The 230,686-nt window shown below is 71.4% G+C and carries 144 protein-coding genes and 2 pseudogenes (2 of these 146 only partly in view); 73 read left to right on the top strand and 73 right to left on the bottom strand.

The features are described from left to right. On the bottom strand, window positions 1-255 hold the beginning of the coding sequence (locus OG788_RS03155) for a pyridoxamine 5'-phosphate oxidase family protein (RefSeq protein WP_351556704.1). Its footprint begins 303 nt before the window's first position; only the first 255 of its 558 coding nucleotides appear in the window; the start codon lies at window positions 253-255; its stop codon lies beyond the left edge, outside the window. 170 nt (window positions 256-425) lie between these two features. Between OG788_RS03155 and OG788_RS03150 the strand changes: the two genes are divergently transcribed. Then, entirely contained in the window at window positions 426-998 is a 573-nt protein-coding gene (locus tag OG788_RS03150; protein WP_406368980.1) for a GNAT family N-acetyltransferase, read from the top strand. 37 nt (window positions 999-1,035) lie between these two features. Here OG788_RS03150 and OG788_RS03145 read toward each other — a convergent pair whose 3' ends face one another. The 3 genes from OG788_RS03145 to OG788_RS03135 are packed head-to-tail and all read right to left on the bottom strand — an operon-like array spanning window position 1,036 to window position 3,688. Beyond that, on the bottom strand, window positions 1,036-1,716 hold the full coding sequence (locus OG788_RS03145; RefSeq protein WP_351556698.1) for an ATP-binding cassette domain-containing protein: 681 nt from the start codon (window positions 1,714-1,716) through the stop codon (window positions 1,036-1,038). A 20-nt stretch (window positions 1,717-1,736) separates the two neighbouring features. Beyond that, window positions 1,737-2,381 (bottom strand): zf-HC2 domain-containing protein, encoded by a 645-nt coding sequence (locus tag OG788_RS03140; protein WP_406368979.1) that lies wholly within the window; start codon window positions 2,379-2,381, stop codon window positions 1,737-1,739. Then, window positions 2,378-3,688, bottom strand: coding sequence for a hypothetical protein (locus OG788_RS03135; protein WP_406368978.1), 1,311 nt, complete (start codon window positions 3,686-3,688; stop codon window positions 2,378-2,380). Before OG788_RS03135 ends, OG788_RS03140 begins: the two co-directional genes overlap by 4 nt. Before the next feature lie 416 nt (window positions 3,689-4,104). Between OG788_RS03135 and OG788_RS03130 the strand changes: the two genes are divergently transcribed. Continuing rightward, window positions 4,105-4,860 carry a hypothetical protein gene (locus OG788_RS03130; protein WP_406368977.1) on the top strand — a complete coding sequence of 252 codons (756 nt, stop codon included), beginning with the start codon at window positions 4,105-4,107 and terminating at the stop codon, window positions 4,858-4,860. Between the two features lie 34 nt (window positions 4,861-4,894). Here the strand turns inward: OG788_RS03130 and OG788_RS03125 are convergent, their stop codons facing one another. The 5 genes from OG788_RS03125 to OG788_RS03105 all read right to left on the bottom strand — a co-directional run bounded on the left by OG788_RS03125 (window position 4,895) and on the right by OG788_RS03105 (window position 8,159). Continuing rightward, window positions 4,895-5,152 (bottom strand): hypothetical protein, encoded by a 258-nt coding sequence (locus OG788_RS03125; RefSeq protein WP_406368976.1) that lies wholly within the window; start codon window positions 5,150-5,152, stop codon window positions 4,895-4,897. Window positions 5,153-5,425: 273 nt separating this feature from the next. Then, window positions 5,426-6,262: a transposase family protein gene (locus OG788_RS03120; RefSeq protein WP_406368974.1), complete on the bottom strand. Its 837-nt coding sequence runs from the start codon at window positions 6,260-6,262 to the stop codon at window positions 5,426-5,428. A gap of 72 nt (window positions 6,263-6,334) precedes the next feature. Next, window positions 6,335-6,613, bottom strand: a complete 279-nt coding sequence (locus OG788_RS03115) for a hypothetical protein (protein WP_406368972.1) — start codon at window positions 6,611-6,613, stop codon at window positions 6,335-6,337. After that, on the bottom strand, window positions 6,565-6,837 hold the full coding sequence (locus tag OG788_RS03110; RefSeq protein WP_406368970.1) for a hypothetical protein: 273 nt from the start codon (window positions 6,835-6,837) through the stop codon (window positions 6,565-6,567). The genes OG788_RS03115 and OG788_RS03110 overlap by 49 nt, the downstream gene beginning before the upstream one ends. Window positions 6,838-7,271: 434 nt before the next feature. Beyond that, complete coding sequence (locus tag OG788_RS03105; protein ID WP_406368969.1) at window positions 7,272-8,159, bottom strand: SCO6745 family protein; 888 nt, start codon at window positions 8,157-8,159, stop codon at window positions 7,272-7,274. A 361-nt stretch (window positions 8,160-8,520) separates the two neighbouring features. On the opposite strand from OG788_RS03105, the gene OG788_RS03100 reads away from it, so the two are divergent. The 3 genes from OG788_RS03100 to OG788_RS03090 all read left to right on the top strand — a co-directional run bounded on the left by OG788_RS03100 (window position 8,521) and on the right by OG788_RS03090 (window position 10,758). Next, window positions 8,521-9,018, top strand: coding sequence for an aminoacyl-tRNA deacylase (locus OG788_RS03100; RefSeq protein WP_406368968.1), 498 nt, complete (start codon window positions 8,521-8,523; stop codon window positions 9,016-9,018). Further along, window positions 9,015-9,446, top strand: a complete 432-nt coding sequence (locus OG788_RS03095) for a GNAT family N-acetyltransferase (RefSeq protein WP_406368967.1) — start codon at window positions 9,015-9,017, stop codon at window positions 9,444-9,446. The genes OG788_RS03100 and OG788_RS03095 overlap by 4 nt, the downstream gene beginning before the upstream one ends. Window positions 9,447-9,897: 451 nt before the next feature. After that, a complete protein-coding gene (locus OG788_RS03090; protein ID WP_406368966.1) occupies window positions 9,898-10,758 on the top strand; it encodes an SMP-30/gluconolactonase/LRE family protein in 861 nt (286 codons plus the stop codon). 188 nt (window positions 10,759-10,946) lie between these two features. Here the strand turns inward: OG788_RS03090 and OG788_RS03085 are convergent, their stop codons facing one another. The 5 genes from OG788_RS03085 to OG788_RS03065 all read right to left on the bottom strand — a co-directional run bounded on the left by OG788_RS03085 (window position 10,947) and on the right by OG788_RS03065 (window position 16,409). Then, window positions 10,947-12,233 carry an MFS transporter gene (locus OG788_RS03085; protein WP_406376654.1) on the bottom strand — a complete coding sequence of 429 codons (1,287 nt, stop codon included), beginning with the start codon at window positions 12,231-12,233 and terminating at the stop codon, window positions 10,947-10,949. A gap of 417 nt (window positions 12,234-12,650) precedes the next feature. After that, a complete protein-coding gene (locus OG788_RS03080) occupies window positions 12,651-13,574 on the bottom strand; it encodes an RNA polymerase sigma-70 factor (protein ID WP_406368965.1) in 924 nt (307 codons plus the stop codon). A 168-nt stretch (window positions 13,575-13,742) separates the two neighbouring features. Further along, on the bottom strand, window positions 13,743-14,216 hold the full coding sequence (locus OG788_RS03075) for a carboxymuconolactone decarboxylase family protein (RefSeq protein WP_406368963.1): 474 nt from the start codon (window positions 14,214-14,216) through the stop codon (window positions 13,743-13,745). A 231-nt stretch (window positions 14,217-14,447) separates the two neighbouring features. After that, complete coding sequence (locus OG788_RS03070) at window positions 14,448-15,170, bottom strand: hypothetical protein (RefSeq protein ID WP_406368962.1); 723 nt, start codon at window positions 15,168-15,170, stop codon at window positions 14,448-14,450. Window positions 15,171-15,392: 222 nt separating this feature from the next. Next, the gene (locus tag OG788_RS03065; RefSeq protein ID WP_406368961.1) at window positions 15,393-16,409 is read right to left on the bottom strand and encodes a DUF6215 domain-containing protein; all 1,017 of its coding nucleotides are present in this window, start codon (window positions 16,407-16,409) and stop codon (window positions 15,393-15,395) included. Window positions 16,410-16,783: 374 nt separating this feature from the next. Here OG788_RS03065 and OG788_RS03060 point away from each other — a divergent pair, with 374 nt between their 5' ends. After that, on the top strand, window positions 16,784-17,731 hold the full coding sequence (locus tag OG788_RS03060) for a M28 family metallopeptidase (RefSeq protein WP_406368959.1): 948 nt from the start codon (window positions 16,784-16,786) through the stop codon (window positions 17,729-17,731). Between the two features lie 660 nt (window positions 17,732-18,391). Beyond that, the gene (locus tag OG788_RS03055) at window positions 18,392-19,864 is read left to right on the top strand and encodes a protein kinase domain-containing protein (protein ID WP_406368957.1); all 1,473 of its coding nucleotides are present in this window, start codon (window positions 18,392-18,394) and stop codon (window positions 19,862-19,864) included. Between the two features lie 53 nt (window positions 19,865-19,917). Here the strand turns inward: OG788_RS03055 and OG788_RS03050 are convergent, their stop codons facing one another. Next, window positions 19,918-23,958, bottom strand: a complete 4,041-nt coding sequence (locus OG788_RS03050) for a HEAT repeat domain-containing protein (protein WP_406368956.1) — start codon at window positions 23,956-23,958, stop codon at window positions 19,918-19,920. 121 nt (window positions 23,959-24,079) lie between these two features. Between OG788_RS03050 and OG788_RS03045 the strand changes: the two genes are divergently transcribed. Beyond that, on the top strand, window positions 24,080-24,289 hold the full coding sequence (locus OG788_RS03045; RefSeq protein ID WP_406368955.1) for a hypothetical protein: 210 nt from the start codon (window positions 24,080-24,082) through the stop codon (window positions 24,287-24,289). Window positions 24,290-24,907: 618 nt separating this feature from the next. Here OG788_RS03045 and OG788_RS03040 read toward each other — a convergent pair. Next, the gene (locus OG788_RS03040; protein ID WP_406368954.1) at window positions 24,908-26,191 is read right to left on the bottom strand and encodes a sulfite oxidase; all 1,284 of its coding nucleotides are present in this window, start codon (window positions 26,189-26,191) and stop codon (window positions 24,908-24,910) included. A gap of 550 nt (window positions 26,192-26,741) precedes the next feature. On the opposite strand from OG788_RS03040, the gene OG788_RS03035 reads away from it, so the two are divergent. Further along, the gene (locus tag OG788_RS03035) at window positions 26,742-27,242 is read left to right on the top strand and encodes a GNAT family N-acetyltransferase (protein WP_406368953.1); all 501 of its coding nucleotides are present in this window, start codon (window positions 26,742-26,744) and stop codon (window positions 27,240-27,242) included. A 153-nt stretch (window positions 27,243-27,395) separates the two neighbouring features. On the opposite strand, the gene OG788_RS03030 is transcribed toward OG788_RS03035, so the two are convergent. The 10 genes from OG788_RS03030 to OG788_RS02985 all read right to left on the bottom strand — a co-directional run bounded on the left by OG788_RS03030 (window position 27,396) and on the right by OG788_RS02985 (window position 37,399). After that, on the bottom strand, window positions 27,396-28,001 hold the full coding sequence (locus OG788_RS03030) for a hypothetical protein (RefSeq protein ID WP_406368952.1): 606 nt from the start codon (window positions 27,999-28,001) through the stop codon (window positions 27,396-27,398). 591 nt (window positions 28,002-28,592) lie between these two features. After that, complete coding sequence (locus OG788_RS03025; protein WP_406368950.1) at window positions 28,593-29,555, bottom strand: NAD(P)H-dependent flavin oxidoreductase; 963 nt, start codon at window positions 29,553-29,555, stop codon at window positions 28,593-28,595. A 155-nt stretch (window positions 29,556-29,710) separates the two neighbouring features. Continuing rightward, the gene (locus OG788_RS03020) at window positions 29,711-30,490 is read right to left on the bottom strand and encodes an SDR family NAD(P)-dependent oxidoreductase (RefSeq protein ID WP_406368949.1); all 780 of its coding nucleotides are present in this window, start codon (window positions 30,488-30,490) and stop codon (window positions 29,711-29,713) included. Continuing rightward, entirely contained in the window at window positions 30,487-31,242 is a 756-nt protein-coding gene (locus tag OG788_RS03015) for an SDR family NAD(P)-dependent oxidoreductase (RefSeq protein WP_406368947.1), read from the bottom strand. Before OG788_RS03015 ends, OG788_RS03020 begins: the two co-directional genes overlap by 4 nt. Then, on the bottom strand, window positions 31,239-32,210 hold the full coding sequence (locus OG788_RS03010; RefSeq protein WP_406368946.1) for a fumarylacetoacetate hydrolase family protein: 972 nt from the start codon (window positions 32,208-32,210) through the stop codon (window positions 31,239-31,241). The genes OG788_RS03015 and OG788_RS03010 overlap by 4 nt, the downstream gene beginning before the upstream one ends. A gap of 124 nt (window positions 32,211-32,334) precedes the next feature. Continuing rightward, the gene (locus OG788_RS03005) at window positions 32,335-33,273 is read right to left on the bottom strand and encodes a VOC family protein (RefSeq protein ID WP_406368945.1); all 939 of its coding nucleotides are present in this window, start codon (window positions 33,271-33,273) and stop codon (window positions 32,335-32,337) included. 10 nt (window positions 33,274-33,283) lie between these two features. After that, complete coding sequence (locus OG788_RS03000; RefSeq protein WP_406368944.1) at window positions 33,284-34,288, bottom strand: amidohydrolase family protein; 1,005 nt, start codon at window positions 34,286-34,288, stop codon at window positions 33,284-33,286. Then, window positions 34,285-35,418: an FAD-dependent oxidoreductase gene (locus tag OG788_RS02995; protein ID WP_406368942.1), complete on the bottom strand. Its 1,134-nt coding sequence runs from the start codon at window positions 35,416-35,418 to the stop codon at window positions 34,285-34,287. The genes OG788_RS03000 and OG788_RS02995 overlap by 4 nt, the downstream gene beginning before the upstream one ends. A gap of 23 nt (window positions 35,419-35,441) precedes the next feature. After that, entirely contained in the window at window positions 35,442-36,404 is a 963-nt protein-coding gene (locus OG788_RS02990; protein ID WP_406368941.1) for a cyclase family protein, read from the bottom strand. Then, window positions 36,401-37,399: a fumarylacetoacetate hydrolase family protein gene (locus OG788_RS02985; protein WP_406368940.1), complete on the bottom strand. Its 999-nt coding sequence runs from the start codon at window positions 37,397-37,399 to the stop codon at window positions 36,401-36,403. Before OG788_RS02985 ends, OG788_RS02990 begins: the two co-directional genes overlap by 4 nt. Window positions 37,400-37,527: 128 nt before the next feature. Here OG788_RS02985 and OG788_RS02980 point away from each other — a divergent pair, with 128 nt between their 5' ends. Together OG788_RS02980 and OG788_RS02975 are read left to right on the top strand one after the other, a co-directional pair. After that, a complete protein-coding gene (locus OG788_RS02980) occupies window positions 37,528-38,442 on the top strand; it encodes a LysR family transcriptional regulator (RefSeq protein ID WP_351543338.1) in 915 nt (304 codons plus the stop codon). 318 nt (window positions 38,443-38,760) lie between these two features. Next, window positions 38,761-40,005, top strand: a complete 1,245-nt coding sequence (locus OG788_RS02975) for an MFS transporter (protein WP_406368939.1) — start codon at window positions 38,761-38,763, stop codon at window positions 40,003-40,005. Window positions 40,006-40,029: 24 nt separating this feature from the next. Here OG788_RS02975 and OG788_RS02970 read toward each other — a convergent pair whose 3' ends face one another. Beyond that, window positions 40,030-40,647: a TOPRIM nucleotidyl transferase/hydrolase domain-containing protein gene (locus OG788_RS02970; protein WP_351543333.1), complete on the bottom strand. Its 618-nt coding sequence runs from the start codon at window positions 40,645-40,647 to the stop codon at window positions 40,030-40,032. A gap of 378 nt (window positions 40,648-41,025) precedes the next feature. After that, window positions 41,026-41,706, bottom strand: a complete 681-nt coding sequence (locus OG788_RS02965; RefSeq protein ID WP_406368938.1) for a DUF4232 domain-containing protein — start codon at window positions 41,704-41,706, stop codon at window positions 41,026-41,028. Window positions 41,707-41,942: 236 nt separating this feature from the next. Here OG788_RS02965 and OG788_RS02960 point away from each other — a divergent pair, with 236 nt between their 5' ends. Further along, window positions 41,943-42,692, top strand: coding sequence for a hypothetical protein (locus tag OG788_RS02960; protein ID WP_406368937.1), 750 nt, complete (start codon window positions 41,943-41,945; stop codon window positions 42,690-42,692). A 714-nt stretch (window positions 42,693-43,406) separates the two neighbouring features. Here OG788_RS02960 and OG788_RS02955 read toward each other — a convergent pair. The 3 genes and pseudogenes from OG788_RS02955 to OG788_RS02945 form a co-directional block, all read right to left on the bottom strand. Then, a pseudogene (locus OG788_RS02955) lies at window positions 43,407-43,577 on the bottom strand (FAD-dependent oxidoreductase); the annotation flags it as partial. 14 nt (window positions 43,578-43,591) lie between these two features. Continuing rightward, window positions 43,592-44,185, bottom strand: a complete 594-nt coding sequence (locus OG788_RS02950) for a hypothetical protein (protein ID WP_406368935.1) — start codon at window positions 44,183-44,185, stop codon at window positions 43,592-43,594. Window positions 44,186-44,314: 129 nt separating this feature from the next. Then, a complete protein-coding gene (locus tag OG788_RS02945) occupies window positions 44,315-44,779 on the bottom strand; it encodes a hypothetical protein (RefSeq protein ID WP_406368933.1) in 465 nt (154 codons plus the stop codon). Window positions 44,780-45,140: 361 nt separating this feature from the next. On the opposite strand from OG788_RS02945, the gene OG788_RS02940 reads away from it, so the two are divergent. Continuing rightward, window positions 45,141-45,875 (top strand): calcium-binding protein, encoded by a 735-nt coding sequence (locus OG788_RS02940; RefSeq protein ID WP_406368932.1) that lies wholly within the window; start codon window positions 45,141-45,143, stop codon window positions 45,873-45,875. 80 nt (window positions 45,876-45,955) lie between these two features. Here OG788_RS02940 and OG788_RS02935 read toward each other — a convergent pair whose 3' ends face one another. The 8 genes from OG788_RS02935 to OG788_RS02900 all read right to left on the bottom strand — a co-directional run bounded on the left by OG788_RS02935 (window position 45,956) and on the right by OG788_RS02900 (window position 61,434). Next, complete coding sequence (locus OG788_RS02935) at window positions 45,956-47,938, bottom strand: hypothetical protein (RefSeq protein WP_406368931.1); 1,983 nt, start codon at window positions 47,936-47,938, stop codon at window positions 45,956-45,958. Continuing rightward, window positions 47,935-51,603 (bottom strand): vWA domain-containing protein, encoded by a 3,669-nt coding sequence (locus OG788_RS02930; RefSeq protein WP_406368930.1) that lies wholly within the window; start codon window positions 51,601-51,603, stop codon window positions 47,935-47,937. Before OG788_RS02930 ends, OG788_RS02935 begins: the two co-directional genes overlap by 4 nt. Continuing rightward, window positions 51,600-52,760: an AAA family ATPase gene (locus tag OG788_RS02925; RefSeq protein ID WP_406368928.1), complete on the bottom strand. Its 1,161-nt coding sequence runs from the start codon at window positions 52,758-52,760 to the stop codon at window positions 51,600-51,602. The genes OG788_RS02930 and OG788_RS02925 overlap by 4 nt, the downstream gene beginning before the upstream one ends. A 134-nt stretch (window positions 52,761-52,894) precedes the next feature. After that, entirely contained in the window at window positions 52,895-57,805 is a 4,911-nt protein-coding gene (locus OG788_RS02920) for a DNA-binding protein (RefSeq protein ID WP_406368926.1), read from the bottom strand. Next, a complete protein-coding gene (locus OG788_RS02915) occupies window positions 57,802-58,668 on the bottom strand; it encodes a DUF4132 domain-containing protein (protein WP_406368925.1) in 867 nt (288 codons plus the stop codon). Before OG788_RS02915 ends, OG788_RS02920 begins: the two co-directional genes overlap by 4 nt. Before the next feature lie 405 nt (window positions 58,669-59,073). Further along, window positions 59,074-59,544: a Pycsar system effector family protein gene (locus OG788_RS02910; RefSeq protein WP_406368923.1), complete on the bottom strand. Its 471-nt coding sequence runs from the start codon at window positions 59,542-59,544 to the stop codon at window positions 59,074-59,076. A gap of 245 nt (window positions 59,545-59,789) precedes the next feature. Beyond that, window positions 59,790-60,323 carry a chloramphenicol phosphotransferase CPT gene (gene cpt, locus OG788_RS02905; protein WP_406368921.1) on the bottom strand — a complete coding sequence of 178 codons (534 nt, stop codon included), beginning with the start codon at window positions 60,321-60,323 and terminating at the stop codon, window positions 59,790-59,792. 175 nt (window positions 60,324-60,498) lie between these two features. Beyond that, the gene (locus OG788_RS02900) at window positions 60,499-61,434 is read right to left on the bottom strand and encodes a DMT family transporter (RefSeq protein ID WP_406368919.1); all 936 of its coding nucleotides are present in this window, start codon (window positions 61,432-61,434) and stop codon (window positions 60,499-60,501) included. 40 nt (window positions 61,435-61,474) lie between these two features. Between OG788_RS02900 and OG788_RS02895 the strand changes: the two genes are divergently transcribed. After that, window positions 61,475-61,999 carry a MarR family winged helix-turn-helix transcriptional regulator gene (locus OG788_RS02895; RefSeq protein ID WP_406368917.1) on the top strand — a complete coding sequence of 175 codons (525 nt, stop codon included), beginning with the start codon at window positions 61,475-61,477 and terminating at the stop codon, window positions 61,997-61,999. A gap of 74 nt (window positions 62,000-62,073) precedes the next feature. Here the strand turns inward: OG788_RS02895 and OG788_RS02890 are convergent, their stop codons facing one another. Then, a complete protein-coding gene (locus OG788_RS02890) occupies window positions 62,074-62,469 on the bottom strand; it encodes a DUF6223 family protein (protein WP_406368916.1) in 396 nt (131 codons plus the stop codon). 231 nt (window positions 62,470-62,700) lie between these two features. Here OG788_RS02890 and OG788_RS02885 point away from each other — a divergent pair, with 231 nt between their 5' ends. Continuing rightward, complete coding sequence (locus tag OG788_RS02885; RefSeq protein WP_406368914.1) at window positions 62,701-63,828, top strand: sensor histidine kinase; 1,128 nt, start codon at window positions 62,701-62,703, stop codon at window positions 63,826-63,828. Continuing rightward, complete coding sequence (locus OG788_RS02880; protein WP_406368913.1) at window positions 63,825-64,484, top strand: response regulator; 660 nt, start codon at window positions 63,825-63,827, stop codon at window positions 64,482-64,484. Before OG788_RS02885 ends, OG788_RS02880 begins: the two co-directional genes overlap by 4 nt. Window positions 64,485-64,522: 38 nt before the next feature. Here the strand turns inward: OG788_RS02880 and chrA are convergent, their stop codons facing one another. From chrA to OG788_RS02855, 5 genes are all read right to left on the bottom strand, one after another. Beyond that, on the bottom strand, window positions 64,523-65,731 hold the full coding sequence (chrA, locus tag OG788_RS02875; protein ID WP_406368912.1) for a chromate efflux transporter: 1,209 nt from the start codon (window positions 65,729-65,731) through the stop codon (window positions 64,523-64,525). 135 nt (window positions 65,732-65,866) lie between these two features. Next, on the bottom strand, window positions 65,867-66,286 hold the full coding sequence (locus OG788_RS02870; RefSeq protein WP_406368911.1) for a VOC family protein: 420 nt from the start codon (window positions 66,284-66,286) through the stop codon (window positions 65,867-65,869). Continuing rightward, window positions 66,283-67,539 (bottom strand): ArsR family transcriptional regulator, encoded by a 1,257-nt coding sequence (locus OG788_RS02865; protein WP_406368910.1) that lies wholly within the window; start codon window positions 67,537-67,539, stop codon window positions 66,283-66,285. Before OG788_RS02865 ends, OG788_RS02870 begins: the two co-directional genes overlap by 4 nt. Window positions 67,540-68,032: 493 nt before the next feature. Then, window positions 68,033-69,031, bottom strand: a complete 999-nt coding sequence (locus tag OG788_RS02860; protein WP_406368909.1) for a nucleotidyl transferase AbiEii/AbiGii toxin family protein — start codon at window positions 69,029-69,031, stop codon at window positions 68,033-68,035. Next, on the bottom strand, window positions 69,028-69,651 hold the full coding sequence (locus OG788_RS02855) for a hypothetical protein (protein ID WP_406368907.1): 624 nt from the start codon (window positions 69,649-69,651) through the stop codon (window positions 69,028-69,030). Before OG788_RS02855 ends, OG788_RS02860 begins: the two co-directional genes overlap by 4 nt. Window positions 69,652-70,175: 524 nt before the next feature. Between OG788_RS02855 and OG788_RS02850 the strand changes: the two genes are divergently transcribed. Together OG788_RS02850 and OG788_RS02845 are read left to right on the top strand one after the other, a co-directional pair. Next, window positions 70,176-70,820 carry a hypothetical protein gene (locus OG788_RS02850; protein WP_406368905.1) on the top strand — a complete coding sequence of 215 codons (645 nt, stop codon included), beginning with the start codon at window positions 70,176-70,178 and terminating at the stop codon, window positions 70,818-70,820. 1,246 nt (window positions 70,821-72,066) lie between these two features. Further along, window positions 72,067-73,203 (top strand): hypothetical protein, encoded by a 1,137-nt coding sequence (locus OG788_RS02845; protein WP_406368903.1) that lies wholly within the window; start codon window positions 72,067-72,069, stop codon window positions 73,201-73,203. Window positions 73,204-73,448: 245 nt separating this feature from the next. On the opposite strand, the gene OG788_RS02840 is transcribed toward OG788_RS02845, so the two are convergent. Further along, a complete protein-coding gene (locus OG788_RS02840) occupies window positions 73,449-73,790 on the bottom strand; it encodes a hypothetical protein (protein WP_406368902.1) in 342 nt (113 codons plus the stop codon). A 398-nt stretch (window positions 73,791-74,188) separates the two neighbouring features. Between OG788_RS02840 and OG788_RS02835 the strand changes: the two genes are divergently transcribed. Beyond that, complete coding sequence (locus tag OG788_RS02835) at window positions 74,189-75,007, top strand: spermidine synthase (RefSeq protein WP_406368900.1); 819 nt, start codon at window positions 74,189-74,191, stop codon at window positions 75,005-75,007. A gap of 103 nt (window positions 75,008-75,110) precedes the next feature. Here OG788_RS02835 and OG788_RS02830 read toward each other — a convergent pair whose 3' ends face one another. Both OG788_RS02830 and OG788_RS02825 read right to left on the bottom strand, forming a co-directional pair. Continuing rightward, the gene (locus tag OG788_RS02830) at window positions 75,111-76,283 is read right to left on the bottom strand and encodes a serine/threonine-protein kinase (protein WP_406368899.1); all 1,173 of its coding nucleotides are present in this window, start codon (window positions 76,281-76,283) and stop codon (window positions 75,111-75,113) included. Window positions 76,284-76,625: 342 nt separating this feature from the next. Continuing rightward, window positions 76,626-77,294 (bottom strand): PH domain-containing protein, encoded by a 669-nt coding sequence (locus OG788_RS02825; protein ID WP_406368897.1) that lies wholly within the window; start codon window positions 77,292-77,294, stop codon window positions 76,626-76,628. A 237-nt stretch (window positions 77,295-77,531) separates the two neighbouring features. Here OG788_RS02825 and OG788_RS02820 point away from each other — a divergent pair, with 237 nt between their 5' ends. Then, window positions 77,532-78,083, top strand: coding sequence for a hypothetical protein (locus OG788_RS02820; protein ID WP_406368896.1), 552 nt, complete (start codon window positions 77,532-77,534; stop codon window positions 78,081-78,083). Window positions 78,084-78,340: 257 nt separating this feature from the next. On the opposite strand, the gene OG788_RS02815 is transcribed toward OG788_RS02820, so the two are convergent. Next, window positions 78,341-79,372, bottom strand: a complete 1,032-nt coding sequence (locus tag OG788_RS02815; RefSeq protein ID WP_351543248.1) for a saccharopine dehydrogenase NADP-binding domain-containing protein — start codon at window positions 79,370-79,372, stop codon at window positions 78,341-78,343. Window positions 79,373-79,481: 109 nt separating this feature from the next. Between OG788_RS02815 and OG788_RS02810 the strand changes: the two genes are divergently transcribed. The 4 genes from OG788_RS02810 to OG788_RS02795 all read left to right on the top strand — a co-directional run bounded on the left by OG788_RS02810 (window position 79,482) and on the right by OG788_RS02795 (window position 86,052). After that, window positions 79,482-80,465, top strand: a complete 984-nt coding sequence (locus tag OG788_RS02810) for a helix-turn-helix domain-containing protein (protein ID WP_406368895.1) — start codon at window positions 79,482-79,484, stop codon at window positions 80,463-80,465. A 221-nt stretch (window positions 80,466-80,686) separates the two neighbouring features. After that, on the top strand, window positions 80,687-80,926 hold the full coding sequence (locus OG788_RS02805; protein WP_406368894.1) for a hypothetical protein: 240 nt from the start codon (window positions 80,687-80,689) through the stop codon (window positions 80,924-80,926). A gap of 334 nt (window positions 80,927-81,260) precedes the next feature. Next, the gene (locus OG788_RS02800; RefSeq protein ID WP_406368893.1) at window positions 81,261-83,660 is read left to right on the top strand and encodes a beta-L-arabinofuranosidase domain-containing protein; all 2,400 of its coding nucleotides are present in this window, start codon (window positions 81,261-81,263) and stop codon (window positions 83,658-83,660) included. 295 nt (window positions 83,661-83,955) lie between these two features. Then, the gene (locus OG788_RS02795; protein ID WP_406368892.1) at window positions 83,956-86,052 is read left to right on the top strand and encodes a serine/threonine-protein kinase; all 2,097 of its coding nucleotides are present in this window, start codon (window positions 83,956-83,958) and stop codon (window positions 86,050-86,052) included. Window positions 86,053-86,065: 13 nt separating this feature from the next. On the opposite strand, the gene OG788_RS02790 is transcribed toward OG788_RS02795, so the two are convergent. Further along, window positions 86,066-86,587 (bottom strand): hypothetical protein, encoded by a 522-nt coding sequence (locus OG788_RS02790; protein ID WP_406368890.1) that lies wholly within the window; start codon window positions 86,585-86,587, stop codon window positions 86,066-86,068. 655 nt (window positions 86,588-87,242) lie between these two features. Here OG788_RS02790 and OG788_RS02785 point away from each other — a divergent pair. The 21 genes from OG788_RS02785 (at window position 87,243) to OG788_RS02685 (ending at window position 114,955) form a co-directional block, all read left to right on the top strand. After that, window positions 87,243-88,721, top strand: a complete 1,479-nt coding sequence (locus OG788_RS02785; RefSeq protein ID WP_406368888.1) for a sugar transferase — start codon at window positions 87,243-87,245, stop codon at window positions 88,719-88,721. A 73-nt stretch (window positions 88,722-88,794) separates the two neighbouring features. Next, window positions 88,795-90,111, top strand: coding sequence for a nucleotide sugar dehydrogenase (locus tag OG788_RS02780; RefSeq protein WP_406368886.1), 1,317 nt, complete (start codon window positions 88,795-88,797; stop codon window positions 90,109-90,111). Then, entirely contained in the window at window positions 90,101-91,381 is a 1,281-nt protein-coding gene (locus OG788_RS02775) for a glycosyltransferase family 4 protein (RefSeq protein ID WP_406368884.1), read from the top strand. Before OG788_RS02780 ends, OG788_RS02775 begins: the two co-directional genes overlap by 11 nt. Continuing rightward, window positions 91,378-92,775: a Wzz/FepE/Etk N-terminal domain-containing protein gene (locus tag OG788_RS02770; protein WP_406368883.1), complete on the top strand. Its 1,398-nt coding sequence runs from the start codon at window positions 91,378-91,380 to the stop codon at window positions 92,773-92,775. The genes OG788_RS02775 and OG788_RS02770 overlap by 4 nt, the downstream gene beginning before the upstream one ends. After that, window positions 92,772-94,286: a Wzz/FepE/Etk N-terminal domain-containing protein gene (locus OG788_RS02765; protein ID WP_406368881.1), complete on the top strand. Its 1,515-nt coding sequence runs from the start codon at window positions 92,772-92,774 to the stop codon at window positions 94,284-94,286. Before OG788_RS02770 ends, OG788_RS02765 begins: the two co-directional genes overlap by 4 nt. 3 nt (window positions 94,287-94,289) lie before the next feature. Continuing rightward, window positions 94,290-96,224 (top strand): asparagine synthase (glutamine-hydrolyzing), encoded by a 1,935-nt coding sequence (gene asnB, locus OG788_RS02760; RefSeq protein ID WP_406368880.1) that lies wholly within the window; start codon window positions 94,290-94,292, stop codon window positions 96,222-96,224. 37 nt (window positions 96,225-96,261) lie between these two features. Next, window positions 96,262-98,466 carry a bi-domain-containing oxidoreductase gene (locus tag OG788_RS02755; RefSeq protein ID WP_406368878.1) on the top strand — a complete coding sequence of 735 codons (2,205 nt, stop codon included), beginning with the start codon at window positions 96,262-96,264 and terminating at the stop codon, window positions 98,464-98,466. Continuing rightward, window positions 98,463-100,421, top strand: a complete 1,959-nt coding sequence (locus OG788_RS02750) for an alginate lyase family protein (protein ID WP_406368877.1) — start codon at window positions 98,463-98,465, stop codon at window positions 100,419-100,421. Before OG788_RS02755 ends, OG788_RS02750 begins: the two co-directional genes overlap by 4 nt. Window positions 100,422-100,430: 9 nt before the next feature. Continuing rightward, entirely contained in the window at window positions 100,431-101,963 is a 1,533-nt protein-coding gene (locus OG788_RS02745) for a right-handed parallel beta-helix repeat-containing protein (RefSeq protein WP_406368876.1), read from the top strand. Beyond that, window positions 101,956-103,269, top strand: a complete 1,314-nt coding sequence (locus OG788_RS02740) for an O-antigen ligase domain-containing protein (RefSeq protein WP_406368874.1) — start codon at window positions 101,956-101,958, stop codon at window positions 103,267-103,269. Before OG788_RS02745 ends, OG788_RS02740 begins: the two co-directional genes overlap by 8 nt. Window positions 103,270-103,271: 2 nt before the next feature. Continuing rightward, window positions 103,272-104,546 (top strand): glycosyltransferase, encoded by a 1,275-nt coding sequence (locus OG788_RS02735; protein ID WP_406368873.1) that lies wholly within the window; start codon window positions 103,272-103,274, stop codon window positions 104,544-104,546. After that, window positions 104,543-105,778 carry a class I SAM-dependent methyltransferase gene (locus OG788_RS02730; RefSeq protein ID WP_351543205.1) on the top strand — a complete coding sequence of 412 codons (1,236 nt, stop codon included), beginning with the start codon at window positions 104,543-104,545 and terminating at the stop codon, window positions 105,776-105,778. The genes OG788_RS02735 and OG788_RS02730 overlap by 4 nt, the downstream gene beginning before the upstream one ends. Then, window positions 105,775-106,596 (top strand): glucose-1-phosphate cytidylyltransferase, encoded by an 822-nt coding sequence (locus tag OG788_RS02725; RefSeq protein ID WP_351543202.1) that lies wholly within the window; start codon window positions 105,775-105,777, stop codon window positions 106,594-106,596. The genes OG788_RS02730 and OG788_RS02725 overlap by 4 nt, the downstream gene beginning before the upstream one ends. Continuing rightward, window positions 106,593-107,240 (top strand): PIG-L deacetylase family protein, encoded by a 648-nt coding sequence (locus OG788_RS02720; RefSeq protein ID WP_351543199.1) that lies wholly within the window; start codon window positions 106,593-106,595, stop codon window positions 107,238-107,240. The genes OG788_RS02725 and OG788_RS02720 overlap by 4 nt, the downstream gene beginning before the upstream one ends. A 3-nt stretch (window positions 107,241-107,243) precedes the next feature. Further along, window positions 107,244-108,269 (top strand): NAD-dependent epimerase/dehydratase family protein, encoded by a 1,026-nt coding sequence (locus OG788_RS02715; RefSeq protein WP_406368872.1) that lies wholly within the window; start codon window positions 107,244-107,246, stop codon window positions 108,267-108,269. Then, complete coding sequence (locus OG788_RS02710) at window positions 108,266-109,540, top strand: DUF4910 domain-containing protein (protein WP_406368871.1); 1,275 nt, start codon at window positions 108,266-108,268, stop codon at window positions 109,538-109,540. The genes OG788_RS02715 and OG788_RS02710 overlap by 4 nt, the downstream gene beginning before the upstream one ends. A gap of 5 nt (window positions 109,541-109,545) precedes the next feature. Next, window positions 109,546-110,835 carry a hypothetical protein gene (locus OG788_RS02705; RefSeq protein WP_406376652.1) on the top strand — a complete coding sequence of 430 codons (1,290 nt, stop codon included), beginning with the start codon at window positions 109,546-109,548 and terminating at the stop codon, window positions 110,833-110,835. Continuing rightward, on the top strand, window positions 110,832-111,779 hold the full coding sequence (locus OG788_RS02700; RefSeq protein ID WP_351543187.1) for a glycosyltransferase family 2 protein: 948 nt from the start codon (window positions 110,832-110,834) through the stop codon (window positions 111,777-111,779). The genes OG788_RS02705 and OG788_RS02700 overlap by 4 nt, the downstream gene beginning before the upstream one ends. Then, on the top strand, window positions 111,776-113,008 hold the full coding sequence (locus OG788_RS02695) for a polysaccharide pyruvyl transferase family protein (RefSeq protein WP_406368870.1): 1,233 nt from the start codon (window positions 111,776-111,778) through the stop codon (window positions 113,006-113,008). The genes OG788_RS02700 and OG788_RS02695 overlap by 4 nt, the downstream gene beginning before the upstream one ends. Further along, complete coding sequence (gene rfbC, locus OG788_RS02690; protein ID WP_406368869.1) at window positions 113,005-113,556, top strand: dTDP-4-dehydrorhamnose 3,5-epimerase; 552 nt, start codon at window positions 113,005-113,007, stop codon at window positions 113,554-113,556. Before OG788_RS02695 ends, rfbC begins: the two co-directional genes overlap by 4 nt. 7 nt (window positions 113,557-113,563) lie before the next feature. Beyond that, window positions 113,564-114,955, top strand: coding sequence for a glutamate-1-semialdehyde 2,1-aminomutase (locus tag OG788_RS02685; RefSeq protein WP_406368868.1), 1,392 nt, complete (start codon window positions 113,564-113,566; stop codon window positions 114,953-114,955). A 12-nt stretch (window positions 114,956-114,967) separates the two neighbouring features. On the opposite strand, the gene OG788_RS02680 is transcribed toward OG788_RS02685, so the two are convergent. Beyond that, window positions 114,968-115,648: a phosphatase PAP2 family protein gene (locus OG788_RS02680; RefSeq protein WP_406368867.1), complete on the bottom strand. Its 681-nt coding sequence runs from the start codon at window positions 115,646-115,648 to the stop codon at window positions 114,968-114,970. 86 nt (window positions 115,649-115,734) lie between these two features. Here OG788_RS02680 and OG788_RS02675 point away from each other — a divergent pair, with 86 nt between their 5' ends. Next, window positions 115,735-116,121, top strand: coding sequence for a hypothetical protein (locus OG788_RS02675; RefSeq protein ID WP_406368866.1), 387 nt, complete (start codon window positions 115,735-115,737; stop codon window positions 116,119-116,121). A gap of 291 nt (window positions 116,122-116,412) precedes the next feature. Here the strand turns inward: OG788_RS02675 and OG788_RS02670 are convergent, their stop codons facing one another. Beyond that, complete coding sequence (locus tag OG788_RS02670) at window positions 116,413-116,961, bottom strand: YceI family protein (RefSeq protein WP_406368865.1); 549 nt, start codon at window positions 116,959-116,961, stop codon at window positions 116,413-116,415. A gap of 379 nt (window positions 116,962-117,340) precedes the next feature. On the opposite strand from OG788_RS02670, the gene OG788_RS02665 reads away from it, so the two are divergent. Next, entirely contained in the window at window positions 117,341-119,899 is a 2,559-nt protein-coding gene (locus OG788_RS02665) for a DnaB-like helicase C-terminal domain-containing protein (protein WP_406368864.1), read from the top strand. Beyond that, complete coding sequence (locus OG788_RS02660; RefSeq protein WP_406368863.1) at window positions 119,899-120,471, top strand: hypothetical protein; 573 nt, start codon at window positions 119,899-119,901, stop codon at window positions 120,469-120,471. The genes OG788_RS02665 and OG788_RS02660 overlap by 1 nt, the downstream gene beginning before the upstream one ends. Before the next feature lie 314 nt (window positions 120,472-120,785). On the opposite strand, the gene OG788_RS02655 is transcribed toward OG788_RS02660, so the two are convergent. From OG788_RS02655 to OG788_RS02630, 6 genes are all read right to left on the bottom strand, one after another. Further along, window positions 120,786-121,793: an NAD(P)H-dependent glycerol-3-phosphate dehydrogenase gene (locus OG788_RS02655; protein WP_406368862.1), complete on the bottom strand. Its 1,008-nt coding sequence runs from the start codon at window positions 121,791-121,793 to the stop codon at window positions 120,786-120,788. A gap of 320 nt (window positions 121,794-122,113) precedes the next feature. Beyond that, window positions 122,114-122,581, bottom strand: coding sequence for an Ig-like domain-containing protein (locus OG788_RS02650; RefSeq protein WP_406368861.1), 468 nt, complete (start codon window positions 122,579-122,581; stop codon window positions 122,114-122,116). Window positions 122,582-122,810: 229 nt separating this feature from the next. Further along, on the bottom strand, window positions 122,811-123,815 hold the full coding sequence (locus OG788_RS02645) for an IPT/TIG domain-containing protein (protein ID WP_406368860.1): 1,005 nt from the start codon (window positions 123,813-123,815) through the stop codon (window positions 122,811-122,813). A gap of 169 nt (window positions 123,816-123,984) precedes the next feature. Next, window positions 123,985-124,728 (bottom strand): IPT/TIG domain-containing protein, encoded by a 744-nt coding sequence (locus OG788_RS02640; protein ID WP_406368859.1) that lies wholly within the window; start codon window positions 124,726-124,728, stop codon window positions 123,985-123,987. A gap of 400 nt (window positions 124,729-125,128) precedes the next feature. Further along, complete coding sequence (locus OG788_RS02635) at window positions 125,129-125,650, bottom strand: hypothetical protein (protein ID WP_406368858.1); 522 nt, start codon at window positions 125,648-125,650, stop codon at window positions 125,129-125,131. A 35-nt stretch (window positions 125,651-125,685) separates the two neighbouring features. After that, window positions 125,686-128,967: a TIM-barrel domain-containing protein gene (locus OG788_RS02630; protein ID WP_406368857.1), complete on the bottom strand. Its 3,282-nt coding sequence runs from the start codon at window positions 128,965-128,967 to the stop codon at window positions 125,686-125,688. Window positions 128,968-129,436: 469 nt separating this feature from the next. Here OG788_RS02630 and OG788_RS02625 point away from each other — a divergent pair, with 469 nt between their 5' ends. The 8 genes and pseudogenes from OG788_RS02625 to OG788_RS02590 all read left to right on the top strand — a co-directional run bounded on the left by OG788_RS02625 (window position 129,437) and on the right by OG788_RS02590 (window position 134,762). Then, window positions 129,437-130,003 carry a hypothetical protein gene (locus OG788_RS02625; protein WP_406377034.1) on the top strand — a complete coding sequence of 189 codons (567 nt, stop codon included), beginning with the start codon at window positions 129,437-129,439 and terminating at the stop codon, window positions 130,001-130,003. Between the two features lie 46 nt (window positions 130,004-130,049). Then, window positions 130,050-130,297 (top strand): annotated as a pseudogene (locus tag OG788_RS02620) (transposase); the annotation flags it as partial. Between the two features lie 85 nt (window positions 130,298-130,382). Then, window positions 130,383-130,844 (top strand): hypothetical protein, encoded by a 462-nt coding sequence (locus OG788_RS02615; RefSeq protein ID WP_406368856.1) that lies wholly within the window; start codon window positions 130,383-130,385, stop codon window positions 130,842-130,844. Between the two features lie 341 nt (window positions 130,845-131,185). Next, window positions 131,186-131,734, top strand: a complete 549-nt coding sequence (locus tag OG788_RS02610) for an FABP family protein (protein WP_406368855.1) — start codon at window positions 131,186-131,188, stop codon at window positions 131,732-131,734. 305 nt (window positions 131,735-132,039) lie between these two features. Then, window positions 132,040-132,720: an adenosylcobinamide amidohydrolase gene (locus tag OG788_RS02605; protein ID WP_406368854.1), complete on the top strand. Its 681-nt coding sequence runs from the start codon at window positions 132,040-132,042 to the stop codon at window positions 132,718-132,720. Between the two features lie 194 nt (window positions 132,721-132,914). Next, the gene (locus OG788_RS02600; RefSeq protein WP_406368853.1) at window positions 132,915-133,226 is read left to right on the top strand and encodes a cupin domain-containing protein; all 312 of its coding nucleotides are present in this window, start codon (window positions 132,915-132,917) and stop codon (window positions 133,224-133,226) included. Between the two features lie 367 nt (window positions 133,227-133,593). Beyond that, entirely contained in the window at window positions 133,594-134,112 is a 519-nt protein-coding gene (locus tag OG788_RS02595) for a hypothetical protein (RefSeq protein WP_406368852.1), read from the top strand. Between the two features lie 518 nt (window positions 134,113-134,630). Continuing rightward, window positions 134,631-134,762 carry a hypothetical protein gene (locus tag OG788_RS02590; RefSeq protein ID WP_406368851.1) on the top strand — a complete coding sequence of 44 codons (132 nt, stop codon included), beginning with the start codon at window positions 134,631-134,633 and terminating at the stop codon, window positions 134,760-134,762. Window positions 134,763-135,029: 267 nt separating this feature from the next. Here OG788_RS02590 and OG788_RS02585 read toward each other — a convergent pair whose 3' ends face one another. Continuing rightward, window positions 135,030-135,695: a TMEM175 family protein gene (locus OG788_RS02585; RefSeq protein WP_406368850.1), complete on the bottom strand. Its 666-nt coding sequence runs from the start codon at window positions 135,693-135,695 to the stop codon at window positions 135,030-135,032. Window positions 135,696-136,145: 450 nt separating this feature from the next. Here OG788_RS02585 and tnpA point away from each other — a divergent pair, with 450 nt between their 5' ends. Both tnpA and OG788_RS02575 read left to right on the top strand, forming a co-directional pair. Continuing rightward, the gene (gene tnpA, locus OG788_RS02580; RefSeq protein WP_406368848.1) at window positions 136,146-136,400 is read left to right on the top strand and encodes an IS200/IS605 family transposase; all 255 of its coding nucleotides are present in this window, start codon (window positions 136,146-136,148) and stop codon (window positions 136,398-136,400) included. A 37-nt stretch (window positions 136,401-136,437) separates the two neighbouring features. Continuing rightward, entirely contained in the window at window positions 136,438-137,649 is a 1,212-nt protein-coding gene (locus OG788_RS02575; protein ID WP_406368847.1) for an RNA-guided endonuclease InsQ/TnpB family protein, read from the top strand. Window positions 137,650-137,675: 26 nt separating this feature from the next. On the opposite strand, the gene OG788_RS02570 is transcribed toward OG788_RS02575, so the two are convergent. Continuing rightward, complete coding sequence (locus OG788_RS02570) at window positions 137,676-137,999, bottom strand: hypothetical protein (RefSeq protein WP_406368846.1); 324 nt, start codon at window positions 137,997-137,999, stop codon at window positions 137,676-137,678. Window positions 138,000-138,408: 409 nt separating this feature from the next. Next, entirely contained in the window at window positions 138,409-138,858 is a 450-nt protein-coding gene (locus tag OG788_RS02565) for a spore-associated protein (RefSeq protein WP_351555937.1), read from the bottom strand. A 456-nt stretch (window positions 138,859-139,314) separates the two neighbouring features. On the opposite strand from OG788_RS02565, the gene OG788_RS02560 reads away from it, so the two are divergent. Continuing rightward, window positions 139,315-139,926: a dihydrofolate reductase family protein gene (locus OG788_RS02560; RefSeq protein WP_406368845.1), complete on the top strand. Its 612-nt coding sequence runs from the start codon at window positions 139,315-139,317 to the stop codon at window positions 139,924-139,926. A gap of 351 nt (window positions 139,927-140,277) precedes the next feature. Further along, window positions 140,278-140,772, top strand: a complete 495-nt coding sequence (locus OG788_RS02555) for a pyridoxamine 5'-phosphate oxidase family protein (protein WP_406368844.1) — start codon at window positions 140,278-140,280, stop codon at window positions 140,770-140,772. Window positions 140,773-140,834: 62 nt separating this feature from the next. Here OG788_RS02555 and OG788_RS02550 read toward each other — a convergent pair whose 3' ends face one another. Continuing rightward, complete coding sequence (locus OG788_RS02550; RefSeq protein WP_406368842.1) at window positions 140,835-141,173, bottom strand: nuclear transport factor 2 family protein; 339 nt, start codon at window positions 141,171-141,173, stop codon at window positions 140,835-140,837. Window positions 141,174-141,541: 368 nt separating this feature from the next. On the opposite strand from OG788_RS02550, the gene OG788_RS02545 reads away from it, so the two are divergent. Both OG788_RS02545 and OG788_RS02540 read left to right on the top strand, forming a co-directional pair. Then, the gene (locus OG788_RS02545; protein WP_406368841.1) at window positions 141,542-143,590 is read left to right on the top strand and encodes a calcium-binding protein; all 2,049 of its coding nucleotides are present in this window, start codon (window positions 141,542-141,544) and stop codon (window positions 143,588-143,590) included. A gap of 105 nt (window positions 143,591-143,695) precedes the next feature. After that, window positions 143,696-144,646, top strand: a complete 951-nt coding sequence (locus OG788_RS02540; protein WP_406368840.1) for an alpha/beta hydrolase — start codon at window positions 143,696-143,698, stop codon at window positions 144,644-144,646. A gap of 192 nt (window positions 144,647-144,838) precedes the next feature. Here OG788_RS02540 and OG788_RS02535 read toward each other — a convergent pair whose 3' ends face one another. The 10 genes from OG788_RS02535 to OG788_RS02490 form a co-directional block, all read right to left on the bottom strand. After that, on the bottom strand, window positions 144,839-145,504 hold the full coding sequence (locus OG788_RS02535; RefSeq protein ID WP_406368839.1) for a hypothetical protein: 666 nt from the start codon (window positions 145,502-145,504) through the stop codon (window positions 144,839-144,841). Window positions 145,505-145,658: 154 nt separating this feature from the next. Next, window positions 145,659-147,215 carry a carboxylesterase/lipase family protein gene (locus OG788_RS02530; RefSeq protein ID WP_406368838.1) on the bottom strand — a complete coding sequence of 519 codons (1,557 nt, stop codon included), beginning with the start codon at window positions 147,213-147,215 and terminating at the stop codon, window positions 145,659-145,661. 20 nt (window positions 147,216-147,235) lie between these two features. Then, a complete protein-coding gene (locus tag OG788_RS02525; protein ID WP_406368837.1) occupies window positions 147,236-147,874 on the bottom strand; it encodes a GPP34 family phosphoprotein in 639 nt (212 codons plus the stop codon). Between the two features lie 114 nt (window positions 147,875-147,988). Further along, window positions 147,989-148,648: a response regulator gene (locus OG788_RS02520; RefSeq protein ID WP_406368836.1), complete on the bottom strand. Its 660-nt coding sequence runs from the start codon at window positions 148,646-148,648 to the stop codon at window positions 147,989-147,991. Then, window positions 148,645-149,814 carry a sensor histidine kinase gene (locus OG788_RS02515; protein ID WP_406368834.1) on the bottom strand — a complete coding sequence of 390 codons (1,170 nt, stop codon included), beginning with the start codon at window positions 149,812-149,814 and terminating at the stop codon, window positions 148,645-148,647. The genes OG788_RS02520 and OG788_RS02515 overlap by 4 nt, the downstream gene beginning before the upstream one ends. 322 nt (window positions 149,815-150,136) lie before the next feature. After that, window positions 150,137-151,228 carry an AAA family ATPase gene (locus OG788_RS02510; RefSeq protein WP_406368833.1) on the bottom strand — a complete coding sequence of 364 codons (1,092 nt, stop codon included), beginning with the start codon at window positions 151,226-151,228 and terminating at the stop codon, window positions 150,137-150,139. Next, window positions 151,225-151,863 (bottom strand): nicotinamide riboside transporter PnuC, encoded by a 639-nt coding sequence (gene pnuC / locus OG788_RS02505; RefSeq protein WP_406368832.1) that lies wholly within the window; start codon window positions 151,861-151,863, stop codon window positions 151,225-151,227. Before pnuC ends, OG788_RS02510 begins: the two co-directional genes overlap by 4 nt. A gap of 321 nt (window positions 151,864-152,184) precedes the next feature. Continuing rightward, window positions 152,185-153,399, bottom strand: a complete 1,215-nt coding sequence (locus OG788_RS02500) for a glycoside hydrolase family 3 N-terminal domain-containing protein (protein WP_406368831.1) — start codon at window positions 153,397-153,399, stop codon at window positions 152,185-152,187. 284 nt (window positions 153,400-153,683) lie between these two features. Next, the gene (locus OG788_RS02495) at window positions 153,684-153,821 is read right to left on the bottom strand and encodes a hypothetical protein (protein WP_406368830.1); all 138 of its coding nucleotides are present in this window, start codon (window positions 153,819-153,821) and stop codon (window positions 153,684-153,686) included. A gap of 128 nt (window positions 153,822-153,949) precedes the next feature. Continuing rightward, the gene (locus OG788_RS02490; protein ID WP_406368829.1) at window positions 153,950-154,531 is read right to left on the bottom strand and encodes a dihydrofolate reductase family protein; all 582 of its coding nucleotides are present in this window, start codon (window positions 154,529-154,531) and stop codon (window positions 153,950-153,952) included. A 161-nt stretch (window positions 154,532-154,692) separates the two neighbouring features. On the opposite strand from OG788_RS02490, the gene OG788_RS02485 reads away from it, so the two are divergent. The 3 genes from OG788_RS02485 to OG788_RS02475 all read left to right on the top strand — a co-directional run bounded on the left by OG788_RS02485 (window position 154,693) and on the right by OG788_RS02475 (window position 157,257). Next, a complete protein-coding gene (locus OG788_RS02485; RefSeq protein WP_406368828.1) occupies window positions 154,693-155,706 on the top strand; it encodes a sigma-70 family RNA polymerase sigma factor in 1,014 nt (337 codons plus the stop codon). Between the two features lie 182 nt (window positions 155,707-155,888). Continuing rightward, window positions 155,889-156,212 carry a hypothetical protein gene (locus tag OG788_RS02480; RefSeq protein ID WP_406368827.1) on the top strand — a complete coding sequence of 108 codons (324 nt, stop codon included), beginning with the start codon at window positions 155,889-155,891 and terminating at the stop codon, window positions 156,210-156,212. 211 nt (window positions 156,213-156,423) lie between these two features. Further along, entirely contained in the window at window positions 156,424-157,257 is an 834-nt protein-coding gene (locus OG788_RS02475) for a hypothetical protein (protein WP_406368826.1), read from the top strand. A 311-nt stretch (window positions 157,258-157,568) separates the two neighbouring features. On the opposite strand, the gene OG788_RS02470 is transcribed toward OG788_RS02475, so the two are convergent. Continuing rightward, entirely contained in the window at window positions 157,569-157,997 is a 429-nt protein-coding gene (locus OG788_RS02470) for an ADP-ribosylglycohydrolase family protein (RefSeq protein ID WP_406368825.1), read from the bottom strand. An 800-nt stretch (window positions 157,998-158,797) separates the two neighbouring features. Here OG788_RS02470 and OG788_RS02465 point away from each other — a divergent pair. From OG788_RS02465 to OG788_RS02430, 8 genes are all read left to right on the top strand, one after another. Further along, window positions 158,798-182,149 carry a type I polyketide synthase gene (locus OG788_RS02465; RefSeq protein WP_406368824.1) on the top strand — a complete coding sequence of 7,784 codons (23,352 nt, stop codon included), beginning with the start codon at window positions 158,798-158,800 and terminating at the stop codon, window positions 182,147-182,149. Between the two features lie 71 nt (window positions 182,150-182,220). Continuing rightward, window positions 182,221-192,921 carry an SDR family NAD(P)-dependent oxidoreductase gene (locus OG788_RS02460; RefSeq protein ID WP_406368823.1) on the top strand — a complete coding sequence of 3,567 codons (10,701 nt, stop codon included), beginning with the start codon at window positions 182,221-182,223 and terminating at the stop codon, window positions 192,919-192,921. Continuing rightward, complete coding sequence (locus OG788_RS02455) at window positions 192,821-198,463, top strand: SDR family NAD(P)-dependent oxidoreductase (RefSeq protein WP_406376651.1); 5,643 nt, start codon at window positions 192,821-192,823, stop codon at window positions 198,461-198,463. The genes OG788_RS02460 and OG788_RS02455 overlap by 101 nt, the downstream gene beginning before the upstream one ends. A 34-nt stretch (window positions 198,464-198,497) precedes the next feature. After that, window positions 198,498-216,983, top strand: coding sequence for a type I polyketide synthase (locus tag OG788_RS02450; protein ID WP_406368822.1), 18,486 nt, complete (start codon window positions 198,498-198,500; stop codon window positions 216,981-216,983). A 37-nt stretch (window positions 216,984-217,020) separates the two neighbouring features. Continuing rightward, a complete protein-coding gene (locus tag OG788_RS02445) occupies window positions 217,021-227,091 on the top strand; it encodes a type I polyketide synthase (protein WP_406368821.1) in 10,071 nt (3,356 codons plus the stop codon). 60 nt (window positions 227,092-227,151) lie between these two features. Next, window positions 227,152-228,408, top strand: a complete 1,257-nt coding sequence (ccrA, locus tag OG788_RS02440) for a crotonyl-CoA carboxylase/reductase (RefSeq protein WP_406368820.1) — start codon at window positions 227,152-227,154, stop codon at window positions 228,406-228,408. Window positions 228,409-228,454: 46 nt separating this feature from the next. Then, window positions 228,455-229,654: a cytochrome P450 gene (locus tag OG788_RS02435; protein WP_406368819.1), complete on the top strand. Its 1,200-nt coding sequence runs from the start codon at window positions 228,455-228,457 to the stop codon at window positions 229,652-229,654. A gap of 576 nt (window positions 229,655-230,230) precedes the next feature. Beyond that, window positions 230,231-230,686 carry the beginning of a cytochrome P450 gene (locus OG788_RS02430; RefSeq protein WP_406368818.1) on the top strand. Its footprint extends 759 nt past the window's final position, so only the first 456 of its 1,215 coding nucleotides appear in the window; it begins with the start codon at window positions 230,231-230,233; the stop codon falls past the right edge of the window.

Below are 230,686 nucleotides of genomic sequence, written 5' to 3'. Positions count from 1 at the left end.
CGCCTTCTGCTCCGCTTTGCCGGTGGAGAAGTACAGCACCCCCTCGTGCCAGGCGGCGATCACTGGAGTGACATGCAGGCGGCCGTCGGGCCGCACCGTGGACACCCAGAAGATCTCGGCGGCCGCGAGCTGCCGCTGGGCCTCCGCCCACTCGGTCGCGGTGACGTCCGCGGCACCAGGGCGGGGATTGAGGGCGGAGCTGTAGCGGGGGTCGAGCTCGGTCGTGGGTCGCTCGGCGGGTTCCTGCGTCGGCATGATGGATCTCCTTTTCTCTCTCCCCGATAACGACCGGTCGCCCGCGCCGAAATCATCGCCGTGCCTGTTTGTTCCTCTGTCCGCACGCCCGATCGGGGGCACGGGACGCACGGTGCAGGGGACCGCGGGATGTGCGGTGCGACCAGTCATGCCCGTGAGACGGTGGCGGCATGACCATCGCAGTGCGTCCGGCTTCGGTCTTCGAGGATGTCCGTACGCTGGTCGGCCCGAAGTCACCGACAGCCACCGTCTGCTGGTGCCTGAGCCACCGCATCCCCTCCAAGCTCAACAACGAGCTGCGTGGTCCGGCTCGCGGCGAGTACGTCGCCGAGCTGTGCCGAAGGCAGCCTGCTCCAGGGGTGCTCGCCTACGACGGTGACGAGCCGGTCGGCTGGGCCGCCGTGGCACCACGCTCGGACACCCCCTTCGCCCGCAGCCGCAAGATCCCGCACATCGACGACCTCCCGGTGTGGTCGCTGTGGTGCGTCCGCGTACGCCCCGGCCATCGCGGGAAGGGGATCTCGCACGTCCTCATCGCGGGTGCGGTCGACTTCGCCCGGTCTCACGGCGCGCCGGCTGTCGAGGCGTACCCGCTCGACAACGGCGACGCGCAGGTGGACCTGACGATGGCGTACGCCGGGATGCGCAAGAACTTCGAACGCGCAGGCTTCGTCCACGCCGCCGACACCACCTCGGTGCTGGCCGGTCACCCGCGCATCCTGATGCGGCTCGACCTGCGCTGACGCTGCGGGCCCTGGGCCGGTGACGGTTCCCCTCGGGTCAACGGACGCTGCCTGCGAGCACTCCGGTGTAGCCGCCCGCCCCTTCCAGTTCCCGTGGGGATCCGACGAAGACCTTGCGGGATGCACGGATGACCACCGCGGTGTCGCAGCAGGTATGCACGTCCTCCATGAGATGGGTGGCCAGGACCACGGTCGTGGTGGCGCTCAGGTGCCGGAGCAGGGTGTGGAAGCGGTCCCTCTCGGCGGGGTCGAGGCCGGTGGTGGGTTCGTCGAGCAGAAGCAGCTGGGGGCTGTTCACCAGGGCCTGGGCGATCCCGACCCGGCGCTGCATCCCGCCGGAGAGCGTGCGGTACTTGGCGTCCATCCGCGAGGTCAGGCCGACTTGGTCCACGGCGCGTTCCACGGCTTCGAGGGCGCCGCGGTTGGGCATGTCCTTCAACCAGGCGGCATAGCTGACGCACTCCCGCACAGTGAAGCCTCGGAACATGCCGAACGTCTGCGGCAGGTAGCCGAGCCGGCGGCGGATCTCCATCCGTTCGGCGGGACGGCGTGGATCGCGCCCCAGCAGCTTCAGCTCCCCTTCCACCGCGCCGGCAGCCGTGGCCAGGACCCGCAGAAGGGAGCTTTTACCGGCGCCGTTGGGCCCCAGGAGGGCATGGACGCCGTGCTCCAGCTCCAGATCGAGGCTGTCGACGGCGGTGGTGCGACGGTGCCGCACGGTCAATCGGGTGGCGCTGATCACCGAGACCTCAGATCGTTGAAGGAATGCCGGCGGAGTACGAGCAAGGCGCTCAGCAGGCCGGAGGCCGCTCCCCAGACGAACTGGGCGCCGCCGTCCAGCACGTTCTTGAGGACATTGAGCAGAACGGTCCTGAAGGAGCTGACTCTGCCGTCCTGGCGCATGGACAGATGGGCGACGGCGGTGATGATCACGAGCCACGTACCGCTCGTCACGCCCGCGGCGAGCAGACAGCCGATGTAGGAGCCGAGAAGCAGCGTGACGAGCGTCAATCCCAGGCTGGGCACCAGCCAGGCGGCCGCCCACGCCGAGACGCCCACACCTGCCATCGCCGCCACGACGAGGAGGGGGAGGCAGATGGCGAGTACGACGCCGGTGCGCAGCATCAGCAACCGCAGTCCGCCGGCCGGTGTACTGCGGATCACCGGCGCGAACGGATCGGCCCTGCCGCCGTAGCTGGCCGCCACCCAGATCAGGGGCAGCACCGGTGCGAGCAGCAACAGGACGGGGAGGGAGTCCTCCGCGCCGGCTGTGGCGGCGAGCCAGGCGCCCGCCGCGCAGACTCCGGTGACGGCCAGCAGCCAGGGCCAGCGCAGACCGGGTACGGCGCGCAGCCACGGGGGCGGATGAGGGACGCGGATCATGGCAGTCGTACTCCGTCGGGTTCGGGGATGCGGGGCGGGCGGCTGTCATGTTCGACAGCTGTCAGATACCGATCGATCCACGTCGAGCGCTCACCGTGGGACAGGCGGGCCAATCGGTCGGCCGCGGAACGTTCGTCGGCGGTGGGACGGTGTGCCGGAGTCTCCTGCGTGAGCCATCTGTACAGCGCATGGGCCTCCGGCGAGGCGGCCCCCGGGTAGGAAGCGGAACCGATGACGCACTCGGCGAGGCCTTGCAGGCTTGGGTCATCGCGAGGTGAGATGCCGAAGGTCCACCCGGAGTCGGCTCCGTTCCTGCCCCGGCACGAATACAGACTGTCCTCGGTCAGGAGGTAGTGGGTGGGACCGACGCCCTCCAGCCGCCGGGACAGGTGTGCGGCCAGGAGTTCCAGGCGCCGTCGTCGTTCCTCGTACGCGGAGGAGACGCAGACCGCCGGATGTGTCCCACTGCATCGGAGCGCTCTCGTGTTGAGCACCGATCCTGAGGCATCCGCCTCCGGCGTGAGCGCCATGACCGGGATCGCTGCCACCAGCATGAGGATCAGGGCGCCCGACGCCTTCCACCGACGGGCGCACAACAGAACCGCGGTCGCCGCCACCGCGGTGAACAGGGCGGCTCTGCACCAGGGCAGCCAGACGGGCGGACCAGGAGGCGCCCCCAGCGCGGTGCCTCCCGGGACCGAATCTCCGGTGTAGGTGAACCGGAGATAGACGTAGGGACCCAACAACGGCTCGCCCCACGGGGAGACGCAAAGGATCACCGCGACCGGAGCGGCGATCAGGAACACCCCTCGCAGCGGTACCGTCCGGCCCAGCAGATAGGCCAGGCATGCGAAGGCCCCGAGCATCGCCTCGTCGACGGCCATCGTGTCGAGGGGCGCACGGCCCACGGGCTCCTGCGGATAAGGCGACAACACCATGACGGTCATGGCCAGCAGATAGCCGGCCGACGGCCACAGGACTCCTGAGGCCAGCCCCAACAAGTGGTGAGACACCCCGCCTCGGGCCGCTGTCGTCGCGGCCCAGCCGGCGTCGTCGCGTGATTCCGCACCGCCCTGCCACGCCGCGAGGAGTGCCGCGCTTCCCACGCCGACGGTTCTTGCGGCCAGGCCGCACATCTCACCGATGTAGACCCAGCCGGTGTCCCGCCACATGCCCCGGGCGTACAGCCCGTCCCAGACCACGGACACGATCACTCCGGCCACCACAAGTGCCACGAGCGGACCGGCCTGCCGCCGCAGGTTCGCCCTGAGCACGATGAGGAGCGGAGTCCGTGGTTTCGGGAGCATGCCTTTATGAAGGCGTGAGGAGTCCTACGGTTCCTGGTGCTCAGGGGCGTGAAGAGGCGGAAGGCGAGCGTACGGGGCGCACGCGTGCTGTTCTGAGCGTGACCGGCGTGACCGGCGTGGAGGGTCTTCCGGTGCACCTGGGCTTGATCAAGCGTGAGCGCTGACGGCATGTGAGGCTGGGTGACGGCACGGCGTACCGAGGCACCGGCTCCGGTGGCTTCGGCTTCGGCTCGACCCAACTTCCGCCCGGTCCCGGTTGGTTGGGGCTATCGAGTCCGGCACTGTCCAGGAGTCTCCCGACTCTTTCTCGCGCGCCTGGATATATCGTCTCGGTGACGATAACGTGATGGCCGCAGGCGTCGCAGGTGTGGACATCCGCGTATGCCGTCGACCACCCATGTCCGAGAGGAACTTCCATGCCTTCCACGCGCCGTCGCCCGATACGTTCAGGCGGCAGCAGCACGACGGTCCGGCTCGTCCCGCAGGACCCGACGTGGCTGTACGACTTCTACATGACCCACGACCTTGTGCTCGCGCCGTACCACGCGGCCTGGTCCATGCGCCGACGCCTCGTCGACGAGGAGATCGATGTCGCCTACCCGCCAGGGTTGGAGCATGTGCCCGAACTCGACGCCCCCACGTGCCTCGACGCCTGGAGCCGGATCCACCACGCGCTTCCGGCGGCGCTGCGCAGCAGATGGGCGGTGCACGACACTTCCCAGGACCCCACGCGGGACAGCGCCCTCTTCGCTCCGGACGGCAGGCCGCTGATCCCGTTGCATCCCGTGACCGTGGCGGAGGGCGATCTGCGCGCGCTCAAGGGCGTTCGCCGAGCCGTACGCCTGGGCGCCGAAGCCCACCCCTCCCTGGTCGTGACCCGTCGAGCGGACGGTTCGGCGGACATCGAGAGCGTCGCCGGCCCCGGCGACTACCTCGGGACGATCGACCGCACGGTGGCGGTCCTCACGCTCACCTCCGACGAGGACGTCGCCATCCTGACCGCTGCCCTGACGACTGCCCTGACCGCGGACCGTCCGGACGACGGTGCGCACGGCGTCCGCCTGTCCGACCACGAGTACGCGGCCTACGAACGGTTCGCGGACCGGCTCGCGGCAGCGGCCATGACGGGGGAGTTCATCGGCGAGCGAGCTCTGTTCAGGGCCAGATACTGACGGTTCCCGTGCGCCCTTCAGGACTCGGGGCTGCTCAGGGAGCGACCCTGGCGTCCAGCCCGTAGTCCAGCTCCGAGCCATCGACGAGCACCGCTTCGACCGTACGCGTACGGGGGTCGATGTCGGCCACGATCCCTTCCCCGGCGTAGCGCGGGTAGCCCGTCCCGCCTGTCTCGCCGGTCGCTTCGACGACTGCCGATCGGACAGCCGCGTCCTGCACGGAGACAGCGTCCTTGTTCTCGATGTGTTCGGGGACGAGCAGGATGGTGAAGCGATGCGGCTCGTTAGTCATGCTCCGGTATTTAAGTGCCTCTGCCGCCAACCGTCGCGCAGGCGCACGGCGGGTCTTGATACACCGGCTCCGTCGGATGGGAGGCAGAGGCGCCTCCCATCAGGGCCGCCGAACGATGGACGCGCCCGGTGACATGGGTCTGCTCCGCGAACAGCCGTCAACTCTCACTGAGGAAGTTCCATCGTGATTCATGCAGGTCAACGGTCCTGGTGTGATGAGTCGTTGGGGTGCTCGCGCAGCTCATCACGGTGATCATTGGGGGGAGATCATCGGTCACCGAGCCACCTGGTGGTGCGTCAGCATCAGCAGGGCCCGCACCAACGCGGTCGCGTGCCGCGGATGCATGCGCACCTCGGTCAGGATCCGGAAGGTCTTCAGGCTCGCGAAGCCGTGCTCGGCCGGCGCCCCCAGGCTGCTGATCAGCCGGTTCGCAACCTTCTTCGGTGAAGACAGGTGCTTGCCGCCGCTCGCCTTGAACCCCGTGATGACCGCCGGCTGCTCTTCGGCCCCCTCGTCCAGACCGACGAACCCCAGGTCGGCCACCGCTGCAAGCTCCAGCTCGCGCAGTCGCGCGCACAGCTTCTCGTAGCGGGCCGCCGTGATCTCGCTGCAGGCGCCGCGGCGGGCCGAGGAAATCCACAAAAGCCGCCCCTTCGCATCGGTCAGGGCGAGAAACAGCAGGCCATGCGCCTTGTGCTTCCTCGAGTAGTTCTTCCGGTTCGCCCGCCCACTGCGCCGCCGGGTGCGGATCAGCGTCCCGTCCAACAAGACCACGCAGCCGCTGTCCTTGGCCACCTTGGCCAGCGCGCGGTCCGGGCGGGGGGAACGTGCGGCCAGCGGGCCGAGCACCTCCAGTACCCAGCGCCGCACTGTGGAGACCGAGACCGCGTTCCCGCCAGCCAGGTCGGCCAGGCGCTCGTCGTTGCGCAGGTGGGCCAGCACGATCAGCGCTATCTGCCCGGCGTCGAGCTTGCGCCACCGGGAGCGGATCTGTCTGCGGTGGGCGCGGATCAGGCCGGCCGCGCGGTTGACGGTCGCGCTGGACAGCGGCAGGCGGACGGAGTAGACAAGGCCGGTGTCGCCCTCGGTGGGGCTGGTGTTCTTGTTCACGCATGGGCCAACACCCGCCGGGGGCGTTTGCGTTGCGGCAGGAATCGGCCGTTGTGGCAGGTCGGCCGCAGGCTACCGGGGCAGGTAGCGTCCGGCGGGGGTGCGGGTGATCCAGCCGCGCTCGGCCGGCTTGCGCAGCTTCCCGCGCACCGGCTCCACCTTCGCCGGCGCCGCATCCAATCCCAGCTCGCGGGCCACGTCCTTGGCCTGCAGCGGGCTGTCGCCGCCCGCGACGATCTCCATGATCTTCTGGTAGTCGGCGGGCAGGTCGTCCGTGCCGGCGCCGGGGCCGTGGTGGGGAATCAGCAGCTGGCCGACGGCTCCGGGCGTGCCGACGGCACGCGGGGGCACCGCGGGCCTGCCACCGGTGGCCTTTTCCAGGGCCTGCTGCCAGGCCGCGGCGCAGGGTGCCTGGCCTCGGCATCCTCCTCCTGGTACTGCTGGTAGACGACCTCGGCGGCCCCGAGCCGGGCCACTTCGGCCTCGGTGTCGGCCAACTGCTTGCGCAGCTGCGCGGCGCGTTCTTCCAGCAGCACCCGGCGCTCTATCAGCCACACCATCAGGTTCTGGGCCATGTCCCCTCCCTTCGTGGGCTCGCCGTCGCGACCCTGCCCGCGCGGTAGGGGCACCAGTGCGCAGCGTGCAGGAGATCCGAGGAAGACGACCCGAAGCGGGCCGACAGATGATCTCCCCCGACGCGATCACGCTCGTGACATGCGCGAGCAGCCCAACCGCCCGTCACACGAGGGCCGTTGACCTGTCGATCCACGATGAAACTTCCTCAGTGCCTTCCCCATGGCGCCGACCTGTCCGTCCACACCCGAGCGCACCGCATGCGGGTCGGGTCAGGGAGGCGACTCCAGGCAGGTGAGAAGCCTGTGCCGGTCGAGGCGCCTCAACTCCACAGGCCAGGCGATGTGCGCCGGGGCAGTGCCGCGAGCACCTCGGCTGCTTCGGGGGGCGTCGAGATGGACCCGCCGTCGAGAATTCCCGGCCTCGCTCTCTTCTCTCATGCGCTCTCTTCGCTGAGGCGGTCGACTGCCCACGGCAGGAGATCCTTGGCCACCGCAAGGCTGAACGGCCTCACCAGCGAACGAAGTTCGGCGCAGGCGGCAGGACCGAGCGTGTTGTAAGGGAGGGCAGCCAGCCTGTCGGTGGTGTGCTCGATCTCGGCCCTGCGCCGCGTACCGTCCTCGGTCAAGGTCAGGTGGGGTCCGTCGTCGAGCCATCCACGCTCATGCAGGTTCTGCACGGCCTGTCCCCACTGCTCCGGCGTCCATGCCCGCGAGTCGCGCAGCACCCCTGCGTCGATGTCGCCTGTGGCGGCGTGCGTGACGAGAGCCTCGAGCCCGCTCAGTCCGGCAGTCAGTAGTGCCGCCACGTGACCGTCGCCACGGAACTCCCGCAGCAGAGTTTGCGCGTGCCAGAGCACGAGGTGGGGTGCGCTCGGCCACGGCAGTGCGGCGTGCGCGGCGAAGAGGGGGCGGCCTTGTGGATGGCGCACGGTCACTTCAGCCGCGGTACGGGCCAATTCCGCTGCGCGGGCCAGCGCCGGTGAGGAGACGTCCGAGCCGAGGATGCGGCGGAGCGTGGTATCGATCCCGGTGAGCCGGGCGGCGGCGAACCGCTGCGGCGTGGCGGCTTCCCATGCCGCGGGTATGGCTCGGCGCACCAGTTGGGGATTGAAGTTGTAGAACGTGGCGATGACCAGATCCGCCGGAGCGGCGCCGAGCGCGGCGGAGCGGGACGCGAAGTACCCCGTCCTGGCGTCCACGCCCAACTCGGCGTACTGGCCTGCGGCTTCGGGCGAGAAGTAGACAGCTCCATGGTAGGGCTCGAGAGTTCTCCAGGTCTGGCGCGCGAGGGCCAGGCTGCCGCGGTCCGTGTTCTGCGTCATGAGGGGCTCTCCGTCCTGTGGCGGATGAAACGCTGCTGTTCATCGAGCACACGACGGCGTGTGGGGCACACCCAGCCGTACCGTCTGGTCGGTACGTTATCGGAGAGCGGCTCCGGCGACTACTGCCCTGCAACCAGTTCTCTCCTGACCGAGGTGCGCATGCATCCGCGGCACGCGACCGCGTTGGTGCGGGCCCTGCTGATGCTGACGCACCACCAGGTGGCTCGGTGACCGATGATCTCCCCCCAATGATCACCGTGATGAGCTGCGCGAGCACCCCAACGACTCATCACACCAGGACCGTTGGCCTGCATGAATCACGATGGAACTTCCTCATTGCGCGCACGGTAATCTCGGCGAGGTGGACGGTCCCGCACCCATCGGTCCGCCGGAAGTTCTCGCGGCGCTCGGCGCCGCCTTCCGGCTGCACGAGCACCCTGATGTCACCTGCCCCGTAGAAGTGTGCGCCGCGTTGGGCGTTCCCCTGGAGCGGACCGTCAAGACCTTGGCGTTCGTCACTCCCGAGGACCACCTTCTGCTGGCGGCAGTGCCCGGTCATGCGCGGCTGCGGTACGGTGCCCTCGCCCGCGCGGTCGGCATCCGGCGCGGGGACCTGTCTCCCGCCGGCACCGAGCGGCTGACCAGGGCGGGGATGCAGCCGGGCGGGGTGTGCCCCGTGTCCGCGGACCGGGCCGCGACGGTCGTGTTCGACGAGACGGTCGGCAGCCTGGGCCTGGTGCACTGCGGCAGCGGTCGGCCCGGCAGCAGCATCGAGATCGAGACGGCGGAGCTGATGGCGGCCGTCCCGACCGCGGCCACGGCACAGATCGCCGGCCTGCCGGTGGACGAACCGGCATGACCGTCCGCGACGCCACACCCGCGGACGCCGACGACATCTACCGTCTGCTGAGCGGGTTCGTCACGAGCTACCGGCCCGACCGGGCGGTCTTCGACGCCGTCACGTTCCCCGGGATCGTCGAAACCGCCGCGGCGGGCAGAGCCGAGTTCCTGGTCGCCGAGCAGGACGCGCGCGTGGTGGGGTACCTCCTCGCGCTGCGCCTTCCGACCCTTTTCGCCGGGGGAACGGTCCTCGAACTGCTGGAACTCACCGTGGACGCGCATGTACGGGGCCGCGGTACGGGCTCGGCGCTGATCCGGGCCGCGCAGACAAGAGCCCGAGAGGCGAAGGACGTCGAGGTCACCGTGCCGACCCGCAGGGCGGCCGCCTTCTATCGGGGGCTGGGATTCCACGAGACCGCGGTCCATCTCAAGTGGTCCACGACCTGATCGCACCCCAGGACACCCAAGGGCCCGGTCACCCAAGGGCCCGGTCACCCCAAAACCCCGTCACCCAAGGGAGCCCCGTCACCCATGGGTCGTCCGCGCAGGGTGCTCCGCGCAGAGCCGCACCTCACGACCGGGCCGTGGACTCACGGTCGGCCGAGCGGGCGACGGCAGCGGGATACGCCCCGCCAGGGGGAAGGCATCGATCATGTCGCCCACCTGGTCGCTTCCGGAACCCACGACGGCGTCTCCGCCGCTGGATCACCGTTCGCCGAACCAGCGGCGCAGCCCTGCGCCTGAGCGGCGGTGACCTTCTCCGCAGACGGGTCCGGCACGCGCCGACCGTCGAGAACAGAATGGGTGAATCGTGAAGCGCACGACAGCGGAACCACGAACGCGGGAGACCTCGCCGGCCGACGGCCGGCGGAGGGGAAGGGTCCGGCGGCTGGCGGCCGTGACGGGGTTCCTCGTGCTGTGCGCACTGCCCACCGCACCGGTGGGATCCGCACAGGCGGATGCGCACACACCGTCCCGACCACCGCTGTTCGTGTCCGACTACGGCAACGACCGGGTGGTGAGACTGCCGGTGAACGGGGGCGGACAGAGCACCGTGCCTCTCGTCGGTGTGGTGCGTCCCACCGGTATGACCTGGGACGCCCACCGCGATCTGTATGTGTCCGACACAGGTAACAACCGGGTGGTGAAGCTGCTCGCGAAGGGCGGGGAGCAGGCCACCGTCCCCACCGTCGGCCTGTCCCGCCCGCTGGGTCTCGCCGTCGACGCCCACGGCAGCCTGTACATCGCCGACAGCTTCAACGACCGTGTCGTGAAGGTGCCCGCCGACGGGAGTGGTCAGACCACCGTCCCCACCACAGGGCTGCTCCATCCCTGGGGTCTGGCGCTGGAGAGCGACGGGGACCTGTACATCTCCGACTTCGTCAACGACCGCGTCGTGAAGGTCGCCGCGGACGGGAGCGGTCAGACCACCGTCCCCACCGTCGGCCTGTCCCAGCCGACCGGGCTGGCGCTGAACACCGCCGGCGACCTGTACGTCTCGGACAGCGGCAACAACCGCGTGGTCAAGGTGTCCGCGGGCAGCGGTGCGCAGAGCACGGTGCCTGTCACCGGTCTGAGCGATCCGCTGGGCCTCGCCCTCGACGGCCGCGGCAGTCTCTACGTGGCCGACGGCTTCAACAACCGGGTGGTACGAGTCCGAGAGGCGGGCGGTGGACAGGCCACGCTTCCCTTCTCCGGCCTCAACACTCCGACCAGTGTCGCGTTCCCGCCGACGAACGGGCGGCCCGGGTGGAAGTGAGTCCCTGCGTGGCGAGGTGACGACCGCCGACGCGCTCGTCCCGGGCCCACGCACCTGGTCATCAAGGTCGGCGCGCGGTGCGGGCCCGGGCCCGCACCGCGCGCCGACCGTTGTACGGATACGGTCTTCCCGGCGACTCCGCGGGACCCCGAAGTCGCAGGACCGGGGCCCCGTCGCGGTCGAGGGAATCAGGGTCCGTCCGGAACGGGGCCACCCACGGGCTGGGGCGGCATGGCGGCACCGTACGGCTCGGGGAGGGCTCCGCCGCGCAGTTCAGGCGCCCTCGCGCCGACCCAGACGACCGCGAGCAGGCAGAGGAGCCCGCCGCTGACCAGCGCGGTCGGTCCCGACGTCCAGCCCGCGACCACACCGCCCCGCAGGCCGCCGAGGTGGGGACCGGCCTGGCCGACGATCTGCTCGGCCGCCGTGACCCGGCCCAGCAGGGCGTCCGGCGTGTGGGTCTGCACGATCGTGCTGCGCGAGATCACGGAGACGGCGTCGGCGGCCCCGGCGACGACCAGGAGCCCGAGCCCGGCCCACGGATCGCGCATCAGGCCGAAGGCCGCGAGCGCCACTCCCCAGATCCCCGCGCCACAGAGCATCACCGGCCCGGGGCGCCCGAGCCGCGTGACCGCGCCGGACAGCGCGGACGCGGCTGTGCCGCCGACGGCGAGCGCGGACATGAACAGACCGAGCGTGTGCGGACTGCCGCCGAATCGCTCGGCGTTGACCAGCGGGAAGAGGCTCGTCGGCATGGAGAGCACCGTGGCGGCCAGGTCGGTGATCAGCGCGCCGCGGACGGCCCGGTGCCCGGCGAGGAAGCGGAGGCCGTCCAGCACCCCGTGCAGCCCGGCCCGCGACGGTTCACCCGCGGGCGGCAGAGCGGGCAGTCCGAAAGCGCCGTAGAAGGCGAGCCCGAAGGACAGGGCGTCGACGAGGTAACAGGTGCCGATACCGGCCCAGCCGAGGAGGACGCCGCCGAGCGCGGGACCGACCAGCATCATGGTCTGACCGGTGACCTGCTGGAGCGCCAGCCCGGCCGCCACCTGGTCCGTCGGCAGCAGCCTCGGCACGAACACGCCCGCCGCGGGACCACCGACCGCCGAGCAGCAGGACTGCGCGGCGACCAGGCCGAGTACGCCCGCGACCGGAACGTGCCCGGTGAAGCCCTGCACCGCGAGCAGCAGGGAGAAGGCCGCCTGGCCGACGGTGGCGAGGAGGAAGATCCGCCGACGGTCGCCGCGGTCCACCCACGCGCCGGCGAACAGGCCGAACACCACCATCGGCAGCGCCTGCGCCAGGCCCACCGCGCCGGTCCAGATCGTGCTCTGGGTCATGTCCCAGACCTGGTACATGACGGTGACCATGGTCATGAAGCTGCCCAGCACGGACACGGTCCGGCCGATCAGCAGCCGCCTGAAGACGGGGGACGTACGCAGGGGCCGGACGTCGATCAGAGTTCGGGCGAGGCGCATGCGGGGACGGCGGGGCGTACGGGGGTGGTTCACGTCGCGGAGGCTAACCGGCACTGTTCGGGCAGGGCGAATCCTTTGTTCTCGCCCTCGCTCTCGGCCGATGCCACCCACCCCGCGAACCACGTCCTGGCGTGCCTGGACCCGACGGGTCCCGTCCTGGCGTGCCTGGACCGGGCGGGTCCCGCGCCGGCACCGGCCCTGCCCCTTATCCGGGCGGAGCCGGCCCTCGCCCGTCGCGATGGCTGGTTCAAGGGTGTCGAGCACGACGAGGACCTGCGGCGAGATCGGCCGCGTCCTCGCCGCACGGCTCGCCTGACACCGGTTCGAAAGCGCGGCCCGGCATGCACGGCAGACGGCGTCCCCGCGCGCCGTGGGCGTGTGCCGCTGACGAACGGGTCGGCGGCACACCTTCCAGGGTCAGTTCGACTGTCGGCGGACCCGCTTCACCTCACGGTCGACGGCCCACGCGTCCGCGACCGGCCCGAGGTGGCAGAGCTTGTCGGGATTGATCACCGAACGGATGGTCTGGATCTGCCCGTCCAGCACATCGAGGGCCAGAGTGTGCAGGACCTTGCCGTCCCGGTCGCGGAAGACCGCGCCGGGCTGGCCGTTGACCTCGTGCGGCTCGAACGTCACGTCGATCCGGGCCATCAGGGGGTACACGGAGGCAAGCAGCCTGGCGACGTGCTCGGCCCCGATGACAGCCCTGGCGAGCTGCGGGGCCTTCCCGCCGCCGTCCCCGACCATCTGAACGTCGGCTGCCAGCAGATTCCGCAGCGCGTCCACATCGCCCTCCTTCAAGGCGTCGAAGAACCGCGTCGCCAACTCCTGACGCTCCTGACGGTCGGCTTCGAACCGCGGTCGCCCGGCCTTCATGTGCCGTCGCGCCCGCACCAGCAACTGCCGACACGCCGCCTCCGAACGCCCCACCGCCGCGGCGACCTCGTCGAACCCGAAGGCGAACACGTCCCGCAGCACGAACACCGACCGCTCCAGCGGGCTGAGCCGTTCCAGCAACAGCAGCGCCGCCATCGACACGGAGTCGGCCAGCTCTGCCGATCGCTCCGGATCCTGATAGGGATCACTCAGCAGCGGCTCGGGCAACCACGGTCCGACGTACTCCTCCCGCCGTACGCGCGCGGAGCGCAGCACGTCGATCGAGATCCGCGTCACCGCGGCGGACAGGAAGGCCTTTGCCGACGCGGGCGGGGTCGTCGAGCGGTCGAAGCGCAGCCAGGTCTCCTGCACCGCGTCCTCGGCCTCACTCACGCTGCCCAGAATCCGGTAGGCGATCGAGAACAGCAGTGGTCGCAGCTCCTCGAACTCCTCGACCTTGTTCACGGTGCATCCCTTTCCCTGTGGCCTTCCCACCAGTCCGTCCCCACCGGCGCGGCCTACTTGAGCACTCATCCGGACCTCCGCGGGTCAGGCCAACGCCCGAGCCGGGACCCCAGGCTCATGCCCGAGCCGAGACTCGCAGCCGGGACCCGGGCCAGTCGTCGACACCGTTCAGTGGAACTGTCCGGGTTCGTAGCTGCCGGCCGGCTGCCGGGTGATGATGTTCAGCCGGTTCACCGCGTTCATGAAGGAGACCAGGAGCACGAGGGCGGTGAGCTGTTCCTCGTCATGGTGCTTCACGGCGCGCGCCCACACTTCGTCACTGACGCCCGTTGCCGCGTCCGCGACCCGGGTCCCCTCTTCCGCCAGTTCGAGTGCGGCGCGCTCGGCCTCGGTGAAGACCGTGGCCTCCCGCCACGCCGCCACCAGGTTCAGCCGCACGGAGCTCTCGCCCGCGGCAGCGGCCTCCTTGGTGTGCATGTCGATGCAGGCGGCGCATCCGTTGATCTGGCTCACGCGCAGCGCCACCAGTTCCTGTGTCGCGGCCGGCAGCGGTGAGTCCTTCAGCGCCTTGCCCGCCGACATGAAGTGCTTGAGGGCCTTACCGGCGGTCGGGCTGGCGAAGTAGTTCAGTCGCGCGTCCATTGTGGGCTCCTCCGCGGTCGTCGGTGGTTACACCCTCTGAGACGAGGTAGCCCGGCTGCCTGTGACATGAGCTGTGACATGAGCTGTGATTCGAGCGCACATGATCTGCGTATGGCGACCCCGGTCCGGCCCGGCTCATCCGGCGCCGTCCTGGTCCGCATCCTGCCTGCGGCTCGCTTCATGTTCGCCTGCCCCTTGGGCGCCGGACTCTCCCGAGCGGGTCGAGCTCCTCTACGGGATGGGGGCAATGAGGTCGGTGCGCCGGGCATAGCTTTCGAGGGGCTCCGCTGATGCCCACCAGGACCTGTAGTAGTCCCGGAAGGAATTGACGGCCTCGGCCGTCTCCAGGCTGTGACCGCTCATGAACGATCCATCCGCGGTCAGGAGCAACAGAACCGCGGAGTCGTCGATGATGGCCATGTTGACCGCATCGACACCACTGTTCGTGATGACTATGCGGGCGTGGTAGTTGGCAATGCCCCGCATCTCCTCGTAGTGCTCGCGCAGCCACTGGCGCATGGCGCTCTGGCCGGGTTCTTGGGCTGGGACGCCGATGATGCGGTGGAACGATGCGCCGGGGTTGCGTCGAGTCCAGTCGACCGCGGTCCTGAAGTACTGCTGTGCGGCCGGGGACTGGAAGCTCTGCGGAGGAGTGTTGCGTACGTAGCTCGTGTAGATGTGGCGCTCGGCCGTACGTACGAGACGAGCGAAGGACAGGAAGAATTCGTCACTGGTGCGGTAGTGCGTGGAAGCCGTAGGGGCCTGCTGATCACGGATCTCGATAGTGACCGACAGCAGGACATAGAGGACCGCGTAGATGAGCGGTATCTGCCACTGCACGTCCCAGCCGAACAGATTTGCGGCGATCGATCCACCGGCCACGAACAGGAGAGCGAGCAGGAGTAGCTTCTGCTCGACGGACTGCAGATTGACCACCCGCCGCACCAGCCCCACCTCCGTCGCGCCTGCGTTCTGCCTCCCGTCAGGCAGATGGCGTGTGCTTCGCAGCGCTGTCTACCCCTCACGAGACGCAGTGACACAGGCGCCTGCTCCTCAGCCGGAGGCTGTCCACGGCGACGGCGAGCATCGGGCTCGGGCAAGGGCCACGTCTGTGGTCGTGTCGGTTGGGCGGCTGGGCGGCTGGACCGACCTTTGCGCCGTGAGGGTTTCGGCGTCTCAACGGGCAGGTCGTTCGGGGATCTTCGGAAGAACCTTCTCGGCGATGCTGAGGAGAGCGCTGTCGGTCGGGAGGGCTCCGGAACTGCTCCACACGGTGATCTCGCAGTAGCCGCCTCGGTCGCTACGGTCCAGGGCCACGGACAGGTTCCTGGCCAGGGGGCCTTCTTCGACTGGGCCGCCGGATCCGCCACTCCCGAGATCGATCTCGAGCCTCATGGTGTGATCCGAGTAGAGGACCGCGGGTCGTCCGAGAACCTTAAGCGTCCTGATGTCCGTCTCGTCCCCGAACTTCATCAGCTTCACGTACTGGTCGGTCGACAGCTTGTTGTAAGTGGCCGAGACATTCACGGTGTACGTGTCGAACCTGACCTCGGCCTCCGGCTGGGCGACCTTCCCATCAGTCAGGGGAGCGGTGTTGTTGGTGCTGGAAACACTGGTCGCGGTCTCTCCAGGGGTTCCGAGGAGCTTGGCCAGGTCTGGCCGGTGGAGCGCCTTGCACAGCTCTTCACCGGTCACAGGCTGAGGCGTGTCCTTGTAGGCCTTCGGGAGCTTCTCGTGTGTCTCGCCCGAACACGAGGCGGGCTGCGGGGTGTTGTCAGCGGTCGGCATGAAGCGTGGGGCCAGCCACAGCGCGGCCGCGAGTGCCCCGAACACGGCCACGGCCGCGACGGCCTGACCCCAGGCGTTGTGTTCCTTCTCCGGAGTGACCGGGCCGGGACGCGGCCGGGTTCCGGCCTGCGTCTGGGGCTGGGTCCGGGGCTGGACGGCAGCATCGACTGCCGCCCTGTCCGCGGAGGCTGTCGGACTCGGGTGCCGGCGTGCGCGCAGGGCCCGGATCACCACATAGACGCGTAGTGCGGTGAACACGAGGAACACCACGCCGAGACCGGCCGCGACCCGATCGTGATCGCGGACGGCGAGATACATGATGCGTACGCCGAGAACAGACCCGACCGCGATGAGCAGGGGCTCGCGGACCCAGAACGGCAGGAGACGGAGGAGGAAACCGAGCATCCGGTGATCTCACCAGAACAAGATCACATTCGCCATGACGGAAGCCACAGTTCCGGGCACGTTCAGGCCTGCCGAAGCAGGAGACGCCAAGCCGCCCGACGGCACACCTGCCCCGACCCCCACCCCCGCCTGCCGGAGACCTACCGATGGCGACACGTGCATGGGGCGGCCGGGGCCCCTGATACAGCCGAGGTCGGCGCCGCGCGCCCGGAGGGGGATCCGGTATACGAACGTACGTGACCGAATACCGCTCTTGACGGTAAGTCAGTCCCACCTTCACCATCCAGGCACCCCATTCACCGTGGAATCCCCGGACACCCCACGCACCCCTCGTGGGAACTCCGCCGGATTCCCTGGAATTCGGAGCCCCCCACATGAAGCTCTCCATTCCTGGGCGTGCCTCGGCGACGGCTGTCGTCGCGGCCGCCGTGCTGCTCACCGGCGGTTCCATAGCCGGGGCGGCCCCCGCCTCCGTGGCAGTGGCCGCCGCGCCCGACCTCCCCGTGGCCAACGTCAAGGCCCACCTGACCCAGCTCCAGTCCATCGCCACCGCCAACGGCGGCAACCGCGCGCACGGCCGCACCGGCTACAAGGCGTCCCTCGACTACGTCAAGGCCAAGCTGGACGCGGCCGGGTTCACCACCACCGTCCAGCAGTTCACCTCCGGCGGCCGCACCGGCTACAACCTGATCGCCGACTGGCCCGGCGGCGACACCGGCCGGGTCGTCATGGCCGGCTCCCACCTGGACAGTGTGACCGCGGGCCCCGGCATCAACGACAACGGCTCCGGTTCGGCGGCCGTGCTCGAGACGGCACTCGCCGTGGCCCGGTCCAACTACCAGCCCACGAAGCACCTCCGGTTCGCCTGGTGGGGCGCGGAGGAGCTGGGCATGGTGGGCTCGCGCTACTACGTCAACAGCCTGACCACCGCGAACCGTTCGAAGATCAACGGCTACCTGAACTTCGACATGATCGGCTCGCCGAACCCGGGGTACTTCGTCTACGACGACGACTCGGCCATCGAGAAGACCTTCAAGACGTACTTCACCGGGATCGGCGTGGCCACGGAGATCGAGACCGAGGGCGACGGACGCTCGGACCACGCGCCCTTCAAGAACGCGGGCATTCCCGTCGGCGGCCTGTTCAGCGGCGCCGACTACATCAAGACGTCCGCCCAGGCCGCCAAGTGGGGTGGCACCGCGGGCAAGGCCTTCGACGCCTGCTACCACTCCTCGTGCGACACGTCGGCGAACATCAACGACACGGCGCTGAACCGGAACGCGGACGCGCTGGCGTACGCGGTGTGGGAGCTGTCGGCGTAGGAACGCTCCGGCCGCAGATCATCCGTGTGGTGGGCCGTCGGTCCCCGCGCGTTGTTCCGCGAGCGCGGGTAGGGGCCGGCGGGCCCTTACCCGCGCTCTGCCGTGCGGGGTCCATCTGCCGTGCGGAACCCGCTGCGTGCTGCCGTGCGGGGTCCGGTGTGCGGTGAGTCAAGCGGCTCGGCCACGCGGACCGACGGCGGTACGGGGTGAGACCGGGCAGCGAGTTCCTCCACGCGGTGACAGGAAACCGAGACGAGCGTGGTGAGCGACGGTGAGTGGCGCGGCAAGGACCGTGAGGCGGCGGACGCGCTGATCCCCAACAAGGACCCCGGGGCGGCCCGCCAGAGCTGGCACGCCGAACGTGTCTGGACTGGGCCCAGCTCAGCGACCTGCCTCTGCCCGGGTGCTGCGAGCGAGAGACGAAAGGCCGCCGGTCGACCTACCGGCATCCCTACCGTTCCGCCTATCGGCATGCAAAAGATGGCCCTCGCGAGTTGGGCGGCGGCCTTCCACGCTCGCGCCGGACAATGTCGGCGCCTGGTGCGCGGCGGGATCCAGCGAGGCAGACCGCGGGGCCCGTTGCCGGTGGGCCTGAGACTATGGAACTAGGGCGAAATCGTCCTCACTGAAAAGCAGTTGACGATGGAGACAACGCGCACCATGAGACTGGCACTGAACGAGGAGTGGACTGTCGGCGCCCGCATCGGGGGCGGCGGCTTCGGCGCCGTGTTCGAGGCAGAGGGCACCGTGGGCGAGAAGGCGGCGGTGAAGCTCGTGCCCAAGGCGCCGGGCGCCGAGCGCGAGATGCTGTTCACCGATCTGGACGGCGTCCGCAACGTGATGCCGGTCCTCGACAGCGGAGAGCACGAAGACCAGTGGGTACTGGTGATGCCCCGCGCCGAGAAGTCCCTGCGCGACCACCTCCAGCAGCATGGCAAGCTGCCCCTCAACGAGACGGTCGCCATCCTGTCCGACGTCGCCGAAGCACTCGCCGACCTCAAGGACCGCGAGATCGTCCACCGCGACCTGAAGCCGGAGAACATTCTGCTGCTCGGTGGCCGCTGGTGCCTCGCCGACTTCGGTATCGCCCGCTATGCCGAAGCCACCACCGCGAAGCGCACCTTCAAGCTCCACGGCACCTTCGCGTACATGGCCCCGGAACGGTGGAACAACCAGCGGGCCACCAGCGCCAGCGACATCTATGCCTTGGGTGTTCTGGCCTTCGAACTCCTGGCGGGCACGCCGCCTTTCACGGGACCGTACGAGCACGACTACCACGACCAGCACCTGCACGGAGCGCTGCCGCCTCTCCCCACCGCTCCGCCCCTCCTGGCGGTGCTGATCGCCGAGTGCCTCTTCCGGGCCCCGCAGGGCCGTCCGGCGGCCGGCAACGTGCTTGCCAGGCTGGGGCAGATTCCTGCGGCCCCGCTCTCCGGAGGGTTGGCCGCGCTCGCGGAGGCCAACCAGGGCGCGGTCGCGCGTCGAGCCGAAGCTGATCGCCGGGCTTCGGCACATGCCACCGAGGCCGACCGCCGCAAGGCCCTGTTCGAGGCTGCCATGGCCTCCTTCTCCTTCATCGCCGAGGCTTTCCTCACTGCTCTCACGACCGCCGCCCCGAGCGGAGAGGTCCGCAAGGGCGACCAGGGAGGGTGGACCGTGCGGATCAACGACGCCCAGCTGACCCTGTCCGGGCCGAGAGAGACCGCCTCCGAGGTCTGGGGCACCACCTCGGCGCCGGCACCGTTCGACGTCATCGCGTCCGCGACCCTCTCCCTGAAGGTCCCCACCAACCATCACGGGTACGACGGCCGTAGCCACTCCCTCTGGTACGCCGACGCACAGACGACAGACCAGTACCAGTGGTTCGAGACCGCCTTCATGGACACCCCGCTGCGTCCAGTCAGGGGAACAACGGAGCCCTTCGCCCTCGACCCCCACCACGAATCGCGCACCGCCGTCAGCCCGACCATCGGCATGCAACAGGTGGCCTGGCCTTTTATTCCCCTCGCCATCGGGGAGTTGGACGAGTTCATCGGCAGGTGGGCTGCCTGGCTCGCTCAAGCGGCGAATGGCCGACTTGCCCACCCCAGCCAGATGCCCGAACGCAATCCCCATGGCTCTTGGAGGCGATGACGACACGGACCTCCTCGCGGTGGTCCGATGGAGGCGCTGTTCGAAGCGGATCTCTAATCGCGGGGGAGTGCCAGCAGCAGTTTCCCGGCGACTGTTTTGGTCTGCTCGTCGGTGTCGTGGTGAGTGCGGTTGCGGAGCGTCTCGGCTGTGTCGGGATGCAGAGGCCAACCCAATGCCAGCATGTGAAGGATCATGCGCCGCGTCTCGCCGTCCGGGTCCTGGGCGGCGCGTGTGGTCACCAGGACCCGCCCTTCTTCCTCTCCGGCCCTGAGCACCCACCAGCGCAGGCAGGAGTGCCTCAGCGCCGGCGCAGGGTCGTGCAGGGCCCGGTCATGGAATGCGGCGCGGACGTCATCGCGGTCGGCCCACCATCGGCCCAGCACGTCGAGTGTGTCGGAACGGGTGTTCTCGTCGCTGTGCGTGGTGGCCGCGCGTACAAGGGCGTCACGGACGTCGCTGCGCAGCGCCCAGTGCTCGCCCCATACCCGCAGTACGACGGCGGCGTGCCAGGAGTCGTTCGGATCGGCAGCGACACGCGTCAGGAACGCCCGCACGGTGTCGTCCTCGGTCCACCGCTCGGCCAGCACTTCAAGTGCGGCTTTGCGGCCCTGATAGTCCCCTTTCCGGGAGTGGCCGGCGATCTCTGTGAGTACTGCACGGGTCTCGGGAGCATCGGGCCAGTCCGTGTCCAGCACCTCGATGACCATGGCCCGCGGGAAGTTGTCGAGCGAATTGACGGCTTCCAGGAGCAGCCTGCGCACGGCGATGCTGGGGGGCCGGTGCTGCGCCAGGGAGCGCAGTGCCTGGGCCCGGGCCCAGTCGTCACGATGATGGGCGGCCGCATCCATCAGGACCTCGCGGACATCGTCGTGGTCCGCCCAGTGTTCCCCGATTATGCGCAGCGCTTCGGTCCGCGGCCGGTCCTCGGTCTCCTCGACAGCCGCTTGCAGCAGGATCTCGCGGGCGCCATCGTCCGGCGGTACCTGGCCAAGGAGCCCCAAGGCGGTGCGACGAACTTCTTCATCTGGGTCGTCGACAGCGCGCCGCGCCACGAGGCTACGGATTTCGTCGTCATGGGAGAAGCGCTCGCTGAGGGTTTCAAGGGCGGTTTTCCGGACCGTCCCGGCCGCGTCAGCGGTGGCGCTGCGCCACAGTGCGTTTCGGCAGAGCCGGTCCGCCGACCATCCCTGAGCCAAAGCCAGTACTGCGGCGCGGCGAACCCGGTCGTCGGGTGCTTCAGAGGCGCGGCGCAGGAGGAGGTCGCGGATGTCCTGGCGGCCGGGCCAGGTTTCGCCCAGAAGCCAAACGGCGGTATGCGACATCGACGGGGCGTCGTCGTCCGAGGCGAGTCGGCTCAGGAAGAGCAGGACGTCTTCATACGCGACACCATTTTCTGCAAGGCCTCGAACGCCGGTAAAGCGGACGTGTTCGCTTTCGTCGTCCGTAGCGCGTTGGGCGACAAAGGACCGGACGTCTGCATCGGCAATGCACTGCTGTGCCATGCCGCGCAAGAAGTCGGCGCGGATGCCCTCATCGGGCGTCGCCACGGCGGCGCTCTTCAGCCGACTGCGTACGCTCTCGTCCTCGGGCCGGTAGGCGGCGAGCCTCATCAGAGCAGAGGACCGGGCCTTCTCACTTGGGTCGTCGGTGCTGCGGGCCGTCAGGAAGGCGGTCAGACCTTCCCACGCGGGCCATTGCTCCACGAGGACCTCTAGTGCAAGGCGACGCACGTAGCTGTCAGTCTCTTCGGAAGCGGTCCGCACCAGGCGGTGACGGACGCTGTCGTTGTTCGGCCACCGCTCGCCCAGTTCCATGAGGAACAGGAGACGGTCGATGCTGTAGTAGCTGCCGTTTGCGAGCGCATTGAGCTCGCCGCGGTCCGGGCGCAGGGCGCAGGCAAGGCTGGCGGGCTCGGTGGTGCTGGCGAACTGGCCGCTGATGCGGTACCAGCGCAAGTAGCGGCTGCGGCCGGTCCAGTGCGGGGTGATGGTGCCCAGGGCGTGCGCTGCTTCGTCGAACAGCCATGGGCCTTTCGACCCGCGCAGGTCCAGGGCGGTGGTGGCGGCGTCGATCGCGGCGTTGCTCTGGTCGGGCAGGAGGGCGATCCTGTTGACTTCGGCCAGAGCCCGCAGGGCGAACGCGACACAACTCGCGTCCTTGGGGTCCGATCGGTGGGTGTGCAGGGCCAGGATACGGTCGATGGCCGCTGCCGCGTCGGAGGGGTTGAGCTGTCCGATGAGCAGGAGCAGGATCTCGTGCCAGGTGGAATCCGGGATGTGGCCGGCAACAACCTGCTCGACGAGTTCTTGCGGCGTCCATTCGCGGTCGTAGGTGTACCGGTGGGTGATGTCCGCCGCTGCCAGGTACTCCAGGAAGGCACGGTGGACGAAGCCGTACACGTCGCCGCCGTAGCAGGAGAGGATGAAGTTGCGTTCGTGTAGCTGGACCCTCAAGGCGCGAGCAGCGGCGGCGGCCTGAAGGGGCGGCAGGCCGTACTGCTTCAGGTAGCCAGAGAACACCCGTTCGAGGTCCGGGCCGTGGATGTGGTTGCCGGCGATGCCACCCTCCCCGTTCTGCATGGCACCGGCCAGCAGCCGCAGCAGTTCCAGGCGCTCTTTGGCTCCGATGATGTCCAGTGCCTCGGCCACGGTTGGGGGCAGAAGTGCCACAAGGTGCTTGGCAGCCTGATCCCAGTGGGACACCAGGACGGTCACCGCGTGTTCATAGACGCCTAGCCGGTGGTGCGGCAGTGGCTGGCGGCGTCCGATGATCGCCAAGATGGTGAGCAGCAGCGGATTTCCCGCCATCTCCTGCAACGGCCGTGACCCTTCGACCGCGGAGGTGATCCGCTGCGTCAGCCGGCTCGCCTCTGACAGGTCGTCCGGGAAAATCTTGCGGTACCAGAGCCGGGCGAACTCGCGGATCTGGCCTTCTTCCAGGTCCTGCAGCATGTAGTGGGAAAAACCCGCCCCGTCCAGCACTGTGCGCTGGTAGCCGATGACGCGTGATGTCACCACGATCCGGGCTAGGGGCCAGCGCGCGGCGAACGCGGCGATGCGCTGGGCGGTCTGCGCGCGCACGTCGCGGTCGAACAACTCGTCCAGGCCATCGAATACCACTAACGCGTGCCCCTCGGCCAAGAGGTGGTCCAGCACACCCTTGGGCAGGGAAAGCCCGAAGTCGCTGTGAAGGTGGGCCAGGAAGTCCTCGAAGGAACGCTGGCGCCAGTGCTGCTCGGCGTATCGGCGCAGTTCCACCACCACCGGCACTCGGCCCGTCAGCGCGCGGAGAGGTCCATCGGAGCCGTCGGAGGTCAGGGTGAGCGCAAGGTATCGGGCCAGTGTGGACTTGCCCGCCCCCGGATCGCCGAGGAGCACCACCCGATGGCGAGAGGGAGCCGCCAGTACCTCCCGGACGTCCTGCGACCGCTGCTGCAGATAGGACTCGCGGACCCGGTAGACCACGTCGCTGTCCATGCCCGGCGGTACGACGTCATCAACCGTCAGCTCCCCGGTGGCGACGAGTCGGCGCACGAGCTCCCGGGGCAGCTCGACCGGGGGCGGGTCTGCTCGTACCGTCGGGGCGATGAACACCTCCTCCAGCTCCACCACTGCAGGCTGGTCGTCCGACAGGGGTGTGAGGACTTCAAGGTCCAGGCGTCCGTATGCCTGCCGCACCCGGGTTGCGTACGCCGCCACCGCCGCTGCGACTTCCTCAGCGGTGGGTGGGGCAGGGGCATGGGGGCCCTGACGGAGCGACTGGCGCCCAAGCTGCCCGGCGTCCGGCCCCACCGGATCCCCAATCTCGGCCCCTGGCCTGTGGCCGGCTCTGCTCGGAGAGTTCTCACGTACTTGCGTTGTCCGTGTGGCGGCGTGGAGCAAGGCCAGCAGCGGTTCCACGTCCGTATGCAGCGCTTTCGCCAGGACCACCAGTGTGGCCTCGGACACCTTATGGCCGTTCAGCGCCTGACTGAGTGTTGTCCGCCCCAACCCGGTCCGTTGCTGAAGTGCACCGATCTGCAGGCCTTGCTGCGTTTTGAGGGTGCGCAGCCGCAGCGCGAGTTTCGCGAGCGGACCCTCATGCACCTCCTCCATGCCTGCTTCTCCGTCTCTCGGGCGACCGTCTTCATTCATCTTTGTTCAGCCCGAACCCCGGTGAACACGAAAACCGCGAAATTCAGCGGAGTCACCGTCGTCGGTTTTCTCGGGAGAAGGCATGAACACCTCACCTATCCACCTGATGCTCCTGGTCCTGCTCATGGCGGTCGTCGCGCTTTTCTGTGCGCTCGTAGGAGCAGCGGCTGGACTACTCGCCCGCCTCGACGGAGCCACCTACGCCACCGTCCTGGTGCACGCAGCCGTGGCATTTGCAGGTAGCGCCACCCTGTCCCTGGCGCTGCTTACCTTCATCGTCACGGTGTTGTGAACCGGCTACTGCAACCCTGCCAAGCCCATCGCGACGGCCGTACCGCGACCTATCTCGGGCCTCCGGCGACGTCGAACCGACCTGGGTCCTCCTCCTGGACCAGCTCGCGTCCAGCCTCGCCCCAGGGGCGTGTGCCGCGCGGTGAGCACCGCTCCGTCCACGACCGCGGCCCTGCGCGGCTGGGGCGGACTTGCCGCCGATCCGACGGGCGACTGGCGTTCTATCGGCTACCGGTCGGTGCCGCGAGCGAGACCGGCGTGGTCAGGGTGGGGAGGCCGCTGACTAACGGCTCGCGGGCCTTCGGGTGACGGTGGGCCAGTTACGCCAAACCGCCGGAGACGGTGCGGCGAGGGCGTCCATGATCGGGACTTCGATCTCGACGGCCGAGGGCCGACGCCCTCGACGTGGCCGTTGCCGTAACACCCGGCACGGCGCCACTGGGTTCCCTGCTCGCCCGTACGGAGCCCGTGCCCGCGAGACCGCCAGGTTGCTGCCGTTGGGTTCCTGTCCGGCGGGAACGGCCGCAGCCGACCGTTCCCGCTCGGCGTCCGTCCGATCGTCCCGCACTGTCCGCACCGAGCCGCAGGCACGGCCCGGTCGCACCATCTCCCGATGGTCCTAAGTGGCCGGCCGATCGACCACCGTGACGGGGTGGCGGACCACCGCGTCGAAGAGGTAGCCCTGGGTGTTGGGGGTGGTGGTGTCGGGCTGGGTACGGCCCGTGGTGTCGGTGGCCCGGGCCAGGAGGGCCGTGGGTCCGGGTGTGGTGGGGCGCCAGTCCAGGGACCAGCGGGACCAAGTGGCGGGGCGGGGGCGGTCGTGGAGATCGGCGCGCCGCCAGGTGGCACCCGCGTCGGTGCTGACCTCGACGCGCCGGATGCCGCCGGCTCCCGACCAGGATCGACCGGTCAGCCGGTGCCGTACCCCCGCGTCGAACGCCGCGCCCGAGCCCGTCTCGAAGGCGCTCTTGAGGGTCTGACGAGTGATCGGGGCGCTGCCCTCGGCCGGGTGGGAGGGCCCGAAGAGCCGGTAGAAGTCGGTGTTCCAGGGCGAGTAGAGCGGCTGGTCGGAGACCTCGATGTCGCCGACCCACTTGATGTTGGATATGCCCACCCAGGACGGGACCAGGACTCGGACCGGGTGGCCGTGGTCGTGCGGGAGCGGCTCGCCGTTCATCTCGTACGCGAGGATCACGTCGTCCAGCGCCTTGGCGACGGGCAGCGGCCGACGGACCCGGCCGAGATTGACCCCGCCGGTCACGTACTCGTCGTCCAGTCCTCGGGGCTGGAGATCCACCGCGTGCCGGGTCAGCCCGGCGAGCCGCAGCACTTGGGACAGCCGCACGCCCCGCCAGCGGGCGGAGCCGATCGCGCCGAGCGTCCAGGCGGTGCCCGTCACGGTGTCGCCCTGCTGGCTGGTGAAGTAGCTCCGGCCGTTGCCCGCGCATTCCACGAACGCGTCGAGTGTCACCGACGGCAGCCGCCGCAGATCGTGGAGGTCGAACTCGACGGCCCGGTCGAGACCCGGCGCGCCGCGCAGTCCGCTTCCCCACACCTTGAGCCGCCAACTGGCCTCGTCCAGGAGGGGGGTCGAGGTGTGGTTGCGGACGAAGAACCGGTCCACGGGCGTGTGGAGTCCCGTACCGCGCAAGGCCGACCAGTTGGTCTCGGCGTTGGTGCCCCGGATCGTGAACAGCTCCGGCGGCAGCGGCTTGACGATGCCGGAACCGGGTGCGGGGGTGTCGGCGTAGGCACGCACGGGCCGGCCCGCCAGGGTGGTCAGCACGCCCGCAGCGGCGGCCAGCCGCAGCATGTCGCGTCGGGACACCCCCTCGGCTCTGGCCTCACCGGCCAGCCATTGGCGCAGGCGGCGTCGATCGTAAGCGGACTCGTCGATAGGCATGGGCCACTGCTCCCTGAGTGATGGCGGGATGACGGGGGACAGAGCGGAGCCCGCGGGACGCCGTACGGATGCAGATGCTGCCGCCGACGGATCCGCGGGAGCGAGCTTCGGCCCGCGCGGAAGGCGATCCGACGATCAGGCGATCCGCTCGGTCAGCGGGTCGAGGGGCGAACGGATCGACCCGTCACCCCATCGGAAGTCGTCAGATCAACGTGTCAACAACAACAGCGGTCGTGCGGCATGAGGCGGCACACGACGGAGGTACGGCTGTTGGCGACCACGGACCGATCGTAGATCCGGGCATGCCGCCGCGTCAGCCGCACGGGCATTCTGCTGCTGCCCGTTCGACTCGTCCCGAGAGACTCGGACATGAGACACGGACAGATGCGGACATGAGAACACGGACATGAGACGCAGCGGGCGCGCGCGGTAACCATGCAGCGGGATGCCGGGGAAGGGACGGAAACGGTCGCCGAGGACGGCTCGGCACCGTCCGCAAGCGCATCACCCATGGTCGGCAGCGGTCGGCACGGCTGGATACCCTGCCCGGATGGCACCGCTGTCGCTCTCCCCGCTCCGTTTCTCCCCCGAAGAGATCGCCGAGGTGGTCGGCCTCTACGCGAGCAACCCGGAGTACTGCCGGGCCGCCGGCGAGTACGACCCTGAGCGCGTTCCGGCCGACAGGGTCGAGGCCGATCTGCGGGAGGAAGCCGACACCGAGGGCTGTGAGGTCCTGCTGGCCCGCGACGAGCAGGACCGGATCGTCGGTCTGCTGTGCCTGCTCGACCGTCACCCCACAGACGGATATCCGTGGATCGGGCTCCTGCTGGTGCACGGGAGTCTTCGTCGCCGGAGTCTCGGCCGCCGGCTGGCCGCACTCGTCGAGGAACGGTTCCGCCACGAGGGCCGGGACGGCCTCCGCCTGGCCGTTCTGGAGAACAACCCGGCCGCCCTGGCCTTCTGGAGTTCTCTCGGCTGGCAGGAGATCGACCGCCGAACGGAGCGCCAGTACGGCCGCCCCTGCATCGTCATGCACAAGCGACTGGCCTGAGGGCTGAGCCGTCCATGTCCATGTCCATGTCCATGTCCATGTCCATGTCCATGTCCATGTCCATGTCCATGTCCAAGTCCATGTCCAAGTCCATGGCGATGTCGAGGACGGCCCGGCCCCGCCTGTGACCGACAGCCCGCCACCGGCGGAGTCTCAGGGCCGCAGTCCCGCCTGCCTCAGCGTGACCATGGACAGGTCGGCGATGACCTGCTGGTCGCCACGGCGCCACGCATCGGCGAGGCCACCCGGCGGGACGGGGACCGCGACGAGATCGCGCTGCTTTCCGGTGAGGGCGCGCAGGGCGAGGAGGTCGGTGCCACCGGGGGCGTCGAGGAGGCGTCGGGTGGTGGAGCTGCGCCGGATCCAGCGCACACGCGGGGGCAGCCACAACACCAGAACGAAGGCCACCGAAAGGGCGACCAGGGCCAGTGCGGTCAGCGTGGCCACACGGCCCACCAGATGCTCCAGCGACTGTCCGGCGTCGGAGAGATCGGTGGCCGCGCCGGCGGCGGACTGGAGGGGTTTCTTCAGGGAGTCCCCGACGAACGGCACTTTCGACGCCGCGTTGCCGGCGTCGTCGAGGCCGTCGGAGAGGCTGTCGCCCGCGCTCTGGGCCTTCCGCCCCGGCTCGGCCAGCAGCATGATCGCGTCGTGGACGACCAGGGCGAACTTCACCACGGCCGCGATCACGGCCACCGCGATCAGATCGGCGACCACCTGACGGGTCCGACGCGCTGGGGTCTGGGCGTAAAGGCGCATGGGCGTGCTCCTGTTCCGGCGATGCCTTGAAGCGTGGCCGGCGCCAGCCAGGTGCGGTGTGGCGGTCGTGATGGCGAGGCTCGGCCGGTCGCTTGCGTCGTTGGGACTCCAGTTGGATTTCGAGGTACGGGTGTCCCCGGCTCGTGAATCGAAGCGGTCGAGCGGTGTTGTGCCGGATGCCGAGAGGTGGTGATCGGGTCGGTCGGACGACTCTCCGGGCAATGGTGACATTCCGTCAGGGTGAGTTCCCGTCTTTCGGGAAGGTCGTGCACGAGGACGGCGTGCCGACCCCACGAGACCTTCCGGCCGACGGCGCCCAGAGAAGCGAACCGCCGTCACGCGCCGCCACCTGTTCCGCGAACGTCCGGCGTGGCCACTGACCTCGACCTGAGAACAAGGGACGCACGCGCGGGCGGACGACCGTCCTTCCTCACCCGACGCGCCCGACGGGCAGGTCGAGCCGCTCCTTCTTCGCCCGACGGGTAGGTCGTGCCGCTCCTGCCTCGCCGACGGGCAGGTCGTGCCGCCCTGCCGGAGCCCGTGGCGGTACGGGCCCGGTCGTCGCGAGTCGTGGCGTGCGTGCCGCGCCGGTCAGTGCCCGGCCGCTCGGGCCAGGGCCCTTGAGGCCTCGGAGGCCAGGGTGGCGACCAACTCCTCCGCGCCTGGCACGTCGGTGACGAGGTCGACGGCTTCGCTCGCCCAGACCGGCAGCGGGGGCACATCGACGCGTGCCACATCGGCCTGATAGGCCAGGCGGGCCGCCGCGGGGTCCGCCGCGAGCTCGGCTTCCCGGTCCCTCCACCGGTCGAGCCAGGGATGGCCCAGTGTGCGGGCCGAGTACTTCGACGGCCATCGGGAGCTTCGGGCGATGTCGAGGATGCGGTTGCGCTCGGTGTCCTGCCCGCGCCCCTCGACGAGCGCCTCGGCAGTCGACGGATCGACGAGGGCCTCGGCCGTGGCCTGGAAGCGGGTGCCGATGACTGCCCCGGCGGCGCCCAGAGCGAGGGCGGCGGCCACGCCCCGGCCGTCCGCGATCCCACCGGCCGCCAGCACTGGTACCGGCTCCGCCAGGTCCACCACCACCGGGACGAAGGGCAGTGTGGATCGTCCGTGCCGGGCGCCGTGCCCGCCGCTCTCGGTGCCCTGCGCCACGATGACGTCGGCGTCCAGGTCCACCGCGTGCCTGGCTTCCTCCAGATCGGTGACCTGAATGATCACGGCCGCGCCGGCCTGATGGACCCGTTCGACGAACGGGCTCGGGTCTCCGAAGGAGAACATCACGGCTACGGGGCCGTGTTCCAAGGTCCGCTCGATCGCCTCCAGGTCGGTCGCCCAGGTCTGGAACCCGACGCCCCATGGCTTCCCGGCCCTCGCCACGATCGGCAGCTCGCGCGCCAACCAGTCCGGGTCGCCGCCTCCGGCGCCCAGCAGGCCGAGCCCGCCACCGCGCGAGACGGCCGCCGCCAGTTCGCCGCCGGCCGACCCTCCCATCGGCGCCAGGGCGATCGGGTGCCGGACTCCGAACATCTTCGTGAACGCGGTCGACAGTGGCATGACCGCAATCATCGCCCAGGACGACGACACGGCGGGCGCCTTGGACGAGGTCCATGGCACCGCCCATGCCCTTGACCATCCTGCCGGGAATCAGGGCGGGCAGGCCGATGCCGAGGTCGGGTCGTGGACCTTGTTCATGTGTGATTCGTCCCTCTTCAGTTGGTGCCGCCGGGCAGGACGGTGGACCAGCCGCCGTCGACGACGAGGTTGGCGCCGGTGATGTACGCGGCCTCGTCCGAGGCGAGGAAGACGGCCGCGTTGACCACGTCGTCCGGAACACCCAGCCGTCCGAGCGGGATGTGGCGGGCGACCGCGCGCATCGGGTGGTCGCCGGCGAGGAGGTTGGTGCGCGAGCCGTCGGTGTCGATCATTCCGGGGCTGACGCAGTTGGCGCGGATTCCGTACGGGGCTCCCTCCGCGGCGAGTTGGCGGGTGAGGGCGATCACGCCGCCCTTGGAGGCCGAGTGCGCGGTGCGACGATTGGTGAGGGAGCCGGTCAGCCCGGCGGTCGAGCCGACGGTGAGGACGCAGCCGCGGCTGCGGACGAGATGCGGCCAGGCGATGTGGACGCTCAGCCACACCGAGTCCAGCTCGGCGCGCATCGTGAACGCGAAGTCCTCGTACGACTGGCTGTCGATGGCCCCGAAGCGGACGGCGCCCGCGTTCGCGTAGACGATGTCGATGCCGCCGAACGCGTCCACGGCCTCCTCGGCCCAGAACCGGACGGAGCCCTCGTCGGTGACGTCGAGGGGGCCGGGGACGAGGGCCGTGCCGCCTTCGCGGGCGATGAGCCGCTGGGTCTCGAGGGCCTCCTCGTGCAGCAGATCGCCGCCCACCACGAGCGCGCCCTCGGCCGCGAACCGCAGGGCCGCCGCCCGGCCCTGGCCTCGGGCGATGCCGGATATCAGGGCCACCCTGCCGTCGAGCCGCTTCATGCCTTCCCCTCGGGACGCAGGGCGTCGGACACGGACTTGACGCCGCCGTGCGCGGTCAGACCGCCGTCCACGGGGATCTCCGCACCGGTGATGAAGGACGACTCGTCCGACAGCAGGAAGGCGACCAGATGAGCGATCTCGGCGACGGTTCCGGTTCGGCCCAGTGGGGTCTCGCGGATGTTGGCCTCGCGGAAGGCCGGAGCGGCGGAGGCGGTCATCTCGGTCTCGATGTAGCCGGGGTGGATCGTGTTGACGCGGATGCCGAGCGGACCGAGTTCCAGGGCCGCGGTCTTCGACAGCCCCCGTAGCGCCCATTTGCTGGTCGTGTAGGCGACCGGGTAGTGCGCCGTCAGTGCCGCGGAGGAGCCGATGTTCACGATGGAGGCGCCGGGCCGCATCAGCGGGGTGAGGTGCTGGATGCCGAGCAGCGGGCCGGTGACGTTGACCGCGTGGACGCGTGCCATGTCCTCGGGGCGCACGTCGCCGAGGCGGGCGCGCCAGGTGATGCCGGCGTTGTTCACCAGACCGTGCACCTGCCCGTACGCCGCGCGGAGTTCGGACGCCAGGTCGGCCCAGCCCTTGTCGTCGGTGACGTCGAGGCGGCGGCAGCCTTCGGCGGGTTCGACGTCGGTGGCGATGACACGGGCGCCCTCGCGGGTGAGTGTCTCGGCCGCGGCGGCGCCCTGACCACGGGCCGCGCCGGTGACCACGACGACCTTGCCCAGGAGCCGCTTCGGCGACGGGGCGTTCACGGGCGCTCCCGTGTGCGGCGCCTGCCGGCCGGCAGCGGTACGGGGTCGACACCCGCGACGACGGTGTTGGTGAGCGTGCCGAGGCCTTCGACGGTGAGGCTGACGGTGTCACCGGGCTTGAGGGGCGGCGGGGTCCGCTCGCCGCGCAGGCCCCACAGCTCGGCGAGACAGCCGCCGTTGCCGCAGGTGCCCGATCCGAGGACGTCACCGGGTACGACGCGGGTGCCGCGGGAGGCGTAGGCGGTCATCTCCTCGAAGGTCCAGCTCATGTTGGACAGCAGGTCCTCGCCGACCGTCTCGCCGTTGATCTCGGCGGTGAGCGCCAGCCGCAGGAATCCTTCGGAGTCGCGGCAGGGGTCCAGTTCGTCGGCGGTGACGAGGTAGGGGCCGAGGGTGGTTGCGGTGTCCTTGCCCTTGCAGGGGCCGAGTCCCACCTTCATCTCCGCGGACTGGAGATCGCGTGCGGACCAGTCGTTGAAGACGGTGTAGCCGACGATGTGGTCGCGGGCCCGCTCGGGGGTGAGGTCGCGGCCCTCGAGGCCGATGACGGCGCCCACCTCGAGCTCGAAGTCGAGCACCGCCGACCCGGGAGGTACGGGGACGGCGTCGTCGGGTCCGTACACGGCGTGCGGGTTGGTGAAGTAGAACGTCGGCGCCGCGTACCACTGCTCGGGTACGCCGGAGACACCGTCCACGGCACGGCGTACGCCCTCGACGTGCTCCTCGAAGGTGACGAAGTCGCGTATCGAGGTGGGGTGCAGGGGAGGCAGCAACCGCACTTGGGAGACATGGGGGCCGGGTGGCACGTCCAGTGCCGCCGCGCCGGCGTCCAGCAGTCCGGGCAGCCCGTTCGTCTCCGCGAGCAGGGCGGCGAGCGATGTCACGCCGGGCAGGGGGAAGAGTGTGCCGTCCTCTTCGACGACGGCCACGCGGCGGCGCTGTCGGTGCTCGTAAGCGGCGAAACGCATGGTGGGGCTCCTGATGGGGGGGGGAAGGGCGGCGGAAGGGGTACGCGGTTCCGCCCGCCGGGGACGCGGCAGCGGGGCAAGGGTGGCGCCACAGCTGCCACGTCCCCGGTGTGGAGGCGCCGGATCAGACCGGCGGGGCTTTGAAGACGCCTCGGTCGGGATCGTTGAAGGATTCCTTGGCGATCAGTTCGTTCATGGGGTTGGCGGTGCCCCACTGGTCGGTGACCTCGGGCTTGGAGAAGTCGTAGACGTGCGGGTGCCAGGTGTCCTCGTCCAGGAGCTCCAGCTCGGTGGTGTACTCGACGGTGTTGCCGTGCGGGTCGAGGAAGTAGGTGAAGGTGTTGTCCCCGGCCATGTGCCGGCCGGGCCCCCAGACCTTGCGGAAGCCCGCCCGCAGGACGCGTCCGGAGCCGCGCATGTACTCGTCGATGCCGCGCATCTCGAACGAGATGTGGTGCAGGGAGGTGTGCGGGCCCTTGGCGAGCGCCATGGAGTGGTGCTGGTCGGAGATCCGCATGAAGTGCATGACCTCGCCCATGTGCGGCGAGCTGAGCGTGTCGGAGAGCCGGAACCCGAGGTGGGTCTCGTACCAGGCACGGGTGCGGTCGAGGTCGGGGGAGTTGAGGACGACGTGGGAGAGCTTGACCGGGATGGCCTCCTTCTCCTCGATCCTGCGGTGCCGGCGGACCGCGACGTCGGCGGAGACCTCGATGGTGCGGCCGTCGACGTCGAAGAAGCGGAAACCGTAGCCGCCGCCCGGGGTGTCGACCTTGCCCGGCCGCGAGATCAACTGCACGCCTCCGGCCGGCAGTCGCTCGGCGAGGGTGTCCACGTCGGCCGGGGAGGCGGCGCCGTACGACACCAGGTCCAGGCGCTTCTCCTCGGCCTTGCGCAGCCGGACGACGTACTGCTCGGGGGAGCCCTCGGCCGCCAGGAAGGAGATCCCGGAGTCCTCGGCGACCTTCGTCAGACCCCAGACACCGGCGTAGAAGTCGAGCTGCTTGTCGTAGTCCGGCACGGCGAGGTCGACGTGCCGCAGATGGGTGAGCAGACGTGCGCTCATGGATTCCTCCTCAGGCGAGGGTGATGTCGAACAGGGCGGCGGCGTTCCTGCCGCGTACGGCGTCGAGGGCGGCCTCGGTCAGACCGGCGGCGCGCAACGCGCCCAAGGGGTCCTCGGTGCCCATGTCGAAGGGGAAGTCGGAACCGAGCAGCACCCGTTCGGCCCCCGCCGTCCGGACCAACTCCCGCAGCACGTGCGGGTCGTGGACGAGAGTGTCGAAGTAGAGGCGCTCGAGGTAACTGCTGGGCGGGTGTACGCAGCCGGCGCCGGCGTCGGAGCGGGCGGACCAGGCGTGGTCGGAGCGCCCGATGTGGGTGGGCAGGTACCCGCCGCCGTGCGCGGCCACGATCGTGAGGCCGGGGTGCCGGTCCAGCACGCCCGAGAAGATGAGATGGGACAGCGCGACGGCGTTCTCGGTGGGCTGGCCGACCGTGTTGGACAGGTACCAGCGGTCCAGGCGCTCGTCGAGTGTGCACCCGAAGGGATGCAGGAAGAGGATCGATCCCGTCTCCTCGGCCCGGGACCAGAAGGGCTCGTAGGCGGGGTCGGAGAGCTCCCGGCCGGGTGCGTGGCTGGAGATCTCCACGCCGGACAGCCCCTGTTCCAGGGCGTGTTCGAGAGCGCGGACCATGTGGCCCGGATGCTGGAGCGGCACGAGGCCCAGGCCGCGCAGCCGGTCGGGGGCGCCCGCGCAGTGAGCGGCCGTCGCCTCGTTGGCGAGCCGGTAGACCTTCTCGGCCGTCTCCTCGTCCGCCCAGTAGTGATAGTGCGAGGGGGAAGGACTGACCACCTGCACGTCCACGCCCTGCGCGTCCATCGTGGCCAGGCGCACGGCGACGTCGGTCAGCCTCGGGAGGCGCTCGCGAACCATCGGTCCGCTGACCGCCAGGGCGGCGGCGCCGTTGCGGCGTGCGTCCAGGTCCTTCGCCTCGGCGTGACCGGGCAGGCCCGCCACGAACGCCTCGATCTCGGGCAGCAGGACGTGGGCGTGCACGTCGATCGTCGGGTACGTCACGGCAGCTCCCTGAGCATCGTCATGGTGCGGCGCATCAGGCCGGGCACGTCCGCGTCGCGTACGCCGTCGAGCTGCCACTGCCCGAGCTGCACCGACGCCTCCACCACCGGACGCACGCGGGGGATGCGGCGGTCGTAGTACGCCTGGAACAGCGCGTCGTCCCACGTCGCGGATCCGGTCCCCAGCAACTGCGCGAGCACCCAGGCGTCCTCCAGGGACAGGGCGGCGCCCTGCGCGAGGGTGGGCGGGCAACAGTGGGCGGCGTCGCCGACGAGGACCACACGGCCGCGGTGCCAGGAGCCTTCGACCAGCATCCGGTCGAACCAGGTGTAGTTGACGTTCGCCGGGTCGGTGATGTGCGCGGTGATCTCCGGCCAGGCGCCGCCGTAGGCGGAGGTCAGGCGGCGCATCTCGTCGGCGTACGACCGCGGCGGTATCGAGGCTCGGTCGCGGTTGGCCTCAACGACATACGCGTACAGCGTCTCGTCGCTCGTGGGGCAGTACCCGGCGATGTAGGCCGGGCCGCCGTAGGCGAGGTCGGTGCGCGTCACGCCGGTGGGACGCGGAGCGGCGACGCGCCAGATGGCCATGCCGGTGGGTTCGGGCTTGGCGGTGATGCCGATCGCGGCACGGGTCGCCGAGCCGAGACCGTCCGCGGCGATCACCAGGTCGTAGCGGCTCTCGTCGCCGTCACCGAAGCGGACGAGGACCCCGTCCTGGTCCTGGTCCACGATGTGGGCGGTGGTGCCCAGACGGACGGACGCGCCGCTCGCGCGCACGGCGTCGATCAGGATCTGTTGGAGCCTCGGGCGCTGCATGCCGAGGGTGGCGGGCAGATCGTCGCCTCCGGTGCGCAGATCGGCCTGGGTGTGCAGGACGGTGCCGTCGGGTGCGGTGATGCCGACCGAGCCGAAGCCGAAGCCCGCTGCCTCCACCTGCTCCCAGACACCCAGTTCGCGCAGCACGCGCAGGGCGTTGCCCTGCAGGGTGATACCGGAGCCGGCGGTGGCGTTCCAGTCGTCCCTCGCCTCGACGAGGTCGACGGCGAGTCCGGCGCGGCGCAGCAGGATCGTCACGGCGTTACCGGCCGCGCCGCCGCCGATCACCAGGACCGTGCGGGGTGTGGTCATGGGGAACTCCTTTGTTCCGCTGGTTACTTGACGGCGATCGGGTTGACGGGGGAGCCGACCGCGCCGGTGATGGGCAGGGGTGCGGCGGTGAGCCAGAACGCGTACGCGCCGTCGGCGGCGCAGTCGTCGGCGAGCGCCTCCAGGTCCCACATCTCGCCGATGAGCAGGCCGATATGAGGGATGGCGACCTGGTGCAGCGGCTGGAAGGCGTGCTCGAACTCGTTCGGCCGTACCTCGAACCCCCAGGTGTCGGTGGCGATCGCGGCGATCTCGGTGCCGTGCAGCCACCCGGCGGTGGTGAAGGACAGGCCGGGTGCCGGGCCGCCGGCGTACTCGCCCCAGCCGCCGCGGCGGACCCGGGCGAGCTGGCCGGTGCGCACCAGGACGATGTCCCCGCGTCCCACCGCCACGCCGTGGGCCTCGGCGGTGGCCCTCAGATGGTCCTCGGTGATCGCGAAACCGTCCGGTAGTTCGCCGTCGGTACCGATCACCCGGCCGACGTCCAGCAGGACGCCCCTCCCCGCCACCTGCGAGGCCATGTGCTCGATGCCGGTGACCAGGTCGCCGTCGGAGGTGACCACCCGCTCGGCCGGGCGGCCGTTCCACGCCTTGCCGTGGTCGAAGATGTGGCCGAGGCCGTCCCACTGGGTCGAGCACTGGAGCGGCATGGCGATCACGTCATCGGCGCCGCCGATGCCGTGGGGGAGCCCCTGGTTGCCGAGCGCGGCGTCGGTGCCGGTGTCGAGCATGGTGTGCACCGGGTTCGTACGGCGCCGCCAGCCCTTCTGGGGGCCGTCGATGTCGAACCGCTGGGAGAGGGAGAAGCTGACGCCCCGGCGGATGAGCTCGGCGCCCTCGCGCCGCTTGGCCTCGTCGAGGAGGTTGAGCGTGCCGAGCCGGTCGTCCTCGCCCCAGCGGCCCCAGTTGGAGCACGCCTTCGCCGCGCGGGCGATCGAGGCTTCCGGGTCCCTCGGGTCGATGGTCATGACGTCTCCGCCACGCAGCGGGTGCGCTGGGCACCGAGTCCGGTGATCGCGGCGTCCATGACGTCGCCGTCGCGCAGCAGGCGTCCCCAGTGCATGCCGTTGCCGGCGGGCGAGCCGGTGAGCACCAGGTCGCCGGGCAGCAGGCGGGCACTCTGCGAGGCGTACGCGACCATGCGGGCGACGCCGAAGAGCATGTCCTTGGTGGATTCGTCCTGCATCGTCTCGCCATTCAGCTTCAGAGTCAGCCGCAGGTCACCTGTGTCGGCGATCGACGCTGTGGGCACGATCCACGGGCCGAGCGGGGTGAAACCGGGCGCGTTCTTGCTGCGCAGCCAGTCGGTGCCGATCTGCGGCATGTCCCGGCGGAAGACCGTGGCGCGGTCGGTGAGGTCGTTGGCGATGGTGTAGCCGGCGACGTGGTCCAGTGCCTCGTCGACGGACACCCGGTGTGCCGGACGGCCGATCACGACCGCCAACTCCAGCTCCCAGTCCGGCTTTTCGGCCCAGGCAGGGAGCACGACGTCGTCGTAGGGCCCGGTGACGGCGCTCGGCAGGCCGATGAAGACGTAGGGCAGGTCATCGGCGGCCCGCCGGTCCATGATCTCCGCGGCTTCGGCACGCCGCTCCGCCTCGGGCCGCTCGTCGGCAGGGTCGCGGTGCGCGACATGGAGGTCGATGACATGCTGCCGGTAGTTGGCGCCGGACTGGAACACCTGGCGAGGCTCGACCGGTGCGTGCACCCGGAAGTCCGTCAGTGGCGTCCGCTCCCGACCGCCGTCTTCGGCCAGTGCCGTCAGCCGCGACAGCGCCGTGTCCCAGTCATCGAGGAGACCGCGGACGGTCAGGTGTTCGTCGCCGAAGGCGGCCCGGAGGTCGAGTACGTGGGCGTCCGCCGTGACGAGGGCGGGGAAGGCGGGCCCGTCCTGGGCCGAGAGGGTGGCGAGGGCGAAGGGTCCGGCGAAGAGTGCGGACGCGGCTTCAGGTTTCACGGACATGTCCTCCTGATTGCGGTGTGACTAATCTGGACCCGCCACCCGTGATCAGGGAAATAGATTCTTTGGATGATTGGCATCCATGGCGTTTATTCCTCCCTGGTCAGCGCCGTACCGCAAGGGGAAAGTCCGTGAATCTGGCCCGCCTCGACCTCAACCTCGTCGTCGCCCTGCGCGCCCTGCTGGAAGAGCGCAACGTCACCCGCGCCGGGCAGCGCATCGGCCTCAGCCAACCCGCGATGAGCGCGGCCCTTGCCCGGCTGCGCCGCCACTTCGACGACGACCTCCTCGCCCGCGTCGGCGGCCACTACGAACTCACCGCCCTCGGCCAGGTCCTCATGGACCGCACCTCCACCGCCTACGACGTGCTGGAACGCCTCTTCGCCAGCCAGGCCGACTTCGACCCGGCCAAGGAGAGCCGCGAGTTCAAGCTGGTGGCGTCCGACTACGCCGTCGCCGTCTTCGGCACCGAACTGGCCCGCGTCGTACACGAGGAGGCTCCCGGCATCCGGCTGCGCTTCACCCAGACTCCGCCCTCCGTGACCGACGACACCTCCACCCTGCTCAGCGCCACGGACGGCCTGCTCATGCCGCACGGGGTCGTCAGCGACTTCCCCGCCACCGAGCTCTTCGAGGACCGCTGGGTCTTCCTCGTCGCGGACGACCACCCGAGCGTCGAGACCCGGCTCACCCGGAACGATCTCGCCCGGCTGCCGTGGGTCACCTACCAGCGCACCTACGACGCCCCGGCCGTGCGCCAGCTCGGCATGCTCGGCGTCGAGCCACGTGTGGAAGTCTCCGTCGACAGCTTCCAGCTGCTGCCCCTGCTGGTGGCGGGCACCCGGCGCATCGCGCTCGTCCAGGCCCGACTCGCCCGGCTCATGGCACCGATCGCCGCCGTCCGCGTGCTGGAGCCGCCCTACGAGGCGGTGCCCCTGCGGGAGGCGCTCTGGTGGCACCCGGTGCACACCCACGACGCGGCCCACATCTGGCTGCGGGAAACGGCCGCCCGCGTCGGCAGGCGCATGGCCGACGTTCCCGAGTGACGGGCGGGAAGGGACGCGCTCCGGGGCGCCCGCGTGCGCCGCTCCGGTCGGTGCGGTCGACGGGGTTGGTGCGGTCGGCGGCGTTGGTCCGATGGGCGCGGTTGGTCCGGTGGGCGCGGTCGGCGCGCCACCAAGGAACCATCCACGGCCTGGATCACCGTCATCCGAAACGTGAATCGCGCCAGGGGTGGGCAGGCCGGACCCCAGGAACGCATAGTCGTGGCACGTCACGCGCCCCTGCGCCGGGGTCCCCCTCCCGCGGCTGGACCCGTTCGCTCCGTGGCGCCGCCTTCCCGCCTCATGCCCTGGAGTGCCGTCATGCTTGCTTCCGCTGCCCTGCCCGCCCACGGACGCGGTGATCTTCCGGCTGCCGAGGGCGGGCTGCCGGCCGCCCTGCTGATGGCCGGCAGCTGTCTGCCTGTCCTCGGCGCGGTCCTGATCGCTCCCGTTCTGCCGCGTATGCAGGACTACTTCGAAGGCGTTCCCGGTGAGGCGGTGCTGGTCCCGCTCGTGCTGACCGTCCCGGCGCTGTCGCTCTTCCTGCTCGCCCCGTTCGCGGGTGCCGTCGTCGACCGGCTCGGCCGCAAACGCCTGTTGGTGGCGGCCACCGTGCTGTACGCCGTGTTCGGGATGGCGCCGCTGTGGCTGGACTCGCTGTACGGCATCGTCGGAAGCCGCGTGCTCGTGGGTGTCGCCGAGGCAGCCGTCATGACCTGCTGCACCACTCTGATCGGCGACTACTACACCGGCAGGGTCCGTGACCGGTACCTGGCCCTGCAGACGATGTGCGCGTCGGCCTCCGCCACTGTCTTCTTCGTGCTCGGTGGCGCTTTGGGCGCGGCCGGTTGGCGGGCGCCCTTCTGGCTGTACGCGGTGGGCCTTCTGCTCGCCCCGGCGATGGCCCGGGTGCTGCCGTCTCCCCACCCCGCCGTCGAGCGCGCGGCGGGAGAGCAGGAGGCCGCGGCGGAGCGGCGTCCCTTCCCCGTACGACGTATGGCGGGCCTCTGTCTCCTCACGGTGATCGGTGCCGTCGTCTTCTACACCGTGCCCGTCGAAATGGCCTACCTCCTGGACGACTTGGGCGTGGAGTCAACCGGTGCGATCGGCGCGATCACCGCGACCGCCAGCGCCGCCACCGTGCTCGGTTCCGTTGTCTTCACCCGGCTCACCGACGGGCCACGACGCAGGCTGCCCGCCCTCTTCCTGCTGTGCGCCGCCGGCTTCCTCGTCATGGGGACCGCCGATACTCTTCCCCTGCTGATCGCCGGGGCCGTGCTGAACTGCGTGGGTACGGGGCTGCTCCTGCCGTCGCTGCTGACGCTGGCGATGTCCCGGCTCGACTTCGCCGACCGGGGACGCGGCACCGGACTGTGGACGGCGGCGTTCTTCCTCGGAGAGTTCCTCTGCCCGCTGGTCCTCCTCGCCGGAAAGGGCGCCGTGGGCGACCTGGCCTCGGCCGTCGGACTGCTCGGCATGGTCGCCCTGCTGGTCTCGGCCGCGCTCGTCCCCCTCACCCGGCGTGCCCCGAAGACGGTGCCGCGTCATGCTCCGGGACCGTCCTGACGGACCCGGGCGCACGCCCGGCGGTCAGAGGCTGGTGAACAAGTCGTCCAGCGGGGCGGGCACCTGGTCGGGATCGAGAGCCTCGACGAGGACGCGGCCGTAGTGGATCTTGCGTCCCTTCTTCGTGCCGAAGAAGCGGCGCAACTGCTGCTCAGAGGTGCGGCCCCGCTGCGCGGGCTGGCGCAGGAAGGTCCGCAGGGCGCGCACGTCGCCCTCCGCCCGGACGAGCTCCGTCACCCGGGTCACGCCCAGCGCGCGGATGAGCTCGTCCTCGAGATCCGCAGCGCAGACGAAGAACTCCTGCGGCGCCGCACTCGTCTGCTCCAGGGCGCGGGCGTAGTAGGGGCGCTCCCTCTCGTCGCACAGGCCCGTGAGGCGAAGGCCCAGGCCGGACGGCCCGAGGAGGCGGGCGTAGCGCCCGACGCTCATCGCACCGCCCATCGGAAGGACGCAGACCCCTTCGGCGGCCAGGTCCCGTCCGCGACGGTCGGCCAGTGCGTCGACCGCCGCGGCGTCGCTCGGCCCTTCGAGCAGGACAGCTGCCCGGACGGACAGGCGCGCGGCCAGCTCGCGCGCGGGGTCACCGGGGCCACCGGCGGCCCACGCGGTGACCGCTTCCCGGAACGAACCCATGTCAGCCACGAGACGAGTCTGCGCCCTCGCCGGCCGTCGCGGTAGGGGATTTCGTCGGCGAGCAGGGCGTCCAGCGGGCCCGCACGGCGTTCGGTAGGGCGCCGTCACCAGAGCGCCGATCGCCCGCAGACCGACTTGCCCGGCCGGCCACGGAGCGCGCTCGGCCTCGAAATCCTCGACGCGGACAACGGGCGGGACCGGCCACCTTGTCGGCCCACAGGCTGTCGAAGTCCCCGGCCCCCCGAGAAGGTGGCCGGCGCCCGAAGCCAGTCTCCCTCCCCTGACGAAGCGAGCGGTCACGGGGCATTCGCCAGGGTGGCGATGCCTCGCACATCCGCCCAGGACGTCACCAGGTCCAGGAGGCCCTGCCCTCCTGGACCGGAGCGATCAGTACGTGAGCGCGTCCTCGGCGGTGCCGAAGAAGGTGGTGACCTGCATGTCGTTGACCGTTACGGGGCCGCCGTTGATCGACACCGTCGTCGGGCTCTCGGAAGCGGTGAGCGCGACCTCCACCTTGTCGACGCTCTTGCCGCCCGCGGTGTCGGCGCGGGAGAACAAGATCCCGGCGTAGGCCTTTTCGCCGGGCTTCAGAATCCAGTCCTTGCCGTCGGGGCCCATGCGTCCGGCGGCGCCGTCGAGCCCCGGAATCGTGAGCACGAGCTCGTTCGCCGCCAGCAGACAGGGGTCGCTGCCCTTGTTGGCCGCGGTCAGCAGGGCGTGGTTCACGGGCCGGGACGCGACGGTGACGTTGTAGCTCAAGTCGGCCGTCTCGCACATGCCCACGCCTCCGTCCTGACCGTCGTCGGCCCCGGGCTCCGATGACGCCGGGGCGCTGGGCTTGGCGGAGGACTTCCCGCTGCCGCTGCCGCTGCCACCGTCACCCGGGCCGGCCGTCGGCGAGGAAGAGCCCGCGCCCTTGTCCGAACTCGAACCGGACGGGCTCGCCTGCGCTCCCGGGGTGGCCGTGTCCTTATCGGCGTCGCCGTTGCATGCGGTCAGTGCCAAGAGGCCGAGCGACAGAGCGGCGAGTGCGGCGGTGGTGCGGCGTGAACGAAGTGCGTAAGCCATGAGAAGTCCCCCGGGATTCGGAATGTCCCGGTGATAGTGCCTCATGGGAGCGATGCTTCCGCCCGTTCGTGCCGAGAGGGAGCGATCTTCGAACACGGTTGTGACACTGTGACAGTGGCCATCGCGAGGGAGTACCGCGCAAGATGCGGTGCCGCGGCCGCTCGTCCGGCCGAGCCTTTGGGGTGGCGCGCGGGCCGGCCGGTGTCGCGAGCTCCTGCCTGTTCTAGCCTGGATCGATGGTGTTCGAGGGGGAGTTCCGGGTCGGAGACGTGCTGTCGGTCGCCTGCCCGTTCACGCCGACCAGGGTCGAACGAGGCGTGATGTGGGACGACGTGTCGGTGCGGTGGCCGTGGTGGCGCATCGACACCGACAGCGACTTCTTTCACTGGAACGGGATCGTTGCCCTGGGTGTGGACAGGGGCGGATATGTCGCGCCGGAGGCAGAGTCGGAGTTGTTCCTGACCGATCCGTCGCCGGAAGTCTTGAAGGCGGGAGACGCCTGCCGGGTCGGAGTTCCGCCGACCGTGGTCCACGTGACCGCTGTCGACCACCACGACCCTCCCCTGGAGACGGGCTGGCTACCGCGCCCGAGGCTGACCGTCACCGTGCTGCGCCGCGGACGGTCCTACCCGGAGTATCCGGACGGCAGCCATCTCGACGGCACGGGCTACACCCTTAACCCGGGCGACGGGATCCCGTTCACCTTCGACCTGCTGATGCGGCCGTACGCGTTTCTGCAGCCGGGCGACGAGGTCGCCGACACCGCCGGGCGGGCCTGGCGATTCGACGGTCCCTGGGACTGGACCGCCTTCGACGGAGTGGGCCCCGGTCCGGGCCCCGAGTGGCCGCTCGTCCTGCTGACTCGCTCGGGAGTGCCATGCTCCGTCGCGGACGCGGAGGAAGTCGCCGAGGGCACGGCGACCGGTTCCCACCAGATGACCGTCCGACACTGGATGTCCCTCACCGAGGCATCGCCCACACCGTAGCGAGCGACGCTGCTGCCGCCGACCTGGCCCGGAGCGGGGCCGTGGCCGCGAACCTCTTCGCAGGCCGGCACAGTCCGACAGTCGCTGGTCGGCACTTGTGGCCCGGGCCCTGAAACCGTCGACGCGGCGCCTCGGGAGCGTGTGAGCGCAGAGCGTCGAGCAGCCGGCCCAGCAGCTCTGGGGTGAAGGGGGTGAAGGGGGTGCCGCGGTGGTCGAGGTCGGTGCCGGGGGAGAGGCCGGCAAGGTAGGCGGTGCGGAGGCGCTCGGGCAGATGGGCCAAGCATGCGATATGTCCATCGACCTGAATGCCGCGGCAACCGACCGGATCGATCGCGGGGGCGGCGCCGCGGGCGCAGTGCGGCCAATCCGGCAAAGCGGTGGATGGTGGTTCGGGTGCAACGGACGTCATGGATCGAGCAACGTACCTGCACCGTCGGACAGTTGTGAACCAGGGCGTATCGAGGCCGGGGCATCTCCGCGGGAGTGGTGAAGTGAAGGCCAATCGGTGATCTCGTTCGAGACCGGGCGGTGAGTTCAGTCGGCGAGGCGGTCCAGTCGCCTTCTGAATCGATCGAGTGGAAGCGGGCCCTGGCCGGCAGATCGATTCCCATGGGGCGGCGGCCCTTGTTCCACCCGTCCCTATGTTGGCCAGCGCCGCGCCGACGAGGCGGCTGACGGCGGTGTGTCCGCAACCCGGAAAGGCTGACCCGCCCGGGTCACCGCGCGGCCGGTCTCCGCCAGTTCGGCGGCGGTCTCGATACCGGTCGGACCGGCCCCGACGACCGCCACCGCGGCCGACGGGGGAGTGGCCTCGACGGTCGCCCACAACCGCTCCGCCGCCTCCAGCGTTACGATCGGGTAGGCGAACTCGGCCGCTCCAGGCACGCCGGCCCGCGGATTCAGATACCGCGGGCGTCCGCGAGGATGCTCGCCTGCTCCAACATGCGTGTCGGTTCGCGCCCGTTCGCCCAGGCGTCGTTGAAGGACGGTACCGACTCCACGTGGGGACCGAACCGTCGGCGGATCGCTTCCAGCAGCACGTCCATGGCCTGTGCCTCCAGGTCGCGGTCGCCGCGGGATTCCCTGCGGATCGCGCCTTGTGAACACAAGCGCCCTTCTTCGTCGGTGAGCGCTCCCGCGCACCAGCCGCCTTCCCGCAGCCGCAGGGAGGCCCGGTGCAGCAGAGCCGCGATGGGGGTCGCGTACGGGCTGGGGACCGGGGGCGGTGCGGTGGGGGCGGCTGGTGCGATGGGAGACGGCGGTGCTGCGATGTCGGACCAGTCGACCGGGGGCGTCTCGATGTGCGCGGCGTTGACCTCGTAGGCGATGGCCGCCAGGGCGAGACGGGCGTCCATGTCCTCTTTGACCGCGGCCATGCGCGCCTCCAAATCGTGGCTGGGGTGCGGCCCCGGCTTCGCGTCGGCGGGTGGGGCGATGTCGGGGGTTTCGGGTGGGGCTTGTCCGGCGGTGGTGGTGTGCCTGGGGGGTTGCATGATGAATGGATTCCTGGCGCCCTCCGTGCTCAGCGCCGCCGAACGGGCGGTACTGGACACGGAAGGGTGGCCGGGACGGCGGTGCGGGCGGGCGCCGCCTGCGGGGTACGGGCGGATCCCGGTGGCAGCTCACCGGTGATCAGGGCTGGTTGTTCGATGGTTCGACGCCGCGTACGCTCGCGCGATTTCACCCAGGTACTGCTTCAGGTGGAAGTGAACCTCCTCGACGGGCCCGCCATCGGGTCCGGGGTACGCCGGCTCGGACCAGGTGACCGTCTCACCCCGGAGCCGGATGTGGATCGCCAGCCTGTCCGGTCCCGGCACGGGCCGCTCCTGGGTCGCCACGTCCACGGTGCGCGGCCTGTCCGCGGGATGGAGCGGTCCGCCCGGGCGGAGCAGTCGCCGCGGATCGAGGCCGACCATTCGGCTGTCGCTGCGCGCGACCAGGTCGAGGCCATCGACGAAGAGGTACGTGTGCAGGGCGCCGCACACCGGAGGTCCAGGGCACCAGCCGACGAGCAACGAGCTCATCGCACGCTCGCTCGGCCCCTCGGGCGCGGTGGCCCTCAGCTCGCGCGGGGACCTACGAGGCATCCGCCTGATGTGCAGTCATGGGCCGATCCTAACGGCCCGTCCCAGGACCCCAGTTCCGGCGTCAGTGGGCCAGCTTCTCCTCCGCACCACTCCGGCTCCACGATCGAGGCGCAGCCTCAAGGGGCGGGCCAGCGATCGAGGCTTCTGAGCTGCGTGTTTTCACATTCATCACAAGATCATCACGGGTGCTGCACGATGAGCGTCCGTCTGCGAAACTCGCTGCTCATCACCTGACCTGCGACGCGGAGATCCGCCTCGACCGCACAACCTGCGACCGAGGAAGAGCCGCGACGTCAGGGCTGCCTGCAAGGCCACCGCCGCCCTCGTGCGCGCAGTGACCTGAAAGAAGGAGAACAACCACATGGGCAAGCGCGTAGCCCTGTCTCTCGCCGCCGCGCTCGGAGTCATCGGGCTCGTGGCGCCGGCGGCTCACGCCGACGGCGGTTGGGGCGACACCGAGATCCTGGGTGTGACCGTCAACAACGGTTCGGACGTCGTCATCGGCACCACGTACGCGAAGACGTTCGACGTGACGATCTACGCCTACGACGACTCGGGCCTGCTCTCGGCGGACACCACGCTGGAAGGCCCCGGCGCCGGGTTCGCCGACGACGAGACCATCTGCGAGACGGACAGCGAGTGCACGCACTCGTTCACCTTCGACCCCCGGGTCGACCTGGACAACAGCCAGGCCGGCACCTGGTACGTCGGTTCCTGGGTGGACGCCCTCGACGACGACTACCGGTGGGACGAGCGCATCGACAGCTTCCGCCTCAAGCGTGCGAGCACGCTGACGACGAACGCGTCTCCGGAGCCGGTGACCAAGGGCAAGACCCTCACCGTCACGGGCACGCTCAAGCGGGCGAACTGGGACGACCACCAGTACCACGGCTACACCAGCCAGCCGGTCAAGCTCCAGTTCCGCAAGAAGGGCGCCAGCACCTACACCACCGTCAAGACGGTGAACACCAGCAGCACCGGGGGACTGAAGACCACGGTCACGGCCTCCACCGACGGGTACTGGCGGTGGAACTTCGCCGGCACCACGACCACCGGCGCCAAGACCGCCACCAGCGACTTCGTCGACGTGCGCTGAGCACGCCGCCACTCGCTCCAGGGCTGCCCCCCGTCCGGCGGGGCGGGGGACAGCCCTGGTCAGGCCCTACGACAGCCGTTTCACGTGCCCCGGCAGGAACCCGTGGTCTCCGGCTGCCACGTGGCCCGTACCAACGCCCGCTCGACGCCCGCCAGATAGACGGCCGCGGCGAGCCACGCCCGTGCGTACCGGTCCGGGTCGGCCTCGGCGGTGCGGCCGAAGACGTCGCGGGTGCGCCGGTCGGCCTCCGCGGTGAGGTCGGCCGCCAAGTCCGCTGCCGTGTGGAATCCGCTGCGCCGCAAGGCCGCCCCGCCCCCGCTCCGGTCGCCGTCGCGCGCGGGTTCGGCGACGACTCTGCGGCCACCCGACACGGCGACCTCGATCAGCCGCCGCAGCCGCCACAGGGGGGCTTCCGCCAGCGGGTCCGCCGGGACATTGCTCGGGCCGGCCAGGACAGGTGCTGTCGGCATGACGTCGAGCGGCGGGAGATGCGCGCCCTCCAGACGGTCGTAGCCCAGGTCGGCGCGGCCGTGCCAGCCCGCGGGCAGTCGCAGCGTCGCCTCGGTGTCCGGCAGGGGGGCGACCGCCAGCGGGCGGAGCGTTGCCGCGCGGTCGGGGTCCAGACGGCCGATCACCCGGAGCCGCAGCCCCGGCCGGGACGCGAGCCGACGGAAGTTGGCCGTGTGGGCGAGGCCGGGATGGCCGTTGGACGGAGCCAGGCGGATCAGGAGACCCTCCGCATCCGGCTGCCCGGGTGTGAGTTCCCGGGCGATCAGATGCTCACCGGCCGCCCCGACGAGCACGAGGTCGCAGCCGACCAGTTCGCGCGCCGCCTGCTCGGCCTGTTCCGGGTCGGCACCCGGAGCCACGGCGAGCCGTTCGGCGACGGCTTCGGCGAGCGGGCGGGCGAACAGGGCGGGGAGCGGGCCGGACGTCCACGACTGACCGGCGACCGGGGTTGCCCGTACCCCCTTGCCCGAACCGAGGCGGCCGTCCGAGGAGACCGTGGCACCGGAGATCAGCAGCCCGCCACGGGCGAGTTGGGCGTGATCGAGGTTCCCCGAGCCGAGCGCGACGGTGGCTGTGGCCGCGCCCAGGGCGCGGGCCGGGCCGCCGGGCTTGACGTCGGCGACCGAGAACCAGCGTCCGTCCTCGGAGACGAGATGGGTGACGACGCCGCCGTAGCCGGTGGCCGCGATCACCGGTTCCCGGCACACCCCGTGGACCCGCAGGCTGCCGCCCGGCCGGTAGGTGCGGCGGGCGGTGCCGATCAGAGCCTGCTCGGGGTCGGCCGCGGCCAGCAGGACGGTGGTGAGCAGCAGTTCCCGTACGTTCGCGACCAGGTCGGCCAGCCGGTGGCCGTCGTGGCGGGCGCGCGCCCCACGCAATCCGCGTACGACGCGCAGCGCGGCCGCCTCGGCACGGTGCAGGCCCGCAAGCCGGGCGGTGTGCGCGGCCCTGAGCAACTCCGCCTGGGGGACCGCGCCCGCGGCGGGCACACCGGCGGCGAGCACCGTCGCCGCGGCCGTCCACAGCTCGGCCGCGGCGGCCACCTGGGCATCGGTGAGCGGGACGGTCTCCTGTGGCGGCTCCGCGAGAGTCGTCCTGGGCGCTGCGACCGCCTTCCCGGGTTCTGTGACGGCCTCCTCGTGCCCGGCGACGGACGGGGCGCCGGACCTGGTGCCGGTCGGCGCGGCTCCCGCCGCGCCCACCGAGGCCGGGGAGCTCTCCTCCGGCGTGGTGCCGCCCTCGACCGCATCCTCCACGGCGGTGTCGGCCAGCGGGCAGGCGGTGAGGACGGCGGCCCGGTGCAGGCACCGGGGGGCGAGCAGGCAACTGCACACCGCCTGGCCCGCGTCCGTGACGGCGCCGGAGGGATCGGGGGTGAGCGTGACCTCGGCGTCCTCTCCGCACCGCACGCGCCGGACGGGTCCGTCGACGAGGACCGGAAGGGCCGCGTACGACTCGACCGAGGCGTCCAGCTTCTTGCGCAGCCGGGAGGTGAGACTCTCGACGGCGGAGGCGACCACATCGGGCGCCACCGGGGGCAGTTCGGGGTTCATGGGGTCTCTCCGCGGAGGCGGTCGCCCACCCAGCGGGCGAGGGCGAGGGGACTGAGCGCGGCCACGGGCATGCCGGCCGCGACGAGCTGCTGGGCGACGGGCACCGAATAGCGCGGGGTACCGGTGTCGTCCAGGGCGGCGCATCCCATCAGGTGCACCCCGGAGCTCGCCAGGGCCCGTACCTCGCCGAGGAGTCCGCCCAGCGGGTAGCCCTCCTCGAAGTCGCTCACGACCACCACGAGGGTCCGGCTGGGCACGGTGACCAGGGAGCGGGCGTGGGCGAGCCCGGCCGCGATGTGGGTGCCGCCGCCGACCCGTACTTCCAGGAGCAGGGACAGCGGGTCGTCGACCCGGTCCGTCAGGTCGATCACGTCCGTCGAGAAGGCGAGGAAGTGCGTGGACAGGGTGGGGACGCCCCCCAGGACGGCCGCGGTCAGGGCCGACCAGATGACGGAGGCCTCCATCGATCCGGACACGTCGACCACGAGGATCAGCCGCCAGTCCGCCTCCTTGCGCGAGCGGGTGCTGAACACCGGCCGCTCGGGTACGACCACGGTCCGCCCGTCGGCGGTTCGGCGCGTGTGGGCGAGGTTGGCCCGCAGGGTGCGCGGCAGGTCGAGCCGCCCTCCGGGCCGCCGGGTGGGACGGGGAGTGGCGAGTCCGGTGAGGGCCGGGCGCATCCGGGTGGCGAGCTCCTTGGCGAGTTCGTCGACGAGACGGCGAACGAGCGGGCGCAGCCTGGCCAGTTGCTGCTCGGGCATTCCGCCCGCCAGGGACAGGACGGAGGTCAGCAGGTCGACCGACGGGCGGACCGCCTGGGGGTCGAGCTCGGCCAGTACGTCGCTTCGGCCCTGGTCGGCGGCGCGTGCCAGGACCTCCTCGCGGACCTCCGCTCCGAACAACGACTCCAGTTCCTCGGCCCAATCGCGGGCCGTCGGGAACGACGCGTCCCGGCCGCCGCCCTGCCCCTGGGCGCCGCCTTCCCGGCCGAGGTCCGAGGAGCCCTCGCCGCGGCCGGTGCCGTACAACTCGTCGAGCGCGTGCGCGTATCGCCGGGCGCTCTGCGGGAGTTTCTCGGTCTCCCGGCCGAGGAGCAGCCGCCAGCGGTCGGTGGGGGTGATCCGGAGTGTGGCGGACGGGGTTGTGGTGGTGGGTGCCTGTTCGGAGCGCGGAACGGCGGTGGGCACGGATACGGGGTGTTCGGTCTTGTCGGCGCCACCGCGCGCCCCGGAGTCCGTGGGCGCCGCCCCGTTCCCGCCGGTCGGCAGACGCAGGGCGCGGAGGGCTTCGAGTCCCGCCGCGTCCGCGGCCGTCCACAGAGCCAGGAGGCGCGGCGAGGCCGTGAGCGACAGGTCGAGACGGTCGCCCAGCCGTTCGGTCACCGTGTGCAGGAGGCGGTCGCGGCCCGCCGGGCTGAGCGTGTCGAAGCCTCCGCGCAGGGCGGGCAGCCGGTCGAGGAAACCCTGGTCGTCGAGCGTGTCGATCCGGTCGAGAAGTGGGTCCAGCGCTGTCGGCGCCGACTGGAGCAGGGCGGCCGCACCGCTGAGCAGCCCACCGAGGCGACGGCCCAGCGCATGCCGGGCGTCCGGGCCGGTGGCCGCGTCGATCCAGCCGGCGGCACGCGCGCCGAGGGTGTCCGCGTCATCGAGGTCGAGCAGGACCCGGGCGGCCAGAGCCGCGCCCTGGACGAGCGGGGAGCCCCCGCGGGCGAGGGTGCCGAGCGCGTCGTCCATCCGCAGCCCGAGACGGTGTTCACCGGCCCGCGAGGCAAGCTCGATGAGCGCGGCCGCGTCCTCCGGCCGGTCGCTGCCCGCCAGACCGGGAAGGGTCCGGACCGCCGACTCCAGCAGGTCGGTGGCCAGTACGACGGCGAGCTGTCGGCTGCTCGCTGTGGTGCCGGGCAGATGGCCGCGGCACAGGCCCTCCAACAGATCGAGCGCGGTGAGGAGTTCGGGCAGCGTGGCGGCGGCGGGGAGCACGGTGGCGGCATCGGCCAGGCGCTCCGACACCAGCGCGGGGAGATCGCAGCGGGCGGCCGCAGCGAGCGCCGTGAGGACGTGGGCGCAGGTGGGACCGCCGTCCGCCGACTCCCTGCGGAAGTCGTCGCGCAGGGTGCCTTCGGCGGCCAGCGCCGCGGTCACGCCTCGTACTCCGGCCAGGTCCAGCCGTACGGGGACGGCCGGGGTCCATGACACTCGCCACCGCGTGGTCAGTGCGGCGGCGTCGCCCGTACCGGCCACCGCGACGGCCTCGCCGTAGCCCGCGCCGCACGCGGCGAGGCGCTGGAGGAGGATCTCGCGGCGGCCGTCGAGGGCCGAACGGAGCGGGTCGAGCCGTACCTCTCTCGATGCGGGGTCGTCCGGGCCGGGCAGCCGCAGCGCGGCGACCTCCGCCTCCACGCACGGGCCGAGACCGGAACGGGGCGTGCCCGGTGCGATCCGGCCCCGGTCGGTGCCGACCAGGACCACTTCGAGTGCTCGCGCGAGGGCTCGGCCGCGGCCGAGCGGTTCACCCTGGCCCATCACGGTCGTCAGCGCTTCGATCACCTCACCCCGCCCCGGCGCCGCGAGCCCGCGCACCCTGGCGAGGTCGCAGGCCATCCGCAGGGTCTCGGCGGCCTCGCCCGTTCCGGCGGTGTGCCCCGCCGCTCGGAGTTCCCGGCACACGTGGGTGACCGCTCGCGCGGCGGCGCCCCGCACCTGCTCGGGGTCACCGGCGGCCTCGAACACCGCCTGCTGCCAGCGGGGGTCCCGGATGCCGGCCGGATAACCGGACCGGGAGTCCAGCAGGTCGAACGCGTACGGGACGAGCGAGGTGACGACGCTCGGGTGCTCTCCTGCGATGCTGTGATCGGCCGCTGTCGACCCCACCGCGCTGTCACCCGGGTCCCGATCCCCGGCCGGACGCGCACCCGGCCCTGGATCCGGTGACAGGGCCGCGTTCGTCAGCGCCGGAGCGTGGAACGCGCCGACGACGGCCGCGACCCGGCGTCCGTCACGCGTGGCGCGGGCGATCGCCCCGCGCATGTGGGCCTCCCGGGCGAGGTCCACCGCGGGTATCCCGGCCGAGGCCGCGGCGTCGCTGCGCAGTGCCCAGCCGACGCTCAGGGCGGCGCGGCGGATCGCCTGGGGAGCGGAGCCGGGGGCGAGGACCTCGACACAGCGGTCCCACAGATCGTCGTCGTCCCGCCCGGTCCCGGACGCGGCGAGCGCGTTCCCGAAAGAGACGGGCACGGCCACGGCCACGGAGGCCTCGTCGGCGACCGCAGTCCGCGTGTCACCCGACGGCAACGGCCCGTCCGCGTTCCACCGCGGGTCGGACATCGGCAGATCACAGCAGACGACGTCCGCTCCGCGCTCCCGTGCCCAGCGGACCGCTGCCAGCTCCGGGGAGAAGTCGGCGAACGGATAGAAGCCGAGCCGCCCGTTCTCGCCCGCCCCGGCGAGCGCGACCGGCGCGACGGTGCCCGGCGCGGCCAGATGCGTGAGCCACGGCTGGAAGTCGGCGGGCAGCTCCACGCACACCACCTCCGCACCGTAGGCGTCGAGCAGAGCGGGTACCGCCGAGGCGAGCGCCGGGCTGTGGTGCCGTACGCCCAGCAGGTACGGCGCCACGGAGCCGGCGAGGGCGGTGACGGCCGCCCGTGGATCCTGGGTGTGCGTCACCGAAGGTTCTCCCGCAGGTCCCAGAGGCGGCGCCACACGGCGGAACCGTCCTCGGCGCGGCGGCGCACCGGACCGTCCCAGTAGCCGAGCAGACGCGCGTGGTCGGCCGGGTCGTCCTTGCGGACCACGCCCAAGAGGTGACCGGGCACCAGATCGAGGGAGTCGGCGCCGGGAAGGTAGGCGGCGGCCACGCCGAGGGAGACGGCGACCTGCACGGCCTCGGCCGTGGACATCACCGTTCCGGGCCGCTCCACGTCCCAGCCCTCCGCGGACCGTCCGGCCCGCAGATCACGGAACACGGTGACCAGTACGTCCAGCACCGCGTCGTCGACGCCGAAGGCGGCGCCCGCCCGCTCGACGGCCGCCACGGCCTGTCGGCGCACGAGCGAGGTCTCGGCGTCGACGTCGGCGATCGGGTGCACCGTCTCGAAGTTGAAGCGGCGCTTGAGCGCCGCGGACATCTCCGAGACACCGCGGTCGCGCAGGTTGGCGGTGGCGATGACGGTGAATCCGGGGGCGGCCGCGACCTGGGCGTCGTCCGTGCCGGCCAGCTCGGGCACGCTCATCCGACGGTCGGACAGGATCGACACCAGGGCGTCCTGCACTTCGGGCAGACAGCGGGTGATCTCCTCGACGCGGGCCACCCGGCCGGCGCGCATGGCGTTCAGCACCGGGGAGTCGACCAGCGCCTGGGGCGTGGGGCCCTGGGCGAGCAGCAGGGCGTAGTTCCACCCGTAGCGCATGGCGTCCTCGGTGGTGCCCGCGGTGCCCTGCACGGTCAGCGCGCTGGTGCCGCAGACGGCGGCGGACAGCAGTTCGGAGAGCATCGACTTGGCCGTGCCCGGCTCGCCCACCAGCAGAAGGCCGCGTTCTCCGGCGAGGGTGACCACGCACCGTTCCACCAGGGCGCGTTCGCCGACGAACTTGGGGGTGATGACCAGACGGTCCGGCAGCGTGCCGTGCGGCTCGGGGAGCTTGAGGGTCTCGCCGCCGCTGCCGCAGACGAAGGTGATCACGGAACGCGGTGTCAGCCTCCAGCCGGGCGGGCGGGGGCCCGCGTCATGGGCGGCGAGGAAGGCGAGTTCGGTGGCGTGGCGCTCTTCTGCGGGCAGGGTCTGCCGGGCCGGAAGGGCCGTCACCGTGTCGGTCGGGGGCATGCGTGTCCTTGTTCGGTAGGTCGGTCTGTCGTCGTTGCGGGGGATGTGCCGGGGCGCCCGCCCGTGATTGCCGGGGCGCCCGCCCGTGATGGCCGGGGCGCCCGCCGGTCGTGGCCGGCCGCCCCGGAGGTACGTCAGCGGCGGCGTCCCCGCCGCACCTTGAGCTCCTCGAACCGGGGGCCGTCACCCTCCTGGACCCGCTGCCAGGCCCTGCGGTACAGCTCGGCGGCCGGTTCGGTCGGCACGATCACGCCCAGCAGAGCCTCCTCGCCGCTCAGCAGGTCGCCGAACAGCGGCAGTTTCCACCGCTCCAGCGGAACGCGCGGAGCCTTCGGGTCGATCCAGCCGCCGGGCAGGAAGAGCGAACGTCCGGCCCGGGTGCGGGTGGCCTCCACCACCAGGTCGGTGGCGGCCAGTTCGGCACGGGCCGCCTTGAGCCTGGCCGGCTTCCATCCCGTCCACCGGGCCGTCATGCGGTCGGTCGGGTCGGGCATGGCGAGCAGGATGAGATAAAGCGTCGCGGCGTCCTCGCCGACGCCGTACTCCTTGGCGGCCTCGGTCACCAGATCCGGCACCGAGCGGCCCGGGTCCTGCGGCCACCAGGTGCCGTCCTTGCCCCGCTCGCCCGCCTGCGGGTCGCCCGGGTCGGCGAGGAGGGCCGCGAACTCGGGGGAGCGGGCCAGGCGCATCGCCACTTCGGCCGCGTAGGGGCGTTGGCCGTCCACGCGGAGTGCGGGCAGATACGGGTCCTGGCCCGCCTCGTCGAGCAGGGCGACACGGATGCCGGGGGAGGGCTGGTCGTCGTGGGTGGCCAGGACGACGGCACCGTACCGCTCGAAGCCCTTGCCGACCTCGGTCGGTGCGCCCGCGGTCTTCCGGAAGCCGGGGAGGCTGATGTACTGATCGAGGTCGAGGACCAGTCCGGGGTGCTTCAGCCGGTCGTGCACGGCGCCGAGCGCGGCGGGCAGCGCGGCGCGGAGCATGTCACCGGCGGGCAGGCGGTGGGCGAGCCAGGCGGCGGCGCCGATGGAGCCCACCAGGGTCTGCGCGGTGAACCCGGCCGTGTCCGTGCCGACGGGCTTCACCCGGTCGCCGTCGACGGCCCACTCCAGGTCCCGGGTGAGCCGGGGCTCACCGGCCGGGTGCAGCAGCGCGGGCAGTGCCTGGCGGATGTCCCACCGCCCGTGCCTGAACGCGCGTACCGCGTCGCTGAGCAACTCCTCGGGTACGGCGGTCCGGCGGCCCATCCTGTTGTTCCAGACCTCGGCCGCGGCCGCCCAGTCCGGTCCCTCGGTCCACAGACGGGCGGGCTCGGCGGGCAGGAGCGAGGCCACGACCGCGGCACGGGTCGCGGGATCGACATCGCGCAGCTCGTCCTTCGCGACGGCCGCCGGGGCCGCCTTCACACCGATGACATCGCGTGCCTGCGTGGTCAGGAAGGTCCGTTCGTAGACGTCGATCTGTGGCAGACCGGCCACGATCAGCCGGGCCATCGTCTCGGTGACGCCGGTGAGCCGGGCGAACTCCTCGGCGGCCTGCGGGAACCAGGGCGCCGGTCCGCGTGCGGCCAGCTCCGTGAGGAAGGCGCCGAGGCGACCGGCGGGGCCGTCCTCGCCCAGCGGGGCCGACGCCCGGAGGGTGTAGGGCTTCGGCGTCTCGAAGCGCCCGGCCGGATCGTGGAAGTATCCGGCGAACACGCAGCCGTCGTCATCCTGCGAGGTCCGTCCCACGACGGCGATGAACGAACCGTCGCCCAGCGGCAGCAACCCGTTCCACGCGCCTTCACGCCAGTCGCCCGACGGGGTGCGCAGCGGGCCCGCATCGAGGTGCAGGTCCACCTTGCGCCAGTGGGCGGGCTCGGCGGCGGGCACCAGGCCCAGCGCGTCGAACTCGGCGAGCAGCGCGTGGAGCGCCTCCCGGTGGTCCTCGGAGGTGGTGGAGGCACCTGTCCGGAACGCCACGGCGCCGACGCGGTCGAGCAGCGTGTCGAGGCCGGGCCGGCCGACGGGAAGCCGGCGTCCGTCGAGGTGGAGGCGCGCGGTCGGTCCCTCCATCGGGGTGGCGTCGGAGAGTTGGGCCGCCCGCTTCAGCTCGCGCAGGGCGCGGAACACGGTGTCGGCCTCCTCGTCACGGTTCCACCAGTAGCCGGTGGACCCGTAGAGACCGCTCATCGCGTCGAGCAGCACGGCGTCCGCCGGTCCGGCCGGCCCCTCGTCCTGCAGGCCGCCGTCGAGAGCGCGCGTGAGCCGGGCGGCCACCGAGTCCAGGACGGCCTGCTGACCGGCCGCGTGACGCACGACTCCGGCGATCCCCGCGACCAGCGCGGCATGGGTGACCGGAAGACGGGACCGGATCGCGTCGGGCAGCACCTCTGTGTCCTCGTGGGCCGCGGCGGTCAGCAGAGCCGCCGCCGTGTCCCGGTCGACGCGCCGCAGCGACTCGGAGCCCTCCGGGTCGCGGGCGGTCAGACACTCCCAGTACTGCACCGGCGGGAGCAGCAGCGAGCCCTCGCCGAAGACACCGGGGACGCGGTCGGTCTTGGCCACCGAGGTGACGACGCCGTCCGGGTCCACGATGGCGAGCTGCCAGCTGTTGCGGACCACCGCGCTCGCCCCGTCGGCGCCGGGGAAGACCACGAGAGTGGCGGGCCGGCCGGCGTCCGCGGGCAGGGTGACGCTGTGTCCGGCGAGATCCTGGGCGCGCACGGACCCGTCGGGCAGCTTCACCATGCGCAGACCGACCAGGCCGTCCACGGGCGCGGAGGCCGGTGCGGTCCCGACTGTCGGCGAGGGGAGCAGGCGGCCGCCCTCGAAGCCGCTGCCCTCGGGGGCGTCGAGCAGCGCGTCGGCGAGGAAGGCGGGCCTGCTCATGCGGCCCCGCTCACCCGTCGCCGGGTCGTACTCGTACCAGCCGTGCGCCTTGTCGTCCTCGTCCTCCGCGTGCCACACCCAGTACGAGATGCCGTCGCAGAGCACCTGCCGCTCCTGGGGCAGGGTGGTGTCCCCGGCGTGCAGGACGCCACCGCCGGTGGTCCGGCCGCCGCCCGGCAGAGGCAGCGTGATCGGCATGTTGGCCTGGTACCAGTCCATCTGGGTGCCCCGGGTGTTCCGGGCGCCCTCCAGCGACTGAGGACGGTCGGCGCGGGTGTGCCAGTAGCCGCGCAGGCCGTCGTTGCGGTCGTTCCAGTAGACGAGGAGTTCTCCGTCCACATGGTGGAAGCCGGGATCGCCCCAGGTGCCGTTCGCCGGGATCCGCAGATCGTGGGTGAGGACCGTGCCCTCGGCGCCGATGACCCGGGCCTGGGCGGCGCCCGCCACGATGAGGTGGGGCCAGGCGTCGGCGACGATCACGTCCTCGATGTCGGCCTTGGGGACGAGGGCGGCGACCGCCTCCTCCCAGGCGGGCCAGCCGAGTTCGTCGAAGAGCCCGGCCCGCAGGGTGCGCTGGAGCACCGGTGCGAGGTCGGTGGCCGCGGCCGCACGGACCTCGTCCTCGGCCAGCGCCAGGGCCTCGGCGGGCAGCCACTTCAGCCGGGCCAGCGCGTCGGGGAGCTGGGGCAGGCCGACCGCCGTGAACCGTCGTACGACGGTGCGCACCCAGTCCGCGAGAAGCGGGCCGCCTCCGGGCGACGCGGCCAGCAGCCGGATCGCCCGCAGGGCGTGGTCGTCGTTGCCGAACCGGTCGGCGCCTCGCCGGAATGCCTCGTGGAAGCGGGTGTCGGCGGCCAGCGACAGCAGGTCACGGTGCCCCTCGCCCGGAGCCCACTGCGTCAGCAGGAGAGCCTCGTCCTTCTGCGGGGCGGCCACCGGAACGTCAAGGGACAGCAGCAGGTCGATCAGGTCGAGGTCGTGCAGGACCTTCAACGCGCCGCCGGACGCGGAGAGTTCGGACCGGAGTCGGTCCGCCGTCCGCTCCACCAGCGGATACAGCTCAGCCATGCGACTGGAGTCACGCCACGAACGGGCCCGCTCCCGGTAGGCCAGGAACCGCCCCAGCCAGCCCGCCGCACCGTCCCGAGACCGCTGGTCCTCGGGCAGGGTCGCGTCCCACAGGCCCGCCGTGGCGCCGGAGGCCTCCAGCAGCCCCAGCCACATCGCGGGCATCTCGTTCTCGTGGCTGGCAGGGATGAGGTCGAGCAGGGTGCCCCGGACGCGCGGCTCACGCGCGGCGAGCGCCACCAGCGCCGTACGGTGCCCCTTCCACCAGCCGGCCGCCGCGCGCAGGGTGGCCGGCAGACCGAGGAGTTCGGCCAGGTACTCCTGCTCGGTGAGGTTCGCGTCCCGGCCCGCGGACCGGGCCAGCTTGCGCAGATCGTTCGCCATCTGCGCCGACGGCGGCAGCCCGCCCGCCGTACGGCGCAGGCACAGCCGGGTGAAGCGCCGCAGCGCCTCCTCGGCGGGCACCCGCGCCGCCAGTTCCCTGGCGTAGGCGGACAGCACCTTCACGGGCAGGGCACCGGCCAGGGCGAATTCCAGGAACACGGCGTCCAGCCGCTCCTCCTGGACCGTCAGCCCGTGCTCCGCCTCCGCCTTGCGGGCGCGGGTGAACAACTGGGCCGCGTACGTGGCGTTCTCCTCGGCCAGAAACACGCGCCCGGCCTGCTCGTAGAACGTCGGCAGGAAGTGCGGCACCGAGGCCGCCAGCCGGTCTCCGAGTTCCACGAAGGCGTCCAGCGCGGCCTTCGGACGGGACTTGGCCTGCCGGGCCGCCCGCTCCAGGTCAGGCACGATGCCCAGCGCGTGGTGCCCGTCCTCGGGGTGATGCACGAGCACCCACTCGGGAAAGCCCAGCGACTGGCGCAGCCCGAATCCGACCACGGCCGGCTCGGCGTCCTGCTCCAGGCCGAGGAATCCGGCGGCCAGATCCTCGGCCGCCCCCAGTTCGCCTGCGACCAGCCGCACCACCACCCGGTCGTCGAGCCCCGGGTGACGGTACGTCCGCGCCGTCAGCGGCACCCCCCGCTCCCCGACCCCCTCCGAGTCGGGCGGCAGCACCGCGCCCGCCGTCAGCAGCTCCTCGTACGACACCTGCGTCCCCCCGCTCATGCGTTCTTGCCCTCCTCGATGACGCGGCCGGCGTACAGCGCCGCGGCCATCCGCATCCCCTCCGACCAGGCCACCGGTCCCACCTCGCGCAGCGGCAGGGCGCGCCCGTCCTGGTCCTGCCAGGTGAGGGCGCCGGTCTCGACCGAGTCCTCCCAGTACGGCTCGCCGATCCAGACGCAGGCCTCCACGGTGCGTCCGCCGTCCCGCACCCGGGCGGTCGCGTATCCACCGGACACGCGATATCCGAGCGAACTGGCGCGCGCGGCGAGCGCGAAGCGGGAACGGAACGAGCCCCCGGTGAAGTCCCGCACCTCGGTGGCCTTGGCGTCGAGGTCCTCCGGCCGACGCCACATCGCCCGGTGGATCTGCTCGACGCGCTGCGCCATGCCCAGTTCGGCCGCGAACTCACGCAGGTCGTCGAGGTCCGGCAGCAGCACCGGATGCGGCAGGGTCACCGTGCGCGGGGCCATCCGGACGGTCTCGCCGTCCAAGTTCACCAGCCGCAGCTCACCGGCTTCGGTGGCACCCCGAAGGAACCCCACTTCATCAGGGTCGTCGCCGACCACGGCCAGATCGCGCAGCGCGGACTGCCAGGCCTCGTCGGGCCAGACGCGGGCCAGCAGCCCGGTGGGGACGGGAAGCGACGACACCATCCACGCGTCGGCCTGAGCGACACACGCCGCGGCATGCCGGTCCAGCCACTCCGCGAACCGCCGCAGCCGGTCCACCTCCGGGTGGTCCTTGAGCGCACGCGGCAGTGACTTCAACTGCCGTCCCGCCGCCCGGCCCGAGGTGGCACGCGCCGCCACCCGCCCCTCCACAAGGGCGACTTCATACCCGTCACCCGCCGACAGCCAACCCACGCGCCACAGCCTTCCGCGTCAAGAACACAAGATGGGAGCACAGTTCAGCCAGGGGAGTCCGTCCCGGGCCGAGTGCGACTATGGGCGGAACGCTAGCGCCGACCACTGACATTAGGTCCCACGGACTGTGGACGGGGCACGTCCCCGCCGTCCCGGGACCGGAGCCCGCCCCGTCTGCGCATGCGAGCGGCGGCGAGGCCTGCTCGTGCCGGTCATTCTGGAAACGGTCGGCCTGTCTTCCCGGACCGCGGTTTGCCGGGGAGGGGCATGGCCCAGATGCAGCGGATTCGCTTGCCGGTGAGTCAACGCCATCACCGATACGGTGGCGCCGTCCATTGGGCTACCAACCGGGTCGGCCTCGCCTGCGCGATCACCCACCGGCAACTCGCCTTTGCGTGGAAGTTGTCAGAGACCTGTGGCCGCGACGGCCGCGGCGACGAACAGGAGAAACAACCCCGCGATCAGTAGGTCGACGGCCATCCGCAGGCGTCGGAATTTGCCCTCGACGATGCGCGACAGAAAGACGATGCGTTCTGGTCTGCGATCTGCCCTCATGTGGATCACGAGGCTGTCGCGGTCCAAGCCCGACCACAGCTCCCAGCCTTCCCCCGCTCGGCCACTCAGGGACGGACGGATCGAGTGGAGCAGGAGCAGCACCGATACGCCCACAACAGTGAGCCCGAGCAGCCCTGGTGCGCGCACGTACCAGCTGAGGTCGATGCTGTGACCGATCGCCGCCACCAGTGCCAGGATTCCGCCGTCGACCGCTATGAGCAGACTGGCTTTGGTGTCGTGCCGCACCAGCTCGCGTCCCAGCATGCTGTCGGCGCTGTTCAGATTCTGCTCGATGCGGTCTGACGGCTGCATCGACATCATGTCTCCCGATGACCGAGCGCGATTTATGCGCTCTCTAGGACGCCTGCATTGTCATTCCGGTTCTCACAACACTCTCGAAACGCCCTCTGCTGCCGATCTATGATCTGCATCGTGAAATGGCCGGCCTGGCACCGGTGTTGAAGTCCTGGTCCAGCGTCGCGAGGGAGACCGTCCAGCACGGCTTCGGCCTGAGCGGCCGGTGCGGCCTGCGGTTGTCGACCGGGAAGTCAGGAGCCCTCCAGCGATCAGATGACGCGGGCCGCGATGGTTCGCGCGCACGCCAGGGACTCGGTATGTGTCGTGTCCACCTCCAGGTCGTAGGAGATGCCCTCGTGGACCACATCTGCCTGCAACGCCGCCATGCCCCGCACGCGATCTCCTCGCGCCACCTCCCGGCCCGCGGCGACCGAACTCTCACATCTGACGCCGACCCACAACACGTCCAGTCCGCCAAGAGCCTTCTGCCACCCCGCCTGGGAGGCCGTTCCGCCGAGGAAGACGTCATCGATGATGATCCTGGCGCCCGCACGGGCCATGGCCACGATGCCTTCTCTCCAGGCCGCTTCCAGGGCCCGGAAGTCCGCCCCGACGCTCACCCCGCCGTCCGCCGCGACATCGATCCCACCGTCCGACCCCTGCATCCTGGCGGGCATGGAGTCCACGAAGGAGTCGCACCCGAAAGCCAGCCACGGATCCGGCAGTTCGGCCTGCAGGCACCGTACGATCCCGGACTTTCCCGAACTGGAACCGCCGTTGAGAATGATCATCTGAGTCGTCACCGCGCCACGGTAGGACGCTTCTCGCACGGTGCGAAACCCATTTCGGCACGCGCTGCTCCACGGCGCCATTCGGACTTCCGTGGTTCGCACCTCGCCCAGCCGGCGTTCGGCGCGCCAGACGCGCATCGGCATCTGCCGTACGAAGAGGACAGGGCTGCCGGGAGCCGCGATCTGCTCAGCGGGGAGCGCAAGTAGACGGCTCTCGCGCCGGATTCCCGGGGGCGGAGACGGGATCGCCGGGTGCCTGACCGTTGCCGCGCGGGCCGTTGCGGGCGGGTCGGCCGAGCACGACTCCGGCCAGGACCAGGATCAGTCCGCCCAACTGCTGAAGGGTCAGTACCTCGGCCGCGACCACGGTGCCGAGCAGCACGCCCGTGACGGGGTTGAGCAGTCCGACCAGGCCCACGCTCCCTGCGGGCAGATGGCGCAGCCCGGTGAACCAGGCGGTGAAGGCCAGCGCGGTGGCGACCAGGGTGACGTAGCCGAACGCGAGCAGCGCCGGGGTGGAGTACGCCGGGGGAGAGCCCTCCACAGCCATGGCGGCCGGGAGGAGGAAGAGGCCTCCGGCGATGAGCTGCCACGCGGTCGAGGCGAGCACATCGGTGTCGGCGCTCCACCGTTTGGCCAGGATGTGACCCAGGGAGGACACGAGCACGGCGGCGGTCGCGGCCAGGACACCGGGCAGGCTCACCCGCTGCGCGCCCGTGAGCAGCATGAGGCACACCCCGGCGAGTCCGATGGCGGCACCGGCCAGGTGGGCGGTCCGGGGGCGCTCGGCCACCAGAGGCCAGGCCATGAGCATCATCGTCAGCGGGGACACCGCCATGACGGTCGAGGCGACGCTCGTCGGAAGGAGTTGGGAGGCGACGTAGACGAGGACGAAGAACACGCTCACGTTCAGCAGCCCGAGCACCGCCGACCGCAACCACCATGCGCCGCGCGGCCGCTGCCTGCACAGAGCCAGCAGGACCAAGCCGGCGGGCAGGGCCCGCACGGCAGCTCCGTAGAACGGGCTGTCGGCGGGGAGGTAAGCGTGCGTGACGAAGTAGTTCGTCCCCCAGGCCACCGGTGCGATCGCGGTCACCGCCACCCAGCGTGCATTAGCTTCCATGGAAGACAGTATAGCTTCCGTGGAAGCTATACTGGTGTTCATGGAAGACCGGCAACCACGGGACCGTGTGGCCCGCATCCAGGCGGACTGGCGCCGCGAGCGGCCCGACCTCGACGTCACCCCGCAAGGAGTGATCGGCCGCCTGCACCGCCTGGCGGGCCGGCTCACCGAGGAACTCTGCCTCGTCTATGGCCGCTACGGTCTGAGCGAGGGAGAGTTCGACGTCCTGTGCGCACTGCGTCGCGCCGGTGAGCCCTACGAGCGGGCACCCGGCGAGCTGGCCGCGCACACGATGGTCACCACCGGCGCGATGACGAAGAGGATCGACCGTCTGGAGCGGGCCGGACTCGTCACGCGCCGCCGCTCCGACGACGATCAGCGTGGCCGGATCGTCGCCCTCACCGGACCTGGGCTCGAACTGATCGACCGGGCGTTCACCGACCACATCGGCAATGAACACCAGCTCCTGGGCCTACTGACACGCACCGAGGCGGAGACGCTCGAAACGCTGCTCACGACCTGGCTCTCCCGGATGGACCAGCCGGGCGCCCCGCGCGGCGGTTGATCCGTCTTCGGTGGTCGTCGCCATGGTCTGCTGCCGACCCGGAGGCAGCGACCAAGGGCTGTCCCGTAAATGATCTATGAGTCGCCCAGGGCACGCTCGTGTTCGAAGCGGTCGGCGGTCCGCTCGGCGCTCCGGGAGCGAGCGAGGGCGCGCCGGCCGAGGGCTATGGCGAGAAGTCCCAACGGGATGGCCACGACGGCTCCCACCAACCCGTTGCCGGTGCCGGGGCCACCGTGGGAGGTGGCCAGGTGCAGCGCCGCGAGGGCCGTGCCGGCCAGGCCCACCACCATGGCGGACATGGCGCTGGTGCGCGCGTTGCCGGTGCTGATACGGCCGCTGACGCGGGCCATGGCCAGCCAGCCGATGGCCACGCCGATCAGCCCCACCCCGAGGGCCAGGTTGGCTCCGGTCCGCCCGTCGCCGATGACTCCCCCCTCGGCGGCCACCGTCAGGACATCTGCTGTGCTCATGCCACTCTCCTTCTTCGTGCGTGGCGGATTCTGCGGTTGCACTGTGCCTTGAGCGTGCCTGGCGACCGCCCTCCCGGTCGTCCGGCGGGTGCCGTCTTTTCGGACTGCCGTCGGCATGGCAGTCGACTGCTGCGCGTGCGGCAGACGGCGGGTGAGTACCGCGGGTGCGGTAGCCGGCCGCTCGTCCGCCGGCGGGACTCGCCCGCGGCGGCGCCCGGCTAGGGTGCGCGCATGGACACAGGGCGTTTTCGTGTCCCGGCCGGTGCCATGGACTGGGCGATTGCCGTCAGCGTCGCGGCACTGCTGCTGGGCACCGGGCTGTCCGGGCAGCACCCGGCCGGGGAGCGCGCGCTGATCGGCTCCCTGTTGCTGGCGGCGGGCGGTCTGGCGCTGGCCGCGCGTCGCAGGGCTCCGATCGTCGTGCTGGCTGTCACCGGCCTGTGCGCGGTGGGCTACGAAGCGGCGGGTTTTGACGTGCTCGCCGTCTCGTACCTGGTCGCGGTGTACGGCGCCGTGCGGGCCGGGCACCGTGCCCTGACGGTGGCGGCATCCGTGTCGCTGCTCGCCGTCCTGCCTCTCACGGCGCTGGTCTTCCGCGACGGGCCGGCACGCGAGGCGTTCGCTCAGGCCCGGAACGTACTCGAGATCGCCTGGCTGATCGCCGCCTTTGCCGCAGGGGAGGCGTTGCGGCAGGCCGAGCGGCGGGCGGACGAAGCCGAGCGCACCCGGGAGGAGACCGCGCGGCACCGCGCGGACGAGGAGCGGCTGCACATCGCGCGGGAACTGCACGATTCCCTCACCCACCAGATCTCGATCATCAAGGTGCAGTCGGAGGTCGCCGTTCACGTCGCCCGCAGACGCGGCGAGCAGGTACCCGAGACGCTGCTGGCGATCCAGGCGGCAGGACGGGAGGCAGCCCGGGAGCTGCGCGCCACCCTGGAGGCCCTGCGCGACGACGACACGACCCCGCCGCAGAGCCTCGCGCATGTACCGGAACTGGTGGAGCGCGCCCGTTCGATGGGCCTGGACGCGACGCTGACGATCGAAGGGCAACGGCACGACGTGCCGGCCTCGGTGGGCCGGACCGCCTACCGCATCGTCCAGGAGGCGCTGACCAACACCGCCCGGCACGCGGGCGCCACCACCGCGGCGGTCCGGATCGAATACCGGCCCGACACCCTTGCCGTCCAGGTGGACGACGACGGCAAGGCCACCCCCGACACCGCGCCGGTCCCCGGCCTCGGGCTGCTCGGCATGCGCGAACGCGTCACCGCCCTTGGCGGCCGGCTGCGCGCGCGGCCGCGCACCGGGCATGGCTTCACCGTCCAGGCTGAACTCCCTGTGGAACGAGCATCATGATCCGTGTCCTGCTGGTCGACGACCAGCCGCTCATCCGCAGCGGCTTCCGCGCGCTGCTCGGCCTCGAAGACGACATCGAGGTGGTGGCCGAAGCCGCGGATGGCGCGCACGCCGTGGCGCGCGCCAAGGAGCACCTGCCCGACGTTGCGCTCATCGACATCCAGATGCCGGTCATGGACGGCATCGAGGCGACCCGCCGCATCGCCGCGGACCCGGCCCTGTCGGGTGTGCACGTCGTCATGCTGACCAACTACGGCATGGACGAGTACGTCTTCGACGCGCTGCGCGCCGGCGCCGCCGGGTTCCTGGTCAAGGACATCGTGCCGGAAGACCTCCTGCACGCCGTACGGGTCGCCGCCCGCGGCGACGCCCTGCTCGCCCCGTCCATCACCCGCAAGCTGATCCACCGCTACGTCACCCAGCCGCTCCCCGCTGCCGGCGACGCGCTGGAGCAGCTGACCAGCCGCGAACGCGAGGCGGTCGCCCTGGCTGCCCAGGGCCTGTCCAACGACCAGATCGCCGACCGCATGGTGATCAGTCCGATGACCGCCAAGACACACATCAACCGGGCCATGACCAAACTCCACACCCGCGACCGGGCCCAACTCGTCGTCCTCGCCTACGAATCCGGTCTGGTCGCCCCGCGCAACCGCTGACAGAGGCAGCAGTTGCCCACAGCGCGGGGACGGAACGGTCAGGCGACCGGCCAGCCGGCCAGCGCGGCGGCGATCCCGAGCACGCCTGCTCCCAGCAGGGCACTCACCACGCCCCGCCGCATCCCCAGCAGCCAGACGGCCGCTGCGGCCAGCACACCGAACTGCCAGCCGTGCTGCAGCACGAGGGCGAGAGGAATCGCAGATCCGGCGATCGCACCGATCACCGCAGGCCCCGCCCCGGCGAAGAAGGCCTGCACCGCCGTACTGCTGCGCAGCCGATCGAACCGGGAGCCGCCGAGGATCACCAGCAGGAACGACGGCCCGAAGGCCACGGCGGCGGCCAGCAGCCCGCCACCGAGCCCGGCGGCGGCGTAACCGACCACGGCCACCGTCTGCACCACCGGCCCCGGAGTGATCTGACCGAGCGCGACCGCATTGAGGAACTGCCCCTGGCTCATCCAGTGATACCGGTCCACCGCGTCCGCCTGCATCAACGGGATGATCACAAAGCCGCCGCCGTACGACAGCGCCCCGACCTTGAACGCCACCCACACCAGCGCCCCCAGCCCACCTGCCGCCGGGGCCGCGAGGGCGAGCGGCACCGGCCACGCTGCCCCGCCCCTCGGGCGCGGCAGCGCAGGGCGGGTACGCACGCACATCTCCATCAGGCCGGCGGCCACCAACGCCAGCACCAGCCACGGGCCGGCAAGCGCGGCCGCCGCGCCGCCCGTCAGCGCGTAGCCGACCCACCTTGCCCGCGCCGCGCGTCGATCGCCGGCCCGCTTCCAGCTGGCCGGCACCAGGGCCACCGCAGCCTGCACCGCGACCGCCGCCACCGCGGCCCCTGCCCCGGCGGCCGCCCCGAGCACCCACAGCGGCGGATCCCCGCCCAGGAACAGTGCGGCCAGCGCCAGGATCAATGTCAGCCCCGGCACGATGAAACACACCCCGCCGACCAGCGCGCCGGGCGTGCCGCGCAGCCGCCACGCGGTGAAGATCGCCAGCTGGGTGGAGGCCGGTCCTGGCAGGAGATTCGTCGCAGCGATCCCGTCCTCGAACTCCGCGGCCGATATCCATCCCCGGCGCTGGACGCACAGCTGCCGCAGCAGCGCGATGTGGGTCGGTGGCCCGCCGAAGCCGATACAGCCGATCCGGCCCCACTCGCGGGCGATCACGCCCAGTGCCACCCGCGGCGTCCCTGGATCCCGCTCGCCGTCCGCGGTATCCGGCGTCGCCTCACTGGTCATGCACGGACTCCTTGCCGACGCGCCGCGCGCGCCTGTGCGACACCGGTATCGGACGACACGGATGAGCCCCGTGACACGCCCAGCGCGCACCGCGGGGACGGCAGGCCCGCCGCGGTGCTGTGGGGGAGGGAGCGGTCAGTGCCGCCCTTGGCCAGATCCTGCCGGCGTGGTCGGCCGGGGGGCGGGCTGGAACAGCTCGATGAGGTTGCCCGCCGGGTCGGCCAGCAGGACCTGACGTCCCCCGGGACCGGCAACGACCTCGCTGCGGAAGGAGAGACCGGTGCTGCGCAGCCGAGCGATCTCGGCGTCGAGGTCGTCGAAGGTGAGGTGGATGCGATTGCCGCCCGCGACAGCGGCCTCCTTGGGGGTGGCCCGGGCACCCGAGCTCGCCGGGCCCGACAGCAGCAGCCGCAGTCGGCCGCGGGTCACGTCGGCGAAGGCAGGGACGGCGCTGGTGTGCAGCGTGAAACCGAGGTGGGTGGTGTAGAAGTCGGTGGCGGCCTGCACGTCATCGACGAGGTAGCGGACGCTGACGTATTCGTCGTGAGTGGTCATGGCGCGGACCTCGCAAGGGTCTCGGGGGTGTTCAGGACCGGCATCAGGTGCCGGATACGGGTGTCTATATCTGCCGCCGCATGCTCAAAGGCCGCATAGCCGGCCTGGCCGGTGTCACCCGCTTCGCCCGGATCGGCCATGCTCCAGTGGACCCGCCGCGGGCCGAACTCCGGGCAGACCTCGCGAGCCTTGTCGCACAAGGTGATCACATGGTCGAAGCGGCGGCCGGCCAGGTCGTCCACGTGCTGGGTGCGCCGACCTGACAGGTCGATGCCGAACGACTCGCGCAGTACCCGAACAGCATGCGGGTGCAGGCGCGGCTTGGGGCTGGTGCCCGCACTGGCCGTCGTTACGCGGCCGGCGCTGTGGTGGCGGAGCAGGGCTTCAGCGATCGGCGAGCGGGCGCTGTTGCCGGTGCACACGAAGAGCACCGCAACACGGCGGGACCGCGCCCGGACGGCCGGACGACGAGGCGGCGCGGGGACCTGGCGCAATGCCGGGTGCAGGGCGGCACCGCTGGCGGCCAGCGCCTCAGCGCACCGCTCCAGCTCGAGGCGGTAATAGCTGTCACGGCCGTCGAAGCTGCTGCGCCTGGCCGTGACCAGACCGCCTTCGCGCAGCAGTCGCAGGTGGTACGAGACCAGGTTCTGCGGCTCCCCGACACGTTCCACCAGTTCACGGACCCGATAGTCGCCGTCGGCGAGCTCCGTCAGCAGCTGCCAGCGCAGTGGGTGCGCAGCGAGCCGGACGAATTCCGGCGGCGCGACGGCCGCGTCCGAGGGTCGGGGTCCCATACCCCGAAGATACATCAACTCACATTGATGCATCAATGGGAGTTGATCGGATGCTGGCACGTGCGGCGGCATCCGCCCGATCGGGCGGCCTTCGACGTCGAGGGGGCGACGGCGGAGGGTGTAGTAGGAGAAGAGGGCTTCGGTGTGGTTGACGAGGTAGAGCTTGGCCATGGGGGTGAACGGCAGGGCCCGGAAGGTGATGCGGGCCTTGATGCCGTGGGTGTCGTGCAGTGACAGGAGTGCGGCGCGCAGGGATTGTTCGTAGGCGTTGCGCTGGGCGAGCCGGCGCCGCTGGATGGTGTCGGCGCCCTCGTCCCAGCCCTCGTCTTCTGGCTCCGCGGCTTCTTCGCGTGGGCCGGCTACCAGGACGGGCCGGCCAACGTGCTGTGTGAGCAGTCCATGAGCTGGGGGCGCCGCTCCGGTTCCGAAGGCACGCGAGCCGGTCGCAGTCGCAGTCACCCACCCACCTGGCCGGAGGGGCGGTAGACGGCTGCTGCCGGGGGGGCAGTGCCATGAAGGTGCTGCCCCACGGCCTCAGCTGCCGACGGGTTCGGGCTCTTCCTCGGTCAACGACGCGGCAGCCGCCCCTTCACCGGGTGAGGTAGAAGCAGAGGCACACTGCTTGGCGCTGAGCCGGGCTCTTGGCCACGAGTCGCGGGTGGTGTCCGACCACGGGGGCCCGGTGGGGAGGCGGGGTTCGAGCAGAAGCTGGTGGACCGGTTCCTGCCGGCCGGGGCGGGAGCGTGGATCTGGGACCGTTCGCCGGCGGGGGATCGGGCCGTGCTGTTCGCGTTCGCCCGGTTCACCAGCTGCCGCTTGAGGGCGGTGCAGAACGTGAATGGGACCAGTTCCTGTCCCATCTGCTCCGTGAGCGCGGCTTTGCCCTCGGAAGCCCCACGCACCGAGTCCGTCATCGCTGTTCCCGCGCTTCAGACCTTTCACCGAGCCCGGATCAGCCGACGGTCCCCCTGAACGTTTGCGTCACAGCCTGCACCAGCCGGTCCGCGTACTCCCGCTCGGCATCATTGAATTGCGGGTACTCGGTGACGAAGTGGTCCCACTCCACGTACCCGACCGCCTCCGCCACGTCCTCGAGCAGGATCCTCTCGCGGTTCGCGTATGGCCACTCGCCCGACAGCCGGAACACCTCGTGCAGCAGCTCGTAGCGGAGCGGATGCCGCTCGGCCAGCAGCACGGCGTCGTACAGATCCTTGCCCTGGCCGTGCGTGTCGGTGATCAGCCACATCAACTTCCAGGCCAGGGACAGTTCCGGCGTGGCCGCCTGCACGACTGTCCCGCCCGGCAGTTCTGTCGGCTCGGGCGCTTCGGGCAGCCGCTCGTTGAAGACGAAGTCGAGCTGGACATGGCCGCCCGGCAGCCCGGGCGAGACCCACGGCAGCACCATGCGGCAGCCCGGTACCCGGTCGTAGGTCCAGATGTCCTCGATCACCGCACCCTGCGCCGAGATCCCGATCTCGGGTCCGCGCGCTTCGGCCAGGGTCTGCGCCGCCGCGGCGATCCCGCGCAGCATGTGGTCCGTCCGGTCCTCGTCGATCCGCCAGGTGTCGGGGGCGACGACGAAGTCCAGGTCGCCGGGCTCGCGGGCGGCATCCGGGAACCACACCGACATCAGAACGCTGCCCCGCAGCACCAGTGCGTCCGCCCACTGCGACGCCGCGATCGCGTCCAGCACCAGGTGCAGGGCCCGGCGCCGGGCCGCCCGCCACGTCTCGCCCCGCGCCGGATCTCCGAACCGCGGGTCGGTCGCGCGGTAGGCGTTCTCGTGGTGCTTCAGCGACGGGTCGAAGACGGGACGCTGCACCACGTCGTCCCCTGCCACCCACTGCAGCGTCTTCGGCAGGTCCTGTGCACTGCGGGTGGCCTCGTCCAGCGGTTCCCGGGGCAACTCGGTGCTCCGCCAGCCGAATCCGTCCCACGCCGTCCCACTCATGTCCGTACCCCCACAGGCTCCGCGATCCAACCGTCGTCCACGGACAGGTCACTGTCATGGAGCACGAACTCCCGCTCCATGCTCAGCACCACGAATCCGCCCAGCTCCCTCAGCAACTGCTCCAGTGCCCGCCCCGCCCCGTCGGCGCCCACCCCGCGGCACCGTTGCGTCACGAACCGCTCGTGCCGCGCGCCGGCCCGCACCCGCAGGGCGTTCCACGACAGATGGGCGCCGTGCGGCACCACCCGGGCCGCGAGCGCGGTCAGGTCCGTGCCCGCGTCGAGCAGCAGCTTCACGTGATGCTCGAAGTACCGTTCGTCGTCTTCGCCGAGCCGAGCCGGTACCTCCGCGGCCCACGGCGTGGACTCGGTCTTCACCCGTACCGGCTCGAACCCGTCCGCACGAAGCCCCGCCACGACGTCCCGCACTCGCTTGTCCTGCTCGACGTACGACGAGGAACCGCACAGTGTGAGCATGGGCTGATCGCGCATCCGGCCGCGCGCCAGCACGATATGCGTCAGCTTCAGACCACCCGAAGCCGCCCACCGCTGCAGCCGCACCCACTCGTCGGGGTCGGCACAGCGGACCGTCACATGCGATTCGTACAGGGAAGCGGACACCCGCGGATCCTGCCAGACAACGGCCACTCACGCCCATTCGACCCCCAGCTCCCGCAGCGCGTGGAACTGTTTCTGGGCGAGCCGTTCGCGCCTTGCTCCGGCGCTGTCGGCGCGTCGCCGTAAGCCCTGCGCGGTATCCCGTGCTCACGCGGAGCTGGTTCCAGGCGGTGTGCACGTGTGCACCTGATTGCCTCGGGGTTGGCACGCGCCCGCTGGGATCCAGATGGACCTCGTCGGCGTCCTTGTCTGGGAAGTCCAGATTTGGGGGGCGGATGACAGAGGGGCCGCAGAGGCACGTCCGGCTACGGCTGGCCAGGCGCCGCACCGCGCCGGCCCGTGTACGGGCCCGGGTTCGGGAGGAAGGGCCCGCGCCGGACCCGGACCCGACACCGGAGCCTGACCTGGCGCCGGAACCCGATGCCGAGCCCGTTCCTGACGGCGGGCCGGCACCCGCAGCCGATCCGTCCCGGGCGCGGCGAGTCTTAAACCGTGTGCGGCGCGCAAGGTGGTCGCACTTCATCACCGTGGGCGCCACGGCGCTCGCGGCGGTCGCTGCTATCGGGGGGCTGTGGGCGCAGGCCGTCACGACGTTCTGGAGTCAGCAGACTGCGAAGGACCAGCTTCGCCAGTCGCAGGAGGACCAGGAGAAGGAGGAACGTGCGCAGGCGATGGCCGTGTCCCTGTGGGTGGACCGGGCCGACGACACCGACGATACGAGTTGGAGACTGCACATCCTGAACCGCTCGCCGGACCCCGTGCCCTTCATGCAGGCGGCCTACCTCATCCGGGTCGGTGGGGGTGGCTCTGCTCGTGCCCTGGCGGTATCGGGTCCGGCCAACGCCTATCTCGTGGTGAACACGACTCGGCTCGCGCCGTGCACGGAACTCGTTTTCTCGTCGAAGCAGGCAGGCCGCGACTGGGGGTCACCGAAGGGGGAGGTGTCCCTGCCACCGCCCGGTTCCCGGCTGCACTCTGCCCAGTTCGCGTTCGCCTACTTCGTGGACCGCGATGGACGTTCGTGGTTGCGCTGGGGGCAGGGCCAGTTCGCTCCGTTCGACACTGAGATCTGGCGTCGCATCACTGCTCCGTCCGAAGAGATCATCTGGGAGAAGCAGACAAAGGGCGATCCGCTGACGCGGTCGGCGGCGTCGTGCGGCGGGACTGACTGACACTCAACGGACACCGGCTGCTGCGGGGCAGGCATCTTTGTGTCCTCCGGCGCGGCGGGGCGGCCGGTGCCGATCTCCCCGGCGGTGGTGGCCTCGTGCGCCGGTCCGAGTCCGGCTGTCGTGCTCTTGGCCGTTGGCTGCATCCAGTGGGCCACCGGAAGTCACTCACGCGTCGACGTCGCCCCGCTGTCAGTCGGCATCGATCCCTGCACTGCTCGCTTCCTCTGCGGGGAGGGCCTGCGGCGGGTGGAGGGCCGGAGCAACCGCGTGTCGTGTGCGGTGCCGGGCCTTGATGACCTTGGCTCGTCACGACTGGTGGACCAGCAGCAAGGCCGCCCCCTGGCTGGTGTAGGCGTGCGAGAGTCGCATGATTGATCCGATTGTGAGCTGGTGCCTGCGCTCTTCCCAGCTCCTCGCCGGTGGCTCTAGGCTCGTTCGGTGTCCAGGAGGTCACCGCAAGATGCCTGCGTCATCGCCCGGGGGAGACTGTGGATGTCCCGACGTTGATCCTGCTGGGGGCAGCGGGCGGTCTCGTGCGCGGGGCGCTGGACTTGTACAGCCGGTTTGTGGCCTGGCAGGCCGACCGCCAGGCTCATCGGCAGGCGATTACGGCGCATGGGGAAGTCCCCCGTTTTCAGGCCTACTTCGACTTCCCCGTCGATATCGCTGCGGCCGCCGTGCACACGGTGATGGGCGCTGGCACTGCGGTGCTGTTCGGCGCCACGGGCCAGATCAGCGGCAAGTACGCCGCACTCGTCGTCGGCATGTCGGCGCCCGTCCTGCTCACGCAACTCATCCGGATCCAGACCGTGAACGATGCGGTGAGCGGTGACCGACAGCCCGCAGCATCGCCTGAGGAGGCAGCCCCTGCGGCAGGGGCGGAGCCGACTGCTGGTGTGCCGGGCGGTCCGCACGGAACCGGTGACGCACAAACCCCGGCCACCAGCGGCGTCGGTGGTCCGGGGCTGCCAGCAGAGCCGATGCCCGCCTCCCCCGCAGACCCGGGCGGTCCTCCTCCAAGAGTGTGTCCCCTGCCTTCGCCCGGGGTGCATCCCGCGGTTGCGGACGTGCGAATGCCCGATGCCGCGCCCGGCGAGCACCCCGCGCACCGGTCACCGTCCCCGGAGCCCGCACATCTCCGAGACAGTCCGGTGCGTGCGGACCCGGGCAGCGGAACGACGGAAAGGAGCCGTGAGGGCCGCAGCGCGTCACACTGGCACAGGACGGAGCTCGGGGAGGAGGGGCTGTGAAGAGCGTTCCGCAGCACCTGCTGAGTGAGGACCGCCAGGAATACGAGCGGATCATCGACGAGGCACTGCGCTCCACTCAACTGGCACCTGCCGGGCAGCGGCTCAGCATGGAGCAGCTGCGCACCATGGCGATCAGCGCCACCGCCCTCATCACTACGGCCGCGGCGGACGAGTACGCCCACTACGTAAGACTCCGTGAAGACCTCCGCCAGCTGGCGTCCTCGTCCGACTCCTCGCCCTCGCACTCGCCCTCCTCATCCATACGCCGGGAGCCGTCGTTCGCCGTCGCACCGTCTGCCCTTGCCGACTCCGACAGCCGGGGGATGGGCGAACAGTCTGACCCAGCCGGTCTGCGCCAGCGGTTCGGGGCCGCCGTCCTGGGCGCTGGAAGGCCGGGCGGCCGCCGGTTCGGCAACGGTGTCGCTGCACAGCGGTGGGCCCGCATGCCGTACCGCCGCCGACTGCTGGCCACACTGCTCGGCCTGCACGTACGCCCGGAGGTACCGGCGGGCTCACGAGGCGGGGAGACAGGGACACCGCGCACGCCCGCGCAGCAGAAGGCAGTCCACCCGACCGCTCCCCCCTCGTCAATCAGGCGCGAAACACTGGATCTTGAAGCGGTCCCTGTTGTCGCGGTCCTGGCACCTGTCTTCGCCGGCACCATCACGGCGGTCTTGCTCCTCGTGGGTTACATCCTGAAGTTGCTCAACCCTGCGCCGACGTTGGCCCAGACGATGCTCACCGCCGGTTGGGCGTCTGGTGCGATGACGGCGGCTGCCGTCCTGGCCTGCGCCGCCAGGATCTTCCTCACTGTCCCGCGCAACAGGTCCTCGCCCGAGGCCGGACAATACGGCGAACTTCCCGAGGAAGTGGCCCGCGCCAAGGACGCCTGGCGCGATGCCCTGCTGGATCGAGGCCTCCTGCCGTTCCTCCGGTACGCGCTGGCCGACCCTGGCTCGGTGACACTGGACCGGCCCGCACCGACTTCCACTGGCCGCATGCCGCAACTCGGCTACAACCGACCGGGTTTCAGCAGTCCCGAAGAGGGACCGGCGAGGGGCACGCGGTCGGGATTCTCCAGCCCGGACTTCAACAGCCCGGACTTCGGAGGCCCGGAACATCAGCCGAAGTGACATCACAAGGGCGTTCGAACGTCGCCTGCCATCGTCCGACGTCTACGGCGTGACCTGCGGCCACCGCTTGATTCTTCGTTGTCTTCGCAAACCCCGGTGACCTTTGGTGGCACCATCAGCGAGGACTCCGCCTATCGGCTGTGCGTGGCCGGCACCCTCCCGCCGCAGGGCCGTCACGAGCCTTCCGAACTGTCGTGGGCTCAGCCGACGGCTCCGACGCCGTGATCACACCAGCCATTGCACGATCAATCCACCGCTTCGGGTTCACCCAGCTCGAACGCGATGCGGCAGCGTTCCACCTGGTCAGCCACCTGCTCCATGAACCATTGCATGATCTCGTAGGGGATGACGTGCCCATCAGGGCTGTAGATGCGGACGGTTGGCTCCAGAGCAGGGTCCTCGTCGGGGACGAGCGCCGCAAGGAAGGGCGGACCGGGCAGATGGGTCGCCGCATTGGGCGTCTCAGCCCACGCGGCTGGCGCAGGCACAGCCTCGCTCAGCTCCACAGCCCAGGAATCGTCGGGCAAGGCGTAGTAGAACAGGATGGCGTAGTGACGACCTGCATGTTCTCTCAGCTCTGCTGGCATGACGGCAGGCTGCCACAGCACGCGGTCACAAGCCCGGGGATATTGGCTGAGGCCCAGTCGCCGGGAAGAAGCCCCGACTTACGGGGCTGCACTGGCCCGTGGCCCACTCCTGCGCCGACGCCGACACTGATGGAACTTTGCCTGGATCCCCATCGGGTGAGCACGTCAGTGCGTGGGCCGGACGGCGGAACGGCCGGACCGACTCGGCGACACGGTGGCGTACGGCCGTTTGCCCGCTCTCTCGGAGGCGATCCGTGTGAAGATCCTCCAGGGCATCCGGCCCGAGCCGGACGGTACGGCGCTCACCTTTGGCGTGGTTCCCTCCAGCCGAGGCCGTCGGCGCGCGGGGCTGTCCCTCGGCCGAGCTGGTCGTACGAGGATCGGGAGCAGGGCATCGGATGAGCGCACGTTTCGAGGAGATCGACTGGCGGCCGACGCCCATGGGCGAGATCAGCCTGCGTCGTCGGCGCGATCCGCTGTCGGGCGAGGACGTGTACGAGGTGAAGCTCGGCGACGAGTACCTGATGTCGAGTCTCTTCACCACCGGGGAGATCGAGCTGACCCGGCTCGGGCTGGCGGAACTGCCCCCCGACGGCGTACTCGACGTCGCGGTGGGCGGACTCGGTCTCGGATACACGGCCCGGACGGCGCTGGAGGATCCGCGCGTTCGCTCGCTCATCGTCGTCGACGCGCTGGCCGAGGTGATCGACTGGCATCAGCGAGGGCTCGTACCACTGGGCACGGGACTGTCGTCGGACCCCCGATGCCGGCTGGTGCTCGGGGACTTCTTCGCGATGGTGGCCGGAAGCGCGACGGCGGGCGGAACGCCGTCCGCGGAGGGTGCGAGAACGGACGCTCCGGTGTCCACGGGGGACAAGGCCGTCGACGTCGGTGCGACGCCGCGCGGTCTGGACCCCGAGACTCCTGGACGCCGTTTCCACGCGATCCTCCTGGACGTCGACCACTCGCCGCGGCACGTCCTGCATCCCAGCCACGCCGGGCTCTACCGACCGGCCGGCCTGGCGGCTCTGGCCGAACTGCTCTATCCAGGCGGAGTGTTCGCGCTGTGGTCGAACGACCCACCCGACGAGGAGTTCATGTCTGTGCTCGCGGGGGTCTTCGCGGAGACCGCCGCACACGTGGTGGATTTCGACAACCCGCTTCAGGGCGGGACCGCGGCCAACACCGTCTATATCGGGCGAAGGCGCGACGGCTGAGGAACCTCTGCCCGGCTGACTGGTCAGCCGGGCAGAGGTTGCCGGCGTTGCGTCCCGCCCCGGCGCATCACGGGGTCGAAGACGTTCCGGACAAGGCGGGCCTTCATCCGGCGGGGCGGTAGCGCGCGATGACCTCGTCGAGCTCCTCGATCCAGGTGTCGAGCTGGTCCTCGTCCTTGGTGGTCACGCGGCAACGGTGCGACTGGCCGTCGGTGAGGGTGACCGTGACGGTGAGACCGTAGCCGCGGCCGGTCTCCCGGTGGGTGACGGTGTGAACGATCGGCCACGGGAAATCGACGGGGCGGCCATTGACTCCCAAGGAGATGCCGTGGACGTCCGCGATCACAGCGTTCTTGTGGTCCATGGCCAGGAACTCGGCAGCCTGGGCCGGGTTTTCGTCAGGGGCGGGTGTGGGTGGCGCGGTGACGGTCGGGGGGTAGAGCGGGGGTGCCGGGATGGATGGAGCGGACAGGATCGTGGGTGTGTAGCCCGGCGCGGGTGCGGGTGCGGCGGTGAACACGTCCAGGAGATGTTCCGGAGTCGGGCGCAGGGCCGGCTGTTTCGCCAGACACGCCTCGACCACGGGGCGCAGGGCGACGGGAACGGCGGTGAGGTCGGCCTCGTGATGGACCGAGCGATACATCAACGCCATCGATGTGCCGTGCCCGAATGCGCTGCCGCCGGCGGCAGCGACCAGGACGGAACCGAGCGCGAACACGTCCGCCGCTCCGTTCACCGGATGGCCTTCGGCCTGCTCCGGAGCCAGAAAGCCCGGGGTGCCGACGCTGGCGCCGGGCACCGTCAGCCGGGCGTCCTCCGTAGCGCGTGCGATACCGAAGTCCACGACCCTCGGTCCGTCGACGGCCATGATGATGTTCCCGGGCTTCAGATCGCGATGCACCAGACCACAGGCGTGGATCGCCTGCAGCGCCTCTGCCAACGCCGCACCCAGCGCCCGCAACGCCTGCTCGTTCATGGGACCTTGGGCGTCCAGGGCGTCGGCCAGGGTGGGGCCGGCGATGTAGGCGGTGGCCAGCCACGGCAGCTCGGCGTCGGGGTCGGCATCGACGACCGGCGCCGTGTGGAAGGCGCCCACGCGGCGAGCGGCGTTCACCTCGGCCCGGAATCTCTCCCGGAACATGCTGTCCTGGGCCAGCTCCGGCCGCGCGACCTTCACCGCCACCAGGCGCCCACCCCGCGAGCGCGCCTGGTACACGACGCCCATTCCCCCTGCGCCGAGCACCCGCTCGACGGTGTACGGGCCGATACGGTCCATCCCCCACCTCCCCGATCGTTCGCCTGCCACGGTAAGCCAGGCGCCGCATGCAGTGATCAGCGGGGAAGGGGAGGCGAGCGACTCCCGCAGCCGCAGCCGCAGCCGCAGCCGCAGCCGAGGCCGAGGCGAACCGCGGGCTGGGGCCGACGCTGGGGCCAGTGTGCCGGTGGGCATGTCTCGAACCGGCCGGGCCCGACTTCGACGCGGGACACCGGCGCCCGCTCCCTGGCCTGATCGCTCGCGGAGTCGAGGTCGGTGAGTGCGCCTTCGTCAGGCCTGTCAGGCCCGTCAGGCCGCTTCAGCCCACGTCAGCGCGGGAGCTCATGGGCACTCTCACGGCCGTCATCCGTTGCGCACTCTCGCGCGGTACGAGGTGACCGCGGTCAGGGCGAAGATCAGAGGCAACCCGACCCCCATGACCGTCAAGGGCTGCAAGGTCGACTCCAGCCACCCGGGCATGTCCACGAACAGCGGCAGCAGCATCAGTACCGTCAGCGGGATGAACGACAGCATGAGGGCGACGAAGCCCGCCGTCATCGCCGCCTGGCGGGCATTGCGCCGATCGATGAGGACGGCGGCGTCGGGGTCGGGCGCCCAGTCCGCGCCGCGCAGTTCCTCCCACGCCTCCAGCAGCACCCCGAGTTCGCGCTCGACGTTCACGTGCAGGTCGTCGAGGAAGGGCAGCAACACCTTGCTGCCGTCGCGGCCGTAGGCGTGCACGATCACCTGGGCGGCATGGCTCTGCATCGCCGCGGCCGGATTGGCCTCGGCCCTGATGTCCTGGATGTCTTCCCAGGCCAGCCGTCGGCGCCTGACCATGCCGCGCACACGGATCGACTTGATGTCCGCGGTGGTGGAGCAGTGCAGGGTGGCGTAGAAGAGCCACCCCATGAGGGCGACCCACGCGATCACAAAGGGGTACGTGACCGAGGCGGGCAGGTCGTCGGCGGTCAGTACGGCCCCCAGCATGCTCACCGTGCCCACCGCGATCACCCACAGGAACAGTCGCATCCGGGAACGACTCAACCGATACTCGCGTGGCAGCCCGTCGTACCCCACACCCACCCCCCCTCTTGCCCCCACGGCCCCGGCCACCGTCGGGCCACCATGGTTGCGCCCCAACTCCCGCATGTCGAGGGCTATTTGGGCACAGGCGCGCACAGTCTTGCGACACTCGCGTCCGGGCTACGGAGTCCGTGCCGGAAAATCCGTCGGCCTCGGTCGGCGCCGGCTGCGAGACTTCACGCCATGACGCGACCTGCCCTCACCCAGGCGGAATATCTGGCCGAAGTCGAGAGACTTGCCCGCGAGGTGCGGTCTGCTGCGCTGGTAGAGGGGTGGCTCACCTACGGCAATGACCCCGAGGGCGCGACCGTCCTGCAGCGGGCTGTCAACGAGCTTGCCCGGACTCTGCGCCATCACCATTTCCCCGGTGACGGCTGTGTCGAGGAGGAGCTGCCTTTGATCGACCTGGTGGGTGTCGTGATCATTCGGCCTGGAGTCATGCCCTCGGCACGGGACGAGACGTATGAGCAGGCCTGCCTCCGCATCGGTGTGGAACCCCGCGAGGAGGGATGGGCGCTGTGGAACACCTGGGGCAAGGCGCAGGACCGCATCACCATGGTCGTCTCGGCTGTTGACACCACCGTGGGACTGCTCGCGAACTGGTCGCGAGGTGTGGACGTCAGTCCTGTCCGGCCCCTGCCTTCGCAGATCGCGCTGATCCGGCAGGGCTGGTCCGGACCCATGACTCTGTCTCCGCGCGCCGTGAAGAGGACCGGCCTGCTGGATTCGGCGTAGCGCCACCTGTGAGTCGGTCGGCGACCCGACGCGGCTTGACCCCGCGGACCAGGTCCTCCAGATCCTCCCCGGTTTTCCGGCATCGGCTCGTGGCTCTCCCGATCCACATGTCGACGAGGTGGATCTCGCCGGACCGGGGTGGGGTGGGCGTTGATGGAACCCTTGCCGGCGCCGTCGGACCGTATCCGGCCACCGTCGCATGGCTCGGTGGAGGGCGAGCGGCGCAGCCCGCCGACGGCGGTGTGGGCGGCCGGTCGCTATTGCCTCAGCTCGAGGGACAGGTGCGCGGACAGCGCGCGGAGGAAATCGGCCGCGTCGAAGATCTCGCCGGCGGAGGCGACCCCGACCGTTCTGGTCCGCCCGGTGAGAATGCGGTCGACGGCTTCGACCGCGAGCGGCGCGGTGATGGCGTAGATGTCCTGGCCCCTGGCCACGGCTCGCCGTTCGGTGCCCTTGGAGCGTACGACGACGTCGACGAGGAAGGTCTGTGCGGACCGACCTTGGTCGTCGACCGCGCTGGGCGCCGGGGTGTCGGAGGCCGAAAGGTCCCTGGCCGCCACGACGGTCATGTAGTTGCGCACCTCAGGGACGTCGAGGTGGCTGGGTACGGTGACCACGTCGGCCATCGAGAACTCCCCGATGACGGATCGCGGGCCCATCGGGTCGGGGAACGGCCACTCCAGGGTGGGTGCGGCATCCTGCGTGTACTCCAACTTCCCCTGCGTGTAGCGGACCCGTCGGTCACCTCGCCGCTCCCGGGAGACCGCGCCGGCCGCACGAGTCCCGGCGGTGGGGTGCCAACTGCTCAGCCCGTACGCGATGTGTGCCTCGTCGGCCGCCTTCCAGTCGCCCATCGCGGCGGTGGTCAGCAGGTCGCCGAGCCCGCCGTAGAAGGCCATCGCGGGGACGATCACCGCTCCGGCGGTTCGGGCGCGGTCCGTGAACTGCTCGAACGTGTCGACGTTGGCCTCGATCTCGGCCGCCACATCCACGTACGGGATTGCGGCGCGGAGTGCCGCCTCGATCACGGGGGCAGCCGTCGTGGCGAAAGGCCCGGCGCAGTTGATCACAGCCGTGGCTCCGGCCAACGCGTGGTCGAGCGCGGCCGGATCGTCGACCGACGCCGGGCGGACGTCCAGTTCGGGATGGGAGGCCGCCAGCGCCTTGAGCTTCTCGGCGTCCCGGCCGGAGAGAACCGGGACGAACCCGCGCTCCAACAGCTCCGCCACCACGAACCGCCCGGTGTGTCCGTACGCGCCGAACACCGTCACAACCTGCCCCGACCCCATGGGTTTTCCTCCGTGCCTGAGTGATCTGCCGTGATCCGTAAGAACATCCTGACGGGGACGGGCCACGCACACGAGTGTCCGGAACGCCATGCCCCGTACAATTTCGGACATGGACACTGTCGCGCTGGCCGTCACCGACGGGATGCTCCACTTCGAACTGGCCCTGGCCTACGAGGTCTTCGGCTCCGCCCCGGACGCGGTGCCGGGCCCCTGGTACGACATCGCCGTCTGCGGGCCGGACGCCGTGCGGGTCGGACGGTTCCTGCTCGAGCCCGACCACGGCCTCGATCACCTCGCGCGCGCCGACACCGTCATCGTCCCGGGCTGGGCCGACGTCGACCGGGACCCACCCGCCGACCTGGTCGACGCGGTGCGCGCGGCCCACGAGGCGGGCGCACGCATCGCATCGCTGTGTACCGGCGCGTTCGTGCTGGCCGCCGCCGGCCTGCTGGACGGCAAGCGCGCGACCACACACTGGGCGCACACCCAGGAGTTGGCCGTCCGCCATCCCCAGGTACAGGTGGACCCGGACGTCCTCTACGTGGACAACGGCAGCGTGCTCACCTCCGCGGGCAAAGCCGCCGCGATGGACCTGTGCCTGCACCTCGTCCGCCTCGACCACGGCTCGTCGGTCGCCAACTCGGTCGCCCGTCGCCTGGTCGTGCCGCCTCATCGGGACGGCGGCCAGGCCCAGTTCGTCACGACACCGGTGCCCGCCCGGGACAACCATCCGCTCGCCGAACTGTTCCCTTGGGTGATCGAGCGCCTTGACCATCCGCTGACCGTCGAGGACTTGGCCCGCCAGGCGCGGATGAGCTCGCGGAATCTCGGCCGTCACTTCAGGTCGGTGACCGGTACCACCCCGCTGCAATGGCTGCTGACGCAGCGGATCCGCCACGCCCAGGAGTTGCTGGAGACCACCGACGCCGGCGTCGACACCATCGCGGCGGCCACCGGCATGGGCACCGCCACGACGCTGCGCCGTCACTTCAACCGCACGGTCGGAGTGCCTCCCGACGCCTACCGCCGCACCTTCCGCTCACGGACCCGCCCCGGTCCGGATGACAAGGGTGACCACGGCCGACACCACTGACCCCGGGCCGCTTGTTCGGCCCGACGCGGAATCGGTGCCTGCCGTGCGGGCCGGGGGAGTGGGGCGGCTCGCACGAGGCGTGCGCCGGGTGACACTGTGTGGCGGTGTGTCCGTGTTGTCACGTGGGCTTTTCTGCCCTCTCTCAGCTGGGCGCGGTCAGGGTGGTCACGAACTCATCACTCCCGCACGGCGCATACCGTGTGCCCATCACAATCGCGCGCATGGCAGACACAGCCGCTACGGGTCGGCGCCCGTCGCTCACTCAGAAGATCACCGCCACGCTGTTGCTGTTGCTGCTGCTCCTGGTGTGGACGATGGGGGCCAACTCCTGGACGGAGAAGGGCTGTCACCTGAGCCAGGGATACGTCTACGTCCTGTCGCACGGGGGCGGCCCGGACGGTCACCAGGGGTGCGATCCAGAGCCGGGCGGCCCGGTGTACACCGACCAGTACTACGGCTGACGAGGCTCGCATGGACAGGGGGGAGACCTCCCCCCTCGGTCGATCACTCCGACGCGGTCACCTGTTCCTCGGTCCTGCGGCGCGGGCCGGTGCATGCCGCCGCAGGACGAGTGTGGTCGGCGAGGCCTTCGCCGTGGCGCGTGTGAACCCTGGACAGGCGTACCCGGCCGTGCTGTCATGTCCACTGCATCGTTTCCAACGTTGTACAGAGCCGTGGAACCGCCCCTCAGGGGAGCCGCTGTGGAGCCGCATCTGGAGGATCTGACGTTGCTCGATCAGCGGGAGACAACGTTGTCGCACGCAAGTCGGCCCTTCCGGAAGGCAGGTCACCTGCATGTCCATGAGCAGACGAGAACTCCTCGGTATCGGATCCGGCACCCTCGGGGCCGCGGCTCTCGGAGCCACGTTCACGGGTGTCGCGGCCGCGGCTCCCCGCCCGCGAGCCGAGACGCAGTTGGCCGACAGATTCCAGAAGCTTCCGCCCGGCAGTGTCGTGGCCCGTGGCTGGCTCGCCGGCCAGCTCCGGTTACAGCTCGACGGTCTGTGCGGCACGTACGAATCCTTCTCGCACTTCCTCGACTTCTCGACGTCCGGCTGGGTGCACCCCGAGCATGACGCCTGGGAGGAGCTGCCGTACTGGCTGCGCGGCTACCTGCCGCTGGCCATCGCCACCGGTGACCCGCACGCCCTGGCGCGGTCGCGCGCGTGGGTGGACGCGATCCTCGCGACCCAGGAGAGTGACGGCTTCTTCGGACCGCGTGCCTTGCGCACCGCACTCAACGGCGGTCCCGACTTCTGGCCCTTCCTGCCACTTCTGCAGGCCCTGCGGACGCACGAGGAGTACACCCACGACCAGCGGGTGGTGCCGTTCCTCCTCCGCTTCCTCCGCTTCATGAACGCTCAGGGGCCGGGCGCCTTCAACACCAGCTGGGTGTCCTACCGTTGGGGCGACGGTCTCGACGTCGCCGTGTGGCTCTACCGCCGTACCGGCGAGGCGTTCCTGCTCGATCTCGCCGCCAAGATGCACACCCACGGCGCGGACTGGACCGGTGCGACACCGAGCCGGCACAACGTGAACATCGCCCAGGGATTCCGGGAGCCCGCCCAATACGCCCAGTTGACCGGCTCCGCCGACCTCACCCGGGCCACGTACCGCGCCTACGACGCCGTGATGGACCCGTACGGGCGGTTCCCCGGGGGAGGCATGGCGGGCGACGAGAACTTCCGGCCCGGGTTCGCGGACCCCCGGCAGGGCTTCGAGACCTGCGGCATCGTCGAATTCATGGCCAGCCACGAGCTGCTGACAAGGATCACCGGGGATCCGGTCTGGGCGGACCGCTGCGAAGACCTGGCCTTCAACCTGCTCCCGGCCTCCCTCGACCCCGACGGCACGTCCGTCCACTACATCACCAGCGCCAACAGCATCGACCTCGACAACCGCCCCAAGACCCAGGGCCAGTTCCAGAACGGCTTCGCCATGCAGGCCTTCCAGGCCGGTGTCGACCAGTACCGCTGCTGTCCCCACAACTACGGGATGGGCTGGCCGTACTTCACCGAGGAGCTCTGGCTCGCCGGCGCCGACGGCGGCCTGGCCGCGGCGCTCTACGCTCCGAGCCGGGTCCGGGCCACGGTCGCGGGCGGAACGACTGTGACGGTCACCGAAGAGACGGGTTATCCCTTCGAGGACACGATCACCTTCACCGTCTCCACGCCCCGTCCCGTGCGCTTCCCTCTGCGGTTGCGCGTGCCCGGCTGGTGCCGAGGTCCCCGGCTCCTGGTCAACGGCACCTCGGTGGTGGCCCCGGACGGACCGTCCTGGGCACGGGTGGAGCGCACCTGGCGCGACGGCGACGTCGTCCGCCTGCAGTTGCCCCAGCAGGCCCGGTTGCGCCAGTGGCCCGGCCCGCACGGTGCGGTCAGCGTCGAACGCGGCCCGCTCACCTACTCGTTGAAGATCGGCGAGCGCTACGACCGCTACGCGGGAGATGAGAAGTTCCCCGCGTACGAGGTCCACGCCACCACCGCGTGGAACTACGGCCTCCTCCCGGAGACCCCGCTGACCCCCACCCGGACCCGTGCTGTCGTACCGGACCAGCCGTTCACTCCGGACACCTCACCCCTGCGCATCTCGGCACAGGCCCGGAAGATCCAGGAGTGGGTCGCGGACGACGAACATGTCGTCGCGCCGCTCCAGGACGGTCCCGCCCGGAGCGACGCCCCGGTGGAGACGGTCACCCTCATCCCCATGGGCGCGGCCCGGCTTCGCATCACGTCCTTCCCCACGGCGGCGCCCGACGGACTGCCCTGGACGCCGGAACCACCGTTCCGAAGAATCGCGAACATGAACAGCGGCAAGGTCCTCGCCGTCGACGGAATGTCCACCGAGAACAGCGCACGCGTGGTGCAGTTCGACAACACGGGGACGGGTGACCACGCCTGGCAGCTCGTCGACAAGGGCGACGGCTGGTATCTGATCCGCAACGGCCAGAGCGGCAAGGTGCTCGGCGTCGACCGCATGTCCATGGACGACAGCGCGATCGTCGTGCAGTTCGAGGACAACGGAACGGCCGACCACCTCTGGACGCTGCTGGACAGCGGCGACGGCTGGTATCGCATCCGCCACAAGAACAGCGGCAAGGTTCTCGGGGTGGACCGCATGTCCACCGGCAACAGCGCGCAGGTCGTCCAGTTCGACGACAACGGTACGGCCGACCACTTGTGGGGCTTCCTGTGAGGGCCTCGCCGGTCGGTTCGGAAGTCCCCACGCTGTTCGGCAGCGCAGGATCCGGAGCCGGTCCGTAGCGCGGAACGGCGTGCGCCGGGCGGACATGGCAAGCCGTGGGCTCGGCGGTGGGTTCTCGGCCGGCGGTCCGGGCGGATGCCCAGGCCGTTCACGGTCCGGCGGTGACCGGTTTCGAGACAGTGCCCGGCCGCCGTAGCAGCGCCGAGGAGGCCCCTGCCGGCTGAGACGGTGGCCGGATAACATCCAGCCCTGTCTCTTCCTCCCTGCACTGATCGATCGGACAACCGTGAGCGCTCCTGCTTCGGGCGGGCGAATCCAGCCCCCACGCCCCGGGGACGCGTCCCGCGTCGGCCCGTACCGCATCGTCGGCCGACTCGGTGCGGGCGGTATGGGCACGGTCTACGCGGGGCTCACCGAAAGCGGTGAGCGGGTCGCGGTGAAGGTGGTCCATCCCCTGCACGCGGGCGATCCGGAGTTCCGTGCCCGGTTCCGTCGCGAGGTCCGGCTCTCCACCCGAGTGCGCGGCCCGTTTCTGCTGCCGCTCCTGGCGGCCGACCCCGATGCCGACGCCCCCTGGCTGGCGACCGCGTACGCCCCGGGCCCGACCCTGACGGAACATCTGGCCGTCCACGGCCCGCTGACCGGCGCGACCCTGCACGCCTTCGCCACCGGCACCGCGCAGGCCCTGGAAGCGATCCACCTGGCCGGCGTCGTCCACCGGGACGTCAAACCCCAGAACGTGCTGCTGACACCGGGCGGCCCCCGCATTCTGGACTTCGGCATCGCCCACGCCGCCGACGGCACCAGCGTCACCCGCACCGGGGTGCTCACCGGCACCCCGGGCTGGATCAGCCCCGAGCACTACCTCAGCGGCGTCACCGCGGCGGAGGGCGATCTCTTCGGCTGGGGCGCGCTCGTGGCGTACGCGGCGACCGGCCGCCTCCCCTTCGGCGGTGGTGCGCCCGAAGCGGTGGCCTACCGGGTCACATCGGGCCGACCCGACCTGGACGGGATACCCGAGGCGCTGAAGGAGATTCTGGAACGGGCCCTGGCCAAGGAACCCGCCGAGCGTCCGGACGCCGGTGAGGCGGCCGCTGCCTGCGCACGGCTGCTGGCCGCCGAGTCCACGCAGGTGCTCAACGGCAGCACGTCGGCGGAGGCGAGCAGCACCCCCACACTGATCGGGGAACTGGTGACGGCGCAGTGGTCTGTGCCCGTATCGGACGATCCCTCCTGGCCCCCACCCGCTTCCGCCCGTGTGGGCTCCTCGCGGCGTCGGACCGTTGTCGCCGTCGTGGTGGCGGCGGCGGTCCTGGGCGCGAGCGCGGGCGGCGCGCTCGCCTTCCACCACGGCGGAGGCGACTCCACCGGCCGTTCCGGGACCGCCGCTTCGACGGCGGCCGCGGGCGATCATGACTCCGGCGCCACACCCGCCGGGACCGTACTGGCCGGCCCCGGTGCGGACGTGACCGGCCCTGTGGCATCCGACCCACGCACCGTCCCGGTCCCCTCCGACCCGCTGGACGGCGTGGCCCATCCCGCCTTCCACCGCTCGGACGACGAGACCCAGCCCGTTCCCGGCGAGTGGAGCGCCGCCCGGGACGCCGACGGCAAGGCGGAACGGGATGCCGCAGTCGCCGTCCGCGAGACGGTGAAGGCGATGCTCACCACGAAGGACATGTCCTTCATGACCCCCACGGTGACGTTCAACCGGCAGGCGCAGACCCTGATGGTGACCGGCGGCCCGATCTCCACCCTCACCGACGACAGAAAGGAGGTCTTCCGCCGGGTGGCTGAGGCGGCCGCCTGCGTCACCCTGGCCCAGCGACTCGAAGAGGCACCCACAAGCTGGCCGTACGGCCGGTTCTCCGTCCGTTGGCGGGACTACGACGGCCAGGACGAGGCGAGCATCCTCGGTTTCGGCAAAGCCACCGACGGCTGCTACACCGACGAGGCCGGACGACGTCAGGGCACGGAGGAGGGCATGGCCACCGCCGAGATACCCAGCAGTGACAAGGACGAGATCCGCATCGCCTCAGGCACGCTGAAGGCGGTCACAGCGGCCTGGAACACCCGCCTCGCCCAGGGATACGGCTTGGAGCCCTTCGACCGCGACGACGCCATCACCCTCGGCTTCGATCCGGTCGAGCAGATGATGTACGTGTGGGCCCACGACGGCTCGGGCGCCCTCTCCGGCCGCGCCCAGCAATCTCACTTCCAGGACGTCGTCAGCAAGACCGCCTGCCCGAGGCTGCTGGCCGAGTACAACACGAACAGGCAATGGAACTACACCCGTTGGACGGTCGCCGCCTACGAGGGAAACAGCGCCTGGCCGCAGCTCTTCACGTCGGGCGACTGTCTGCCCGCCGAGAGCCGCCACTGAGGTTTGCGCGGCGTCACCCTGTGGAGATGCGGTCGAGCAGTTCAGCGAGCAGGCCGCGCTCGCCCGCCGTCAGCACGCTGCTCCGGGGGAGGAGGGCGCGGAGGGCGACGGCCGCCCCCGCGGGGCCGGCAGCCGTGGTGGTGGGGGCGTCGGTGGTGATCGCGGCGATGACCGCCTCCCTCGCCAGATGGGAGACGCTCAGGTCCCGTCGGTTCTCGGGGGTGGCGATGAGAGCCAGGGTGGTTCCGCCGCCGACGGCGTGGACCAGGTGGGTGGCGCGTGTCTCGTCGACGGACAGAACAACGGCATCTACGACCCGGAACAGCGGGCCCTGACAGTGCCCGCGCCCACCAGTTTCCGCCAGTGGTGCCAGGAGGTACTGAAGCCGGCCGTTCTGGCCTGAACTGCCCCGCGGGCAACTCGACGAATTGGAGCCGCGGGTGAGGCCGTCGGCGGTCGTCTTGCCGGGCTTGGTGCGGGGCCTTCTGGTGGCGGCAGCGCCGAGAGAGGGCGTCCAGCCAGTAGCGGCGGACACCTTCGTCGGGTTCGGCGAAGGGTCCGGGCTGCCGGGGGTGCTTGCGGGTGGTCGAGGACGGCGAATTGGCCCCGTGGGCCGAGGAGTTCGGCGGTCCCGTGTGCCGGAAACACTCCATTACGGGTCACAAGGCACGTCTTGGTCATCAAGGCGCCGCGGGCCGTGGCCGATCTCTGGAACCAGCTTCAAATCTTGAGCACAAATTACACACACCCCTCTCTTCAGACGGGCCCCGATGGTCTAGATTGACCGTGCTTCACATGCCGGGACACGAGGCGACAAATCATGTTCTATAGGTCAGACGTTGTGGACAGCCAGTAGCTGCGTCGGCACCGTCGGACGTGGGGGTGGTCAATTCTTGAGCCCGACAAGGGGCTTCGGGTGCGGGGAGTACCCGACGTCTCGACGGGTTCTCGCGCACCTCGGGGGTCCGGCAGGGCCTGCCTGTCTGCTGCCGCCAGGCCGGGTCGTTCAAGTAGCGCAGAAATAGCCGGGGTGTCGGGCGCGGAGGGCGAGGGCCTTCCGGGGGACGAACAGCGCGGCGCGGGGGGCGGGGGCCTCCCGAGGGGAGTAACTGTGCGGGGGGCGGGGGCTCCTCGGGGGGAGGAACAGTGTCAGCCGACCACGTCGTACCACTGGGGACCGGGGGGGTTCTGTGCGGCAGGGGGGATTAGTCGGCCCGCTTCCGTCGGCGCACGGGCGTCTGACGAACGGGGCCATCAGCCGGCCCGTGAACGACTGGGAGCAGCGGTACCGCCGTACCGTGATCACCAGCGATACCGTGGCCACCGCTCTGGTGGTGGCGGCGATCGGCAACTTCTTCGGGGCCCGGGACGCGGCCAACTGGCATGAGAAGTGGGGAATTCTCGCCTTCGGCACCGAGCTGCTGGTGCTGGGTGCGCTTGCGGTGAGCCGGTCGTGGGCTCCGGCCGTGCTCGGCCAGGGCGCCGAGGAATTCCGCCGGCTCGGACGCTCGCTGTTCACGGCGACCGTCGTGCTGGCGCTCGGCGGGATAGCCCTCACCTCGCGCAACATCAAGCTCTGGATCTTCGTCGCGGTCCCCGCGGTCGCGGTCACCACCATGACGGAGCGGTATCTGCTCCGCCTCTGGCTGCACAAACAGCGCAAGGAAGGACAGTGCCTGAGACCGGTGCTCGCCGCCGGGAGCCTGGCCACCGTGCGCGACCTGATCACCCGAACCCGAAAGCTTCCGCACCTCGGCTGGCGAGTGGACGCGGTGTGCACGACGGACGGTCTCGGGCTCGACGGTGACCAGCTGGACGGAGTGCCGGTCGTCGGGCAACTGCCGGACGTGGCCAACCATGTACGCCGCGACGGCTACCGTGTCGTCGCGGTCACACCGGACCCGCACTGGTCACCGGACCGGCTGCAGCGGCTGGCCTGGAACCTCGAAGGCAGTGACGCCGAGATGGTCGTGGCCCCCGTGCTGATGGAAGTGGCCGGCCCGCGGCTGCACGTCGACGCGGTGCTCGGGATACCGCTGCTGCGGGTCAGCATGCCGACCTTCACCGGGGGGCGCCGGGCGATCAAAGGGGTCGTCGATCGGATGGGCGCGGCGATCCTGCTGATGCTGTTCGCACCGCTGATGGTGTTCGTCGGGCTGCTCGTGCTGGTGGACAGCAGGGGTGGGACGTTCTACCGCCAGCGCAGGGTCGGCAAGGACGGCCGCGAGTTCACCATTCTCAAGTTCCGCACCATGGTCGCCGGGGCTCACGGTGCACGTGCCGAGCTGGCCGACCGCAACGAGGGCGCGGGCCTGCTCTTCAAGCTCCGCCGGGATCCGCGGGTGACCCGGGTGGGAGCAGTGCTGCGCCGGTACTCGATCGACGAGCTCCCGCAGCTCTTCAACGTGCTCACCGGATCGATGTCGCTCGTCGGTCCCCGGCCTCCGCTGCCGGAGGAGTCCGCCGCGTACGGCCCGGACATCCGGCGGCGGCTGCTCGTCAAGCCCGGACTCACCGGCCTGTGGCAGATCAGCGGGCGCAGTGACCTGCCGTGGGAGGAGGCCGTCCGCCTCGACCTGCGGTACGTGGAGGACTGGTCGCTCGCGCTCGACACAGTGATCTTGTGGAAGACGCTGCGTGCGGTGCTCCATGGGCAGGGGGCCTACTGATGCGCGGGGGGCGTTGTCAGGTCGGCGCACGGACCGCAGGCCAAAAGGGCCTGCCTGGGGGGAGGAACGGGTCATGAGAGTGAGCGTCCTGGGGCTTGGCTACGTGGGCTGCGTGTCGGCCGCGTGTCTGGCCGGCCAAGGCCATGAGGTCATCGGAGTGGACGTGAACCAGGTGAAGGTCGACCTGGTCAACGAGGGCAGGGCCCCGGTGGTCGAGGAGCGGATCGGCGAGCTCATCGCCGAGGTCGTGGAGGCCGGAGCGTTACGCGCTACGGTCGACGTCCGCGAGGCCATCATGGGCAGTGATGTGTCTCTGGTCTGCGTGGGCACACCGTCGGAGCCCAACGGCAGCCTGTGCACCACGTACTTGGAGCGGGTCACCGAGCAGATCGGCGCCGCGCTGGCCGAACGGGGCGGGCGGCACACCGTCGTGTTCCGCAGCACCATGCTCCCGGGCACCTGCATGAACCTGCTGGTGCCGATCCTGGAGAAGTACGTCGGCGGCACGGCCGGGGCGGACTTCGGGGTCGCGGTCAACCCGGAGTTCCTGCGCGAGGGCACGAGCGTGCGGGACTTCTTCGACCCGCCCAAGACCGTGATCGGCGAGCTCGATCCGCAAAGCGGCGACGCGGTGGCGGCACTGTACGACGGCTTGCCCGGCGAGGTGTTCCGGGTGCCGATCCCGACGGCCGAGGCGATCAAGTACGCGGACAACGCGTTCCACGGCCTCAAGATCGGCTTCGCGAACGAGCTGGGCGCGGTGTGCCAGGCGCTCGGCGTGGACTCGCACCAGGTGATGGACGTGTTCCTGGCCGACCGCAAGCTGAACATCAGCCCCGCCTATCTGCGGCCCGGCTTCGCCTTCGGTGGCTCCTGCCTCCCCAAGGACTTGCGCAGCCTGGTCCACGCGGCGCAGCGGGCCGACGTCTCGGTACCCATCCTCGCCCATGTGCTTCCCTCCAACTCCGACCACCTGCAGCGCGCGGTGGACCTGGTGGAGCGCACCGGCAAGCGCCGGGTGGGAATGTTCGGGCTGTCCTTCAAGTCCGGCACCGACGACCTGCGCGAGAGCCCGCTCGTCGAGCTGGCGGAGAGGCTCTTCGGCAAGGGGTACGACCTGCGGATCTACGACGCCAATGTGAGCCTCTCCCGGCTGATCGGCGCGAACCGCGAGTACATCGAGACCCGGCTCCCGCACCTCGGGCAGCTGCTCGCCGACTCCGTCGGCGAAGTGCTCGAGCACGCCGAGGTGTGCCTGGTCGGGACCAGTGATCCGGCCGTGCTGTCGGCGCTGCCCCATGGTGAAGGACCGGTACTGATCGACCTCATCCGCCTTCCCGACGCCGAGGCGCGCCGGGCCGAACCGGGGTACATGGGCCTTGCTTGGTGACACATCGTTCAATGACACAGGCAGCGGCGACCGGCCTGACCGGCGCGCGCTGATCCTGGTGGAGAACCTGTCGGTGCCGTTCGACCGGCGGGTGTGGCAGGAGTGCACGACACTGCGCGACGCGGGCTGGGAGGTGCACGTCATCTGTCCCCGCGGGGAGAAGCGGGACACGGAGCCCGAGGCAGAGATCGACGGGGTGCGGATCCACCGCTACCCGTTGCGCGCGGCCACCGGAGGGCCGGCCGGCTACCTGCGGGAGTACGGATCGGCGTTGTGGCATACCGTCCGGCTGGCCCGCAAGGTCGGCCCGGTCGACGTGGTCCACGCCTGCAACCCGCCCGACCTCCTGTTCCTGCCGGCACTGTGGATGAAGCGACGCGGAGCGCGGTTCGTCTTCGACCAGCACGACCTGGTGCCCGAGCTGTACCTCTCCCGGTTCGACCGCGGTGAGGATCTGCTCTACCGCGCCGTGTGCGCGCTGGAACGGCGGACCTACCGGGCCGCGGACGTCGTGCTCGCCACGAACGAGAGCTACCGGGACGTCGCGGTGCGCCGTGGCGGTCAGCGGCCGGAGGACGTCTTCGTGGTGCGCAGCGCCCCTCAGACCGACCGGTTCCAACCGGTGCCTCCCGAGCCGGAGTTGAAGCGCGGAAAGCCTCATCTGCTGTGCTACCTCGGCGTCATGGGCCCGCAGGACGGCGTCGACTACGCCTTGCGCGCCCTCGCCAAGCTGCGCGACGAGTTCGGGCGGACCGACTGGCACGCGGTGTTCGTCGGCTCCGGCGACGCCTTCGACGCGATGGTGGAGCTGTCCCGGCACCTCGGACTCTCCGAGCAGGTGCAGTTCACCGGGCGCATTCCGGACGCCGACCTGGTGCGCTACCTGTCCACCGCGGACGTGTGTCTTTCCCCCGACCCGCGCAATCCGCTCAACGACGTGTCGACCATGAACAAGGTCCTGGAGTACATGGCGATGGGCCGGCCCATCGTCTCGTTCGACCTCCGGGAGGCGCGCGTCTCCGCCGGTGATGCCGCCCTCTACGCGCCCGCCAACGACGAGGCCGAATTCGCCAAGCTCATCGCGCTGCTCCTCGACGATCCGGAGAAGCGGGCCCGGATGGGCGAGATCGGCCAGGAGAGGATCAGCGGACAGCTGTCCTGGCGGAACTCGCAGGCGTCACTGCTCGCCGCCTACGCCGCCGCGTGCCGTGACCACACCCCGGTGTCGGCGGGCGACCCGGTCCGCACAGGGAAGAGGCAGCGCAGTTGAGCGATGACACGATCCGCCTGGTAACGATCGGGCGGATTCTCCGTCGACGATGGCGGCTTCTCGCCGTCCTCGCCCTGGTGGGCGCGCTCGTCGGCTACGGCACTTCGGTGCTGTTCCCGCCGCGGTACACGACGTCGGCATCAGTACTGCTGCCGGGGCAGTGGGAAGAGCGCGAGCTGCTGACTCAGGTGGACATCGCGACCAGTTCGACGGTGGTCGACCGCGCGGCCGCCGCTCTCGACTGGAGCGGAGTCAGCGGCACCGGGCTGCGGGATCAAGTGAGCGCCAAAGCCACCGACGGGAACATCATCAAGATCTCGGGAACGGCCGACACCCCGGAGCGCGCGCAGCAGCTCTCCGACCGGATGGCCCAGCAGTTCGTCAAATTCGCCGCGCGGATCGCCGGCGGTGGCACCGACCCCGACGCGGCTACCGGGATCGAGGCGCTACGGCAGTCGGTGGTGGAGACCAACCGCCGTATCACCGACCTGGCCGACGCGGCCGATCCGGGGCAGACCGTGGAGAGCGTGCAGGCCCGCACCGACCTCGAGAAGCTGCGCACCTCGCTGGAAGAGGCCATGACGAAGCTCGACCAGGCCGACCCGGCGACCAACAAGGCGGGCATGGTCGTCATGGGACCGGCGGCCCGGCCGACCGGTGAGTCGCCGCCGACGAGGATCCAGCTCATCGTCGCCGGGGCGCTGCTGTTCTTCCTGCTCGCGGTCATCGGCCATCTCGTCGCCGCACGCGTGAACCGCCGCCTGCGCACCGAGCCGCAGATCGCCGCGGCGCTGGGCTCGGCGCTCCTCGGCACTGTCGACGTGCCTTCTGAACGGGGCGCGCACCGGCCGGAAGGCCGTGGCCCGCGAGCCGGGATCCGCCGACTCCTCGGCGTCGACACCCGCTGGGACCTACCGATCCCGCAGAGGTCCGTCGACGAGGCCGGCACGCGGATCCGCTACCAGCGGGTGTGCGCTCGCCTCCGGGACCAGCTGCCTGCCCCCCTGGGGCTGCTCGTTGTCGTGCCGGACGGCGACGAGATCGCGCGCCGGGCCGCCGGGCAGCTCGTCGCCGAGGCCGAGAACGATCCTTCCCCAGGCTCTTCGAGCAGGGGATACCCCATGCTGCGGGTGGTGGAGGTCTCGGTGGACCGGCCGACCGTGCCGGACCGTGACACCGAGTCCGGTGCCCTGGTCGTGCTCAGCGCGGGCAGCTGGACCGCTGAGGAGCTCGCCGGCATCGCCGAGGCGTGCGCGGACGGCGGGCACGAGGTGGTCGGCATCGTCGTCGCCGGCGCGGTCCGGGGCCGTCCGACGCGATCCGCCGACCGTCTTCCGGACAGCGCCGCTGTGGCGCTCGCGGGTCGCGGTCACGCGACGGGAGGTTCAGTGTGACGACGAGCACGACTTCGGAGTCGTCGGCAGCCACTCCGCTCTTCGACCTGCAGGCCCTGGTGGTGGCAGTGCGCAGGCGCCGCCGCCTGTGGTGCTCGCTGGCGCTCCTGGGGCTGGTGGTCGGCGCGGCGGTGGCGGTCCTGCTGCCGCCGTCCCCGGCCGCGGTGACCAAGGTGCTGGTCGCGCATCAGGAGGACCAGCCGAACGACACCGGAACGCTGATCCGCACGGACGTCGAGCTGCTGCGGACCACGCGGATCGCCGACAAGGCCCTGCGGTCCCTCAAGTCCCCGGAAAAACCGGAGGACTTCATGCGGGACTACCGGGGGACCGGCCTGACCAACAACCTGCTGCAGATCGATGTGACAGGTGACACCGACGCGGAAGCGGTGGCCCGTGCCAAGGCGCTGGCCGAAGCGTTCGTCTCGGACCATGTGAGGCGGATGCGGGAAGCCGCGAAGGCCGAGGCCAAGGCCCTGGGCGACCAGCGTGACCGCATGCGGGGCGAACTCGCCCAGGTCAACAAGGAGATCGGGGACAGATCGCCGGAGAGCGACCCGAGAGCGTCGGCGAGCATAGAGTCGCTCTTCGCCCGCCGGGCCGAGCTCACCTCACGGATCGCCGATTTCGACCTGCGCGCCGAGGAGGCGCGCACCGGCACGCCCAAGGTCATCGCCGGCACGCAGATCGTGGACGCCCCGCGCGCGGTGCGGCACTCCCTGCCCAGATCCGCTGTCACCAACGGCGCGATCGGGCTCGTCCTCGGGCTCGTCCTCGGGCTCGCGATGGCCGCTGTCGGCACGGTGGTGGCGGACCGCCCCGTGCTGCGCCGGGACATCGCGGCCAACTTGGGCGCCTCGGTCATCGCGGAGCTGCCCCGTCGGTCGGGCAGGCTGTGGCGGCGCCGACGGACCCGGGCGGCACGCGAACGGCTCACCGCGACCCTGGCCCGCACCGTGCGCTGTTCCGCGGAACCGGTGTCACTGCTGGAACTGGGCTGTGCGCGAAGCGCGAGCGTGATCGCCCTGGACCTCGCCAAGGCACTGGAGGCGGAGGCGCCCGTGGTCATCGTCGACGGTCTGCCCGGCCTGCGGCTCGCAAGCCGCCGTCCGAAACCGGGTGACCCGACCGTGGTCAGCGGCGGGGGTGCCGCGGCCGTGTCGCATCAGGAGCGCCGACTCGGTGTCGGCTCGGTGGCGCCCGGCACGGCGTGGACCGGCCTCCAGGACCTCGGTACCCGGACCGTGCTCGTCGTGCGTGCCGGGCACGGCAGCACCGCATGGCTGCACACCGTCGCGCGGCAACTCGCGGACCTGCTCATTCCGGTGATCGGTGTGGTGCTGATCGACCCCGATCCGCGGGACCGGACCGACGGCACCCTGTGGGACGGGCTGCACACCGCGCTGCGCGGCCACAACGCACGACCGGCCCCGGAGAACGTGACGGGCAGGCCGCGGACCGAGCGGCCGTCATGGGCACGGGTCCCGGACATCGACCAGGAGGCGCGGTAAGACATGTGTGGCATCGCAGGTACGTACCGGTGGCCGGACGGGAAGATCGTCACCGACCGGCTCACCGATACCCTCGCCCACCGCGGTCCGGACGGGGCGGGCCGGTACGGCCACCTCGTCGGTGACGGCGAAGTGCACCTCGGGCACCGCCGGCTGGCCATCATCGACCTGTCCGAGACCGGCGCTCAGCCGATGGTCTCGGGCGGCCTCGCCCTGACGTACAACGGCGAGCTGTACAACGCGCCCGAGATTCGCGCCGAGTTGGAAGCCGCCGGGGTGCGCTTCCGCGGTACCTCCGACACCGAGGTGCTGCTCGAGGCCTGGCGGCGCTGGGGCACGGACTGCCTGCCCCGGCTGCGGGGCATGTTCGCCTTCGGGATCTTCGACGAGCGAACCGGTGACCTGGTGCTCGCCCGTGACCAGCTCGGCATCAAGCCGCTGTTCCTGCTCCGGCGCGGCGAGGGCCTGGTGTTCGCCTCCGAGCTCAAGGCGCTCGCCGCCGCGACCGGCGGGTCGCTGGAGGTGGACCACGCCGCGCTGGTGGCCTCGCTGCTGTACTACTGGGTGCCGGACTCACGGTGCGCGTTCCGCGAAGCGGAGAAGCTGCCGCCGGGGAGCTGGCTCCGGTGCCGGCCCGACGGCCGGGTGGAGCGCGGCCAGTACTGGAACCTGAGGGACGTCGCCGCCGAGGGCCGGGAGATGGCCCTGAGCGGTGAGCAGCCGGACCTGGCCGCCGTCGTCGAGGAGTCGACTCGGCGTCACCTGCTCTCCGACGTACCCGTGGCGACCTTCCTGTCCGGTGGTCTCGACTCCAGCTACCTGACCGCGCTGGCGGCCCGCGACCGACCCGGGATCTCGGCTTACACGATCGGCTTCCGCGCCGAGGACGCCAAGTTCGAGGCCATGCCGGACGACCTGCGCTATGCCCGGCAGGTGGCCGAGCAGTTCGGCGTCGACCTGCACGAGATCGAGATCGCTCCGAACGTACTCGACCTGCTGCCGCAGATGACGTACCACCTGGACGAGCCGATCGGCGACCCCGCCGCGATCAACACGTTCCTGATCTGCTCGGCCGCCCGGGAGGCCGGGGTCAAGGTGATGCTCTCGGGGATGGGTGCCGACGAGCTGTTCGCCGGCTACCGCAAGCACCTGGCCAACCTGCTCGCGCTGCGCTACCAGCGCGTCCCGCGGCCCCTGCGGCGCGGCCTGTCCAGGGCCGTGGACCGGCTGCCGGTCGCCACGGCCCGCCGGGGGTACCGGTCGGTGCGCTTCGCGAAGCGGTTCCTCTCCTTCGCCGACCTGCCGGAGGAGACCGCGTTCCGGCGCAGCTACACCATGTACGACCAGGACGAGCTGCTCGCCCTGATCGATCCCGACCTGGCCGGGACGGTCGACGACGTGCTGACCGAGCACGCGGACATCTACCAGGACAACGACCTCGACGACTTCGTCAACCGCATGTGCCTGGGCGACGCCCGGATGTTCCTGCCCGGCCTCAACCTCGCCTACACGGACCGGTCGAGCATGGCCGCCTCGACCGAGGTGCGGGTGCCGTACGTGGACGTCGAGGTGGTCAAGGCGGCGTTCGCCGTGCCCGGTGACCGCAAGATCGTCGGACGGCAGGGCAAGGCCGTCCTCAAGGAGGCGGCCACCTCGATCCTGCCCCGGGAGATCGTCTACCGGCCCAAGGGCCTGTTCAGCGCCCCGCTGCGCGCCTGGATGAGCCGGGATCTGGCACCGCTGGTGCGCGAGGTGGTCAACGACGGCGTGCTCGTGAATTCCGGGCTCCTGCGCCGCGACGCCCTGGCGCGCATGGTCGCCGAGGACGCGGCCGGGCAACGGGACTTCTCCAAGCATCTGTGGCACGTGCTGACCCTCGAGTACTGGTACCGCGACGCGACCTCCGGGTCCGGACAGAGCACGCGCTCGGCGGCGTAGAAGACGGCGAAGACGGCGTAGAAACAAGGGGACTTGAGTGAAGCAGGTTGTTCAGAACTACAAGAGCGGCGAGCTGGCGGTGCTCGACGTGCCGGTGCCGGGCTGCAAGCCGGGCGGTGTGCTGGTCCGTACCGTCTACTCGCTGATCTCCACCGGGACCGAGCTCATGAAGGTGTCCGAGGCGGGCATGTCGATGCTGGGCAAGGCCCGCTCCCGTCCGGACCAGGTGGCCAAGGTCATGCAGAGCGTGGCCACCAACGGGGTGCCCGCCACCTACCGCAAGGTGATGGGCAAGCTGGACTCGTACACGCCGCTGGGCTACTCGCTGTGCGGGGTGGTCGAGCAGGTCGGCACCGGGATCGACGACGTGAAGGTCGGCGACCTCGTGGCCTGCGCCGGCAACGAGCACGCGCTGCACGCCGAGCTGAACTGGGTGCCGAAGAACCTCTACGCCCCGGTGCCGGACGGCCTCGCCCCGCGGCACGCGGCCTTCGGCACCGTCGGGTCGATCGCGATGCAGGGCGTGCGCCAGGGCGAGCCGCAGCTCGGCGAGGTGGCGCTGGTCATCGGCCTCGGGCTGATCGGGCAGCTCGTGGTGCAGCTCCTTGCCGCCGCGGGGGTCCGTGTCGTCGGGGTCGACCCCGACCCGGTGCGCTGCGAGCTCGCCGAGCGCCTGGGCGCGGCGGCCTGCGGTGATCCCGCGTCCGCGGCCGTGGAAGCCGCCGTCGCCGAACTCACCGACGGTCACGGCGTGGACCAGGTGTACCTGGCCGCCGGCGGCGGCAGCAACCAGCCCGTCGAACTGGCCGCCCGGCTCTGCCGGGACCGCGGCCGGGTCGTCGACATCGGCAAGTGCCGCCTGGACCTGCCGTGGAACGCCTACTACGAGAAGGAGCTCGACGTCCGGTTCTCCCGCTCGTACGGCCCCGGGCGCTACGACCCGGAGTACGAGCTCGAGGGGCGGGACTACCCGATCGGCTATGTCCGCTGGACCGAGCGCCGCAACCTGGCGTGCTTCCTCGACCTGCTGGCCCGCGGCCGCGTCGACGTGGAGCCCCTGGTCTCCCACGTCGCCGACTTCGATGACGCCGTCGAGACGTACCAGCGCCTGAAGGACGGCGACCTGAAGGCCGTGGCCGTTCTGTTCAGGTACCCCGAGCAGAAAGAGGAAGCGGGGGAGGCGCAGGCCCCGGCGGTGGCCGTGCCCGCCGTGCGACGCGGCGGCGGAGCGTCCGCCCCGGCCCGGGCCGCCAAGGCGCCGGTTCGCCTGGCGTTCGTCGGCGCGGGAAACTACGCCACCTCGATGCTGCTGCCGCACCTGGCACAGCGCGACGGCGTCGAGTTGTCGACAGTCGTCACCACGACGGCGCTGTCCGCGGCCAACGCGCAGCGGAAGTTCGGCTTCGCGGAGGCGACCACCGATCTCGACGCCGTGCTCGGCGACACGTCCGTCGACGCGGTGTTCGTCGTCACCCGGCACAGCTCGCACGCCGAACTGACCCGGCGGGCGCTGCTGGCCGGCAAGACGGTGTTCGTGGAGAAACCGTTGGCACTCACCGAGGACGAGCTCGCCGGCGTACTCGCGGCAGTGGAGGAGTCCGGCAACGACCGGCTGCAGGTGGGCTTCAACCGCCGGTTCGCGCCGCTGCTGCAGGAGGCCAGAACGCGGTTCGGAGCCCGGACCGGTCCCGCGAGCCTCCGCTATCTGGTCAACGCGGGCCGCCTCGGACACGGCAGCTGGTACCTCCAACAAGGCACGGAGGGCTCGCGGTTCGCCGGCGAGGGCGGACACTTCATCGACACGGCGAGCTGGCTGCTCGAGGCCGACCCGGTATCGGTGTACGCGGCCGCCACGTCCGGCAACGAGGACCTTCAGGTCGTGCTGCGCTACCCGGACGGGTCCACCGCCACCATCAGCTACGTCACCACCGGCGCGGCAGGCTTCCCCAAGGAGACGCTGGACCTCGTCGCGGACGGCAAGGTGCTGCGGCTCGACGACTTCGTCCGTGCCTCGGTGTATTTCGACGGCAGGGCCGGCCGCAAGCGGTGGGTCAGTTCGCGGATGCCCAAGGCCCGGGACAAGGGCCAGTCCGCCGAGCTGGCCGCGTTCATCAAGGCCGTGCGGACCGGAGGGCCCATGCCGGTGCCGCTGGAGTCGCTGGTCGCCACGACGTCGGCCACCCTCGCCGTGCAGGCCGGCCTGGCCGGGGGCACGCCGGTGACACTGGCGAGAGCACGATGACCATGAGCGCGGGCTGGTACCTGCGCCGACTGTCCCGGATGGGACCACGGGAGGTCGGCGGCCGGGCGGGCGACGCGGTGCGCAGGCGGCGGTGGCGGTCGGCGCGGCCGGACTGCCCGAGCGTGACCGGCGCCCGGTTCACCGCGGCACTGCCCGCCGGGACGATCGCCGCGATACCCCCGGACGCCGCGAAACGTCTGATCGCCGAGGCGGACCGGCTGATGTACGGGCACGCCGAGTATTTCGGGGTGGTCCGCGACGACCTGGACGACCCGGACTGGTGGTGCGACCCGAAGACCGGGCGCCGGGCCCCCTGGGGCTACGCCTTCGACGTGCCGTACCGCAACGAGGACGCGGTCGGGGACATCAAGCAGATCTGGGAGCTGTCCCGGCATCAGTACCTCACCGTGCTCGCCGCCGCCTACGCGATCACCGGGGAGGAGCGGTACGCCGAGCGCGTGGCCGAACACCTGCGGTCCTGGTGGACGGCCAACCCACCGCTGCGCGGCGTGCACTGGATCAGCGGCATCGAGCTGGGCATCCGGCTGCTGTCCTGGGTGTGGATCCGCCGGCTGCTCGACGGCTGGCCGGGCGCGGCCGGGCTGTTCGAGGACAACCCGGTGGCACTGAACCAGATCTGGCACCACCAGCGCTGGCTGGCCGCCTTCCCCAGCCGGGGATCCTCGGCGAACAACCACGTCATCGCCGAGGCCGCCGGGCAGTTCGCCGCGGCCTGCGCGTTCGGATGGTTCCCCTCCTCGCCGCGTTGGCGAGCCGGCGCGCTGCGGTCGCTGGAGCGGCATCTGCGGGGCAACACCTTCGACTCCGGCCTCAACCGCGAGCTGGCCACCGAATATCACGGACTGGTGCTGGAGCTCGGCCTCGCCGCGGTGGCCGAGGCGGATGCCGCCGGCGTGCCGGTCCCCGCGTCGATCCGGCAGGTACTGCTGCGGATGACCGACGCGCTCGCGGCCATCGTGGACAGCCGGTTACGGCCGCCGCGCCAGGGGGACGCGGACGACGGGCACGGCCTGATCGTGGACGGCGCGGGTACCGACCGCTGGGCCTCGCTGCTGGCCACGGGGGACACCGTGTTCGGCCGGCTCGCCTGGTGGCCGGCGGTGACCGGAACCGATGTGCGCACACCGCTGCTGGCCGCGCTCATCCGGCCGTACCCGACGAAGGGAACCGCACCGGCCGTGACCCGCCCGGCAAGCCGGCCGGACCATTTCGCCGACGCGGGCATGACCATCCTGCGCGATCCGGCAGGGATCTGGTGCCGCTGCGACGGTGGCCCGCACGGCTTCCTGTCCATCGCCGCGCACGCCCACGCGGACGCGCTGTCCGTGGAGGTCCGGCACGACGGGGTCGACGTGCTCGCCGACCCGGGGACGTACTGCTACCACGGGCAACCCGAGTGGCGGCAGTACTTCCGGTCCACCCTCGGCCACAACACCCTGCAACTGGACGGCGGTGACCAGTCCGTCTCCGGCGGCCCGTTCCTGTGGACGCGGCAGGCCCGCAGCCGCGTCCTGACCGTGGACACATCCGACGAGGGTGTGGCCCGCTGGTCCGCCGAGCACGACGGATACCAGCGCTCCGTGCACCGCCGCAGGGTGGAGCTGACGGCCGCGAGCCAGGAGCTGAGAGTGGTCGACGAGGTCCGCGGCCCCCGTCGGGCCGTGCAACTGGCGTTCCACCTCGGCCCGGCGATCACCGCGGACCTGGCGGACAACCGGGCCGTCCTCACCTGGACCCGGGACGGCGAGGACCGCTCCGCGGTGCTCGACCTGCCCGGGCAGTTGTCCTGGCGGGCGCATCGCGGCGAGACCGAACCGCCGATGGGCTGGTACTCCGCCGGATTCGGGCGCAAGGAACCCACCACAACGCTGGTCGGCACAGGCTTCGCCGACGGCGCGGAGGGGTTCACCACCGTGCTCAGGTTCCACGGCTAGGGGGGGCGCGTGGGAATCAAGAGGCGGCACTGGGCGTCGGCGGCGGCACCGCTGGCGCTGGCCCTGCTGGCGGTGACCGGCTGTGAGAGCACGCCGGGCGCCGGGGCGGAGCCGAAGGCCGGGCCATCCACGTCCGCGGCCCGATCCGTGGCCCGGGTGTGCGCCGAGCCCGCGGCCGGTCCGGCGAAGGCACCGGCGGGCGCGGTCACGGTCGACCCCGCGGTGGTCGGCGACCTGGCCGCGAAGACCAAGAGCAGCCCCCCGAACACCACGTTCTGGCTTCGACCGGGCAGGCACAGGCTCGACCCGGACCGCTACGCCCAGGTCATCCCCAAGAAGGGGGACCGCTACCTCGGTGCGCCGGGCGCGGTGCTCGACGGCCGGAAGAAGAACCAGTACGCGTTCGGCGGCGGCGCCCGCGACGTCACCATCCGCTACCTGACCGTGCAGCGTTTCGTGGCGCCGCGCGACGAGGGCGTGGTCAACCATGACTCGGCCGACGGGTGGGTGATCGAGCACGCGACGATCCAGGACAACTCCGGCGCCGCGCTGATGGCCGGTGCCCGCCAGCAGGTCCGCGCCAGCTGTCTGCGCGACAACGGCCAGTACGGCATGAACGCGTACAAGGCCAACGGCCGGATCAGCGGCCTGGTGGTCGAAGGCAACGAGATCGTGGGCAACAACACCGGCGACTGGGAGCGGCGGCGCAAGGGCTGCGGCTGCACCGGGGGCATCAAGTTCTGGGCCGTCAACGGCGCCGACGTGCGCGGCAACTGGGTGCACGACAACCGAGGAACCGGATTGTGGGCGGACACCAACAACAACGACTTCCGCATCGAGAAGAACGTGCTCGAAGCCAACGACGGTGCCGCGCTGATCTACGAGACCAGCTACAACGCGGTCATCCGGGACAACACGATCCGCCGGAACAACTGGGTCGAGGGCCGAGGGAAGGCCGACCGCGGAGACGACTTCCCGTACGCGACCATCTACCTGTCCGAGTCCGGAGGCGAACCACGGATCCGAGCCCGCACGAACAAGATCGAGATCTACCGGAACGTGCTGGAGAACAACTGGTCCGGGATCACCCTGTGGGAGAACGCCGACCGGTTCTGCAACAGCCCGGCCAACACCTCGTCCGGTGACTGCACCTTGCTGGTGCGGGACACCGGCCGCTGCGCGAAGCCGGCGATCGCCGGCGCACCGCTCTACGCCGACTGCCGGTGGAAGACCCAGCGGGTGGACATCCACGACAACCGCTTCGTGCTCGACAAGTCCGTCCTCAAGTGCACGGTGAAGTGCGACCGGATGGCGGTCCTTGCCAACTACGGCACCTATCCGGACTGGTCGCCGTACCAGGGCAAGCGGGTGGCGGACGCGATCACCGCCAAACAGCACAACCGCTGGCACGACAACGTCTACCTAGGACCATGGAATTTCGTCGCCCACGACCCGGACCGGGTGCTCGACTTCGGGCAGTGGCAGGGCACGCCGTACCAGCAGGACACGGGCAGCACCCTCGACCCACGGGCCGGTGGTTGAGATGGGCGGGAACCTGCGGCGCGGCGCGCTGCCGGGCGGACCGGATACGGCGGGCAGGCAGCCCGGCGCCGAACCGCGCCCTGTCGCCACACCGAAGATCGTCGGCATCGTCTGGGGGCTGCTGGTCCTCAACACGCTCGGCTCCGCCGGGGCGAAGACCATCATCCCGCTGCCCCGCTCCCTCATCCAGATGGTCACCATGGGCTCGCTGGTCGCCGCGTTCGCGCTGGCCCTCGCGGTCAATCTCCGGCTGCGCATCCGAGCCAGCGCCTTCGTGCTCCTGCTCACCCTGCTGCTGGTGCCGAGCCTGATCTCGAGCGTGAACATGGGATCCGGGTTCGGCGCGCTGTTCCGTTGCGGCCGGCTGGCGCTCTTCATCGGCACGTTGTGGCTGCTCAGCCGCTGGTGGGACGGCAGCACGACGTTCGTCCGGCACCACATCCGGATGTACTTCGCGGTGCTCGGGTCGGTGGCCGTCGGCCTGGTCGCCTCACCGGGCGCGGCCTTGCCCGACCTCTACGGCGGACGGCTTGTCGGCGCGTTGTGGCCGCTCACGCCGCCGCAGATCGGACAGTACGCCGCGGTGATCATAGGGCTCACCGTGCTCCTGGTCCTGGGGCGCCGGACCGACAGGGTCAGCGCGGCGGTAGTCATCGTGCCGTCACTCGTCCTGCTCGCGCTGACCCATACCCGGACGGCCACGCTCGGCCTGCTCATCGGCCTGGCGTTGGCGATCGGCTCACTCATCCTGACCAGCGCCGCCGCCCGCCGGTTCTTCAGCTGGACGGTGGTGTGCGCCACGGTGACCGTGGTGGGGTTCAGCTCCGCGCTGCAGGCGTGGTTCCTGCGCGGACAGAGCCAGGAGAACTTCTCCAACCTCACCGGTCGGGCCAAGGTCTGGGACGCCCTGCTGGCCGCGCCCCGGACGACTTCGGAGCAACTGTTCGGCATGGGACTGGGAGACAAGTCGTTCGGCGGGCTGCCGATCGACAACAGCTGGCTGGCCGTCTACCAGGAGCAGGGTCTGACCGGCGTCACCCTGGTGGCGGCGATCATCATCGTCCTCGCCGGTGTCGCGTTGCTGCGGCCACCGTCTCTGCAGAGGGCCTGCGCGATCTTCCTGATCAGCTACTGCGCGATCGCGTCGTACACCGAGGCCGGCCTCGGCGACGCCTCGCCGTATCTGCTGCATCTGGCCTTGGCCGCCTCACTGCTGGCGGCACCTGGCGCGGCCACTCCGCTCCCGACGCCCGCAGCCCCCTCGACGACGCATCCCACGACGGCCCAGAGATCGGAGGTGACCTGACCATGCACGTCCTCGTGGTGCACAACCACTACGCCTCGGCGCAGCCGAGCGGGGAGAACAAGGTCGTCGACCAGGAGGTGGAGCTGCTGCGCGCGGCCGGCCACCGGGTCGAGGTGTTCGAGCGGCGCAGCGACGACATCGCCGCCCGGTCCCTCCTCGCCAAGGCGGCGCTGCCGCTCCTTGTGCCGTGGAACCCGGCGGTCCGCTCGGAACTCGCCGCCCGGCTGCGCACCGAGCGGCCGGACGTGGTCCACGTCCACAACGTCTTCCCGCTCCTGTCGCCCGCGGTCCTGGCCGCCTGCGCCGACGCCGGCGTGCCCGCCGTCGCCACACTGCACAACTACACCCAGGTCTGCCCTCCCGGCACGCTGCAGCGGAACGGCCGGCCGTGCACCGAGTGCGTCGGGACGACGCCGCTGCCCGCCGTCCGCCACGGCTGCTACCGGAACTCCCGCCTCGCGACGGTTCCGCTCGCGGTCAGCCTGTCGGTCAACCGGCGGCGCTGGTGGTCCGGCGTGGAGCGGTTCTTCTGCATCTCCGGGGCGCAGCGCGACGTCCTGGTGCGAGCCGGCATGCCGGCCGAACGGCTGGCGGTGAAGCACAACTTCGTGCCCGAGCCGGGCGCCCGACGAGAAGGCGCCGGCGAGCATCTGCTCTATCTCGGCCGGCTCGCGGAGGCCAAGGGTGTGCGGCTGCTCATGGCCGCGTGGGACGAGATCGCGGCGGACGGCGGTGTGGGCGTGCCGCTCGTGGTCGCCGGCTCGGGACCGCTGGAGGGAGAGGTGACCGCCTGGGCGGCGGGCCGGGACGACGTGCGGTATGTCGGCCTGTACGACCCGGCCCAGTGCCGGGAGGCCCTCGCGCGGTCGGTCGCCGTGGTGGCGCCCTCGACATGGCTTGAGGCGTTCGGCCTGGTGGTCGTGGAGGCGATGGCGGCGGGGGTCCCGGCCGTCGCCGCCGGTCATGGCGCCTTCGTCGAACTCGTCGAGGACGGGGTGACCGGGCTGCTGCACCGGCCGGGCGAGCCCGCCTCGCTCGCGTCCTGCATACGCCGGATCGCGGCCGACTCGGCCCGCAACCAGGAGATGGGCCAGGCGGCCCGACGCCGTTACGAGCAGGGGTTCAGCCCGGCCGTCGGCCTCGAGCGCCTGGTGGAGGGGTACCGCACCGCGATCGCGGGTCGGTCCGGCGGCGGAGACAGCGCGCCGCCGGTTGGGAACGGAAACGCTGGCTCGCGGCGGGGCACCCGCGCGAGCAGGGATGGGGGCAGTAGATGACACGATGCCGACTCTGCGGCTCGGCGACGCTCGCGAGCGTCGTCGATCTGGGGGCGACCCCGCCGTGCGAGAGTTTTCTCGCCGCGGACCAACTGGACACGCCGGAGCCGGCGTACCCGCTGCACCTGCGGGTCTGCACCGACTGCTGGCTCGCGCAGATCCCTCCGCTGATCACGCCGGAGGAGACGTTCAGCGAGTACGCGTACTTCTCCTCCTTCTCGACCTCCTGGGTGGAGCACGCGCGCACCTTCGTCGCCGACGCCGTACAGCGGGTGGGGCTCGGCCCCGACGCCTTCGTCGTCGAGGTCGCGAGCAACGACGGGTACCTGCTGAGGCACGTGGTGGACCGCGGGATCCGCTGCCTCGGCATCGAGCCCTCGGTGAACGTCGGCGCCACGGCGCGGGACGCCGGTGTGCCCACGCTCACCGAGTTCCTGTCCCCGGACACCGGCTCGGCCGTCCGCGCCGAGCACGGCCCGGCGGACCTGGTCGTGGCCAACAACGTGTACGCGCACATCCCCGACGTGGTCGGGTTCACCGAGGGGCTGCGCGCCCTGGTCGCCGACGACGGCTGGGTCTCCATCGAGGTGCAGCACCTGCTGACCCTGATCGAGGAGAACCAGTACGACACGATCTACCACGAGCACTTCCAGTACTACACGGTCGCGTCCGCGATCCGGGCACTGGCGAGCGGCGGACTCTCCCTCGTGGACGTCGAGTTGCTGCCGACGCACGGCGGCTCCATCCGGCTGTGGGCCCGGCCGACCGAGGTGGCCGGCGAGCCGACTTCGAGGGTGGCGGAGGTCCTGGACCGGGAGAAGGCCGCCGGGCTGCAGGAGCTGTCCGGGTACACCGAGTTCTCCGCTCGGGTGGCCAAGGTGCGCCGGGACCTGCTGCGGTTCCTCATCGACGCTGCCGAGCGCGGCGAGACCGTCGTCGGCTACGGCGCCCCGGGCAAGGGCAACACCCTGCTCAACCACTGCGGCATCCGGCCCGACCTGCTTCCGTACACGGTCGACCGCAACCCCTACAAGCACGGCAGGTTCACCCCGGGCACCCGCATCCCGATCCTGCCGCCCGAGCGGATAGCCGCCGACAGACCCGACTACGTCCTCGTCCTCCCGTGGAACCTGCGGGCCGAGCTGGTCGAGCAGCTGTCCTTCGTGAACGAGTGGGGCGGCCGGCTGGTCTTTCCCATCCCGGAACTGAGCATTGTCGAGGTCAAGTCGTGAAGGTCGTTCTGTTCTGCGGCGGTTACGGGCTGCGTATGCGCAGCGGAGCCTCCGACGACGTGCCCAAGCCGATGGCGATGGTCGGCCCGCGGCCGTTGATCTGGCACGTCATGCGCTACTACGCGTCCTTCGGGCACACGGAGTTCATCCTGTGCCTCGGGTACGGGGCGCACCACATCAAGAACTTCTTCCTCAACTACGAGGAGACGACGTCCAACGACTTCGTGCTGCGGGGCGGGCGGACCGAGCTGCTGTCCACCGACATCGCCGACTGGACGATCACGTTCGCGCAGACCGGCATCGAGTCGCCGATCGGGGAGCGGCTGCGCCGGGTGCGGCACCATCTGGACGGCGACGAGATGTTCCTCGCGAACTACGCCGACGTGCTCACCGACGCCCCGCTGCCGGAGATGATCGACCGGTTCGCGCGACGCGACGCCGGTGCGTCGATGTTGGTGGTGCCGCCGCAGTCGTCGTTCCACTGCGTGGACCTGGGCGAGGACGGCCTGGTGGGGGGCATCACCGCGGTGAGCGACATGCCGCTGTGGGAGAACGGCGGCTACTTCGTTCTCCGCCAGGAGGTCTTCGACCACATACCGGAGAACGGCGACCTGGTCGCCGACGGATGTGCCCAACTGGCCAAGCGCGGACGGTTGGTGGCGCATCAGCACCGCGGCTTCTGGAAGCCGACCGACACCGTGAAGGAGCGGGCCGCGCTGGACGACGCCTACGCCCGGGGCGACCGCCCGTGGGCCGTGTGGGAACGGGACGGCGCGAGCGCGACCGGCAGCAGGGACGGCGCCGGAGCGAGGGCGTGATCCGGCTCGGGGCCGGGCCCCTGGACCGGATCGTCGCGGTGGGCGCGCACTGCGACGACATCGCCATCGGCGCCGGCGGCACGCTGCTGACGCTGTGCCGCGCGCGGCCGGGTGTCCGCGTCGACGCACTGGTGCTCTCCGGCGGTGGCGGCGAGCGGGAGCAGGAGGAGCAGGCCGCGCTCGCGGCCTTCTGCCCGGGCGCCGATCTACGGCTGACCGTGCTCAAGCTGCCGGACGGCCGCATGCCCGCGCACTGGGAAGAGGCCAAGGCCGCGGTCGAGGAGCTGCGTCTGCGGACCGACCCGGATCTGATCCTCGCGCCGCGTACCGATGACGCGCACCAGGATCACCGCGGCCTGGCGCAACTGCTGCCCACCGCGTTCCGCGACCACCTCGTGCTCGGCTACGAGATCGTCAAGTGGGACGGCGATCTCGGCCGTCCGGCGGCGTACCAGCCGCTGTCGCCGGAGATCGCGGAACAGAAGGTGCGGCTGCTGCAGGAGCACTACCCCTCGCAACGGCACCGGTCCTGGTACGACCGGGAGGCCTTCCTCGGCCTTGCACGGATCCGCGGCATCGAATGCCACGCGCGCTACGCCGAGGCGTTCGCCGTCACCAAACTCACTCTGAACCTGGGGGAATGAACCTTGCGCGTACTGCTGACCGGACACCAGGGCTATCTGGGCACCGTGATGGCCCCGGTTCTCGCGGCCGCCGGGCACGAGGTCGTCGGTCTCGACGCCGGCCTCTTCGCCGACTGCGTCCTTGGCCCGCAGCCCGCGGACCCGCCGGGGTCTCGGGTGGACCTGCGCGACATCACGCCCGAACACGTGGCCGGGGTGGACGCGGTGATCCACCTGGCCGCGCTGTCCAACGACCCGCTGGGATCGCTGGCGCCGGAGCTCACCTACGACATCAACCACCACGCGTCCGTGCGGCTGGCCCGGCTGGCCCGCGACGCCGGAGTGCGGCGCTTCCTGTACGCGTCGACCTGCTCCGTCTACGGCGCCGCCGGCGGCGACGACCTGGTGGCCGAGGACGCCCCGCTGCGTCCGGTGACGCCGTACGCCGAGTCCAAGGTGCGGGTGGAGGACGACCTGCACGCGCTCGCCGACGGCGACTTCAGTCCGGTGTTCATGCGCAACGCCACCGCCTTCGGCTTCTCACCCCGGCTGCGCGCCGACATCGTGCTCAACAACCTGGTGGGCCACGCCCTGTTGTCCGGCGAAGTCCTCGTGCTCTCCGACGGCACACCCTGGCGGCCGCTGGTGCACGCCGCCGACATCGCACGGGCCTTCACGGCCGCGCTGACCGCGCCGCGCGAAGCGGTGCACGACCGGGCGTTCAACATCGGCAGCGAGATCAACAACGTCACGGTCGCCGAGATCGCCGACCAGGTCGCCGAGGCGGTGTCCGGTGCGAAAGTGGTGATCACCGGGGAGAACGGTGCCGATCCGCGGTCGTACCGCGTGGACTTCTCCCGGTTCCGCGCCGCGGTGCCGGGCTTCGACTGCGAGTGGACGGTGAAGCAGGGCGCGCTCGAACTCGCCGACGCCTACCGGAAACACGGGCTGACCCGGGAGGACTTCGAGCGACGCTTCACCCGGCTGGCCGTGCTGCGCGCGGCGTCCGACACCGGCAGCGTCGACGACACCCTGCGGTGGAGCCGATGACCACGGCCGGCGAAGAGATGCACGCGCTGGTGGAGCGGTTGTACCCGCTGTGCCGGAGCATCACCGGCGACGGTGTTCGCGCCACCCTGGAGATCATCGGCGAGTACATTCCGCTGCAGGTGCACGAGGTGCCGACCGGCACTCAGGTCCTCGACTGGACGGTGCCGCAGGAGTGGAACATCCGGGACGCCTACATCGCCGACACCGCGGGCAACCGGGTCGTCGACTTCGCCGCGTCCAGCCTCCACGTGCTCGGCTACAGCGTGCCGGTGTCGGCGAAAATGCCGCTGGCCGAGCTGCGTGAACACCTGCACACCCTGCCGGACCACCCGACCTGGGTGCCGTACCGCACCAGCTACTACACGCCGGAATGGGGATTCTGCCTGGCCCAGGAGACCTTGGACGCGCTGCCGGACGGCGAGTACGAGGTGCGCGTCGACTCCACACTCGCCGACGGCCACCTCACCTACGCCGAGTACGTGGTCCCCGGGCAGGTCCCCGACGAGGTGATCGTCTCCTGCCACGTCTGCCACCCGTCCCTGGCGAACGACAACCTGGCAGGCATCGCGGTGGCGACGTTCCTGGCCCGGGCGCTGGCGCAGGAGGAGCCTTACTACACCTACCGGTTCCTGTTCGCGCCCGGCACCATCGGGGCCCTCACCTGGCTGGCCCGTAACGCGGAGCGGGTGGAACGGGTCAAGCACGGCCTGGTGCTGGCCTGTGCCGGCGACCCCGGCCGGCTGACGTACAAGCAGAGCAGGCGCGGCGACGCGGAGATCGACCGGGTGATGGGGCATGTGCTGGCAGCCTCCGAACGCCCGCACCGCGTCGCCGAGTTCACTCCGTACGGCTACGACGAGCGGCAGTTCTGCTCGCCCGGGTTCGATCTCGGCGTGGGCTCGCTCAGCCGGACCCCGTACGCCGGCTACCCCGAGTACCACACCTCGGCCGACAACCCGGACTTCGTCTCCCCGGAGGCGATGGCGGACACGCTCGCCGTCTGCCGCGAGGCATTCGGCGTCCTCGACGCCAACCGGCGGTACGTCAACCTCAGCCCCTACGGCGAACCACAGCTGGGCCGACGCGGGTTGTACGACTCGCTCGGCGGCCGCAGCGACGCGAAGCAGGCCCAGATGGCCATGCTCTGGGTGCTCAGCCTCTCCGACGGAGAGCACAGCCTGCTGGACGTCGCCGAGCGGTCCGGGCTGCCGTTCGACACCGTCGCCGGCGCGGCCGACGCACTGCACGGCGCCGGGCTGATCAAGGCATGACGCCGATGACCACCGAGGGGGCGAAGACGACGACTCCGGCCGGATCCGCCCGGCGGGCCATCGTCGGCCGGCTGTCCTGGGGACTGGCCGACCAGGCGGCCTCCAGCATGACCAACTTCGCGGTGGGGATCTACGTGGCCCGCTCGCTGGGCGTGACCGCGTTCGGCGTGTTCGGCCTGGCCTGGGTGACCTACGGCGTGGTGCTCAGCGTCTCCCGCGGGCTGGCCACCGACCCGCTCGTGGTGCGTTTCAGCGGCGTACCGGACGCGTCCTGGCGCGGGGCGGTGGCCCGGTCGTCGGGTACCGCGCTCGGCGTCGGCGCAGCCATCGGCCTGGCGTGTCTGGCGGTCGGCCTTGCCTTGGGCGGCAGTGTGGGACCCGCGTTCGCCTGCCTCGGCGTCATCCTGCCGGGGCTGCTGCTCCAGGACGCCTGGCGGTACGCGTTCTTCGCCGCCGGCACCGGGCGGAAGGCGTTCGTCAACGACCTCGTGTGGGGCGTCGCGCTCGTCCCGGCCATGGTGGTGGCGGCCCGTGTGGGCAGCGTGGCCGCCTTCGTCCTCGCGTGGGGCGCGTCCGCCGCGGTCGCCGCGGTGTACGGCTGCCACCAGTCCGGCATCCGGCCCCGGATGGCCGGTGCGCGCGGGTGGCTGCGCGAGCAGCGCGATCTCAGCTACCGGTACCTGGTCGAGAACGTCGGCGTCAGCGGCGCGAGCCAGCTGCGGGCGTACGGGCTCGGCGCGATCGTCGGGGTCGGCGCGGTGGGTGCGGTCCGGGGCGCGGAGCTGCTGCTCGGCCCGTTCCTCGCCGTGCTGATGGGTCTTTCGCTGGTGACCGTCGCGGAGGCGGCACGGGTACTGCGGCGGGCCCCGCACCGACTGGCCAAGTTCTGCCTCCTGCTCGGTGCCGGGCAGGCCGTCGCCGCGCTGCTCTGGGGCGCGGCACTTCTGCTGGTGCCGGACCGCCTCGGCGCGTTCGTGCTCGGCGACGTCTGGAGCTCCGCCTCGGAGCTCATCGTGCCGGCCACGTTCGGCGTCGCGGGCGCCGGCCTCGGCACCGGCGCCGCGGCCGGCCTGCGCGCACTCGGCGCGGCCCGGCGCAGCCTGCGCAGCCAGTTGTTCGCCTCCTCCTGCTATGTCGGCGGCGGGCTCGGCGGGGCGGCCGTGGCCGGCACGGTCGGCTCGGCCTGGGGCGTCGCCGCCGCGACCGTCTGCAGCTCGGCCGTGTGGTGGCTGCAGCTGCGGCTCGCCCTGCGTGAGCGGCACCGCAATCCCATTCCCGAAGCGAGGACCTCATGACCGCGCAACCCAGGCTGAGCATCGGCCTGCCCGTCTACAACGGCGAGGAGTACCTCGCCGAGGCGCTCGACGCCCTGCTCGGCCAGACCTACGAGGACTTCGAGCTGGTCATCTCCGACAACGCCTCGACCGACGGGACCGAGGACATCTGCCGTCGGTACGCCGCGAAGGACTCGCGTATCCGGTACCTCCGGCTGCCCCGGAACATCGGCGCCGCGCCGAACCACAACCACGTGTTCACCGAGTGCCACGGTGAGCTGTTCAAGTGGGCCTCGCACGACGACCTGTACGCCCGGGACCTGCTGCAACGCTGCGTTCAGGCGCTGGACGAGCGGCCTGACGTCATCCTCGCGCACAGCGGCCAGGCGGTCATCGACGGCGACGGCCAGGTGAAGGTCCCGTACGAATACGGGCTCGCCACCGACTCGCCGCACCCGCCGGAGCGCTTCCGCAGTCTGCTGTTCGAGCCCGGTGGCGACGACTTCTACGGGGTGATGCGGGCCGACGTGCTGCGCCGGGTGAAGCCGCACGACAGCTACCACCACGCGGACCGCACGTTCGTCGCCGAGATCACCCTGCACGGGCCCTTCCACCAGGTGCCGGAGCTGTTGTACTTTCGCCGCGACCACCCCACCCGCGCCGAGCGGGCGAACCCGGGCAAGCGCTCGCGGTGCGTCAACCTGGACCCGCGCCGGGCAGGCGTGCTGCACCCGACGCCGCGGCTGCTCGCCGAGTACGTCTGGGGCTTCGCCTCGGCGATCCGGCGGGCGCCGTTGTCCCCGGCCGACCGGCGCGCGTGCTACCGCCACCTGGTCGCATGGATGACCAGCCGGGTCCGGCCCGGCGCGGGCGAGCGGGTCGAGGACCGCGCCCCGGTCGACCCGGCCCTGCTCACTGTCTCCGTCGACGCCCTCGTCGCCGGCCGCGAGGGGAGGCGGGCATGACGGCCGCGGACGAAACTCCTTTGCGTGTCGGGGTGTTCGGCCTGCTCGGCTCCGGCAATCTCGGCAATGACGGGTCGCTCGAGGCCGTACTGGGCTACCTCCGCGCCGAGCATCCCGAGGCGGTCGTGGACGCGCTGTGCGGCGGACCCGAGGTCGTTTCGACCCGGTACGGCATCCCCGCGACGCGGCTGCACTGGTACCGCGGGGAGTACCGGACCGCGTCGCGTGCGGGCTCGATCGCGGCCAAGGGTCTGGGTAAACTCGTCGACGCCGTGCGCACCGCCGCCTGGGTGCGCCGGCACGACGTGGTGATCGTGCCGGGCATGGGCGTCCTGGAGGCCACACTGCCCCTGCGGCCATGGGGATTCCCGTACTCGCTGTTCCTGCTCTGCGCGTCAGGCCGGCTGTTCGGCACCCGGGTCGCGCTGGTCGGTGTCGGCGCCGCCGCGATCGGAGATCGGCCGACCCGAGCCCTGGTGCGCTGGTCGGCGCGGCTGGCCACCTACCGGTCGTACCGGGACGCCCTGTCCCGCGACGCGATCCGGGCGATGGGCGTGGACACCGCGCGCGACGAGGTCTACCCGGACCTCGCCTTCGCCCTGCCGACGCCACCGCCGGACGCGCCCTCTCATGCGCCGGGCCAAGTCTGCGTCGGCGTCATGGACTTCCACGGCGGCAACGACGACCGCGCCCTGGCGGAGGAGATCCACCGGCGCTATCTCGACGGGACGACCCGCTTCGTCCGCGCGCTGGTCGAGGACGGCAGGCCGGTCCGGCTGCTCACCGGCGACGAGTGCGACGCGTCGGTGGTCGCCGCCGTCATCGAGGCGGTGGACTCGCCGCTGGTCACCGCCGCCGAGGCTTCCTCGCTCGCCGACCTGATGAAGGAGACGGCGGCTGCCGACACCGTGGTGGCCACCCGCTACCACAACCTGATCTGCGCGTTGAAGGTCGGAACGCCGACGCTCGCACTCAGCTACGCGGCGAAGAGCGACGCGCTCATGGCTCAGATGGGGCTGGAGGCGTATTGCCACCCGGCTCGCGAGGTCGACGCCGACCGTCTGCTCGAGCAGTTCCGGGAGATGGAGAAGCGTTCGGCGGAACTGCGGCGGATCCTCTCCGAGCGGAACCTGCTCGCCCTCCGGCAACTCGAGCACCAGTTCGCCGCTTTGACCTCGGCCCTGTTCCCGGCGGCCGACCACGCCCACGCTCTGCGGGAGGCTTCATGAAAGCGACCGAAGTCCCGGCGATCGCCGGCGCGTACCTCTTCGAGCCGACGCCCTACGCCGATGAACGCGGCTTCTTCTGCCGCACCTTCGACGCCGACGTGGTCCGCTCCGTGGGCCTCGACCCGGACGCCTTCGTCCAGGACAGCCTGTCCCGCTCGGTCCGGGGCGTGCTGCGCGGCCTGCACCTGCGCTCCGGCGCGGGCGAGGCCAAGCTGGTGCGGTGCTCGTACGGGAAGATCTTCGACGTCGTCGTGGACCTGCGGCCCGACTCGCCGACCTACCGCAACCGGGCCTTCTTCGAGCTGTCCGGCGAGACACAGGTGACCCTGTACATCCCGGCGGGGTGCGCGCACGGATTCCAGGCGCTGACCGAGACCGCCGACATCTCGTACCGGATCGACCGCCCGCACGATCCGGCCGAGGACGTGACGATCGCCTTCGACGACCCGGAGCTCGGCATCCCCTGGCCGCTGCCGGCCCCCTTGATGTCCTGGCGGGACCAGGAGGCGCCGAGACTCGCCGAGGCCCTGAAGCAGAAGGAGAGCTGAAGTCACCGTGGACACCGAAGAGTTCTTCCTGCCCCGGTCGCGGACGGCGAACGAGCGGCTGCACGCCATGATCCCCGGGGGCGCGCACACCTACGCCAAGGGCGACGACCAGTACCCCGAGAACCTGGCCCCGGTCATCAGCCACGGCCGCGGTGCCCACGTGTGGGACATCGACGGCAACCGCTACATCGAGTACGGCTCCGGACTGCGGTCGGTCAGCCTCGGCCACGCCCACCCACGGGTGATCGAGGCGGTGCGGCGGGAACTCGACCGCGGCAGCAACTTCGTCCGGCCGTCCATCGTGGAGGTCGAGGCCGCGGAGCGCTTCCTGGCCACGGTACCGACCGCCGAGATGGTGAAGTTCGCGAAGAACGGCTCCGACGTCACCACCGCCGCGGTGCGCCTCGCCCGCGCCGTCACCGGGCGCCCGCGCGTGGCCATCTGCGGCGACCATCCGTTCTTCTCCGTCGACGACTGGTTCATCGGCACCACGCCGATGCCCGCCGGCATCCCGGCGGCGACCACCGAGCTCACCGTGTCGTTCCCCTACGGGGACCTGGCCGCCACGGAGGAGCTGCTGACCCGGTACCAGGGAGAGATCGCCTGCCTGATCCTCGAACCTGTCGGTCACACCGAGCCTTCCCCGAACTCTCAACTTCTCCCCCAGCCTTCGGCCGGGAGGGGCCCCCAGAGCGGGGGAGACTCCGCTCCCGGGTACCTCGCCGGCCTGCGCGAGCTGGCCGACCGGCACGGCTGCGTCCTGATCTTCGATGAGATGATCACCGGCTTCCGCTGGTCCGAGGCGGGCGCCCAGGGCCTGTACGGCGTCGTGCCCGACCTCTCCACGTTCGGCAAGGCGCTGGGCAACGGTTTCGCCGTCTCCGCGCTGGCCGGACGCCGCGAACTGATGGAGCTGGGCGGGCTGCGTCACTCCCACGACCGGGTGTTCCTGCTGTCCACCACACACGGAGCGGAAACGCACTCCCTGGCAGCCGCGATGGCCGTGCAGACCACCTACGTCGAGGAGGGCGTCACCGCGCGGCTGCACGCCCTCGGCGAGCGGCTGGCCGCCGGTGTCCGCGACGCGGCGGCCAGCATGGGCGTCGGCGACCACATCGTCGTCCGGGGCCGGGCCAGCAACCTGGTCTTCGCCACCCTTGACGAGAACCGGCAGCCGTCGCAGCAGTACCGCACCCTGTTCCTGCGCCGGCTTCTCGCGGGCGGAGTGCTGGCCCCGTCGTTCGTGGTGAGCAGCGCGCTCGACGACGTGGACATCGACCGCACCGTCGACGTGGTGGCCCAGGCATGTGCGGTGTACCGGAAGGCACTGGACGCCGGCGACCCCACCCCCTGGCTGGGCGGGCGGCCGGTGAAGCCCGTGTTCCGCCGTTTGGCGTGACGTGACGTGACGTCAGGGACGCTCGCGCCGCCCGGCGTCGGCCGACCGGCCGGCCAGCCGGTCGGCCGTCCGGTCGATCAGCCACGCGGTCGCCGGTATCACCGCCAGCGCGGTGCACCAGCCGCCGAGGACGTCGGTCGGGTAGTGCGCGCCCAGGGCGACCTGCGCCAGTCCCATCGCGGCGCCGGCGACCAGCGCCGAGGCGATCACGAGTAAGGTGCCGGCCGTCCTGCCGAGGCCGAGCCGGCCGGTCGCGAGCAGCGCCCCCATGAGGGCGAGCGCGGTGGCGAAGGCGGTGTGCCCGCTCGGGTAGGACAGGTTGTCGCCGTGGATGGTGCGTCCCACCAGGGACTTGAGCAGCGTCGTCGTCCCCACGGCCGCGCAGACGCCGGTAACGACGAGCACCGCCGCGCGAGGACGCCGAAGCAGCAGGCAGCCTGCCACGGCGGCCACGATCAGCATCGCCGCTCCGGCGGGCTCCCCCCAGAAGTCCGTGGCCAGAGCGACGTTTCGCCACGGCGGCCGCACATTCTCCACCGCCGGCTGGATCCACCCGTCCACCCTGCCGGGCCGGCTGTGGCCGGCGTACAGGACGCCGAGCACGGTGACCGCCAGCGCGGCGAGGGCCGCGATCAGCCCGAGCCACACGCGTAGCGACGGGGGCAGCGTCGCGGGCGCCGGCCGGCCGGTCACACGCCCACCGCGTCCGGTCGACCTGCGGTAGTGGCCGTCTTGTCCGCCGTGCGCCGTGTCGGGCGTTGCGGGACGGCGTCGCAGCCGTGCCGGCGCCCCGGGCCCGCGGCAAGACGCCGACCGCGTCGGTGGAGCCGGCGACCGCGCCCCACGACGGCGGGGCGTTGGCTCCGCACGGCTCCGGTGCCCGGAAGTCGGGGCACGCGACGGCCTATTGCCCCCTGCCGCCCGCCGACATGGCCGGGATCGTCAGCCCGTTCGGGATCATCAGGCTGTACGTGCTGCGCGGCTGGACCGAGCAGGATGGCAAACCCGTGAAGCACGAACTGGTCCTGGCCGACTTCCCGGTCCGCTCCGGCCAGGCGATCCAACGCGAGCCCCTCCGTCGTGTCCGTCTCACCCGTCAGATGCCACAACCGCCTGGCGGAGAACCGCTCCTGGCCTGTACGACTCCGCTGGAGCCGGAAGCCTGAGCGGCCCCCAACTCGCCGGTCTGGCCATCACCCCCGGCCAGGGGCATCGGGATCAGCCTCTGCCGGTCACCCTAACCAATAATCCGGCCGCACGAGCAGTGCCAGACAACTCGGCGCGGAGCGGGGGGAGTTGAAGCCGGCCAACAAGATCTTGAAGGCCCTGCTCAAAGGCCTCGCGGAAGCGCCCCCAGGTACGACAAGACCGCCACCTCCAAAGGCGGACTGTGGCATCGGCGTGATCCGGCGGAAACGGGGGCCGGAGGTTCTCCCGACGGGATTTCCGCGCGACGGTCAGGCGCGTACGACCTGGACTTCGAGGAGGAGGTCGAGCTTGTCGGAGAGCAGGAGCTTCTCGCCGCCGATCGGGACGTTGAACTCCAGGCCCCAGTCCTTGCGGTTGATGGTGGTCTTGGCGCTGAAGCCGGCGCGAGTGCCGCCCCAGGGGTCCTCGCCCACGCCGTTGAATTCGATTTCGAGGGCGACCGGCCGGCTGACGTCCTTGATGGTCAGCCGGCCGTCGAGAAAGTACTCCTTGCCTTCGGCACGGACACCCGTGGAGGTGAAGGTCAACACCGGGTACTTGTCGACGTCCAGGAACTCCGCACTCCGCACATGGGCATCCCGGTCCTCGCTGCGGGTGTCGATGGAGGCCGCCTGGATCTCGGCCGTCACTTTGACGTCCTTGAGCTCGCTGCCGATCTCCACAGCGCCGCTGAATTCGGTGAAATGGCCGCGCACCTTGGACATCAGATGCCGGATGACGAAGCCGACCTCGCTGTGCGCGGGGTCGACGTTCCACAGGCCAGGGGTCAGCCCGGGGGCCGCGGTCGAGACGTTCAAGGGTGCTCCCACGTTGGTTTGAGGTGCCGTGCCACCGTTGTGCGGGCGCTCACGGCGACCTGCGGAATCTCCGCGACCCCAAGATGGTGACACATTGCAACAACAGTGACACTTAACGTAGCCAGTGTCGGCATGCCTGTGGACCGGTCCGGCGGGTGGTGGCGCAGTTGGTGGTGGTCGCCGGCATGCCGGCTCCTGCTGACGTCGCTCGATTCGACGGCGCGTCGCTGATTCCGACGGTGGTCCGCGACCGACATCGAGGTGAGGCGGTCTCCACGGATCGTAGAAAATATGCTCTTTGGGCCTTCAGGGTTGGCAACTCTGCATGTCAGATAGTGACTTACTGCTAGTATAGTGGTGAGTTGAGGAGGGTGCTGCGATGGTGCACACACCCGAGAGCGATCACGCTCGGGCCGTCAGGACCGTGACCGAAGCCCGCGAAGAACTGCATGCCCTGGTGAAGGCCGCCGAGGGTCCCGACGCCGGATCGACCGTGATCGACAACCGCGGCGTGCGCGCGGTGCTCGCTCCGTTGAACCGGTTTCCTGCCGCTCGGCACCCGGACCGTAACGGGCTCTCCGCGCATCCTCTCGGATCGGCGCAGAAGGAACTCGGTGACCTCGTGGCGCTGGCCGCGGAGGGCCGGCCCCAGGTTCTGAAGCGCTACACGACCCCGGTCGCGGTCCTGTTGCCCGTCGACGGGCCGATCAGGAGTGTCCCGTCCGACCCGGCCGCGCACGACGCGGCACCCGCAGGAGGTGCGGTGAACAGCCAGCCCACTCCCAGCCGTGAGCGCGGCCGCCGGCTCGCCACTCTGGGCGACGCCATCGGCGACGTCCTCTCCTCCGGACCCGCCCCAGGGCTCTCCTTCGGGCTGACGGGCCTGGACGAGGCCACTGGCGGCCTGCACCCTGGCCGGCTGGTGCTGGTCGCGGCCGAACCTCAGGTGGGCGGCAGCCTGATCGGCCTGGCCGCCGCCCGGCACACCGCACTCGTCGCCAACGGCCGCGTCCTGTACGCGGCATCAGGACCGAACAGTGCCGACATCACCCGCCGCATCATCGCCGCGGAGGCCGACGGCGACTACGCCCGCCTCAAGACCGGCGTCCTCACCCCGCACGAGCAGGAAGTCGTCGAACGGCTCCGCCGTGCACCGCTGCTCATCGACGACGGCAGCGACCTGACAGCGGAGGCCATCGCGGACACGGCGCCGCTCGCCGACGACCTGGCGCTCGTGGTTGTGGACCGGCTGCAGCGGGCCCGCAACCCGCGGCTCCCGCTGTCCGGCGAGAACCTCCCCGAGGCGAGCCAGATCCTGCATGAGGTGGCGCGCACTCAGCATGTGGCGGTCCTCGTGGTCCTGGATACCGACGACCCGGCCATCGTGAACCTGCTGGACGCGGACGTCATCCTCACCCTCACCACGCACCCCGGCCAACAGGTGACGACGGTGACGGTTGCGGAGCGCGACCTGGGCATCATCGGCAGCACCAGCCTGCGCCCCGACCTCGCCCACGCCCGCTTCCTCGACACCACCCCTGCAGCTCCCGCCACCGGCGCTCCCGCGGCTGGCGGCGCTGTCCCGGACCTCGTGGGCACCGCCGCTGACCGTGAACTGGCCGACGCCGCCCTCCCGTTCACCTCCGGAGCCGTCAGAGGACTGCCCGCAGAGGCGACCCGCCTGCTGGCGGCCCTGCGCACCGCGCTCGCGAGCGGCCAGGTGAGGGACCTCGACGAGCTCCGCGCTCCTCTGCGGGCCATGGCCGGTGCCGGACTGCATCTGCCCGACAGCGACGTGGGCCGCCGTCTCGCTGCCGCGCTGCGCACCTACAACACACCTGCCCCGAGCGACAGCGCCGCGCAGCCGGACGCTCCCGTCGCCCGGCCCGCCGCAGGCAGCGGCACCGCCTCGGACGATGCCGCGGACGACGCCCGGCGGGACGACGATGACGGCCTGGTCCCCGGTGACGAGGAGGACGAGCCGGAGGGAGCGGTCTTCCCCGCCCTGAGGATCCTCAAGGACGCGGTGGGCCGGTCGAAGATGCACCCGATCCCCGTCATCCGCTCCGAGGAACGGGAAGACGGACCCTGGCCGTTGATCAGTGAGGACATGGCGGGCGAGCCCAGCTGGGTCCACCCCGACGTCACCAGCACACGCGTCGCGCACATCCGGGACAACGGCAGGCGCGTGAGGCGGGACCAGCTCGACGTGCCCGCGTCCTTCGGTGAGGGCGTGATGTGCCTGATCGACCGCAACGGCAGCTACCCTTCCGCCTGTTCGGCCGTCCCGCTCGCCCCGAACAAGCTCCTGCACACCGGCCCCATCGAGGCCTTCGACAAGACCCAGGCCGGTATCTACCTCATCGACATCCCGCGGTGGAACCATCCGGGCATGCCGCACCCGCTCGGGCGGCTCGTCGACCGGCCCGACGACGACGGCCGCGTGTGGGTCACCACGCCGCACATCAAGCAGCTCGAAAGGCTCACCCGGGAAGGCCACCTCACCGAACCCGTGACCATCCACGACTCGTGGACCGGCAAGGCCAACGAGTCGCTGTTCAAGCCGTTCTACGCCGCGGCCCGCGAGGCCCGCACCGAGCTCGTCCAGGTCGGCGGGGAGCCGTACAAGAACTACAAGACCCGCCTGTCCATCGCGCTGCGCCTGCTGTGGCCCAAGCGGCAGGAGTTGCGATCCCCGTTCTGGCGGCCCGACTGGCGCATGAGCATGGTCGCCGAAGCATCCGTCCGCCACTGGACCGTGGCCTTCAAGGCCGTCCAGGAAGGCCACACGCTCATCGCCCTGCGCAATGTCGACGCCGCCCTCTTCTGGACTCCCCAGGACACCCCGCCCGGCACGTACCGGATCGGGACCGGGTTCGGCGAAGTGAAGGCCAAGTTCATCCAGCGCGGCGAGTTCGTCCCCGAAGGTGAGGACTGATGGCCGGACCCACAGGTCGCGGCAACTCCCTCGGCGCCGCCCTCAACGACGTCCTGCGCACCCAGGTCACCCCACGCCACCGGTTGTCCTCCTACGGCGCCAAACACTGGCACGCCCAGCTCAGCCAGCTCACCGGAACCCACCGCGGCTACCAGGCCCTGGAATCCGTCGGCCTCGACGTCCGACCCGACACCCTGATCAAGTGGCTGTCGGACTCTGAGTACAACGTCCGCCGCAGCTACCGCTACCTCATCCACACCGCGTACGAGAACGTCGCCGTCGTTCCCGCCGAACCCATCCCCGACCTCGTCAGGAACGGCCAGTTCGAGATCAGCGGCAAGGTCAGAACCGGCAACGACGAACGCGACCGCGGCACCCGCCGCGCCGCCCCGCTGCGCATCGACGGAAGCCGCGGGGACTGGAGCGAGATCGAGACGCTCTGGCTGGCCGGCGACCTTCGCGACGACGACTTCGAGGACCGCTTCATCGACGACGTCATCGTCGCCGACATCGGCGAAGGCACCGACGGCTGGGAATTCAACGGCGACTTCTACGCTGTCGAGCTCAGGTGACCTGCTCCGGTGGCTGGTGTGGGGATCCATTCGCCCGGCTGCGCGTGGCGGTTGAGTTGCTCTTCGACTGGGATCTACCGGTACCAGCACCGGGGCAACGAGCGCGGCCGCCAGTACGGCTGTCGCGACCGCGCTCCGGATTGTGGTCAGCAGCAGAGCTTCCCCTCCGGTGGATTCGGAGAGGCGATCGTGGACCTGGCTGCCGGGAAGAGGCGGCCGGCCGGGTGAGCGGTCACCAGGCCGTGACGGTTGTGCCCCGTCGTAGCCGCACGTTCGCGTCGTGCGTACGAACCCGCGACCTGCACGGATGGCGATCAGGCGCTGTACTGCTCGGGCTTCGGCGTCCGGGACATGAGCGCGGCGGCCGCGTCCGGGACGCTGGTCGTGCCGTCGATCACCGCGGCGACGACCTCGGTGATCGGCATCTCAATCCCATGGACCCGCGACAGTCCCAGGACGGCCCGGCACGACTTCACCCCCTCAGCCGTCTGCCCCGTCGCCGTCGTGGCTTCCTCCACACTCATCCCCTGCCCGAGATGCTCGCCGAAGGTCCGGTTCCGGGACTGCGGTGAGGAGCAGGTGGCGATGAGGTCGCCGGCACCGGCGAGGCCGGAGAACGTCAGCGGGTCGGCGCCCATCGCCTGGCCGAGCCGCGCGGTCTCCGCGAGGCCGCGGGTGACGAGCAGGGCGCGGGCGTTGTCGCCCATGCCCAGACCGGCCGCGAGGCCTACCGCGAGGGCGATGACGTTCTTGATCGCCCCGCCGAGCTCGCAGCCCGCCACGTCCGTGCCCGTGTAGGGGCGGAAGTACGGGGTGCGGCACGCCCTCTGCAGTGCGGTCGCGGCCGTCTCGTCGGGGCAGGCGATCACGGACGCGGCGGGCTGCCCGCCGGCGATCTCCCGGGCCAGGTTCGGCCCGGACAGCACTGCGATGCGCTCGAACGGGATGCCCGTGACCTGGTGGATCACCTCCGACATCCGCAGCCCGGATTGCGTCTCGATGCCCTTCATCGAGCTCACCACGACCGCGTCCGGCTCGATGTGCGGGGCCCAGGCGGCGAGATTCTCCCGCAGCGTCTGCGCCGGGATCGACAGCACGACATGTCGGGCCCCGGCGAGCGCCTCGACCGGGTCCGTCGTCGCGCGGAGCCGGTCGGGCAGGGCGACATCGGGCAGGTAGCGGGCGTTCTGGTGCCGGACGTTGATCTCGGCGACGACCTCGGGCCGTCTGGCGTGGATCGTGACGTCGCTGCCGGCGTCGGCGAACACCTTGGCCATCGTCGTCCCCCACGACCCTGCGGAGAGCACCGCAACCCGAGCCACCCGACACCCCGTCCACCTTGCGAGCTCTGACGCCGGCGACCCTATCCGCCACCCTTGGGCCTCCTCCACTTCACTGCCACGGCCTGGCGCGTCGCCAACCGGGGCAGGACCCGCTCGCCTCCTCGCAGGTAGAGAACGCGTCGAACCGGGGCGGTCGGTCCGTTGCGCAGCCCAGTCGCCTCCGCTTCGGTCGGGACCAGGACCTACACGCTTTCACCTGTCGAGCCGACCCCGGACATCCGCCCCTATGGGTGCTCTTTGACGGACGGACGAGGGGGGCCACGGGCCCGTGGCCCCCCCGTCCGTCCAGCGGGCCGGGCTCACTTGTGGATGCGCGTCACATTGTGGCTGTCGACGTTGACCTCGTTGTGGATGTCCCCGACGTGGAAGTCGATCAGTCCGCACAGCAGGCAGCCCGGGTTGTTGGCCGGGGGAGCCGGGGCTTGGGACACGGTGATGGTGGTGATGGCGCTGGAGGCGCTGCAGCTGTCGTCGCCGTTGTAGGCGGCGGTGATGGTGTGTGTCCCGGTGGTGGTGAAACCGGTGAGCAGTGAGGAGTGTCCGTCGGTCGAGACGGGTGCGGTCGCGAGGAGATTGTCGCCGTCGAAGAACGACACGCCGAGGCCGCCGCTCGGGTCCGAGCTGCAGGTCACCGTCGCGTCGAGGGTCACCAGGTGCCCCGCTGTCGCCGGGGAGGGCGTGGCCTGGACCGTGGTCGACGACGGATCGGCGGCGGCAGCCGACGGAGCGAGGGACAGCACTGTGGCCGCCGCCGCTACGGCGACCATGAGTCCGGCTGTGCGTGCACGACACGCTTTCACTGAGGGGCCTCCTCGGTCTGATCGTCAGGCGGGGGTTCGCCGTAACCGTTCGGGGCGTGACCCTAGGCCGCTTTCGATGGCATGTGCGGGAGGCGCGGGACCCGGCGGACCCACCCGAGTCATCTGCTCGCTCGAATGGGCTGAAGCGGGCCGGTGGCTCGAGGCGGGCGCGGGCCGGGGATTGCCGTGGAACTGGCTAGATCGCGGGAGGCGCGACGCGCTGGTAGGTGAGCGAGTTGCTGGTGCCGCCCGACGTCGTGACGCTCACCGGCACCGAACCCGACGGACCCGCCGGGGCGATCGCGACCGCGGTCGTGTCCGACACCACGGTGAAGGCCGCCGGTGCGGTACCGAAGTGGACCGCGAAGGTCGTGGTCAGCCCGGTGCCTGTCAGGGTCACGGCGGCGCCCGCGTCCGTCGGCCCCTGCGCGGGCGAGAGCGCGGTGAGCGCCGGCGCCGCCAGGTAGGTGTAGACGACGGAGTTGCTGGTGCCGCCGGGACCGGTGACGGTGCACGCGACGGAGCCGGTGCCGGGCGGGGTGACCGCGGTGATCTGGGTGGCGGAGTTGACGGTGTAGGAGGTCGCGGGGGTGCCGCCGAAGGTGACGGCGGTGGTCCCGGTGAGGCCGGTGCCGGTGAGGATCACGCTGGTCCCGCCGGTCGCCGGTCCCGCGGCGGGCGAGACGGACAGCAGCGAGGGCGCGTTGAGGTAGTAGAAGAACACCGGCCCCGAGGTGCCGCCGACGGTGGTCGCGGTGACCGCCACCGCGCCGGTGCCGGCCGGGGTGACCGCGGTGATCTGGGTGGCGGAGTTGACGGTGTAGGAGGTCGCGGGGGTGCTGCCGAAGGTGACGGCGGTGGCCCCCGTGAGGCCGGTGCCGGTGAGGACCACGCTGGTCCCGCCGGACGTCGGGCCCTGGTTCGGCGCGATCGCGCTGAGGGTCGGCGTGGGCGCGTAGGTGTAGGCGACCGTGTTGCTGAGCCCGGCGGGTGTGCGCACGGTGACGTTGACCGTGCCGGTTCCGGGCGGGACGGTCGCCGTGATCGTCGACGGGGTGGTGACCGTGTACGACAGGGCGGCCGCGGATCCGAACGTGACGGCGGTGGCGCCGGTGAACTGGCTTCCGTTCAGGGTCACGGGATTGGTGCCCGCCGCCGGACCCGTGTTGGGTACGACCGAGGTGAGGACGGGAGGGGCCACGGTGACTCCAAGGGGTGTGGTCGGCCTGGCTGGGCCGCGAGCTGGGGGGTCACGGAGGCGGTGCGGGCAGGCGTACGCGAGCCCGCACCGCCTGCGCTGGGCACGGGCCGGTGGGACGGAGCAGACCGGAGCGGACCGGGCCGTGCGCGGCCGTGTGTCCGAGACGCCGTCAGATGCCGGGACCGGACAGGTAGGTGAAGCCGTCGCTGAGGGTGGCGCTGCCGCCCCCGGTGGTCACGACGACATCGACGGAACCTGCGGTGCCGGACGGCGTGACGGCCACCAGCGTGGTGCTGTTCAGCACCGCGAAGGATGCCGTGGTGCCGCCGAAGGTGACGGCCGTGGTGGACGACAGGCCGGTGCCGTTGACGGTCACCGAGGTGCCGCCGGACGTCGACCCCGAGGTGGGGGTGAGCGAGACCAGTGTCGGCGCGTCGACGTAGGCGTAGGTGAGCGGAGCGGTCGTGCCCCCGGTGGTGGTGACGGTGACGTCGACGGAGCCGCTGGAGCTGCCGCCCGGAACGACCACCGACAGCCGGCTGTCCGAGATGACCGTCGGGGTCGCGGTGTTGGAGCCGAACGACACGGTGGTGGCCGTGGAGAGGCCGTATCCGTTGATGATGACCGTGTTGGTGCCGGCGGTCGGACCGGAGCCCGGGCCGAGGGACACCGCGATCGGCGGGCTGATGTAGAAGAAGGAGAGCGAGTTGCTCGTCCCTCCCGCGGTCGTCACGTTGACGTCTTCGACGCCGCAGCCGGCGGGGTCGATGACGGTGATCGAGGTCGGGGTGTTCGAGGTGATCGTGGCCGTCCTGGACCCGAAGTGGACGGCGGTGGCACCGGCCAGGTTCACGCCGGTGATGGTGACGGTTGTTCCGCCGCTGGTGGGGCCTTGGTTGGGACTGATAGGCATGAGGGTTTCCTCCTCACTCGGAAGTCTTCTCCGAGCAGCGACTGGGTGTTCCGATCCACGGACGCCCCGAACCGGCCCAGGCCGACACGTCCGGCCGCCGGCGGATGAGGATGTGCGGAGGCCCGTCCGGACGGGATGAGTTCAGTCCCGGGAGGGAGGCTTGTCCGCGGGGACTCGATGGATCGTCGCCCATTGATGCAGACACCTGAATTGACCCATCAGAGTGATCCCCTTACCAAGGGAATTGACACGGTATCAACCGTTTGGCGGAGCGCGCCGGGGGTGCGGCAGCGCGTTTCGGTGGTACGCGGTCACCTGCCGGGCCATCACGAACACGGAGGGCTTGGTCAACGGCCGTGCGTGAACGCCCTGGGCCATGGCCTGGACTCGTCCTCGGCCGTCACACGGCGGGATCCACGTTCCACGTCTCCGGCAGATCTCTGCCGCAGAAGACGCAGATGAAGTCGTCCTCGCGCACGATGTTGTGCTCCTGGCAGCCAGGACACCGCCGGAACACCACCTCGTGGGTGAAGCCGGAGGGTCGCCCGAGCCCTGCATCGTCCAGAGCGCGAGCGACCTCCGACCAGGAGGTGACGTCCGGGCAGTACCCCGTGGACTGGTTGCTGACCTCGCTCACGGCCCACCAGTCCGCCTCACGCACGAAGCCGATCTCGCCGGCACTCAGAACCATGGCTCCGCCGGCACAGGCAACATGCTCGCTTCGCCGCGGCGCCAGCCGAAGCACACCGTCCGTGCCGACCACGAAGGTGAACGGTTCGGCCGGCTCCGCCGCCGATCGCTCAGCGACCCAGCCGCCGAATTCCGTCGCCGAGCTGATCCGGCACCCGCCGCTGCCCGGCCGGACCGCAGTCTTCGGTTCGACCGGTCCGACATATCGGTAACTCCGCCCCCGCGCACTCACGTGAGCCAACCCAGAGCACTTCCGACAGGCCCTGGTCAGTACGTGACGGTGATCGGGGTGTGCACGCTGTGGCGTGGGAGCGTGATGGTCAGGATCTTCGAGGTGCTGTCCCAGTGGGAGGCGTGCGGGGACAGGCGCACGCCCGTCACCGAGACCTTGGTGGGTGCGTGAGCTCCCAGGAGTGAGAGCGTCCACCGGCGAGACTCCACCTGACCGGGGAAGGATCCCCTCGCCGGAAGGATCGACAGCGTGCGGTGCGAACCGTTCTGCCGGTACCGGATGGTCGTCGTGGCGCTGCGCTTCTTCTGTTCGGTGGAGCCGTCGTCCTCGTAGAGGCTGAACGACCCGGACGCACCGGCGGCGACGGTGAGCGTGATGTCGGTCAGGGGGTTGTGGTCGTTGCTGGACACGTCGTGCGTGCGGGTGGGCAGGATGCCGCCTGCCTTGATGAATACCGGCATCGAGTTCAGGTCGGTGGTCACTTCCTGGGTGCCCCCGCCGGTGTAGGTCTCCCCGGTGAAGTAGTTGGTCCACTGGCCGGGAGGGAGCCATACCGAGGTCGTGGCAGAGGAACCCGGCGTGGTCACGGGAGCGACCAGCACCTCGGAGCCGTAGAAGTACTCGCTGTCCGCGGCAGCGTAGGCCTGGGGCTCGTCGGGGTACTCCAGGTAGGTGGGGCGGACGATGGGCACGCCGGTGCGGTTCGCCTCCTCGGCGAGTGTGTAGGTGTAGGGCAGCAGGTTCTCGCGGAGATTGAGGAACGTGTCGGCCGACCGCCGCGCCGCCGTGCCGTACTGCCAGGGGAGCCGGTCGCTGTGGTTGCTGTGCAGGCGGTCGATGGGCTGGAAGGCGCCGAACTGGACCCAGCGGGCGTACAGGTCGTCGGGCAGTTTGTGGGTGGTTCGGGTCTGCCCGCCTTCGGTGTACGTCTCCGAACCGGTCAGCCCTGTCGTGTCGTTGTGTCCGCCGATGTCGTGGGTGATGGCAGCCATCCCGGTCGCGGCCGACTCCCCGGGGGTGTAGCCGACGGCCAGCTTCAATGTGCCCCACGTCGAGGAAGTGTCGCCGGTGAAGTGCACGGTGGTGCGCTTGTCCGCCCATGGCCCGGTCGGCAGCCCCTGCTGGCCGCTGTACCCGGCCGCCTGCAACGAACCGTACGCACGGGAGAGAACGAATCCGCGGCCGAGGGTCTCGGCACTGGCGGTGGCGTACTGCTGATTGATCCACGCGTCCGGGGTCACGCCCGGCAGCGACGACCGCGATGCGTCGCAGCACCAGTCGAGCCACCAGAAGTCGTTGCCCTGCCGGTCCATGGTCCGGTGCAGGTCCATGTACGCCTTGAGCTGGTCCGGGTCACCGAAGTCGAAGGTGTAGCAGTTGTTCTCGACGCCGGCGCCCGAGGCGCAGCCGCCCTTCGTCAGCTTGCCCTTGGCCGTGGCCTGCGCCTGGGCGAACTGGGGGTCGGACGCGAGGATGCTGGGATGCACATTGAGCGTGTTGTGCAGTCCCTGGGACGCGGACCAGTCGAAGAAGCCCTCGGGGTCGGGGAACTTCGAGGGATCCATCTCCCAACCGCTCCAGTTGTTCACGGCTTTGAAGTCAGTGTCGGTGACCAGGACGTCCAGCGGGGTGCCCTCGGAGCGGAACGCCGGGAGGATGGTGTTCTGGTAGTCCGTCGCGGTGCGGTCGATGTACTCCGAGTACCAGACGCCGTAAGCCCATTGGGGCAGCAGTGCGGGCGGTCCGGTCAGTGCGGCCAGATCGGCCAGTCCCTGCTTGTAGTCGTGCCCGTAGCCGAAGACGTAACCGTCCTGGTAGGGCGAGCGTCCATGGCCGGGGCGGGGTTCTGTCTTCTTCGTCGTGGTGTCGTACAGCGCTGATGGCGTGTCGTCGAGGAGATACCAGCCGTCCTGGTTGAGCAGCCCGGGTGTGGTGACGAGGGAGTTTTCGTTGCCGGTCACGCCGTCGAGGCCTCGGCGGTATCCGCCCAGCGCGATGTGCGGCGGGGGCGCGGCAGCCGTGGGCGCGGCCACCGAGACGGTGTCTGCGTTGATGTGGCAGCTGGCCACGCCGGGGCAGCCGAGGGTGATGCCGTTCGTGCCCGCCGCGAGAGTGACGGGCACCGAGGCCGACTGCCAATCAGCCCAGTCCTTGGTTGCGGGGAACGACAAGGGGGTGTCGGTGCCGGTGGCGGACACGGTGGCGGTGCGGGTCTGGTGGAGACCGTCGCCGCCGATGCCGTTGGCGTAGCGGACCCTGAGGGTGTAGACGCCGTCGGCGGGCACGCCGACCACATGGGTCGTCAGGCTCGATCCCTGGTTGAGCTCACCGACAAAGGCACTGCCGGCGTATCCCTTGTGGTTGACGGCGCTGACGGCCGTGCCGCCGATGCGTCCCGCCTCCGCCTCGCAGCTCGTGCCGTACAGGCAGTCCGTGATCGCGGTGCTGGAGACGGGCGGGTATGCCTCGCCGGGCCGGACGAGGCCGATGCTGTCCAGATTGACGTTGCCGGAGTCCGAGGCCGTCCGGGTCAGGGAGAGCGTGTGGTGACCCGCGCCGAGTCGGACGCTCGCGGTGGCGACGTTCCAGGTGTCCCAGTTCGCCGTGGTCGGCAGGGAAACCGTCTGCTGATCGCCGCCGTCCACGCTGAGCGTCAAGGTGCGCGTCCGGGTCTGGCCGTCACCTCCGCGGGAGTTGGCGTAGCGCACGTCGAGCTCATAGGTTCCGTTGTCCTTGACATCGATGTCGGCGGACGCCGAGCTGCCGGTGCCTTCGAATCCCGCCGCGAAGCCGGTCCCGGTGTGGCCACCGTGGTCGGAGGCGACGGAAAGCCCGTCGAGATGGAGGTTCTCCGCCTCGCACAGTGTGCCGAGCGTGCAGGTCAGCCGCTGCCAGGGGGTGGCGGTCACGGGAGTGCGGCCCGCCGTCGACTGCACCGAGAGGTTCTGGGAGTCGAAGGGCCCGGAGCCGACCTTGTAGCGCAGGCTCATCGCGCTCGTTCTGATGGTGAGCCAGCCGTTGGACGTCCTGGCGCTGTACGCGGCCGGTTCGAACCCGTCGCGGCCGATGGCGTTGAACGTCGGATCGTCGGTGAACTTCCGGTCGCCCGCGTATTCGGTGCGGATCAGCGTGGGCGAGAGGATCTCGAAGCGGGCGTCCCCGGACGAGACGGTGGGGATTCGATGGCCTTGCTGTCCATCGGCTGACGCCAAGTCAGCCCCTGCAAGCGTCGTGGTGGCGGCGACAGCGAGGGCAGCGGCGACGCATACCTGCTGTCGTGCGGATCTCAGCCGTCGCCTCGGTGTTGTGGCCGTCATGCGCGACTCCGATCTGCTGTCGGTCGGGAGGCGCCTCTCCGCCATGCCGGTCGAGACCCGGATCCAGCCTCCCGCTTACGGGCAATGGTCGAGCTGGGGGCGTGCTCTGAGGGTGCGGGCAGTACAGGGTGGAATCGGTCCGCAGGGCCCTCAGTCGCTCTTTTCATCGTTGGAAAACGGCCCTTGGCATCAGAGCACGTCGTCTCTCGCGGTGTCCATATGGCTGACGGCAGAGTTCCGGGCCTGTCGTGTCCGAGTACCTGTGAGTCGACAGGTGGTGCACTGCCGCCCTCGGCAAGCGGCAACCCGGTCGGCGCACGACCCAGCCGGGCCACGTCGATCCGGCCCTGAACGAGGCCGCAATGGAGGGATCCCTGCCCGCGGTTCCCCTTACGCCCGGCCCGGAACCGCCGCGCCGCTGGCCGAGGCCGGGCGGCTCTTCGGACGGCTCGCGCATCTGCTGGACGCCGTGGAGGACCGGGAGACCGACGCCGCGGCCCCGCTCACCGAGGCCCACCGGCTCGCCGACGACGCGCTGCACGCCAGGAGTGCCCCGCTCTCAGCCACTGCCGCACTCGCGGCAGCCAGTCTTCGGCGGCCCACCTTCATGGCACGCCCCTCGGCATCTTTCACTGTGGGCAGGACGCGATACGAACGCCGTTCCGTGCTGTTGGGTGTCCCGGCGCAGATGGTCGCGTCTCGCGCGGGGTTCAATTGCCTTGCCGCTCCGACGCCGACCAGCGATTCTGGGCCGGTGCCAGGGCAGAGGAAAAGGAAGCGGCGGCAAGATGCCGAGAGGCAGCGGCATGCCGCCCGCACCGCGCCGGACGCGGGACGCTGGGAACTAATCTTTGAGACTCCGGACGAGGCGGAGTTGCGCGCGCACCTGCGCCGACTTCGCGAGGCACGGATCGACGGGTCGATGATCCGGATCGACACGCTGTGTGGCCGCCTGGTGCAGCCGACCGCCTATCGCCTGAGCCGGTTCGTGGCGGACCCCGCGTGCGAGTCCGACAGCGAGCACTCTGATCATTGATCTTGTGGCACGTCGAGGTGAGTCGTCTGACGCGGCGTGGGAGCGAATGGAGCCCTTGGTGCCGCAGCTGGACGGGCAGGCCGTCCGTGGAGTGATCACCGGCACGTGGTGACGGGCCGCGGTGGCGGCTGCGGACCGGAGCCCCTGGCGTGATCAGCCCGAGCGGTACGGGCGCCGTGGCAGACCGTCGACGAGCGTGCGCCCGCTGGGACGCGGACGGATCCTGGGCGGCGACCTTGGGCGAACCTGCTGCACCACGTCCAGGTCTTCGACGATGCGCTGGGCCGGGTGAAGAACCGCCGTGCACGGATGCCGACCTCGCCGCCGCAAGTGCTGTCGCGCGGCGCCGAGCTAGCTCACAACTGGGGAAAATAGAGGGATGGCCAGCAACGAGATCCGGTTCGACCGGCAGCAACGCGACGATCTTGGCGTGTTCGAGGTCGTCCCGCGCATCGACGGAATACCGCTCACCGAGCTGATCGACACGTTCGAGATCGGTGCCGGAATGCGGCCCGCAGGCGACGCCTTCGGCGGTCTCATCCCGCAGCACTTTCGGTTCGGCCCGATGAACGACCACTTCCACGGACAGTCCACCGACTCGACGAGGGCGAAGACGCCCGTGCTCGGCTGTGCATGCGGTGACTGGGGATGCTGGCCGCTCAAGACCCGCATCACAGTGACAGCCGGCCTCGTGATCTGGGACTCCTTCGAGCAACCCCACCGCACCACACGCGACTACACGACGTTCGGCCCGTTCCAGTTCGACCGCCACCAATACGATGACGCCTTGCGGGCCCTGAGCGTCGCGATCGGTTCCGATATCGACGACGCGCGCGCATGAGCGTTGCAGAACTCCGTCAGCGACAACGGCTGAACTCCGTCAGTGCCCTCTGCGACGCGGCAGGCGTCGACAACTACCACTACGCCTACAGCGCCTGGGGCACCTCCACCTCCACCTCCACCGCCACTGGTCGCACTGACGGCGACGGCGCCAAGCCGTCGCCCGCGACAGCCACCACCGGCGACGAACCCACTCGTTGGAGGGGCGATCCGGCAAGCCCGCCCTTGACACGCCATCAGCCAACTACACTCCGAACGGCGCCTCTGACCAGGCCAGATAGCGAAGCGCTGCTGGAGTCCGGGCTGCCACGCGAAACCAGCCTCAACCCAGGAGTTCATGTCATGGTCGACCCCGTTCGGAAGCCCCCGTACCCCGACGCACTCCGGCCGGACCAGGCACCCGCGCCGCACGCGCTGCTCGCGCCGGTGATCGGATTTCTCGGCACCTGGGCCGGACGGGGCCGCGGGAACTACCCGACGCTCGCGGAGGAATTCGCCTACGAGCAGGAGGTCACCTTCAGCCACGACGGTCGGCCCTTCCTCCACTACGAGACACGCGCCTGGCTGGTGGACACGGACGGAAATCCGCTGCGCCCGTCGGCCCGGGAGAGCGGCTGGTGGCGAATTCAGGCCGATGGGTACGTGGAGGCGCTGATCACCCAGCCCACCGGCATCGCGGAAATCCTTGTCGGCCGAGCGGCCGACCGCGCGGTGGATCTCACCACTCAGCAGGTGGCGCTCGCCCCCACGGCCAAGGAGGTCGTCGCCACCCGCCGCCGATACACCCTGACGGACGAGAACACCCTCGACTTCCTCCATGACCTGGCAGCGGTCGGTCAGCCCCTGCAACACCATCTCTCCGCACAGCTTCGACGTGAGGGCGGAAGCTGAGACGCGCAGCGCAGCCGACCACAAGAACGCGTATGCACCCTCGACGATGCGCTCCGGCACGAACACGAGCCGCGTCCAAATGATGGCCCAGGGACTCCAGAGCAGGTAGAAGACCAGGGACGGGAGGAGCGAGGACGGCCAAGCAACCTCCTCGATGCTGCGACGCAGACACTCTCGCGGCGGGGACGATCGCCTCGGGTTCCGTCAGGGGCCGCGCCCCTGGTACGGCAGCGGCGGGCGCACTACGGCGCGGTTGGCCGCGCGTAGGATCAGGCCCGTCCCCGCCCTGCAAGGAGTTCTGCCCGGTGACTGTCGTCATCCCGCCACCCCGCCCCGCGGCCGGTCTGCTTCCTGTGCAGCGGCTCACGCGCATCGAGGAGGGCGAGCGGCTGGGCGCCCTGCTCTGGCCGGCGGGCGCCGGATGGCGGATGGTCAGCAGCGCGGTCCTCGGCGGCGGCATCGAGGAGCGAGCCTGGGTCCTGAACGCCCAGGTCTCCCACGGCTACCGGCGCACCGACCCCGCCCGGCACCTGGCCGAACTGGCCGCTGCCGTCGGTGCGCAGGGGCCGGGGGTCGGACTGATGACGGCCGCCGATGTGACCCTCCACGGCAACGCCCGCGACAGCGGTGTCGAGGCGGTCGTCACGGCCGGACTGGGGGTGAGGGGGTGGGCCGCATCCCCGGCTGATGGCGTACTCCTGCCTGTCGCGCCGGGCACGATCAACATCATCGCCGCGCTTCCCGTCGCACTGAGTGACGCTGCGCTGGTCAACGCCGTGAGCACCGTTACGGAAGCCAAGGTGCAGGCCCTGCTCGATGCCGGATACGACTGCTCCGGCACACCCACTGACGCCGTGTGCATCGCCGCGCGCAGCCCGCGTCCCGGGGAGGAGCTGCAGGCCTTCGCCGGGCCCCGCTCGCTGTGGGGTGCCCGTCTCGCCAGGGCCGTGTACTCGGCCGTACGCGCGGCCGCCGCCGACGCGTGATCCGGCCTGTGGCACGAAGGCAACGCGGCGATACCCCGTTGGAGCTCGGGTTGGGCCCGAGGGAGGGCCGGGACGTAAGGTCGGGCAGGCAGGGATGATCAACACGCGGACGCCTGATGCGGACCGCCTCCCACACCGGTCGGCCGTCTTGGCGTGCGGGTGACGGAACCACAGAGCAGGGACGAGGTACTTCCATGCCGACGGCCGCGCAGCCGACCCTTCAGTACGAGGACGCACAGATCCGCGTCACCCGCTGGGACTTCGAGCCCGGTACCGCCACCGGCCACCACTTCCACGCGCACGACTACGTGGTCGTCCCCGTGACCGACGGGCTCATCCGCGCGCTGACCCTCGACGGGAGCGGCACCGACTCCGTACTGAAAGCGGGCCAGTCCTACACCCGCCCGGCGGGCGGCGCCCATGACGTCGTCAACATCGGCGACGCCCATCTCGCCTTCGTCGAGCTCGAACTCAAGCACACCGCCCCCACTGCTCCACCTGCTTAGGTTGGGTGTCGGGTGGGGCCCGGCGGGTCCGGCCGGTGTGGAATGCCGGGCGTCGTACGGCTGATGGCGCGGTCCCCGTACCGGTCTTCGGTGTGTGTCGCTGTCGGACCGGTGGGACGCTCAAGACGGCATGGCCGCGGTTCACCACCACCCGAGTCACCACCACCCGAGGCGGCACGATCCACTGCGCCGAGCCTCGCCTCACGAGCCGCGGTCGGACCGAGGAGCCGGACTTGAGCAGCCACGAGGGACCAGCCCAGCCGAGGCGGAGAACAACAAGGCCCTGGCAGTGCAACCATTGGCATCCCGAGGATGTCTCTCCTAGTGAAATCGTCTGTCCCCTTCACCAGGAACATCTGGGGGCGTCATGCACCATCACCGATCCCGTGCGGCCATCGTCGCGGGCATCCTTCTCACCGCCGTCGGCACCACAGTCCCCGCCTCCGCAGCGGCCGTGCAGACGGAGACATCCGCGAAGGCTCCGCCGTCCGCGCGCATCGTCAACGCCCGGTGGGCCGGGCACTGCACCTACGACCGGCTCGTCATCGACGTCCGGGGCACCGCCCCGCACGTCAGCGTGAAGCCGGCCAAGACACTTCGCTACGATCCCTCCGGGAAGAAAGTCCCCCTTGCGGGGAAGTACTTCCTGGACATCAGGCTCTCTCCCGCGGTCGCCCACGACACCGCGGGCAATTCGCTCTACAAGGGCCCCCGACTGGTGAAGATCCAGTTGTCCAAGCTCAAGGGTCTCGCCCTGACCGGAGACTTCGAAGGGGTGGTCTCCTTCGGAACCGCGTTCCAGACCAAGCCCACGTACAAGGTCTTCAAGCTGCACAGCCCCGAGCGCGTGGTCCTGGACTTCAACCACGCCAACCGTTGCCGGTGAGTGCCGGCCGTCACTGAAGTGGCCGCCGCCCCTGTGGGGCGGCTGACATGGACTGGACTCGGGCGTCGATTCCCGACTCGGTGTCGATCGTCCCGAGTCCAGTACGTTCCGCACGCCCGCGCCTGCACGCCCGCGCTCCGCCGTGCCCTCACCCTGCCGCGCGGGCAGGTTGGAACCGGCTGAGGCTCACTCGTAGGCGGCGCGTACTGCGGGTCACGTACTGCGGGTCACGGCCCGCTCGGCCAAGACCGCGAGTCCGCCCCGCCCCAGGCCGGCAGGCCCTGCCCCGGATCCGCACCGACATCAGCCCGCCGGCAATACCCGCTCCCAGCCCCCTCCGCCGTCGCCCGCGAACCTGACCTCCGTCCGTGAGCCGCTGTGCTGGCCACCGTGTACGGGGGAGACTTCGCTCATGAGCACCAGGCGACGCCTCCTTGGCACCGGTCCGAGCACCACCACGACCACGGCGACGACGGACCCGGGATCGCGGCTTCTGCCCGCCGAACGAGTCGAGCCGGATGTGCCGTCGCAGGAAGTTCCGCAAGACAGCGACCAAGACCGGAAGGGCCGACGGAATCTGGGCCCGGGCGTCGAGCAAGGTCCAGGCCGGTGAGGTCTGGCCCGGATTCCTCGGCGCGCTCGGCCTCTGAACGCGTCCCTACGGCATGGGGACTCGTGGGCCGCCTCGTCGTGGAGAGGGCGTCGCCGCGTTGTCGGTGAAGCGGTGGTGGTCTCCGTCGAGTTGCCGACCGCCGGGGGCAGGTGCCAGGGCGGGCCGGACGGTGTCCGGGTCCGGCAGACGTGCACGGTGATGTGGAGATGGCAGTCCTCGGCTCGGCCAAGTCCGCGGCGCCAGTGCGACTGCCGTCGGGCCTCGAGCTCCTTCTCCGAACGGCCACATGCGGCACGGCCCATTGCTACCGCCCGGTCTGGGGCGCCTCCTCGTCGTTCTCGTGCCCGTGACCGGCCCGCAGGCGGGAGATGAGTGGTCCGCCGTAACTGGCGGCCAGCGGTGCGAGGAACCACAGAACGTAGGCGTAGGGGAACACCCAGGCGAGACCGAGGCTCAGGACGAACCAAAAGCCCACCGCCCACGAACCGTTGGCGTGTCTACGGGCTTCCGCGACGTCGCCGATGAGGAGACCGGCATCCGCCGAGACCTCCTTCAGGGCGACCTCGCAGAAGATGATGCCCGCCATCGTGCCTGCGAAGAGGGTCTGGGCCATCGGATTGGTGATCGCGGACCCGATGACGGCCGTCGGGAACGGCAGGAAAGCGACCAGCAGCAGGAACGGCGCATGCCAGAGCGCGAAGGTCCTCGACAGCACGCGGATCCGGTCCATCACCTGGTGGTGACGGCGCCACACCGACCAGAGGAGGACGAACGCCAACGCGAACGCCAAATAGTCGCTGCGCTGGTCCACCAGGAAACGTCCCAGGGCAGCAGCAGACGCCAGCTCCTCCTCGTCCGGACGCTCCAGTTCCACGGCCAGCAGCGTCATCGCGATGGCGAAGATCGCGTCCGTGAAGAAGGCCAGCCTTTCGGGCGAGAGCCCGGGCTCCGGCCGCACATCCTCGGTCATCCGAACTCCCAGAAGTCGAGATCGTGGACTTGATCCTAGGGAGTGCCGACGCATGCGTTCCTGAGCTCGCCGGGGCTCTGCCCCGCTCGACTGACCTTGAACTCCCGCTGTCGGTCGGATCGTGGTGTGCTGCGGATCGGAGCCCGATGGACGCCGGGCGTTCGGGATCAGAACCGTGGCTGCAGCCAGCGGCGCGCAGCGGCCAGGGTCACCTCGATGTCGTCGCTCCATCAGGACCTAGCGAGGGGACCCGCGCCTTTAGGCGTGGGGGGAATCGCTTCTCAGTGCTGCTCCGACCTCAACTTTGTCCACGGATCTGCCCTGTCGGCCTCGGGGTATCGATATCAGCCGATATTTGATACATGCCGTGCACATAGCGGTGATTGTGGCTGTGCCCGGGATGGTTCGCCGGTATTCTGGCGGTGTGTAGGACGTGGGGCTGCACGTGGTGTGGTGAAGTACCGCCGCCGGGTTTTCGGCGGCCGTGCCGCCGTCCGGCTGCGGGAGCTGACCGAGGCGAATGCGGTGGAGAAGGGCTGGGAGATCATCGCCCTCGAGGTAATGCCCGATCACGTGCACTTGTTCGTCGAGCACGAGCCGAAGGCGTCCGTGTCGTACGTGGCGAACCGGTTCGAGGGGTTCACCTCCCGCGTGCTGCGGGACGATTTCCCGCACCTGCAGTCACAGATGCCCGCCCTGTGGTAACGGCCCTGGAAGAAGAAACAGAAGGAGGACGCCGGGCGTGCGCCGCGCGTACAAGTTCCTCCTGCGCCCCACCGTCCGCCAGAGCGCCGCGCTCGGTGAGATGCTGCGGGATCACTGCTCGCTGTACAACGGTGCGTTGCAGGAGCGACGGGACGCCTACCGGCATGTCTCGAAGACCTCGGTGAAGTACGGCGGCCAGTCTGCCCAGCTCAAGGACATCCGGGCGTTCGACCTTGAGCGTCAGGGACGCTGGTCTTTCTCCTCCCAGCAGGCCACGCTGCGCCGTCTGGACAGGGCGATGCAGGCGTTCTTTCGCCGCGTCAAGGCCGGCGAGAAGCCGGGCTACCCCCGCTTCCGGGGCGTGAACTGGTTCGACACCGTCGACTTCCCGAAGGACGGCGACGGCTGCCGCTGGGACTCCACCCCCCACGACCCGGTCACCCGGGTACGCCTCCAGGGTGTCGGGCACGTCCGCGTGCACCAGCACCGAGCGGTCAGGGGCCGGGTCAAGACAGTCAGCGTCAAGCGCGAGGGCCGTCAGTGGTACGTCGTCCTGGCCTGCGACGAGGTACCTGCCGAACCCCTCCCGGCCACGGGCGCGGTGACCGGCATCGACATGGGCGTCGCCCACTTCCTGACCACATCCCAGGGCGAGCACATCGCCAGCCCCCGCCACGGCCGGCGCAACGCCGAGGCCCTCGCCGACGCGCAACGGGCACTCAAGGCGTTCCCACGCCGCAAGCGGGAGAACCGCACGGCCCAGCACCGCCGGGCCGTGGAGAAAGTCGCCCAACTGCACCGCAAGGTCAAACGGCAGCGCGCCGACCACGCCCACAAGGCCGCGCTCGCACTGGTCCGCACCTACGATGCGATCGCGCACGAACGCCTGAGCATCGCGAACATGGTCCGCGCACCCAAGCCCGAGCCCGACCCGCAGAACCCCGGCACGTTCCTCCCGAACGGCGCCGCGGCGAAGGCCGGGCTGAACAGGAGCATCCACGACGCGGGTTGGGGGGTGTTCCTGGGCATCCTCGCGCACAAGGCTGAAAGCGCCGGTCGTCGACTGATCCCCGTGGACCCCCGCAACACCTCCCGCACCTGCCCCGCATGCGGGCACGTGTCCGGCCAGAACCGCGTCATACAGGAGAAATTCCAGTGCACCCGGTGCGGGCACACCGCCAACGCCGATCAAGTCGGTGCGCTGAACGTCGCTGTCAGGGCCGGGCTGGTCCTTCCCGACGTGGCCTAGCCACCGACAGGAGAAGCCCCCCGAATTTATCCGGGGGAGGAGTCACGAACAGACTTCCAGCCGCGACGCGACAGGTAGCCGCCCTGCGTAAAGACCAGGACCTCCCCGGGGCACTCGCCGGCCGCGGTGACGAGCTGTGTTTCGGCCGCCACGACAATGCCGGGGCCGGTGGGCGCGGGCTCCACCTCGCACGTCTCGAGTTCGAAATAGGCGGTACCGCACCCGCACGTACAGCGTGCTCGCACGCAGAGGTGCGGAACCTGCCTGCGGAGCGCGGCATGAACCGGAGTGTCCCCGCTCAGGACTGCCGCGAGTACGGCGGCCACGTCGGCAGGCAGGCTCTCGGTCATGCCGTCACCGTATCTGACCAGCGGCTTCCGGCCTCGAACCTGCCTTGCTCACCGGCCTTCGGCCGACCAGCGTGTTCGCGTCTCCAGGACCTGGCCGGTGTCAACGTGGCAGTAACCTCTGGTGAGTTCAGGTCGGGAGGGTCAAGTGGGCAGCCGGAAGACCTGATCAAGTCCGCGTTCGTATCGATGAGTTCCCGGCCACGACGGGAAGGCCGACGGAGTCTCGGACTTGTCTCGTCGCTGCGCTCGCCCTGGCAGAGCTCGGTGAGTCTGCCAGGGCGAGTCGGGCCAGTACGTTCCCGCACACGGTCATCGGGTTGTAGGCCCGGGCCCGATGACCGTCGGCTCTCTGCACCCGGGCGAGGGGAGAGGGCGGCGCGGGAGCGTGCCGGCCGGGAGGAGCGTCAGGTCAGCGGGTGAAGGTGACCCGCTGCTCCTTGAAGGCGCCGCAGTTGGAGCCGGACACCTGGGTGTACACGTTACTGATGTGGCCGCCCCAGTCGACGCAGTGGCCCTTGCCGTACACGTAGGCCGGTCCTGCGTACGAGGTGTACTGCCCGTAGTCCTCGTCGCCCACGCCGGTGTCGGAGACGTAGATCCAGGTGGACATGTCCAGGACGGTGCCGGGGTTCTTGCGGATGGTCGCGACGCAGTTCTTGCCGTTCGACGCGTTGTACGTCAGGTAGACGGTGCCCAGTGAACCGATGGGGGCAGAGTTCACCGTCTTGTAGGCGCTTCCGCAGACCTTCTGCGGCGTGGTGTTGGGTGCCGCCGAGGCGGGCGCCGCCAGAGCGGTCGTGGCCCCCACTGCCAGGGCGCCTAAGGCGGCAGCCGTGAGGACAGAGCGGTTGAATCGCATATTTCCCCCTTGTGATCTTTGGAGATGTTTGCTCCTGCCTTATGTGACCCACGGGGCAGCGGAACGGTTGTGCAGGGTCCGCAAAATATGTGAGGCCCGAGCGGCATCCGCACGGGGGCGTCCGCATGATGTTGTGCGGAGGCCGAAGCGGCCGCTCGCCCCACCTGGTCGCGCTGGTGCGACCCGAGCCCGTTTCGAGCGTGGTGTCCTCGTCCAGCAAGCAGACGGCCGCGGCCTGACACGGGCGGATCGGCTCACGACCGGCTCGACGCGACCTCGTGCCCCCGCGACCTCGTGCCCCCGCCGCACAGTGACGGTTGCAGGCGCATGGGCAACGCCGTTCGTGGCGGGCGGCGACCTCCCGCGCGAACGGAACCCCGTCGGCCACACTGAGTTCATGGAACATGTCGGCCAGGTGCCGGCCCCACCGCTCGACCGGAGACTCGAGGAGAACCCGTGGGCACAGTGATCATGCACGACGTGGTGTCGGTGGACGGCTTCATCGCCGACGACAACGACGACGTCGGGTCACTCCACGATTGGTACTTCAACGGGGACACTCCGATCACCGAAGGCGGCGACCAGGAGTTCGATCATTCGGGAGCCGGAAGTCCTTTCAAGATGTCGAGTGCATCGGCGGAGTACGTCCGCCCGATGTGGGAGGCGATCGGCACGATCGTGATGGGTCGCAAGCTGTTCGACCTGGTGAACGGCTGGGAGGGTCATCCGCCCGCAGGCGACCACGTGGTCGTGGTGTCCCATCGGCCCAAGCCCGAGGGGTGGCACCCCGAGGCGTCCTACCATTTCGTCGACGGCGTGACAGTCGCGATCGACAAGGCCAAGGAGCTCGCCGGGGAGCGAACCGTCGCTGTGAACGCCGGTGAAGTGGGCAGCCAGATCCTCGCTGCCGGCCTCGTGGACGAGGTGGCGATGGACGTGGTGCCGGTGGTGTTCGGATCGGGCAAACGCTACTTCGGCGGCATCGACGGGAAGCTTCTACTGGATGATCCGCACGTCGTCATCCAGGGCGACCGGGTGCTCCACCTGAGGTTCAAGGTCAGCCGATAGAGGTTCGGTGCGGCTGTCCGGTGGGACGGTTCCTTTCGAGACGTCGCCACGGCTCTCCGGCCTCCAAGCAGCGATCGCCTGCGACGACGGTCGCGCGCTCACGCGCCAGAAAGCCTGAGCGCGCCGAGAGTTGATTCCCCCACGCGTATCCGGCGAAGTACACGGCATCGAGAGCATCCCGGCGGGAGTTGCGGCAGAGTTCGCCGCGGCTCCACGGCGAAGGCGGCGTGGGCGTTTGCGACGGGCCTTGATCAGGTCGTCACGACGGGACTCGATCCGAGCGTCGCCTCGGTCGAGAACGGAGCGCCGGTCATCGTCTACGGATCGTCAAACAGCGAAGGAGTTCCTGCCGTGACACACGACGACCTGGCGGCCCACGCGCGGGCCATCATCGACGCGAATCTGTACTTGATCCTGGGCACGGCCGACCTGGATGGCCGCCCATGGACCTCCCCGGTCTACTTCGCCCCGGCAGGCGACCGGGAGTTCTACTGGCTCTCCGCCACCGACGCCCTGCACTCCCGACACCTCGCCGAGCGCCCGCAGGTGAGCATGGTCATCTTCGATTCCACCGTCGCGCCCTACCACGGCCGCGCGGTGTACGCGATCGGGGAGGCGCGCGAGCTGTGGGGGAGTGACGTCGACCGCGCGCTGGAGGCCTATCCCCGGTCCGACGGTGAAGGCGTCACACCTTTCACACGACAGGAGGTGACCGCACCGTCCCCGTATCGCCTTTACCGGGCGAGGGCATCGCACCTGTGGGTCCTGTGTCCCCGGGAACCCAGGCAGCCGTGCCCGCTCCATGGGCTCGCCAAGGACCACAGAACCCTCGTACCGGCGACATGACCCGCGCCAGGCGGTGTCCTCCGCCGAGGCCCTGACCGATACCGATTCATAGGGGGGCTTGCTCATACCTTGCCTCCGAAGAAGACCTGCACCTCCTGGATGAGTCCGTCCCGAACGGTGATCGCCTCGACGTTGCGGTGCCTGTCGCCCGTCGTGAGCTCGTACTCGTAGTAGACGAAGACGAGCTCCTCGCTTGCGGGGGTGACGTGCAGCAACCGCTGCTCCTGCAGCCGGCCGGCAGTCGGGAAGCACCGCTCGAAGAAGGTCGCCTTGTCGATGTGGTCGTCCTGTGGACTGGTGAACGAGAAGCCATCGGCGTAGAGAGGGAAGGCCGCGTCGCGGTCCTGTGACCTGTAGTACCGAAACGCCGCCTCGACGATGCTTGTCGGGCTGCCGATCATTGGGTCTCCTCGTTCTCCTCGTTCGGACGGTTGGCCCTGTTCTGCCACCGTATAGCCACGGATCGGACCGAGGGGCCGCACGGATGCGTCGTTCGGCCCGGCACCGGTCCCGGTCTTGGCGCTCGGCCGTCGGTAGCAAGGGGCGGGGCGCCCCTGAGATCCCCCGCGGACGGCCCGACGGGACCCCTGACCAGTGATCGTCACGGGCGGCCGCAGGACGCGGCAGATCGTCACGAACCGTGCCCCGCACAACGGCGTGCGGGCCGTGCTGACCACGCTCACCCGCGCGGATGGAATTCTGCGTCCGGTGAGTGCAAAGCCGCTCGTGGTGTCCGTCCGTGTGTGCGAACGACGGAAGGCTGTCGCACATGCTCACACCTCATGTGCGACCAACGCGGCGGCCGTACCGCGAACGCCGCGGGTCCGTCATGGCCCGCGCCGGTACTGTCGCGGCCACCGTCCTGGCCCTTGTCCTGACCCTTCCGGGTACCGCGATGGCGGCCCCGGGCGACCTGGATCCCACCTTCAGCGGTGACGGCAAGGTACTCACCGGCTTCGCCGACGACGATCGCGCGGGCGACGTGGCCGTGCAGTCCGACGGAAAGATCGTCTCTGTCGGCGCTTCCGCCGACTACTCGGTGGTGGAGAGCCGCTTCGCGCTGACCCGCCACAACGCCGACGGCACCCCGGACGCCGGCTTCGGTGGCGACGGCACAGTGACGACCCCCATCAACAACATGGACCCGGACCTCCAGTGGAGCGAGGCCAACGCCCTGGCTCTGCAGCCCGACGGCAAGATCGTCGTTGTCGGCAGCAGCTGGCGGGGGTACGAGAACTGCTGCTGGTTCACAGTGGCTCGGTACAACACCGACGGGACGTTGGACTCCGGTTTCGGCGGCGGTGACGGCAGGGTGTTCACCGACTTCGGAGGTCCGGACGAGGCTCGGGACGTGGCGGTGCAGCCCGACGGCAAGATCGTGGCCGCCGGCTTCGGCGGCGGCGGGGTCGCCCTGGCCCGCTACAACGCCGACGGCTCCCCGGACACGGGCTTCGGCGGAGGCGACGGCCAGGTGAGCAGCGACCCGGCCCCGGAGCTGCCGGAGGAGGGCGGCGACGGGCGCGCCCTGGTGCTCCAGTCCGACGGCAGGATCGTGGTCGGGGGTCAGGTCGGGACGACCCGCTTCGACTTCGTTCTTCTTCGCTACACCACGAACGGCACCCTGGACACGAGCTTCAGCGGCGACGGCATCGAGCGCACCGACTTCGGCGACTACGAGTCCGTGGAGGGGCTCGCGATGCAGCCCGACGGCAAGATCGTCGCAGCGGGCGGCAGCGGCGGCAGTTTCGCCCTGGCCCGCTACACCGCGAACGGCACCCTGGACACGAGCTTCGACGGCGACGGCAGGGTGCTCACCCCCGGTGGCGGGGCCGCGGACGTGAAGCTCCAGCCGAGCGACGGCCGGATCGTCGTCGCCGGGAGCAGCGGGCCCGGCGGAAACTTCGCCGTCCGGCGGTACAACCCCGACGGCAGCCAGGACAGCGGCTTCGGTACCGGAGGCGTCGCGACCGCGGACTTCGGCGGCAGCGACGCGGCCCGTGGGGTGGCCCTCCAGTCCGATGGCAAGATCGTCACCGCCGGCGGGGGCGGACCGGACAACTCCTTCGCCCTGGCCCGCTTCGAGGGTGGCGGAAGTGCACCGCCGCCACCGGCCGGCGTGGACCTGTCGGTGACGAAGTCCGGGCCCGCCACCGTCAGCATCGGTGACCGGCCCACCTACAGCGTGCGGGTGACCAACAACAGCACCACGGCCTCAGCCACCAACGTCTCCCTGTCCGACACCCTCAGCGGCGTCGCCGTCTCGGTCGTCTCGGCGACCACCAGCTCGGGGACCTGCACCACCACCGCCGGCGGTGCGAGCTGTTCCCTGGGCACCCTCGCCGCCGGAGCCGCTGCCACGGTGACGGTCGCCGCCGAACCCCGGGCCACCGGCACCCTCACCGACCGGGCCACGGTCAGCGCCACGCAGACCGACCCGAACGCCGGCAACAACACCGCCACGGCGACCACCACGGTCAACAACGCCCGCGGCTGCACCCGCGTCGGCACCAGCGGCAACGACACCATCACCGGCACCTACGGGAACGACGTGATCTGCGCGCTCGGCGGTGACGACACCGTCGACGCGAGCTACGGCAACGACACCGTCCACGGCGGGTACGGGAACGACCGCCTCGACGGCGGCTACGGCAACGACACCCTCAACGGAGGCCCCGGCAACGACAATCTGATCGGCAACTACGGCACCGACAACCTCAACACCGTCGACAGCGTCTCCGGCAACGACACCGCCAACGGCGGCTTCAACACAGACACCTGCACGACGGACGCGGGGGACATCCGCATCAGCTGTCCCTGACCCGCACCACACATCCACGGCAGCCGGCCCCGCACCACGACGTGCGGGGCCCGCGCCCGCTCGTCGAGCCCCCTCGCCTCATCCCCGGATGGCATCCTGGCCCGCATGGCCGAACCGATGGACCCCTCGCTCGCCGATGCCGAACTGACCGCCTTTATCGCGGCTGTTCGACAGGACCCCGGGCCTCCTGCCCGTGCCATGGGCGCGGCGGAGTTGCGGCGTGCGCAGCGACTCCGCGCCGAAGCCCGGCCGCTGGGCCCCGAGGTTGCCCACGTGGAGGACATGACGGTCGGCTCGGCTGCCGTGGGGGCCCGCCTCTACCGGCCTTCGGCGGCGTGCGGGGCGCTGGTGGTTTTCCTTCATGGAGGGATGTGGACGATCGGCGATCTGGAGTCGCACGATCGGGCATGCCGCCGATTGGCGCTCCATGCGGACACGGCCGTGCTGAACGTCGACTTCCGCCGGGCTCCGGAGCACCCGTGGCCGGCTGCGGTCGACGACTGCGTGGATGCCATCCGGTGGGCAGCGTCCGGCGGAGTCTCCAGCGCCGGGATCACCGGCCCGACCGTCGTCATGGGTGACAGTTCCGGCGGTAACCTCGCCGCGCTCGCCTGCCTGCGCCTGCGCGACGAAGGCGGACCGCTGCCGGCCGCCCAGATCCTGGTGTATCCCAACACCGATCTGACACTCTCCTGTCCCAGCACGCGGTCGAAGGCCACGGGCTGGGGCCTGACGAGCGACGACGTCGCGTGGGGGGCCGGGCAATGGGTCCCAGACCCGGCCCGGCGCGCCGACCCCGAGGTCAGCCCGCTGTACGCCGCAGACCTGGGCGGGCTGCCGCCCACGGTGGTCGTCACAGCGGAGCACGATCCGCTTCGGGACGAGGGCGACGCCTATGCCACTCGGCTGGCGGCCGCGAACGTTCCCGTCAGACACCGCTGCGAGACCGGGATGGTTCACGGATTCCTCACCCTCGACACCCTGTCTCCCGCCGCCGCGGCGGCCGGAGACAGGGTCTTCGGGGACGTCACCGACATGCTCGACCACGCCCGCTGAGGCCCCGTCAAGTACCGGCGAACTGGGCGCGCTCGGCCAGGACACCGCAGGCTTCACCAGCACGTCATGCCCGGCCACTTCACGGCCGAGGACGACCCGGAGCTGATCGCCGCCGAGATCCGTGCCCTCACCGACCGCCGACAACAGGTGTGACCGGCCGGCACCGTCGTGGGCTGGTCCGCCTGGGCGGTGTCAGGGCCGCAGGGCGGGTGAGACGGCGGGGGCGCGGCGGGTGGCGCTTCGGTGGGCCGAGATGCCCAGGGCGAGCATCCAGTAGCTGAACAGGGCGCCCATCAGGGCGGTCGTGCCCCAGCCGTTCGCCGCGTAGAAGTGCGAGGGAGTGTTGCCGAAGAACAGGGACGGCACGAAGACCAGGTTCGCCCCTGCCAGGACGTAGGCCGTGCGGCCGGTCCAGCGGGGCAGCAGCCTCGCACGCGTGATCCCGTAGCCCACGGCGGTCAGGAAGAACGCGAGCAGGAGGCGGCCGACGGTCCCGTAGAGGACGTACGTTCCGCTGACCGTGATGGTCGGGTCGATCCGGTGGTCGGCGGCGATGACCGCGCCGGCTTCCAGCCCGCTGGAGACCAGGGTGATCGTCGCGTAGACCAGTCCGGTGGCGAAGGCTGCCGTGCCGACCCACTCGTAGGCGGGGGCCGCCGCCTTGACCAGTTCGCGGAAGACCGTGACGAACACGATCAAGAACGCCAGCGCGAGGATTCCGATCAACAGCCTGGCGAGGACGTTCGCGTCCGGCGGCGGGCCGGAGTAGAGGAAGTACAGGGGTACTTCGACGATGAAGGCTGCTGCGGTGGCCATGCCGGCATAGCCCGTCAGGCGCCTGGCGACGGTTTCGTTCATGGCTGTCCCCCTGAGGTTCGTGTGATGGGCTTCTCGCCGGTCGGTGTCGGCGACGGCGATCCGTTGGTTTCGTTCACTCCTCGAAGTGCGGACGCGGCTCACCCCTGTCCGGGCGATGCCGGGCCGGCCGACGTGACGGGAGACCGCTCCGTGCTCACCCGAGCGTGTTCCAGAACGCGCAGTGGTGGCGGGTCTGCGCCGTGAGGGTGGGGACGATGTGGTCCGGCGCCAGGGACAGCACCGTCTGCCTCGACCAATGCGGCGAGGACGGGCCGTTCGGGTCGGCGGTGCCGGCGAAGCGGGTCCAGTAGTCGATCATGGTGTCGGCCAGCCGGTGCTGTGCCGTGGTCAGGTCGCGGGGGCGGCCGCCCAGATCGAAGAGATAGGGCAGTTCGCTCGCATGCGGTGCGCCGAGCGGGAAGGGCGGCGTACCTGGGGTGAGGGCCGGAGCGTGTTCGTCGGCGAACTCGTAGCGCCACAGAGGTACTTGAGCGGTGAGGAGGGCGTCGGTGCGTGCCGTCGGGCAGGCGAAGTCGGCGTCACCGATGACCGCGCCGAACACCGGGCCGCCGTCGGTGCGATGCACCGGGTACGCGCGGACGATCGCCTCCGCCTGTCCCGGCGCGGGGAAGAAGGACGCCACGACGTCGGGCCAGGTGTCCGCAGTGACAGGATGGCCGGCCTGGACGATCCCCGCGGCCCAGCCGTTGCCCTCGTCGCGATTGTTGCCGATGAGTACGGGGACCCGGTGAAAACGCCCGACGGTGATCGCCTTCGTGGGGTCGATCGGCAGCAACGGGGTGTTGTGTGCGGGCTGTTGATCGGTGTCCTGGGCCGCGAGCAGACGGGACACGTCCACGCGGCGCAGGCAGGTCAGGACATCGCGGCCTGAGCCGCAGCCGACCTTCGCCGCGAACTCCGCACCGTCGGCGCGGGCCGTGGACAGCGGGACGGAGGACGGGGCGAACGGCCGGTCCGGGCGGCCGGTGCACGGGCCGCTCTCGATGATCGCCCGGTCGAAGAGCCCCCAGGCGGTGGGGGAAACGAGCTGGGCGCAGACGCTGTAGCCGCCCGCCGACTCTCCGGCCAGCGTCACCTTGTGCGCGTCGCCGCCGAAGGCGCCGATCTCGGTGCGGACCCAGCGCAGTGCCGCCTGCTGGTCGGCCAGGCCGAAGGTGCCGGAGCCGGGCAGCCCGCGGTGCGTGAGAAAACCGAGTGCTCCCAGGCGGTAGTTGACGGTGACGACCACGACGTCACCGCGGGTGGCCATGCGGTGGGCGTCGTACGAGCTGCCCGCTCCCGTGGTGAACCCGCCTCCGTGCAACCACACCATCACGGGTCGGGGGCGTGCCGGGTCGGCGCCGTCGGGCGTCGTAATGTTCAGGTGGAGGCAGTCCTCGTCGGTGCTGCCACCCGGCACCTCGCCGGCCGGCTGGGGGCAGGCGCTCGCGGGCCTGGTCGCCTCCCGTACCCCGGGCCAGGGGACGGCGGGACGGGGCGGTGCCCAACGCAGCCGGCCGACCGGGGGCGCCGCGTAGGGGATGCCTTCGAAGGTGCGGTAGCCGCCGTGATCGGCGCCCCGCACCGTGCCGTCGTGCGTGCGTACCGTCAAGGTGGCGGGCCGGGCGGGCTGCATCGCGGACGCCGGGGCCCAGGCCGTCGCGAGTAAGGCGCTCAGGGCGCAGCCCAGAGCGGTCAGGGTGCGGTGCATGGTGATCGTCTCCCTCGTGGTCAGCTGCCGCCCATGCCGCCCTGCGCGGCGACCATGGTCATCGGCAGAGCGCGTACGGCCTTCTCCAAACCGGGCGCCAGGGCGGCGAGGCGTTGCGTACAGGCGTCGATACGCTCCCGGCAGGTCTTTCGGTCGTGCCGCGAGAGGACCGTTCGGACTCCGCCCGCCGCCGCCAGCGCCAACAGCGCGGCATCCGCGACGGGAATCTCCCGCACGGGGGTGTCCCCGTGCAGCGCCAGGGACACACGGGCGCGGACACCGGCGGGTACGGCGTGCTGCGTCACGGTCAGCCGCCGTTTGCCAAGGCGGGTGCGGGGGGCCTTCACGGCGAGGAGTCCCGCCGCAGCGAGCCGGTCCTCCACCTCCGTCAGGGTCCGCCTGCGGCGGCGGCGCACGAGGCGCTTCCAGCTGTGCCCGGCGCCGATGTCGCGCAGCACGCCGTCCAGGACGGGGGCGCCGGTCGGTTCCGCGCCGGACACGACGACCGTGCCGCCGTCCTCCTTCAGTCGGCCGCGCATCGCGAGGTCGATCAAGGCGGCGGCACGGACCAGCAACTCCGTCCGGGCACGGTCGTAGGGGCCCTCGGCCGCGTCGTCGTGGGCGAGCAGATACATGGTGCAGGCCAGGTCTTCGATCACACCTCGACGGTAGGGCCGGGCGTCCCGCTCACGGATCGGCCGCGGGAAGGGACCGGTGCTGGGAGCGCAGGAGGAGCGCAGCCCGGCCTCCTCCTCAAGGAGGAGCCCGGGCCGTCAGGGGCGGCGCGGTCGAACGAGACCGTGGTCGTAGGCGGCGACGACGGCTTGCACGCGGTCGCGCACGCCCAGCTTGCGCAGCACCGCGGTGACATGGTTCTTGACGGTGGCCTCCGACAGGCGTAGCCGCTCGGCGATCTCCGCGTTCGACAGGGCCTGCCCGATCAGGGTGAGCACCTCCCGCTCGCGGCCGGAGAGATCCCTCAGGGAGGGCGGTGGCGCGGGGTCGGGCGTGGTGCGCAGGAACCGATCGAGGACACGGCTCAGCACAGTCGGCGCCAGCAACGCGTCTCCGCGCGCGGTCACGCGGATCGCGTCGATGAGTTCACCCGGGCGGATGTCCTTCAGCAGAAAGCCGCTCGCCCCTGCCCTCAGGGCGTCGACGACGTGCGCGTCGACGTCCCAGGTGGTCAGCACGAGCACCCGGGCCCGGCCGCCGGACCGCGCGATCTGTCGCGTCGCCTCGATTCCGTCCATCACGGGCATGCGTACGTCCATCAGCACCACGTCGGGCGCCAGTTCGCACGTCAGCCTCACCGCCTCCCGGCCGTCCGCCGCCTCACCGACCACCTCGAGGTCCTCCCGCGCGTCGATGATCATGCGGAATCCGGTACGGACCAGCGCCTGGTCGTCGGCCACCACCACACGCAGCGTCATGAGGCACGCTCCATGGGCAGCCGCGCCGTCACCTCGAAGCCGCCTCCGGGCAGCGGACCGGCGCGCAGGCTGCCGCCCACGAGCCGTACGCGCTCCTTCATGCCCACCAGGCCGCGTCCCGCGCCCGTTGCGGGCGAAATGCTGTGCGTCGTACGTCCGTTGTCGACCACCCGCACCTCGACACAGTCCCTCTCGGCCGTCACGCGCACGCTCACCTCGTCGGCGTCGGCCGCGTGACGCAGTGTGTTGGTGAGGGCTTCCTGGACGATCCGGTACGCAGCCTGGTCCACCGTCGCCGGCAGCCCTCCGGTGGCGCCCCCGCGATGCAGGCGCACGGTCATCCCGGTGGCGCGCACGGTCTCGGCCAGCTCCTCCAAACGAGCGATCCAGGGCCCCGACTCCCACTGCTCCCCGGTCCCGCCCTCGTCCCCGTCCGGCCTGAACGCCCGCAGCAGCAGGCGCAGTTCGCCCAGGGCCGAGCGGGCGCCGGTCTCAATGGCCCGCAGTGCCTGACGGGCCTGCTCGGGCCGTTCGGCGAACACATCATCCGCGGCACCCGCCTGAATGACCATCACCGACAGGGTATGCGCCACGACGTCGTGCACCTCGCGCGCGATCCGCGCTCGCTCCTCCACCACGGCCCGTCGCGTCTCCGCCCGCATCCGCTCCCTCTGCGCCCTGCGCCATTGCCCCGCGGTCCACGCCAAAATCACCGTCAGCAGCCAGACCGTCGCACCGGCCGGGCCGCCCGCGCCGAACGCCGGCCACGCCGCCAGAGACATGGCCGCGAGCGCCCACACGGACACCCGTCGCGGCCGGGTGGCCGACACCACGCACAACGTGATCTGCGCCGCGAGCAGCGCCCCCGTCAAGGTCACCGCGGGCAGCAGCGCCCACACCGCCAGCCCCGTCGCCGCGTTCGCGGCGAGTACGGCGACCGGGGCGCGCGCCTGCCATCTCAGGGCACCGGCCTGGGCGAGGACCAGGGCCATGGCCACCGGCATCCGACGGACGTGGTCCGTACCGGCCACGGACACCGAGGTGCCGAGGACGGTGAGCACCAGACCGGCCGACCCCCACCACAGCGCCCGGGCCGCGCGGGGAGACAGCTCACCCCGGGCTTCCCCGGCGAAGGCGTCGCTCGGCTGTTCACTGCTGCGGCTCACGGTTCGACCTTACCGAGGGCGTGAGCGGCTCCTCGCGGACACCGCAGGGAACGGCGGCGGTGCTGAGCCGGGCAATGGATGGGATGCCGGGCTCCTGACCCTTTGTCTTCGGTTCCAGGTCGCAGTCCTGCCGCCGCATTGAGTTGCCGGCACGAGAGACGGACACGTGCCGGCCGGGCCGGTCGCCGGCACTCCATCCGATCGTCAGCGTCGGATCACAGCACGCAGGGCAGCGCGGGCACGGTGAGCACGGTGAGCACGGCCAGGTCGACGGTGACCGTGAACGGCTCGTACGCGGACGGGTCGTACGGGGCGTCGGCTGTCACCGGTGTTCCGGGAGCGGGTCGTTGAAGTGCCAGCCCTCGGCGAGCAGGCCGTCCACCGCTGCCACGGCGCTGCGCAGCCGCTCCTCGGGGCTGCCGGTGACCAGTTGGAACCGGCGGCCGGTGCGCTCCAGTTCCTGCTGGAACCGGCCGGTCATCCACGGGCGCAGGTGCGGGCCGTCGCGCAGGCCGTCGTCCTCGAAGGGCACGCCCTCGTGGTCGGTGAGCAGGTAGAGGTGGCGTTGGGTGCGGGCGGCGACGGCGGCCACCTCGGGGCTGGGCGCGCCGAGGTAGCGCTCGTGCCAGATCGTGGTGGCGAAGGAGTCGGTGTCGCAGAAGAGCACGGGGGAGCCGCCGCGGGCTGCCCGCTGTTCGTCGGCGTCCTGGCGGCGGGCGATGACGGGGAACTCCGCGGAGGTGAATTCGGCCTCCGCCCAGTCGGCTCCGGGGTCGGTGGCCCGCAGGGCGGCCAGCTTCTCCTCGCTGTACGTGCGGCCGTACTCGGGCACCCAGTTGGTGTCCGTCCAGATGCCGCCGCGCGCGCGGAAGTGGGCGGTCAGCGCCCGGGAGAGGGTGGTGGTGCCGGTGGACTCGGCGCCGAGCACGACCACGCGCCGGGCGAGGGCGGCGCGCACGCCCGGGCCGAGGAACTCCCAGCAGCCCACCGGGTCCTTGCGTACGGCCGTGCCGGAGACGGGGTACGTGCTGCGGTCGGGGTCCACGCGGACCTCGGCTGCGCCGAACCGGCGGGCGAGCTCGGTGCCGTACGACTCGGAGGTGAACACGGCGTCCACAGGCTCCGGGACGGCGGTGCGGAACACCGTCATGTGGGCGTCCCACACCGCGGGGTCGTGCAGGTCGACCGGGTGGTCGTCGACGGCGCCGACGACCACGGCCCCCGGGTGGGCCTCGCGCATCCACGCCACCCGGTCGGCGAGCGGCACCGACTCCACGGAGGCGGCGCAGACCAGGACGGTCAGCCGCTCGCACTGCGCGAGGGCGGTGCGGACGAGGTGGTGGTGGCCGGCGTGCGGCGGATAGAACTTGCCGAGCACCAGGCCGTGCCGGTACGGGCGGGTGGCGGCGCTCACGCGGGCACCGCCGTGGCGGGGCGGGAGGCGGCGGCCGCGAGGGTGCGCCGCCAGCCGAGGAGGCCGGCCACGCACAGGGCGAGGAAGCCGATGTACAGCAGGGAGGTCAGGTACAGGCCCTTGTAGGCGTACAGCGGGATGTAGACCAGGTCGGCGGCTATCCACAGCCACCAGGACTCCAGCACCTTGCGGCACTGGCCGTAGGTGGCCGTCAGGGAGAGGGCGGTGGTGAGCGCGTCCCAGAAGGGGACGGTGGAGTCGGTGGCCCGGTCCAGCAGCAGGGTGAGGGCGGCGGTGCCCAGCACTCCGCCAGCGGCGAGCCAGGCCCATTCGGCACTTGTGGTGCGGCGAACCGGCAGGGCGCCGACGGTGGCGGGTCCGCCGCCGTGGGCCCAGGTCCACCAGCCGTAGGCGGCCAGCGCGATGAAGACGACCTGGAGGCCGGCGTCGGCGTACAGGCCGGCTTGGAGGAAGAGCACGATGAAGAAGACGTTGTTGGCAATGCCCACGGGCCAGTTGATGATGTGCTGGCGGGCCACCAGCCAGACACAGACAGCGCCGGTGGCGAAGCCGAGCGCTTCGGTCCAGCTGAGGTTCCAGTTCACGAACGACTCCCTTATGGTCAGTGTGACCATAAATGGAGCGGCCGGTGGAGAGCAAGAGAGAATCCCGCAGTACCTCGGGCAACCGCGGGCTGCGCGGAGTCAATCGGGCCGCGTCCGGCCCGGCGTCGGGCGGCTCGGCTCGGCGCTGACCGCGAACGCGCTGGGCAACGCGGTGACCGGCAAGCTGACGGTGGTGACCGACCCGCCGACAGCGATCGGATCGAGATGAACGCCAACCCCCACCGAGCCCACATCTCAAACGGCACCGGAAGGCTTCAGCAGCGGACCGGGCGAGCCGTGGAGACGATGTTCATCCGTAGGCCGGCTCGGCAACCTCCGCAGCGCCCCAGGTCAGCCGCAGGACAGCAGGCCCGCTTTCTGCTTGGCGTTCAGGATGCGATGGACGCTTCCATCCACCTGCTCACGGAACGTCGCGCTCTGCGTCATCCGGCTCCGTACCGCGTTGGTCATGGCCGGGATCAGGTTGGGTTCGACCGTCAGGACCACGTCACCGCCGGCCGACAGGAACTTGACCGCGCGGTCCCCCGGGGACACGGATTTCACCGCAACCGCGTTCCCGAGGTCGTCCGAGATCACCACGCCCTTGAAGCCCAGATCCTTGCGGAGCAGTCCCTGGATCACCGTCGAGGAGAACGCGGCCCGGTTGTTCGGGTCGATCTTGCTGTACGTGGCGGAGGAGATCATGACGAACGGCGCCCCGGCCTTGATACCGGAACCGAACACTGTGAGGTTCGCGCTGTTGCTCGTTGTCACGGTGTCCACGACGCCGGCCGTGGTGTCGGTGTTGCCACGGACGTAGCCGAGCCCCGGGAAGTGCTTGAGCGTGGCCAATACGCCGGACTCGGCGGAGCCCGCGAGGAACGCGTCACTGTGGGGGGCCACCGTGGCAGCGGTGTGGCCGAACTCGCGGTCGTAGCGACCGATCGGAGCGTTGGCCCGGCCCAGACTTTCCGGTACGACATCCGCGACGGGAGCGAGGTTCAGGTTCACACCGGCCGCCTTGAGCTCCTTGGCCCACACCGCGGCTTCACTGCGCAGCTTCGACGTCGTCCACGTTCCCTGGGTCAGAGCACTCGGGATGGTCGAGAACCCAGGGCCGGACAGCACCTGCACCTGCCCACCCTCCTGGTCGGTCGAGACGAGGAGGCCCACACGGTGCCCTGCCGCGCTGTCCGCCTTCGCCTGCAGACCATCGACAAGGGTCTTGGTCGCCGTCGTCCCGGCCTTGCTCCGTCCGGCCAGGAACACCGAGCCGACGTGGTACTGGCGCATGAGGTCGATCCGCTTGCTGTCCGGAGCGGACGGCGAGACCGATCCCATGAAGAGCTGACCGACCCGCTGTGGAACCGTCATCGCCCGGAAGGTCTTGTCGGCACACGTGTTCGACGCGAACTTGTTGGGCACCCCGGACGGATCGATAATCGCGGCCTGCGAGATCTGCACGCCTCCCACTCCCGCCACCGCGAGCGACAGTGCCAGCGCAGAGGCGAGCCAGACAGGACGCCTGATGCTGGAAGGGTGGGCGGGCGACTGGTGAGATGCCATGAAGATACTCCGGGGGTGCCTGCTCGGGCCGCTTGTATCTTGAGCGGATAGTCACTTGCCGTGTTCATTTTACCTGCGTGCGCACGTGCCGAGCCGGAGCATGCACCGAGGTTTCCGTAAGGGGGTCCCCGGCGCGCGCACGAGGGCCCGCGCCGAGCGGGGAGGGCAGCGCTCGACCAGGGCTCGTGCGCTCTCGGGTGGCGAGACGCCCTGGACTGTGCTCAGGGGGCGGTGGAGGACCTGACATCCGTTTCCGGTAGCGGCGGTGGGGGACCGAAGTCGGCTCAGCCCTCTGCACGTTCGACCGCGTCCTTGATGCCGTGCGGGGTTTCGCACAGACCGTCGTCGAACCGGCTCCCTTCGACGCGCTCGGTGTGCAGTTCGACGCTGAGGCGGGAGGTGCCCTCCTGGTTCTGTGTCACACATAGGTAGGCCCGCCCCAGCCAGAGAGGCTGGGACGGGCCTACCTATGTCTCCCCGCCTGACACCAGCGGCGACAGGCCGGAACCGGCGATCCGATTCGGCGCGGGCCGGGGGTGCCGGGGCGGCGTCAGGGCTGGACGAACTCGTACGTGAGGAAGGCCAGGCCGTCACCGATGGTCTTGCTGTCGACCAAGCGCATGGTCTTCTTGCCACCGGCCTCGCCGAAGAACCGCTCGCCGGCCCCGAGCACGACCGGGAACACGACCAGCCGCACCTCGTCGACGAGGTCGTGCTCGATCAGCGTACGCCCGAGGCGATAGCTGGCAGGGACGACGATTTCTCCGTCCAGCTCCTGCTTCAGCTTCGACACCTCGGTCACCACGTCACCCGTCAGAACCGTCGAGTTGTTCCAGCCGGGTTCTTCGAGGGTCGAGGACACGACGTACTTGGGCATGCTGTTCAACCGGTCCGCAAGCGCGCCACTCCGGGGCCGCCAGCGCACCCCGAAGAACTCGTAGCTTTTGCGACCCAGCAGCCATGCCTCGGCGCGTAGCGCCTCCTCGAGCGCGACCTTGTTCCACTCTTCGAGATCCTTGCCCCCGAACTGGACGAACCAGCCGCCCAGCTCGAAGCCCTCCTTACCGTCCGGGTCCTGGACCACTCCGTCGAGCGAGACGTTCTGCGGTCCGCTCATCACGATCTTTCCCATGACGATCCTCCTTCGCGCCGCCGGCGTTGTCGTCGGCCACACAGGTACAGGCGCCGCGGCGCGGGGAAACTGGGCCCCTGCCGACCGCCCAGTTCGCCCCTCGGCCGGCGCCTGTACAGGATGGAAGTGCGGCAAGGCGCGGGAAGAGGGTGACGGTGAGGATGGTGGCAGCCGATCTGATGGCAAGGGCGCAGGCCGGGGACGGGCAGGCGTTCCGGGAACTGACGGAGCCCTACCTTCGAGAGCTGCAGGTGCACTGCTATCGCATGCTCGGGTCCTTCGAGGACGCTGAGGACGCTCTCCAGAACACGCTGCTGACCGCCTGGCAAAGCCTCGGCGGGTTCGAGGGACGCGCCTCGCTGCGCACCTGGTTGTACCGGATCGCCACCCACCGGTGCCTCGACGAGCGTCGCGCGGCCAGTCGGCGCCCGGCCAAGGAGTGGGGCGTGGACGTGGCGGACGAATGGCCCGAGCCGAGCCGGCTCGGCGAGGTCGTATGGCTGCAGCCGCTCCCCGGTGCCCTCCTGGAGGGTACGGCCGACCTGCCACTCGGCCCGGAGGCCCGCTACGAGCAGACCGAATCCATCTCGCTGGCCTTCGTGACCGCCCTTCAGATCCTGCCTCCCCGCCAGCTCGCCGTGCTCATCCTGCGCGATGTCCTGGGGTTCCGGGCGAGCGAGGTGGCCGGCATGTTGGACTCGACCCTCGAATCGGTCAACAGCGCGCTCAAACGGGCCCGCGCCGGCCTGCGGCGTCGGCTGCTGCCGACCGCGGGGCACGCCCCGCCCCCAGCCGTCGGCTCGCCCGCCGAGGACGCGATCGTGGCGAAATTCGTCCAGGCGTGGGAGTCGGCCGATATGGGTGCGCTGGTGGCCCTCCTGACCGACGACGTCTTCGTGTCGATGCCGCCGATCCCCTTCGAATACAAGGGCCGAGATGTCGTGGCGCGGTTCTGCGGAGGCATCTTCGACGCCGGCCGCAGGTTCGACCTCGTCCCGTCGCGAGCCAACGGCCAGCCGGCATTCGGCGCCTACCTGCGTGCCCCCAACGGCGTCAGCCACGGGGTAGGCCTCTACGTCCTCACTCTCACAGGCGACCGGATCTGCGCCATGACCCGATTCGACAACAGCGTGCTCCCATGGTTCGGGCTGCCCCGATCACTCCCGAGCCGATAGTCGGATCTTCGCGCATGCGTCGGTCTTCCGGCGAAGTGCATCGACGCCCTGACCGGACCGCGGACGGCCGCGGCCGATGTTCCGTACGCCGAACATTGATGCGCCGGACCGCACCGAGCACCTCGGGCACGACGTGCGCGTCCCAGGGGAGCACTTGCCCGGCAGTCCCAGGACAACCGGTGATGTACGGCGCCTTCGGCGCGTTCGCCACGATCACGGCGACCGGCGACACGCCGTGCACCGACGCCACGTTCGGCGACCCGATCCCCGGCGAGTCGAAGAGCTGCTACACCGCCACCGGCGGCCCGGCCGGCTATGCCACGGCCTGCGCGGACGAAGGCGGGACGTGCGCCTTCAGCGGGCAGCGGACCGTCGCGTACGGCGCGCGGGGCAGCTTCGTGTACAAGGCGTTCACCGGCGGCACCGGCTGTACGTCGTCGGCGTTCGGCACGGATCCGCTGGCCGGCGTGCGGAAGGCCTGCTACCTCACCGGTCAACCGACCTGATTCGCTGACCTGCTGAACCGTGGCTTGGGCACAGGGAGAGTCCCGCGAAGGAGCGTGGAGTTCCCCTCAGGATTGGGGTACGTCGGTCTGGAGAGCTGCTAGGCAGGTGTCGCCTGATCGAGCTTTCTGTCACGTGAAGTCCTGGCGTGCGTCGCGGAGTTGCCGGGGGCCGCGGCCGGCCGCTCCACGCCGCCCGCTAGCATCCCTTCGCATGACGAGGCGGGGGTGGCGACTGGGTGCCGTGGCGGTGCTGGCGGCGATCTGCGTCTCCGGTCCAGGACGGCCGGAGGTCATCCGCACGGCGTCGGACCTCGGCTCCCTGCCTGCCGACCGTTACGGCTACACGCCGCAGGACTACCAGCGATGGCAGCGGGCATCGGCGTTGCTGGTCCGGCAGTGCATGGCGGAGCGCGGCCACCCGGACTTCCCGCTCGACCCCCGCTACCCCAGCGACCCCGTCGTCGCCACCGCAGTCAGCACCGACTACGGCGCCCTGGATCTCACCACCGCCCGCCGCTGGGGCTACGGCTGGGACCCGGCAAAGTCCCTGGCCCTCCGGCCGAAGGGCCGCCGGATGACCAACGCCGAGTATGCGGACTTCCCCGCCTGCAACGCCGATGCGAGCCGGCAGCTGATGCGCGGCATCGACCTCAAGCGGGACTGGCTCTACGCAAGTACACGGGCGATCGAGGTCGACAAGGCGGTCAAGCGCGACCCGCGCCTCCGCGCGGCATGGGATGTGTGGTCTCGCTGCGTGGCAGAACAAGGATTCACGCGCTATCCCGACCCCGTCGCGGCGTACACGGACACCGCCTGGCAGCGGGGCAGTGACGGCAACACCCGGCATACGCAGAGGGAGCGGGCCACCGCCGCCGCGGACGTCACCTGCAAGCGCCGCCACCATACGGCCGAGCTCTGGCACGCTGCACGGGCGCAGAAGCAGGCCGTGGACATTGCACGGCACCGCGACCGCTACGCCGCCGGACTGCAGGCGCTCCGGACATACCGGGCCACCATCTCCGAGGTGCTGCGGAAGCTCGGCTAGCGGGGCACCGACGCATCACTGCGCGCCCCACGTATTCCGTCACCCCGAGCACCGCATCTCGTCGGTGGTTCCCCTCACCTCCTGAAGAGCGCGACACCGGCGACAGCCCCCGCGGGTTCGGGGGCTGCCGGATCACTCCGGATCGGCCACTGCCTGTCACACGTACAGCCGCGGCCGGCTGCGATCAACCGATCGAGACCCCCGTTCGACGCGCATCCCTCAAGGTCGGAACGGCAACAGCTACTGAACACTGGTTCACAATGTTTGAGTTGGTCGGCCCCGTCTATCCAGCGCCCCTCTATCCAGTGCCCCTATCGGACAGCAGCGCGAGAATCCCAGCGGCTCCAGGCGGGGATGTTCTCGCGGGCCTGCCGCCAGGCGGCCGGGACGTCACCTGTGCCGGTGCGGGTCGCGACGATGCCTCCCGCGATTGCGCAGGTCGTAGCGCGGTCGCCCCACCCAGCGAGGGTCCGCCAGAGCGCCTCGGACAGGTCGTCCAGATGCCCTGCGGCAGACCACAGGGCGAACGGCACCGTGTCCGGAGCCGATATCAGCGTCCCCGAGCCCAACACGGACACCGCGTGGCGCACCGAAGTATGCGCGGGGAAGTTCGCGGCCACCAGAAGCCCGGAGCGGACGTCGCTGTCCGGGACGTGCGAGGCGACTCCTCGCAGGAACTCGGCGCGCGGCGGGGCGTCCTGACCCTCGCTGGAGGCGGCCAGCGCGGCGGCGACGGCCACGGCCACTGTACGGCCCGTCCATGCACGGTGTGCTGCGGCGCATCGACGAGGGCGAGGACTGGCAGGCCGTCACCACGGGGCAGTTCTCCCGACACTCGCCGGCAGCCGTCAGGTCGTCCCGGAACCAGGCCCCCAGCGGGGCAACTCTCATCGCGCCGCCGTTGCCGTAGGAACCCCCAGGACGAACGACATGGCCGAATCGTCCGTCCACGGCCATGGCACGGGACGCAGGTTCCGCGCAGCCCACAGTTCCTCCGCATTCTCACCGGAGCGCGTGAACCAGCGGTCACCGAAAGCGTCGCCCATCACGAGCCCGTCCAGGCTCGTCGGGTGCATAAAACGGCCAACGTCGTCAATGCCCTGCCGATGTCCTAGCAGGCCGGAGGCCGCAAGGCCTTTCAGGAGATCTGCAACGCCGCCGGGACACGGCCTGTGGCATCTTCGCGCGGGAATCCGGCGGGAGGGTCCCGGCCGGTTCGATTCAACGTCCGCCGTTCTCGGCTAAACATGAAAGACCTGGGACCTCATCGGCGGAGGAGAATTCGGGAGGCCGTATGAACTCCAGTTCTCCCACAGTTGTCCCTAGGGTTCTCCTTAGACATGTCCTTGGCTGTCAAAGCGTGCACGTCGACCATTGGGGATTCCCCTAGATCTGATCCACTGCAGCGGTGGAGCGCGGCTCGGGGACCGAAACTGGGGGCACACCGCAATTTGTTGCCGCTCGGTCATGCCCATCGTTTGTGCCGTGGCCGTCACGGTGCGGTGCCTTTTCATTATCTGTGTGGGTGGGGGAGCGGAATATGGTCGAGTCCGAGCTCAACGGAATGGGAAATCGGGCCGGTTCGGCTTCGGCGGATTCGGACGATGGCATAGCTGTCATCGGCCTGGCGTGTCGACTGCCGGGGGCCGCCGACCCGGTCGCCTTCTGGCGGTTGCTCAGCGAGGGCGCGGACGCGATCACCGAGGTCCCCCCGGACCGGTGGGACGGGGCCGCGGTGAGTGACGCCGACCCGTCCGCACCCGGCAGGACCGACATCCGCCGGGGCGGATTCCTCGACCGTATCGGCCACTTCGACGCCGCTTTCTTCGGGCTCTCCCCCAAGGAGGCCGCTGCCATGGACCCGCAGCAGCGGCTCGTGCTGGAGTTGGCCTGGGAAGCGCTGGAGGACGCGCACGTGCGCGCCGAGACGCTGCGCTCCACCCGCACCGGAGTGTTCGTCGGCGCCATCTGGGACGACTACGCGACCCTGCACCACCGCTCCGGACTCACAGCCATCTCCCCGCACACCGTCACCGGCTTGCACCGCAGCATCATCGCCAATCGGGTCTCCTACTTCCTCGGTCTGAACGGCCCCAGCCTGACCGTGGACTCCGGCCAGTCCTCATCCCTGGTCTCGGTCCACCTGGCCTGCGAGAGCCTCCGCAAGGGCGAATCGACGATCGCCCTCGCGGGCGGCGTGAACCTCAACATCGTCCCCGAGAGCACCCTGAGCGCCGCCAAGTTCGGCGGCCTGTCCCCCGACGGCCGATGCTTCACCTTCGACGCCCGCGCGAACGGTTACGTCCGCGGGGAGGGCGGCGGCATCGTCGTCCTCAAGCCTCTCGCCCGGGCCGTCGCGGACGGCGACCCCGTCTACTGCGTGATCCGCGGCAGCGCGGTCAACAACGACGGTGGCGGCGACGGGCTGACCGTACCCCTGCAGTCCGGGCAGGAGCAGGTGCTCCGGCTTGCCTATGAACGGGCCGGGATCGACCCCGCCCAGATCGACTACGTGGAATTGCACGGCACCGGCACCAAGGTCGGCGACCCCGTCGAGGCAGCCGCGCTCGGCGCGGTACTAGGCACGGGACGCGAGCTCGGCCGCCCGCTGCGGGTCGGCTCGGCCAAGACCAACGTCGGTCACCTGGAGGGCGCCGCCGGTATCACCGGCCTGCTGAAGGCGGTCCTGTCTCTCCACCACCGTGAACTGCCCGCCAGCCTCAACTTCGAGACGCCGAACCCGGCGATCCCGCTGGACCGGCTGAACCTGCGGGTGCAGACCGAGCACAGCGAATGGGCCGCCGAGGACAGCCGCCCGCTGCTCGCCGGCGTCAGCTCGTTCGGCATGGGCGGCACCAACTGCCACATAGTGCTGGCGGAACACCAGACGGCGGCGGACGCGGCTGCGGAGGCGGGTACGGGTACAGCTACGGGTACGGGTACGGGTACAAGCGAGGCTCCGACCTTTTGGCCGTTGTCCGCCAAGACCGCATCCGGGCTGCGCGCCCAGGCCACGGCCCTGCTCGCACACGCCGAGGCGTGCCCCGGTCTCGCCCTGCCCGACGTCGGCTGGTCGCTGGCCACCGGCCGCACCGCCTTCGAACACAGGGCGGTCGTCGTGGGCGAAGATCGCGACGACTTCTTGCGCGCTCTGCGCGAGCTGTCCACCGGCGGTGTCGACGCCACACTCACCACGGGCCGCACGGGCTCGCGCGGCGAGCTCGCCTTCCTCTTCTCGGGCCAGGGCAGCCAGCGAGCCGGCATGGGACGCGAACTGGCCGAAGCGGTCCCGGCGTTCGCCATCGCGCTGGACGAGGTGTGCGCACACCTCGACCCGTTGTTGCCGCGGCCGCTGCGCGAGGTCATGTTCGCCCCTGAAGGCACCGAGGAAGCGGCCGAACTCGATCGGACCCTCTACACGCAGACCTCGCTGTTCGCCCTCGAGGTCGCCCTTTTCCGGCTTCTCGAGAGCTGGGGCATCACCCCCGGCGTGCTCATGGGTCATTCCATCGGCGAACTCGCCGCCGCGCATGTGGCCGGCGTCCTCTCGCTCGCCGACGCCTGCGCCCTCGTGGCCGCGCGCGGTCGCCTGATGCAGGCGCTGCCCGCCGGCGGCGCCATGATCGCCGTCCAGGCCGCGGAGGACGAGGTCCGCGCCCGCATCGGTGACCGCACGAACCGCGTGAGCATCGCCGCGCTGAACGGCCCGGACTCCGTCGTCGTCTCCGGCGACGAGGACCTCGCCACCGAGATCGCCGACGCCTTCACCGCGTTGGGCCGCAAGGTCAGCCGGCTGCGGGTCAGCCACGCCTTCCACTCCCCGCACATGGAACCCATGCTGGCGGAGTTCAGGGAGGTGGCCGAGGGCCTGACCTTCCACGCCCCGCGCATCCCGATCGTGTCGAACGTGACGGGCAGACTGTCCGAGGAGCCCTCGGGGTACGAAGGGTGCACGGCCGAGTACTGGGTCCGCCATGTGCGCGAGGCGGTCCGCTTCGCCGACGGCGTCGCCCGCCTCGACGAACAGGGCGTCCGCACGTACCTGGAGCTCGGCCCCGGCGGCGTGCTCACCTCCATGGCCCGCGTCGGCGCTGACAGCGAGTCCCTGTTCGTCCCCGCACTGCGCGCCCGTCGCCCCGAGGCGCAGGCCCTGCTGGCGGCGGTCGCCTCGCTGCACGTCCACGGCGTGGAGCCCGACTGGGACGCCCTGTTCAGCGGCGGGCGAGGCGCACGCCGCAAGGTCGCGATCCCCACTTACGCGTTCGAACGGCAGCGGTACTGGCTGGACGGCGACACCACGTTGCCCGGCGTCACCACCGGCCGGGCCCCTGCGGCTCCGCAGCCGGACGCCATCGCCATCGCCGAGACCGACAGCGCGCCTGTCGGAGCCCTGAGCCGGCGGCTGGCCGGGCTGCCCGAGTCCGAACGCGACGAGGCCGTGCTCGACATGGTCCGCGCACACATCGCCGCCGTTCTGGGCCACGCCGAAGCCCGCCAGGTCGAGACCGAGTGGACGTTCAAAGACCTCGGCTTCGACTCGCTCAGCTCGGTGGAACTGCGCAACCAGCTCAGCGAGGCCGCCGGCCTGCGTCTGCCCAGCGGGCTGCTGTTCGACCACCCGACTCCTGCCGCGCTCGCCCGCCACCTCGCGGCGCAGTCCCTGGGCGGCGAGGAGGCGGCGCCCTTGGTGCCCGCGACGGTGGCCGACCCCGACGACCCCATCGCCATCGTGGCCATGAGCTGCCGCCTGCCCGGCGGCGTGAGCTCCCCCGAGGACCTGTGGCGGCTGCTCGCCTCCGGGGGCGACGCCATCTCCGGATTCCCGACTGACCGCGGCTGGGACGCCGAAGCGCTCTACGACCCGGAGTCCGGCACGCCCGGCACGTCCTCGACGCGACACGGCGGGTTCCTGCACGAGGCGGCCGAGTTCGACGCCGGCTTCTTCGGCATCAGCCCCCGCGAGGCCGCTGCGATCGACCCGCAGCAGCGGCTGGTCCTGGAGACCGCGTGGGAGGCCTTCGAGCGGGCGGGCATCGACCCGGCCACACTGCGCGGGAGTCGGGCGGGCGTGTTCATCGGCGCGACGGCACAGGACTACGGCCCCCGGCTGCACGAGCCGGTCGACGGCGTCGAGGGCTACCTGCTGACCGGCACGACGACCAGCGTCGCCTCCGGTCGCGTGGCCTACTCGTTCGGCCTCGAGGGCCCCGCGGTCACGGTGGACACGGCGTGCTCGTCGTCCCTGGTCGCCCTGCACCTGGCCGTCCAGGCGCTGCGGAACGGCGAGTGCACGATGGCCCTGGCCGGCGGCGTCACCGTGATGTCCACGCCTGGTATGTTCGTGGAGTTCAGCCGTCAGAGCGGCCTGTCGGCGGACGGTCGGTGCAAGCCGTTCGCGGCCGGCGCGGACGGTACGGGCTGGGCCGAGGGCGTCGGCATGCTCCTGGTGGAGAGGCTCAGCGACGCCCGGCGCAACGGCCGTCAGGTGCTGGCCGTCGTGCCGGGTAGCGCGGTCAACCAGGACGGCGCGTCGAACGGACTCACGGCACCCAACGGCCCCTCCCAGCAGCGCGTCATCCGCCAGGCCCTGGCAGCGGCCGGACTCGCGCCCGCGGACGTCGACGCCGTGGAGGCGCACGGTACGGGCACGCGGCTCGGCGACCCGATCGAGGCGGAAGCCCTCATCGCCGCTTACGGCCGGGGACGGGACGGCGACCGGCCGTTGTGGCTGGGTTCGCTGAAGTCGAACATCGGTCACACGCAGGCCGCGGCGGGTGTGGCCGGTGTGATCAAGATGGTGCTGGCGATGCGGCACGGTGTGCTGCCGCAGACCCTGCACGTCGACGAGCCGACGCCGCACGTGGACTGGTCGGCGGGCGCGGTGCGGCTGCTGACGGAGGCAGTGGAGTGGCCTGCGAGCGCCGGGCCGCGACGGGCTGCGGTGTCGTCCTTCGGCATCAGCGGCACCAACGCGCACGTCATCGTCGAGCAGGCCGCGACGAGCGAAGAGCCCGCCCGCGGGACGGCCGCTGCGGGACCGGTCCCATGGGTGCTGTCGGCGAAGAGTGATGCGGCGCTGCGGGAGCAGGCGGGCCGGTTGCTGTCGTTCCTGGACGCTGAGGGCGTCGGGGGCGTCGGGGGCGTCGGGGGCGTCGGGGGCGCTGGGGTTCGGTCGGAGGACGTGGGGTTCTCGCTGGCGACGTCGCGTGCGGTGCTGGAGCGCCGTGCGGTGGTCGTGGGGGAGGAGCTTGGGGAGTTCCGGCAGGGGCTGGAGGCGGTTGTTTCCGGAACTGCTCCGGTGGGTGGTGCCGTTGGGGGCAAGGTCGGGTTCTTGTTTTCGGGTCAGGGTTCGCAGCGGATCGGCATGGGGCGTGAGTTGTACGAGGCGTACCCCGTGTTCGCTGCGGCCTACGACGAGGTGTGCGCGCTTCTGGACGCGCCGGTCGACGTCGACTCGGAGGAGCTCAACCAGACGGGTTCGACGCAGCCGGCGTTGTTCGCTGTTGAGGTGGCGCTGTTCCGGCTGCTGGAGTCGTGGGGTGTCCGGCCGGATTACGTGGCCGGTCACTCCGTAGGAGAGATTGCTGCCGCGCACGCGGCCGGGGTGTTGTCGCTCGGGGATGCGGTGAAGCTGGTGTCGGCGCGTGCCGCGTTGATGCAGGTCCTGCCAGCCGGCGGCGCGATGGTGGCGGTGCAGGCGACCGAGGTTGATGTGCTGCCGCATCTGACCGACGAGGTCGGTATCGCGGCGATCAACGGCCCGCGGTCCGTGGTCATTTCCGGTGCGGAGGACGCGGTTGCAGCGGTTGCCGAGGTGTTCGCTGCTCAGGGCCGCAAGACGTCCCGGTTGAAGGTCAGTCACGCGTTCCATTCGCCGTTGATGGATCCGATGCTGGAGGAGTTCGCGGAGGTCGTCCGCGGTCTGACGTTCAGTGAGCCGCGGATTCCTGTGGTCTCGAATCTCACCGGTCGGCTGGCCGAGGCGTACACGCCCGAGTACTGGGTGCGGCACGTCCGTGAGGCGGTCCGTTTCGCCGACGGTGTGCGGACTCTGCACGAGCTGGGTGTGACCACGTTCGTGGAGATCGGTCCCGGCGGTGTCCTGAGCGCCCTCGTCCAGGGCTGCCTCGACGACGGCACAGACATCGTCACCGTTCCCGCCCTGCGTGCCGCCCGCCCCGAGCCGTACGCCCTCGTCACCGCTGTCGGGCAGTTGCACACCCACGGCAGCTCGCCCGACTGGCAGGCCCTCTTCCCGGGCGCCCGCCGCGTCGACCTGCCCACCTACGCCTTCCAGCGTGAGCGCTACTGGCTCGATGTGCCTCAGGCAGCGACCGTCGGCTCCTCGGAGGCGATGGACGCCGAGTTCTGGGACTCCGTCGAGAGCGAGGACCCGACATCTCTTGGTGCGCTCCTGGGACTGGAGCCCGCCGAACTGGACGTGGTCGCACCCAAACTGTCTGCCTGGCGCCGCAAGCGGCGCGAGCAGTCCACCACCGACGGCTGGCGCTACCGGATCACCTGGCAGCCGCTCGGTGACATGGTCGGGGCCGCTCCGTCGGGGACCTGGCTCTACGTGGTCTCCGAGGGGACCGCGTGGACCGAGGCGATCCGCGCCGGGCTGACGGAGCTCGGCGTCGCGCTCGTACCGTTCGCCGTGGGCGAGGACACCGACCGCGACGCGCTCGCCCGTGTCTTAGCCGAGGCCGGGCACGAGCAGGCCGACGGCGTCCTGTTCGCCGCAGCACAGGGCGAACCGGGGACGGACGCCCTCCAGCGGCTCGTCCTGCTTGTCCAGGCCCTCGGTGACGCAGGGATCGAGGCCCCGCTGTGGTGCCTGACCAGCGGCGCAGTGTCGACCGGCACGGCGGATCCGCTGACCGACCCCGTCTCGGCCCAGCTCTGGGGCCTGGGCAGGATCGTCGCCCTGGAACAACCTCAGCGCTGGGGCGGGCTCGTCGACCTGCCCGCCGAACTCGACTCCCGCGCGCTGGGGCGACTGGCCGGGCTGCTGGCCCAGGCCGACGAGGACCAGCTCGCGGTACGCGCCTCCGGAGTGTCCGGCCGCCGCCTCGTGCGCGCGCCGGGGAGCGCGGCACCGGCGGACGCACCCTGGGCGCCGCGCGGCACCGTGCTCGTGACCGGCGGTACGGGTGCGCTGGGCGGACACGTGGCCCGCTGGCTCGCCAGTGCCGGTGCCGAGCACCTGGTGCTCACCAGCCGTCGGGGCCCCGACGCCCCGGGCGCCGCCGAACTCAAGCTGGAACTAGAGGAGTTGGGCGCTGAGGTCACCGTCGCCGCGTGCGATGCGGCCGGCCGCGACGCGCTCGCCGAGTTGTTCGGCCGGCACACCGTGAACGCCGTGGTGCACACCGCAGGCGTACTCGACGACGGCCTCGTCGAATCGCTCACGCCCGAGCGCCTCAACCACGTGCTGCGTCCCAAGGTGGACGCAGCGCTCCACCTGCACGAGCTCACCCGGGACCGCCAGGACCTCGACGCCTTCGTGCTCTTCTCCTCGATGACCGGTGTCTGGGGCAACGGCGGCCAGGGCGCCTACGGTGCCGCGAACGCCTTCCTCGACGCCCTCGCCGAGCAGCGCCGGGCGCAGGGCCTGCCCGCGCTGGCCGTCGCCTGGGGATCCTGGGCGGACGGAGGCATGGCCGACGGCGCCGCAGGTGACCATTTGCGGCGGCGCGGCGTACGGGCGATCGCGGCCCTTCCCGCGATCTCCGTGCTGCACGGTGCGCTGACCCACGGCGAGACCTCCGTGACTGTCGCGGACGTGGACTGGGACCGCTTCGTCCCGGCTTTCGCCGGCTCACGCCCCTGCTCGCTGCTGCACGGCGTGCCCGAGGCCCGCAAGGTCCTCGAAGCACGCGCCCAGGCCGCGCAGAGCGCCGAAGTGCCCGCGTCCGCCCTGGTCCAGCGTCTCCTCGGCGCCACGCAGGGGGAGCAGGGCCGCATCCTGCTGGACCTGGTCCGCGAGCAGGCCGCCGCGGTGCTCGGCCACACGGGCAAGGGCGCCTTCGAAGCCGGCCGGACGTTCCGCGAGACCGGCTTCGACTCGCTCACCGCCGTCGAACTGCGCCACAGGCTCAACACGGCCACCGGCCTCAAGCTGCCCACTACCCTGGTCTTCGACCACCCGACCCCCACCGCCCTCGCCCGTCACCTGGGCGAGGAACTCCTCGGCCGGCGCGGGCTGGAGGCGGACGCCGCGCAGGCGACGGCCGCCGCCGCGGCCGACGAGCCCCTCGCGATCGTCAGCATGAGCTGCCGCTTCCCCGGCGGCGTCGAGTCGCCGGCGGACCTGTGGGAGCTGCTGAGCTCCGGCCGGGACGCGATGTCAGGCTTCCCCACCGACCGCGGCTGGGACATCGACGCGCTCTACGACCCCGACCCCGACCGGCACGGCAAGACGTACTCGCGCGAGGGCGGCTTCATCCAGGGCGCCGACCGCTTCGACGCCGGTCTCTTCGGGATCTCACCGCGCGAGGCGCTGGCCATGGACCCGCAGCAGCGGCTGCTGCTGGAGACCGCGTGGGAGGCCTTCGAGCGCGCCGGCATCGCCCCCGCGTCCGTCCGCGCCAGCCGCACCGGTGTCTTCATCGGCACCAACGGCCAGGACTACGCCAACGGACTGCGCAACGCGCCCGAGGAGATCGAGGGATACGCGCTCACCGGCAAGGCGGCCTCGGTCGTCTCCGGGCGCATCTCCTACACGTTCGGCCTGGAGGGCCCGGCGGTCACGGTGGACACGGCGTGCTCGTCGTCGCTCGTGGCCCTCCACCTCGCCGCGCAGGCACTGCGGAGCGGCGAGTGCTCGATGGCCCTGGTCGGGGGCGTCACCGTCATGACCACGCCGGACCTGTTCGTGGAGTTCAGTCGGCAGCGCGGGTTGTCGCCCGACGGTCGGTGCAAGGCGTTCGCTGCAGGTGCGGACGGTACGGGCTGGGGCGAGGGCGTGGGCCTGTTGTTGGTGGAGCGGCTGTCGGACGCGGAGCGCAACGGTCACCGTGTGCTGGCGGTTGTGCGGGGCAGTGCGGTGAACCAGGACGGTGCGTCCAACGGTCTGACCGCGCCCAACGGCCCTTCGCAGCAGCGGGTGATCCGGCAGGCGCTGACGTCCGCGGGCCTCACCGCCGCCGACGTGGACGCGGTGGAGGCGCACGGTACGGGGACGAGGCTGGGTGACCCGATCGAGGCGCAGGCACTGCTCGCCACGTACGGCCAGGAACACTCGGACGACCGGCCGGTGTGGCTGGGCTCGGTCAAGTCCAACATCGGGCACACGCAGGCTGCCGCGGGCGTCGCCGGTGTGATCAAGATGGTGCTGGCGATGCAGCACGGTGTGCTGCCGCAGACGCTCCATGTGGACGAGCCGACCGCGCACGTCGACTGGTCGGCGGGCGGCGTCAAGCTGCTGACCGAGGCCGTCGCATGGCCCGAGTCGGACCACCCTCGCCGGGCCGCGGTCTCGTCCTTCGGCATCGGCGGCACCAACGCGCACACGATCATCGAGGAGGCGCCCGCTGCGGCCGTGGCCGAGTCGGCCCGGGAACACCGCCCGGTGCCCGTGCCGTGGGTACTGTCAGCAAAGAGTGAAGCTGCGCTGCAGGCCCAGGCGGAGTGTCTGCTGGCCTTCGCGACCGACGACGTGTCGCTCGTCGACGCCGGATTCTCGTCGGCCACGACGCGGTCGGCACTGGAGCATCGCGCCGCAGTGATCGGCAGCGACGCGGCCGAGCTGCGGGCAGGTCTTGAGGCCCTCGCGGCAGGCGAACCGGCGGCGAACGTCGTCGCCGATCACGCTCACTCGGCGGACAAGATCGGGTTCTTGTTCTCGGGTCAGGGTTCGCAGCGGATCGGCATGGGGGGTGAGTTGTACGAGGCGTACCCCGTGTTCGCTGCGGCCTATGACGAGGTGTGCGCGCTTTTGGACGCGCCGGTCGACGTCGATGCGGACACGCTTCATCAGACGGGTTGCACCCAGCCGGCGTTGTTCGCTGTTGAGGTGGCGCTGTTTCGGCTGTTGGAGTCGTGGGGTGTCCGGCCGGATTATGTGGCGGGTCATTCGGCGGGTGAGATTGCGGCTGCTCATGTGGCCGGGGTGTTGTCGCTCGGGGATGCGGCGAGGCTGGTGTCGGCGCGTGCCGCGTTGATGCAGGCGTTGCCCGCTGGTGGGGCGATGGTGGCGGTGCAGGCGGCCGAGGACGAGGTGCTGCCGTACCTGACCGACGAGGTCGGCATCGCGGCGATCAACGGTCCGCGGTCGGTGGTGGTCTCCGGGGCCGAGGATGCAGTGTTGGAGATCGTCGAGGTCTTCACCCAACAGGGCCGTAAGACCTCCCGGTTGATGGTCAGTCACGCGTTCCATTCGCCGTTGATGGATCCGATGTCGGAGGAGTTCGCGCAGGTCGTTGGGGGTCTGGCCTTCAACGAGCCCCGGATTCCCGTCGTTTCGAGCCTCACCGGTCGGCTGGCCGAGGCGTACACGCCCGAGTACTGGGTGCGGCACGTCCGTGAGGCGGTCCGTTTCGCCGACGGCGTGCGGACCCTGCACGAGCTGGGCGTGACCACGTTCGTGGAGATCGGTCCCGGCGGTGTCCTGAGCGGTATGGCGCAGGGCTGTGTGGACGACATCGTCACCATCCCCGTACTCCGAGCCGACCGCCCCGAGCAGCAGGCGGTCGTCACCGCGCTCGCCGAACTGCACGTCAGCGGCGCCGAATTGGACTGGCACGCCTTCTTCCCGGGCGCCCGCCGTGTCGACCTGCCCACCTACGCCTTCCAGCGCGAGCGCTACTGGCTCGCCGCCCCCGCCTCCGCCGGTGACATGCGCGCGGTGGGGCAGGGCGAGGCCGGTCACCCGCTCCTCGGCGCCGCCGTGCCGCTGGCCGAAGGCGACGGACACCTGCTCACTGGGCGGCTCTCGACGCACACGCACCCGTGGCTGGTGGACCACGCCGTCAGCGGGGTCGCGCTCCTGCCGGGAACCGCGTTCGTCGAGCTGGCGATGACCGCTGCCGAGGCCGTGGGCTGCGACCTGCTGGAAGAGCTGACGCTGGAGACACCGCTGCTCGTGCCCGAGCGCGGCGGCGTCGCCCTGCAGGTGCGCGTCGGCGCCGACGACGGCTCGGGCCGCAGGCCGCTGACCGTGCACTCGCGGATCGACGACGGGGACGCGTACGCCCACGAGGACGACTTCGAGCGGGCATGGGTCCGGCACGCCTCCGGCTCGCTGGCCGTCGCCACGGGAGGGCCCGTGGACGGGTCGCTCACCGCGTGGCCGCCCGTGGGTGCGGAGCCGGTCGACGTCGACGGGTTCTACGACCGCCTCGCCCGCATGACGCTCGACTACGGCCCCGCCTTCCAGGGGCTGCGCGCCGCGTGGCGGAGCGGGGACGACTTCTTCGCCGAAGTGGAGCTGTCCGGCGCGGAGCGGACGGAAGCGGGCGCGTACGGCCTGCACCCCGCCCTGTTCGATGCCGCCCTGCACACCGTCTGGCTGGGCGCGGTCGAGCCCGAGGCAGGGACGGGGAGCGGGCTGCTGCCGTTCGCGTGGAGCGGCGTGCGGCTGGCGGCTTCCGGAGCCTCCGGCCTGCGGGTAAAGGTCTCGCGCGCCGGTATCGGCACCGGCACCTCCACGGTGTCGCTCGTGCTGGCCGACGGCACCGGTGAGCCGGTCGCGCAGGTCGACTCGCTGACACTGCGCCCGGTGCCCACCGACCAGTTGCGCGTCGGTTCCGGCAGCGATGACGCGGTCTTCGGCCTGGAGTGGACGCCGGTCAGGCTGCCGTCCGCGCCGGACGGCATGAGGATCGAGACGTACGACGATCTCGCCGCTCTTCGGGCCGCTGACTCGCCTGCGGACACCGATGCCGATGCCGGAGCCGTGGCCGATGCAGTGGTCGTGCCCTGCCCGACCGGGACCGGCGCGGACCTGGCCACCCGGGTCCGTCAGGTCACCCACGCCGTGCTGGAGCTGGTGCAGTGGTGGCTGGCCGAGGAACGCCCGGCGCGCCTGGTGCTGGTGACGCGTACGGGAGACCTCGCCCAGTCGGCGGTCCGCGGGCTGGTGCGCTCGGCGCAGACTGAGAGCCCCGACCGCATCGTGCTGGTCGAGACCTCCAACGATGCCACTGCCACTGCCACTGCCACTGCCACTGCCACTGCCAATGCCGACGCCGGCAGCGGTGTCGGCGACGCCGGTCTTGCACGGGTGCTGCCCGGCCTGATCGTGTCGGGTGAACCTCAGGCCGCAGTGGACGCGGGCGACGAGATCCGGGTGCCGAGGCTCGTCCGCGTCGCCGCGCCGGACGTGGAGCCGGAGCTTCCCGGCCTCGGCTCCGGCACCGTCCTGCTGACCGGCGCGTCGGGCGGGCTGGGCGGGCTGTTCGCCCGGCACCTGGTCGCCGAGCACGGCGTGCGCAGCCTGCTGCTCGTCAGCCGCCGCGGCGGCGCCGCACCCGGCGCGGCCGAGCTGACCTCCGAGCTGACCGCGCAGGGCGCCGACGTCACCTGGGCCGCGTGTGATGTGGCCGACCGCGACGCCGTCCGTGCACTCCTGGCCGGGCCCGGGCAGAGCCTGTCCGCGATCATCCACACCGCCGGCGTCCTGGACGACGGAACCATCGCCTCACTGACCCCCGAGCGGTTGGACGCCGTGTTCCGCCCGAAAGTGGACGCGGCGCTGAACCTGCACGACCTGGCGGGCGAGCTGTCCGGCGACCTGTCCGCGTTCGTGCTCTTCTCCTCGGTGGCGGGCACCCTCGGCACGCCGGGCCAGGCGAACTACGCCGCTGCCAACTCCTTCCTCGACGCCCTTGCCGAGCACCGCCGCGCCACGGGCCTGCGGGCCACGTCGCTGGCCTGGGGCCTGTGGGCGCAGGACGGCGAGAGCGCCATGACCGGCAGCCTCGACCACACCGATCTCACGCGCATCAAGCGCATGGGCCTCGCCGCGATCCCGTCGGCGGACGGCCTGCGGATGTTCGACGCGGCACTGGCCACCGATCGGGCAGCAGTCGCCCCGATCCGGCTCGACACGTCCGCCTTCCGCGACGGACAGGGGCAGCCCGTGCCGCCGGTCCTGCGCGGACTGGTGCGCGTCGCGCCGGTGCGGCGCACGGCGCAGACCGCGCCGCAGGGATCGCTGGGTCAGCGGCTGGCCGGGATGCCGGAGGCCGAGCGCGAGCACGTGGTGCTGGACCTCGTGCGTTCTCAGGTCGCCGCCGTGCTGGGGCACGCCGACGCACAATCGGTCGGCGCGGACGACTCGTTCAAGGACATCGGATTCGACTCGCTCACCGCCGTCGAACTGCGCAACCGGCTCAACTCCGCCGTCGGCATGCGCCTGCCCGCCACCCTGATCTTCGACTACCCAACCCCGCTTACCCTCGCCCGCTTCCTCACCGCCGAAGCCGCAGGCTCCGGCGAGGCGGCGGCAGCCGTGCCGGCGACCCTCTCCACGGCCACCGGAACGGCGGACGAGCCCATCGCGATCGTGGGCATGGCCTGCCGCTACCCCGGTGGCGTGCGGTCGCCCGAAGACTTGTGGCAGCTGGTCTTCTCCGGCCGCGACGCCGTGTCGGGCTTCCCCGAGGACCGCGGCTGGGACGTGGAGAAGCTCTACGACCCGGACCCCGACCAGTGGGGCACCAGCTACACCCGAGAGGGCGGCTTCCTGCACGAAGCAGCGGACTTCGACGCCGAGTTCTTCGGGATCTCGCCGCGTGAGGCGTTGGCGATGGACCCGCAGCAGCGGTTGCTGTTGGAGACGTCGTGGGAGGCGTTCGAGCGGGCCGGGATCGACCCGGCGACGGTGCGGGGCAGCAGGACCGGTGTCTTCGCCGGCGTGATGTACCACGACTACGGCGGGCGCGTGCACACCTCGCCGGCAGGGCTGGAGGGCTACCTCGTCAACGGCAGCGCGGGCAGCGTCGCTTCGGGGCGTGTTTCGTACACCTTCGGGCTCGAGGGCCCGGCGGTCACGGTGGACACGGCGTGCTCGTCGTCGCTCGTGGCCCTTCACCTTGCCGCGCAGGCGCTGCGGAGCGGGGAGTGCTCGATGGCCCTCGTCGGCGGCGTCACGGTGATGGCAGGCCCGTCCGTGTTCGTGGAGTTCAGCCGTCAGCGTGGTCTGTCGGCGGACGGCCGGTGCAAGGCGTTCGCCTCGGGGGCGGACGGTACGGGCTGGGCCGAGGGGGCGGGCATGCTGCTGGTGGAGCGGTTGTCCGACGCCCGTCGCAACGGGCACCAGGTGCTGGCGGTCGTTCGCGGTACGGCGGTGAACCAGGACGGTGCGTCGAACGGTCTGACGGCCCCGAACGGGCCGTCGCAGCAGCGGGTGATCCGGCAGGCGCTGGCGAACGCGGGTGTGTCCTCGGATGAGGTCGATGCGGTGGAGGCGCACGGTACGGGTACGAAGCTGGGTGATCCGATCGAGGCGCAGGCGCTGCTCGCCACGTACGGTCAGGAGCGGTCGCAGGAGCGGCCGTTGTGGCTGGGTTCGCTGAAGTCGAACATCGGCCATTCGCAGGCTGCCGCGGGTGTCGGTGGTGTGATCAAGATGGTCATGGCGATGCGGCACGGTGTGCTGCCGCAGACCCTGCATGTGGACGAGCCGACGCCGCACGTGGACTGGTCGGCCGGCGCCGTACAGCTGCTGACCGAGACAGTGGACTGGCCGGTGACCGAGGCGCCGCGCCGCGCTGCGGTGTCCTCCTTCGGGGTGAGCGGAACGAATGCGCACGTGATCGTCGAGCAGGCGCCGGACGTGGCGGAGGAGTCCTCGGCTTCGGCCTCAGGTGCGGTCGTGCCGTGGGTGCTGTCGGCGAAGAGTGATGCGGCGTTGCGGGAGCAGGCGGGCCGGTTGCTGTCGTTCCTGGACGCTGAGGGCGTCGGGGGCGTCGGGGGTGCTGGGGTTCGGTCGGAGGACGTGGGGTTCTCGCTGGCGACGTCGCGTGCGGTGCTGGAGCGCCGTGCGGTGGTCGTGGGGGAGGAGCTTGGGGAGTTCCGGCAGGGGCTGGAGGCGATTGTTTCCGGAACTGCTCCGGTGGGTGGTGCCGTTGGGGGCAAGGTCGGGTTCTTGTTCTCGGGTCAGGGTTCGCAGCGGATCGGCATGGGGCGTGAGTTGTACGAGGCGTACCCCGTGTTCGCTGCGGCCTATGACGAGGTGTTGGCGCTCCTGGACGCCCAGGTCGACGTCGATGCGGACACGCTTCATCAGACGGGTTCGACGCAGCCGGCGTTGTTCGCGATCGAGGTGGCGCTGTTCCGGCTGCTGGAGTCGTGGGGCATCCGGCCTGATTTCGTGGCCGGTCACTCCGTAGGAGAGATTGCTGCCGCTCATGTGGCCGGGGTGTTGTCGCTCGGGGATGCGGCGAGGCTGGTGTCGGCGCGTGCTGCGTTGATGCAGGCGTTGCCCGCTGGTGGGGCGATGGTGGCGGTGCAGGCGACCGAGGACGAGGTGCTGCCGTACCTGACCGACGAGGTCGGCATCGCGGCGATCAACGGCCCTCAGTCGGTTGTGGTTTCCGGCGCTGAGGACGCGGTCGTCGCCATGGGTGAGGTCTTCCGGGAGCAGGGTCGTAAGACGTCCCGCCTGAAGGTGAGCCATGCGTTCCATTCGCCGCTTATGGATCCGATGCTGGAGGAGTTCGCGGAGGTCGTCCGCGGTCTGGCCTTCAACGAGCCCCGGATTCCGGTCGTTTCGAACCTCACGGGCCGCCTGGCCGAGCCGTACACGCCCGAATACTGGGTGCGGCACGTCCGTGAGGCGGTCCGTTTCGCCGACGGTGTCCGGACGCTGTACGAGCTGGGCGTGACGACCTTCGTGGAGATCGGCCCGGGCGGCGTGCTGAGCGCCCTCGTCCAGGGCTGCCTCGACGACGCGGACATCGTCACCGTTCCCGCCCTGCGCGCAGACCGTCCCGAGCAGCGGGCGGTCGTCACCGCGCTCGCCGAACTGCACGTCAGTGGCGCCGAATTGGACTGGCACGCCTTCTTCCCGGGCGCCCGCCGCGTCGACCTGCCCACGTACGCCTTCCAACGCGAGCGCTACTGGCTCGACGTTCCGCAGGCGTCCGGTGACGTCCGGGCCGCCGGTCTGGGGGCTGCGGACCATCCGCTGCTCGGTGCCGCGATTGCGACGGCCGACAGCGACGGGGCCCTGCTCACTGGGCTGCTCTCCCTCGGAACCCACCCGTGGCTCGCCGACCACGCCGTGAACGGGACCGTTCTGCTGCCCGGCACCGCGTTCGTCGAGCTGGCGATCCGGGCGGGCGACGAGACGGGATGCGGATGGATCGAGGACCTCACCCTTGAGCTTCCCCTGGTCGTGCCCGAGCGCGGTGGCGTCACCCTTCAGGTGGCTGTCGGCCCGGAGGACGAGTCAGGCCGGCGGCAGCTGAGCGTGCACTCGCGCGTCGACGACGGTTCGTGGCTGCGGCACGCGACGGGTGTGCTGTCCTCGGCAGAGGCACCGTCCGCCGCGGAGCTCGGCGCGTGGCCACCGGCAGGTGCGGAGGCCGTCGACCTGACGGCGTTCTACGAGGGCATGGCTGCTGCGGGCCTGGACTACGGTCCGGTATTCCAGGGCCTGCGCTCGGTGTGGCGCGGCGGGGACGACGTCTTCGCCGAGGTCGAGCTGCCGGACGAGTCGGCTGCCGAGGCGGCGGCGTTCGCCCTGCACCCGGCGCTGCTGGATGCCGCCCTGCACGCACTGGCCGCGGGTGGGCTGGTGTCGCTGGACGACGGCCCGGCCCTGCCGTTCGCGTGGTCCGGCGTGGTCGTGCAGGCGGCCGGTGCGGCGATGGTGCGGGTGAAGCTGTCGCGGACGGCCACCGGTTCGGTGACGCTGGCCGTGGCCGATGGCGCCGGTGACCCGGTGGCCTCGGTCGAGTCGCTGTCGTTGCGGGCCGCCTCGGCGGAGCAATTGCCCGGTGCTGTTGGCGGCGATCAGCTGTTCGGGCTGGAGTGGACGCCGTTCACTCTGCCCTCCGCCACCGACGCGCTGATGATCGAGACCGTCGCGGACTTCGACGCACTGCGGGAGTCGGAAAGGACATGGACACCGGACGTCGTCGTCGTTCCGTGCCCGGCGGGGTCCGGTTCGGAGATCGCCGACCGCGTGCACAGCGTCGCGAGTGAGGTTCTGGCGTTGGTGCAGTGGTGGTTGGCGGGGGAGCGTGCGGGGCGTCTGGCGTTGGTGACGCGTCCGGGCGATCTGGCTCATGCTGCGGTGTGGGGGCTTGTGCGGTCTGCTCAGTCGGAGAACCCGGACCGGATCGTGCTGGTGGAGGCCGAGGGGACCGATGGGGCGGTCCGTGTGCTGGCTGCCGCGCTCGCTTCCGGTGAGCCGCAGTTCGCGGTCCGCGACGGGGAGGTGTTCGTACCGCGCCTGGTGAAGGCCATCCGGAGCGCCACGGGGACCAACACCGGCACGCCGGACTTCGGCACCGGCCCCGTCCTGCTGACCGGTGCGTCCGGTGCGCTGGGCGGGCTCGTCGCCCGGCACCTGGTCGCCCAGCACGGCGTGCGCAGCCTGCTGCTGCTCAGCCGGCGCGGCGCGGAGGCCCCCGGCGCGGTCGAGCTGGAGGCCGAACTGGCGGCGTGGGGCGCCGAGGTGCGCTGGGCGGCTTGTGACGCGGCCGACCGGGACGCTCTCGCCGAGGTGCTGTCCGGCACGCCGGTGACGGCCGTGGTGCACGCGGCCGGCGTCCTCGACGACGGCGTGATCGCCGCGCTCACCCCGGAGCGCATGGCGAAGGTGCTGCGCCCCAAGACCGACGCCGTGCTCAACCTCCATGAACTGACGAGCGACCTGTCGGCGTTCGTCGTCTTCTCCTCCGTGTCCGGAATCCTGGGCAGCGCGGGACAGGGCAATTACGCGGCGGCGAACACCTTCCTCGACGCCTTCGCCGAAGCCCGGCGCGCCCGGGGGCTCCCCGCCACGTCGCTGGCGTGGGGCCTGTGGGAGCAGGGCAGCGGCATGGCCGACCGGCTCGACCAGGCGGACCTCGCCCGGCTGAAGCGGGTGGGCCTGGCCCCGATAGCCGTAGACGAAGGACTGCGGCTGTTCGACGCGGCACTGGCCCTGGACCGGGCCGTCGTCGCCCCGCTGCGGCTGGACCTGGGCGGGCTGCAGGGCACGGTGCCGCCGGTCCTGCGAGGGCTGCGCGGTCCCGTACGGGGCACCGCGCGGCGCACGGCGCAGAGCGCGCCGCAGGGATCGCTGGGGCAGCGGCTGGCCAGGCTGCCGGAGGCCGAGCGCGAGCAGGTGGTGCTGGACCTGGTGCGCGCCGAGGTCGCCGCCGTGCTCGGCCACGCCTCGGCCCAGGCCGTCCAGCCGGAACACGCGTTCCAGGACGCCGGTTTCGACTCGCTCACCTCGGTGGAACTCCGCAACCGGCTGAACGTGGCGACCGGGCTGCGGCTCCCCGTGACCATGGTCTTCGACCACCCCACGCCTGTCGCGCTCTCCCGCTTCCTGCTGGCCGAGACGCTGGGCGTCCAGGAGCAGGCCGAGGCCGCGATCGCCGCGGTGACCGGGACGGACGAGGCGATCGCGATCGTGAGCATGGCCTGCCGGTTCCCCGGTGACGTGCGGTCACCCGAAGACCTGTGGCGCCTCGTCGCCTCAGGCGGAGACGCGATCTCGGGCTTCCCCGAGGACCGCGGCTGGGACGTCGAGAACCTCTACGACCCGGACCCCGACCGCTCCGGCACGTCCTACGTGCGCCACGGCGGCTTCCTCCACGAGGCTGCCGAGTTCGACCCGGCCTTCTTCGGGATCTCGCCGCGTGAGGCGTTGGCGATGGACCCGCAGCAGCGGTTGCTGTTGGAGACGTCGTGGGAGGCGTTCGAGCGGGCCGGGATCGACCCGGCGACGGTGCGGGGCAGCAGGACCGGTGTCTTCGCCGGCGTGATGTACCACGACTACGGCGGGCGCGTGAAAACGGCTCCGGAGGGCATGGACGCCTACCTGGGCAGTGGCAGCGCGGGCAGCATCGCCTCCGGCCGGGTCTCGTACACGTTCGGGCTCGAGGGCCCGGCGGTCACGGTCGACACGGCGTGCTCGTCGTCGCTGGTGGCGTTGCACCTGGCGACCCAGGCGCTGCGCAGTGGCGAGTGCTCGATGGCGCTGGTCGGCGGTGTCACCGTCATGGCGACTCCCTCGACGTTCGTGGAGTTCAGCCGTCAGCGTGGTCTGTCGGCGGACGGCCGGTGCAAGGCGTTCGCCTCGGGGGCGGACGGTACGGGCTGGGCCGAGGGCGCGGGCATGCTGCTGGTGGAGCGGTTGTCCGACGCCCGTCGCAACGGGCACCAGGTGCTGGCGGTCGTTCGCGGTACGGCGGTGAACCAGGACGGTGCGTCGAACGGTCTGACGGCCCCGAACGGGCCGTCGCAGCAGCGGGTGATCCGGCAGGCGCTGGCGAACGCGGGTGTGTCCTCGGATGAGGTCGATGCGGTGGAGGCGCACGGCACGGGTACGAAGCTGGGTGATCCGATCGAGGCGCAGGCGCTGCTCGCCACGTACGGTCAGGAGCGGTCGCAGGAGCGGCCGTTGTGGCTGGGTTCGCTGAAGTCGAACATCGGCCATTCGCAGGCTGCCGCGGGTGTCGGTGGTGTGATCAAGATGGTCATGGCGATGCAGCACGGTGTGCTGCCGCAGACCCTGCATGTGGACGAGCCGACGCCGCACGTGGACTGGTCGGCCGGCGCGGTACAGCTGCTGACCGAGACAGTGCGGTGGCCTGCGAGCGACGGGCCGCGCCGTGCCGCCGTGTCCTCCTTCGGCATCAGCGGAACCAACGCCCACGTGATCGTCGAACAGGCCTCCTCCCCGGCGGAGTTGCCGTCCGGGCCCGACTCCGGCGCGGTCGTACCGTGGGTGCTGTCTGGCAGGACGGAGACGGCGCTGCGGGCACAGGCGGAGCGTCTGCTGTCCCTGGCCACGGACAGGGAACTGCGGCCGGCCGACATCGGCTTCTCGCTCGCCACCACACGCTCGGCCATGGAGCACAGGGCCGCCGTGGTGGGGGAGAACCGGGACCAACTCATCGAGGGGCTGGGCGCGTTGGTCGCAGGGGCCCCGTCCACCCGGGTCGTCCTGGGTGAACCGGGCAGCGGCGGCAAGGTCGGGTTCTTGTTCTCGGGTCAGGGTTCGCAGCGGATCGGCATGGGGCGTGAGTTGTACGAGGCGTACCCCGTGTTCGCCGCGGCCTACGACGAGATCCGCGCCCACCTCGACGTCACCCTCGACGCGGACGCGGAGCAGCTCAACCAGACGGGTTGCACCCAGCCGGCGTTGTTCGCTGTTGAGGTGGCGCTGTTTCGGCTGTTGGAGTCGTGGGGTGTCCGGCCGGATTATGTGGCGGGTCATTCGGTGGGTGAGATTGCGGCTGCTCATGTGGCCGGGGTGTTGTCGCTCGGGGATGCGGCGAGGCTGGTGTCGGCGCGTGCGGCGTTGATGCAGGCGTTGCCCGCTGGTGGGGCGATGGTGGCGGTGCAGGCGGCCGAGGACGAGGTGCTGCCGTACCTGACCGACGAGGTCGGTATCGCGGCGATCAACGGCCCTCAGTCGGTTGTGGTTTCGGGCGCTGAGGACGCGGTTGTGGCCATGGGTGAGGTCTTCCGGGAGCAGGGTCGTAAGACGTCCCGGTTGAAGGTGAGCCATGCGTTCCATTCGCCGTTGATGGATCCGATGTTGGAGGAGTTCGCGCAGGTCGTTGGAGGTCTGGCCTTCAACGAGCCGCGGATTCCGGTCGTTTCGAACCTCACGGGCCGCCTGGCCGAGGCGTACACGCCCGAGTACTGGGTGCGGCACGTCCGTGAGGCGGTCCGTTTCGCCGACGGTGTGCGGACTCTGCACGAGCTGGGCGTGACGACCTTCGTGGAGATCGGTCCCGGCGGTGTCCTGAGCGCCCTCGTCCAGGGCTGCCTCGACGGCGACATCGTCACCGTCCCCGTCGTACGGACCGACCGCCCCGAGCCTCAGGCCGTCGTCACCGCGCTCGCCGAGCTGCACGTCCATGGCGTCTCCCCGGACTGGCAGGCCCTCTTCCCGGGCGCCCGGCGCGTCGACCTGCCGACCTACGCCTTCCAGTACGAGCGCTTCTGGCTGGAAGCGCCCGAGGAGTTCACCGGCAGAGCCGCTGCCACCCGACTCGGACTGGGCGCGGCGGAACACCCGTTGGCCGGTGCGGCGGTCGCGCTCCCCGGCGCCGGCGGGTTCCTGGTCACAGGGCGGCTCTCACTCAGGACGCATCCCTGGCTCGCCGACCACACGGTCATGGACAGCGTGCTGCTGCCGGGTACCGCGCTCGTGGAGCTGGCGGTGCGCGCGGGCGAGGAAGCCGGTTGTGCACAGGTCGAGGACCTGACGCTGGAAGCACCGCTGATCGTGCCGGAGCGCGGTGGTGTGGCCGTGCAGGTGTGGGTCGAGGCCGAGGAGGAGCCGGGCAGGCGCGCGCTGAGCGTGCACTCGCGACGTGAGGACGCCCCGGACGACGCGCCGTGGGTGCGGCACGCGGTCGGCCGCCTCATGGACGCGCTGCCCGAGCCGCCGCACGGCGCGGACCTCGGCGCGTGGCCGCCGGCGGGTGCGGAGGCCGTCGACCTGACCGGGTTCTACGAGGGCCTGGACGGACTCGGCCTGGGGTACGGCCCGGTCTTCCGCGGCCTGCGGTCGGTCTGGCGCAGCGGGGACGACGTCCTTGCCGAGGTCGCCCTCCCCGAGGGCACGGAGGCGGGCGCGTTCGCCGTGCATCCGGCGCTGCTGGACGCGGCGCTCCACGCGATCGGCGCGGGCGGGCTCGTCCCCGTCGTCGACGGGCCGCTGCTGCCCTTCGCCTGGTCCGAAGTGGGTGTGCGTGCCGCGGGGGCGACGGCGCTGCGGGTCAAGGTCTCTCGCACGGGTACGGACGCGGTGTCGCTGACCGTGGCCGACGCCTCGGGTGGTCTGGTGGCCACGGTCGGCTCACTGTCGCTGCGGCCGGTGTCGCGCGAGCACCTGCTCGCGGCGGGCGGCTCCGGCGGGCGTGCCGACGACTCGCTGTTCGGCCTCGCGTGGCAGCCCGCGGTCCTCACGGAGACTGACGCCGCCGCCGGCCTCGACGTACGGAGCTACGCGGACCTGGCGGCTCTCTCAACCGAGCCGGCCCTTCCCGATGTCGCGGTGGTCACGGTCGTTCCGTGCCCGGCGGGGTCCGGTTCGGAGACCGCCGACCGCGTGCACAGCGTCGCGAGTGAGGTTCTGGCGTTGGTGCAGTGGTGGTTGGCGGGGGAGCGTGCGGGGCGTCTGGCGTTGGTGACGCGTCCGGGCGATCTGGCTCATGCTGCGGTGTGGGGGCTTGTGCGGTCCGCTCAGTCGGAGAACCCGGACCGGATCGTGCTGGTGGAGGCCGAGGAGACCGATGGGGCGGTCCGTGTGCTGCCTGCCGCGCTCGCTTCCGGCGAGCCGCAGTTCGCGGTCCGCGACGGGGAGGTGCTCGTACCGCGCCTGGTGAAGGCCACCGGCACCGCACCCAGTGCCGCCGCCGACCTGCCGGGCCTCGCCGACGGCACCGTCCTCGTGACCGGTGCCTCCGGGGCGTTGGGCGCGCTCGTCGCGCGACACCTGGTGTCCGAGCACAAGGTGCGCCGACTCCTGCTGGCGAGCCGCCGGGGCGCGGACGCACCCGGTGTGGCCGAGCTGGAGGCCGAACTGGCCGCATCGGGTGCCGAGGTCACCTGGGCGGCCTGCGACGTCGCCGACAGGGAGGCCGTCTCCGGAATGCTGGACGGGCTCGGGGAGCAATCGCTGTCGGCCGTCGTGCACACCGCGGGTGTTCTCGACGACGGGATCGTCGCCTCGCTCACACCGGAGAGGATGAGGGAGGTCTTCCGCCCCAAAGTGGACGCCGTGCTGAACCTGCACGAGTGCACCCGGGACATGGGCCTGGCCGCCTTCGTGGTGTTCTCGTCCGTCGCCGGCATGGTCGGCAGCGCCGGTCAGGCGAGCTACGCTGCGGCGAATTCCTTCCTTGACGCCTTCTCGGCGCACCGGCGCCGTGAGGGGCTGCCCGCGATATCGCTGGCATGGGGTGTGTGGGAACAGTCCGGTGCGATGACGGACGGCCTCGTCGAGGCCGACCGGGCGCGGATGGCGCGCAGCGGCGTGCTGCCGCTGCCGCCCAAGGAGGGGCTGCGGCTGTTCGACGCGGCACTGGCTTCGGACGAGGTGGTACTCGCCCCGGTCCGCATCGACACCGGCGCGCTGCGTGCCGGTGAGGCACCGCCGGTGCTGCGCGCCCTCGTGCCGGCCGCGGCCGCCCGGAGGACCGTGCGGGCCGCCGCCGCTCCCTCCGTGTCCTCGCTGGCCGAGCGCCTGGAGGAGATGCCTGAGGCCGAGCGGGAGAAGACCGTGCTGGACCTGGTCCGGGCCGAGGTGGCCGCGGTCCTGGGGCACGCGTCGGACCGTACGGTCCGGCCGGAACACGCCTTCCAGGACCTGGGCTTCGACTCCCTCACGGCCGTCGAACTGCGCAACCGGCTGAACAAGGTCACCGGGCTGCGGCTCCCCGCGACGCTGGTCTTCGACCATCCGACACCCGCTCTCCTGGCCCGTCATGTGTTCATGGAGACGGCGGGGGCGGCCGAACCGGCCCTAGTGGATTCCCTACTTGCCTATCTGGACAGGGTCGAACAAGAATTGGTCACGAGGTTGGCAGCGAGTGGAGCTCGCGACCGGATCCTGTCAAAGCTCCAGGGTCTGTTGGCGATTGCCGGTGAATTCGGCAAGGCGCCGGCCCAGGAAGGCCCTGGTACGGGCGGCAGCGATCTGGAATCGGCCACGGACGACGAAGTATTCGATCTGCTCGGCAAGGAATTCGGGATTTCCTGACCGCTCCGGCGCGTCCCGGTTACCTCTTGCCGAATTCCCATAAGTCTTCACAGGGGTGAGGGACGATTTCGGTGGCGAACGAGGACAAGCTCCGCCATTTCCTGAAGCGAGTCACCGCAGATCTCCAGGAGACCCGGCGGCGCCTTCGTGACTACGAGGACGCCGCCGGGGAGCCGGTGGCCATCATCGGGATGAGCTGCCGCTACCCCGGAGGGGTCGACTCGCCCGAGGATCTGTGGGAGTTGGTCGCGTGCGGCCGCGACGCCGTCTCGGAGTTCCCCGCCGACCGCGGCTGGGACCTGGACGCCCTCTACGACCCGGACCCGGAGTCCCGCGGGACCAGCTACGCCCGCGAGGGCGCGTTCCTGCGCGACCTCGCGCGGTTCGACGCCGGCCTGTTCGGGATCTCGCCCCGCGAGGCGCTCGCGATGGACCCCCAGCAACGGCTGCTGCTGGAGACGTCGTGGGAGCTCTTCGAGCGGGCCGGAATCGATGCCGCCTCGCTGGCGGGGAGCAGGACCGGCGTGTTCGCCGGCGTGATGAACCACGAGTTCCTCGCCGCCCTCCAGAACTCCCCACAGGACCTGGAGGGTTACCTGGGGACGGGCACCTCGGGCAGCGTCGCCTCCGGCCGCGTGGCCTACACCTTCGGCCTCGAAGGCCCGGCCGTCACGGTCGACACGGCCTGCTCGTCGTCCCTGGTGGCCCTGCACCTGGCCGTCCAGTCGCTGCGCAACGGCGAGTGCTCGCTGGCCGTGGCGGGCGGTGTCACCGCGATGGTCGGCCCCGCCACCTTCGTCGGCTTCAGCCGCCAGCGCGGACTGGCACCCGACGGCCGCTGCAAGCCGTTCGCGGCCGGTGCCGACGGCACCGGCTGGGGCGAGGGCGCCGGCCTGCTGCTCGTGGAGCGCCTCTCGGACGCCCGCCGCAACGGGCACGAGGTCCTTGCGGTCGTCCGGGGCTCCGCCGTCAACCAGGACGGCGCGTCCAACGGCCTGACCGCCCCCAACGGCCCCTCCCAGCAGCGGGTGATCCGCCAGGCCCTGGCCGCCGCCCAGCTGACCACCGCACAGGTCGACGCGGTGGAGGCGCACGGCACGGGCACCCGGCTGGGCGACCCGATCGAGGCGCAGGCGCTGCTGGCGACGTACGGGCAGGGCCGTCCCGACGACAAGCCGCTGTGGCTGGGCTCGATCAAGTCCAACATCGGCCACACCCAGGCCGCAGCCGGCGTGGCGGGCATCATCAAGATGGTCATGGCCATGCGCCACGGCGAACTGCCGCGCACGCTGCACGTCGACGCGCCGTCCCTGCACGTCGACTGGTCGGCGGGTGCCGTACGGCTGCTCACCGAACGCACGCCCTGGTCGGCGTCGGACCAGCCGCGCCGGGCCGGCATCTCCTCCTTCGGGATCAGCGGCACCAACGCGCACACCATCATCGAGGAAGCCCCGTCGGCCGAAGCGTTCGCACAGGACACCGGGGCCCCGGAAGGGACGGAGGAAGGCGCGGAGAGCGCCGAGCCCGTCGCCGCGGAGGCGGTGCGCCCGGCCGCGGGCGGACCGGTGCCGTGGGTGATCTCCGGCAGGACCGAGGAGGCCCTGCGCGCACAGGCCGAACGCCTGCTGTCCCGCACGGACGCCGAAGTCCCCCCGCTCGACGTGGCGTTCTCGCTCGCCACGACGCGCACGGCCCTGGAGCACCGCGCGGTGGTCCAGGGCGAGACGCCGGCGGAACTCGCCGAGGGGCTGCGGGCCGTGGCCTCCGGCTCCCCGGCCCGGGGCGTCGCGCGCGGTCTCTCCGGCACCGGCGGGCGCGTCGGCTTCCTCTTCTCCGGTCAGGGATCGCAACGCCTGGGCATGGGGCGCGATTTGTACGCGTCCTACCCGGCGTTCGCCGCCGCGTACGACGAGGTCTGCGCGCAGCTCGATGCCGCGGTCGACGTCGACTCGGAAGAACTGCATCGCACCGGCGCCGCCCAGCCCGCGCTTTTCGCGGTCGAGGTGGCGCTGTTCCGGCTCCTGGAATCGTGGGGGATCCGGGCGGACTATGTGGCCGGTCACTCCGTCGGAGAGCTGGCCGCCGCACATGTGGCCGGGGTGCTGTCGCTCGACGACGCCGCGAAGCTGGTGTCCGCCCGCGCCCGCCTCATGCAGGCCCTGCCCGCCGGCGGGGCGATGGTCGCTGTCCAGGCGACCGAGGACGAGGTGCTGCCGCACCTCACCGACGGCGTCGGCATCGCGGCGATCAACGGCCCGCGGTCCGTCGTGGTCTCAGGAGCCGAGGACGCGGTCACCGCGATCGCGGAGGTCTTCCGGCAGCTGGGCCGCAAGTCCTCCCGGCTGAAGGTCAGCCACGCGTTCCACTCGCCGCTGATGGACCCCATGCTGGAGGAGTTCGCGGAGGTCGTCCGCGGTCTGACGTTCCACCGACCTCAGATCCCGGTGGTCTCCAACCTCACCGGCCGCCTGGCCGAGCCGTACACCCCCCAGTACTGGGTCCGGCACGTCCGCGAGGCGGTCCGCTTCGCGGACGGCGTCCGGACTCTGAACGACCTGGGCGTGACCACGTTCGTCGAGATCGGTCCCGGGGGCGTGCTGAGCGCCCTCGCCGAGGGCTGCCTGGACGGCGACGTGGTGACCGTGCCCGCCCTGCGCGCCGACCGCCCCGAGCGGGCCGCACTCGTCGCCGCCGTCTCCGAACTGCACGCGCACGGCGTCTCCCCGGACTGGCACGCCTTCTTCCCCGGCGCCCGCCGCGTCGACCTGCCCACCTACGCCTTCCAGTACGAGCGCTACTGGCTCGACGCTTTACAAGCCGCTCCCGGTGACGTCCGCGCCGCCGGCCTGGGCTCGGCCGACCACCCGCTGCTGGGCGCCGCCGTCTCCCTGGCCGGCGGCGACGAGCGGCTGCTGACCGGCCGGCTGTCCCTGCGCACGCACCCGTGGCTGAGCGACCACGCCGTGCTCGGAACCGTGCTGCTGCCGGGCACCGCGTTCGTCGAACTGGCCGTGCGCGCCGCGGACGAAGCCGGCTGCGCATTTCTGGAGGACCTCACCCTCGAAGCGCCCCTGGTGGTGCCCGAGCAGGGCGGCGTCGCGGTTCAGGTGTGGGTCGGGGCGGCAGACGGCACCGGCCGCAGGCCGCTGACCGTGCACTCGCGCCCCGAGGACGACGCCGACCTGCCGTGGGTCCGCCACGCGACCGGCTTCGTCACCGAAGGGACCGAAGAGGCCGGCGCCGCGGCCGCCGACCGTGCGTTCACGGCGTGGCCGCCGACGGGCTCCGAGCCGGTCGACCTCGACGGCTTCTACGACCGGCTGGCCGCCCTCGGCCTGGCCTACGGACCGGCGTTCCGTGGACTGCGGAGCGCCTGGCGCACGGGCGAGGAAGTCTTCGCGGAGGTCGCCCTCCCCGATGGCACGGACACCGGTTCCTTCCTCCTGCACCCGGCTCTGCTCGACGCGGCACTGCACGCGATCGGCGCGGGCGGTGCGGACGGCTCCCTCGTTGCCGAGGCGGACGGGCCGCTCCTGCCATTCGCCTGGTCCCGGGTGTCCGTGCGCGCCAAGGGCGCGTCCACCCTACGGGTCAGACTGGCACCGGCCGGTACGGACGCGGTGTCCCTGCTGGTGGCCGACGGCGCGGGCGAGCCGGTGGCGTCCGTCGAGTCGCTGACACTGCGCGCGGTGTCGGTTGAGCAGCTCCGCAAGCGCTCCGGTGACGCGATGTTCACCGTCGAGCGGGCGCCGCTGACCCTGCCCTCCGACGACGCGGACGGGACGGTGGTGGCGTACGTCCCGGACATCGCCGCACTGGCTGAGGCCGACGGGCCGTCGCAGCCGGACGTGGTCGTGGTCCCGTGCCCCGACGGCCCGGAAGGGGCGACCGAGGCCGAGCGGGTCCGTGCGGTCACCACCGACGTGCTGCGGCTGGTTCAGCGCTGGTTCGCCGAGGACCGGACGCCGCGCCTCGTGCTGATGGCGCGCTGTGACGACCTCGCGCACGCCGCCGCGGGCGGACTGGTCCGCTCGGCCCAGGCGGAGAACCCCGGCCGGATCGTGCTGCTCGAAACCGACCGCCCGGACGAGGCGGCCGCGCTCGTGCCCGGCGTCGTACTGTCCGGCGAACCCCACGTCGTCGTCCGCGAAGGGGAGGTCAGCGCACCGCGCCTGGCCCGCGCCGCCTCCCTGGCAACGGAGGACGCGGCCACCGGCCGCGCGGACGAAGCTGCCTCGGCCCTCGCCGAGGGCGCTGCCTCCCGCCTCGGCACCGTGCTGCTCACCGGCGCCGCCGGCGCGCTGGGCAAAACCCTCGCCCGTCACCTGGTGACCGGACACGGCGTGCGCCGGCTGCTGCTCGTCAGCCGCCGTGGCGCGGACGCCCCGGGCGCCGCGGACCTGACGGCAGAACTCGCGGCGCTCGGCGCCGAAGCGACGTGGGCCGCCTGCGACCTCGCCGAACGGGACGCCCTCGCCCGGCTGCTGGTCGCCACCCCGGTCGACTCCGTCGTGCACACCGCCGGCGTGCTCGACGACGGCGTGATCGCCGCGCTGACCCCGGAGCGCGTGGGCGCGGTCCTCGCGCCCAAGGCCGACGCCGTGCTCAACCTGGACGAGCTCACCGGCCCGAGCACGACGTTCGTGCTGTTCTCCTCCGCAGCGGGCGTCTTCGGCAACCCCGGCCAGGGCAACTACGCCGCGGCCAACGCCTTCCTCGACGCCTTCGCCCGGCAGCGCCACGCCCGGGGACGGCCCACGGTCTCGCTTGCGTGGGGCCTGTGGGAGCAGGAGGGCGCCATGGCCGACGCCCTCGACGAGGCGGGCAGGTCGCGGATGGCCCGCTCCGGCGTCCTGCCGCTGCCCACCGAGGACGGCCTGAGGCTGTTCGACGCGGCACTCGCCTCCAACGAGTCCGTACTCGTGCCCGTCCGCCTCGACACCGCCGCCCTGCGCAACCGGGCGGCAGAAACCGTACCGGCCCTGCTGCGTGGACTCGTCCGCGTTTCCCTACGCGGCACGGCCCAGCGCGCCGCCACCGGATCCCTGGCCGAACGCCTCGCCGGTCTGGCCGCCGACGAGCGCGACGAGGCCCTCCTGGAACTGGTCCGGGGCGAGGCCGCCGCCGTGCTCGGTCACTCCTCGCCCCGGGCCGTCCAGCCCACGTACGCCTTCCAGGACCTGGGCTTCGACTCGCTGACGGCCGTGGAGCTGCGCAACCGGCTCGCCACGGCCACCGGCCTGCGCCTGCCCGCCACCCTCGTCTTCGACCACCCCACCCCCGCCGCCCTCGCCCGGCACATCGGCACCGAGCTCCTCGGCGAGGCCCCCGCCGTCACGGCCAGGGCCGCGGCGCGGCAGACCGCGACCGCCGCCGACGAGCCGATCGCCATCGTCGGCATGAGTTGCCGCCTCCCGGGCGGGGTCCGCTCGCCGGAGGACCTGTGGCGGCTGGTCGCCTCCGGCCGGGACGGCATCTCCCGGTTCCCGGACGACCGCGGCTGGGACGTCGACGGGCTCTACGACCCCGACCCCGAGCGCCTCGGCAAGACGTACGCGCGCGACGGCGGCTTCCTGCACGAGGCGGCCGAGTTCGACGCCGGCTTCTTCGGCATCAGCCCCCGCGAGGCACTGGCGATGGACCCGCAGCAGCGGTTGCTGCTGGAGGCGTCCTGGGAGGCGTTCGAACGCGCCGGGATCGACCCGGCGACCATCCGGGGCAGCCGTACCGGCGTTTTCACCGGCCTGATGTACCACGACTACGGCCAGGGCCCGCGCCAACTGTCCGAGGGTGTCGAGGGACTGCTCACCACCGGAGGCTCCGGCAGCGTCGCCTCCGGGCGCGTGTCCTACACCTTCGGCCTGGAGGGCCCCGCCGTCACGATCGACACGGCCTGCTCCTCGTCGCTCGTCGCCCTGCACCTGGCCGTCCAGTCGCTGCGCAACGGCGAGTGCACGATGGCGCTGGCCGGCGGCGTCACGATCATGGCGGGCCCGACGGTTTTCGTGGAGTTCAGTCGGCAGCGCGGGTTGTCGCCCGACGGTCGGTGCAAGGCGTTCGCCGCCGGTGCGGACGGTACGGGCTGGGGCGAGGGCGTGGGCCTGCTGTTGGTGGAGCGGCTGTCCGACGCGGAGCGCAACGGCCACGAGGTCCTTGCGGTCGTGCGGGGCAGCGCGGTGAACCAGGACGGTGCGTCCAACGGTCTGACCGCGCCCAACGGCCCTTCGCAGCAGCGGGTGATCCGGCAGGCGCTGACGTCCGCGGGCCTCACCGCCGCCGACGTGGACGCGGTGGAGGCGCACGGTACGGGAACGAGGCTGGGTGACCCGATCGAGGCGCAGGCGTTGCTCGCCACGTACGGCCAGGAGCGGCCCGCAGGACAGCCCCTGTGGCTGGGCTCCCTGAAGTCCAACATCGGTCATACACAGGCTGCCGCGGGTGTCGCCGGTGTGATCAAGATGGTCATGGCCATGCGCCACGGAGTGCTCCCGCAGACCTTGCACGTCGACGAACCCACACCGCACGTGGACTGGTCGGCCGGTGACGTGCGGCTGCTGACCGAGGCCGTCGCATGGCCCGAGTCGGACCGCCCGCGCCGTGCTGCCGTCTCGTCCTTCGGCGTCAGCGGCACCAACGCCCACACGATCATCGAGCAGGCCCCCGCGACCGAGGAACCGCCCCTGACGTCCGATTCCGGCGCGGCCGTTCCCTGGGTGCTCTCCGGCAGGACCGAAGCCGCGCTGCAGGCGCAGGCCGCCAGCCTCGCGTCCTTCCTGGACGACCACGACCACGACAACGACAGGGACAGGGACGACGTCGGCGAGGCGGCCTTGGCGGCCGACGTGGCGTACTCGCTGGCCACGACCAGGGCGGCCTTCGAACACCGCGCCGTGGTGGTCGGACAGACCCTCCAGGAGCTCCGGCAGGGACTGGACGGTGTCGCCGGCGGCGCCACGCCGCCCGGCGTGGTGACCGGCACCGCACACACCGGCGGCAAGACCGTCTTCGTCTTCCCCGGGCAGGGGTCGCAGTGGGTGGGCATGGCCGCCGAACTGCTGGAGACCTCACCGGTCTTCCGCGACCGGATCGACGCCTGCGAGCGCGCCCTCGCGCCGCACGTGGACTGGTCGCTGGCCGCGGTGCTGCGCGGCACGTCCGAGGTCGAGCAGGACCGGGTCGACGTGCTGCAGCCCGTGCTGTGGGCGATGACGGTCGCCCTCGCCGAGGTGTGGCGCTCCTTCGGAGTGACCCCCGACGCGGTCGTGGGGCACTCCCAGGGCGAGGTCTCCGCGGCGGTGATCGCCGGAGCAATCTCCCTGGAGGACGGAGCGCGCGTCGTGGTGCGGCGCAGCCTTGCGGTCCGCGAACTCCAGGGCCGCGGCGCCATGGCCTCGGTGACGCTCCCGGACGAGAAGGCGCGGGAACTGGTCGGCCGGTGGACCGGCCGCCTCGGCATCGCCGCCGTGAACGGGCCCGCCACCGTTGTGGTCTCCGGAGACACCGACGCCCTCGACGAATTCCTCGCTCACTGCCAACAGGAGGCCATCCAGGCCCGCAGGGTTGCCGTCGACTACGCCGCGCACTCGCCGCAGATCGAACGCGTCCAAGCGCAGGCGCGCGAGGGGTTCGCCGGCATCAGCCCGCTCCCCGGCTCCGTGCCCTTCTACTCCACGGTGACGGGCGGGAAGCTGGCCGCGGACGAGCTGGGCTCCGGCTACTGGTACCGCAACATGCGGCAGACGGTGCGGTTCCACGACGCGATCCGGGCCGCTCTGGCCGACGGGCACGACGTGTTCGTCGAAGTGAGCCCGCACCCCGTCCAGTTGGCGGGCATCCAGGACGCCATCGAGGCCGCCGACGCGGACGCCGCGGTCGTACCGACGCTGCGCCGCCGCGACGGCGGACGGAAGCGGCTGATGCTGGCCCTGGCCCAGGCCCTTGCGCACGGCGTCGCCCTCGACTGGGACGCCGTCCTGCCGGGCGCGCGCCGCGTCGATCTCCCGACCTACGCGTTCCAGCACGAGCGGTACTGGCTGGAGGCCGGCGCTCCGGCCGGTGACGTACGAGCGGCCGGGCTGGCCGCCGCCGACCACCCGTTCCTGGGCGCGGCGGTGGAGTTGCCGGACGGCGGCGGCCACCTGCTCACCGGGCTGCTGTCCCTGCAAGCCCAGCCCTGGCTGGCCGACCACGCGGTGCTGGGCACGGTGCTGCTGCCGGGCACGGCCTTCGTGGAACTGGCCGCCCACGCCGCGGCCGAGGCCGGCTGCGACCTGGTCGAGGAGCTCACCCTGCAGGCACCGCTGGTGCTGTCCGAGCACGGCGGAGTCGCGCTCCAGGTGCTCGTGGGCGCCCAGGACGACTCCGGCCGCCGCCCGTTGAGCGTGCACTCGCGAGCCGGGGACGACGGTCCGTGGATCCGCAACGCCACCGGCGTCCTCGCCGCCGGCGGCGCTCCCTCCGGCACCGACCTGAGCAACTGGCCCCCGGCGGACGCCCAGCCGGTGGACCTGGACGGGTTCTACGACCGGCTGGCGGACCTCGGCCTGAGCTACGGCCCGCTCTTTCAGGGGCTGCGTGCCGCCTGGCGCGGCCACGACGCGGTCTACGCCGAACTCGCCGTCCCCGACGAGGCGCAGACGGACGCGTTCGGCGTGCACCCGGCCCTGCTCGACTCCGCGCTGCACGCGCTGGGCGCGGGCGGCCTCGTACCGGCTGCCGACGGGCCCCTGCTGCCCTTCGCGTGGTCCCGCGTCACGGTGCACGGAACCGGAGCGGCCGGCCTGCGGGTCCGGCTCTCCCCGGTCGGCGGGGATGCGGTACGGCTGGAGGCCGCCGACGGCACGGGCCGTCCCGTCGTGTCGGTGGAGTCGCTGACGCTGCGCCCGGTGTCGGTCGAGCAACTGCGCACGAGCTCCCGGGACTCCCTGTTCACCGTGCGGTGGACACCGGTCCCCGCACCGGCCGACGCGAACGCCCCGGTCGTACGGGCCTACGACGACATCGCCGGTCTCTTCGCCGCACCCGGGACGGAGACCGGGACGCAGGCGGACGCGGACGCCGTCGTCGTCCCCTGCCCGGCCGGGCAGGGGACCGACGCCGAACGGGTCCGGGACGTCCTCGCCGAGGTGCTCCGGCTGGTCCAGTGGTGGTTGGCCGAGGACCGGGCCGCCCGCCTGGTGCTGGTGACCCGGGGCGCGGTCGCCGCAGGCGACGCGCCGGCACCGGGCGACCCGGTGCAGGCGGCCGTGTGGGGCCTGGTCCGGTCGGCACAGTCGGAGAACCCGGACCGCATCGTCCTCCTCGACACCGAAGAGAACGCCGACGTAGAGCAGGTCGCGGCGACGGCCGTCCCCCGGCTCGTCGTATCCGAGGAGCCGCAGGCGGCACTGCGCGGCGACGCGCTCCTGCTGCCCCGGCTCGTCAGGGCCGCCGCCGACGCCCCGCGGGCCACCCCGGACTTCGGGAGCGGCAGGGTGCTCCTGACCGGCGCGTCCGGTGCCCTGGGCGGACTCGTCGCCCGGCACCTGGTCGCCGAACACGGGGTGCGCAGCCTGCTGTTGATGAGCCGGCGCGGCGCGGACGCCGAGGGTGCGGCGGAGCTCCAGGAGGAACTGACCGCCGCGGGTGCCGAAGTGCTCTGGGCCGCCTGCGACGTGGCCGACCGGGACGCTCTCGCCGAGGTGCTGTCCGGCACGCCGGTGGCGGCCGTGGTGCACACGGCCGGCGTCCTCGACGACGGCGTGATCGGTTCGCTCACGCCGGAGCGCATGGAGACGGTGCTGCGTCCCAAGGTCGACGCGGTGCTGAACCTGCACGAGCTGGCGGGCGACGTGTCGGCGTTCGTGCTCTTCTCCTCGCTCGCGGGCACGCTCGGCACCCCCGGCCAGGCCAACTACGCCGCGGCCAACGCCTTCCTGGACGCCTTCGCCCGGCGCCGCCGGGCCCAGGGCCTGCCCGCGGTGTCGCTGCCATGGGGCCTGTGGCAGCGCACCGGCACCATGACCGAGGACCTCGGCGGCGCCGACCGGACCCGGCTCGCCCGCGGCGGCGTGCTGCCGCTGTCCGACGAGGACGGCCTGGAACTCCTCGACGCCGCGCTCGCGCTGCAGGAGCCCCTGGTGGTGGCGGCACGGCTGGACCTCGCCGCCCTGCGGAACGCGACCGCCCCGGTGCCGCCGTTGCTCAGGGCGCTCGTCGGCGGCCGGCCGCGGCGCACGGACCGGACGGCTGCGGTACCGCTGGCGCAGCGGATCGCGGGCCTGCCCGAGAGCGAGCGCGAAGAGGCCGTGCTGGACCTCGTCCGGTCGGAGGTCGCCGCCGTCCTCGGACACAGCTCGGCCAAGACCGTCCAGCCCGACCAGGCCTTCGGCGACCTGGGCTTCGACTCGCTGACCGCGGTGGAGCTCCGCAACCGGATGAACCAGGCCACGGGCCTGCGGCTGCCCGCGACGCTGGTCTTCGACCACCCGACGCCCGCGGTCCTCGCGCAGCGGGTGCTGAAAGACCTCCCCGGTGGTACGGCCGGGACGGCGCCGGTCTTCGACGAGCTCGACCGCCTCGGTGCCGCCCTCGACGGTGCCGGAGCGGACGGCATCGACAACATCACCCGAACCAGGATCAACATGCGTCTCCAGGCACTGCTCGCCCGCTGGAACGGGAACGAGCCGGCCGATCCGGGAGGCGCCGGCGGAGCCGAGGACGAAGACGACCTCAGCTCGGCGAGCGACGAGGAGCTGTACGAACTCCTCGACGACGAACTCGGCATCTCCTGAACTGCGCAGCCAAAAGGGGCGGGCGACACCGATGATGAACGAAGACAAGCTCCGGGACTACCTCAAGCGGACCACCACCGACCTGCGCCAGGCCCGGCGGCGCGTGCGCGAGCTGGAGGCCCGCGACCAGGAGCCGATCGCCATTGTCGGTATGAGCTGCCGGTTCCCCGGCGGCGTCAGGTCCCCCGAGGAGCTGTGGCGGCTGCTGGCCGAGGGCGAAGACGCCATCTCGCAGTTCCCCGAGGACCGCGGCTGGGACGTCGACGCGCTCTACGACCCCGACCCCGAGCAGCCCGGCAAGGTCTACACCCGGCAGGGCGGCTTCCTGCACGACGCGGCGGACTTCGACGCCGAATTCTTCGGGATTTCGCCGCGCGAGGCGCTGGCCATGGACCCGCAGCAGCGGCTGCTGCTGGAGACCGCGTGGGAGGCCTTCGAGCACGCGGGCATCGACCCCGCCGGCCTCAAGGGCAGCCGCACCGGCGTCTTCGCCGGCCTGATGTACCACGACTACGGCTTCACGCCCGGCGTCCTCCCCGAAGGGGTCGAGGGGCTGATGAGCACCGGCAACTCCGGCAGCGTCGCCTCCGGGCGCATCGCCTACACCTTCGGTTTCGAGGGCCCCGCGGTCACCGTCGACACCGCCTGCTCGTCCTCGCTCGTCGCCCTGCACCTCGCCGTGCAGGCGCTGCGCACCGGCGAGTGCTCCATGGCGCTCGCCGGCGGCGTGACGGTCATGGCGGGCCCGAGCGCCTTCGTCGAGTTCAGCCGCCAGCGCGGACTCGCCCCCGACGGCCGCTGTAAGTCCTTCGCGGCGGCGGCGGACGGCGCGTCCTGGTCCGAAGGCACCGGCCTGCTTCTCGTGGAGCGGCTGCGGGACGCCCGCCGACTCGGCCACAAGGTGCTCGCGGTCGTCCGGAGCAGCGCCGTCAACCAGGACGGCGCGTCCAACGGCCTGACCGCGCCGAACGGCCCCTCGCAGCAGCGGGTGATCCTCGAAGCGCTGGCCGGCGCCCGGCTGTCCGCCGAGGAGGTCGACGCCGTCGAAGCACACGGCACGGGCACCAGCCTCGGCGACCCGATCGAGGCGCAGGCGCTGCTGGCGACCTATGGACAAGAGCGCGAACGGCCGCTGCTGCTCGGCTCGCTGAAGTCCAACATCGGCCACACGCAGGCCGCGGCGGGTGTCGCCGGTGTGATCAAGATGGCGCTGGCGATGCAGCACGGCGTGCTGCCGAAGACCCTCCACGTGGACCGGCCGACCCCGCAGGTCGACTGGTCCGTCGGCTCGGTCGACCTGCTGACGGAGGCGATCGCCTGGCCGGAGACGGACCACCCCCGCCGGGCCGGGATCTCGTCGTTCGGGATCAGCGGCACCAATGCGCACATCATCCTCGAGCAGGCGCCCGAACCGGAGCCGGAGGACCCGGCCGACGACACGACCGAAGGCGAGGGCGTGGCCGAGGAACTGCTGCGGGCCCGGACCACGGTGGTGCCGTGGGTACTCTCCGCGAAGACCGGGGAGGCGCTGCGAGAGCAGGCACAACGACTGCTGTCGTCCGTGGACCTCGCGGCCGCGTCACCGGCCGACGTGGGCTTCTCGCTGGCGGCCACCCGCTCGGCGCTGGAGCACCGGGCGGCGGTCGTCGGCGCCGACGGGGAAGAGCTGCGCGCGATCCTGACCGCCCTCGCGGCGGGCGAGCCCGCGGCACAGGTGGTGACGGGGCGCGCCGGGGCCGACCGGGGCAAGGTCGGGTTCTTGTTCTCGGGTCAGGGTTCGCAGCGGATCGGCATGGGGCGTGAGTTGTACGAGGCGTACCCCGTGTTCGCTGCGGCCTATGACGAGGTGTTGGCGCTCCTGGACGCCCTGGTCGACGTCGATGCGGAAACGCTTCATCAGACGGGTTCGACGCAGCCGGCGTTGTTCGCTGTTGAGGTGGCGCTGTTCCGGCTGTTGGAGTCGTGGGGCATCCGGCCTGATTTCGTGGCGGGTCATTCGGTGGGTGAGATTGCGGCTGCTCATGTGGCCGGGGTGTTGTCGCTCGGGGATGCGGCGGGGCTGGTGTCGGCGCGTGCGGCGTTGATGCAGGCGTTGCCCGCTGGTGGGGCGATGGTGGCGGTGCAGGCGGCCGAGGACGAGGTGCTGCCGTGCCTGACCGACGAGGTCGGCATCGCGGCGATCAACGGCCCTCAGTCGGTTGTGGTTTCGGGCGCTGAGGACGCGGTTGTGGCCATGGGTGAGGTCTTCCGGGAGCAGGGTCGTAAGACGTCCCGCCTGAAGGTGAGCCATGCGTTCCATTCGCCGTTGATGGATCCGATGCTGGAGGAGTTCGCGGAGGTCGTCCGCGGTCTGACGTTCGGTGAGCCGCGGATTCCTGTGGTCTCCAATCTCACGGGCCGCCTGGCCGAGCCGTACACCCCCGAGTACTGGGTGCGGCACGTCCGTGAGGCGGTCCGTTTCGCCGACGGTGTCCGGACGCTGTACGAGCTGGGCGTGACCACGTTCGTGGAGATCGGCCCGGGCGGCGTGCTGAGCGCCCTCGTCCAGGGCTGCCTCGACGACGCGGACATCGTCACCGTTCCCGCCCTGCGTACCGACCGCCCCGAACCCCAGGCGCTCACGCTCGCCGTCGGGCAGTTGCACACGCACGGCCTCTCCCCGGACTGGCAGGCGCTGTTCCCCGGCGCCCGGCGTGTCGACCTGCCCACGTACGCCTTCCAGCGCGAGCGCTACTGGCTCGAAGGCACGGCCGCGCTCGACGTCTCCTCGGCGGGCCTGGACTCCTCCGGCCACGCCCTGCTCGGCGCGGTGGTGGAGACCGCCGGGGCGCAGGACGTGCTGTTCACCGGCCGGCTGTCCCCGGCCGACCTGCCCTGGATCGCGGAACACACGGTCGGTGGCGTGCCGGTGTTCCCGGTCGCCGCGTTCGTGGAGCTCGCCCTGTCCGCAGGACGGCAGGCCGGGTTCCCGTACCTGGAACAGCTGGACGTGGACGCCCCGCTGGTTCTGGCCGAACAGGGCGCCGTCCGCATCCAGGTGCAGATCGGTGCGGACGACGACCCTGACCGGCGCTCGGTGCGCGTCTTCAGCCGGCCGGCGGCGGGCAGCTCCGTCGACCCGTGGGTCCGCCACGTCACCGGAGAGCTCACCCGGAACGCTCCGGCGCCAGCGTTCGACCAGACGATCTGGCCGCCGACGGGTGCCGAACCCGTGGACGTCGAGGGCCGTCCTGGTCTGCGCGCCGCCTGGCGCGCCGGGGACGAGTTGTACGCCGAGGCCGAACTGCCGGCCACGGAGCGGGACCGGGCGGACCGCTACGCCCTGCACCCCGTCCTGCTGGACGCCGCCCTCGGCATGGCGGCGTCGGACCGCGCCGCAGACCCCGGCGAGGTGCTCATGCCCCACGCCTGGAGCGGCATGTCCGTGCACACTCCGGGGCCCGGGGCCGTACGCATCCGCATCCGGCCCGCCGGTGACGACGCGGTGGCGATCGAACTGTCCGACGCCGACGGCTCTCCCGTCGCCTCGGTCGCGTCCGTCCGGACGCGGACGATGACTGCGCAGCAGGTACTGGCCTCGCGCGTGGCGCACCAGGACTGGATGTTCGAGGTCGACTGGCTCGAGCACACCGCGGCCTCCGCTCCCACCACCGCTTCCGAAGCCGACTGGGCGGTCCTCGGCGACGAGGGTGTTCACTCCGACATCGACGCGCTCCGCAAGGCGGTCGACGGCGGTGCGGCCAGGCCCGCCCACGTCCTCCTGCCGTGCGCCCCGAGGGAAGGCGATGCTGCCGCGGCGACGCGCGGGGCGCTGGCCGGTGTGCTGTCGGTCGTCCAGGAGTGGGTCGCCGACGAGCGGTTCTCCGACGCGCGGCTCGTGGTGATGACGCGCGGAGCCGTCGAGCTGGACGGCACGGCTTTGGACCTCGCGCACGTCGCGGTCTCCGGTCTGGTGAAGTCGGCCCAGACCGAGCACCCGGACCGGCTCCTGCTCGTCGACGTGGACGACTCGGTCACGAACGGCGGCACGGTCACTGACGGCGGCATCGACCCGGCGCTGGCCGCGGCGCTCGCCGCTCTGGACGAGCCTCAGGCCGCGATCCGCGACGGAAAGCTGTACGTGCCGCGCCTCGCCCGGATCACCCCGCCCGAGGAGTCGACCGGTCACGCGTGGGACCCCGAGGGGACCGTGCTGCTCACCGGCGCGACCGGTGGCCTCGGACGGTCGCTCGCGCGGCACCTCGTCGCCGAACGCGGCGCACGGAGGCTGCTGCTGGCCAGTCGGCGGGGCCCCGCGGCCGAAGGCATCGGCGAACTCGTCGCCGCCCTCTCCGAGCTGGGCGCGCACGTCGATGTGGCCGCCTGTGACATCGCGGACCGGGACGCCCTCGCCGAACTGCTGGCCTCCGTCCCGGCCGAGCACCCGCTCGTGGCCGTGGTGCACGCGGCGGCGGCCCTGGACGACGGCGTGATCACCGCCCTGACCCCGGGGCGCCTGGACACCGTGCTGCGGCCGAAGGCCGACGGGGCGCTGCACCTGCACGAGCTGACCCGGGACCTGAACCTCTCCGCGTTCGTGCTCTTCTCCTCCCTGGCCGGAGTTCTGGGCAGCGCCGGCGCGGCGAGCTACGCCGCCGCGAACGCCTTCCTGGACGGGCTGGCGCGGCAGCGCCGGGCCGCGGGCCTGCCCGGCACCTCGCTGGCGTGGGGCCTGTGGACGGACAACGGCGGCATGGGCGACCGGATCACCGACGCCGACCGCAACCGGATGGGGCGGGCCGGAGTCGTGCCGTTCACCCCGGCGGAGGGGCTGGCCCTGTTCGACGCCGCCCTCACCGTGGACCGGCCGGTGATCGTGCCGGTCCGGCTGGACGTTCCAGGACTGCGCGCGATGGCCCGCGCGGGCATGCTGCCCGCCGTCCTCCGCGGCCTCGTCGGCGACACGGGCGCCGCGGCCGGTGAGGTCACGGCCGCGGGGACCCCCGCCCTGGCCCGCCGCCTCGCCGGGATACCGGAGGCCGACCAGGAGAAGATCCTGCTGGACCTGGTGCGCCATCAGGCGGCAGCCGCCCTCGGCCACGCCACCGCTGCCCGCATCGAGCCCACCACGGCCTTCCGGGACATCGGCTTCGACTCCCTGACCGCCGTGGAACTGCGCAACCGGCTCAAGGCCGCGACCGGGCTCCGGCTCAAGCCCACCCTGGTCTTCGACCACCCCAACCCCGTCGCGATCGCCCGGCTCCTCCACAAGGACCTGGTGCTCGACCTCACCGCCGAGGCCCCGCCCGTGCTCGGCGAACTGGACCGGCTGGAGGCGCAGCTCGCCGCGCTCGCCCCAAAGGACGCGGTGCGGGACAAGGTCACCGCCCGGCTCAAGGCACTGCTCTGGAAGTGGACCGACACCCACCAGGACGCCGCGGCGAACACCGCCGACGCCGGCCACGGCACCGACCGCGACTTCGACCTCGACGTCGACCGGATCGACGCCGCCACCGACGACGAGATGTTCGACCTCATCGACCAAGAGCTCGGGTCCCACTGACTCATCTCACGCACTGCTACCGAGGACGTAAAACATGTCGAACGACGACAAGCTCAGGGATTACCTCAAGCGCGTGATGGTGGACCTGAGTCAGACCCGCAGGCAGCTGGGTGAGTTGGAGGCGAAGGACACCGAGCCCATCGCCATCGTCGGGATGGCCTGCCGCTACCCGGGCGGGGTCGGCTCGCCCGAGGACCTGTGGCAACTGGTCGCCTCGGGCGGCGACGGCGTGTCCGAGTTCCCCACCGACCGCGGCTGGGACCTGGACACGATCTACGACCCCGAGCCCGGGCGGACGGGCCGCACGTACGTGCGCGAAGGCGGCTTCCTCTACGACGCCGGCGAGTTCGACCCCGCGTTCTTCGGGATCTCCCCCCGCGAGGCCCTGGTCATGGACCCGCAGCAGCGGCTGCTCCTGCAGACCTCCTGGGAGGCCCTCGAACGCGCGGGCATCGACCCCGACACCGCACGCGGCACCCGGGCCGGCGTGTTCGTCGGCACCAACGGCCAGGACCACGCCTACCTTCAGCGGCAGGGCGACAGCGACAGCGAGGCCCACCTCGTCACCGCGAACACCGCCGCCGTGGTGTCCGGCCGCATCTCCTACGCCCTCGGCCTCGAAGGCCCGGCGGTCACCGTCGACACGGCCTGCTCGTCCTCGCTGGTAGCGCTCCACCTGGCCGCCCAGGCGCTGCGCCGCGGCGAGTGCTCGCTCGCCCTGGCGGGCGGCGTGACCGTGATGGCCACGCCGAACACCTTCATCGCGTTCAGTGCGCAGCGCGGCCTGTCGCCCGACGGCCGCTGCCGCGCGTTCTCCTCGACCGCCGACGGCACGGGCATGTCCGAAGGCGTCGGCGTGCTCCTGCTGGAGCGGTTGTCCGACGCCCGCCGGCTCGGCCACGACGTGCTCGCCGTCATCCGCGGCAGCGCCGTCAACCAGGACGGCGCCTCCAACGGCCTCACGGCCCCGAACGGCCCGTCGCAAGAGCGCGTGATCCGGCAGGCGCTGGAGAACGCACGCCTGACCGCCTCCCAGGTCGACGCGGTCGAGGCGCACGGCACGGCCACCACCCTCGGCGACCCGATCGAGGCGGAGGCACTGCTCGCCACGTACGGCCGGGAGCACTCGGACGACCGGCCCCTGTGGCTGGGATCCATCAAGTCCAACATCGGTCACACGCAGGCCGCCGCGGGTGTCGCCGGTGTGATCAAGATGGTGATGGCCATCCGCAACGGCGTCCTGCCGCAGACGCTGAACGTGGACGAGCCGACCGCTCAGGTCGACTGGTCGGCGGGCGGCGTCAAGCTGCTGACCGAGGGCGTCGCATGGCCCGAGTCGGACCACCCCCGCCGGGCCGCCGTCTCGTCCTTCGGCGTCAGCGGCACCAACGCGCACACGATCATCGAGCAGGCCCCGGCCCTCGACCGGGAGCCCGCCGCCGAGCCGGTCGGGGCCCCGGCCGCCGGCGCGCTGCCGTGGGTGCTCTCGGCGAAGAGCGACGCGGCGCTGCGCGCCCAGGCGGAGCGCCTGCTCTCCTTCCTGGAGGACAGCCGGAGCGGCGGGACCGGCCCCGGCCGCTCGCCCGCCGACATCGGCTTCTCCCTCGCCACGACGCGCACCGCCTGGGACCGCCGGGCGGCCGTCGTCGGCGAGAGCCTGGAGGAACTCACCGAAGGCGTAAGGGCACTGGCCTCCGGCACCCCGTCCGCTGCCGTCGTCCGCAACGCGGCCCGCCACGGCGACAAGACCGGGTTCCTGTTCTCCGGGCAGGGTTCACAGCGGTTGGGGATGGGGCGCGAACTCTACGACGCCTTCCCGGTGTTCGCCGCGGCCTACGACGAGATCCGCGCCCACCTCGACGTCACCCTCGACGCGGACGCGGAGCAGCTCAACCAGACGGGATGCACCCAGCCGGCGTTGTTCGCTGTTGAGGTGGCGCTGTTTCGGCTGTTGGAGTCGTGGGGTGTCCGGCCGGATTATGTGGCGGGTCATTCGGTGGGTGAGATTGCGGCTGCTCATGTGGCCGGGGTGTTGTCGCTCGGGGATGCGGCGGGGCTGGTGTCGGCGCGTGCGGCGTTGATGCAGGCGTTGCCCGCTGGTGGGGCGATGGTGGCGGTGCAGGCGGCCGAGGACGAGGTGCTGCCGTACCTGACCGACGAGGTCGGCATCGCGGCGATCAACGGCCCTCAGTCGGTTGTGGTTTCGGGCGCTGAGGACGCGGTTGTGGCCATGGGTGAGGTCTTCCGGGAGCAGGGTCGTAAGACGTCCCGGTTGAAGGTGAGCCATGCGTTCCATTCGCCGTTGATGGATCCGATGTTGGAGGAGTTCGCGCAGGTCGTTGGAGGTCTGGCCTTCAACGAGCCGCGGATTCCGGTCGTTTCGAACCTCACGGGCCGCCTGGCCGAGCCGTACACGCCCGAGTACTGGGTGCGGCACGTCCGTGAGGCAGTCCGTTTCGCCGACGGTGTCCGGACGCTGCACGAGCTGGGCGTGACCACGTTCGTGGAGATCGGTCCCGGCGGTGTCCTGAGCGCCCTCGTCCAGGGCTGCTTCGACGACGCGGACATCGTCACCGTTCCCGCCCTGCGCGCCGACCGCCCCGAGCCGTACGCCCTCGTCACCGCCGTCGGGCAGCTGCACACCTATGGCAGCTCGCCCGACTGGCAGGCCCTCTTCCCGGGCGCCCGCCGCGTCGACCTGCCCACCTACGCCTTCCAGCAGCAGCGCTACTGGCTGGAGGCCCCCGAGGCCGAGACGGCCTCCGTCGACGCGGTCGACGCCGAGTTCTGGGCGAGCGTCGAGCGCGAGGACGCTCAGTCCCTCGCCGCCACGCTGGGGCTGAACCCCGAGGAACTGGACGTCGTGGTCCCGAAGTTGTCCGCTTGGCGGCGCCGGCGGCGCGAGCAGTCCGTCGTGGACGGTTGGCGCTACCAGCTGGCCTGGCAGCCGCTGAACGGCCTGTCCGACGGCGACCTCTCGGGCAGCACATGGCTGTTCGCCGCGTCCGAGGGCGACGAGTGGGCCGGGACGGTCCGCACGGCACTCGCCGGACGCGGCGCGCACCTGATCCCGCTGACGGTTGGCGCCGACGCCGACCGCGCGTCCCTGACCGGGGAGCTGACCCGGGCCGCAGCCGAAGCCGGATCGCTCGACGGCGTCCTGTCGCTGCTCGCGACCGACGAGACCGCCTCGCCCGAACACCCCGCGCTTTCCCAGGGTCTCGCGCAGACCGTGGCTCTGGCCCAGGCGCTGGGTGACGCGGGCGTCGACGTCCCGCTGTGGTGCGCCACCCGCGGCGCAGCCGCCACCGGCCGCTCCGACGACGCACCGCTCAGCGCGGTGCAGAACCAGGTGTGGGGCCTCGGCCGCGCCCTGGCCCTGGAGCACGCCCGGCGCTGGGGCGGCCTGATCGACCTGCCCGCGGCCGTCGACGAGCGCGCCGCCGGCCGTATCGCCGCCGTACTGAGCCAGGGAGCCGACGCTGCGGATGTCCAGGAGGACCAGGTCGCCGTCCGCGCCACCGGCGTGTTCACCGCCCGGCTCGCCCATGCCCGAAGCGGCGTCGGCCGTCCGTGGTCGCCGCGCGGCACGGTGCTGATCACCGGTGGTACGGGTGCGCTGGGCGGGCACGTCGCCCGCTGGCTCGCCGGTGCCGGAGCCGAACGCCTGGTGCTCACCAGCCGCCGCGGCGCCGACGCGCCCGGCGCGACCGCGCTCAAGGCCGAACTGGAGGAGCTGGGAGCGCGCGTCACCCTCGCCGTGTGCGACGTCGCCGACCGCGACGCGCTGGCGGCGCTGCTCGCCGAGCACACCTTCACCTCCGTCTTCCACGCCGCGGGCGTGGAACAGTTCGCCCCCTTCGACGAGCTGACGCCGGCCGACTTCACCCGCACGGTGGCGGCCAAGGCCCACGGTGCCGCACACCTGGACGAACTGCTAGGCGACGGCGAGCTGGACGCATTCGTCCTCTTCTCCTCGATCGCCGGCGTGTGGGGCAGCGGCCTGCAGACCGCCTACGCGGCCGGCAACGCCTTCCTCGACGGGCTAGCCGCCCGGCGCAGGGCCCGGGGTCTGACCGCCACCGCGATCGCCTGGGGTCCCTGGGCCGACGGCGGCATGGTCACCGACGCCGACGAAGCGCACCTGCGCCGCCGCGGTGTCGTCACCCTGCCCGCCGCACTCGCCGTGACCGCGGTCCAGCGAGCCCTGGACTGCGACGACACCGCGGTCGTCGTGGCCGACATCGACTGGGAACGGTTCATCGGACCGTTCACCTTCGGCCGCCCGAGCGCCCTGCTGTCCGAGCTGCCCGAAGTGCGCCGCGCCGGCGCCGTCACACCGGCCGTCACCGCGGCGCCGGCCGACGCCGGCACCGGCGCCGCGCCCTTGGCGGCCCGGCTCGCCAAACTGCCGGAGGCCGAGCGCAGGCAGACCCTGATCGACCTGGTCCGCGCGCACGTCGCGGCCGTCCTGGGCCACTCCTCGGCGGCGGAGGTCGAGCCCGACCGGGCCTTCAAGGACCTCGGCTTCGACTCCCTGACCGCCGTCGAACTCCGGAACAAGGTCAACGCGGCGACCGGCCTCGCGCTGCCGCCCACGCTGGTCTTCGACTACCCCAACGCCACGGCGCTCGCCCGCTTCCTGCAGAGCGAGCTGCTCGGATCGCAGGCCGTCGTGGCGCAGGAGCAGCACGCGGCCGCCGACGACGAGCCCATCGCCATCGTGGCGATGAGCTGCCACCTGCCCGGCGGCGTCGACTCGCCCGAGGCGCTGTGGGACCTGGTCACGTCCGGCGGCGACGCCATCTCCGAGTTTCCGTCGAACCGCGGCTGGGACGTCGAGGCCCTCTACGACCCCGACCCCGATCGCCCCGGCAAGACGTACGCGCGCGACGGCGGATTCCTTTGTGGCGCCACCGACTTCGACGCCGGCTTCTTCGGGATCTCTCCGCGTGAGGCGCTGGCCATGGACCCGCAGCAGCGCCTCATGCTGGAGACCTCGTGGGAGGCCTTCGAGCGGGCCGGGATCGCCCCCGCGCAGCTGCGCGGCAGCCGGACCGGCGTCTTCGTCGGCATGGCCTACCAGGGCTACGGAGCCGATGTGCGCCGCACGCCGGAAGGCGTGGAAGGACACCGGCTCGTCGGCGGCGCGTCCAGCGTCGTCTCCGGCCGGGTGGCCTACACCTTCGGACTCGAAGGGCCCGCCGTCACGATCGACACGGCCTGCTCGTCGTCCCTGGTCGCCCTGCATCTGGCCATGCAGTCGCTGCGCAACGGCGAGTGCACGATGGCGCTGGCGGGCGGCGTCACCGTCATGGCCGGCCCGAGCGTCTTCGTGGAGTTCAGCCGCCAGCGCGGCCTGTCGCCCGACGGCCGCTGCAGGGCGTTCGGCGCGGACGCGGACGGCACCGGCTGGGCCGAGGGCGTCGGCATGCTCCTGGTGGAGCGGCTGTCCGACGCCGTGCGCAACGGGCACCAGGTGCTGGCCGTCGTCCGCGGAAGCGCCGTGAACCAGGACGGCGCGTCCAACGGTCTGACCGCGCCGAACGGCCCCGCACAGCAGCGGGTGATCCACCAGTCGCTGGCCTCGGCCGGGCTCGCTCCGCGCGACGTGGATGCGGTGGAGGCGCACGGTACGGGGACGAGGCTGGGTGACCCGATCGAGGCGCAGGCGCTGCTCGCCACGTACGGGCAGGAGCGGCCCGCAGGACAGCCGCTGTGGCTGGGCTCGCTGAAGTCCAACATCGGTCACGCGCAGGCTGCTGCGGGTGTCGCCGGTGTGATCAAGATGGTCATGGCCATGCGCCACGGAGTGCTCCCGCAGACCTTGCACGTCGACGAACCCACGCCGCATGTGGACTGGTCGGCCGGTGACGTGCGGCTGCTGACCGAGGCCGTCGCATGGCCCGAGTCGGACCGTCCGCGCCGTGCTGCCGTCTCGTCCTTCGGCGTCAGCGGCACCAACGCCCACACCATCATCGAGCAGGCCCCCGCCACGGCGGAGCTGCCCCCTACGCCCGACTCCGGCGCGCTCGTGCCGTGGGTGCTGTCGGGCAAGGGCGAGCCGGCGCTGCGCGCTCAGGCGGCCAGGCTGGCCGGCCACCTCGACGCGAACGACGGCTGGACGGCTTCCGACATCGGCCTCTCACTGGCCTCCCGCGAGACGTTCGAGGACCGCGCGGTGCTCCTGGCGCAGGGCTCGGACAAGCTCCGGCAAGCCCTCACCGCCCTTGCCGCCGGCGAACCGGCGGCGAACGTGACGCTGGGACGCGCACGCTCCGAGGGCAAGGTCGGCTTTCTGTTCTCGGGTCAGGGTTCGCAACGGATCGGTATGGGGCGTGAGTTGTACGCGGCGTTCCCGGTCTTCGCCGATGCGTACGACGAGGTGTGTGCGCGTCTGGAGGTGTCGGTCGATGTCGACGTCGAGACCCTGGATCAGACCGGGTGTACCCAGCCCGCGCTCTTCGCGGTCGAGGTGGCGCTGTTCCGCCTCCTCGAATCGTGGGGTGTGCGGCCGGATTACGTGGCCGGTCACTCGGTCGGTGAGATCGCGGCTGCACATGTGGCCGGGGTGCTGTCGCTGGACGACGCCGTGAAGTTGGTGTCCGCGCGGGCCGCGTTGATGCAGGCGCTGCCCGCGGGTGGTGCGATGGTCGCGGTGCAGGCGACCGAGGACGAGGTGCTGCCGTACCTGACCGACGAGGTCGGTATCGCGGCGATCAACGGGCCTCGGTCCGTGGTCATTTCCGGTGCTGAGGACGCGGTTTCGGCGATTGCCCAGGTGTTCGCTGCTCAGGGCCGTAAGACGTCCCGGTTGAAGGTCAGTCACGCGTTCCATTCGCCGCTGATGGATCCGATGTTGGAGGAGTTCGGCGAGGTCGTCCGCGGTCTTGCCTTCAACGAGCCGCGGATTCCTGTGGTCTCGAATCTCACTGGTCGGCTGGCCGAGCCGTACACCCCCGAGTACTGGGTCCGGCACGTGCGCGAAGCGGTGCGTTTCGCCGACGGCATCCAGACCCTCGGCGAGCTGGGCGTGACCACCTTCGTGGAGATCGGTCCCGGCGGTGTCCTGAGCGGCATGGCGCAGGCCTGTGTGGACGACATCGTCACCATCCCCGTACTCCGAGCCGACCGCCCTGAGCAGCAGGCCCTCGTCACCGCGCTCGCCGAACTGCACGTGCACGGCGTCTCCCCGGACTGGCCCGCCTTCTTCCCGGGCGCTCACCGCGTCACCCTGCCCACCTACGCCTTTCAGCGCGAGCGCTTCTGGCTGGAGGGGGAGGGGGACCTGGCTGCTGCCGGCACCCCGACCGACGCGGCGGATTCCGGCTTCTGGGACAGCGTGGAGCGCGAGGACGCGGAGTCCCTCGCCGCGACCCTGGGCGTCAGTGCGGACGCCTCGCTGAGCGCGCTCCTGCCCCGGCTGTCCGCGTGGCGCCGTCAGCGCCGCGAGCAGTCCGTGGTCGACGGCTGGCGCTACCGCGTCACCTGGAAGCCGCTCGGCGCGCTCCCTCAGCCCGGCGCGTCCGGGACCTGGCTGCTCGTCGTGGCCGGCGAGAGCGAGTGGACCGCCTCGGTCCGCTCCGCGCTCGGCGAGCGCGGCCTGGAACTGGTGACGCTCGTCGCCGGACCCGGCACCGACCGCGGGACGCTGGCCCGCGAGCTGACCGGCGTCGGCCCGGTGACCGGCGTGTTGTGCCTGCTCGCCGAGGACGAGAACACCTCGGCCGGCCACCCCGGCCTGTCGCACGGCCTCGCCGCGACCCTCCGCCTGGTGCAGGCGCTCGGCGACGCGGGCGTCGACGTCCCGCTGTGGTGCGCCACGCGCGGCGCGGTGGCCACCGGCCGCTCCGACCGCGTGGACCGCCCGCTGCAGTCGCAGGTGTGGGGCTTCGGCCGGGCGGCGGCGCTGGAATACCCGCAGCGCTGGGGCGGACTGCTCGACCTTCCTGAGCTGCTGGACGCCCGCACCGCGGCCCGCGTGGCCGCCGTCCTCGGCCAGACGGCCGAGGACCAGGTGGCGGTCCGCGCCTCGGGCGTGTTCGGGCGCCGGCTCGTCCGGGCCGCCCGCGCCACCGGCCCCGCCCAGGGGTGGTCGCCGCGCGGCACGGTGCTGATCACCGGTGGTACGGGTGCGCTGGGCGGGTACGTCGCCCGCTGGCTCGCCGGTGCGGGTGCGGAGCACCTGGTGCTCACCAGCCGCCGCGGCCCCGCGGCGCCCGGCGCCGCGGAGCTCGTCGCGGAGTTGGAGGAGCTCGGCGCGGCCGCGACCGTCGTGGCCTGTGACGCGGCCGACCGTGACGCCCTGCGGGCGCTGCTGGCCGAGCACCCCGTCAACGCCGTCGTCCACGCCGCCGGCGTCGGCGACCACGTCATGATCGAGGACTCCGACCCGGCCGGGTTCGCCGACACGCTGGCGGCCAAGGCCGCAGGTGCCACCCACCTGGACGAACTGCTGGCCGGTCAGGAACTCGACGCGTTCGTCATGTTCTCCTCGGGCGCCGGCATCTGGGGCGGCGCCGGCCAGGGCGCCTACTCGGCGGCCAACGCCTACCTGGACGCCCTCGCCGAGCATCGGCGGGCACACGGGCGCACCGCGCTCGCCGTCTCCTGGGGCGGCTGGGCCGAGGGCGGCATGGCCGGTGTCGGCGACGGAGAGGAGATGCTGCGCCGCCGCGGCCTGCCCCCCATGCGTCCCGCCCTCGCGATCTCCGCGCTCCAGCAGGCGCTGGCCGACGGCGAGACCGCCCTCACCGTCGCGGAGTTCGACTGGGAGCGGTTCATCGGCCCGTTCACCGTCCCCCGCCCCAGCGCCCTGTTCTCCGACGTGCCCGAGGCGGGCCGCGCCCTGGAGGCGCCGGCCCCCGGCGGCGCCGAAGCCGGCAACGCGCTCGCCGCGAGGCTGACCGGGCTGCCGGCGGCCGAGCAGGACCGCACGCTGGTGGACCTCGTCCGCACGCACGCGGCCGCCGTGCTCGGCCACGACGGCACCGCGGCGGTGGAGCCCGGCCGCGCTTTCAACGACCTCGGCTTCGACTCGCTCACCGCCGTCGAGCTGCGCAACAAGCTCACGGCCGAAACCGGCCTGAAGCTGCCCACCACGCTGGTCTTCGACTACCCCAACGCCACGGCCCTGGCCCGCTTCCTGCGCGCCGAACTGCTCGGTTCGCAGGGCGCCGCGCAGCAGGAGCAGCGCACGGCCGCCGTGAGCGACGAACCCATCGCGATCGTGGCCATGAGCTGCCGCCTCCCCGGCGGCGTCGGCTCGCCCGAGGACCTGTGGCAGCTCGTGACGTCCGGCGGCGACGTGATCTCCGGCTTCCCCGAGGACCGGGGCTGGGACGTCGAGGACCTCTACGACCCCGACCCGGGCACCCCGGGCAAGACGTACGCGCGCGACGGCGGCTTCCTCTACGACGCGGGCGACTTCGACGCCGCACTGTTCGGGATCTCGCCGCGCGAGGCGCTCGCGATGGACCCGCAGCAACGCCTGCTGCTGGAGGCCTCGTGGGAGGCGTTCGAGCGGGCCGGCATCGACCCGGCCTCCCTGAAGGGCAGCCGCACCGGCGTGTTCGTCGGCATGTCCTACCAGGGCTACGGTGCCGGCCTCCCGCAGGTCCCGGAAGGCGTCGAGGGCCACCTGCTCACCGGCAGCGCCGCGAGCGTCGTCTCCGGGCGCGTGGCCTACTCGTTCGGACTGGAGGGCCCGGCCGTCACCGTCGACACGGCGTGCTCGTCGTCGCTGGTCGCCCTGCACCTGGCCATGCAGTCGCTGCGCAACGGCGAGAGCACGATGGCCGTCGCCGGCGGTGTGAACGTCATGGCCGTACCGGCTGCGTTCGTGGAGTTCAGCCGTCAGCGCGGGCTGGCCCCTGACGGACGGTGCAAGGCGTTCGGTGCCGGCGCCGACGGCACCGGCTGGGCGGAGGGCGTGGGCGTGGTGCTCGTGGAGCGCCTCAGCGACGCCGTGCGCAACGGCCACGAGATCCTCGCGGTCGTGCGGGGCAGTGCGGTCAACCAGGACGGCGCGTCCAACGGTCTGACCGCCCCGAACGGCCCGGCGCAGCAGCGGGTCATCCGGCAGGCCCTGGCCTCCGCCGGGCTCACCGAGGCCGACGTCGACGCGGTGGAGGCGCACGGCACGGGCACCGCTCTGGGTGACCCGATCGAGGCGCAGGCGCTCCTCGCCACCTACGGGCAGGAGCGCCCGGAGGACCGGCCGCTGTGGCTGGGCTCGCTGAAGTCCAACATCGGTCACGCCCAGGCGGCGTCCGGCGTGGCCGGTGTGATCAAGATGGTGATGGCGATGCGCCACGGCGTCCTCCCACGGACGCTGCACGCCGATGAGCCGACGCCGCACGTGGACTGGTCGGTGGGCGCGGTGCGGCTGCTGACGGAGGCCGTCGGCTGGCCGGAGACGAACCGCCCGCGCCGCGCCGCGATCTCGTCCTTCGGCGTCAGCGGCACCAACGCCCACACGATCATCGAACAGGCCCCGATGGCCGAACCGGCCGCCGTCGCGCCGGTCGAGGTCTCCTCGGCGACCGTGCCGTGGGTCCTGTCCGGCAAGTCCGAGGCCGCGCTGCGCGCCCAGGCCGAGCGCCTGCTGTCCCTCACCGACGACGGCGCCGAAGCGTCGCTCACCGACGTCGGTTTCTCGCTGGCCACCACCCGGGCCGCCCTGGAACACCGCGCCGCCGTGGTCGGTGCCGACCACGGCCGGATCGCCGAGGGCCTGCGGGCCCTGGCCTCGGGGGCGCCTGCTCCCGGCGCCGTCCTCGGCCGCGCCGACGCCGGCCAGGTCGGGTTCCTGTTCTCCGGGCAGGGCTCGCAGCGCATCGGCATGGGGCGGCAACTGTACGAGGCGTTCCCGGTGTTCGCGGAGGCGTACGACGAGGTATGCGCACACCTCGACCGGCACCTCGACCGGCCACTGCGGGACGTGGCCTTCGGCGAGAACGGTCACGAGGACGGCGAGGAGCTGAACCGCACCGCCTTCACGCAGCCCGCGCTGTTCGCGCACGAGGTCGCCGTCCACCGCCTGCTGGAGTCGTGGGGCGTGCGGCCGGACTACCTGGCCGGGCACTCCGTGGGCGAGATCGCGGCCGCACACGTGGCCGGTGCCCTGTCGCTGGAGGACGCGGCCGCACTGGTGACGGCTCGTGGCGCGCTGATGCAGGCCCTGCCCGCCGGCGGGGCGATGATCGCCGTCCAGGCCACCGAGGACGAGGTGCTGCCGCACCTCACCGACGACGCCGACATCGCGGCGATCAACGGCCCGCAGTCCGTCGTGGTCTCCGGAACCGAGGACGCCGTAGCCGCCGTCGCGGACTTCTTCGCCCGGGAGGGCCGCAAGATTTCCCGGCTCACCGTGAGCCACGCGTTCCACTCGCCGCTGATGGACCCCGTGCTGGAGGACTTCGCCCGCGTCGTCGGCGGTCTGCGCTTCGAGACGCCTCGGACACCGGTCGTCTCGAACCTCACCGGTGAGCTCATCGACGCGTACACGGCGGACTACTGGGTCCGGCACGTCCGCGAGGCCGTGCGCTTCGCCGACGGCATCCGGACCCTGGGCGAGCTGGGTGTGACCACGTTCGTGGAGACCGGCCCAGGCGCGGTGCTGAGTGCCATGGCCCAGGGCTGCCTGGACGGCGCGGTCGCCGTTGCCTCCGCCCGGTCCGGCAGCCCCGAGCCCGAGGCGATCACCGGCGCTCTCGCGCAGCTCCACGTGCACGGCGTCCCCGTCGACTGGCGGGCGTTCTTCGCCGGCCGAGGCGCCCGGCACGCCGACCTGCCCACCTACGCCTTCCAGCATCAGCGGTACTGGCTGGAGACCACCGCGCCCACGGCCGTCGCGGGGACCGACGCCGTGGAGGCCGGGTTCTGGGAGACCGTGGAGCGCGAGGACGCCCGGTCCCTCGCCGCCACCCTCGACCTGCCCGTCGAGCAGCTGGACGCGGTGCTGCCCCGGCTGTCCGCGTGGCGCGGGCAGCAGCGCCGGGAGTCCGCCGTGGAAGGCTGGTCCTACCGCACGGGCTGGAAGCCGCTCAGCGGCCTCCGGGCGCACGAACTGCCGGGCAACTGGCTCTTCCTGGTCACCGAGGACACCGAGGACACCGAGGGCGTCGAGTGGACCGCCGCCGTCGCCGACGGGCTCGCCGCCCGCGGGGCCCGGCTGGTCCGGGTGGCGGTCGACCCGGCCGCCGACCGCGGCGCACTGCTGCGCCAGCTCGGCGAGGCCGTCCGGGAGACTCCGCTCGACGGTGTGATCTCCCTGCTCGGCACCGACGAGAGGCACCACGCCGGACACCCGGTTCTGTCCGTCGGCACCGCGCTGACCCTCGCGCTCGTCCAGGCCCTGGGCGACGCGGGCATCGACGCCCCGCTGTGGGCGCTGACCAGGTCCGCCATGTCCACCGGCCGGGCGGACGCGGTGCCGAGCGCCGCCCAGAGCGCCGTCTGGGGTCTGGGCCGGGTGGCGGCGCTGGAGCACGCGCCGCGCTGGGGCGGTCTGATCGACCTCCCGGACACGGTCGACGACCGGATCGTCGGCCGACTGGCCGCGGTGCTCGGCCAGTCGGCCGAGGACCAGGTCGCGGTCCGCGACCGCGGCGTGTTCGGTCGCAGGCTGTCCCACACCGCCGCCCGCCGGAACACCCGGGCCGCCCAGGGGTGGTCGCCGCGCGGCACGGTGCTGATCACCGGTGGTACGGGTGCGCTGGGCGGGCACGTCGCCCGCTGGCTCGCCGGTGCGGGTGCGGAGCACCTGGTGCTCACCAGCCGCCGCGGCCCCGCGGCGCCCGGCGCGGCGGGTCTCGTCGCAGAGCTGGAGGCGACGGGTGTCCGTGTCACGGTCGCCGCGTGCGACGTCGCCGACCGTGAGGCGCTCGCCGCGCTGCTCGCCGAGCACCCGGTGAACGCAGTCGTCCACACGGCGGGCGTGGACCACATGGAGCCCCTGGAGGCCATGACGCCGGGCGCCTTCGCCGACGTGCTGTCCGCCAAGGCTGCCGGCGCCCTGCACCTCGACGCGCTCCTCGCCGGCCAGGAACTCGACGCCTTCGTCCTCTTCTCCTCCATCGCCGGCGTGTGGGGCAGCGGCCACCAGGCCGCCTACGCGGCGGCCAACGCCCTCCTCGGCGGACTCGCCGAACGCCGCCGGGCCCAAGGCCTGCCGGTGACCGCCGTGGCCTGGGGCCCGTGGGCCGGCGGCGGCATGGCCGAGGCCGACGGCGCGGACGAACGACTGCGCCGTCGCGGCCTGATCCCGATGCCCGCCGCGCTCGCCGTCGCCGGGCTCCGGCGGGCGCTGGACTCCGGCGAGGCGACCGCCACAGTGGCCGACGTCGACTGGGAGCGGTTCCTGCCTCCGTTCACCGTGGGCCGCCCGAGCGCCCTGCTCGGGGACCTCCCGGAGGCCGAGCGGATGCTCACCGCGGACAGCACCGCCGGCGGGCCCGGCACGGCCGCCGCCTCGCCCCTGGCCGACCGCCTCGCCAGGACGCCCGAGACCGAGCAGCACGCGCTGCTGGTCGACCTCGTCCGCACACACGCGGCGGCCGTCCTCGGCCACAACAACGCAGGGGAGGTCGAGGCCGACCGGGCCTTCAAGGACTTGGGCTTCGACTCCCTGACCGCCGTAGAACTGCGCAACAAGCTCAAAGCCGAGACCGGCCTCGCACTGCCCCCCACGCTGGTCTTCGACCACCCCAACGCCCAGGCACTCGCCCGGCAGTTGCGCACCGAGCTCACCGGCCTCACCATCGCGGCCGCTCCGGAAGCGGCCGCCGCGCCCGCCGAGGACGACGACCCCATCGCGATCGTCGGTATGGCGTGCCGGTATCCGGGCGGGGTGCGTTCGCCGGAGGACCTGTGGCACCTGGTGGCCGCCGGTGGTGACGCGGTCGGCGACTTCCCGGCGGACCGGGGTTGGGACGTGGAGGACATCTACGACCCGGACCCGGATGCGAGGGGGAAGACGTACGCGCGTCGCGGTGGATTCCTGTACGAGGCGGGGGAGTTCGACCCGGGGTTCTTCGGGATCAGCCCGCGGGAGGCCGTGGCGATGGATCCGCAGCAGCGCCTGCTGCTGGAGACTACGTGGGAGACGTTCGAGCGGGCCGGCATCGACGCGGAGTCGGTGCGCGGCAGCGGTACCGGAGTCTTCGTCGGCTCCGGCTACCAGGACTACGCCGCCCGGGCCTTCAACGCGATAGACGATTCCGAGGGCTTCTTCGGCACGGGCAACTCGGCGAGCATCATGTCCGGCCGTATCGCCTACACCTTCGGCCTGGAGGGCCCGGCCGTCACCGTGGACACGGCGTGCTCGTCGTCGCTGGTGGCGCTGCACTGGGCGATCCAGGCCCTCCGTAACGGCGAGTGCTCCATGGCGCTGGCCGGCGGAGTGATGGTCATGTCCACCCCGCGGGCCTTCGTGGAGTTCAGTCGGCAGCGCGGGCTGGCTCCTGACGGGCGGTGCAAGGCGTTCGGTGCCGGCGCGGACGGCACCGGCTGGGCCGAGGGCGTCGGCATGCTCCTGGTTGAGCGGCTGTCCGACGCCGTACGCAAGGGGCACGAGGTCCTTGCGGTGGTACGGGGGAGCGCGGTGAACCAGGACGGTGCGTCCAACGGTCTGACCGCGCCGAACGGTCCGGCGCAGCAGCGGGTGATCCGGCAGGCGCTGACGTCCGCGGGCCTCACGCCGGCCGATGTGGATGCGGTGGAGGCGCACGGTACGGGGACGAGGCTGGGTGACCCGATCGAGGCGCAGGCGCTCCTCGCCACGTACGGGCAGGAGCGGCCCGCAGGACAGCCCCTGTGGCTGGGCTCGCTGAAGTCCAACATCGGTCACGCGCAGGCTGCCGCGGGCGTCGCCGGTGTGATCAAGATGGTCATGGCCATGCGCCACGGAGTGCTCCCGCGGACCCTGCACGTCGACGAACCCACGCCGCATGTGGACTGGTCGGCCGGTGATGTCCGGCTGCTGACCGAGGCCGTCGCATGGCCCGAGTCGGACCGCCCGCGCCGTGCCGCCGTGTCGTCCTTCGGCGTCAGCGGCACCAACGCCCACACCATCATCGAACAGGCCCCGCCGGCCCCGGCCGAAGAGGCCACCGTCACTCCGGCCCCGGCCCTCCTGCCGTGGGTGCTCTCCGCCAAGAGCAGTGCTGCCCTGCGCGACCAGGCACGACGACTGCTGGCCTTAGTGGAGGACGGCATGTCACTGGCCGATGTCGGCTTCTCGCTGGCCACCACCCGGAGTGCCCTGCGCCACAGGGCGGCCGTCATCGGCGAGAGCGGTGACGACTTCTACCGCGGACTGGGATCCCTCGCCGCCGGAATGCCGTCGCCCGGAGTCGTCCAGGGCCGGCCGGGAGGCAAGGTCGGCTTTCTGTTCTCGGGTCAGGGTTCGCAACGGATCGGTATGGGGCGTGAGTTGTACGCGGTGTTCCCGGTCTTCGCCGATGCGTACGACGAGGTGTGTGCGCGTCTGGAGGTGTCGGTCGATGTCGACGTCGAGACCCTGGATCAGACCGGGTGTACCCAGCCCGCGCTCTTCGCGGTCGAGGTGGCGCTGTTCCGGCTCCTCGAATCGTGGGGTGTGCGGCCGGATTACGTGGCCGGTCACTCGGTCGGTGAGATCGCGGCTGTTCATGTGGCCGGGGTGCTGTCGCTGGACGACGCGGTGAAGTTGGTGTCCGCGCGTGCTGCGTTGATGCAGGCCCTGCCCGGCGGCGGTGCGATGGTGGCGGTGCAGGCGACCGAGGACGAGGTGCTGCCGTACCTGACCGACGAGGTCGGTATCGCGGCGATCAACGGCCCGCGGTCCGTGGTCATTTCCGGTGCGGAGGACGCGGTCACCGCAATCGCCGAGGTCTTCGTCGGCGAGGGCCGCAAAACCTCTCGGTTGAAGGTCAGTCACGCGTTCCACTCGCCGCTGATGGACCCGATGCTGGACGAGTTCGGCCGGGTCGTGGCGGGTCTGACGTTCCACCAGCCGCAGATCCCGGTGGTCTCCAACCTCACGGGCGGCCTGGCCGAGCCGTACACCCCGGAGTACTGGGTGCGGCACGTGCGCGAAGCGGTGCGCTTCGCCGACGCCGTCGAGACCCTCGGCGACCTGGGTGTGACCACGTTCGTCGAGATCGGTCCCGGCGGTGTCCTCAGCGGCATGGTGCAGGGCTGCATGGACGAGGCCGTCACCGTGCCCGTCCTGCGCGGTGACCGCCCCGAGCAGCAGGCCCTCGTGACGGCCCTGGCCCATCTGCACACGCACGGCGTGTCCGTGGACTGGAACGTGTTCTTCGCCGGTGCGCGGACGACCGACCTGCCGACCTACGCCTTCCAGCACGAGCCGTACTGGGTCGACGCCCCGCAAACCGCTGCCGCCGCCGAACCGGACCCGGTGGACGCGGAGTTCTGGGAGACCGTGGAGCGCGGGGACCTGCAGGCCCTCGCCGAGACCCTCGGCATCGGTGCAGGGGACACGTTCGGTGACGTACTGCCGAGGCTGTCGTCGTGGCGGCGGCAGCGCAAGGAGCAATCCACCGTGGACACCTGGCGCTACGGCGAGTCGTGGAAGGGGATACCCGACCGCGCCCCGGAGGTCCCTGCCCGGATCGGTCTATGGCTGGTTCCGGTCAGCGCTGCGCAACTCGGCGACGACTGGGTCACCGCCTGCCTCCGCGGGCTGACCGAGCGTGGCCTGGCCCCGCTGCCGGTCCCGGTCGAGCCGGCCACCGGCCGTGAGGACCTGGCCGCGCTGCTCGCCCGAGCGGCCGGTGACGAGACCGTGGCGGGCGTCCTGTCGCTGCTCGCCGCCGACGGCGAGGCCGCCCCGGCGGCCGCCGCGCTGACCGCCGGCGTCGCACTGTCCGTCCTGCTCGTCCAGGCCCTGGGCGACACGGGCATCGGCGCCCCGCTGTGGTGCGCGACCCGGAACGCGGTGCGCGTGAGCCCCGCCGAGGAGGTGACGGACCCGTACCAGTCCCAGGTCTGGGGTCTGGGCCGGGTGGCGGCGCTGGAGCACGCACCGCGCTGGGGCGGTCTGATCGACCTCCCGGACACGGTCGACGACCGGATCGCCGGCCGACTCGCCACGGTGCTCGGCCAGTCGGCCGAGGACCAGGTCGCGATCCGCGACCGCGGGCTGTTCGTGCGGCGCCTGTCGCGTCTGCCCGCAGCCCTGAGCGAGCGTTCGTGGTCGCCGCGCGGCACCGTCCTGATCACCGGTGGTACGGGTGCGCTGGGCGGACACGTCGCCCGCTGGCTCGCCGGTGCGGGTGCGGAACACCTGGTGCTCACCAGCCGCCGCGGCCCCGCGGCGCTCGGCGCCGCCGGCCTCAAGGCCGAGCTGGAGGAGGCGGGCGTACGCGTGACCGTCGCCGCGTGCGACGTGGCCGACCGTGAGGCGCTCGCCGCGCTGCTCGCCGAGCACCCGGTGAACGCCGTCGTCCACACGGCCGGCACCGCCGAGGCGGGCATGCTCGCCGAGACGAGCCTCGGCGACTTCGCGGCGACGGTCGCCGCGAAGGCCCTCGGGGCCGTGCACCTCCACGAACTGCTCGGCGATCAGGAGCTGGACGCGTTCGTCCTCTTCTCCTCCATCTCCGGCGTGTGGGGAGGCGGCGGGCAGGCCGCGTACTCGGCCGCGAACGCCTTCCTCGACGGCCTGGCGCAGCACCGGAGGGCACGCGGCCTCGCGGCGACCTCGATCGCCTGGGGCCCGTGGGGCGAGGGCGGCATGGTCGCCGACGCCGGGGACGAGGAGCGGCTGCGGCAACGAGGTCTGAGCGTGCTGCGGCCGGACCGGGCGATCTCCGCGCTGCACGGTGCGCTGAGTGGCGGGGACGGCACGGTCACCGTGGCCGACGTGGACTGGGAGCGGTTCGTCGTCCCGTTCACCATCGGCAGGCCGAGCGCGCTGCTGAGCGACCTGCCCGAGGTCAGGGACGCCCTCGCAGAGAAGCCCACCGAGCGAGCCGCGGAGCCGTCCGCGCTCAAGGCGAAGCTGTCCACACTGTCCGGAGGCGAACGGCAACGCCTGCTCGTGGACACGGTGTGCGCGCACGCGGCGGCCGTGCTCGGCCACAGCGGCTCCGCGGCGGTGGATCCGGACCTGGCGTTCCGGGACCTCGGCTTCGACTCCCTGACCGCGGTGGAACTGCGCAACCTGCTCAGTGCCGACACCGGCCTGACCCTGCCCGCGACGCTGGTCTTCGACCACCCGACGCCCGAGGCGATCGCCCGCTACCTGCGGAGCGAACTCGCCGACGAGACGGGCCCGGAGGAGGTGTCGGTCTTCAGCGAGCTCGACCGGCTGGAGTCGGTGATCTCGACGGCCGCCTCGGCCGAGCAGACGGTCCGGTCGGGGGTGCGGAGGCGGCTGCAGGACCTGCTGTCCCTGGTGAACTCCGCCGGAGAGCAAGGCGCGGAATCCGCCGATGCGCAGCGACAGCTCCAGGACGCGACGGTCGACGACATTTTCGATCTGATCGATCAAGATCTAGAAATTTCCTAGTTCTTGGCGCTCTACCTTTAACGACAGCCGAGGACGGATGAGGCGGATGAGCAGCAAAGAAGACAGGCTTCTCGAGTATCTCAAGCGCGTCACCGGGGACCTTCGTCAGGTGCGTGAGCGCCTTCGTGAGGTCGAGGAGAAGGACCAGGAACCCATCGCGATCGTCGGTATGGCGTGCCGGTATCCGGGCGGGGTGCGTTCGCCGGAGGACCTGTGGCAGCTGGTGGCCGCCGGTGGTGACGCGGTCGGCGACTTCCCGGCGGACCGGGGCTGGGACGTGGACGGCATCTACGACCCGGACCCGGATGCGACGGGGAAGACGTACGCGCGTCGCGGTGGATTCCTGTACGAGGCGGGGGAGTTCGACCCGGGGTTCTTCGGGATCAGCCCGCGGGAGGCCGTGGCGATGGATCCGCAGCAGCGGCTGCTGCTGGAGACCACCTGGGAGACGTTCGAGCGGGCCGGCATCGACGCGGAGTCGGTGCGCGGCAGCCGTACCGGAGTCTTCGTCGGCTCCGGCTACCAGGACTACGTCAACCTCCTGGTCGGGGTGGGCGGCGAGTCCGACGGCCATCTCGGGACCGGCAACTCCGCCAGTGTGATGTCCGGCCGTATCGCCTACACCTTCGGCCTGGAGGGCCCGGCCGTCACCGTGGACACGGCGTGCTCGTCGTCGCTCGTGGCCCTGCACTGGGCGATCCAGGCCCTGCGCGGCGGCGAGTGCTCCATGGCGCTGGCCGGCGGCGTGCAGGTGATGACCACGCCTACCGCGTTCGTGGAGTTCAGTCGACAGCGCGGGCTGGCCCCTGACGGGCGGTGCAAGGCATTCGGCGCCGGTGCCGACGGCACCGGCTGGGCCGAGGGCGTCGGCATGCTCCTGGTGGAGCGGCTGTCCGACGCCGTGCGCAACGGCCACCAGGTCCTTGCGGTGGTACGGGGGAGCGCCGTGAACCAGGACGGCGCTTCCAACGGGCTGACCGCGCCCAACGGCCCCGCGCAGCAACGGGTCATCCGCCAGGCCCTGGCATCGGCCGGCCTGTCTCCCGCCCAGATCGACGTCGTCGAGGCGCACGGCACGGGCACGACGCTGGGCGACCCGATCGAGGCGCAGGCGCTGCTCGCCACCTACGGCCGGGAGCGGACGGAGGACCGGCCGCTGTGGCTGGGCTCGCTGAAGTCCAACATCGGCCACACACAGGCGGCCGCGGGTGTCGGCGGCATCATCAAGATGGTCATGGCCATGCGCCACGGAGTGCTCCCGCAGACCCTGCACGCGGACGAGCCGACGCCGCACGTGGACTGGTCGGCGGGCGCGGTGCGGCTGCTGACCGAGGCCGTCGCATGGCCCGAGTCGGACCACCCGCGCCGCGCTGCCGTGTCGTCCTTCGGCGTCAGCGGCACCAACGCCCACACCATCATCGAGCAGGCTCCGACGGCCCAGGACGAGGAGCCCGCAGGGGCTCTCGTCGACGGCCCCCTGGCGTGGGTGCTCTCCGCCAGGAGCGACGCGGCGCTGCAGGCCCAGGCGGCCCGGCTGCGGCCCTTGGTACGGGGCGAGGTCCGGCCGCAGGACATCGGGCTGTCGCTGGCCACGACACGCGCCGCCATGCGTCACCGGGCCGCGGTCGTGGGGGAGAACCGTGAGGAACTCCTCCGCGGGCTCGAGGACCTGGCCACCGGGACCCCTTCGTCCCGTGTGCTGCTGGGGCGCCCGGCCGGCGGCAAGACCGGCTTCCTCTTCTCCGGGCAGGGCTCGCAGCGCATCGGCATGGGGCGCGAGCTGTACGCGGCGTTCCCCGTCTTCGCCGCGGCCTACGACGAGGCGTGCGCGCACCTGGACGCGCCGGTCGACGTCGATGCCGAAACGCTTCACCGGACCGGGTGCACCCAGCCCGCGCTCTTCGCGGTCGAGGTGGCCCTGTTCCGCCTCCTCGAATCCTTAGGCGTACGGCCCGACTTCGTCGTGGGCCACTCCGTGGGCGAGATCGCCGCCGCGCACGTGGCCGGTGCGTTGTCCCTCGACGACGCGGCGAAGCTGGTGTCCGCGCGTGCCGAGCTGATGCAGGCCCTGCCCGCGGGCGGCGCGATGGTCGCCGTACAGGCCACCGAAGCGGAAGTCCTGCCCCACCTCACCGACGGGGTGAGCATTGCCGCGGTCAACGGCCCCTCGTCGGTGGTGGTTTCCGGTGACGAGACGGCGGCCCTGGCGATTGCCGCGGGCTTCGCCGAGCAGGGCCGCAGGACGTCGCGGCTGAAGGTCAGTCACGCGTTCCACTCGCCGCTGATGGACTCGATGCTGGAGGAGTTCGCACAGGTCGTCCGTGGCCTGGCCTTCGAGAAGCCGTTGCTCCCCGTCGTCTCCAACCTCACGGGTGAACTCGTCGATGCCTACACCCCCGAGTACTGGGTCCGGCACGTGCGTGCGGCCGTCCGCTTCGCCGACGGCGTCCGTACCTTGCACGGCCTGGGCGTGAAGACCTTCGTCGAGATCGGCCCGGGCGGTGTCCTCAGCGGCATGGCGCAGGGCTGCGTGGACGACATCGTCACCATCCCCGTACTCCGAGCGGACCGCCCGGAGCAGCAGGCGCTCGTCACCGCGCTCGCCGAACTGCACACGCACGGCGTGTCCGTGGACTGGCACTCGTTCTTCGCCGGCGCGCGCAGGACCGACCTGCCGACCTACGCCTTCCAGCGCGAGCGGTACTGGGTCGACACCCCGGAATCCGCTGCCGCCGCCGAAGTGGACCCGGTGGACGCGGAGTTCTGGGAGACCGTGGAGCGCGGGGACCTGCAGGCCCTCGCCGAGACCCTGGACATCGGCGCAGGGGACACGTTCGGTGACGTGCTGCCGAGGCTGTCGTCGTGGCGGCGGCAGCGCAAGGAGCAGTCCACCGCCGACGACCGGCGCTACCGCGAGTCGTGGAAGCGCCTGGGCGAGCTCGCTCCGGCCGGCATCGGCGGCACCTGGCTGTTAGCCGTGCCCGAGGAGGAGAACGAGCAGACCGCCGCGGTCCGCACCGCGCTCACCGCCCGCGGCGCCACTCCGAAGACGCTGGTCGTCGGCGCGGCGAGCCACCGCGCCGGTCTCGCCGGGGACCTTGCCGGAATCGGGCCGGTCGACGGCGTGCTGTCCCTGCTCGTCACCGGCGACCCCCTGCTGCCCACCCTGCTGCTCGTCCAGGCCCTGGGCGACGCGGGCGTCGACGCCCCGCTGTGGTGCCTCACCTCGGGCGCGGTGGCCGTGAGCGGTACCGACGCCGTACGCGACGCCCGGCACGCCCAGGTCTGGGGCCTGGGCCGCACCGCCGCCCTGGAGCTGCCCCGGCGCTGGGGCGGCCTGATCGACCTGCCGGAGTCCGTCGACGACCAGGCCGCCGTACGCCTGGCCGACGTGCTGGGACAGGCGCTGACGGGCCGCTGGGAGGAGGACCAGCTCGCTGTCCGCGCCTCCGGTGTCTTCGCCCGGCGGCTCGCCCACGCACCGGCACGGGCGGCCACCCGCCGCTGGCAGCCTCGCGGCACCGTCCTCATCACCGGTGGTACGGGTGCGCTGGGCGGCCACGTCGCCCGCTGGCTGGCGCGCGGCGGCGCCGAACACCTCGTCCTCACCAGCCGCCGGGGCGCGGACGCCCCGGGCGCCGCCGCTCTGCGGGACGAGCTGGAGGTCCTCGGCACGCGCGTCACCCTCGCCGCCTGCGACGTGGCCGACCGCGACGCCGTGGCGGCCCTGCTCGCCGAGCACGCCTTCACCGCCGTCGTGCACGCCGCCGGGGTCGCCGACGTCGGCACGGTGGACGCCACCACCCCCGCCGCCTTCGCCGCCGCGCTCGCCGCCAAGGTCGGCGGCGCGGCGCACCTGGACGAACTGCTGGGCGATCAGGAGCTCGACGCCTTCGTCCTCTTCTCCTCCGTCTCCGGTGTCTGGGGCAGCGGCGGCCAGGCCGCCTACGCCGCCGGCAACGCCTTCCTCGACGGTCTCGCCCGGCAGCGCCGGGACCGCGGCCTCACCGCGACCGCGGTCTCCTGGGGCCCCTGGGCCGACGGCGGCATGGTCGCGGACGGCGACGACGAGGAGCGGCTGCGCCGCCGCGGCCTGCGCGCGATGACCCCCGCATCGGCGATCACCTCCCTGCAGCGCGCGCTGGACCGCGACGAGACCCTGCTGACCGTGGCCGACGTGGACTGGTCGCGCTTCATCGTGCCGTTCACCATCGGCCGACCCAGCCCGCTGCTCGGCGACCTCCCCGAGGTGCGCGCGGCGCTCGCGGTGGACACCCCCGAAGCGGGCCACGGCTCCGGTGCGCTCGTCGAGAGCCTGGCCGCGCTGTCGCACCAAGACCGCGCACGCGCCCTCGTGGACCTCGTGCGCACGCACGCCGCCGCCGTCCTCGGCCACCGCGGGGCGGGCGCCGTCGAGGCCGACCGGCCCTTCCGGGACCTCGGCTTCGACTCCCTGACCGCGGTGGAACTCCGCAACCGGATCAATGAGGCCACCGGCCTCGCCCTGCCCACGACGCTGATCTTCGACCACCCCACGGCCGCGGACCTCGCCGCCCACCTTCTCGCCGAACTCACCGGTGGCCAGGACGCGGTGGTCTCGGCGCCCGCGACCACCGCGGTGCTGGACGAGCCGATCGCCATCATCGGGATGGCCTGCCGCTACCCCGGCGGCGTGCGCTCGCCCGAGGACCTGTGGGAGCTGGTGGCCTCCGGCCGCGACGCGATATCCCGCTTCCCCGGCAACCGTGGCTGGGACGTCGAGGCGCTCTACCACCCGGACCCCGACCACCCCGGCACCACGTACACCACCCAGGGCGGATTCCTGCACGACGCGGACGAGTTCGACCCCGCGGTCTTCGGAATCAGCCCGCGCGAGGCCGTCGCCATGGACCCCCAGCAGCGCCTGCTGCTGGACACCACCTGGGAGGCCTTCGAGCGCGCCCGGATCGCCCCCCACGCGATGCGCTCCACCACCACGGGCGTCTTCGTCGGCTCCGGCTACCAGGACTACACCGGCCGCCCGCTCAAGGTGCCCGACGGCGTCGAGGGCTACATCCCCAGCGGCAACGCCGCCAGCGTGATCTCCGGCCGGCTCTCCTACACCTTCGGCCTGCAGGGCCCGTCGATCACCGTCGACACCGCGTGCTCGTCCTCGCTGACCGCCCTCCACCTCGCCATGCAGGCGCTGCGCAACGGCGAGTGCTCCATGGCACTGGCCGGCGGCGTGATGGTGATGGCCGGCCCGTCCGCGTTCACGATGTCGAGCCGACAGCGCGCGCTGTCCGCCGACGGCCGCTGCAAGGCGTTCTCCTCGTCCGCCGACGGCACCGGCTTCGCCGAGGGCGTGGGCCTGGTGCTGGTGGAGCGGCTGTCCGACGCCCGCCGCAACGGGCACGAGGTCCTGGCCGTCGTGCGGGGCAGCGCGGTCAACCAGGACGGCGCGTCCAACGGCCTGACCGCGCCCAGCGGCAAGGCCCAGCGGCAGGTCATCCGGCAGGCGCTGGCCAATGCCCGGCTCGCCCCGGACGAAGTGGACGCCGTCGAGGCCCACGGCACCGGAACCCGGCTCGGCGACCCGATCGAGGCACAGGCGCTGCTGGCGACGTACGGCAAGGAGCGTTCCGAGGGCCGTCCGCTGTGGCTCGGCTCGCTGAAGTCCAACATCGGCCACACGCAGGCGGCCGCCGGCGTCGGCGGCGTCATCAAGATGGTGATGGCCATCCGCAACGGCATCCTGCCGCGGACGCTGCACGTCGATGAGCCGACCCCGCACGTCGACTGGGCCGGAGGAAACGTGCGCCTGCTCACCGAGCAGACCGCCTGGCCCGACCAGGACAGGCCACGGCGTGCGGCCGTCTCCTCGTTCGGGATGAGCGGCACCAACGTGCACACCATCATCGAGCAGGCCCCGGAGACCGCGACCGCCGCCGCGGGCGAGCAGCCCCCCGCAGCGCAGGACGCGACCGCCGCCCAGCCCCTGGACGTGTTCCCGTGGGCGCTGTCCGCGAAGACCGACCGGTCCCTGCGCGAACAGGCGCGGCGGCTGCTGAACCACCTCGACCGCACCGAAGGGCTCACCCTGCCCGACGTCGGCCGCGCCCTCGTCACCACGCGGACGCAGTTGGAGCAGCGGGCCGTGGTCGTCGGCCAGGACCGGCACGAACTGCGGGCCGGGCTCGCGGCGCTCGCCGACGGCAAACCCGCGGACACCGTGGTCCAGGGCACCGCTTCGGCCTCCGGCAAGGTCGCCTTCGTCTTCCCCGGTCACGGCTCGCAGTGGACCGAGATGGCCCGCGAACTGCTGGACACTTCTCCGGTCTTCGCCGAGCAGGCCAACGCCTGCGCCGAGGCGTTCGCCCCCTACGTCGGCCGGCCGCTGCTCGAGGTCCTGCGCGCCGAGCCGGGCGCACCGGGTATGGCCGAGGTGGAGGTCGCCCAACCCGCGCTGTTCACGGTGATGGTGTCGCTGGCCGCCCTGTGGCGCTCCTACGGTGTGACGCCTGCCGCCGTCGTCGGCCACTCGCAGGGCGAGGTCGCCGCCGCGTACGTCGCGGGCGCGCTGACGCTGGACGACGCGGCGCGGATCGTGGCCCTGCGCAGCCGCTCGCTGACCAAGCTCATCGGCAAGGGCGCGATGCTCGCGATCGCCATGCCGGCCGACCGGGTCCGCGCGAGGCTGGAGAAGTACGGGGACCGGCTGTCGGTCGCCGCCGTGAACGGGCCCGCCGCCCTGACCGTCTCCGGGGAGCCCGACGCGGTCGACGAACTCCTGGCGGAACTCGAAGCCGAGGGCGTGCGGGTGCGCAAGGTCCGCGGCGCCACCGGCGCCGGGCACTCCGCCCAGGTCGAGAGCCTGCGCCCCGAACTGCTCCAACTGTTGGCCCCGGTCGTGCCGGGCGCGGCGGAGGTCCCGTACTACTCCACGGTGACCGGCACGGTGCTGGACACCACCGCCCTCGACGCCGAGTACTGGTACCGCAACGCCAGGCACACGGTGGAGTTCGAACGGACGGTACGGACGCTGCTGGCGGACGGGCACGGGGTGTTCGTCGAGTGCAGCCCACACCCGCTGCTGGCCGACGCGGTGCAGGAGATCGCGGAGGAGACCGGTGCCGACGCCGTGACCGGCGCCTCGCTGCGCAGGGGCCAGGGCGGCATGGACCGCTTCCTGCGCTCCGTGTCCGAACTGCACGTGAGCGGCGTACACGTGGACCTGACGGTCCCCTTTGCCGGGCGTCCGGTACGGCGCGTGGACTTGCCGACGTACGCGTTCCAGCCGCAGCGGTACTGGCTGGAGAGCGCCGACCCGGTGCCCGCGGGCACCGATCCGGTCGAGGCCGGATTCTGGGAGCTCGTGGAGAACACGGACCTCTCCGGGCTCGCCGATGAATTCGGGGCGGACGACGCCGCCCTCGTCGGCCCGGCGCTGCCGGTACTGTCCGCGTGGCGTCGGCGCAGCCGCGAGAAGTCCACGGTGGACGGCTGGCGCTACCGCGTCTCCTTCCGGCGACTGACCGACCATGCGGCCCCCGGCCTGAACGGCCTGTGGCTCGCCGTCCTCCCCGCCGGACTGGCGGACGAGCAGTGGGCGCCCTGCGTCGTCGGCGTGCTCGGCGCCCATGGCGCCAAGGTGCGGGTCGTCGAACTCCCCGTCGACTGCGACCGATCGCAGGCCGCGAACCGGCTCGCCGAGGAACTCGACGGCGAACAGCCCGCCGGTGTCCTGTCGATGCTCGGCCTCGCCCCCGGCTGCCACCCGGCCCACCCGACGTTGTCCGCGAGCCTCGCCACGACCGTCACCCTGCTGCAGGCGCTGGGCGACGTGGACGTCCAGGCACCGCTGTGGTGTGCGACCCGCGGAGCCGTGTCCACCGGAGTCACCGACCCGCTGCGCGACGCCGGCCAGGCACAGCTCTGGGGCCTGGGCGTCGTCGCCGGTTTGGAACTGCCCCGGCGTTGGGGCGGTCTCGTCGACCTGCCCGAGGTACTGGACGAGCATGCGCTGCGCCGCCTGGCCGGAGTGCTGGGCCAGCACGACGAGGATCAGCTCGCCGTGCGTGCCGACGGCGTGTACGGCCGGCGCATGGTCCGGGCGCGGCCCGCCGACGAGGAGTCCGCGACACCCTGGCAGCCTCGCGGCACCGTCCTGGTCACCGGCGGAACCGGCGGCGTGGGCCGGCACCTGGCCCGTTGGCTGGCCGGCGCGGGCGCGCAGCACTTGGTGCTCACCAGCAGGAGCGGGCCTGACGCTCCCGGTGCGCAGGAGCTGCACGCGGAGTTGACCGCCCTGGGCGCCGAAGTGACCATCGCCGCCTGCGACATGGCCGACCGGGCTGCGGTCGCGCGGCTGCTCGGCGGCATTGAGTCCCGGCACCCGCTCACCGCGGTGCTGCACGCCGCAGGCACGGCACGGTCGTCCATGCTGGCCGACGCCGTTCTGGACGAGTTCGCCGAAGCCGCGGCCTCCAAGGTCACCGGCGCCATCCACCTCGACGAGTTGCTCGACGGCCGTGAGCTGGACGCGTTCGTCCTCTTCGCCTCCGGTGCCGGCGTCTGGGGCAGCGGTGGCCAGGCCTCCTATGCCTCCGCCAACGCCTTCCTCGACGCACTGGCACTGCGGCGGCGAGCCCGCGGCCTGACCGCGACCTCGGTCGCCTGGGGCGGCTGGGCGGGCGGCGGCATGGTCGACGACACGGTCCAGGAGCGCGGAGAGAGGCGGGGCCTCGGCGTCATGGCCCCCGAGCTCGCGCTTTCCGCCCTGGGCCAGGCCGTCGAGCACGACGAGGCGGCCCTCGTCGTCGCCCCGATCGACTGGGAGAAGTTCCTGCCCGCCTTCACCGTGGGACGGCCCAGCCCGCTGCTGGCCGACCTGCCCGACGTACAGCGGCTCCTGGAGGCCGAGCAGGCCGTCGGCGAGGGGACCGGCGCCGAAGCGGCGCTGGCGACCGAGCTCGCCGCTCTCGCCCCGGTCGAGCAGGAGGAGCGGCTGCTGGAGCACGTCCGCGCCCAGAGCGCCGTGGTCCTCGGTCACGCGTCGGCCGAGGACGTGCTGCCCACCGCGCACTTCCTGGAGCTCGGCTTCGACTCGCTCACCGCGATCGACCTGCGTCGGCGACTGTCGGCGGCGACCGGTCTGCGCCTGCCCGCCGGACTGGCCTTCGACCATCCCACGCCCGCCAGGCTCGCCAAGCACCTGTTGACGCGGCTCCGGAGCGCCGGCAGCGGCGCGGCGGAGGAGCGGCCCGCCGACATGCTGGTCCAGCTCTACCGGCACGCGAGCGAGAACGGGACGGCCGCCGAGGCCATGGGGATGCTGATGGAGGCCGCCCGCTTCCGGCCGTCGTTCGAGCGGCCCGAGGAACTGGCCCAGCGGCCCGCCCCGGTGCGGTTGTCGCAAGGCGACCGTCCCCTCGCGCTGATGTGCTTCTCGCCGTACGTCGTACCGGCCGGGGCGCACCAGTACGCGCGGTTCGCCGCACCCTTCCGCGACCGGCTGGACGTGTGGGCGCTGGTCCACCCCGGCTACGAGAAGGGCGAGCCGGTCCCGTCCGACCCGGACGTCGTGTTCCGGCTGCACGCGCAGACCGTACGGGAGTGCGCCGGCGGAAAGCCGGTCGTCCTGCTCGGCTACTCCTCGGGCGGCTGGATCGCCCACGGCGTGGCGGCACACCTGGAGGCCATGGGGGAGCGGCCGGCGGCCGTGGTGATGGTCGACAGCTTCAGCCGCGAGGTCCCCTTCGACCACCAGGTGCTCAACGCGATGGCCCAGGCGCAGTCGCAGCGCCTGGACTTCATGAGGTCCGGCGGCGAACAGCTCACCGCGATGGGCCGCTATATGCGCCTGTTCGACGACTGGGCCGCGCCCCAGATCGCCGCGCCGACCCTGCTCGTACGGGCGAGCGAGCCCATGCTGGCCGGCGCCGGGGACGGTGACGGGCGCGCGGCACCGCCCGAGCACGTGGACACGATCGTCGAAGTGACCGGAAACCACTACTCGATGTTGGAGGACCACGCCGGCACCACCGCGGCGGCGGTGGATTCCTGGCTGGCGGACGCCGTCACCGATGCGTCCGGCCCCGTCGCACCTCCGGACACGACGACCGCATGACCGGCCCGCGACCACCGCGAGTACCCCGGACCCGGACAGAGCAGATGTGGGAGAGGAATCATGACGAAAGCTCTCTACGAGATGGGCGAGACACCGCCACTCGGTGAGGTCCCGCGGCAGATGTATGCCTCGGTGATCCGCCAGAACCGCTTCGGAGAGCCGAAGCAGGCGTTCCGCACCGAGGTCGTCGACACCCCCGCGGTGGGCCGGGGCCAGGTGCTGGTCTACGTGATGGCCGCCGGCATCAACTACAACAACGTGTGGTCCTCGCTGGGCGAGCCGGTCGACGTCATCGGGATGCGCCAGCGCCAGGGCCAGCCCGAGGACTTCCACATCGGAGGCTCGGAGGCCTCAGGCGTGGTGTGGGCCGTCGGCGAAGGTGTCCGGAACGTCAAGGTGGGGGACCATGTGCTGCTCACCAGCGGCCAGTGGGACGAGGCCGCCGCGGACATCCGGATGGGCACGGATCCTCTGGTCTCGGAGAGCATCAAGGCCTGGGGGTACGAGACCAACTACGGCTCCTTCGCGCAGTTCTGCCGAGTCGACGAATACCAGTGCCACCCCAAGCCCGCCCATCTGTCGTGGGAGGAGTCGGCGGCCTTCCTGCTCACCGGGCCCACCGCCTACAGGCAGCTGTTCGGCTGGCAGGGCCACACGGTCCGCCCCGGCGACCCCGTCCTGATCTGGGGCGGTGCGGGCGGCCTCGGCTCGATGGCCATCCAGCTCGTCAGGCTGGCCGGCGGCATTCCGATAGCGGTGGTCTCCAGCGAGGACCGCTCCGAGTACTGCCGCCGTCTCGGGGCGGCGGGCACCGTCAACCGTCGCGACTTCGATCATTGGGGCCGACTGCCCGATACCGGGGACGCCGAGGCGTCCGCGCGGTTCCTGCGCGGCGCTCGCGGGGTCGGCAAGAAGGTCTGGGAGATCCTCGGTGAGCGCAAGTCACCGCGGATCGTCCTGGAGCACAGCGGCCAGGACAGCCTGCCGACCTCGATGTACCTGTGCGACAACGCCGGCATGGTGGTGATCTGCGGCGGCACCTCCGGCTACAACGGAGACGTCGACCTGCGCCACCTGTGGATGCGCTCCAAGCGCCTCCAGGGCTCGCACTACGCCGACACTCGCCAGTGCCGCGAGGTCATCAACCTCGTCGGCGCCGGCATGCTCGACCCCTGTCTGTCCGCCTGCGACGGCTTCCAGGACATCGGGCGCATGCACCAGATGATGCACGACAACGTGCACCCCCCCGGGAACATGGCCGTCCTCGTGAACGCGCCTCGGCACGGCGAGATCGCGCTCGAACTCGCCGCCGCCTGACCGTCCCCGTCGTACGAACCCACCTCCCACAAGCGCAAGGAGAGTCATGCCCGAGCCCACCGCCGACGCGCCCACCGTCCCCAAGGCCCGCAGCTGCCCGTTCCTGCCGCCGGACGGTATCGCCGACATCCGGACCGCCGCCCCGGTGACCCGGGCCACCTTCACCAGCGGCCACGAGGCGTGGCTGGTGACCGGTTACGAGGAGGTGCGCGCCCTGCTGCGCGACTCCACGTTCAGCGTCCAGGTGCCCCACGCACTGCACACCCAGGACGGCGTCGTCACCCAGAAGCCCGGCCGCGGCAGCCTGTTGTGGCAGGACGAACCGGAGCACACCGCGGACCGCAAGCTGCTCGCCAAGGAGTTCACCGTACGGCGCATGCAGGCGCTGCGGCCGAACATCCAGCGCATCGTCGACGAGCACCTCGATGCCATCGAGGCGCGGGGCGGCCCGGTCGACCTGGTGAAGACCTTCGCCAACGCGGTGCCGTCCATGGTGATTTCCGACCTGTTCGGTGTCCCGGTCGAGCGCCGGGCGGAGTTCCAGGACATCGCCGAGGCGATGATGCGGGTCGACCAGGACGCCGCCGCCACCGAGGCTGCCGGCATGCGCTTGGGCGGTCTGCTGTACCAGCTCGTCCAGGAGCGCCGGGCCGACCCCGGTGACGACCTGATCTCGGCGCTGATCACCACCGAAGACCCCGATGGCGTCGTCGACGACATGTTCCTCATGAACGCGGCCGGCACCCTGCTGATAGCGGCCCACGACACCACCGCCTGCATGATCGGCCTCGGTGCGGCGCTGCTCCTCGACAGCCCCGACCAGCTGGCCCTGCTTCGCGAGGACCCGTCGCTGGTCGGCAACGCGGTCGAGGAGCTGCTGCGCTACCTCACCATCGGCCAGTTCGGCGGCGAGCGCGTCGCCACCCGGGACGTGGAGCTCGGTGGGGTGCGCATCGCCAAGGGCGAGCAGGTCGTCGCGCACGTCCTCGCCGCCGACTTCGACCCCGCCTTCGTGGAGGAGCCGGAGCGTTTCGACATCACCCGCCGCCCCGCCCCGCATCTGGCCTTCGGCTTCGGCGCACACCAGTGCATCGGCCAGCAACTCGCCCGAATCGAGCTGCAGATCGTCTTCGAGACCCTGTTCCGCCGCTTCCCGAGTCTGCGCCTGGCCAAGCCCGTCGAGGAACTGCGCTTCCGCCACGACATGGTCTTCTACGGCGTGCACGAGCTTCCCGTCACCTGGTGACCTCCGCACAACGGCCCACTCCCACAGGAGATCAGCGCTCGCGGACCGTGTGCGCTGATCACGCCTTCCGTCGCCGCCTCGCGTCGGGGGCGGCCACGGCCGCCGACACCAGCGGCTGACGTGCTTCGGGGCCCACAGCCGCCGGACATCGAGATTCCGCACGTCGGTCTTCTTGCCGCCGTGGCTCTCCCGCCGCTGCCGCGGCCCTCGCGCCGACTGCCCCCGAGCCGCTTGCCGCACGCCGCAGCCCGACGCAACGGCGCTCGTGTCCCCGGGCGGCCGGCGCGCGGTCCCGTTCACCGAGGCCGCCGTCACCGAGCGCGGCGACGGTTCGTATTCCGTGTCCCGGAAACGCGTCCGGCGTCCGGTCGGTGACCGACTACTCCGATGGCCGGCCGGTCGACCACGGGGCCCCGAGGAGCCCGCGCCAGCGGCCCACTTGCCGACGAAGGGGCCGGGGCCGGACGGCCGTGCGCCGACCGGACCGCGCACGGCCTTGCTGACGGACCAAAACCTGATTCCCGTAGCCCATCACGCACCGATGCGCCGCACTGCCGATTGTTCGAAAGGCACGACATGACCGAGACCGAAATCCGCCTCACCGGGTCACAGGTCCCGTCCTTCCCTCAGGACCGGACCTGCCCGTACCAGCCGCCGAAGGCCTACGAGGAACGGCGGGGCGAGAGCCCACTGACGCAGGTCACGCTGTTCGACGGCCGACCGGCGTGGCTGATCACCGGGCATGCCGAGGGACGGGCGCTGCTCGTCGATCCCCGGCTGTCCTCCGACTGGGGTCACCCGGACTTCCCTGTCGTCGTCCGGCGCACCGAGGACCGAGGCGGGCTCGCCTTCCCGCTGATCGGTGTCGACGACCCCGTTCACGCCCGGCAGCGGCGCATGCTGATCCCCAGCTTCGGCGTCAAGCGCATGAACGCCATCCGCCCCAGGCTGCAGAGCCTCGTCGACCGGCTCTTGGACGACATGCTGGCGAAAGGGCCGGGCGCAGACCTGGTGTCGGCCTTCGCCCTGCCG

Source organism: Streptomyces sp. NBC_00647, assembly GCF_045207245.1.
In the GTDB taxonomy this organism is placed as follows: Bacteria; Actinomycetota; Actinomycetes; order Streptomycetales; family Streptomycetaceae; genus Streptomyces.
The sequence above is the reverse complement of the archived record's forward strand: the minus strand, read 5'-3'. Positions and strand labels throughout refer to the sequence as shown.

What these genes read in the sequence shown, in the direction of transcription:
- OG788_RS03130 (WP_406368977.1), top strand. Translation starts at nt 4,105, where the DNA reads ATGCCTTCCACGCGCCGTCGCCCGATACGTTCAGGCGGCAGCAGCACG.
- OG788_RS02480 (WP_406368827.1), top strand. Translation starts at nt 155,889, where the DNA reads ATGTACGGCGCCTTCGGCGCGTTCGCCACGATCACGGCGACCGGCGAC.
- OG788_RS02595 (WP_406368852.1), top strand. Translation starts at nt 133,594, where the DNA reads ATGCACCATCACCGATCCCGTGCGGCCATCGTCGCGGGCATCCTTCTC.
- OG788_RS02825 (WP_406368897.1), bottom strand. Translation starts at nt 77,294, where the DNA reads ATGCGACTGTTCCTGTGGGTGATCGCGGTGGGCACGGTGAGCATGCTG.
- OG788_RS02550 (WP_406368842.1), bottom strand. Translation starts at nt 141,173, where the DNA reads ATGATCGGCAGCCCGACAAGCATCGTCGAGGCGGCGTTTCGGTACTAC.
- OG788_RS02585 (WP_406368850.1), bottom strand. Translation starts at nt 135,695, where the DNA reads ATGACCGAGGATGTGCGGCCGGAGCCCGGGCTCTCGCCCGAAAGGCTG.
- OG788_RS03110 (WP_406368970.1), bottom strand. Translation starts at nt 6,837, where the DNA reads ATGGCCCAGAACCTGATGGTGTGGCTGATAGAGCGCCGGGTGCTGCTG.
- OG788_RS02890 (WP_406368916.1), bottom strand. Translation starts at nt 62,469, where the DNA reads ATGAGCACAGCAGATGTCCTGACGGTGGCCGCCGAGGGGGGAGTCATC.
- OG788_RS02660 (WP_406368863.1), top strand. Translation starts at nt 119,899, where the DNA reads ATGGCCGGACCCACAGGTCGCGGCAACTCCCTCGGCGCCGCCCTCAAC.
- OG788_RS03030 (WP_406368952.1), bottom strand. Translation starts at nt 28,001, where the DNA reads ATGCGCCTTTACGCCCAGACCCCAGCGCGTCGGACCCGTCAGGTGGTC.
- OG788_RS03050 (WP_406368956.1), bottom strand. Translation starts at nt 23,958, where the DNA reads ATGGAGGAGGTGCATGAGGGTCCGCTCGCGAAACTCGCGCTGCGGCTG.
- OG788_RS02705 (WP_406376652.1), top strand. Translation starts at nt 109,546, where the DNA reads ATGACCACCGAGGGGGCGAAGACGACGACTCCGGCCGGATCCGCCCGG.
- OG788_RS02485 (WP_406368828.1), top strand. Translation starts at nt 154,693, where the DNA reads ATGGTGGCAGCCGATCTGATGGCAAGGGCGCAGGCCGGGGACGGGCAG.
- OG788_RS03085 (WP_406376654.1), bottom strand. Translation starts at nt 12,233, where the DNA reads ATGCGCCTCGCCCGAACTCTGATCGACGTCCGGCCCCTGCGTACGTCC.
- OG788_RS03095 (WP_406368967.1), top strand. Translation starts at nt 9,015, where the DNA reads ATGACCGTCCGCGACGCCACACCCGCGGACGCCGACGACATCTACCGT.
- OG788_RS02925 (WP_406368928.1), bottom strand. Translation starts at nt 52,760, where the DNA reads ATGCCCCCGACCGACACGGTGACGGCCCTTCCGGCCCGGCAGACCCTG.
- OG788_RS02895 (WP_406368917.1), top strand. Translation starts at nt 61,475, where the DNA reads ATGGAAGACCGGCAACCACGGGACCGTGTGGCCCGCATCCAGGCGGAC.
- OG788_RS02985 (WP_406368940.1), bottom strand. Translation starts at nt 37,399, where the DNA reads ATGTCCGTGAAACCTGAAGCCGCGTCCGCACTCTTCGCCGGACCCTTC.
- OG788_RS03135 (WP_406368978.1), bottom strand. Translation starts at nt 3,688, where the DNA reads ATGCTCCCGAAACCACGGACTCCGCTCCTCATCGTGCTCAGGGCGAAC.
- asnB (WP_406368880.1), top strand. Translation starts at nt 94,290, where the DNA reads ATGTGTGGCATCGCAGGTACGTACCGGTGGCCGGACGGGAAGATCGTC.
- OG788_RS02835 (WP_406368900.1), top strand. Translation starts at nt 74,189, where the DNA reads ATGAGCGCACGTTTCGAGGAGATCGACTGGCGGCCGACGCCCATGGGC.
- OG788_RS02960 (WP_406368937.1), top strand. Translation starts at nt 41,943, where the DNA reads ATGGTGTTCGAGGGGGAGTTCCGGGTCGGAGACGTGCTGTCGGTCGCC.
- OG788_RS03010 (WP_406368946.1), bottom strand. Translation starts at nt 32,210, where the DNA reads ATGCGTTTCGCCGCTTACGAGCACCGACAGCGCCGCCGCGTGGCCGTC.
- OG788_RS02530 (WP_406368838.1), bottom strand. Translation starts at nt 147,215, where the DNA reads ATGCACCGCACCCTGACCGCTCTGGGCTGCGCCCTGAGCGCCTTACTC.
- OG788_RS02435 (WP_406368819.1), top strand. Translation starts at nt 228,455, where the DNA reads ATGCCCGAGCCCACCGCCGACGCGCCCACCGTCCCCAAGGCCCGCAGC.
- OG788_RS02780 (WP_406368886.1), top strand. Translation starts at nt 88,795, where the DNA reads ATGAGAGTGAGCGTCCTGGGGCTTGGCTACGTGGGCTGCGTGTCGGCC.
- OG788_RS02695 (WP_406368870.1), top strand. Translation starts at nt 111,776, where the DNA reads ATGACGGCCGCGGACGAAACTCCTTTGCGTGTCGGGGTGTTCGGCCTG.
- OG788_RS02940 (WP_406368932.1), top strand. Translation starts at nt 45,141, where the DNA reads ATGGGCAAGCGCGTAGCCCTGTCTCTCGCCGCCGCGCTCGGAGTCATC.
- OG788_RS03140 (WP_406368979.1), bottom strand. Translation starts at nt 2,381, where the DNA reads ATGATCCGCGTCCCTCATCCGCCCCCGTGGCTGCGCGCCGTACCCGGT.
- OG788_RS02590 (WP_406368851.1), top strand. Translation starts at nt 134,631, where the DNA reads ATGTGCCGTCGCAGGAAGTTCCGCAAGACAGCGACCAAGACCGGAAGG.
- OG788_RS02465 (WP_406368824.1), top strand. Translation starts at nt 158,798, where the DNA reads ATGGTCGAGTCCGAGCTCAACGGAATGGGAAATCGGGCCGGTTCGGCT.
- OG788_RS03025 (WP_406368950.1), bottom strand. Translation starts at nt 29,555, where the DNA reads ATGCCACTGTCGACCGCGTTCACGAAGATGTTCGGAGTCCGGCACCCG.
- OG788_RS02840 (WP_406368902.1), bottom strand. Translation starts at nt 73,790, where the DNA reads ATGCCAGCAGAGCTGAGAGAACATGCAGGTCGTCACTACGCCATCCTG.
- OG788_RS02445 (WP_406368821.1), top strand. Translation starts at nt 217,021, where the DNA reads ATGAGGCGGATGAGCAGCAAAGAAGACAGGCTTCTCGAGTATCTCAAG.
- OG788_RS02885 (WP_406368914.1), top strand. Translation starts at nt 62,701, where the DNA reads ATGGACACAGGGCGTTTTCGTGTCCCGGCCGGTGCCATGGACTGGGCG.
- OG788_RS02975 (WP_406368939.1), top strand. Translation starts at nt 38,761, where the DNA reads ATGCTTGCTTCCGCTGCCCTGCCCGCCCACGGACGCGGTGATCTTCCG.
- OG788_RS03020 (WP_406368949.1), bottom strand. Translation starts at nt 30,490, where the DNA reads ATGAAGCGGCTCGACGGCAGGGTGGCCCTGATATCCGGCATCGCCCGA.
- OG788_RS02650 (WP_406368861.1), bottom strand. Translation starts at nt 122,581, where the DNA reads ATGGTCGCCGTAGCGGCGGCGGCCACAGTGCTGTCCCTCGCTCCGTCG.
- OG788_RS02990 (WP_406368941.1), bottom strand. Translation starts at nt 36,404, where the DNA reads ATGACCATCGACCCGAGGGACCCGGAAGCCTCGATCGCCCGCGCGGCG.
- OG788_RS02735 (WP_406368873.1), top strand. Translation starts at nt 103,272, where the DNA reads ATGCACGTCCTCGTGGTGCACAACCACTACGCCTCGGCGCAGCCGAGC.
- OG788_RS02730 (WP_351543205.1), top strand. Translation starts at nt 104,543, where the DNA reads ATGACACGATGCCGACTCTGCGGCTCGGCGACGCTCGCGAGCGTCGTC.
- OG788_RS03045 (WP_406368955.1), top strand. Translation starts at nt 24,080, where the DNA reads ATGAACACCTCACCTATCCACCTGATGCTCCTGGTCCTGCTCATGGCG.
- OG788_RS02800 (WP_406368893.1), top strand. Translation starts at nt 81,261, where the DNA reads ATGTCCATGAGCAGACGAGAACTCCTCGGTATCGGATCCGGCACCCTC.
- OG788_RS02520 (WP_406368836.1), bottom strand. Translation starts at nt 148,648, where the DNA reads ATGACGCTGCGTGTGGTGGTGGCCGACGACCAGGCGCTGGTCCGTACC.
- OG788_RS02610 (WP_406368855.1), top strand. Translation starts at nt 131,186, where the DNA reads ATGGTCGACCCCGTTCGGAAGCCCCCGTACCCCGACGCACTCCGGCCG.
- OG788_RS02910 (WP_406368923.1), bottom strand. Translation starts at nt 59,544, where the DNA reads ATGATGTCGATGCAGCCGTCAGACCGCATCGAGCAGAATCTGAACAGC.
- OG788_RS03125 (WP_406368976.1), bottom strand. Translation starts at nt 5,152, where the DNA reads ATGACTAACGAGCCGCATCGCTTCACCATCCTGCTCGTCCCCGAACAC.
- OG788_RS02615 (WP_406368856.1), top strand. Translation starts at nt 130,383, where the DNA reads ATGGCCAGCAACGAGATCCGGTTCGACCGGCAGCAACGCGACGATCTT.
- OG788_RS02630 (WP_406368857.1), bottom strand. Translation starts at nt 128,967, where the DNA reads ATGACGGCCACAACACCGAGGCGACGGCTGAGATCCGCACGACAGCAG.
- OG788_RS02750 (WP_406368877.1), top strand. Translation starts at nt 98,463, where the DNA reads ATGACCATGAGCGCGGGCTGGTACCTGCGCCGACTGTCCCGGATGGGA.
- OG788_RS02565 (WP_351555937.1), bottom strand. Translation starts at nt 138,858, where the DNA reads ATGCGATTCAACCGCTCTGTCCTCACGGCTGCCGCCTTAGGCGCCCTG.
- OG788_RS03075 (WP_406368963.1), bottom strand. Translation starts at nt 14,216, where the DNA reads ATGGACGCGCGACTGAACTACTTCGCCAGCCCGACCGCCGGTAAGGCC.
- OG788_RS02475 (WP_406368826.1), top strand. Translation starts at nt 156,424, where the DNA reads ATGACGAGGCGGGGGTGGCGACTGGGTGCCGTGGCGGTGCTGGCGGCG.
- OG788_RS02830 (WP_406368899.1), bottom strand. Translation starts at nt 76,283, where the DNA reads ATGGACCGTATCGGCCCGTACACCGTCGAGCGGGTGCTCGGCGCAGGG.
- OG788_RS03040 (WP_406368954.1), bottom strand. Translation starts at nt 26,191, where the DNA reads ATGCCTATCGACGAGTCCGCTTACGATCGACGCCGCCTGCGCCAATGG.
- OG788_RS02920 (WP_406368926.1), bottom strand. Translation starts at nt 57,805, where the DNA reads ATGAGCGGGGGGACGCAGGTGTCGTACGAGGAGCTGCTGACGGCGGGC.
- OG788_RS02870 (WP_406368911.1), bottom strand. Translation starts at nt 66,286, where the DNA reads ATGACCACTCACGACGAATACGTCAGCGTCCGCTACCTCGTCGATGAC.
- ccrA (WP_406368820.1), top strand. Translation starts at nt 227,152, where the DNA reads ATGACGAAAGCTCTCTACGAGATGGGCGAGACACCGCCACTCGGTGAG.
- OG788_RS02570 (WP_406368846.1), bottom strand. Translation starts at nt 137,999, where the DNA reads ATGACCGAGAGCCTGCCTGCCGACGTGGCCGCCGTACTCGCGGCAGTC.
- OG788_RS03150 (WP_406368980.1), top strand. Translation starts at nt 426, where the DNA reads ATGACCATCGCAGTGCGTCCGGCTTCGGTCTTCGAGGATGTCCGTACG.
- OG788_RS02965 (WP_406368938.1), bottom strand. Translation starts at nt 41,706, where the DNA reads ATGGCTTACGCACTTCGTTCACGCCGCACCACCGCCGCACTCGCCGCT.
- rfbC (WP_406368869.1), top strand. Translation starts at nt 113,005, where the DNA reads ATGAAAGCGACCGAAGTCCCGGCGATCGCCGGCGCGTACCTCTTCGAG.
- OG788_RS02995 (WP_406368942.1), bottom strand. Translation starts at nt 35,418, where the DNA reads ATGACCACACCCCGCACGGTCCTGGTGATCGGCGGCGGCGCGGCCGGT.
- OG788_RS02950 (WP_406368935.1), bottom strand. Translation starts at nt 44,185, where the DNA reads ATGCAACCCCCCAGGCACACCACCACCGCCGGACAAGCCCCACCCGAA.
- OG788_RS02600 (WP_406368853.1), top strand. Translation starts at nt 132,915, where the DNA reads ATGCCGACGGCCGCGCAGCCGACCCTTCAGTACGAGGACGCACAGATC.
- OG788_RS02900 (WP_406368919.1), bottom strand. Translation starts at nt 61,434, where the DNA reads ATGGAAGCTAATGCACGCTGGGTGGCGGTGACCGCGATCGCACCGGTG.
- OG788_RS02935 (WP_406368931.1), bottom strand. Translation starts at nt 47,938, where the DNA reads ATGAACCCCGAACTGCCCCCGGTGGCGCCCGATGTGGTCGCCTCCGCC.
- OG788_RS02545 (WP_406368841.1), top strand. Translation starts at nt 141,542, where the DNA reads ATGCTCACACCTCATGTGCGACCAACGCGGCGGCCGTACCGCGAACGC.
- OG788_RS02880 (WP_406368913.1), top strand. Translation starts at nt 63,825, where the DNA reads ATGATCCGTGTCCTGCTGGTCGACGACCAGCCGCTCATCCGCAGCGGC.
- OG788_RS02535 (WP_406368839.1), bottom strand. Translation starts at nt 145,504, where the DNA reads ATGAACGAAACCGTCGCCAGGCGCCTGACGGGCTATGCCGGCATGGCC.
- OG788_RS02810 (WP_406368895.1), top strand. Translation starts at nt 79,482, where the DNA reads ATGGACACTGTCGCGCTGGCCGTCACCGACGGGATGCTCCACTTCGAA.
- OG788_RS02945 (WP_406368933.1), bottom strand. Translation starts at nt 44,779, where the DNA reads ATGCCTCGTAGGTCCCCGCGCGAGCTGAGGGCCACCGCGCCCGAGGGG.
- OG788_RS03005 (WP_406368945.1), bottom strand. Translation starts at nt 33,273, where the DNA reads ATGAGCGCACGTCTGCTCACCCATCTGCGGCACGTCGACCTCGCCGTG.
- chrA (WP_406368912.1), bottom strand. Translation starts at nt 65,731, where the DNA reads ATGACCAGTGAGGCGACGCCGGATACCGCGGACGGCGAGCGGGATCCA.
- pnuC (WP_406368832.1), bottom strand. Translation starts at nt 151,863, where the DNA reads ATGGTCACACTGACCATAAGGGAGTCGTTCGTGAACTGGAACCTCAGC.
- OG788_RS02450 (WP_406368822.1), top strand. Translation starts at nt 198,498, where the DNA reads ATGTCGAACGACGACAAGCTCAGGGATTACCTCAAGCGCGTGATGGTG.
- OG788_RS02820 (WP_406368896.1), top strand. Translation starts at nt 77,532, where the DNA reads ATGACGCGACCTGCCCTCACCCAGGCGGAATATCTGGCCGAAGTCGAG.
- OG788_RS03065 (WP_406368961.1), bottom strand. Translation starts at nt 16,409, where the DNA reads ATGCTCGGTTTCCTCCTCCGTCTCCTGCCGTTCTGGGTCCGCGAGCCC.
- OG788_RS02710 (WP_406368871.1), top strand. Translation starts at nt 108,266, where the DNA reads ATGACCACGGCCGGCGAAGAGATGCACGCGCTGGTGGAGCGGTTGTAC.
- OG788_RS02490 (WP_406368829.1), bottom strand. Translation starts at nt 154,531, where the DNA reads ATGGGAAAGATCGTGATGAGCGGACCGCAGAACGTCTCGCTCGACGGA.
- OG788_RS02700 (WP_351543187.1), top strand. Translation starts at nt 110,832, where the DNA reads ATGACCGCGCAACCCAGGCTGAGCATCGGCCTGCCCGTCTACAACGGC.
- OG788_RS03055 (WP_406368957.1), top strand. Translation starts at nt 18,392, where the DNA reads ATGAGACTGGCACTGAACGAGGAGTGGACTGTCGGCGCCCGCATCGGG.
- OG788_RS03035 (WP_406368953.1), top strand. Translation starts at nt 26,742, where the DNA reads ATGGCACCGCTGTCGCTCTCCCCGCTCCGTTTCTCCCCCGAAGAGATC.
- OG788_RS02640 (WP_406368859.1), bottom strand. Translation starts at nt 124,728, where the DNA reads ATGCCTATCAGTCCCAACCAAGGCCCCACCAGCGGCGGAACAACCGTC.
- OG788_RS02665 (WP_406368864.1), top strand. Translation starts at nt 117,341, where the DNA reads ATGGTGCACACACCCGAGAGCGATCACGCTCGGGCCGTCAGGACCGTG.
- OG788_RS02540 (WP_406368840.1), top strand. Translation starts at nt 143,696, where the DNA reads ATGGCCGAACCGATGGACCCCTCGCTCGCCGATGCCGAACTGACCGCC.
- OG788_RS02500 (WP_406368831.1), bottom strand. Translation starts at nt 153,399, where the DNA reads ATGGCATCTCACCAGTCGCCCGCCCACCCTTCCAGCATCAGGCGTCCT.
- OG788_RS03105 (WP_406368969.1), bottom strand. Translation starts at nt 8,159, where the DNA reads ATGACGCAGAACACGGACCGCGGCAGCCTGGCCCTCGCGCGCCAGACC.
- OG788_RS02805 (WP_406368894.1), top strand. Translation starts at nt 80,687, where the DNA reads ATGGCAGACACAGCCGCTACGGGTCGGCGCCCGTCGCTCACTCAGAAG.
- OG788_RS02815 (WP_351543248.1), bottom strand. Translation starts at nt 79,372, where the DNA reads ATGGGGTCGGGGCAGGTTGTGACGGTGTTCGGCGCGTACGGACACACC.
- OG788_RS02860 (WP_406368909.1), bottom strand. Translation starts at nt 69,031, where the DNA reads ATGAGTGGGACGGCGTGGGACGGATTCGGCTGGCGGAGCACCGAGTTG.
- OG788_RS03060 (WP_406368959.1), top strand. Translation starts at nt 16,784, where the DNA reads ATGAAGCTCTCCATTCCTGGGCGTGCCTCGGCGACGGCTGTCGTCGCG.